We start from the raw sequence: 227971 nt of genomic DNA on the forward strand, positions 1-227971 counted from the left end.
AGGCCGAGCACGTCGAAGGCTTCTCACCCGAGCTCGCGGTCGTCACCCACGGCGGTGGCAAGCAGCTCGCCGAGCCGATCGTGGTGCGCCCGACGTCAGAGACCGTCATCGGTGAGTTCATGGCCAAGTGGGTCGACTCCTACCGGGACCTGCCGTTGCTGCTCAACCAGTGGGCCAACGTGGTGCGCTGGGAGATGCGCCCGCGGATCTTCCTGCGGACCTCGGAGTTCCTGTGGCAGGAGGGGCACACCGCGCACGCGACCTTTGAGGACGCCAAGGCCTATACGCTCAAGATTCACCACGAGGTGTACGAGCGCCACATGCGCGACCTGCTCGCGATCCCCGTCGTGGCGGGCCGCAAGACGGACCGGGAACGGTTCGCTGGCGCCACCTCGACGTACACCCTGGAGGCCATGACCGGCGACGGCAAGGCCCTCCAGATGGGAACGTCGCACGAGCTCGGGCAGAACTTCGCCCGTGCCTTCGAGATCTACTACTCGGCCCAAGAAGGCGGGCGCAAGCTGGCCTGGACCACGTCTTGGGGCACGTCGACCCGCATGCTCGGCGGTCTGATCATGTGCCACGGTGACGACAACGGCCTGCGGCTGCCCCCACTTCTCGCTCCGATCCAGGCTCTCGTGACGGTGGTCAAGGACGGTGCCCAGGCGGCAGCGGCTGAGCTGGCCGCATCTTTGGAGGCCGCTGGAGTGCGCGTCAAGCTCGACGACCGGGTGGATGTCGCGTTTGGACGGCGCGCTGTGGACGCTGAACTCAAGGGCATCCCGGTGCGCATCGAGGTTGGGCCGCGTGACCTGGCCGCTGGCACCGTGACGCTGGTGCGGCGTACTGACGGGTCGAAGACCCCGGTCGCTCTTGGCGAGGCTGTCGGCGCGGTCACCGCCGCCCTGGAAGCGGACCAGAAAGCCCTCTACGAAGAGGCACTGGCCACCCGCGAGGCACGGACCGCCGACGTGTCCACTCTGGACGAAGCGATCGCGGCCGCGGCCAACGGCTGGGCACGCGTCCCGTGGGATGCCATCGGTGTCGACGGCGAAGCCAAGGCCAACGAGAGCGCGGTCTCCGTGCGCTGCCTTTACCGGCCGGACGGGTCCGTTCCCGCCTCGCAGGACGAGCCGGGGCTGATCGCCATCCTCGCCCGTTCCTACTGACCGTTAGCGAAACGGCCCGGGTCACGTGCCCGGGCCGTTTCATTTGCGCGGATTAGGCGGCGGCAGCCGGGGCAGCGGCCTGAACCTCTTCGGGCTTGCGGCGCAGTTTGGCGATCACGATCCAAGTCGCGCCACCGGCGGTCAGCACCCCGCCGACGATCGTCAGGACCTTGGCGGTCTGCGACTGGCTCGCCTTTTCCTGCTCATACGTGTTGGTGCCGACGACCTTGTTGGTCTTCTTGTCGATCGCCTCGCACGTGTCGCCAGGTGACATAACGTCGGTGCCACAACGAACCTCGGTGCTGTTCATCATGACGAGACCGAACGCCAGAGCGGCGATGCCGAGCAGGAGCATGCCCCATTTGTTCCACAGAATGCGTCCCAGCACGGATATCTCCCCGTGAGTCGTGAGTGAATAATGCTCACGCAAGCTAGCGGCGGTGTGATCGGCGCCTCTACTAGCCGAATGGCCCCTTCTGCGAGGACCGGCCAACCATCTGGCACAATTGCTCCTTGGTATTCGCACCTGACTCTGGCGCCCTCTAACCCTGGGGTCGGGGTGTGTGTCCACGAGCTGGCTCAAAGGCTGCACCCCACGCAGCGGGAGAGTTGCTCACCTCAATCGCAACAGGAGCGAAAAACCGTGGCCGTTCGTATCCGGCTTCTGCGGATGGGTAAAATCCGCAACCCGCAGTACCGCATCGTCGTCGCCGACTCGCGCACCAAGCGCGACGGCAAGGCGATCGAATTCATTGGCATTTACCACCCGAAGGAAGAGCCCTCGCTCATCGAGGTCAAGTCCGACCGGGTGCAGTACTGGCTTTCCGTCGGCGCTCAGCCGAGTGAGCAGGTCGTAGCCATCCTTTCCAAGACCGGTGACTGGCAGAAGTTCAAGGGTCTCCCGGCCCCGACTGAGCCGCTCAAGGTCAAGGCAGCTCCCGTCAACCGGACCGCGATCTACGAAGCTGCCGCTCAGGCCGCCGCGGGATTGACGCCGAAGGCGGAAGCACCGGCCAAGCCGGCTAAGAAGGCTGCCGCCGCTAAGACCGAGGCTCCGGCCGCCGCTGCTGCAGAGGAGACGGCCGTTGCGGCCGGCGACGAACAGCAGGGCTGACGGCGCGCTCCGGCCAGCGCTGGAGCACCTGGTCAAGGGGATCGTTGAGCACCCGGATGACGTCCGGGTGCGCCTTGTCGACAACCGTCGCGGGGCCCGGCTCGAGGTGCGCGTGCACCCCGAAGACCTCGGCACCGTGATCGGCCGCGGCGGCCGCACCGCCCGGGCATTGCGCCAGGTGATCGGTTCGGTCGGCGGCAAAGGCATCCGCGTCGACATCGTCGACTCCTTCTGATGCTGCTGACAATTGGGCAGATAGTCCGCCCTCACGGTGTGCGCGGTGAAGTCATCGTGGACCCGCGGACGGACTCCCCTGAGCTGCGCTTTCGTGAGGGGTCGGTGTTTATCGCCGGCCCCTCACGGCTAACCATCCAGAGCGCGCGGCCGCATCTGGGGCGCTGGCTGATCTTTTTCGAGGAGATCCCTGACCGCAACGCCGCCGAGGCGGCCCGGGGACAGATCCTCGAACTCGACTCCGAAGACATGGAAGATCTGTCCGACCCGGACGAATTCCACGATCACGATCTCGTCGGGCTGACGGTCAAAACCGTTGCGGGCGTTGAGGTTGGCCAGATCACCCGGATCGATCACTCACCCGCGTCGGATCTGCTTGTCATCAAGCGCACCGACGGGCGGATCACCCTGGTGCCGTTCCTGAAGATCTTCGTGCCGACGGTTGACGTCGCGTCAGGGCTCGTGGTCATCGACCCGCCGGACGGGCTGCTGGAGCTCGAATGAGGATCGATATCGTGTCGATCTTCCCGGAGTACTTCGCTCCGCTGGACCTGTCCCTGATCGGCAAAGCGCGTTCGTCTCAGGTCGACCTTGCCGTGCACGACTTGCGCCAGTGGACGTTTGACGTGCACAGGACAGTCGACGACACCCCGTATGGCGGTGGGCCCGGGATGGTCATGAAACCGGAGCCGTGGGGGCTCGCCCTCGACGCACTGAACTCTCCCAGCGCACAGATCATCGTCCCTAGCCCCGCAGGCAAGCCCTTCACACAGGAGATGGCGGCTTCGCTCGTACCAGCTGATCATTTGATCTTTGCTTGTGGGCGTTATGAAGGCATCGATCAGCGCGTCATCGAGCACTATGGCGCGACGGAAGTCTCGCTCGGCGACTATGTGCTCTTCGGTGGCGAGGTCGCGGTCCTGGTGATGCTCGAAGCCATCATCCGCCTCATTCCGGGCGTGCTGGGCAACGCTTCGTCGCTTGACGAGGAGTCGCACGCCAACGGACTGCTCGAAAGCCCCGTCTACACCAAGCCGCCCTCGTGGCGAGAGCTGGATGTGCCCGAGATCCTGCGCTCCGGTGATCACGGCAAGATCGCTCGCTGGCGCCGCGATCAGGCGCTCCTGCGGACCGCCTCGCTGCGTCCGGACCTGCTCGAAAAGGTCTGGCCCACGCTCGACAAACGTGACCTCGCTCTATTGGCCGAGGCCGGATTCGCGAGCCCAGGTGCGGATGTGGCAGAGTAGTGAGGTTGCCGTCGCGTCTTCGACCGACGAGGACCCAGCATAAGTAAGACGCTGAGTCAGCCCTGCCAGTATTTAGTCCTAAGGACGTAGCGATGCAAACGCTAGACATGGTCGATGCCGCGTTCCGGCGCTCCGACATCCCAGGCTTCCGCCCCGGTGACACCGTCAAGGTTCACGTCCGGGTCGTCGAAGGTAACCGTTCCCGTATCCAGGTCTTCCAGGGCGTCGTCATCCGCCGCCAGGGCTCGGGCCTGCGGGAGACGTTCACCGTCCGCAAGCTGAGCTTCGGCGTGGGTGTCGAGCGGACCTACCCGCTGCACAGCCCGACGCTGGACCGGCTGGAAGTTGTCACCCGTGGTGACGTGCGCCGCGCCAAGCTTTACTACCTGCGTGACCTGCGCGGTAAGAAGGCCAAGATCAAGGAACTGCGGGACAACAAGACCTCCGCGTAGCACTTCAGCTAAAAAATGGGCACCTGTAGCGGGTGCCCATTTTTTGTACCGCGCTCTAAGCTGTCGCCCGAATATCAAGTGGACTTTCGGGATCGGGGCGTCGCGCAGTGGTGATCATTCCGGATGACGAGGACACCTTCTCCGGTGAACAGTGGCCCAAGCGCCCACGCAAAGCCAAGCGCAAGGGAATGCCGCTATGGCAAGAACTTCCGCTGCTGCTGGTCGTGGCGTTCTGCCTCGCGGTGCTCATACGCACCTTCCTGATGCAGGCCTTCTACATCCCCTCGGGCTCCATGGAGGACACCCTCCTGATTGGAGACCGGGTGCTGGTAAACAAGGTGGTGTACCAATTCCGGGAACCTCAGCGCGGTGAAGTCATCGTGTTCGAGGGCCCGGCCAACTGGACCTACATCGAGCACCCCGTCGATCACGAAGCCGGGTTCTTCTCCAAGCTCGGCCGGACCGTAGGTGACCTTGTCGGCATCTCCCAGCCGGGTGAAAAAGACTTCATCAAACGGGTGATTGGCGTTCCCGGGGACGTGATTTCCTGCTGTGACCCCAAAGACGGACGGATATACGTCAATGGGGTTCCCATCGACGAGCCCTACGTCACGCGCAATTCGCCCCGGACCGACAACCCACAGCCGAAAAACTGTGCGGCTAGAGACTTCCCACCCGTCAAGGTGGAGCCCGGGATGCTGTTCGTGATGGGCGATCACCGCCGTGTGTCGCAGGACTCCCGCTGCCAAGGCCTCGTGCCGATCGACAACGTGATCGGTAAAGCCATGGTGATCGTCACGCCGTTCGACCGGTGGGGATCCCTGGCGCGCCAGGAGGTTTTCGACGCGGTACCGGCCGAAGCGTTCCTGTTGCCGCTCCTGGCCCTGGACCGCCGCCGGCGTTTCCGCACGACACACGACAGGTGATCGTCGTTTTCAGGTTCGCCACGTAGGCTGCCGAGCGTGATTGACGAGCAGACCAAGAGCAGCAAGGGTTCGTTCTGGAAAGAACTGCCTGTCTTGCTGGTAGTGGCAGTCCTAGTGGCGTTCCTGGTGCGGCAGTTTGTGGTCCAGACTTTCTTCATCCCTTCGGGATCGATGGAACACACACTGGATCTTGATGACCGGGTGCTTGTCAATAAACTGGTTTACGACTTCAGATCACCAGAGCGCGGCGAGATCATCGTCTTCGAGGCGCCAGAGTCATGGCGCAACAAGCCGGAGCACGAGGACTACATCAAGCGGGTGATCGGCGTCGGTGGCGACCGGATCGTCTGCTGCGACCCGCAAGACCGGATTCAGATCAACGGGCATCCGCTCGACGAACTCGATTACATCTATCCCGGCAACAAGCCCTCGGTAGAGAAGTTCGACGTCGTCGTGCCCAAGGGGCGGCTCTGGGTGATGGGCGATCACCGGCAGCAGTCCGGCGACTCGCTGCAGAACTACAAGGGCTCCAACGACATTGAGCAAGCCACGATCCCCGAAGACGCTGTGGTCGGGCGGGCGTTCGTGCTCTTCTGGCCGTTCAGCCGCACGACGTGGCTCACGGTTCCGCCGACCTTCGAAGGCGTCCCGGGGCCACAGTCCGGCGGCTAGCCGGAATAGGCTCGGCATATGGAGCCCAAGCACCGGGTGGCAGCACGCATCTTGCTTGTCGACGCTGATGACCGCGTGCTCCTGTTCCGGGGATTCGATCCCGCCGCACAGGGTGTGTACTACTGGTTCACGCCCGGCGGCGGTCTCGACGACGGTGAGGATTTCACCGCCGGTGCGTTGCGTGAGTTGCGGGAAGAAACTGGTCTGGTGGTTTCTGAGGTGGGCGAGCCTGTCCACTCCGACGTGACGCGGTTCTCGTTCAATGGCGTGACATATCGTCAGGAACAGATGTTCTATTTGGTGCGCGTTGCACAATGGACAGTCGACTCCGCGGGCTTTGACGACTACGAGCGGGACACCATCGATGAAGCACGTTGGTTCTCGCTGTCTGATCTTGGGGGATTGGACGAGGCGTATTACCCGCAGGACCTGATCGAAGTGCTAAAGAAGGCAGGGGTGGCCGAATGTTAGCTCCAGCACGGCCGTTGCTCCGGCGAGACGCCGGTTTATACGGGCTGGAGCGGGCGCTGCAGCGCCGGGGGTTCGCCGTGGTGGCGGGAGCCGACGAAGCGGGCCGTGGCGCCTGCGCGGGGCCTCTCGTGGCCGCGGCCGCGATCCTGCCCAACCGACAGTCGAAGGAGATTCTCGGGCTGACGGATTCCAAGCTGCTGACGGCTCTGGCACGAAACCGTCTATACGACCAGGTCGTCTCAGTTGCTGTAGCCTGGTCCGTCGTGGTAATCGAGCCAGACGTGCTGGACACCCGGGGCCTGCATGTGGGCAACGTCGCAGCGATCCGGCGAGCCATCGCCCAGCTGACGCCGCATCCTTCTTATGTGCTCACGGATGGGTTCCCGGTCGATGGGCTCGGGGTGCCCGGGCTCGCTGTGTGGAAAGGCGACCAGGTCGCTGCCTGTGTCTCGGCCGCCAGCATCCTCGCCAAGGTCACCCGAGACCGGATCATGACAGAGCTCGATTCTCAGTACCCGCAGTACGGGTTCGGGGTACACAAGGGGTATAGCACCGCGGAGCACACCGCCGCGTTGCGTGAGCACGGGCCAAGTCCAGTACATCGACATTCATACAAGAACGTGGCAGCAACGTGGCTAACCGCGCGGGGAGCTGACGCGCGCGGTACGGTTTCTGGGGCCGACCCGCAGGAGGACGAGATATGAGCGCTGAAGATCTCGAGAAGTACGAAACCGACATGGAGCTGCAGCTCTACCGGGAGTACCGGGATATCGTGCGCCAGTTCTCGTACGTCGTGGAAACCGAACGCCGGTTCTACTTAGCAAACCAGGTCGATCTGCACGTGCGCAACTCGGACGGCGAGGTCTACTTCGAGGTCGAGATGCACGACGCCTGGGTCTGGGACATGTACCGGCCTGCACGGTTTGTGAAGAATGTCCGGGTCATGACGTTCAAAGATGTGAACGTGGAAGAGCTCGAGAAGCCGGACATCTCACTGCCGACCGAGGGCGGGTTCTGACGGTTCTCCACAGGCTTCCCGTTATGCACAGGCGGCCTTGATCGTTTCGGGTTCGGCTCTGATTTTTCCGCGAGGCTGCGCGTTATGCGTGGCCTCGTTTGTTTGATATTCCTCTTTCCGATGTCCGCCGTGGTCCCTACCGTCCCTCCCGCGAGGCCGTCATGTCCGCGCGCCCCAGCCTTTTCCGCGAGCGCTCCCGGACCGGCGAGGTTGCCGGGCCAGCGTTTGCCGGCCTTTCCCGCATACGCTCCCGGACCGGCGCCGGCGAGGTTACAAGGTCCGCGTTTGCCGGCCTTGCCCGCGGGCGCTCCCGGAATGGCGAGCGCTCTGGGCGAGCCTGTCCCGGTCCTTTCCGTGTGCGCTGCCGGATTGATGCGGCTTCCCGGGGATGCGCTCGGTTCCGGGGAAACGGCGCGAGGGCCGGTGACGGGGCTCGGTGTGGAGCGTGTTCTGGTGCCTTTCCTGGGGCGCGCCATCGGGACGGGAGTGGTTGAACGGTGGGGGTGGCCGGTGGAAGGGGTGGTGGTCCGGCGGTTTACGGTCGGGCCGCATCCGTGGTCGCCGGGGCATCGTGGCGTCGACATCGCCGCGGAAGCCGGTGTGCCGGTGCGGGCAGCGGGCGATGGGATCGTCCACTTTGCTGGGTGGGTCGTGTCACGGCCCGTCGTGAGTGTCGCCCACAGCAACGGCACCCGCACGACTTATGAACCAGTTGAGCCTTCCGTGACCGCGGGACAGACCGTCGTGACCGGACAGATCATTGGCGTTCTGCTCACGGGACACGATGGCGCGCTGCACTTTGGGCTCAGACAGGGCGAGACCTACCTCGATCCGCTGGTGCTGCTCGGCCGAGGGAGGGTCAGGCTGCTTCCTTTAGCAAGGCCGGCAAGCCGGAGGCGAGCCGGGCGAAGTCCTCAGCCGTGTTGTAGATCTGCGCACTCAACCGCAGATAGCCGCGATCACGAAACGGCATGACGTTGACCTCCGTCGCGAGCTCGTCGGAGATCCGGGTGCGCAGAGCCGAGGCCTGCGGGTAGGTGTCGGCGGTGCCCGGGGGCAGGGGGACCAGGCGCATGCTCACCTCTGATCCGGGGTGGGGGAGGAGCTCATCTGGTACACCCAAGGCTTTTGCGACGGTCTTTTGACCGTAAGCGGCCAGGGCGACGTTGTGCTGCCAGATGGCCTCCGCCCCGAACGTGCGGAAGATCGTGAGCCCTTCGACCCCGGCCAGCCAGACGGTGAAGTCCGTCGTGGCCTGCCGCTCGATGTTGAGGGGGAACCCGTCGTGATGGTGGTGCGAAACCACCAAGGGCCGCAAGCGATCCCGCCACGCTGGGCTGACCACGAGCAGTGCGGTGCCGCCCGCCGCGAACGCCCACTTGTGCAGGTTGCCGACCCAGAAATCGGCGTCCACACCCGACAGGGGCGCCGGGATCATGCCCGGTGAGTGTGCGGCGTCAACCAGCAGCGGGATGCCCCGCGCGCGCAACGCCGTGGCGATGGCCCCGACCGGATGCCGCTGCGCGGTCGCCGACGAGACCTGATCCACGATGACGAGCCGCGTTCTTTCGGTCGTCGCCGAAACGATGGCCTCGACGGTCGCGTCGTCGGCTGATCCGAGGTCAACCGGGGCCGTGATGACGTTGACGCCCAGGCGGGTGGCGACGTCATTCACGGCCAGCATGACCGCGTTGTAGCTGTGATCGGTAATGACGATCTCGTCGCCGGGCGCGAACGCTATCGAGTTCAGCACGATCGCCGTACCAGCCGTCGCGTTCGTCACGAGGGCGCAGCCCTGTGGATCGGCTCCGACGAAGGCCGCGTAGCGATCCCGTGCCGCGGCGGTCAGTTCGATGAGCCGCTCGCTCACAAACTTCGTCGGGTTCGCGTCGTAGGCCGCCATCATGCGTGCCCGTGCTTGGCGGACAACCAGTGGCACGGCGCCAAACGAGCCGTGGTTGAGATGCGCGATCGCCAGGTCGAGGGTAAACAGCTGTGCCGCACCGGGCAGAGGGGTCATCACGTCAAGAGACAGTAACGCCCATCGGCCGTGCGGTGCAGGTATCCGCGGACAGCAAGTGAGGGCAGTATCGCGAGGGCTTCCCGCAGCCCGATGCCCGCCTCCGCCGCGATTTGGGAGGCCAGGGCACCATCACGCCGGGGAGCCGCGTCGACAAGCTGCTGTTCAACGCTGCTCAGATGATCGAAGGGGCGGATGGGGCCACGGGCTAGCTCGGCGAACTCCCCAATCGGCCCGGCGTCCTCAATGACTTGGGCGGCATTGGTCACCAGACGTGCGGTGACTTCGGTGCGGAGTATCTCGTGGTTACCAATGAAGTTCGCCGATGTGGCGGGCCCGGGTACGACCATCGTGGGGCGGCCCAGTTCCCGTGCCCGCCGCAGCGTGAAGCGGGCACCGCTGCGCGCGCTCGCTTCGACGAGCACGGTGCCGCGCGATAGCGCCGCGATCACCCGGTTACGGATGAGGAATCGATTGCGATAGGGGTGCGCGCTAGGCGGCCACTCGCTGATGAGCAGTCCGCTTTGGACGATCTGCTCAAACAAGCCCTGGTGCGCGACGGGGTAGGGCCGGTCCACTCCGCAGGCCAGGACGGCCACCGTGCTGCCGCCAAACTCCGTGCCGGCCAAGGCTCCCCGGTGCGCGGCCGCGTCGATGCCATAGGCGCCGCCAGAAATAACCGTCCAGCCGCGGCTGGACAGACCGTAGGCGATGTCGGCAGCCATGTGCAGCCCGTAGCCCGACGCCGCACGTGCTCCGACGATGGACACCGCTCGCGACGGCAAGTCCATCAAGGGCAGGGTGCCGCGAACCCACAGCGCGTGCGGTGGGAAGGTGTCGCGCTCAATTCGGTCCTTCTTGGTGTCAACACTGATGCGGCTCAGATCGTCCAAAGTGGAAGGCCAGTCTTGGCTCTCCGGCACCACGATGCGCACCCCGAGCCGGTTCGCGTCGGCGAACAGGCGCTCGGCGACGGCAGCCGGATCCTCGCCCTGCAGACGTGATGCCGCGGGACCGTGCAGATCCTCCGGCACGAGACCACGAAGGACGCGGTTCAGAGCTTCCTGTGGCCCGTGCTTGGCGACGAGGAAATGCACGGCCTTACTGCCCGGCTCGAACAGCCAGCTGAGCATGAGGCGGGCCGTCAGGGTCGCTTCGTCCACATCGGTCATCTGGCTTCTCCATGTCTTAACTCGATCGCGATGTTCAGCTCTTCGGTACCCGGCCGGGACAGTCCCGCCAGATCGGCCAAAGTCCAGGCCACGCGCAGAATCCGGTCGTAGCCGCGGGCGGAGATGCTGCCCTGGTCGAGCAGGCGCATCAGCGGTGCGGTGACGCTGGGCTCCAACCGCCACGGAGGTTTGCGCAACACTCCCGGCGGCACCGTGGCGTTCAGGTCGACTTCGATGTCGCGCCAGCGCTCGATCGCGGCCTGCCGTGCTTCGGCGACCCGTTGCGCCACCACGCTTGACGGTTCGCGATAGTCCTCGCCGAGCAGGTGTGCGGCGGACAGCGGCATTGTCTCGATCTGGATGTCGATGCGATCGAGCAACGGACCGGAAAGCCTTCTCAGGTAACGCCTGCGAGCCTGCGGCTGACACTGACACTCAGACGCGGAGTTGGCGCAGGGGCACGGGTTGGCGGTCAGCACCAGCTGAACCTGGGCCGGGTACACCACCACGCCTTGCGTACGCGAGATGGTGATGATGCCTTCCTCCAGTGGCTGGCGCAGCGCGTCGAGCGCCCGGGCGGCGAACTCGGGCGCTTCATCGAGCAGTAAGACCCCCTTGTGCGCCAAGGAAAGCGCGCCAGGGCGGGGCAGGCCGCTGCCGCCGCCAACGAGAGCCGAGACGCTCGCGGTGTGGTGCGGAGCCTGCAAGGGCGGACGGCGGATCAGCGGTGCTCCCGGCGGCAACGCCCCGGCGACGGAATGCAGCGACGTCACCTCCAGCGCGTCGTCGTCATCTAGCGGCGGCAGGAGCGAGGGCAATCGCTTGGCCAGCATGGACTTTCCGGCACCGGGCGGGCCTTTGAACGCGACATGATGGCCACCGGCGGCGGCCACTTCGATCGCCAGCCGGCCGAGCTCCTGACCGGCGACGTCGGCTAGGTCGAGCAATTGCGGGACGGGTGATTCGGCCGCTGGCTCGGGCGGTATCAAACTCCCGGCGCCCTGAACGAAACGGATCACGGAGGCGAGGTCGGGGGCGCCTAGGACGTGCAGTCCTGGTACGAGCGCGGCTTCGGCACTGTTGGCGTGCGGCACGATCGCCCGGCGGACCCCATGGTGCACAGCTGCCGCGGCCATGGGCAGCACCCCGCGCACAGGCCGGATCGACCCGTCCAGACCCAGCTCTCCAACGAGCAGCACTTGGCGCAAAGCGTTGAGGGGCAGCTCACCCGTGCCCCCAAGCACGGCAAGTGCGATGGCTAGATCGAAACAGGAGCCTCGTTTGCGAAGGTATGCCGGGAAAAGGTTGACGGTGATCCGCTGCGACGGCCACTCCCGGCCGGCGTTGGTGATAGCGGCACGAACCCGGTCGCGCGCTTCGTTGAGCGCCGAGTCGGGCAGGCCGGTCAGGTGCACCCCGGGCAGACCCGGCGCCAGATATGCCTCGACTTCGACCAGTTGCCCCGTGACACCCGTTAGCCCTGCGCTGATCACCCGTGCGTAGCTCATTGCCAGATGGCGCCGCGAATGTGGTTGATCGCAGGCCCACTGGGCCGGACCCGAACCGTGATCACGTCAAAGCGGATGTGTTTGGCCCGGATCCCGCTGGCCGCCAGCCATTGCGCGGCGAGCATGCGCAGCTGAAGCGACTTCCTCCCGGCCACCGCTTCGGCCCCGTCGCCGAAGGCATCACTGCGGCGCGTTTTCACTTCGGCGAAGACGATCGCGTCACCATCGCGCGCGACGAGATCGATCTCACCCGCGCTGGTTCGCCAGTTGCGGTCGAGCAACACCATGCCGGCCTCGGTCAGATGGGTGGCGGCCAGTTGCTCACCCCACTTGCCCAGCGCTTTGCGGGTTTTCGTCATGCGGATAACAGTCGCGGCGTAACCCCATCTTGAGCACGGGCAACATAGCTGTCCATTGTGGATAACCACCGGCCTGGGGATAACCTGCGGTTGCGTCTTGGCAGCAGGTGCCATACGGTTTGGGCCCGTGGACCGACGTGACGACTTTGGAGCCTGGCAGGAATCCGGAAGCCAAGGCGGATATACGTACGACCCGAATGAGGACCGCTTCATTCCACGGCAGGATGGGCGTCATCCCTCCATGGCCGAGCTGAACGAGCGCCGGCGGCCGATCAGCGGCATTCCTGGATCACCCGCTCCAGCCCCCGCTGGCCGTGGCCCACGCTCAGGAGAGCCGCTGCCGCCTCCCGCGCAAGAGTGGCGTCCCGAACCGGTTGGCGCGCTGCGCGAACCGACCTCCCAGGTGGACGCGGCGACCGTGCGCCGGGCCGTGGCCGAAAACGATGGCCTTTACCGCAGCGCCCGCCCCGCTTTCGCGGTGCTGTTCAGCGTGGTCGGCACGCTGGGCGTGGTGCTCATGATCCCGCCCTTCCTGTCCGGCGCGTTCAAGTCGGGTGCTGGTGCGGCGCTCGCACCGCTGCTGGCGATGGTGGGCTTCCCGCTGTTCGCGCTCGGCATGTATGCCCTGTTCACCGGGGCTGCCGCGGCCGTGCACTTCCAGGGCCCGCGGGTGTGGCTCAAAACACCCCTCGTCTATCTGCCGATCGCTCTGCTGCTGCTTCTAGCTGCGGGGGCTGCCGCTGCTTAGCGGCCGGCGGTCACGTATACACTTGTCCCCGGCGACCGCACTTGCGGTTGACTTCGCGCGCTCTCCTCTCGCCGTCACGGCGAAGGCGGCGGCCTCCCTGGTCTCGCATTAGCGAGGTTCATCAAGGCCGGCGACCGGGCGCCAGGCGGCGGCCGACCGGCCGCCGGAAACCAGGGACTGCGTGAGCATGCGCTCACGCCGGAAGGAATTGGCCTAACCATGGCTGTTGTAACTATTCGCCAGCTCCTCGAGAGCGGCGTGCACTTCGGGCACCAGACCCGTCGCTGGAACCCGAAGATGAAGCGCTTCATCATGACTGAGCGCAATGGCATCTACATCATCGACTTGCGCCAGACCCTTGACTACATCGAGAAGGCCTACAGCTTCGTGCGCAACACGGTGGCTGAGGGCGGCACGATCCTGTTCGTCGGCACCAAGAAGCAGGCTCAGGAAGCCGTTGCGGAGCAGGCGGCGCGCGTGGGCATGCCCTACGTCAACCACCGCTGGCTCGGCGGCATGCTGACCAACTTCCAGACCGTCTACAAGCGGCTTCAGCGCATGAAGGAGCTTGAGGCGATGGACCTGTCGGGTGCCACCGCGAACCACACTAAGAAGGAAGCCCTCGTGCTCTCGCGCGAGAAGGAGAAGCTCTCCAAGACCCTTGGTGGTCTGCGGGACATGTCGCGCGTTCCGGCCGCGGTCTGGATCGTTGACACCAAGAAGGAGCACATCGCCGTTGACGAGGCTCGCAAGCTGGGCATCCCGGTGATCGCGATCCTTGACACCAACTGCGACCCGGACGAGGTCGACTTCCCGATCCCCGGTAACGACGACGCGATCCGTTCGGCGGAGCTGCTGACCAAGGTCATCGCTTCGGCGGTGGCCGACGGCCTGATCGCCCGCAGTGGCAAGGCTGCCCGTGGTGGCGACGTCAAGCCGGAGCCCGGCACCGTCGCGGCCAACGAGCCGCTGGCCGAGTGGGAGCAGGAACTGCTCGCCCCCGCCGCGTCGACTGAGACACCGGCCGCTTCGGCCGAGTGAACTGAGAGGAAGTCATGGCTAACTTCACCGCCGCTGACGTTAAGCGGCTTCGTGATCTGACCGCCGCCGGGATGATGGACTGCAAGAAGGCGCTGGAAGAGGCTGACGGCGACTTCGACAAGGCCGTTGAATTCCTGCGCATCAAGGGCGCCAAGGATGTTGGCAAGCGTGCTGGCCGCACGACCGCCAATGGTCTTGTGGCGCACCACGGTTCGGCGCTGCTGGAGCTCAACTGCGAGACCGACTTCGTCGCCAAGAACGACGCCTTCATCGCGCTGGCTGACCAGCTGGTGAAGCACGTCGAGGCGACCAAGCCGGCCGACGTCGAAGCTCTGCTCGCGTCCACTTTGGACGGCCAGACGGTAGCCGACCTGGTGCAGGACCAGTCCGCGAAGATCGGCGAGAAGCTCGTCATCAACCGCTTCGCGGTGCTCGACGGCCAGCTCGCGGTTTACATGCACCGCAAGAGCCCGGACCTGCCCGCTCAGGTTGGCGTCATGGTCGCCTACAGCGGCAAGTCCGACGAGGCCGCCGAGGGTGACGCCCGTGGCGTCGCGATGCAGATCGCCGCGATGCGCCCGAAGTACCTCACCCGTGAGGAAGTTTCGGCCGAGGTTGTCGAGTCTGAGCGGCGTATCGCCGAGCAGACCGCGATCGAGGAAGGCAAGCCCGCCGCGGCTCTGCCGAAGATCATTGAGGGCCGGGTGAACTCGTTCTTCAAGGACTTCGTGCTGCTGGAGCAGGCTTCGGTCGCCGACCAGAAGAAGACGGTGGCTCAGGTGCTCAAGGACGCTGGCATCGAAGTCACGCGGTTCGCCCGCTTCGAGGTCGGCCAAGCCTAATCACTTGGCGAAAAACGCGTTCGGGGAGGTCGTGCGAACACGGCCTCCCCGTGGCATATGGTCTGCGGTGACGTGTGAGGAAGGTGGCACTCTTGACCGGTCAGTTCAAGCGAGTGGTTCTGAAGCTTTCAGGCGAGGTTTTCGGCGGTGGCGCCGTTGGCGTTGATCCCGACGTGGTGGCCGGCATCGCCCGGCAGATCGCCACTGTGGTGCGCGCGGGAGTGCAAGTCGCGGTCGTGGTGGGCGGCGGCAACTTCTTCCGTGGTGCGGAGCTTCAGAAACGCGGGATGGACCGGGCGCGTGCTGACTACATGGGAATGCTCGGCACGGTCATGAACTGCTTGGCATTGCAGGACTTCCTGGAGAAGGAAGGGATCGAGACGCGCGTGCAGACCGCCATCACGATGGCTCAAGTCGCCGAGCAATACATTCCGCTGCGCGCCATCCGGCACCTGGAAAAGGGCCGGGTCGTCATCTTCGGCGGCGGCGCTGGCATGCCCTACTTCACGACTGACACGGTCGCGGCCCAGCGTGCGCTGGAGATCCGGGCCGATGTCGTGCTCATGAGCAAGAACGGAGTGGACGGCGTTTACAGCGCTGACCCGCGCACCAACCCTGACGCGGTAAAACTCGACCAGATCACCTCGCGGGAAGCCATCCGGCAAGGGCTTCGGGTGGCCGATGCCGCGGCGCTCAGCCTGTCCGGGGAAAATGGGCTACCGATGCTGGTTTTCGGGGCTGAGGGGGACGACATCGCGCGCGCGTTGCGTGGTGAGAAGATCGGGACGCTCATCACCCCGTCCTGAACGCTAGTGAGGTATCGCGTGTCGGGCCGCAGGCCCGACACGCGATACCTCACTTGCGGTCCTAGTGTGAACTTGACTTGAGAGATTCGGAGAAGCCCGTGATTGACGAGACCCTCCTTGAGGCCGAGGAGCGAATGGACCGGGCCGTTGAGCACGCGAAAGAAGACTTCGCTGCCATTCGCACCGGCCGGGCGAGCGCGGCAATGTTCTCCAAGATTGTGATCGACTACTACGGCACGCCGACACCGCTGCCGCAGATGGCTTCGATCAGCGTCCCGGAGCCGCGCATGGTGATCATCAAGCCGTACGACGCCTCCCAGCTGGGTTCGATGGAGCGCGCGATTCGTGACTCGGACCTCGGCGTGAACCCGGGCAACGAAGGCACCGTGCTGCGCATCGTCGTTCCGCCGATGACCGAGGACCGCCGTCGCGACATGATCAAGGTCGTCCGCAGCAAGGGCGAGGACGGCAAGGTCGCGATCCGCAACATCCGCCGCAAGGCCAAGGATGAGCTCGACAAGCTCGTCAAAGATGGTGCCGTTGGCGAAGATGAGGGCAAGCGGGCCGAGAAAGAACTCGACGAACTGACCCACAAGTACACGGGTCACATCGACGAGCTGGTCAAGCACAAAGAAGCTGAGCTGCTCGAAATCTGATGTCAGAGGTTGATGAGGGGGCGCGGCGCTTCAGGCATGCCGCGCCCGCCAATGCGCCTGACTATGGCCGGGCAGGGCGTAATGTCCCGGTGTCGCTGCTGGTTGGTGTCCTGCTCCTGACCGCGGTGCTCGTTCCGCTGTTCTTCTTCAAGCCAGCCTTCATCGCGATAATCGCGATCGCGGCGTGCATCGGCGTGTGGGAGATGGCGCGCGCGATCCGGTCAGGTGAGGCGCATCCGGCCCTGCTGCCGCTCCTTGGCGGTTCCATCGCGATGGTCGTGCTCGCCTGGTTCGCCGGGATCGAAGGACTGACAACCGGATTGCTGGTCGCGGTTCTGGCCGTGCTCGTGTGGCGGATGGGTGACGGGCCCGACGGTTACTTGCGCGACATGGGCGCGTCAGTGCTGATTTTGGTCTATGTGCCATTCCTGTTGGGCTTCGCGGTATTGCTCGTCACGCCGGACGACGGGCATTGGCGGATTCTTGTCGCACTTCTGGCCGTCGTCCTGTCGGACACGGGAGGCTACGTCGCGGGTGTCCTTTTTGGAAAGCACCCGATGGCTCCCTCGATCAGCCCCAAGAAGTCCTGGGAGGGTTTCGCGGGCTCCATCGTGGCGACTTCGGCCGGCAGTGCCGCGTTGTTGTGGCTGCTGCTTGATGTGGCTCCGTGGAAGGGCGCGTTGTTCGGCGTGATCGTCTCATGCGCCGCGGTGCTCGGTGATCTGACCGAATCACTCATCAAGCGTGATCTTGGAATCAAGGACATGAGTAACCTGCTGCCCGCGCACGGCGGCCTGATGGACCGGCTGGACTCGATTCTTTTCGCTGTGCCAACCGCCTATCTGTTGCTCTCCGTGCTGGCGCCGCTCCCGTGATATCGCTCCCGGTGTCAACCGGGGGGCTGTTGTACGTTGCGGAACGTGGGACACTGGTCCAGTCATGACAACACTGCCCGTAGTTCCATTAACGCTCGGTGACGGTATGCCTTCGCGCCGTGCCTCCATGCCGCCTGTCCATCTGGCGGACCTGGATTTGGCTGGCCGTCGCGCCATCGTCGCCGAAACCGGCGAGCAGGCCTTCCGTGCCGCTCAGCTGTCCACCCACTACTTTGGCCGCCTCGAGCGCGACCCAGCCGCGATGACGGACATCCCGGCCGCGTCCCGTGAGCGTCTCGCAGGCCATCTGATGCCAAAGCTGCTGACGCCGGTTCGCGAGCTTGAATGCGACGACGGGGCGACCCGCAAATCGCTTTGGCGGCTTCACGACGGTGCGCTCGTGGAGAGCGTGCTGATGGGTTACCCAGATCGGGTAACCGTCTGCATTTCAAGTCAGGCAGGCTGCGGAATGGCCTGCCCGTTCTGTGCTACGGGACAGGCGGGGCTAACGCGCAATCTCTCGACCGCGGAAATCGTCGATCAGGTGGTCTATCTGGCTGGCGTCGCCGCGTCGGGGGTCATGGAGGGAGTGCCGCGAAGGCTAAGCCATGTCGTGTTCATGGGCATGGGCGAGCCTTTGGCGAACTACTCCCGCGTCATCGCGGCGTTGCGCCGGCTGACCAGTCCCGCTCCGGAGGGGCTGGGCTTGTCGCAGCGGCACATCACCGTATCGACGGTCGGCCTAGTCCCGGCCATGAAAAAGCTGGCAGACGAAGATTTGTCGGTTACTCTTGCGCTTTCCTTACACGCGCCTGACGACGAGCTCCGCGACGAACTCGTGCCGGTCAACCAGCGCTGGAAGGTCGCTGAGGTGCTCGACGCGGCGTGGGCCTACTCCGCGAAGACTGGTCGGCGAATCAGTATTGAATACGCGATGATCAGGGATGTGAATGATCAGCCGTGGCGGGCCGACCTTTTAGGACGACTGCTAGCGGGGCGGCTGGCGCACGTCAATCTCATCCCGCTCAATCCCACCCCCGGGAGCCGATGGGACGCCAGTCCCAAGCCGGTTGAGCGGGAATTCGTCAGAAGGCTGCGGGAAGCCGGTGTTCCTACTACTGTGCGGGACACTAGAGGGCGAGAGATCGACGGCGCATGTGGTCAACTGGCGGCAAGCGAGGGTGAGGCATGAGTTCTTCGAGTCACGGGCAGCGTTTCCGCCGGCGGGCGATCCGCCGCGGATACAAAGTCGATGAGGTTGACGCCTTCCTGGACCGGGTAGAAGCGACCATCAACGGCTCAGGGGCGGGCCGGGTGACCGCGCAGGATGTGCACGACGTCGTCTTTAGAGTGCGGTTCGGCGGTTATGACGAGTGGCAAGTTGACCTGCACCTTGACCGGGTGGAGCGTCAGATCGCCGAGCTTGAGGAGCGGTCGATGGGCCCCGGTGTCGGTGCCCAGTTGCGTGCCGCGATGAGTTCCCCGGTCGATCGTGGAGGGCCGCCGCCACCACCGTTGCCCACCCGCACTCCTTCAGCGCACGTTCCCACCAGCACTTTGCCCCGCTTTGACCAGCCTTTTGACGGACCGCCGCGGCGTGATGACTCGGCCTATGTGCCGACTGGCAGCTTTAGCGCCCTCCCGCCGGACCCCATCCGCGAACCGTCAGGCAGCTACCCAGGCTTCAACTCGGACTTGCCGCGCCGAGGCGGAAATGACCTCACGGGTGAGATCCGGCGTACCGATCTGACGGGCGAGATCCGTCGCAGCGATCCTTATGGCACAGGCGGTTTCGGGCCCGTTTCCCCCGCGGCCCCGCCCTTCCGCCAGATGGACACGATGTCGGGACGTGGTTTCGACGCCGCCGCCACCGGATCGTTCAACCCGCTGCCGCCGTCGCAAAGCGGTGGCTTCGGCCCGCCTCCGGGTGGGATCGAGAGCCAGCGGATCGATCAGCTGCGCCGCACGTTCCAGTTGCGTCGCTTCGGCAGTGGCTATGACCCGAGCCAAGTGGACCGGTTGTTCGACACGGTCGCTGGTGCCCTGGCTGGCCGCGGTGGAGTGAACGAATCTGAGCTGGATCCGACCAGGCTGGCGCTAGTTCCCGGCGGCTATTACGAAGCCGAGGTGGATCAGGCGATCCGGGAAGCTCGCGAGATTCTCCGGTCGCGCTAAGACGTGGCGCGCTAAGACGTTAAGGGCCCCGCCCAGGCGGGGCCCTTTGCTATGTCAGTCCCGCAATCCGTTGCGGCGCAGCACGGCGTCGGCGATCAGCAGGAAGGCGATCCCGGCGGCGAACCCGATGATCCACGGAGCGCCCGTGCTGACGTCGTTGTTGGCGAAAAGCATCAGCACGAGAGTGATGATCACGGCCACGCCGCCGATGCGCCACAGCCTGCGCGGAGTGGGCTTGTGCTGGTCGGGTGAGGTTACCGGCTCTTCTGCGGCCACTGGAGGTCCTTTCGGCGGTCACGTTTCTCCACCGGTAGCCTAGAGCAGTGCAAATTACGGGTACGGGACACGCCAGCATGCGCATCGACACCCCAGCCGGGTCGATCCTCTGTGATCCCTGGGTGAACCCAGCGTATTTCGCCTCCTGGTTCCCCTTTCCGGACAATTCCCAGCTCGACTGGGAGTCCTTGGGCCAGTGCGACTACCTCTACGTCTCGCACTTGCACCGCGACCATTTCGACGCGGCACATCTCAAGCGGTTCGTGAGCAAGAAGGCGACCGTTCTGCTCCCCGAGTACCCGACGTCGCAGCTTGAGGACGAACTGCGCGACTTGGGCTTCACGAAGTTCTTCAAGACCGTGAGCGACGAGGTGCACGAGCTCGATGGCGGGCTCAAGGTGCTCATCCAGGCGCTGATCAGCCCGACCGACGGCCCGATTGGCGACTCGTCACTGTGGGTGGAATATGACGGCGTGCGCGTCCTGAACCAAAATGACGCCCGGCCAACGGATCTAGCCTCGTTCAAGGAACTCGGTCACGTGCACGCGCACATGCTGCAGTTCAGTGGTGCGATCTGGTATCCGATGGTTTACGAGCTGCCGCAGACCGCGAAGACCGCCTTCGGCAAGCAGAAGCGTGAGCGCCAGTTTGACCGGACGTTCCGTTACATCGACGATCTTCAGGCTAGCTGGGTGTTCCCGATCGCTGGGCCGCCTTGCTTCCTCGATGACGAACTGTGGCACCTCAACGATATTCACGGCGACGAGGGCAACATCTTCCCGGATCAGTCGGAGTTCATGAAGGAGTATCCGGGCTCCAATGGTGTCGTGCTGCTGCCGGGCAGTGTCTCGACGCTGACGCAAACCGATTGCAGCACAACGCATCCGACGGATCCAGACGAATACTTCGCCAACAAGGAAGCGCACCTGAAGGCATACCGCGATCGTCAGCGCGTGACCATTGAGAAGGAGAAGGCTTCCTGGTCGCACCCTGAGGTCGATGTGCTCGCGGGCATGAAGGCGCAGATCGAGCCGCTGCTCGACGAATCCGTCTACCTCGCCAAGGGAGTCGGCGGTCCGGTCAGGTTCGATCTCACGTCCCCCGACGGCGAGGTGCTCGAGTCGATCGTCATTGACTTCCCAGGCAAAGAAGTTCGGGTGTACGACGAGGAGAAGGTCCGTTACCGGTTCCGAACCGAGCGCCGCCTTGTCGAGCACCTGCTCCACATCGGTGAAGGTGACTGGGTCAATTCGCTGTTCCTGTCCTGCCGGTTCTCCGCCGCCCGCATCGGTCAGTACAACGAGTTCGTCTACGCGTTCTTCAAGTGCCTGTCCGAGGAGCGCCTGCAGTATGCCGAGGGCTGGTATGAAAGCCAGCGTCCCGATGCCGAGGACATCACGATGGGCGGCTGGACGTTCCAGCGCCGCTGCCCACACCTCAAGGCCGACCTGACGCGCTTTGGCATCGTCGAGGGCAAGACGCTCACGTGCCAGTTGCACGGCTGGAAGTTTGACCTATCGAGTGGGCGCTGCCTGACGAGCGTCGGGCACGAGATCCGTTCCGTGCCCGCCGCTTCATCGTGATCCACATCCCGAGGTGAGATCCACATCCCTCCAGACGTGATCAAAAGGCGGTTTGATCACGTCCCAAGGGATGTGGATCACCAACGGGCGCGCCCGCACGATGCGCGCCCGCACGATGCGCGCCCGCACGATGCGCGCCCGCACGATGCGCGCCCGCACGATGCGCGCCCGCACGATGCGCGCCCGCACGATGCGCGCCCGCACGATGCGCGGCCAAATAGCGCGGCCGCAAGGGCAAGCGGGCTACTTGCCGAGGTCGGCCAGGATGCGGTTGGCGGCGTTGTGGCCTGCCGCGCCGATGACTGACCCGGCCGGGTGGCAGCCGGCGGAGCCGGCGTAGAGGCCGGGGAAGCCGGTGGCATAAGGCATCCGGGACGCCAGCGCGACGGTGTTGTCCACGTGATGAATATGCCCACCGGTGATGCCGAAGTGCGACTCGATCCCCGACGGCGACAGCGTGAAGGTGTCGGCGACGAGCGCTGACGTTCCGGGCGCGTAACTGTCGCAAATGGACAACAGGTGGTCCACGTAGGCGTCATCCACGGCGGCGCCGTAGGGCACGGACTGGACGAACAGCGCACTGGAGTGGTGTCCTTCGTCGTCCATCAAAGAGGGATCGACGGTGGTGTGCAGGTACCACTCGATCGTCGGCTCGTCGGGCAACTGTCCTGATTGGACTTGCTCCCACATCCGGCGCAAGCGGGCCAGCGGCTGATCACCATCGGAGCCGGGCAGCAGGTGGATCGTGGAACCAAACGGCGATGGGGCGCCCGCGGGCAGACACGAGAACTTAGGCAGCCCAGACAGAGCCAGGTTGACCTTCATCGTGGTGCCGGTGCGCTGGTGCGCCTTCATCCGCTCCTGCAACGAGTCAGGAACGGGGGCGATCTTCATCAGCTCATAGGGATCGCACGCGCCGAGCACCACCGGAGACGAGACAACGTGACCGGATTCCAGGGCAACACCGGTAACGGCACCGGCTGACGAGAGCACCGAAGCCACTCGTGACGAGGTGAAGATCTGCCCGCCAGCGGCGACGAACGCCTCGGAGAACATCCGCGAGACGGTACCCATCCCGCCGCGCGCGATCATCCACGTGCCGTCGGCACCGGGCAGCCGGCACATGTTGTGCACGAGGAAGTTATGGCCGGTTCCAGCATCGTCGGGGCCGGCGTTGATGCCCGACAGTCCATCGGTCACCGCGTACATCGACAGCAGTAGTTCGGATTCGAAATCGAACTTCTTCAGATAGTCGAGCACGCTTCCGCGTACCAGAGAAATGAAAGTGTCTTGAAGGGACGGCCGGATGTATTGCGCGGCGGTCTCTTCGACGGTGCCTGGTTCTGCCAGCCACGCGGGCGCGAGATCCTCGCGCAGGGCGGCGAGTTCGGCCTGCATCAACGCGTCTGCCCGTAGGTCGGCCTCGGAGTAGATGCCGTTGTCCGTGCGCGTCGAGCCGCTGAGCAGATAGGCAGACCCTGGCGTGGGCAGGAAGTAGTGCGGGTCGCGGCGCAGCACCGGGATGTCGATGTCCAGGGTGCGCATGAGTTCCGGTGGCATCAGACCGAGCAAGTAGGAGCCGGTCGACTGCTGTAAGCCGGGCACCTTGGCGAAGGGGTGCTCGGTGCGGGTCGCGCCACCGATGACGGAGCTTGCCTCAAGCATGACGACGCGCAGGCCGGCCCGGGCCAGCAGGATGCCACTAACGAGTCCGTTGTGCCCGGATCCGATGATCACAACGTCGGCTGATGTGGGGTGGGTCATACCGAGAGAGATTACCTGAGCAATGACTCAGTAACGGCTTTCAGTTCGGCTTCAAAAAGTTCCGTAGCGTCATCAACGGCCCAGCTCAAGTGCCCGAAGGCTTCGGCCATAATTAATCCATAGAACTGTGCCCACCTCGCCAGGAAGTAGGTGTAGACCTCGGCGGGGATGTCGAACTGGGAGGCGAGAGCGTCCCGGACCGGCAGGCGTCCCTGAGCGTGCAGGGCCAGCATCGGCTCGATGAAGATCATGCCGAACTGGTTGCCGGCGTGCGTGAGGTCCTCGCACTGCTGATGGAATTCATCGACGCCGGGCAGGGGCGGGCCGAACATCAGGGCGGCCTCGCTGAGGTGGGTGAGGACCCAGCGCCGGAATTCGCGCACCATCGCGATCAGCCGCCCGACGTGATCATCAGCGGGGAGTTCGTCGCGCACGGCCTCACAGGCCAGGCGTAGCTCGACGTGTAAGTCGGTCGCGAGGTCGAGGATCAGTGAGTCAAGCGCCGGGTAGTAGCGGTAGAGCGCGGGAGCGGTGATGCCCATGTCCCGTGCGACCGCTCGCAAGCTGATCCCCGCCGGACCCGACGCGACCAGCAAAGACCGTGCTGCCGCCTTGATTTCAGCGACCGTGAGGTCCCGTCGCTTCTGTGACCTATCCGACACGAGCTATCCTGACGTTAACGGTGTTCACTAATCTAACCGGTGTTAATCAACTTTAGCCGGAGGATGACATGTTCGCATGGTGGGGCCGGGCCGTAGTCCGGTTGCGCTGGCTTATTTTGCTGGCCGCCGCAGCCGTTCTCGTGCTTGGGGCGACCTGGGGCGGCGGCGTTTTCAACGATCTGATCAGTGGCGGCTTCGACGATCCGTCGAGTCCGTCGAGCAAGGCACACGCGCAAATCAACGCGGAGCTCGGCCGCCAGGACACCGACATCATCGCGCTCTACACCGGGGACAGTCTCGAAGCTCCCGTGCACGATGTCATGGCCCGGGTCAAAGACCGCCCCGAGGTCACGAGTGTCGTCAATGGACGGGTCTCCACCGACGGAAAATCGACCTACCTGGCCATTCAGCTGCGCGATGGCGACGAGAACAAGAAGCTCGACGACTTCGCGGCCATCGAGCCCCTTTTAGGGGCAGCGGGAGTCAAAAGCGAGATCGGTGGGCTCATCCCCTTCCTGGAGGACGCGAACACCCAAATCAGCGAGGACATCACGAAGGCCGAGATCATCAGCCTGCCGATTCTTCTTGTCCTGCTTATCTTTATCTTCCGTGGACTCGTCGCCGCGGCGACACCTTTGCTCGTCGGCATCCTCGCGGTGCTAGGCGCCTTCATCACGGTCAGGGCACTGGCACAGGTCACTGATGTGTCGGTCTTCGCCATCAACATCATTACGATGCTCGGCCTCGGTATGGCGATCGACTATTCGCTATTCATCGTCTCTCGCTTCCGGGAAGAACTCGCCCTGGGCAAGACACCGGCGGAGGCGATCGCGGTGACCATCGCCACCGCGGGACGGACCGTCATGGTGTCCGGCCTGACAGTCGCTGTCGCCCTGGCGAGCTTGCTGGTCTTCCCGATGGCGTTCCTCAAGTCCATGGCTTGGGGCGGCATGAGTGCGGTGCTCGTCGCGATGATCGCTGCGCTCACCGTGCTGCCTGCCCTGCTTGTGGTGCTGGGCAAGCGCATCAACGCGTTGAGCATCAAGGCACGGCCCAAGCGTGGTGAGGGTGGCTGGGCGAAACTGGCCCACAGCGTGATGAGGCGGCCGGTGCTTTACGCCGTCGGTGTGACGGTGTTGTTGCTGGCGCTGGCAGTTCCCTTCCTGCGCATCGAGTTTGGTGGTTTCGACGAGCGCGTTCTGCCCAAGGACACCGAGTCGCGCGTCGTCAGTGAACGGATCAACACCGGGTTCCCGGGCGGTGGCACCTCGCCGATCATGGTTCTGTCCAGCAACGCATCCGCTCTGGAGGCGGGAATCAAGGGCCTGCCTAACGTCACGGCCACCCAGGTTGTGCAGGACAAGCTGATCGTCGTGAACTATCCCGGCGAGCCAACGTCGGAGCTGGCACGCGATCTGGTCCGCGACATTCGGCAACTGCCAGGGGAGCATCTCGTTGGCGGGCGATCCGCCGCGGATGTGGATCAGCTCGACGCGTTCACGGAACGGTTGCCGTGGATGCTATTGCTGATCGCGGTGAGCACGTTTGTGTTGCTGTTCCTCGCCTTTGGCTCAGTGGTGCTGCCACTCAAGGCCATCGTCATGAACATCATCTCGATCGGCGCCAGCTTCGGTGTGGTCGTATGGGTTTTCCAAGACGGGCACTTCGCCGATTTCCTGGGCTTCACCGTGACGGGGTTCCTAGAACCAGCCAATCTGGTGCTGATGCTCGCGATTTTGTTCGGCCTGGCGACCGACTACGAGGTCTTCCTTCTTTCGCGGGTACGCGAGGAGTGGGACCAGACCGGAGACAACAACACGGCGGTGGCACACGGACTGCAGCGGACCGGCGGCATCATCACCGCCGCGGCACTCTTGCTGATCATCGTGATTGGAGGGTTCGCGACCGGCGGCACGGCCACGATCAAGCTCCTCGGCGTCGGCACCGTGGTCGCGGTCGCCGTTGACGCGGCGCTCGTGCGCACGCTACTCGTGCCCGCGACCATGCGGTTGCTCGGCCGCTGGAACTGGTGGGCTCCCGGGCCATTAGCCAAGCTCTATCGTCGATACGGCATCCGGGAGTCGTAGAACGTTGAGCCCCGGATGGTCTTCCGGCGGAATCAGCGTGTAAACCTCGCGACGGTCAGGGTACGAATGCAACATATAGGACGAACAGTTTTTCGCGGTACGGCAGCGAGCTGGGACCGTCTGTAAAGTGTTGTCATTCGTACCCCCCTCGCGAACGGAGTGAGTGTGCCCGCGTCGTCCACTCGCACGAAACGGCGGCAGCCTCCACCTCCCCCGATGGATCTGCCCGACTTCGATGACGAAGTGCGCCCGGCGAAGCGCAAGCGCCGGAAGGATCCCACCTGGGCGCGCCTGCTCGTTATCTTCGGTGCCTTGTTGATGGTCGCCGGTGGCGGAGGCATCGTCGCGGTCCGGCTGGGGCTGGCGACCGTTACGGCCAACATTCAGACCACGAGCCTGATCCCCAAAGACTCGGTGGCGATGGCGGGCGCCAACATCGACGGCGCGATCAACCTGTTGCTGGTGGGCATCGACACCGAGTCACGTGCAGGCGAGGGCCGCGCGGGCGTTCTGGCCGACAGCATCGTGATCATGCACATCCCCAAAACGCACGATCAGGCTTACCTGATCTCGATCCCGCGTGACACCAAGGTTTCGGTGCCCAAGAATCAGCGGCTCGGCTTCCCCGGCCAGAGCGTGGAGAAGGTCAACGCTGTCTTCGGCATCGGCTACCGCGCTAAGAACGACGCTGACGAGCAGACCAAGCGGGCCAACGGCGTTGAGATGCTCGCCCTGACGCTGAACAAGATCACCAATGGCATGAAGTTCAACGGCGCCATGCTGGTCGACTTCGACGGGTTCAAGTCCATCATCGATGAGCTCGGTGGCGTCGACATCTGCGTCGACCAGAAAGCCGAATCCATCCACCTGGCGAAGATGCCTGACGGCAAGATCGTTGACGTTTGGTACGACGAGGCGTCCGGCAAGGTACGGGGTCTCCCGGCCGGGGCGAAGGTTGTCGTGCACGAGCCCGGTTGCCGGACGTTTAGTTCGCAGCTCGCCCTCGACTTCGCCCGCATCCGCAAGAGCCTGGAAAACGGTGACTATGACCGTCAGCGCAACCAGCAAAAGGTCATCAAGGCGATGGCGAAGAAGGCCGCCAGCAAGGACATCATCAAGGACCTGCCGCGGATCAACCGCATCGTCGAGGCGGCGGGCAAAGCCGTGCTGCTCGACCACGGCAACGTCCCGCTGGAGAACTTCCTGTTCACCATGAAGGACGTCGCGGCCAACGACCTCGTAATGATCAAGACCAACGCGGGGCAGTTCGCCTCTGAGGACATCAATGGCGTGTCGTTCCAGGTGCTGACGGCGGCTTCATTGGACATGCTCGCCGCGGCCAGGGATGGACACCTCCCAGAATTCTTGCAAAAGCACCCCGAGTTCATGACATCCGAATGAGCGAGTTGGTGGGTCCGGGCACAATAGGCGGCGTGCACTCCAGTTCCGTCCAGCGCGACATCGTTTTGCTCGGCTCCACCGGGTCGATCGGCACTCAGGCGATCGACATCGTGGAACGCAACCCTGACCGCTTCCGGGTCGTCGCTATCGGCGCTGGTGGTGGCAACGTTGAAGTCCTTGCGCAGCAAGCACTTTCGCTCGCAGTAGAGGTTGTCGGCGTCGCGCGCTCAAGCGTCGCGCAAGACTTGCAGCTGGCTTTCTACGCTGAGGCCTCGCGACAGGGCTATGCCACCGGCTCGTTTCGCATACCGAAGATCGTGACCGGGCCCAACGCGATGACCGAGCTGGCTCAGTGGCCTTGCGACATCGTCCTCAATGGAGTGGTCGGGTCGCTCGGGCTCGGCCCCACCCTGGCCGCGCTGGAATCGGGGCGCCTGCTCGCCCTGGCCAACAAGGAGTCACTGGTCGCCGGTGGGCCACTGGTGCGCCGGGTGGCCAAGCCGGGGCAGATCGTTCCGGTCGACAGTGAGCACTCGGCGCTCGCGCAATGCCTTCGCGGCGGCAGTGCCAGCGAGGTGCGGCGACTGATTCTGACGGCGAGCGGCGGGGCGTTTCGCGGCCGGCGGCGCGAAGAGCTGGCCAACGTCACGGTCGAAGAGGCGCTCAAGCACCCGACGTGGGACATGGGACCGGTCGTCACGATCAACACGGCGACGCTCGTGAACAAGGCCCTCGAAGTCATCGAAGCGCACGAGCTGTTCGGCATCAGCTATGACGACATCGAGGTCATGGTGCACCCGCAGTCGGTGCTGCACTCGCTAGTGGAGTTCACCGACGGATCCACGCTGGCTCAGGCCTCACCGCCAGACATGCGGCTGCCGATCGCGCTGGCTTTGGGATGGCCCGAACGGGTACGAGACGCGGCCCCCGCCGTCGACTGGACCATGGCGCACAACTGGGAACTACGCCCACTGGATCATGAAGCGTTTCCCGCTGTTGAGCTGGCGAAGCAGGCCGGCCGCGACGGCAAGTGCCGTCCAGCGATCTTTAATGCGGCTAATGAAGAATGTGTGGCAGCTTTCACCGAAGGACGTTTGCCCTTCCTGGCCATCGTGGACACGGTGGCACAGGTCCTCGCGGACGCTCCGGCCTTGGGTGAACCGGGTACGGTCGAAGATGTGCTCGCCGCCGAGTCTTGGGCCCGGCAGCGTGCTAACGAGCTTATTGACAGGATGGGTGCTTAATGCTGGGTCTGCTGGGGATCGTCTTCGTGGCGGTCGGCATCCTGATTTCGGTGTCGCTGCATGAGGCCGGTCACATGGGCACCGCCAAGGGCTTCGGCATGCGCGTCACCCGCTATTTCGTCGGCTTCGGCCCGACGATCTTTTCGCGGAGGAAGGGCGACACCGAATACGGCGTGAAGGCACTGCCGCTCGGTGGGTTCGTCAAGATCGTCGGGATGACGCCGCAGGACGAGGACGCTGACGACAAGCGCGCTATGTGGCGTTTCCCGGTGTGGAAGCGGACCATCGTCATGGCCGCTGGCTCCATCGTCCACTTCATCCTGGCGTTCCTTATCTTCTGGGGCGTGGCCGCCACCGCCGCGATGCCCAACCCGCAAAACCTTGGTATACACGCCGAGGACCCTTTGACGCAGCCGGCCTACATCTATGTCGCTGATTGCCTTGAGCCCGACAAGGAAGGCAACTGTGCTGTCGCTGATGGGCCTGCCAAGACGGCCGGTCTAGCGACCGGCGACAAGATCACCCAGCTGGGCACGGTTCCCATCAACAACTACGGCGATCTCGTCAAGGGCATCCGCTCACTGAAGTCGGCGCAGCCGGTCGACGTCACGGTGATGCGCAACGGTGCCACGCAGACGATCACGGTCACTCCCAAGGAGGCCGAGCGGGCACCGATCGGAGACCCGAAGGGCGCCAAGGAAAAGGTCGCGGTCATGGGCATCGGGCTGGACTTCGACCCGGCTTTGCCGACCCGTGTTGAGTACAACGCCATCGAATCTTTCCCGGTCGGTGCGAGCCTCATGGGCGACACCTTCATGCGGGTCATCGAGGCGATCAAGAAGTTCCCGGAGAAGATCCCTGGATTGTGGACCGCCATCACCGGCGGTGAGCGTGACCCGGAGAGCCCGGTCAGCGTGGTGGGCGCGGCCCGCATCGGTGGCGACCTGGCCAAGCTGCACCAATGGCCGGCCATCTTCGCGATGATCGCTTCGCTGAACCTGTTTATCGGGTTGTTCAACCTGCTGCCGCTGCTGCCACTTGACGGTGGTCACATTGCGATCGCCTGGTTCGAGCGGGTGCGGTCGTGGCTGTACAGCAAAATGAAGAAACCCGACCCCGGCCGGGTGGATTACTACAAGCTGATGCCGCTGACCTACACGGTAATCTTGATTTTCGGTGCGTTTACCGTGCTCACTATTACTGCCGACATCGTCAACCCAATCTCCCTCTTCAAGTGAGAGTGCCGTGACTGCGATCAACCTTGGAATGCCGGCCACCCCGCCACCGCCGCTAGCTCCCCGCCGGGAGTCTCGCCGGCTGATGGTGGGCAGCGTGCCCGTCGGTGGCGGTGCCCCGGTGAGTGTGCAGTCGATGACGACGACGCTGACCTCCGACGTGAATGCCACGCTTCAGCAGATTGCGGAATTAGCGACGTCGGGCTGCCAGATCGTCCGGGTGGCCGTGCCGTCGCAAGACGATGTCCTGGCGCTGCCGGCGATCGCGAAGAAGTCGCCGATCCCGGTGATCGCCGACATTCACTTCCAGCCCAAGTACGTGTTCGCCGCGATCGACGCGGGCTGTGCCGCGGTCCGGGTGAACCCGGGCAACATCAAGCAGTTCGACGACAAGGTCAAGGAAATCGCCGCAGCCGCTGCCAGCGCTGGCGTTCCGATCCGCATCGGTGTGAACGCGGGTTCGCTGGACAAGCGGCTGCTGCAGAAGTATGGCCGCCCCACGGCTGAGGCTCTGGTGGAGTCGGCGCTTTGGGAATGCTCATTGTTCGAAGAGCATGGCTTCCGCGACATCAAGATTTCGGTCAAGCACAACGACCCGGTCGTGATGATCAGGGCTTATCGCTTGCTGGCCCAGCAGTGTGACTATCCGCTGCACCTGGGCGTGACCGAGGCGGGCCCATCGTTCCAGGGCACTGTGAAGTCGTCTGTCGCGTTTGGAGCGTTGCTCGCCGAAGGGATTGGCGACACGATCCGGGTTTCGCTTAGCGCGCCACCGGTCGAAGAGATCAAGGTGGGCAACGCGATCCTGGAATCGCTGGGGCTCAAGGAACGTGGCCTGGAGATCATCTCGTGCCCGTCCTGTGGCCGGGCTCAGGTCGACGTCTACACCTTGGCTGAGCAGGTCACCGCGGCTCTTGAAGGCTTCCCCGCGCCGCTGCGCGTCGCCGTCATGGGCTGTGTCGTCAACGGCCCGGGCGAGGCTCGCGAGGCTGACCTCGGCGTCGCTTCCGGCAACGGCAAGGGCCAGATCTTCGTGAAGGGCGAGGTCATCAAGACCGTGCCGGAATCACTGATCGTGGAAACCCTGGTTGAGGAAGCCCTCAAGATCGCGGCTGAGATGGGCATCTCGCTGGACGATGAGCCAGCCGGTGGTGCCCTGGTGAGCGTTCACTGACCTTTACTCGGCAGCGAGAATGGCGTAGAGCTTGCGTTTAGTCTCGTTCAGCACTTCTAGTGCCTGACGGCGCTGGTCAGTGCTGCCCGCTGTGCCGACCTGGCGCATCGCGTTCATGATGCCCATGGCGGCCTCGCGGAACTGCTGCAACTCGTCGATCTGGCCCTGGTCGAACCGCTGCCAGGGCTGGCCCGCGGACTCGGCCTGGGTGCGGCCCGGCTCGGTGAGGGTGAAGCGCTTGCGGCCACCCGTTTCTTCACTGACGATCAGGCCCTCGTCTTCGAGGAGCTGAAGCGTCGGATAGATCGAGCCCGGGCTGGGGCGCCAGAAGCCGCCCGTGCGCTGTTCAAGCTCGGAAATCATTTCGTAGCCGTGCATCGGCCGCTCGGCCAGCAGAGCTAGCACCGCGGCGCGGGTGTCGCCCCGGCGTCCGCGTCCTCTGCCGTGCCCGTGGCCCCGGCCGTGTCCCATGCCGCCTTCAAACGGCGGGAATCCGGGGAATCCGCGCCGGAATCGGCGGCCCTGTTCATGTCTGTGTGGGCTAAACATCTTTACTCCTTGGGTAAGTATCGCGATCGGTTCGCGATGCGTTAACGATATATCGGAACTGTATCGAGAGTCAACCAGACGGTTCGGTAGGCATGGTGTGACGGTGCTTACTAGTCTTGAGGCATGCTCACGGTGCCGGTGCGGCAACTCCTTGAACCTGACCGGGCGGTGGTGAAGCGTCTGCTGGACGCTCATCCCATCGCCTCGGCGCAGGTCGCTGAGCGCATCGGGGCACGGGGCCTGGGCTGGCGGGCCGACGGCAGACTCTTCGGCTATGGCACGGGCCGCGCGCCTGAGGCATTGCTGTGGTGCGGTGGTCAGGTCACACCGCTCGGAGCTGACGACAAGGCGATCGCCGCGTTCGCGGATCTGGTGTCTGGCTGGCCGCGCGCGGGCGCATCGGTCGTTGGTTCGGCCGAGGCCGTGCTCGCGTTGTGGGAAAAGCTGCGCCCGTCGTGGGGTCCAGAGCGGACGGTCCGCGCGGAGCAGCCGTTGCTCATGGTGGACAGGTCGCCGTCACGGGCCGCCGATCCGCTCGTCCGTCCGGTTAGGACAGACGAAGTGGACGTGCTGTTCCCAGCCGCGGTCGCCATGTACACCGAAGAAGTAGGCGTGTCACCGGTGTCTGACGATGGCGGGCGTTCTTATCGGGTACGCGTCGCGGAGATCGTGCGCAGTGGGCGCGCGTTCGCACGCATTCTCGACGGCCAAGTCGTGTTCAAGGCCGAGCTCGCGGTGGTGACGAAGCATACGGCGCAAGTCCAGGGCGTGTGGGTGCATCCCGAATATCGCGGCCGTGGCATCGGGTCGGCTGGAATGGCTGCTGTGGTGCGGGAAGCGCTGCGCCGGTTCGCGCCTTCGGTGAGCTTGTATGTCAACGCGTTCAATGAGCCGGCGCGTCACGTCTATGACCGGCTCGGCTTCCGAAGAGTCGGCACGTTCGCGACCGTTCTGTTCTAGCATCGCTACTGACAGTAGTTAGGCGACGACTAGAGGTGAACACCCCGATGGGGCGGATCGTAAAACAGCTCTCTGACACCACCAGCAAGTACTACTGGTATCCCGGAGAGAAGGAGGAGTGGATCCGCGCCGTAGTCGCCTTGGCAGTTGGCGGCGGATCAGCCGCCTTGCTCATGCTCATCACACGTAACAGCCTCGCGGCGGTCGTCGTTGGCTGCTCTGCCACGCTCGCCGTCGCCGGCTTCAACTTCGGCCGGCGCGACGCTAAGGCACTGGCTGGTTTTCCCGATATGAATGACAAGGCGGCCCGGCGGGCCGCTGTCGCCTATTCGGGGCGCGCGTTCTGGCGCGGCATGGTGCAAGGCCTCGCCGCCGCGTTCGCCGCGATCATCGTGCTGAACATGGTCCACAGTGGATGGTTGGCCGACTGGGTGCTGCCATTGCTGCCCGCGGCCGTCGGCGCGCTGGGCCATCAGGCGGGCATGGTCTGGGACCGGCTGGGCACCACGGTCGCCGCGCCGAAGCCAGCGGCAAAGCCGGAGACTGTTGCCGAATGACCGGCTGACCGGTAGACCTGTGACCTATGTGGTCAGCCGAGCAACTGCGGGCACGCGTCGATACCGGCGAGATCGATACCGTCATCCTTGCGATGACCGACATGCAGGGACGGCTGCAGGGCAAGCGGTTACACGCCCGGTATTTCGTCGATGAGGTGCTGCGGCACGGCAGCGAAGCCTGCAACTACCTCCTCGCCGTCGACGTCGAGATGACGCCGGTCGCCGGCTACGACGTTTCCGGATGGGAGCGTGGTTATGGCGACTTCGTCCTGACGCCTGACCTCGCGACCCTTCGGCCGATACCTTGGCTTCCCGGCACCGCCCTTGTGCTAGCCGATGTGTCCGGTCACGACGGTGCGCCCGTAAGCGTTTCGCCACGGCAGATCCTGCGCAAGCAGATCGCGCGCCTGACCGAACGCGGGCTCATCCCCTATGTGGGCACCGAACTCGAATTCATCGTGTTCCAGGAAACCTTTGAAGAAGCCCAGATTAAGGGGTACAGGGGCCTCACGCCCGCGAACGGATACAACGTCGATTACTCCCTGTTGGGCACGAGCCGCGTAGAGCCATTGCTGCGTGCCATCAGGCTGGGCATGGCGGGCGCGGGCCTGGAGCCCGAAAGCGCTAAGGGCGAGTGCAACCTGGGCCAGCACGAGATCGCGTTCAAATACGCCGAAGCGTTGCGGACCGCCGATCAGCACGCCCTTTACAAGCACGGTGCCAAGGAAATCGCCGCACAGCTGGGGTTGTCGCTGACGTTCATGGCCAAGCCCAACCAGCGTGAGGGCAACTCGTGTCACGTGCACTTCTCGGTGCGCTCGGCGGCGGGGGAGCCGGTGCTCGCCCGCGGTGCCGCGCTGTCCAAGCTCGGTGAGCATTTCGTGGCCGGACTGCTCGCCACGACGGCCGAGTTCAGTGTGCTTTACGCCCCAAACATCAACTCCTACAAGCGATTCCAGCCTGGTTCATTCGCACCGACGGCATTGCGCTGGGGCCGCGACAATCGCACGTGCGCGGTGCGGCTAGTGGGGCATGACCAATCACTGCGGGCCGAGCACCGGCTTCCGGGCGGTGACGTCAATCCCTACCTTGCCATCGCGGGCCTGATCGCCGGGGCGCTGCACGGCATCGACAATGAGCTGGAGCTAGAGCCCGCCTTCACCGGCAACGCCTATGACGACGCCACGGCGCAACGGGTGCCCGCGACACTGCGCGAGGCGCAAAACCGGTGGCTGAGTTCGCAAATCGCGGCCGAGGCGTTTGGTGCCGATGTCGTGAAGCATTACGCGCACGCGGCCGGTGTCGAGCTGGCCGCCTATGAAGCGGCTGTCACTGACTGGGAACTGGTCCGGGGGTTTGAGCGACTGTGAGGATCATCAATCCGGCGACGGAAGAGGAAATCGCGGTCGTCGCGCCCGGCGATGTGGAGGCAACCGTTGCTTTGGCGCGCAAGGCATTTGTGTCATGGCGCGACGTCGCGCCAGGGGAGCGGGCCCGGCTCCTGCGTTTGTTCGCCTCCAAAGTGGAGGAGCACCTTGACGAGCTGGCACAGCTCGAGATGGCCAACGCTGGGCACTCAGAAGGCAACGCGCGCTGGGAGGCAGGCAACGTACGCGATCTGCTGAACTATTACTCCGGTGCGCCAGAACGCTTGTGTGGCAGGCAGATTCCGGTCGCCAACGGCTGGGACGTGACGTTTCACGAGCCGCTCGGTGTCGTGGGCGTCATCGTCCCCTGGAACTTCCCGATGCCGATCGCGGCGTGGGGCTTCGCCCCGGCGCTCGCGGCCGGCAACACGGTCATCGTCAAACCGGCCGAGCTGACCCCGCTGACGGCACTGAAGCTCGGTGAGATCGCCAATGAAGTGCTGCCCGAGGGCGTGCTGCAGATCCTTCCCGGGCACGGGTCTGAGGTTGGTGCCGCTCTCGTCAAGCACCCTGACGTGCGCAAGATCTGTTTCACCGGCTCGGTCGAAGTGGGCAAGCAGATCATGGCGGCCTGTGCCGACGACCTCACTCGCGTGACCCTCGAACTGGGCGGAAAGTCAGCCACGATCTTGTTTGGCGACGCCGATCTGGCTAAGGCCGCCAAAGCCCTGCCTGACGCGGTCTTCGACAACGCGGGTCAGGACTGCTGCGCGCGGTCGCGATTGCTAGTGGAGCGACGGGTATACGACGAGTTTCTGTCGCTCCTCAAGCCACACGTGGAAAGCTATGAGTGCATTCCCCTCATCTCCGCGGAGCAGCGAGAACGCGTGAAGTCCTATGTGGACAACCCATTGATCCAGGCCCCGGTCAAGACCGGTAAAGGCTTCTGGTTTCCGGCGACCGTCCTCGCAGCGGGCGAGCGCGACTGGAACGAGGAGATCTTCGGCCCGGTGCTCAGCGTGCTCCCGTTTGACACCGAGGAAGAGGCGGTCCGGCTAGCCAACGACACCGAATTTGGGCTGTCCGGATCGGTGTGGACGCGCGATGTTGGCCGGGCGCTGCGGGTCTCACGCGCGGTCGAGGCTGGCGTGATCAGTGTCAACTCGCACTCGTCAGTGCGTTATTGGACGCCGTTTGGTGGGGTAAAACAATCTGGACTGGGTCGCGAACTCGGCCCCGACGCCCCACTAGCGTTCACCGAAACCAAGAACATCTTCATAAGCACAGAGGAGTAGGTGTTGCGGCGCTTGGAAGGGCGGGTCGCGGTCATCACTGGTGCGTCCAGTGGGATCGGAGCGGCCACGGCTAAGAGATTCACTGAGGAAGGCGCGCATGTGGTGCACGCCGACCTCAATCCACCCCCGGACGGCGGCGATTTCGTCAAGTGCGACGTATCCGTCGAAGACGAGGTAAAAGCGCTATTCGATGGCGTCGTGCAAAGGCACGGCCGCGTTGATATCGCGTTCAACAACGCTGGCATTTCCCCGCCCGATGACGACTCCATCTTGGACACCGGTCTCGAAGCGTGGGAACGTGTGATGAAAGTCAACGCGACGAGCGTCTACTTTTGCTGCAAATACGTCTTGCCGCACATGCTTGCCGCTGGTAAAGGCTCCATTATTAACACGGCTAGCTTTGTTGCCCTACTGGGCGCGGCCACGAGCCAGATCGCTTACACCGCGAGCAAGGGTGCCGTCCTATCGATGTCCCGTGAGCTGGGCGTTCAGTTTGCCCGGTCGGGAGTCCGGGTGAACGCGCTATGCCCCGGACCGGTGGCGACCCCACTGCTGATGGAGCTTTTCGCCAAGGATCCGGACCGTGCGGCTCGCCGTCTCGTCCACGTGCCAATGGGCCGATTTGCTGAGCCCGCTGAGATAGCCGCGGCGGTAGCGTTCCTGGCCAGTGACGATGCTTCATTCATTACCGCCTCCCAGTTCGTTGTGGACGGGGGCATTACCGGGGCTTATGTGACGCCGTTGTGAGCGATGTGAACAGACCACTAATCGGGATCACCACCTACGTCAACCAGACTCAATTCATCGTTTATGACACGCTGGCCGCGGTGCTGCCGTGGGCCTACGTGGAGCAGGTCCGGATGGCCGGTGGCCGGCCGGTGCTCATCCCGCCGATGCCAGACGGTGGGGTAGAAGTACTTGAGGGTCTCGATGGCATCATCATCGCCGGTGGCGCCGACGTGGAGCCGTCTCGCTATGGCGAGCGCCCGCACCCCACCGTGCACACGAGCCCGGTCCGCGACGCGGGAGAGCTCCCGCTCGTGAAAGCCGCTCTGCACAACGGTGTTCCGATCCTGGGCGTGTGCCGGGGCATGCAGGTCATGGCGGTCGCTTCGGGCGGCCGGCTGCACCAGCACCTGCCCGAGGCCGTCGGCCACGAAGGGCACAGCATGCCGGGAGTGCTCAAGACCTACAACGAACACAAGGTGCGCTTCGCGACCGGATCCAAGTGCCGTGAGCTGTTTGGCGCCGACGCGATCGTCAACTCCTATCACCACCAAGGCGTCGCCGACCCGGGCAAGCTGACTCCCGTGGGCTGGTGCCCCGATGACGAGCTCATCGAGGCGCTGGAGCACCCGGATCACCCGTTCGCCATTGGTGTGCAATGGCATCCGGAGGACATGGAGTCACCGGCACTGTTCGTGGCGCTGGTGTCAGCCGCGGCACAACTGAAGTCGAAGACTTCTTACGTCACCGTGTGAGCCGTAAGCTCGCCTGATGGGCAAGGTTTACGAAGCAATTGATGACCGGATCCACGCTTTTCTGCTAGCCCAGAAGATCTTCTTTGTCGCGACCGCACCGTCTGGATCGGACGGTCACGTCAACGTTTCGCCTAAAGGGCTATCAGGCTGTTTCGCCGTGCTTGACCCGCTAAAGGTCGCCTACCTGGAATATGGCGGGTCAGGCATTGAAACGATCGCCCACTTGCGTGACAACGGCCGCATCGTGCTCATGTTCTGTGCCTTTGACGGTCCGCCGAAGATCTACCGTTTGCACGGGCGGGGGCGCGAAGTCCTGTGGGACGACCCTCAGTTCCCGGAGCTGATGCGAAACTTCCCCGAGCCCAAGCACTGGGGCGCGCGCAGTGTCATCGTTGTCGATGTCGAGCGGGTGTCTGACTCGTGCGGCTATGGCGTGCCGCTCATGGATTACACCGGCGACCGCGATCTGCTTAACCAATTCTGGGACAACAAGGACGAGGAACAGCGCCTGCACTACCTCCACACGCGCAACGCCACCAGCATCGACGGTGTGCCTGTCCTAGCTGCGGACTAAAGTCTTAGCCATGTCAGCGGAACGTGCTCACCTAGTACCCGGAAAAATCTCTCCTTGGCGGGAGGTGCCCGCGAGCATTCCGAGGCCGGAATATGTCGGCCGCAAGCGTGCCGCGGCCTGGACCGGCCCACACACCCAGACCGAGGAAACCCTGGAAAAGATGCGGGTTGCCGGGCGGCTGGCGGCGCAGGCGGTTCAGCTGGCTGGGGAGCATTGCAAGCCGGGTGTGACGACCGACGAGATCGACGCTGTGGTGCATGAGTTCCTGGTCGATAACGGGGCTTACCCGTCGACTCTGGGCTATCCGGGCCGCAATGTGCCGCCGTTCCCCAAGTCCTGCTGCACCAGCCTCAATGAGGTTATCTGTCACGGCATCCCCGACTCGACCGTGCTCGAAGACGGCGACATCATCAACATCGATGTCACGGCCTTCCTGAACGGGGTGCACGGCGACACGGACGCCACGTTCTGTGTGGGCACCGTCAGCGAGGAGGCACGGCTGCTCGTCGAGCGCACCCACGAGGCCACCATGCGTGGCATCAAGGCGGTCGCGCCGGGCAGGCCGATCGGTGTCGTCGGGCGGGTCATCGAGTCCTATGCCAAGCGCTTTGGTTACGGCGTGGTGCGTGACTTTGGTGGGCACGGCATCGGTGAGGCGTTCCACAGTGGACTGTTCGTGCCGCACTACGACAGCCCTGACGCGACAACCGTGATGGTCCCGGGCATGACCTTCACGATCGAGCCGATGATCACGCTCGGCGGCATCAGCTATGACGTCTGGCCCGACAAGTGGACCGTTACCACCAAGGACCGCAAATGGACCGCTCAGTTTGAGCACACTGTTGTCGTGACCGAGTCAGGTTATGAGATCCTGACCTTGCCATGAGCGTGGGCTTGCCCCGAGCGAGTCGAAGTCGCAGGTTGAACTCGTCGCGGCGACCGGATGGAGCGAGGTTGAGCGGGTTGAGCACGAACATGCCGATATTTCGGGCGGCTGGCTGCGGCCAGCCGTGTTCGGCGCGATGGATGGACTCGTCACCAATATCTCGCTGATCGCCGGCGTCGGTGGTGGTGTGGCGCCCGGGACCATCGTGCTCACGGGCACCGCCGGTCTCGTGGCCGGGGGGATCTCGATGGCTCTCGGCGAATACACCAGGGTCCGCGCGCAAAACGAGCAGCTGGCCGCCGAGGTGGCTAAAGAGCGCCGCGAGCTGCATAAGAATCCGGCAGCGGAAGCCGACGAACTCGCGCACCGCTGGATCGAGCGCGGTTTGCCCGCCGACTTGGCGCACAGCGTCGCCGACATCCTCAAGGAAAATCCTGACGAAGCGCTGAAAGTGCATGTGCGCGAAGAGCTCGGCATGGATCCCGACAGCTCCCCGAGCCTATGGCTGGCAGCGACTTCCAGCTTCCTGTGCTTCTCGGTGGGTGAGCTGATCCCGTTGCTGAGCTATCTGCTCGGCAGCGATTCGCTGTGGCTGGCGCTGGGCATCGGCGGTCTGGGCTTGTTCATCGCAGGCGCCCTAACGGCCCGTTTCACGAGGCGGCACTGGCTCTTCAGCAGTCTGCGCCAGCTTTCGCTCGGGGCACTCGCCGCCGCGGCGACTTATGGCGCCGGCACGCTGATCGGCGTGTCGGCTACGTGAGGTAGAAGACCCGGATCTGCCGGTTTGAGGCCCGCTTCTCATAGGTGGCGTAGGCTGGCCAGATCTCCAATGCCTTGGCCCACAACGCTGCCCGCTCGTCGCCCTTGGCCAGTTTGGCCGTAACGTTGCGCCACTTGCCTTTGATGCACACCTTCGCCTGCGGGTTGGCGATCAGGTTGTAGGACCAGCCGGGGTGCTTCGGCCCGCCCCAGTTGGATCCGATGAGGATGATGTTGTCGCCGTCGGGCACGTAGGCCAATGGCTGCAGCCGTTCTACGCCAGACTTCTTGCCGATAGTGACGATGCGCAAGGAAGGCACGAGGCCGAGCGCGACCACCCGGCCGCCGGTGATCTTCGCTAGGCCTTTGTCCAGCGGCACGATCGCCTTATTCATCTTGGCAAACCAGGCCTTGTGGCCCAGGCGCTTCACCAGTCTGCGTAATGGCATGGCGCATATCATGCCCCATGCCATTACGCGAGGGAAGCTAACCTGAGCTCCGCTCTCATTTGCCGCCCACCTTGCCGAAAGCACGGTCCGCGGCGGGCCTCAGATTCTTCGCTCGATGGGCAAGCGGGCCCGCGTGAATAGTGCCGTCCCGGCCATGGCGATGACCGGCACCACAAGCACGATCAGCATGTTGCTCGCCGGGACGGTGAAGGGAATGGGCGGCGCTACCGGCCAGATGATCTTCTCGGCGTCGAACGCGTTGATAGTCACGATCAAAGTCAAAGCAATGATCAATCCCGTGAGAGTGCCGAGTAAGGCGCCCATTCCCGCGATAAGCCCAGCCGAGCTGACCGTCAAGCGGCGCCGCACCGCCGGAGCCGCCCCGACCGCGGCCAGTGTGGCCAGGTCAGCGCGGGCGTCGGCGGCCGCGAGCCCGGTGGCGATGCCCGCCGCGCCGACAGCGATGACGACCGCCCCGATCGCGAGCAGGAGCGCGACGACATCGATGTCGCGTCGCGGCCCACGCTCGGTATAGGGGGAGATCCCTTCGCCGAGCACACTGAGGCGTTCCCGAAGCTGTGCCTCTTGGTCGGCCGTGGCGGGAGTCAGCGGTTTGATGACCAGGCGGTCGGGCTGGATGGTGACGTCGCTGCCGGCCAGTGCCCCGCGGGACACGATCGCGCTAGCGCCGCCTAAGCCGGTGTCCAGGGCCATCGCGGGCACTTCACGCACACTGTCTCCAATGGACAGAAGTACCTTGCCGTCTTTGACATAGCGTGCGTCATCGATGATGACGCCACTTGCGGCAAGGAAAGCCGTCGCTTTGGCCCGGTCGGCTTCGCTCAGGCTAGTGGTGACGTCCAATGTGGACCCGTCGTCCACGATGGTGCCGACAGCCTCGTTGCGAGAGAACATAAATTTTGTGGCACAACGGGTGTCGGCTCGTGCCTGCCTCCGCAGTTCAGCCGTCATTTCATACTCGGACAGGTAGGGGCAGCGCAGTTCCGGTGGCAGCTCAAGACTCACCATGCACGGCTGGCTGTTCGATTCGCACGTCGCCTGGCTCACCGAGCGGATCGTCGCGCCCGGATAGACCTGTGTGGCGATCTGCTTGGCCTGCCCCAGGATTTGCTCGTCAGGCGTGGTGACGTAAGAGGTGATGCTCACCGATCCTGGTGGCAGCGTGGGGTTGTAGGTGGACAGCCACTGCTGCTCCGTGCTCCACAAAACCGTTCCCGTGGCCACGGCACCCGCGACGGCGGCCATGACCGCGGCGACCGCCGGCCCGGCGGAGGTGCGGTTGCGGGCCATGTCACGCAAGGCCAGTCTTGGCGCGAGGGGCAGCCATCGGCCCGCTTTCGCCGCGAGGCCGATCAGCGCTGGCGTCAGCAGCACCTGGCCGATCTCCATGATGCCCAGCCCGATCACGACCATGATCTCATCAACAATCGTGGCACCCACGAGAGCAAGCGTGGCACCGGATCCGCCGAGAACCGCGCCGGTGACGATCCAGCGCTTGCGTGACTTAACGATGCCGCGCCGTCCATTGAGGGCGGACACGAGGTTTTGCCTTGCCGCGATGAAAGCGGGCACGGTCGCCGCAAGAAGGCCCGTCCCCACCGCCGCCACCGTGATGAAGATCAGAGCCGAGGGAAAGACACGCCATCCGCCTACGCGGGACCGGCTCACATCCTCAAGAATGGGCAACGCCAACGTGATGACGAGAATCCCGAGGACGATCCCAGCGACCGCCCCAACCAGCCCCAGCACAATGCCGTCGGCAAGGACGACGCGACGAATGTGCTTCGGTTCACCACCGGCCGCCGCGATCAAAGCCAGTTCACGGTTTCGGCGGCGGGCACCCACCGCGAAGGCAGGCCCGGTCAAGAGCACGATCTCGAAGATGGCCAGCGCCGCGACAAGCCCGCCCAAAGCCAGCTCGCCGCCATCGACCCGGGGGCCGCCACCCTGGTTGTAGATGGCCGGCGGGTTGAGTGCCACCTCCCGGCTAACCACCAGCAGTCCCTTGGCGTTGAGCTGCCGCACCTGTTCCCACGTCACCGGCTGCGGGGTATCGGCCAGCCACCGCTGGAACGCGCCGTTGGCCAGCGAGGTATGCACGACCATGGCCGGGGAGAGGTCCGCCGGGTACTCGATGATCGCGGAGACCTTAAAGGTCTGTGCGGGTTTCGTCGCCGTGACCGTGCCGCCGAGGCCGACTTCGAGCCACTCGGCGGCGGACTCGGTCAGTGCGATCTCGGTGGCGTCGCGCGGCGCCGTGCCGCGCAGAATGGTGACGCGTCCACTTTGGAGTGGATCGCCCACGTCGGTGGCGCGGCCCGTGATGCCGGCTAGCCCGCGCGGGGTGCGGACCGTGACATCGAGGTCCAGTTCGCCTAGTAGCCGGGTGCCAGAGGGCAGCAGCGCGGCCACGTCGACGGGAGGCGTTCCGCCATTGCCAATGAGCGAAGGTTGGACCTGTCCGGTGTCGTTTGCGGGCCAATATCCGTCGCCCGAGGGCTCCTGCTCGATCGGGTCCTTGCCGACGACCTGAAGGCTCGCGTCGGCGGCACCTATGCTGCGATCTAGCTTTTCCGGGGTACGGAGGTCGAACATGTCGTAGGCCGAGGCGATTCCGGTCAGCGCGGCGACCGGCAGGGCGATCATCGCGATGACGAGTGCCGCTCTTGTCTTGGCACGTAACGCTTCCCGCCGCGCGATTCGCAGCGCGGCCCACCAAGCGCTCATGTCAAAGTCTCCCTTCGGTCGCCTTTGCCATGAGGCACTAGGCACCCTGCGATTCCGGTTCGCTCGGGCGAGCCCTCGCTCATGCGCGGGCCGTCAGGAGGGAATCGGCGGAGGGCAATGGGCCTGAAGAGTCCACAATGGACCCATCGCGCAGGAAGATGACGCGGTCCGCCCAGGCGGCGTGCCGTGCTTCGTGGGTGACGAGCACGCCTGCCGCTCCCTCGTCGACCTTGGTGCGCAACAGGCGCAGCACCGCCTCACCGGTGGCCGAGTCGAGGGCACCGGTTGGCTCGTCGGCCAGCACCAGCCGCCGCTGGGCGATCAGCGCACGGGCGATGGCGACGCGCTGCTGCTGACCGCCCGACATCTCGTCAGGGAACCGGTCAGCGAAGCCGTCGAGGTCCACTTCGGACAGAGCGTTGAGAGCCAGCGGCCGTGCCTTGCGCAGCGAAACACCGTCAAGTTCCAGAGGCAGCGTGATGTTCTCAGCTGCCGTGAGGCTGGGGATCAGGTTGAGGTTCTGGAACACGTATCCCACGCTCGTGCGCCTGATGCGCGCTAGCTCCTTGCGGGACATCCGCGACAGGTCGTGGCCGTCGACGTGAACCGAACCCGCGTCGGCCGCGTCAAGCCCGCCAGCGAGATTGAGCAAAGTGGACTTGCCGGAACCGCTGGGCCCCATAACGGCGATCAGCTCACCGGGCGAGACCCTGAGGGAGACGTTGTGCAAGGCCTGCACCACATTGGCTCCGGAACCGTGAGTGCGGCTAACGCCGCGCAACTCAAGCACGCTCATCAGCGGTCACCCGTTCGTCGATGTGTTGGGTCACTGGGGTGACCGTGGGCCGGTGCCGGACAAGAGCGGACTCGCAGTGATCGAGCCACCTGCTCTCGGCCTCGCACTGAAAGATCATGGCTTCGAGGACGAGCAGCCACGGCAATTCGCCGCCAGCCTGCTTGAGCTTGGTGAACTCCTGAAGTGAGCGCATCGTGGCGCTTCGCTGCGTCTGCACCACCGCGCGCACGTCGACGCCGGGTGTCGTGATGGCGAGCGCGAGCTTGATCGCCAGCTCGTCTCGCGGCCGGTCCGCCTGCGACAGCGGCGTGGCGAACCACAGCGCCAGCTCGGCGCGCCCGGCGTCGGTGATCTCGTAGGGCCGCTGACCCCCGTCGCTTTCCGGCATCCCCCGCACGAGCCCGTCTCGTTCGAGGCGACCCAGCGTGGTATAGACCTGCCCGACGTTTAGCGGCCAGGTGCCACCCGTGGACTCTTCGAATTCGGCGCGCAATTGGTAGCCGTAGCGCGAACCGCGCTCGAGCAACGCCAGCAAACCATGCCTAATGGACATGGGTACTGAGTATGCATACCGAGTATGTATCTGTAAAGCGGCTAACCCTTCTTGCCCGGGTAAGCGCTGGTCAGAGGAGTTAGGCCAGCCATCCGCCGCCAGCGGGTCGCGCGCACGGCAGCTTCCATATACGCGTTCAGGGCCGCCTTACGGTCCTCGCCCTCGCTGGCCGCGATCGCGTCCCGCCAAGTCGCCGAGACACCATCTTCGACGTGCACGGCCAGTTTCAGCGCACTGTCGCGTTCGGACACGGGGAACGGCAGCACATAGCCAGCCTGGGCTGGCTCTGGTGAGGCCTTCAGCTCGTCGAGCCGCACGACCAGGGCGTCGCGTCTGGCCTTGTGAACCGCTTCGGCGGCCTGTGCCTCGCCTTTGCCTTCCGGATCGAGGAGCACGCCGAGCCGTCCGTATGCGTAAATGGCCGCGTGCTCGGCCGCCAGGGCAGACCGCAGCCCCTTCTCATCACTAGTCACGCGGCAGCACCTCCAGATGACACGCCCGGGCGGCGGCAATTTCAGCCAGCAGGACAGCGCGGTATGGCGGAGCGGTCAGGCAAGCCTCCACCGCTTCCTGGTGCCCCGCCTGCTCTGCCTGGCGCACGGTTCCTGTTTGTGCACTTGGGGCGGGCTCAGGGGAGCCCGACGGGGGAGCTGGGCGCATCACGGCGGCCAATGCCTTCGCGTGTGTCAGGTGCGTGTCGCGCAGCGGTGTCAGCGTGGCCGCGAGCTGCGGGCTAGCCGCGATAGCGGCGTCGTAGCGAGCGGCCAAAGCGACGGTGGCAGCGTGCAGCGGAGTCAGCGGATCGGGCGGCGGCGGTGGGAGTGGCTCGCGGTTGAGAAGGTCACACGCTGCGAGAACCGGAGTGACCGCGGCAATGCTGATCACCCTGCGTAACATGTCGCGCCGCGACCCGGTATGCCCCTGAAACACCGGCAAAGCCTAGCGGCATCGGTTAACCCCTGGGCGGACACGTTGGGAGTGGCGAGTACGGGCAGTGAGGCTTCCAGCTGTCCACGCGAGTTACGCTCTGGTCGTCGAACTTCACACCAGCGAGCCAGAGGGGAGCCCGTCATGGCACAACGTGGCCGATCTACCGGACGTCAGCCTGGCCGGCCCGCCTCTACCGGCCGGCCGCAGCGGACGGCACCGCCACCGTTACCCGCAGCGACGACAGCGCAGATCGCCGCAGTGCGTGACGTGGCCGAGGCAGCCATCGTGGCTGCTGGGTATGAGCTCGAAGCGCTTTCCGTCAAGGCGGTCGGCCGCCGGCATTTGGTCCGTGTGATCATTGACGGTGACGGCGGGCTGGGCCTGGACGTGATCGCCGACGTTTCTCGCGCCGTCTCCCAGGCGCTCGACGCGGCCGAGGAATCGGGACGCCAGCTCATCGCTGGTGAGTATCAGCTTGAGGTTTCCTCCCCGGGGGTTGACCGGCCGCTGACGCTGCCCAAGCACTGGCGCCGCAACACGGGCCGCACGGTCAAGGTCAAAGCGGGGGACCGGCAGCTGACTGGACGCATCACCAGCGCCAGCGACGACGAGGTCACCCTTGATGTCGAAGGCGTCGCCCACAAGGTCGGATACGCCGATCTGGGAGCGGGCCGGGTGCAGATTGAGTTCAGCCGGCTGGATGAGGTCTCTGATGAAGACCTCCAGGAGTTCGAAGACGAGGAGGAGCGGTGAACATCGATCTCGCAGCGCTGCGGGCGCTGGCACGGGACAAAGAGATCTCCGAGGAGACGATCCTGCAGGCGATCGAATCAGCGCTGCTCACCGCCTACCGGCATACCGAAGGCTCGCATCCGCACGCCCGCGTGGAAATCGACCGGCACACTGGATCTGCGATTGTCTATGCGCAGGAGTTCGGCGAAGACGGCCATCTGGAGCGCGAGTTCGACGACACTCCGCACGACTTCGGGCGGATCGCGGCGATGACCGCCAAGCAGGTCATCTTGCAGCGGCTGCGCGAGGCGACGGACGAAGTCCACTTTGGAGAGTACGTAAACCGCGACGGCGATCTCGTCACCGGCGTGATCCAGGCACACGAAACCCGTTCTGAGAAAGGGATCGTGAGCATCGACCTGGGCAAGGTCGAAGCGGTGCTGCCGCAGTCGGAGCAGGTGCCGGGCGAGACCTACCCGCACGGCCAGCGCATCCGCTGCGTGGTCGTGCACGTGGTCAAGAGCCCGCGCGGGCCCCAGGTGACGGTGTCGCGTTCGCATCCGGCGCTGGTGAAGAAACTGTTCGCTTTGGAGGTTCCGGAGATCGCCGACGGCACGGTCGAGATCGCGTCTATCGCCCGGGAGGCTGGGCACCGGACGAAGATCGCCGTGCGCTCCGCGGTCGCCGGGGTCAACGCCAAGGGTGCGTGCATCGGCCCCATGGGCCAGCGTGTGCGAGCTGTCATGAGCGAGCTGCACGGTGAGAAGATCGACATTATCGACTGGTCGGAAGATCCGGCGGAGTTCGTGGGCAACGCGCTCTCTCCGGCGAAAGCCCTAAAAGTGGAGATTGTCGATTTGGCTGCTCGTGCGGCACGGGTCACCGTGCCGGATTATCAGCTGTCGTTAGCCATCGGCCGGGAAGGGCAAAACGCCAGGCTGGCGGCCAAACTGACAGGCTGGCGGATCGATATCAGGTCCGATGCGGCCGAGAGCGTGCCGTCTGCCAAGACCATCACGCCGGAGCCCGAAGCGCTTTAGGAACTTCAAGGGGTAGACTCTTGAAGTGATACGGCGCGCGCGTCCTCATCATGCGCATCTTCGGACGTGTGTGGGTTGCAGACAACGTGCTGCCGTTTCGGAACTATTGCGCGTGGTGGCAATCGCGTCAGTCACTGATTCGGGCTCTGCCCAATTCAGCCTCCGGCCCGATTTCCGTCGTGCGCTGCCCGGCCGGGGCGCACATGTGCATCCGGTTGCGGGCTGCCTCGCACTAGCACTGCGGCGACATGCCTTCGGGCGAGCGTTGCGGATCACCGGCGTCATTGACGCGGGTGAGCTAAGCGAAGCGATCGCCAGCCTGACAGCTGGCGCTTGAAACCGTAGGCGGGGCATCCGCCCTGCTGAAGGAGCAAAGGACCGACCAACATGAGCACACGATGAAGTCACTGAAATGATCAGGCTTCAAGTGCACAAGTGAGGTCGCTGCGGGACTTGCCCGTGCGGCCTCGGGATGAGGAGTGCAGTGGCAGGCAAGGCCCGCGTACACGAGCTAGCTAAAGAGCTCGGGGTCGAAAGCAAGAACGTCCTCGCGAAATTGAAAGAAATGGGCGAGTTCGTTAAATCCGCGTCGAGCACGGTCGAAGCACCTGTCGCCCGGCGCCTGAAGGAAGCCTTCGCGGCCGGTGGAGCACCGGTGGCGAGCGCGCCGGCGGCAGCGCCCGCGGCGCCAGCTCCCTCTGAGCCACGGGTGTCGGCACGGCCGGCCCCGCCCAAGAAACCATCGGCAGCACCATCTGCGCCTGGGGCCAAGCCCAAGGCGCCGTCTCTGCTGCCTCCCGCGCCCGCTGCCAAGGTGGCGAGCGCGCATGACATCGAAGTCGCCGCAGCGGAGGCACGTGCCGCCGCGCTGAAGGCGGAGCAGGAAGCTTCCCGCGCCGCCCAGCAGGCACAGCGCGAGGGCCGTCCGACCGCGGAAGGCGCGCCCAAGCCGAGCTTCATGCCACCCCGGCCGGGTTCGCAGGCGGCAAGCCCGCCTCCGGCTCGTCCGGCCCGCCCAGGAGCACCCGGCGAGCGCCGGGACGGTTCCCGTCCGGCGGCACCTCGCACCGAGGGTGGCCGCGAAGCCCGTCCGTCCGTTCCGCGTGACGGTCAGCGTGGCGAGCGTCCCGGTGGACCGGGCACGCGCCCACCGCGCAGTGGTGGCAACAATCCCTTCGGCATTACGCCGGGCGGCGGCGCACCGCGTCCGCCACGTCCCGACGGCATGCCTAGGCCTAACCCGGCATCCATGGGTGGGCCCCGGCCTTCACCAGCCTCAATGGGTGGCCCCCGGCCTAACCCGGCTTCCATGCCGAGCCAGCGTCCGTCACGTCCGGGTGGTCCCGGTTCGGGACGTCCCGGTGGTCCCGGCGGCGGTGGCGGCTTCCGTGGTGGTCCCGGTGGCGGCGGTCCCGGCGGTGCCCGGACCGGTGGTCCCGGCGGCGCTGGCGGCGGCGGTTACCGTGGCGGTCCAGGTGGCGGTACCGGTACCGGCGGTGGTTACCGTGGTGGTCCCGGTGGCGGCACGGGTGGCCCCGGTGGCGGCGGCGGTTACCGCGGCGGTCCCGGTGGTGGCACCGGTGGTCCAGGTGGCGGTGCACCAGGTGGCGGGTTCCGGCCCGGTGGCGGCGGAGGCCGTCCCGGTGGCGGTGGCCGTGGCCGCGGTGGTGGCGCGGCGGGCGCCTTCGGTAAGGCTGGAGGTAAGGCCCGCGGCCGCAAGTCCAAGAAGCAGCGGCGTCAAGAGTTCGACAACCTGTCGGCCCCGACGATGAGCTCAGGTGCGCCTCGTGGCCAGGGACAGGATGTCCGGCTGCCGCGTGGAGCATCGCTTTCGGACTTCGCCGAGCGGATTAACGCCAACCCCGGTTCGCTCGTGCAGGAGATGTTCAACCTGGGTGAGATGGTGACCGCGACCCAGTCGTGCACCGATGACACCCTGCTCCTGCTCGGTGAGCACCTCGGTTTCAACGTGTCCATCGTTAGCCCCGAGGACGAAGACCGCGAGCTTCTCGCCCGCTTCAACATCGATCTCGATGAAGATGTGGACGATGAGCGCCTGGTTACCCGTCCGCCGGTGGTGACCGTCATGGGTCACGTCGACCACGGTAAGACCAAGCTGCTCGACGCGATCCGTTCGGCCAACGTGGTCGAAGGGGAAGCGGGTGGCATCACCCAGCACATCGGTGCCTACCAGGTGCACGTTGGTCACCAGGGCGAGGACCGGGCGATCACCTTCATCGACACCCCTGGTCACGAAGCGTTCACCGCTATGCGTGCCCGTGGTGCGCAGGCGACGGACATCGTGATCCTGGTGGTCGCGGCCGACGACGGCGTTATGCCACAGACGGTCGAGGCGCTCAACCACGCCAAGGCCGCTGAGGTTCCGATCGTGGTCGCGGTGAACAAGGTGGACAAGCCGGAAGCCAACCCGGGCAAGGTGCGCCAGCAGCTCACCGAATACGGTCTGGTGGCCGAGGAATACGGTGGCGACACCATGTTCGTCGACATCTCCGCCAAGAGCCGGATCAACATCGACGGTCTGCTCGAAGCGGTCCTGCTTACGGCGGACGCCTCGCTCGACCTGCGGGCACCGATCGATGGGCACGCGCAAGGTATCGCGATCGAGGCCCACCTCGACAAGGGCCGTGGCCCAGTCGCCACTGTCCTCGTTGGACGGGGCACGCTGCGCGTCGGTGACTCGATCGTGGCGGGTAACGCCTACGGTCGCGTCCGGGCCATGCTCGATGACACCGGCCGTCCGCTTTCCGAAGCAGGCCCTGCCTGCCCGGTGGCGGTGCTGGGTCTGACAGCGGTTCCGGGTGCTGGCGACACGTTCCTGGCCGCTGACGATGACCGCACGGTCCGCCAGATCGCCGAGCAGCGTCAAGCGCGTAAGCGCGCGGCGGAGCAGGCGAACCTGCGTGGCCGGGCCACCCTGGAGAACCTGCTCGAGAAGATCAAGGAAGGCGAGCGCACCTCGCTCGACCTCATCATCAAGGGCGACGTCTCCGGTTCCGTGGAAGCGCTCGAGGATGCTTTGGTCAAGCTGCCGATCCCGGAGGAGATCCAACTGCGGATCATCCACCGTGGCGTCGGTGCCATCACCGAGAACGACGTCAACCTGGCGTCCGCCTCGTCCGATGCGACCGCGATCATCATCGGTTTCAACGTGCGCCCGATGCAGCAGGCTCGCGAACTCGCCGACCGCGCTGGCGTGGAGATCCGGTACTACACGGTTATCTACCAGGCCATCGAGGAAATCGAGGCAGCGCTCAAGGGCATGCTCAAGCCGGAATACGAGGAGCACGCGCTTGGCACGGCAGAGGTCCGCGAGGTCTTCCGCTCGTCCAAGGTGGGCAACATCGCCGGTTGTATCGTGCGGACCGGTCTGTTGCGCCGCAACGCCAAGGCTCGCGTCGTCCGCGACGGTGCCGTGGTGGCCGAAAGCGCGACGGTCAGCTCGCTCAAGCGGTTCAAGGACGATGCCACGGAGGTCCGTGAGGGCTTCGAGTGTGGTCTGACTCTGGGTGGTTTCAACAACCTTCAGGTTGGCGACATCATCGAAACCTATGAGATGCGTGAGAAGCCGCGCGCATAAATGAAGTACGCATTACTGCTAGCGCCGTCGGCGAACCGGGTCTACACCCAGTCGTCGGCGGCGCTAGCCGTTTCTGAGCTACGTGCCTTCGGCGTCGCCGCCGAGCCGGTAAGCCGTGCCAGACTGTCCTATCTGGACTTTGAGGCCGAGGGTCTGGGCGATCTCGGCAATCTATCGAGCGCCTACGCTTTCTTTGAGCGGCAAGGGGATCTGCTCAAGCCGGCCGAGGTGTCCACATTGGACACGTTCGACGATGACCTCATCACGATCCCGAAATACGCCGGGAAGACCAACGAGCACTTCACCAAGCTGCTGCTGAACGTGACGGCGTTAGCCAGTGCGTGGCCTTTCGCGGGGCGTCAGTTCACGGTGCTGGATCCGGTCGCGGGACGGGGCACGACGCTCAATCAAGCGCTCATGTATGGCTGGAACGCGATCGGCATCGAGGTCGATGGCAAGAGCGTCGACGCCTACGAGGCGTTCCTAAAGACCTATCTGCGGCGTAAGCGGCTCAAGCACACGGCCGACCTGACCCCGGTTCGCCGTGAGGGCAAGCGGATCGGGCGGCGCTTCGATGCCACGATCACCGGAACGCAGACGGTCACGTTGTTTGACGCCGACACCCGCCGGGCGCGGGCACTGATGAAGGCGCGCTCAGCCGACCTCATCGTGGGTGACCTTCCCTACAACGTCGTGCACAAGACGAGTACCCCCACGGAGTTTTTGGCTGAAGCGGTGCCGGGGTGGGCCGAATTGCTCAAGCCCGGCGGCGCGATCGGGTTGTCCTGGAACGTTCACTTGGCCCCACGCGCCGAGGCGGAACGCTTGCTAGCCAAGGCGGGCCTGGAGATCGTGCCGGCCGAGGGGTTCGAGCATTGGGTCGACCAGGGAATCACCCGGGATATCTTGGTGGCCCGCAAGCCCTAGGTCTGGCAAGCTGAACCATCGTGCATACGGGAACAGCTTTATTTGATCTTCTGTTGCCCGCCGATTCACGCTCTCTGAAGGCGAAACGGTCATATATCCGTCCGATCATCGCCGCTCTGCGCAAATTCGAGGTGTCTGCCGCTGAAGTCGGCGCACTGGAGTTGCATGGGCGGACCGAGATTGGGGTAGCCGTTGTCGCAGCGGAGGCGCGGCATGTCAACGACGTTCTTGACTCTTGTGAGCGGCTCGTGGCAGGGCGGCCCGAAGTGGAGTTGCTCTCCGTGCGCAGGCGCTGGCTGGGCGACGACGACTGACGCGGCCGTCATGCGGGTAATGTCGGTGACGTAATTTCGGTGGAGGTGGCGTGATGACTGATCCAGCCAAGGTGCGACGGCACTCAGAGCGGGTAAAGGAGCTGGTGGCTTCAGCGGTGCGGAGCCAGATCAAAGATCCCCGGCTCGGCATGATCACCATTACCGACACGCGGCTCACCGGCGATCTGCGCGAGGCGACGGTTTACTACACCGTCCTTGGTGACTCGGCGGCCCAGGCGGGCACGGCAGCGGCTCTGGAGAGCGCCAAAGGTCTCCTGCGCAGCGTGGTCGGCAAGGCTCTCGGGCTGCGTCACTCACCGTCGCTGGCCTTCGTGCTCGATGACGTGCAAGAGCACGTCAAGGAGATCGACGATCTGCTGGCTGAGGCCAAGCAGCGCGACGCGGCTGTGCAGGAGCTGGCGGCGACCGCCAAATACGCGGGCGACGCGCAGCCTTACCGCATCAGCGAAGACGATGAGGAATCCGAGGATTCACCCGCGACGGTTCAGCGGTGAGCGGCGGCATCGCCGAGCGAGACTGGGCTGAAGCGGTTGCCGCTATCAAGGCAGTGATCCGGCCGGGAGCGCAGGTGCTCCTGGCCTGTCACGTGAATCCCGATGGCGACGCGCTCGGCAGCATGCTGGGCTTCGCCCAGGGCTTGCAGCAGCTCGGGGTGACCGGGCTGCAGTGCAGTTTCCCGGGCCCGCTCAACGTTCCGGAGCCTTTGCACATGCCTGCCATGGATCTCCTGATTCCAGAGGAGAAGGCTTACGAGGCTCCCGATTTGCTGGTGACGTTTGACGCGGCCAGCATTTCGCGTCTGGGTGCGTTGGCTCGGCGGCTCGACACGGCCGCGATGAGCATCGTGCTCGACCATCACGCCTCCAACAGTGGCTTTGGCAAACTGTCGCTAGTGGACCCCGACGCGGCGGCGACGGCCGTGGTCGCGGCCCGGTTGCTGGAGCGGTTGGGGGTCGCGTTCGACCCGGCCATCGCCGAATGCCTTTACATCGCCCTGGTCACGGATACGGGATCGTTCAAGTTCGATCTCACGACGCCCGAGGTGCACGAGCTCGCTGCCCGCCTGGTGGGATCAGGAATCCGGGTCGGCGAGATATCGCGGCGCATCTTCGACACCCGCCCGTTCGGTGCGGTGAAGCTCTTTGGCGAGGTGCTGGGCCGGGCAACGCTCGACCCCGCCGCGGCCAAGGGCGGCGGCATGGTGACCGCGGTGGCCACTTTGGACGATCTGGCCAAACACAATCAGCCGGGCTATGTGCTTGAAGCGCTTATCGACTCGGTGCGGTGCACGGCCGAGGCTGATGTGGCCTGCCTGCTGAAGCAGGTCGCCGTCAACGAGTGGGCCGTGTCGCTGCGCAGCAAGGGCGGCGTCGATGTGAGTGCCGTGGCGGTGGCCCTCGGGGGCGGTGGGCACCGGCTAGCGGCCGGATTCACGGGACGTGGCAGCGCGGGCGAGGTTATCGAAGCGGTACGTGCTCATTTAGCGTGAATATTTGCTCACGTACCGGGGCAAGCCAGGCACAATTAGGACATGGAGCACGATAGGCAGGTCCCGCGACCGCCTGAGCTGACTGCTGTTGACCGGCCGAGCCCGAGCTTTCCCGCCGTTTTGCTCTTCCTGCCGCTTTCCCTGCTCGGAGGCTTCTTTCCGGCCTTCTCGCTGTCGGCCAACCTTTACGTCCTCGTCTTGGGGGCGACACTGCTGATCGCTGGGCTCAGCAGCCGCCTGCCCCGCCGTCAGGGCGCTAGTGAGCTGCCACCCGGGGTGGTCTGGTGGCTGCTGCCGGTCGGCTTGCTGATCGTGGTGGAGGCCATCACCTACGCCCTGGGTTCGACTCACGACTACCCGACCCTGTCCTTGCTGGCCGACCCGCTGCTCGATGACTACCTCATGCGCAGCCTCGGGTACTTCGGCTGGCTGACCGTCTTCTGGGGGCTGGTGCGGCGATGAGTGTGACCAGGCTTCTGGCTATCAGCGGTTTCGTGCTCGCGGCGCTGGCCATGCTCGCGGTCGAGATCGCCGCCCGCCGTCCGAACTCGCGCGTGCCCAGGCTGGGCGAGGTGACCGGGGTCGTCATGCGTTACGAGGCGGCTGGCTTGCCCGTGGGCAGGCTGGCCGTGCTCGGGTTCTGGTTCTGGCTCGGGTGGCACTTCTTGGCGCGCTAGCGCGTATCAAAACATGTCCTACATCTTGAGAACAAGTGAACAAGATGTGGAACTGAACGATAGTTTGGTGCAAGCAACGCCATGAGAGGGTTACCTGCCCTGGCGCTCGCAGCAGCCAATACATCAGTTCCCGGCGACCCCGGCGATCGATTGCGGCCAGTCCTAGCAAGCGTTTAGTGAATTTGGGGACCTGTCATGCCCACGAAGAAGACCGCTCAGACCCATCAGAAGCCAGCGACCGCCGAGGAAGAGCGCGAGCAAGCCCGCCGCGCCGTCCAGATGTCCATGGACACGAGGCAGTAACTACGCTTCCTGTGTGACAACAGCAAAACCGGAAGGCCTGATCGTCGTCGACAAGGCCCCCGGGATGACTTCCCACGACGTCGTCGCCAGGGTGCGCCGCATAGCGGGCACCCGCAAGGTCGGCCACGCGGGAACCCTTGACCCCATGGCCACGGGCGTTCTCGTGCTGGGTGTGGGCCGCGCGACCCGTCTGCTGACCTACCTCGTAGGGGCGGACAAGGTCTACGAAGGCACCATCCGGCTGGGCCAGTCGACGATCACCGATGACGCCGAAGGTGAGATCACGGCGACGACACCGGCCGCTCACGTGACTGATGAGCAGATCCACGCCCAGCTCAAGGCGATGACGGGCGACGTGGACCAAGTTCCGAATGCCGTAAGCGCGATCAAAGTCAAGGGCGTGCGCTCCTATCACCGTGTGCGCCAAGGGGAGAGCTTCGAACTGCCCGCTCGCCGGGTTCGCATCGAGCGAATCGACGTGCGCAACATCACGCGCGGTGGCGACCAAATCGACGTGGACGTAGAAGTTGCCTGCTCAAGCGGCACCTACATCCGTGCGATCGCCCGTGATCTGGGGGCAGCCCTGGGCGTCGGCGGGCACTTGACGGCGCTTCGGCGTACCCACGTTGGGAATTTCACTTTGCGGGAATCCCGCACCCTGGACCAACTCGCGGACCTGGAAAACCCCATTCTCCTGACCTTGGCTGAAGCTTTGGCACAGGCTCTTCCCACACGAAAGGTCGACGAGGCGGAAGCCAAGACGGTCTCGCACGGCGGGCCGCTGAGCCCGGCGGGGATCATGGGGCCGTACGGTGTCACAGGGCCGGACGGGACCGCGTTGGCGATCATGTCCGATCGCGACGGTAAAGCCCGGTCCGAGGTCGTTTTCGCGGTGGAGGGCTAGGAAATTGCAGCGTTGGCGTGGGATTGAGGCCGCCCCGAGTGGCTGGGGCCGGTCGGTGGTGACCATTGGCGTTTTCGATGGCGTGCACCGGGGGCATCAGCAGACGATTGGGCACGCCGTGGAGCGGGCCAAGGAGCTGAATCTGCCGAGCGTGGTGCTGACGTTCGATCCGCATCCGTCCGAAGTGGTGCGTCCCGGGACGCACCCGGCCGTGCTGACGCCGCCGTTGCGCAAGGCTGAGCTGGTCGAAGACCTTGGGGTGGATGTGCTTTGCGTGCAGCCGTTCACGCTGGACTTCTCGCGGCTGAGCGCCGATCAGTTCGTGCACGATTTGCTCGTCGAACACCTGCACACCGCCCTGGTCGTCGTGGGGGAGAATTTCCGCTTCGGGCACCGGGCCGCTGGCGATGTGACGTTGCTGGAAAAGCTCGGGCGCACCTTTGGGTTCCAGGTGGAGCCGGCGCCGCTGGTGACGAGCGATGGTGTGATCTTCTCGTCGACCTATGTGCGCTCGTGCGTTGACGCGGGCGACGTGGAAACCGCCAAGCAGGTGCTGGGCCGCCCGCATCGCATCGAGGGTGTTGTCGTCCGGGGCGACCAGCGGGGCCGTCAGCTGGGCTTCCCCACGGCAAACCTGATGACGGCGCGCTACACCGCGATCCCCGGCGACGGGGTGTACGCGGCGTGGCTGATCCGCGGCTCGCAAAAACTGCCCGCGGCGGTCAGTATTGGCACAAACCCGACATTCTCCGGGACAGAACGTCGCGTCGAGGCTTATGTGCTGGACTTCGATGAAGATCTCTACGGTGAGCGGCTTGCGCTGGAGTTCGCCGCGCATTTGCGCCCCACGCTCAAATTCGATGGCATTGACGCCCTGGTCAACGCAATCACTGATGACGTTGCGCAAACGAGAGCGGTACTCGGCGTAGGCGACCCTGCCTAGCTGATAGCCTTGACGACGTTATGCCTCGTCTTTCTGCACGACGCCGCGGGCGGCGAGGACTCCAAAACCCGAACAAGGGAGCACTATGGCGCTCGAAGCAGAGGTCAAGAACCAGATCATGAAGGACTTCGCCACCGTTGAAGGTGACACGGGTTCGCCCGAGGTCCAGGTGGCGATGCTCACTCAGCGGATCAAGGATCTGACCGAGCACCTGAAGACGCACAAGCACGACCACCACAGCCGCCGCGGGCTGCTGCTGCTGGTCGGACGCCGCAAGCGGCTGCTGGCTTACCTTCAGAAGGTTGACATCCAGCGCTACCGCGCGCTCATCGAGCGCCTCGGCCTGCGCCGGTAATTCATCAAAGGGGGAGCGGTTTGCTCCCCCTTTGGCACAAAAAGAAATAGGTGCATAGCAACACAGGGCCGTCGGTCCTCGGTAGTGGTATCCGGGACAACACCGGATACTTCGATCGAAGACCGGCTCTTCCCTTAGCCCTGTCGCGGTGCACCACGACGCGAAGGAGCAGGAAGCTCTTATGACCGAGAAGACACTCGGCGATCAGCAAAGCAAGGCCGTTATCGACAACGGCACCTTCGGCACCCGGGAGATCACGTTCTCCACTGGGCGCCTAGCCAAACAAGCCGCGGGTTCAGTCGTCGCCCAGCTGGGCGACACCGTGGTGCTTTCGACCACGACCGCTAGCAAGACCCCGAAGGACCAGTTCGACTTCTTCCCGCTCACGGTGGATGTCGAGGAGCGGATGTATGCCGCTGGCCGGATTCCCGGTTCGTTCTTCCGCCGCGAAGGCCGCCCGAGCGAGGACGCTGTCCTCACGTGCCGCCTGATTGACCGTCCACTTCGGCCGTCCTTTGTGAAGGGACTGCGCAACGAGGTTCAGGTCATCGAGACCGTGCTGTCGCTTGACCCGGCCCACCCGTACGACGTGGTAGCCATCAACGCGGCGAGCATGTCCACCAAGCTGTCCGGGCTTCCGTTCAGTGGCCCGATCGGTGCGACGCGTGTGGCGCACATCGACGGCCAGTGGGTGGCGTTCCCGACGCACGAGGAGCTCGAGCGCGCGACGTTCGACATGGTCGTGGCCGGCCGCACCCTTCCTGACGGTGAAGTCGCCGTCATGATGGTCGAGGCTGAGGCGACCGAGCACACCGTCAAACTCGTCGCCGCCGGTGCCACCGCGCCGACCGAGGATGTTGTCGCCGGTGGCCTTGAGGCCGCCAAGACCGCGATCCGCGAGCTGTGCCGCGCACAGGACGAGCTGGCGGCTATCGCGGCTAAGCCGGTGCAGGAGTTCCCGGTGTTCCTGGACTACCAGGACGACGTGTACGCGGCGGTCAAGGCCGCAGCCGGCACGGAGGTCTCCGAAGCGCTGAAGATCGCGGGCAAGGCCGAGCGCGAGGAAGCTCTCGACCTGGTCAAGGAGAAGGTGCTGACGCAGGTCACGCCCGACTTCGAAGGCCGTGAGAAGGAGCTGTCACCGGCGTTCCGTTCGCTGGTCAAGACCGAGGTGCGCACCCGCGTTCTGCGCGATGGTGTTCGCATCGACGGCCGTGGCCTGCGGGACATCCGTGACCTCAAGGCCGAGATCGAGATCCTGCCGCGCGTGCACGGATCGGCGATCTTCGAGCGGGGCGAGACCCAGATCATGGGTGTCACCACGCTGAACATGCTGCGCATGGAACAGGCCCTCGACACGCTGTCGCCGGCCAAGACCAAGCGCTACATGCACAACTACAACTTCCCGCCTTACTCGACCGGTGAGACCGGCCGGGTGGGCTCACCGAAGCGCCGCGAAATCGGTCACGGTGCGCTCGCGGAACGGGCTCTGATTCCGGTGCTGCCGGCGCGCGACGAGTTCCCCTACGCGATCCGCCAGGTGTCGGAAGCCTTGGGCTCCAACGGTTCCACGTCGATGGGCTCGGTTTGCGCCAGCACCCTGTCGCTGCTGTCCGCCGGTGTGCCGCTCAAGGCCCCGGTCGCCGGCATCGCCATGGGTCTCATCTCCGATGAGGTTGACGGCAAAACCAAGTACGTGACGCTGACCGACATCCTCGGTGCCGAAGACGCCTTCGGTGACATGGACTTCAAGGTCGCCGGAACGCCGGAATTCGTTACGGCGCTTCAGCTCGACACCAAGCTCGATGGCATTCCGTCCGATGTGCTCGCTGGAGCTCTCCAGCAGGCGCACGAGGCTCGCACGACGATCCTCGCCGTGATGGAGCAAGCTATCGCGTCTCCGGGCGAGATGAGCGACTACGCTCCGCGCGTCACGATGGTCAAGATCCCGGTCGACAAGATCGGTATGGTCATCGGGCCGAAGGGCCAGACCATCAACGCGATCCAGGATGAGACCGGCGCCGAGATTTCGATCGAGGACGACGGCACCATCTACGTCGGCGCGACCGACGGCCCGTCCGCGGCCGCCGCGGTCGAGCGGATCAACGCGATCGCCAACCCGACCCTGCCGAAGGTGGGCGACCGGTTCCTGGGCACCGTCGTGAAGACGGCCGCCTTTGGTGCCTTCGTCTCGCTGGTGCCGGGCCGCGACGGCTTGCTGCACATCTCCAAGGTGGGCGATGGCAAGCGCGTGGAGAAGGTTGAGGACTTCCTCAACGTTGGCGACAAGATCGAGGTCGTCATCGCGGACGTGGACGCCCGCGGCAAGATCTACCTCGACAAGATTGGTCCCGACGGCGAGCCGATCGCGACCGAGCGCGCACCTCGCGAGGGTGGCGCGGAACGGGCTCCCCGTAGCGACCGCGACCGGGGCGAGAAGCGTGAAGGTGGCGAGCGGCGCGAGCGCCGTCAGCGCCGCCCAGAGTGACTCCTAGCCAGGTGACGGCTAGCGCCAGGGCAGTAACGAAAACGGTGGCGGGCGACCTCGGAGGGGTCGTCCGCCGCACCGTACTGCCAGACGGTTTGCGAATCCTCACCGAAGCCATCCCTGCCATGCGCAGCGTGTCCTTTGGCGTTTGGGTGGGGGTCGGCTCCCGGGACGAAGCACCGCAGCTAAGCGGTGCCTCGCACTTCCTGGAGCACCTGCTGTTCAAGGGCACCAACAAGCGGTCCGCTATGGACATCTCGTCAGCCATCGAGGCGGTCGGCGGCGAGACAAACGCTTACACCGCAAAGGAATACACGTGCTATTACGCACGGGTTCTCGACGCGGATCTCCCGCTCGCGATCGATGTCATCTGCGATGCCGTCGCTGACTCACTGCTCCTTGAGTCCGATGTGGAGACCGAGCGTGGCGTCATCCTGGAGGAGATCGCCATGCACGCCGACGAACCAGCCGACGAGGTGCACGACTTGCACGCCGCGGCACTGTTCGCCGACCACGGGCTCGGCCGGCTCATCTCCGGCACCAGCGACACCATCACGGCGATGACACGCAAGCAGATCCACAGCTTTTACCGCCGTCGTTACACCTCGCCGAACATCGTCGTGTCCGCCGCCGGAAACCTCGATCACGCGACGGTCGTCAAGCAGGTCCGCAAAGCCTTCGCCGAGTCGCCTTTCGCCAGCTTCCCAGCCGCCGCTCCAGCGCCGATGCGCTCACCCCATGCCAAGGTGGCGCTGCGTCCACCCACGACAGTGGTGCGGTCCGACGACACGGAACAGGCTCATTTGGTACTCGGTGGATGGTCTCCAGGCCGTCACGATGAGCGTCGCTTCGCCTTGGGCGTGCTGAACAACGTCTTCGGCGGTGGCATGTCGAGCCGCTTGTTCCAGGAGGTGCGCGAGAAGCGGGGCCTGGCCTACTCGGTTTACTCCTACGTCTCGCATTTCGCCGAGACAGGAACCTTTGGGGTGTACGCGGGGTGCGCGCCGGCCAAGGCCGCCGAGGTGCTCGACATCATCCGTGCGGAGCTGGCAACCGTTGCCGCCAAAGGCATTTCGGCCGAGGAGTTGCGCCGGGGCAAGGGCATGCTCAAGGGCGGACTCGTGCTCGGGCTCGAAGACACCGGTTCCCGCATGAGCCGCCTGGGCAAAGGCGAGCTGCTGCACGGTGAGTTGCTAACCATGGACGAGTTGCTGGAACGGGTCGACGCGGTCACGCTCGACGACGTCGCCGCGATAGCGACCGAGGTGCTCGGCGGGCAGATGACACTGGCCGCCGTCGGACCTTACGACGACACCGCGTTCGCCTGAAAAACCTTGGCGGATAAGTTTTCCTGAGCTAACCGCCGCAGCCCCTGCAAGAGTGAATCGCCGATGATCGTGCCGATGACGGCCTCGAACACGACGTGCCCCGGATCATTGCGGTGCCGTGCCACGAGGCCCAGGTCGATCTCGGCGATTTTGTCTGCCACCTGTGCGTAGCCCTCAAGCCCGTCAAGCAGGTCAGCCGTGCCCAGCCGCCGCAACGTCACCATGACTTCGGCGATCTGCTGATAGGCCGGGGAGCAGTCGTCGACGTTCCAGCCGCGGCGCTCGATGAGCTGGTCCAGATCCGCTTTAGCGGCAGCGATTTCGGGGTTGTCCTCTTCCGGTTCCCGCCGCAGCCCGGGCTCCAGTGCACAGCCAATCGCCCGGTGCACATTCGGCTCTGGTTGATCAAGCTCGGCGAGCAATTCTTTGATACCCCCGATGGGTACTCGGCCGACCTCGACCAGAGCCCGGACGAGTTTGAGGCGCCGGACGTGTCCTTCGTCATAACGCGCTTGGTTCGGGCTGGAGAATTCGCCGGGCGGCAGCAGCCCTTCGCGCAGGTAGTACTTAATCGTGGGCACCGGGACCCCACTAGCGCGGCTTAGCTCGGCGATGCGCATTGACCGTCCTTCATCTTCCGTTCGCGACATGGATAGTGTAACTTACCGATAGTAGATAGTGACGCTATCTAATTGGGGATGGAGCCATGTTAAAGACCTTGCACCGCCCGCTGGTCGTCACCGGGATCGCCATGGCGGTCCTATCGGTGGTGAGCCTCGCTGGAATTTTCATCGATGACAGAACCTTGCTGGGAGTGCCCATCTGGCTCAAGCCCTTCAAGTTCTTCATTTCCACGGCGATCTACAACCTCACGCTCGCTTGGCTCATCAGTCTCGTGCGCGACAAGGGTGTCCGCATCGCCTGGTGGCTCGGCACCATCATCGCCGTCGCCCTGGCCATCGAGCTCGTGGTCATCGCCGGCCAGGCGCTGCGTGGCCTGCGGAGCCATTTCAACGTCTCCACGGGGCTAGACGCGGCATTGTGGTCAATCATGGGCACCAGCATCGTGTTCGTCTGGGTCGCGACCGCATGGATCGGCGTGCTGCTCCTGCGGCAGCGCATGCCCGACCGCGCCAACGCCCTCGCCATCCGGCTCGGGCTGCTCATCGCGCTGTTCGGCCTCGGTGTCGGCTTCCTCATGACGAGTCCCACCGCGGCTCAGCTGTCGACCGGTTCGGCCCCCGATTTCGTTGGCGCCCATGCCGTTGGCGTGCCCGACGGCGGGCCGGGGATTCCCATCGTCAACTGGAGCACCGAAGGCGGCGACCTGCGCGCGCCACACTTCATCGGAATGCATGCGCTGCAAGCACTTCCGCTGATCGCGTTTGGACTGATGTTCCTATCGCGGCGCATTCCTAGCCTGCGCGACATGGCCCGCCGGGCGCGGCTCGTGACAGCGTTCGCCGTGTTCTGGGGCGGGCTGACCGTCATCGTGACCTGGCAGGCATTGCGCGGTCAGTCGTTCATCCATCCAGACGCTCTAACCTGGGGCGCTCTGGCGGCCGTCGTCCTCGCCGCTGTCGCCATTGCCCTAACGGCCTTCGGCATTAAGCCAAACGCTTCCGTGGCCGCCGAAACCAAGCCCACCCTGACCTCGGCAGGTGCGGCATGAGTGCCGTTGAGGTTTTCAATCTGGCGTTTCCGGTCGCCGTGCCGTTCTGGGCACTGATGATCCTGCTGCCGGGATGGTCGTGGACGAAGCGCATCATTGGCTCACCGCTGATGATCGTGCCCAGTCTCATCGTCTATTTCATTGCCGTGGCACCGATTTTCCCCGAGTTCGCCCGGGAAATGCTTAACCCGGATCACGCCGGGGTGGTCGGCGTCATCGCCACCCCGGCCGGGATCACTCTCGTGTGGGCACATCTGATCGCCTTCGACTTGTTCATCGGGCGATGGATGTACTTGGACAGTCGGGAAAGGAGAGTCCATCCGTTGGTGATGGCGCCGATCCTGGTGCTGACGATCCTGCTGTCCCCGTTTGGGCTAGCCGCGTATTTGGTAGCCCGGTGGGTGGGTGCGAGGCAAAGGAAGCCCGAACCGGTAGGTTGAGCGGCGTGACGGAACCGAAAGAGCCCATCCGTGTCGGGGTGCTGGGCGCTCGCGGCCGGATGGGCATTGAAGTCTGCCGTGCCGTGGATGCCGCCGAGGATCTCGATCTGGTGGCGATGATCGATCAGGGCGACGGGCTGTTTAGCGCGTCTGACGCCGGGGCACAGGTCGTTGTTGACTTCACCAGCCCCGATGTCGTGATGAGCAACCTGCACTGGTGCATCGAACAGGGCATCAACGCCGTGGTCGGCACGAGTGGATTCACCCCCGACCGGATCGACCGGGTGCGGGGCTGGCTCAAGGGCCACCCCGAGGTCGGCGTGATCATCGCTCCGAACTTCGCCGTCGGTGCCGTGCTTATGATGGAGTTCGCCGCCCGCGCCGCTCGCTTCTTCGAGTCCGTGGAAATCATTGAGCAGCACCATCCCCGCAAGCTTGACGCCCCGAGTGGCACGGCGCTGAGCACGGCTGAGCGGATCGCTGAAGGCCGTGCCGCGGCGGGTCTCGGGCCGGCTCCCGATGCCACCAAGTCCGAAGTGGCAGGTGCTCGCGGCGCGGAGATCGCGGGAGTGCGCGTGCACAGCGTGCGTGCCAGCGGGCTCGTGGCGCATCAGGAGGTCTTGTTCGGCACGACCGGCGAGACGCTGACGATCAGGCACGACTCCTATGACCGGATCTCTTTCATGCCGGGCGTTTTGCTAGCCGTCCGCTCCGTCGTCTCTCGCCCCGGACTGACCGTCGGCCTCCAGCACCTACTCTGACGTCTGGACCTCGGCGGCTTGGTCGGGGTCGGGGTCTGGGCCGGTGAGGGAGACGTGGAGGCGGAGCTGGGGGACCAGCAGGTCGTCGACGTCGAGGGCGCGTTCTGAGCCGTCGGGTGCCCAGCCTGCCGAGGTGAGGAACTTGTTCATGGCCGGGTCCTGCTCGAAGACCCAGGATTCGACGGCGGTGAAGCCGTCCGCACGCCAGAGGTCGGTCGCCGCGGCGAGCAGGCGGCTGCCATGCCCACGCCGGCCCCAGCGCGGCTCGACGAGCAGCTCGGTGACACTCACGAGCCCTGGTGTGTCCGATGGTTCCGATGCCAGGAAGCCAACCGCGTATTCTGAAGCGGCCTGCTCAATGGCGATGAGAACGCGATGGTGCGGGCTCGGGGAAGCCGTGATGGCCTCGTCCCAGCGCTGCTCCAGAAACTTCTCGTCGATCTGGTCCAGCACACGCTTGGGAAGCAGCCGGCCATAGGCGACCTGCCACGTGACCAACTGAATACGCGCGATCTCACCGGCCTCGCCGGGACGCGCGGGACGGACGAACCCGACAGCCATAACTGGCAGCCTAGTCATAAGGGGGAAGCAGGTGAGCAGGCGAGCCCAGGTCCTGTCACTTGCCGCACTCGCGGTCGCCGCCCTCGTCTTCGACTTCTTCTTCGCCGTCCGGCACGGGTTCTTCGACCTCAACGTGTACTACGGGGCGGTTAACTACTGGGCTGAAGGCGGCAATATCTACGACTTCGTGCGGGGCAACAGCACCTACGGCTTCACCTACCCGCCGTTTGCCGCGTTCGTGATGCTGCCCATGGCGGTGCTGCCCTGGCCCGTGGTCGTCACCATCACGTGCGCGGCCACCATCGCCGTGACGGTCTGGCTGTTGCGGCGGCTGCTCGGCAAGCCCGGCTGGTTTGAACTAGGCGTCTTCTTGTGCCTGGCGGCCGTGTTCGAGCCGATGCGCGAGACGTTCCTGTTTGGACAGGTCAACATGCTGCTCGTCGGGCTCGTGAGCGCTGATTTGCTGCTGCTGACCGCCCGGCGGTCCAAGTGGGCGGGCATCGGGATCGGGCTAGCGACCGCGGTCAAGCTGACGCCCGGGATCTTCATCGTCTATCTGCTGATCACCCGGCGATGGCGGGCCGCTCTGGTGTCGATGCTGACCGCGGGAGGGGTGACGCTAGCGGCAGCGGCGATCGCCCCGGACACCTCGCGCGAGTTCTGGACCGCCGCGCTCTGGGACACCGATCGCGTGGGGGTGCTTTCGTTCATCTCGAATCAGTCGCTTCAAGGTGCGGTCGCGCGCTTGGACCCGGTACACCCAAATAGGATCTTGTGGGTATCGCTTGTTCTTCTGGCGCTTGCGGTTTGGGCGATCCGGTCGCAGCGGGCGGTGGCGAACAACGATGAAATGCTCGGTTTGGCGCTCACGGGTCTGGTCGGCGTGCTGATCAGCCCGGTGACGTGGATTCACCACCTGGTGTGGGCGATCCCCGCGATGGTGCTCATTTGGCGCCGTGGAGCCAAATGGGCCCGGATCTTCGTGGTCGTCGCCTACATCATCATGTGCAGCCGGCTGGTGTGGCCGTTCGAAGCGAACTTCGACAACCCCGTCTATTTTGTACTGTCCAATATGTACGTGTGGCTGACACTGGCCATGCTCTTCGTCACGCCAGCCCTAGCGCCGCAAGCTGAGCCGCACCTCGGGCGCGTCGAACTCGGTGCCCCGAGGCCGGTAAAACTGCCGCGTTCCGTCCGGGTGTAACCCGTAGCGGGCGTAGAACTTGCGCGCGCGGTGGTTTTCTTCGAGCACCCACAGCTGAATCTCCTGCTGTGTCAACCCTTCCAGCGCCGCCTTGATGAGCTGGTCAGCGACACCGGTGCCCCAGAAATCGGGATCGACGTAAATCGCGTAGATTTCGCCCAGCTCCGGATAGAAGACCACCATGTCGTCCTCGTCGCGCTTATGGCCGAAGATGACGAACCCGGACAGACGCCCGTGCGTCTCGGCGATCAGCGACTGCCTTGGGAGGTTTTGCTCCAGCCGGTCGCGGCGCATCTTGGCCCACGCCTGCGGATCCAGGCCATCAAGGTAGTCATCGGGCAGCATGCCCCGGTAGCCGGCTTGCCACGCGCGCACGTGCACAGCGGCGGCTTCGTCAACGTCAGCCAGGGTTTCGGGCCGGATGGTCGTCACAGCCGCATCGTAATCAGGCCAGTGTCGCGCTGCCGACCGGTTTTCACCGCGCCCGCCGCACCGTCTGTGCCCCTGCCGAGCCGGGTCGGCTCTGGAGCCAGAACTCGCCGCAGCCGGGCTCAAGCGAGTCGGCGCAGCAACGGGTTGAGCGCGGCGGCCAAGTCGCCGCGCTCGGCTGGGGCCACCCCGGAGAGCCCGAGCCAGCCGGAAAGGCGCTGAAGCTCAGCGGCGAGGGCACGGGCGACCTCAGGCTTCTTGACGCCCGGCTCGGCCCACACGGCCGGGATGCGAAGCAGCCCCGCTTTGCGGTCGGCCTTGAGATCGACCCGGGCGGTGAACCGGTCACCTTGCAGGAACGGCAGCACGTAATAGCCGTGGATCCGCTTCTCGGCCGGGACATAGATCTCGATCCGGTAGGTCAGGCCAAACAGCCGCTCGGTGCGATCACGTTGCCAGATAAGCGGATCGAACGGACTGACCAAAGTGGACGCCTGTGCCGTGCGCGGAATGACTGTGTCGCGATGCTTCCAGGCCTTCACTTTCCAGCCCTGCACCTCGACGGGCACCAGCACGCCCGCCTCCTGGAGCTCCGCGATCGCCGTGCGCGCGGCTAAAACGGGAAGCCGGAAGTAGTCGCGCAGCTCGATTTCGGCGGCCACGCCAATCCGCCTTGCGGAAAGCTCGACCAGCTGGCGGTAAGCCTCGTCGGAAGACGGCGTCGGGGTGTGCACGATATCGGCCGGGAGCACGCGCTCAGGCAGGTCGTAGAGCCGGGCGAACTGAGACGTGCGGCCAGCCGAGGTGACCTCGCCGGTGTAGAACAGCCACTCCATGGCCTTCTTGACGTCAGACCAGTTCCAGCCCCAGTTGCCTTTGTCGCGCGGCACGTCTTCTTCGATCTCGGCCGCCGTGACCGGACCCCGGTCACGCACCTCGGCGAGCACCCACTTCACGAGATCAGGCCGTTCCTGGGCGATGCGCAGCGGACCGCCCCATGCCTTTTCTGATGCCATCGCCATGCGCCAGCGCATGAGCGGATGCAGGCTCACCGGAAGCAAGGAGGCCTCATGGCCCCAGTATTCGAATAGCCACCGTGGTTTGCGGGAACTCCCGCGGTCGAGCGCCGCCGTGTCATAGGAACCGATGCGGCTGTAGACCGGCATGTAGTGCGCGCGCTGCAAGACGTTGACCGAGTCGATTTGCAGCAGGCCGGTGTCCTCGACGACCCGCCGCACATATTTCGCGCTCGCACTGACAGGACGGCGGGTGAAACCCTGGGCGGCCAGGGTCGCCCGGCGCACTTCGGCGATCGACAGCGTCTCCACGGCCGCAACCTACTACGCCCGTACGACATGAGCGTCTTACGTGTAAATTCGAAGCGTGACGGAGGCTTCCGCGGTCCCAGTGGATCGCATCACGCGTTTGACGCACAAGCTCAGGAACACCCCGGCCTGGGCGGCGCCGCTAGCGGCGCTGGGCTGCGCCGGTGGTGCGGTCGGCTACACCCTGTGGGCTGACCCGACGATTATGGCCGCGGACGCGATCCCTTCTTGCCTGGTCAAGCTGACCACCGGGTTCGACTGCCCGGGCTGTGGTGGCACGCGTGCCGCTTGGTATCTGCTGCATGGCGACCTGGCCGCCGCCTCGCGTCACCATCTGCTGTTCGTCTTCGTCGTGCCGGTGCTGATCTATGCCTACGTGGCATGGGCCGGCCGGGCGATGTTTGGCTGGAACATTCCGTCGCCTCGCATCAGCCCGGCCATGCTCGGCTGGTTCTTGGCGGCCTGGGGCGTCTTCATGATCGTGCGGAATCTGCCTTGGGAGCCATTCACTTATTTCTTTGTCTAGCCCGGTCGTTTAGGCCTGGGAAGCCGTCGTCACCACGCGGCGCAGCTCGATGTCGCCTGACACCGTGCGCACCCTGACCTTGAGTGAGGCACCGGTCGGCGGCACCGAATCACCGCCCATAGACAGCTCGCTGGTCGTGCGGCCCGAAACGCTGCTGACTTCAAGCCAGACTCCCGTGCCGGCGAGGATGCCGAGGTCGACGTCGCCGCTGACCGAGTTCACTTTGACTTCGCCCTGGCTGGCACAACCGATCCGCACGTCGCCTGAGGCGGTCTTGCCGCGGATCGATCCTTGCAACTGCCCGACTTCGATGTCGCCGCTGGCGGAGTTGACGTCAGCGTCGCGGCCCACGTGCTGAATCTTGATGTTGCCGCTTGCCGTGTGGGCTTGCACGGAGCCACCGACCCAGCCCACGTTCAGGTCACCACTCGCGCTGCGGTTAGACAGGTTGCTGGTGACGCGGTCGACCCAGACGTCTCCACTAGCCGACTGCACCACTACTTCGCGATAAATCCCGTTACAGCGGATGTCGGCGGAGGCGGCCTTGATGGTCAGCGCGGAATCCTGCGGCAGCCGCACCGTGATGCTCAGTTTGGGCCAGCGGAACAGGGCCCAGCCTTTGTGGTCGGGCTGGTGGACGATGAGCTGTTTGCCGTCGAGGCTGACACGAGTTTGCTCTGCGGCTTCCCGGCTTTGTGAGGAGCCATCCATTGGCTCCACAGAAACGGTGATGGTTTCAGTCTCAGTTGTGTCCACATTGATCTGTCCACCTGCGATGCGAAGATCTGCGGATACCGGTCCGGGGTTGTCGAAGGTGTAGTCCATAGCGAGAGGCTCCTTAGGCTTGGGCGAACCCGGTGAAGTTGCGGCCGAGGCTCGATGACCTGGTGTGGGGCCCACGCTGGCCGTAAACCCCTTGGGTGGCGGCGCGGACGAGCCACGAGTTGACAGAGATGCCTTCAGCGGAGGCCACCTTCTCAATGGCTTCCTTGAGTTGCTCGGGAAGGCGAAGCGTGAGCCGGGCTAGATCGCCGCCCTCGGCCATCGGCGGGGGAGTGGCGGCGGCGGGCGCGGTGTTCGTAATGACGATGTCGGCTTCCCGCCCACGGAGCCTGACTTCGATCACGGGACCGTCGAGCTGAGCGGTGATCTCGGCTGTCGCGTCGGCAAGCACTTCGATGAAAGACAGCCGGGCGGAGGCGTCAAGCGCGGTCGCCAGCAGCTGCGCCGTCTGGGCGACCTGCTCCCCGCCCGGCGCGGCCGCGGCGGTCAAGTCCCGCCGCAGGGAGTCGATGTACGGTGACAGGTCCATGCCACCACTATGACATCACTGTGACGTCATCGCAAGTCAGAAATGACGTCAACTAATGTGCTTGGTGTGACAGAACTGGTAGAGCCCAAGGTGCAGCTGATCGCCTGGACCCAATTCGCGCCCCCAGCCGACGTGCCGTGGTCGACCGACGCCGAAGGTGGCCAAGCCCTGGCCGAGTTCGCCGGCCGTGCCTGCTACCAGTCCTGGTCCAAGCCGAACCCAGCCACCGCGACCAACGCGAGCTACATCAAGCACATTCTTGAGGTCGGGCACCTGTCGGTGCTCGAGCACGGGTCGGCGACCTTCTACTTCAGTGGGGTTTCCCGCTCGTTCACGCACGAGCTGATCCGCCACCGCCACTTCTCGTATTCGCAGCTGTCCCAGCGCTACGTTCCCGAGCGCGACGCCGCGATGGTCGAGCCTGAGGTCATCGCCGAGGACCCGGAACTGCACAAGAAGTTCGTCGAGGCGTCCGAGGCCGCGGTCCGCGCCTATAACGAGCTGCTCGAAGGGCTTGAGGCCAAGTTCTCCGACGTCGCCAACGCGACCCTGCGCCGCAAGCAGGCCCGCCAGGCCGCCCGCGCGATCCTGCCGAACGCCACCGAAACGCGGATCGTCGTCACCGGCAATTACCGCGCGTGGCGCCACTTCATCGCGATGCGTGCGACGGAGCACGCCGACGTTGAGATTCGTGCCCTGGCCGTGGAGTGCCTGCGGCAGTTGCAGGGTCTGGCCCCGAGTGTTTTCGGTGACTTCGAGATCCGCCAGCTGGCGGATGGGTCGTCGATTGCGGCCAGCCCATTCACCTGGGAGTCCTGACCAATTAGGTTGAGAAGATGACGCAAGACGTGCGGCGGCCTTTTGGCCGGGTTATTACCGCGATGGTCACGCCTATGCATGCCGACCACAGCATCGATGTCGATGGGGTCTCACGGCTAGCTGAATACCTCGTGGACGAGCAGGGCAATGACGCACTGGTCATCAACGGCACCGCCGGTGAAGCATCGACCACTAGCGACAGTGAAAAAGAGACGATCCTGCGGGCCGTCGTGGAAGCAGTGGGCGGCAGGGCGAAGATCCTGGCCGGCGTCGGCACGAACAACACCGCTCACACGATCGAGCTAGCCCGTCAGGCTGAAAAAGCTGGGGTGCACGGGCTGCTCGTCGTCACGCCGTACTACAACAAGCCGCCGCAAAGTGGGCTGCTCAAACACTTCACCACCGTCGCCGACAGCACCGGGCTGCCGATGCTCGTCTACGACATCCCGCATCGCAGTGGCATCCCGATCGCCACGGAAACCATGCTGCGCCTGGCTGAGCATGAGCGGATCGTGGGGGTCAAGGACGCCAAGGTGGATCTGGTGGCCCAGGGGACGGTTTTGCGCCGTCACCCTGACTTCGCCTACTACTCCGGTGAGGACGCAGCCACCCTCCCGGTTCTAGCCGTCGGTGGTGTTGGGGTCGTTGGCACCTCGACTCACCTCAACGGCAACGAGACCAAGGCCATGATTGAGGCCTTTGATAGCGGTGATCACAGCGCGGCTCTGCAGCTGCATTTGCGGCTACTTCCGCTGTTCACCGGTATTTTCCGCACCCAGGGGACGATCCTGGTTAAGGCAGCCATGAACGTTCGTGGCCTGCCGGGCGGACCTGTGCGCCTTCCGCTCGCCGACGCGACTGAGGCTGAGCTGGCTCAGCTGCGAAGCGACTGCGCGGACGCCGGGGTGCCGCTCTAACACATGCTAAGGAGAATAATTTGACCTCTGTACCACTAGAGGGACATAAGGAACTCGATCCCCCGCCTCCGTTACCGGAGGGCGGGTTGCGGATCACGCCGCTTGGTGGCCTCGGTGCCATCGGGCGCAACATGACCGTGTTCGAGTTCGAAGGCAAGCTTCTGATCGTCGACTGTGGAGTGTTGTTTCCGGACAATGCCGACCAGCCGGGCGTCGATCTGATCCTGCCGGACTTTGCCCCGATCCTGGACCGCCTGGCCGACATCCAGGCCATCGTCTTGACCCATGGGCACGAGGACCACATCGGTGCGGTGCCCTATCTGCTCGCCCACAAGCCCGACATCCCGCTCGTGGGCTCGCAGTTCACCCTGGCATTGATCGAAGCCAAACTCGCCGAGCGGCGGATTACGCCTTACTCGTTCACGGTGACGGAGGGACAGCGTGAACGACTCGGACCGTTTGAGTGCGAATTCTTTGCCGTCAATCACTCCATTCCGGACGCTCTTGCCGTCGCGATCCGGACGCCCGCGGGGCTAGTCCTGCACACGGGCGACTTCAAAATGGACCAGCTGCCGCTCGACGGCCGCATCACCGACCTGGCTGGGTTCGCCCGCCTCGGTGCTGAGGGCGTTGACCTGTTGCTGTCCGACTCCACGAACGCCGAGATCCCCGGATTCGTCTCCCCGGAGCGCGAAATCGGGCCGGTGCTCGACGCGATCTTCGCTAAGGCCGCTGGCCGCGTGATCGTGGCGAGCTTCGCCAGCCACGTCCACCGAGTGCAGCAGGTGCTGGATTCGGCGCACGAGCACGGGCGCAAGGTGGCCCTGATCGGCCGCTCGATGGTCCGCAACATGGGCATCGCCCGTGATCTCGGGCTGCTGCGCGTGGAGCCAGGTTTGGTCGTCGGCATCGACGAGGCGATGAACCTGCCCAAGGGCGAGATCGTGCTCATGTCGACCGGGTCGCAGGGGGAGCCGATGAGCGCCCTGGGGCGGATGGCCACGGGCGATCACCGGCACATCACGGTCGAACCAGGTGACACCGTGGTTCTGGCCAGCTCGCTGGTGCCGGGCAACGAGACCAGCGTTTACCGCGTCATCAACCAGCTCGCGCGGGCGGGCGCCAACGTCATCCACAAGGATGTCGCCAAGGTGCACGTGAGCGGTCACTCCCCGGCCGGGGAACTGCTCTACCTCCTCAACGTCGTTAAGCCCAGCAACCTCATGCCCGTGCACGGCGAATGGCGCCATCTGCGGGCACATGGGCGGCTAGGGGTCGAATCCGGGATCAACCCCGATAACATCGTCCTATGTGAAGACGGCGATGTCGTTGACCTCGTCAATGGGCACGCCAGCATCACTGGCCACGTCAAGTCGCGCTATGTCTATGTGGACGGTCTGGCTGTCGGCGACGTGGGCGAGAGCTTGCTCACGGAACGCCGGATCCTTGGTGACGGTGGATTTATCGCCGTGACCGTGGTGGTCGACTCGGTGACCGGCAAGGTCGTCGGTGGGCCAACCCTTAGTGCCAAAGGCTTTTCGGAGGACCCGGCCGCGTTCAATCCGGTGCTTCCCCTTGTCACGGAAGCACTTGACCGGGCCGCGCTCGACGGCATCACCGACCCGCATCAGCTTCAGCAGATCGTGCGGCGGATAGTCGGCCGTTGGGTCAACGAGGCCTACCGCCGGCGCCCGATGATTGTTCCGTCCGTGTTGGAAGTCTAAAACTACAAGGGTGTCGTTTAGCCTTGTCGCATGGCGGCAAGGACCTCTCAACCGAGCCGCCGCCGAGCTGCGCCCGCGAAGCAGCCGGCGGCGCGCGCTAAAACACGCCCCAGAGCACGGGTTTCGCGCAGGGTAAGCCCCTTCGCCCTGCTGACCCGCGCCGTTGGTGCTATCTGGATGGCTATCGCGCACGGCCTCGGCTGGTTCGTGCGCGGCCTGAGTTCCCAGGCGGCCAAAGCCAAAGACCTTGACCCGGAGCACCGCCGTGATGGCGTGGGCTTGCTCCTGATCGCACTGTCCGTTTTGCTCGCTGTCGCGTTGTGGGGCAACGCTGGCGGTCCCGTTGGCGCCAAACTTGGCGGAACGGTGCGCTTTTTCATCGGGTTTGTCTCGCTCGTCCTGCCGTTGCTCCTTGCGGGGTGGGGGATCCGGCTGATGCGCTCGGCGCCGGACCCGGCCCAGAACGGCCGCTCGATGGTTGGCTGGGTGAGCCTTGTCCTTTCCAGCACAGGGTTGCTGGAGATCCTGGTGCACCCGGTGGACATCAACCAGCGGGAGAAGGACGCCGGCGGTTTGCTGGGGCTCGCGGTGGGAGCACTGCAGCACGCCGTGACGTCCTATGTCGCGGTGCCATTGTTGTTGCTGCTCTTCGGTTTTGGGCTGCTCGTCGTCACGGCGACGCCGGTCAATAAGATCCCGGAGCGACTGGCGCTCGCCCGGGATCTGTTCCTGGGCCGCCCACTGTCCGATGAGGACAATGATGAGCAAAACCAGGAAACCGTGCCCGCGCCCCGCAAACGCCGCCTTTCGCCCCCGGCCGCCTTCCTCGATCCCGAGGATTTGGAGGTACCAGATGAGCCCGGCCTAGACACCGAGATCATCCAGCGGCCAGCCAAGCGGGTGAAGCCAACACCCCCGGCGCACACCCCGCCACCGACCAAAACGGAGCAACTGGCGTTGCCGAGTCTCGGCGGCGAATATGTGCTGCCGCCCCCGAATCTGCTGCGTCCCGGGGACGCGCCGAAGACCCGCTCGAAGGCCAACGACGACGTCATCGCCGCGCTGACAAGTGTTTTCGACCAGTTCGACGTTGACGCCGCGGTCACCGGGTTCACCCGTGGGCCGACCGTGACGCGCTATGAGGTCGAGCTGGGCCCGGCCGTGAAAGTGGAGCGCATCACCGCTTTGTCACGCAACATCGCCTACGCGGTGAAGAGCCCGGACGTCCGCATCCTCAGCCCGATCCCGGGCAAGAGCGCGGTGGGCGTGGAGATCCCCAACTCTGACCGCGAAGATGTTCAGCTTGGTGACGTGCTCCGTTCGCGAGTCGCCACTTCGGACAGTCACCCCATGGTCGTGGCGCTGGGCAAGGACATCGAGGGCGGGTTCGTCACGGCCAACCTCGCGAAGATGCCGCACATCCTCATCGCTGGCGCGACCGGTGCCGGAAAGTCCAGCTGCCTCAACTCTTTGCTCGTGTCTCTTCTGGTGCGGGCGACGCCGGATCAGGTGCGGCTGCTGCTGATCGACCCGAAACGCGTTGAGATGACGCACTACGAGGGCATCCCGCATCTCGTGTCGCCGATCGTGACCAACCCGAAGAAGGCGGCCGACGCCCTGGACTGGGTCGTGCGCGAGATGGACATGCGCTATGACGACCTCGCCGCGGCGGGCGTGCGGCACATCGACGACTACAACCGCAAACTGCGCGCCGGTCAGATCAAGACGCCTCCGGGCTCGGAGCGGCAGCTCACGGCGTACCCCTATCTGCTGGTGATTGTCGATGAGCTGGCGGATCTGATGATGGTCGCCCCGCGCGATGTCGAAGATTCGATCGTGCGTATCACCCAGCTGGCGCGGGCGGCGGGCATTCACCTGGTGCTCGCGACCCAGCGCCCGAGCGTTGACGTGGTCACCGGCCTCATTAAGGCAAACGTGCCGTCCCGCTTGGCTTTCGCGACTTCGTCGCTCGCCGACTCCCGCGTCATCCTCGACCAGCCCGGTGCTGAGAAGCTCATCGGCCGCGGCGACGCGCTTTACCTGCCGATGGGAGCGTCCAAACCCCAACGGCTGCAAGGGGCCTGGGTCTCCGAGAACGAGATCGCCGACATCGTGGCGTTCTGCAAACGCCAGCGTGAGCCCGAGTTCCGGCAGGACGTCCTGGCTCCGCCGCCACCGGATCCGAAGAAGAAAGCCGAGGAGGAGATCGGCGACGACCTTGATCTGCTCCTGCAGGCGATCGAGCTGGTGGTGGTCTCGCAGCTGGGTTCGACGAGCATGCTGCAGCGCAAGCTGCGCGTGGGCTTCGCCAAGGCTGGCCGTTTGATGGACCTGATGGAACAACGCGGCATCGTCGGACCGTCCGAAGGCTCCAAGGCACGTGAGGTGCTTATCAAGCCCGATGAACTCCCTGAAGTCATGGCCGCTCTGGGCGCCGACTAAATACCCACTTGTAAAAACAACAGGCGTTGGTTTTAGAATACCTCTGTGGACGAGGTAACGGCGCTTAGTGCGCTCGCTGATCCGACGCGGCGGCAGGTCTATGACACTGTCGCCGCGGCAGCGGGGTTAGTCAGCCGGGATCAAGTGGTGGCCACGCTCGGGATCGGGCGGACCCTGGCGGCGTTTCATCTCGACAAGCTCGCCGAGGCGGGCCTGCTGGAGTTCCATTTCGTGCGCGGGCCGTCTGGTGGACGGCCCGCGAAGCTTTACCGCCGTAGTGGCGCAGAGGTTGACATCAGCGTCCCGCCACGGTCCTATGTGGAGGCTGGCGAGCTGCTGGCCGAGGCGCTGGAGAAAGCGGGCGCCGACAACGTGCTGCAGAAGGTTGCCCGCGCGCGTGGGAGGCGTGCCAACGCCAGTAAATCCATGTGGGAATCGTTACGTGAACACGGCTATGAGCCGGTGCAAGGCGACGGCGAAGTCGTGTTGCGCAACTGCCCGTTTCACAAGCTGGCGCAAGAGTTTCCGCCGCTGATCTGTGGCATGAATCTTGGCCTGCTCACCGGGATGGCCGAAGGAGCGCGATGGCCTGCCCGCGCGGCGATGAAGCCGCGGCCAGGTCACTGTTGCGTGGTTCTGAAGGAGGACAAGAAGTGAGCTATCAGCTGGCCCAATTGAACATCGCGCGGCATCTTTACCCGCTGGACTCGGCGGGGATGAAGGACTTCATGGACGCCCTGCCTAAGATCAACAAACTGGGCGATGACAGTCCCGGGTTCGTGTGGCGCTTGTTTGACGAGTCCGGTGACGCGACCGGAATCGGCAACCCGTTCGGCGAGGATGTGATCATCAACCTGACGGTCTGGGAGTCGGTCGAATCGTTGCGCGGCTTCATTTATCAAACCGAGCATCTCGACTACATGCGCCGCCGCCGAGAGTGGTTCACCCACGAGGGGCTTAAGGGCGGCTACGCGGTGATGTGGTGGATTCCGGCCGGGCACATCCCCACGATCGAAGAGGCCGCTGAGCGGCTGGCGCACCTGGACGAGCACGGATCGACCCCGCACGCCTTTACTTTCCGTGAACCGCACCCTGCTCCGACGCAAGTAGTATGATGAACCTAGGCTCTAAGCCTAGGGAGATGTTACTAGTTGCGTGCCGTGGGGTTGCCGCCGGAGTTGACGCGGGGTGGAAACATCTTGCGCCCCAAGGATGCGGCTCGCATTTACGCCCAGCCGTGGACCGAGTTCAAACGCCTAGCTGACCTGGGCGTGCTGAAGAAGATGGCCACCGGCTATTACGCGATCGTTCCTCTTAACCGGGTCGGTGACCATCGCTGGCAGCCCGACCTGGAAACCGTGGCTCTGGGGATCGCACAGGCTGATTACGGGACGGCTGAGGTTGCCTTGATGGGCACGAGCGCGGTCCGTCTGCACGGGGTCATTCCCCGGCCACTAGGCGAGGCTGTCGTCGCGGTGCCCAAGCAACGGCCCGTCCTGGCGACGGAGGCTGGCACGGTGACCTTCGTCAAACGTGACGTCAATGGGCTGGAGCTAGAGCGGGTGTTAAACGGCTGGGTCACCACCGTTGAGCAGACGTTTGTCGATCTGGCGGCTCGCCCTGCCTTGGGCGGGCTGCCAGAGGCGGATATCGTTGTGGCGCTTAGAGATCTGCGGCGACGCTCCGATGCGGACACCATCGAGCGGCTCGCCCGCGATCAGCACAAGCCCCGTGCCCTGCGCTACGCGAAGGAAGTCCTGGATGCTTGACCCTTTTGGGCGGGCAGAGGTGGCAGCCGCCTTCGGTGTCCCGGAGACACAGGTGCGCGAAGTCGCGGGAATAAGCGTGCGGCCCTATTTCTTCACCAAAGCGCCCCTAGACTGGGCCACGCAGCTAGCGCCTCAGACGGGTCAGCTCACCTCCGCTGAGGAGTGTCTTTCAGCGGTCCGGCTGGCGTTCGCTGAAGCACTCGATTGGGATCAGGACACCGCACGTGAGCAATGAAAGCACCGTCAGAGTCTCCACTTTGGAACTCTTCTTCGACCTCGTTTTCGTCTTCACCGTTACGCAGCTGACCGCTGTGCTGGCCAGTGATTTGACCCCGCAAAACGTCGGCAAGTCGCTGTTGATGCTCGGGATCATCTTCTGGATGTACGGCGGCTACGCCTGGCTGACCAATGTGATCGCCCCGCGTGACCCCGTCCGGCGGACCATGTTGCTGGCGGGCATGGCCGGGTTCCTGCTGATCGCGCTGGCGATTCCGGCCGCGTTCCAGGGCAGTGGCTGGGCGTTTGGGGTGGGGTTCTTCCTGGTCAACGCCATCCACAGTGGACTGCTGCTCAAGGCGGCCCCTGCCGCGATGCGCCAGCTAGCTCCCCTTAACCTCCTGAGCGCCAGTCTCGTGCTCGCGGGAGGGCTCGTGGCGAGCGAGCCGTGGCGGCTGGGGCTGTGGATCGCGGCGATGATCGTGATTATCGCGTCGCCCTATTTGCATCCGATGGGCGAGTGGGCACTGAACGCGGGTCACTTCGTGGAGCGGCACGGCCTCATCGTGATCGTCGCCCTGGGTGAGTCGATCGTGGCCATTGGCGTGGGCGCCGCAGGCCTTGACCTGACAGCCGCTTTGATCACCGCGGCCGTGCTCGGGCTCGTGCTGTCGTTCGGCCTGTGGTGGCTCTACTTCGGTGGCGATGACGAGGCCGCCGAACAGGCGCTGGAGGCGACACCGTCGCGCCAGCGAGGCCGGGTTGCCTTGCACGCCTTCGGTTTCGCGCACTATCCGCTGCTGTTCGGCATCGTCGTCTTCGCGGCAGGTGTGAAGAAGGCGGTGCACTACTCCGAAGACCACGTCTACCTGTCGCAGGCGCTTCTGCTCGGCGGTGGTGTCGCCATCTATTTGCTGGCTGACGTGTGGTTCCGGCGCGTTCTGCGCATCGGCGAGCTGCGGTTCCGGGTGCTCGGGGCACTGGCTGCGCTGGCGACCGTCCCGTTAGGACTCAAGTTCACGATCTGGCAAATGGTCGCTCTCGTCGTGGTTGTGGCCTCGGTAATCGCCCTCGAGCGTAAAGCTTTGAGATCGATTTAATTGACTATTCATAAGCGTCTGAGTATGTTCGCAAACAGTTAGGAAAGTTTCCTATCTGTCTGGAGTGTGGACATGTTCAGACGCGCTCTTCTCGCCACTTCACTCGTCCTAACAGCCCTCCTCGTGCCGGCCTCTCCCGCCTCAGCGGCACCCGGCCTCATCGCCACCTTCTCGACTGCCAACCATGGGAGCTGGCACCTCGACAAGTACGTGGTGTCCAATCCCACCAGTGCCAGCATCACGGGCTGGACGCTGGAATTCGACCTGCCCGCCGGTGTGACGATGGGCGGCGTCTACAACGGCACGTCAACGCAAAGTGGCAATCACGTCACGATCGTTAACGCGCACTACAACGGCACGGTGGCCGCTGGCGCGAGCACCGAGCCGTACAGCCCGTGGTTCATCGCCTATGGCTCCGGTGCGGCCCCGCTCAACTGCCGCATCAACGGCAACAAGTGTGATGGGTCAGCGGACCGGGCCCCGAACGCGCCTACTGGTTTGAATGTGACTGGCCGGACTACCAAGACGGTCAGCCTCGCTTGGACCGCTGCGGTGCCAACGGATTTCCCGATCGCGAGCTATGACATCTATGCGGGGACTGTTCTGAAAACGTCCGTCGCTTCGACGAACGCTGTCGTCACCGGGCTCACCCCGAACACGGCGTATTCCTTTACCGTCAAGGCGAAGGACACCCGTGGCAACGTGTCGGCAGCGAGCGCCGCGGTCAGTGCCACCACGCTGAACCCAGCCAATGACACGACTCCACCGACCGTCGCGGGCAACCTGCGGTCGACGGGCAAGACCGCTTACACGGTCAGTCTGGCGTGGAATGCCGCTACGGACGCGAACGGCATTGCCGGGTATGACGTCTATGCCGGAACTGTTTTGAAGGCCAGCGTTACCGGGCTCTCCACAACGATCACCGGTCTGGCGCCACTGACGCCGTACACGTTTACGGTCAAGGCACGCGACACCTACGACAACGTCAGCGGACCGTCCAACGCGCTGACGGTCACGACAGATGACGTGATCGGGGCCGGGCAGTACGCCAAGGTCGGTTACTTCGTCCAGTGGGGCATCTACGGCCGCCAGTACTTCGTTCGCAATTTGGACACCAGCGGGAGTGCGGCGAAGCTGACGCACATCAACTACGCGTTCGCCAACATCGATCCCGTCAACTTGACGTGTTTGCAAGGTGTCACCAAAGGCACTACGCAGAACCCGCAGGACCCCGATCAGGGCACGGGTGCCGGTGACGCTGACGCCGACTATGCCCGGCCAATGAGTGCCTCCCAGTCCGTCGATGGTGTCGCGGATACCGGCTGGGAACCGTTGCGTGGCAACTACAACCAGCTGCGCAAGCTGAAAGCCAAGCACCCGCATCTGAAGATTCTCATCAGCATCGGTGGCTGGACCTACTCGAAGTTCTTCTCCAACGCGGCACTGACACCCGCGTCACGGGAGAAGTTCGTCCGGTCCTGCATCGACATCTACCTCAAGGGCAATCTGCCAACGTATAACGGTGCGGGCGGACCTGGTACCGCGGCGAATGTCTTTGATGGTATTGACCTTGACTGGGAATGGCCCGGGGCCGAAGGTCACGCGGGTAACATCGTGCGTCCCGAAGACAAAGCCAACAACACCGCGCTGACCGCCGAATTCCGCCGTCAGATGGACGAGCTGAGTCTCACGACCGGAAAGCGTTATCTGCTAACGGCTTTCACTCCGGCCGACCCGGCGAAGATCGCAGCGGGCTGGGACATCGGGCCCAATGGTGTGTTCCGCTACATGGATTTCGCCAACGTTCAGGGCTATGACTTCCATGGCGCGGGCAGCGACAACTCTTGGGAACCCAACCGCACCGGGCACCAGGGCAACCTGTACCGCGACACGCAGGACCCGTACGCGTTTGAGTTCTCCGTCAACAAAGCCATTCAGACCTACCTCGATGCCGGGGTCAATCCGAGACAGCTGACGTTTGGCTTCGCCTTCTACGGGCGGGGCTGGCAAGGCGTGGCCGCTGGCCCTAGTAACAACGGCGAATGGCAAACAGCTACGGGGGCGGCACCAGGTCAATTCCAAGAGGAGGCAGGAACGAGAGGCTATTCCAACCTGATCGCGATGGTTCCCAACTGCACGGTCCACCACGACACCCAGTCGGTCTCAACCTATTGCTACACAGGCAATGGCGGGCAGTGGTGGACGTTCGACGACACGTGGTCCATTCAGCAGAAGACCGCGTGGCTCAAGAGCAAAGGCCTCTTGGGCGGCATGGTCTGGGAGATGTCGGGCGACACCGGAGCCGGCACCCTCATGACCGCTCTCCACAATGGACTCTAGGAGCAACGTGAAACGTATTCTCCTCGTGCTGGCACTGGTGGTGTCCGGCACCCTTCTTGGAAGCCCGGCGGCGCAGGCCGCTGAGCTGGCCGTCAACGGCGGATTCGAATCCGGGTCACTGTCGCCCTGGTCATGCACGGGTAACCTCGGCTCCATCGTGACCACGCCGGTTCAGGCGGGCACGCGGGCGCTGGCGGGTGCGGCGTCGAGTTCGGACAATGCCAAGTGCACCCAGAACGTCAGTGGTCTCGTGAGCGGCACTTCGTACACGCTGTCCGGCTGGTTCCGGGGTAACTACACCTACCTCGGCGTTACCGGTGGCGCGGCGACGTGGACCCCGGGCGGATCGTCCTACACGCAGCTGTCGCTGACGTTCACGGCAAGCGGGACGACCGCGCAGATCTACTTCCACGGCTGGTACGGCCAAGGCACGTACTACGCCGACAGCATCTCGCTGCAGGGCCAGGGCGGCTCCGGGGTCCCTGGCGCGCCAAGCAATCTGGCGTCCACGGGACAGACGAACAGCTCGATTTCTTTGAGCTGGGCAGCGGGCTCCGGCACGATCACGGGTTACCGCGTCTACGAAGGCACGACGCAGCGAGCGCAGGTCACCGGCCTCAGCACCACGATCAGTGGGCTGGCAACCTGTTCAAGTCACACGTACACCGTGCGTGCCTACAACTCGGTGGGGGAGTCGGCGAACTCCAACTCCATCACCGTTTCCACGACCGGTTGCGCTGGCGTTCCCGGCGTTCCGCCTAACTTCGCGTCAACGGGCGTAACGTCGACCAGCGCGTCGTTCTCGTGGGGCACGTCGTCGGGAACCGTTACGGGATACCGGATTTACGAAGGCTCCACGCAACGTTTGCAGACGTCGAGCCTGTCCGGCACCGTGAGCGGTTTGGCCGCATGCACTTCGCACACGTACACCGTGCGCGGCTACAACTCCAGTGGCGAATCTGGCAACAGCAACTCTGTCACCATCTCCACTTCAGGGTGCCCGTCTGCCGGCGTGATGGCTGCGCCGTATCTGTACCTCGGCTGGGGCGACCCGCCATCGGTTTCCACCGTCATGAGCGCGACCGGCATCAAGCAGTTCACGATGGCGTTCATGCTTTCTGGCGGCGGCTGCACCCCGATGTGGGACAGCCAGCGTCCACTGACCGGCGGTGTTGACCAGCAGGTCATCAACCAGATCCGGGCCAACGGTGGCGACATCCAAATCTCGTTTGGTGGCTGGAGCGGCAACAAGCTCGGGCCGAACTGTTCGTCAGCGGCGGCTTTGGCTGGCGCTTACCAGCAGGTCATCAACGCGTACAACCTGAAGTTCATCGACATCGACATCGAAAACACGGACGAGTTCGAAAACGAGGTCGTCCAGGACCGCATCCTCAACGCGCTGAAGATCGTCAAGCAGAACAACCCGGGCATCAAGACGATCATCACTTTCGGCACGTCGACAACCGGCCCGAACTTCTGGGGCACCCGTCTGATCAACCAGTCGGCAGCGCTCCAAGCCAACATCGACAACTTCACCATCATGCCATTCGACTTCGGCTGCACCGGAAACATGTTCACCTGCACCACTTCCGCCGCCGAAGGCCTCAAGAACGCACTCAAGGCCGCCTATGGCTGGACCGACGACCAGGCGTATCGCAAGATGGGCCTGTCGGGCATGAACGGCTTGTCAGACCAGCAGGAAATGACGTCCATCCAGCACTGGACCGACATCAAGAACTGGGCCACCGCACGGCACATCCCGCGCCTGGCCTTCTGGTCGGTCAACCGCGACCGCCCCTGCCCCGGCGGCGGCGTCGTGTCGAACTGCTCGGGCATCGCCCAGAACAACTGGCAGTTCACCCAGATCACCGCCACCCACGCACCGTAATTTCTCCTCCACGTGGGTGATCCGGCCCGCACCGCGGCTTCATCTTGGTCGCGGTGCGGGCTTTGGTTTATGCCTGTTCGCTCGCGGCCGTGGGCCAAGACGTTCAGGGCCTTTATTTCCGACGCCGCACATGGTTGCGACCGTTCCTCCCGCGAGGACCTCCCTGTCCGCGCTTCCCGGGCTCTTTACAAACCTTCGGCATTTACATCCCCTGTGCCTCGCTGTCCCGCTTGGCCTGCGCTCCCATGGTTTCCCGCGCCACCTGCTCCCCGCGTTCTGCTTCCGCCACACCCCACTTCCCACCCTTGCGCCGTTCCGCTCCTCCTTTCGCGCCCTTTCGCCTTGCCTGTTTCCGCTTCCCGCCCCTTGCGCCGTTCCGCTTCGCGCTCCTCCTTTCGCGCCCTTCGCCGCCGCCACTTCCTCGCCCGCCCTTTCCCTTCCTCTGCCGCCCTTGCGTCGCGGCTCGTGCTTCCCGCGCTCGGCTTCGCGCCATTTGCTTCCCGCGCCGTGCTGTTCCGCTGGCCTGGCTTCGCGTCCCGCATCCCGGGAGATGCCCTGCTTCCACCGCTGCCTTTTGCTCCGTTTACTTCTGGCGGTTCTAGTTCGGGTCGCACTTCATCGAGATCCACATCCGTATCGGTGATCCACAACCTTTGGGACGTGATCGAATCGGCTTTGGATCACGCCTAGAGGGATGTGGATCTCAAGTTGCAGCGGGCACGGTGGCTGGAGAGGCGGCAATGGCGGACGGCGGGAAGCGGCGCGGAAGCCAGGGGAGCGACGGGCAATGCGGGGCGGCGGGGGCGGGAAGCGGCGCGGAAGCCAGGGGAGCGACGGGCAATGCGGGGCGGCGGGGGCGGGAAGCGGCGGGGAAGCAAGGAGTAGGGGAGCAGGCGGGCACCATCGGGCAGAGGAGGTCGGGAAGCAGAGGGAGCGGTGGGGAAGCAGGGATGAGGTGGGGACAGAAGTGGGTGGAAGGTGGGTGGGAAGCGGGTGCACGGGTGGGGGAAGGTGGGGAAGCGCACGGGAGGCCGATGTTTGGGGCGGGTAACCTGGGTGGATGTCCACCGAAGCCCGTAAGCCCTCTGTTGCCCTGCTCACCCTCGGGTGCGCCCGTAACGAGGTCGACTCCGAGGAGCTAGCGGCCCGTCTTGCTGGCGATGGATGGCAGGTCAGCACCGATGGCTCGAAGGCTGACGTGGTGTTGGTGAACACCTGTGGCTTCGTTGAGAAGGCCAAGCAAGACTCGATTGAGACGCTGCTTGCCGCCTCGGAGACCGGTGCCAAAGTGGTCGCTGCCGGGTGCATGGCGGAGCGCTACGGGCGGGACCTGGCGCAGAGCTTGCCCGAGGCTGACGCCGTGCTGGGTTTTGACGATTATCCGACGATCTCGGCCACGCTTAACGCTGTGCTTAACGGCGAGAAGGTGGAGGCACACGTTCCGCGGGACCGCCGTGAACTGCTGCCGATCGCGCCGGTGGAGCGTAAGGCCGCCAAGGTCGTCGTTCCTGGACACACCATTGTGGACAGTGCCACACCCGCGCATCTCAAACCGATTCTGCGGCACCGCTTCGACAAGAGCCCGGTCGCGTCACTCAAGCTCGCCAGCGGTTGTGACCGCCGTTGTTCGTTCTGTGCTATTCCTAGTTTCCGGGGTGCGTTCGTCTCGCGTACCCCCGATGAATTGCTCGCCGAAGCTGAATGGCTGGCGCAGAGCGGGGTTCGCGAACTGGTGCTCGTGAGCGAGAACTCGACTTCTTACGGCAAGGACTTCGGTGATCCTCGCGCGCTGGAGAAGCTGCTGCCGCAACTGGCTGCCGTCAAGGGCATCGTGCGCGTGCGCGCGAGCTACCTGCAGCCGGCTGAAACCCGCCCCGGTCTCGTTGAGGTGATCGCCACCACGCCCGGGGTCGCACCCTATTTTGACTTGTCGTTCCAGCACTCTTCCGAGCCGGTCCTGCGCCGGATGCGGCGATTTGGCTCTACGGAACGATTCTTGGACCTTCTCGAATCGGCTCGCAAGTTCAACCCGGCGGCCGGTGCCCGCAGCAACTTCATCGTCGGCTTCCCGGGTGAGACCAAAGCCGATGTCGAGGAGCTCATCCGGTTCCTAAGCGAGGCGCGGCTGGACGCGGTTGGCGTCTTTGACTACTCCGATGAGGACGGCACGGAAGCCGCCGGCTTTGACAAGAAGGTCGGGGCCGCCACGATTAAGCGGCGTTACGAGAAAGTGCTTTCGCTGTCGGAAGAACTTTGCGCGCAACGCGCCGAGGAACGCATCGGCACCGAAATTGATGTGATGGTGGACGCTGTCATCGGCGGTGTCGCCGAGGGCCGCGCCGAGCATCAGGCCCCTGAAGTGGACGGGTCGACGACCCTGACCGGCGGTTTCGACGCGGCCGCACTCAAGCCTGGTGATCTCGTGCGGGCTAAAGTCGTCCGTGCCGAAGGTGTCGATCTGGTTGCAGAGCCGGTGGCGATGCTCTCCGCTGTCGTAATGAGTGGTTAACGTAGGTCCCGTGCCCATTACCAAGGTGCCGGTTCTCAACGCGGCCAATGTGCTGACGGTGGTCCGCATTGTGCTCGTGCCCGTGTTCGTGGTCTTGGTAATCATGTCTGGCATGACCGACCCTGGGTTACGGATCGCCGCCGCGATCGCTTTCGGGGTCGCCTCGTTCACCGATTACGTCGACGGCTGGGTGGCCCGGCGCTTCAACCTCGTGACCTCCTTTGGCAAGGTCGCTGACCCGATCGCTGACAAGGCGCTCACGGGCACGGCGCTGATTCTGCTGAGCGCCTATGGCGTGCTTCCGTGGTGGGTGACTCTCGTGATCCTCGTGCGCGAGTGGGGCATCACGCTGATGCGCTTCTATGTGCTGAAGTGGGGCGTGATGGCAGCCAGCCGTGGCGGCAAGCTCAAGACGGTGCTGCAGATCGGGGCGATCACGTGGTACCTGTTCCCCTTCCCCACGCCGTGGTCATATGCCGGACCGGTGCTGATGTTCTCCGCCCTCGTCGTGACCGTCGTGACCGGTGTTGACTACGTCATCGCGGCTTACCGCTTGCGGCAGGCCGCCGGTGCTCAGTGAGTATTTAGCCCTGCTCGGCGTCGCACACCAGCCTCCTTCGGCCGCCTATCTAGCCGAGTTGCACCGGGCCCACGTGTCCAAAGTGGTCTACGCCAACGTCGACATCATGCTCGGGCGGCCCGGCACCCTTGATCCCGTCGAGTCGGTGCGCCGGATCGTGCAAAGACGTGGTGGCTATTGCTTTCAGCTCAACGGCGCGTTCGCGTGGCTGTTGCGTGAGCTGGGCTTCTCGGTGACGCCGCATCGCGGTTACGTGTGGCGCCATGATGCTCAGGAGCGGCCGAATCTCAACCACTTGGTGCTCGTGGTGCACGACCTCGACGGTCCGCCGTGGCTCGTTGACGCGGGCCTGGGCGATGCGATTTACGCTCCGCTGCCCCTGGTGCCTGACGAATATGTGCAGGGTCCGTTCCGCTATGCGCTTGATGCCGCTCCAGGTTTCGACGGCTGGCGGTTCACACACGACGTGCAGGGGTCGTTTGCTGCCATGGAGTTTGAGTCGGCGGCCGCCTCCTTGGACGATTTCGTTGCGGCACACCAGTTTCAGTCGACGTCGCCCGAGTCGAGCTTCATGAAGTTTCTGACCGCACAGGTCCGGTTGCCGGGTGAGGTTGCTGCCCTGCGCGGACTAGTTTTGACGACTGTCGATAAATCGGGCAAGCGGTCGCAAACCATGGAAACGCTGCACCAATGGCAGGAGTGCCTGACCGCTCTCGGCGTCGACGCTGACGCGGTGACACCGCTATGGGAGCGCGAACAGTCAACGCACGCGGAATGGCTGGCGAAGGCATGATTGACCGTCTCATCGCGACATTGGCGGCTCGGGGCGAGACGCTCGCGGTCGCTGAATCGCTGACGGGAGGCCTGCTCGCGGCCACTATCGTCAGCGTGCCCGGGGTGTCCAAAGTGTTTCGGGGCGGGCTGGTGACCTATGCCACCGATCTCAAGCACACGCTCGCTGGGGTGGACGCTGACCTGCTCGCTGAGCACGGGCCTGTGCACCCAGAAGTGGCCCGCCAGATGGCTGCTGGGGCACGTGAGCGCTGTGGGGCGACCTGGGGATTGTCGACCACCGGCGTCGCTGGGCCGGGGGCGCAAGACGGCGTACCCGAAGGAGTTGTCTTTGTGGCAATCGACGGCCCGCAGCGTAAAGTTGAGCACCTGACCCTTTCCGGCGGCCGGCAGACCATTCGCCAAGCAGCGGTAGATGCGGTTCTGGCGCTCCTTGAGTCCTCCATTGTGACCTGAGTCATAACATCTACGATCATAAAGATTGTTGCGGCGGGGCGGGGTGTCGATACGCCGGAGAAGGGGTACGGTTCATGGCAAGCCGCCGGTGATAACCGTCGGCTAGACATATAGGGGGTGCGCCATGGTGCTCTTGCGTCGAGTGATCGGCGACGCCCTGCGCGCCCGCCGCCAAGGACAGCACCGCACCTTGCGTGAGGTGTCCACCGCGGCGAACGTCAGCTTGGGCTATCTGTCCGAAATCGAGCGAGGCCAGAAGGAAGCGTCAAGCGAACTGCTTGCCTCGATTTGTGACGCCTTAGGCGCACGGCTCTCTGAAGTGCTCCAGGACGTCAGCGACACTGTCGCCCTGGCTGAGCAGGTAGAGGGCGTCCTTGTCCCGCAGCCCGTCGCTACACCCGCACCCAGGGTGGAGGAGCCGGCCACTGCGGTGTGGGCAGAGGACGGACAGGTTACGGTCACTGTTCGCCGGGATACCCCGCTGCGGACGACCTTGCGGGCCCGCAACATCAGGCCTGGCAACGGTTCTGGTTCCGCACGTGGCAGGGAACTCACCGGCGTCTAGATAGCAAGCAAAGAAATGTGCTCCGGGTCACGGCCTGGGGCACATTTGTTTGCTTAGGGCGTAGTGTTGCCGCCCATGAAGGAGCTGGTGAATAGGCTTGCGGCCGACCCCATGGAGCAGCCGGGATTTTTCCTTGGCCTGGTTCAGCGGGAAGTGCTGTGGCCTGATATCACCGCCCCTGCGCCCGGTCTGCTCGCCGCGCTGGATCAGCATGGTGCCGCGGTCCGCGACGCTATCGGCCCCGGAGCTGGCTGGCTCGACCTCGAAGACCTCGCTGCCTACGCCCGTGGCGTCGTGGAAGTGGCCGCGGAGTACGCCTGCCATGACATGCCAGCGCAGACCCAGCATTGGCTGAGCCTGCGCTTGGCTTCCGTTTGCGGACTGGCTAGCGATCTCGGCTATCTGCCGAGCGTTACTGCCGTCTGATCCGCTCCGTCTCGGCCGCGGTCACGCTCTCACCAGCGGCGAAGGCTTCCTTGGTGTCGCGCCGTCCAGCCATGTTGGACTGCATCTTGTTGCGCACCGACGTGGACTCGGTCTCCACCTTGTCCAGCGCCTTCTCCCAGCGTGCCTGCATGGGCTTGATGAGGCCGCCGCCTACGCCTACGACCAGGATGCCGCCCAGGGTCGCGAGTGTCGCGACGAGCAGAGGCGTGGTGATCGCCGTGGCGACACCGATCTGGTTGAGCGCGGCGATGATGCCCAGGCCGACGATGAAGGCCCACGCGACGTTCGCGAGCATCCGGCTGTACGACAAGCCCGTGAGACCGTTGGAGATGAGGTCTCGGACCGCACCGGCGATAGCGGCCGCCACGACGACGATAACTATCGCGATGAATGCCTTAGGCAGCCAGCTGACGATGCCGCGAATCAAGTCAGACACGGCATTCGGGCCCCATACGCCGAAGGCCAGCTGAAGCGTGAACAGGAGCACCGCGTAGTACGCCAGCGCCGCAAGGATGGACGAAGGCGTGTACTTACTGCCCTGGAACATCCGTGCGATGCCGCCGCGGTCTACCGCGCGGTCGAACTTGAGCGCGTGGAGCCCCTTCATGACCAGTTTGCGGATCACCCTGGCGATGATCCAGCCGACCAGCATGATGGCCAGGAACCCAACGGCCTTGGGCACGAACAGCAGCACCGAGCGCCACATGTCGTTCAAAGCTTGCGTGATGTCCATCGCTTCCCCCATATCGGATGATTCATGCCGACCGTATACAAAGTCGGATGCCCGTTATGGGGTTTTCGCCGAAGTTACCTAGCGAATGCGCACGACATCCCCTGGATTTACCGCCAGCATGACCGCCGCCCGGCCGCCGTTCACGGCCACGGCCAGGTGCCCGGCTGAGTCTCCGAACACGACCAGCCCGCCGCTGGGCGCGTCAGCGAACGTCTGCCCGCGCATGGCTCGTACGCCCGCGATGGTCACGTTGTCAGGCAGCTGCTGAAGGTACGACGCCGGAGCCGCCAGCTGGACGTTGCCGAAGCGGTCGATGGTCAGCACTTCGGCGTCGATCCACCCGTCGCCGAGCGCCACGACCGGATCGGGCAGCCGCACGAGCGTCGCCGGGTCGAGCAACGTGCCCTCGGCTTGCCCGTCGAGCGTCAGCCGGGCCGCGATGGGCGCGAAGACGTCCCTGCCGTGGAACGTGCGCGAGGCCTTATCGGGAATGGACAGTTCCGTGGCCTTGGTAATGCCGCCGAGCGCGTCCGCCGCCCAGATCAGCAGCCCGTTATCCGGCCCGGTGAGCAGGCCATTGGGGGTTTGGAGCACGATCGCGCGACGGTCCGTGCCGACACCCGGGTCCACGACAGCCAAATGCACCGAAGGCGGAAGGTGAGGCACGGTCTGTGCGAGCACCGCGGCCGCGCGCGTCACGTCACCGGGCGCGATCATGTGGGTCACGTCGATAACCCTTGCGGCAGGGGCGATCCGGGCGATCACGCCGTGGCAGGACGCCACAAAGCCATCTGACAGTCCGTAGTCTGTCGTGAGCGAAACGTAGCTAAGCGGAGGCACTCTCCGACGCTACCGCCTCACGGCCAGGTTTTTGGAGGCGGCGGAAAAGCCAAAGTACGGGAATCGTGCACAGCAGCGGCCCGATGATCGCCAACGGTCTGGTCAGCCACCACCCCAAGTCCACGTGAGCTGGCTGTTTAAGGTCGTAGTCGAACGCGAGCCACACGACGAACAAGAAAATCGCCATGCCCGTGCTGTGCACGAGATAAAGCGGGAGAGCGAAATCGTTAAGTGTTTCGCTAAATTTCTTCCACTTTGGACGTTCGAGTCGTTTGACCATGCCCGGTCTCAGGAGCTCCGCGACACCGATCTGGAACAGCAGCAGCGACACGATGACGAACGTGGGCGGGCCGATGTTGGAGAACCGTTCACCCGGCACGCCAACCATGCTGCCCGGATATAGCCCTGATCCGACCAGGCCAATCAGGCCAAACAAACCGGTCCACAGGATCGCCCAGTCGTTATGGCGCGGGGCATCGACGACCTTCTGATAGAAGAAGCCGGCCTGATGCGCCAGGCCCCACACGAGCACCATATTGATCCAGCCGATGTTGAACGGGCCATGTTCGTCGTACCCGCCTTTGAAGCGGATCACATCGACCACCATCGCGCCGCCAGCGAGCCACACGAGCGCCAGCGAACCGGCTTTGCGGTGCAGCCAAAGGGAAATCGGCAGCATCAGGATGAGAAACAGATAAACCGCCAGGAACCACAACGGGCTCACGACCAGCTTGACGGTCTGATAAACGCCGGTGAGATTGAAATACGTGCCGATCAGCGACCCCAGGCCGATCCACACAATCAAAACAACCGTTGCTGGTACGAGGAGCTGACGCACCCGTTTCCAGATAAAACTCCGCATCGGAACGCCGTTTTCGTGCGCCCTGTTCCAGGTGCGCAAGTGAACGAAGCCACCGATGAAGAAAAACAACGGCATCACCTGAAACAGCCACGTCGCGAGCCAGAGTCCCTTAGTGAACCCGAGTGGACTGGTCGCGTGGGGGCCGTCAGCGTCCCACTCGAGGATCGTGAACGCCCAGTGCCAGAGCACGACGATGATGAGGCTCAAAGCCCGCAGGAAATCGACGTAGACGTCGCGTTTCTTGGCCGGGACGGTGGCAGGGGTGGTGCCGGTCATTCCGGCAGCATGCCACTAGCCGGTCAGCTTGCACCACCCTGATTAACCCCTTAAGCGCAATCCCCGTGGGGTGATTCTGAAACCTGCTGATTCGAGCGCTTTGCCCAGGCCACTGCCCAGGATCGTTTCACCGTCGGCCCGTTCCACACTCATCACGCCGAGCGCTCCACGTTTGACGGCGGCGGCCAATTCCTGTGCTGCCTTGATAAGCAGGCCGTCATCGTCGTTAAAGGACAGTAGCGTCCGGCCGCCCCGTTCAACGTAGAGCACCAGTTCGCCATCGACCAGCACCACTAGCGCTCCCGCCTTGCGGCCTGGCCGGTGCCCCGTTTTGGCTTCGGCCGTCGTGACGCCTGCCACGTCCCGAGCTGGCCTTCCTGCCTTTGCGCTCCCAGGCTGACTGGCTGTTGCGCCACCACGCGTTGCCGTCTGCCCGCTTGTGGCGGCCGAGTGGCCGCTCGCGAGGTCTGAGCCGGGCGCTGAGGGCCAGGGGAGGGCCGCACCGTAGGGGTTTGCCGGGTCGGTGGCGGCCAGCACCACAGCGCGGCCGTTGGGCTCCAGGGCACGCAGCCGGTCGACCGCTCCCGGCAGCGCGAATTGTGCCGCACCGAGACCTTCGACGAAATAGCCCCGCCTGGCCGCCCCGCGCTCCTCCAGCGCGGCGAACACGGGATAGACCCCGGCAAATCCGCCGGGGTGTCCCTCGGCGGCGACGGCGCCCTTGATCACTACACCGTGGCGCTCCAGCAGAGCGTCGGCTGTCGCGGCAGCCCGCTTAACGGGATCGAGGTCGCGTGGCTCCAGCAGATGCCAGCGCCCAGAGGCGCTAGGTGGGCCGGAGCGTAACGGCATGCGGGGCCGGCCAGGCCTGCCCATCCGGGACCGGACCGGAGTGGCCTTGGCCTTGTGGGCACCCGTTCCGCCTGCGAGCAGGGCACGCACGGGAGCCAAGGTGTCATTGCCGATCAGCCCGGCCCACACCAGATCCCACACCGCCGTGACAAGGTCGCTGTCGTCAACAGCGCCGATGCGGTCGGATAGCGGCCGGAAGAACATGGCGCTTTCGCTGAGGGCTCCAAGAATGGCTTCGTGCAAGGGATTTGGCGTGAACTCGAGTGCTGGCGGTAATAGCAGGTGAGCCGAGTCGGCGAAAGCCAGGCTGACCCAACCGTCGCCACCAGGGATGGAACCCGCGCCGCACCAGATCACTTCACCTGTCGCGCACAGTTCGTCTAAGTAGGACGGTGAATAGTCGCTGACCCGTGCTGGCAGCACCAATCTCTCCAGCGCTGACGCCGGGATGGGCACTCCCTGAAGCTGGTCGATCGCTGCGGCGACCGCGTCGATTCCGGTGGCGTGGGCGCCGATGTGCTGCCAGCGTGGCAAGAACATGCCGAGCACACTGGGCGGCACCGGCTCGATCTCCTTGCGTAGCGCCGCGAGACTGCGCCTGCGGAGCAAACGCAACACTTCAGCGTCGCACCACTCGACGTGACCGCCGTCGGAAGCCGGAGTGAACTCTCCAGACACCACGCGACCCGTGGCGGCGAGCCGCCGCAGGGTGTGGTCAGCCACGGCGATGCCGATGCCAAACCGTGCCGCCACTTCGTCTGCGCGGAAGGGGCCGTGCGTGCGGGCGTACCGCGAAACGAGGTCAGGCAACGGATCCGGAGCCGGGGCAGCGAAGGCGGCGGGAAGACCAGGGGGCAACGCCACTCCAAGGGCGTCCCGGTATCGCCCGGCGTCCTCGGCGATGATGTACCGGTCTTGGCCCGCGATCCTGACCTTCAGCGCACGGACACTGCGCACCAGCTCTGGGGCGAAGGCCGCGGCTTCGCCAAGCTCCACTTCGGACAGATCGCCCAGCTGGCGCAACATCTCGGCTAGGTCTTCCGCGTCACGGATCGTGCGGCCTTCCCAGCGGAGCCGCCTCGCTGTCTCCGCGATCACGGCCGGGTCGAGCAACTCACGCAACTCCACCCGGCCGAGCAGCTCACCGAGCAGTGTCGGGTCGAGAGCCAGGGCGGCGGCGCGGCGTTCCGCTAGCGGGGCGTCTTCGCCATAGAGGAAGGCACCGACGTATCCAAACAGGAGCGACCGCGCGAAGGGCGACGGCTGCGGGGTGGTGACGTCAGCGATTCTTGTTTTGCGGCCAGCGATGTCACGCATGAGCCCGACGAGCGCTGGCAAATCAAAGACATCTTGCAAGCACTCGCGAGCGGCCTCAAGCGTGACCGGGAACTCGGGATAGTCACGAGCGACCTCGAGTAGCTGACCGGCCTTTTGCCGCTGCTGCCACAACGGCTGCCGCCGACCCGGGTCACGCTTGGGCAGAAGAAGGGACCGGGCCGCGCACTCACGGAACCGTGCCGCGAACATCGCTGATCCGCCAACGGCTTCGGCCACCATCGGCTCGATCTCTTCGGGATCGAACACGAAGACTTCCGCCTCGGGCGGCTCCGCGGCGGTCTCGGGCAAGCGCACCACGATGCCGTCGTCGGCCGCATGGACCTGAGCGTCCACACCGAACCGCTCCTGCAGCCGCTGGCCGATCGCCAAAGCCCATGGAGCGTTCACCTTGGCGCCAAGGATGTTGTGCACGACGATCCGCCAGTCGCCCAGCTCGTCGCGGAACCGTTCCACCACAACAGTTCGGTCGTCGGGCAGGTGCTTTGTCGCCTGGCGTTGCTCGTCGAGATAGGCCGTCAGATTGGCTTGTGCGCTCGGCTCCAGCGTGTCCAAGGTGGAAGGCTTGCGCAGGAACGCCCCAAGCGCCTTGCCTAACTCGGCCGGGCGTCCCACCGTGTCGCCTTTCCAGAACGGCAACCGAGCTGACTGTCCGGGGGCAGGCGTCACGAGGACGCGGTCGGGAGTGATGTCTTCGATCCGCCACGAGCTGGTGCCCAGGGCGAACACGTCACCAACGCGCGACTCGTAAACCATCTCCTCATCGAGCTCACCGACCCGGCTCGGTTTGCTTGCGCCAGCGAGAAAAACACCGAACAGGCCCCGGTCAGGGATCGTCCCGCCGCTCGTCACGGCGAGCCGCTGGTTGCCCGGACGGCCCGTCAGCTTGTCAGTCGCGCGATCCCAAACGATCCGTGGCCGCAGCTCAGCGAAAGCCGTTGAGGGATAACGCCCCGCGAGCATATCGAGGACAGCGTGCAAAGCTGACTCGGGCAGCTCGGCGAACGGGGCCGCTTTGCGGACGAGCGCGGCAGCGTCAGCCACCGTCCACTCGTCGAGGGCCGTCATCGCGATGAGCTGTTGCGCGAGCACATCAAGGGGATTGTGCGGATAGTCAATGGGCTCAAGCTTTCCGCCCATCATGCGCAGCGCCACCACCGCGCACGCGAGCAAATCGCCGCGGTGGACCGGAAACACGATGCCTCTGGAGACCGCACCCACCTGGTGGCCGGCCCGGCCGACACGCTGCATCCCGGCCGCGACCGTCGGAGGCGCGCCCACTTGCACCACGAGATCGACCGCACCCATGTCGATGCCAAGCTCCAGACTGGAGGTGGCCACGACAGCGGGCAGGCGGCCCGACTTCAGCTCTTCTTCGATCTGTTTGCGTTCTTCTTTGGACACCGAGCCGTGGTGTGCCCGGGCGATAAGCCCAGGCGTGCCATAGCTTTGCCCCGACTGCGCCATGATCTGCGCAGGTGGCTGGTCAGGCGGCTGATATTCCGTCTCTAGCTCGTTGAGCCGGGCGCACAGCCGCTCGGCCCCGCGTCTTGAATTCGCGAAAACGATGGTGGAGCGGTGCTCCTTGATGAGCTCGTAGATGCGCTGCTCGACCGCTGGCCAGATCGATGCCCGGCGCGGGCCCTCATCCTCGGCGCGGCCCTCGTCTAAGGCCGTCATGTCTTCGACGGGGACCTCAACGCTGATTTCAATAGTCTTGGCCGACTTGGGTTGCACCACCTGCACCGGCATCGCCCCGCCCAGAAAACGGGCCGTCATCTCGACTGGCTCAACGGTCGCACTGAGCCCGATGCGCTGGGCTGGCTTGGGCAGCAACGCGTCTAGCCGCTCAAGCGACAACGCGAGATGCGCGCCACGTTTGGTGCCGGCCACCGCGTGGACCTCATCGACGATGACGGTTTCGATGCTGCGCAACGATTCTCGGGACTGCGATGTGAGCAACAGGAAAAGCGACTCGGGCGTGGTGATGAGAATGTCTGGGGGCCGCTTCTGAAACGCCCTGCGCTCGTCGGCCGGTGTGTCGCCCGTGCGCATGCCCACGGTGACGTCAGGCGCGGCCAGCCCGAGCCGGGAGGCGGCCTGTGTGATGCCCGTCAGCGGAGCCCGCAGGTTGCGCTCGACGTCCACAGCCAGGGCTTTTAGCGGGGAGACATAGAGCACACGGCAGCGCTTGCCCGCCTCGGGAACCGGCTCATGCGTCAGCCGATCGAGTGCCCATAGGAAGGCCGCCAAGGTTTTACCTGAGCCGGTCGGGGCAACTACCAGGGCGTGATGACCTTTACTGATGGCTGCCCAGGCGCCGGACTGCGCCGTCGTGGGCGCAGCGAACACCGCCTCGAACCAGGCGCGGGTCGCCGCACCGAAGTCATCCATCACGCAATCCATCCTGCCTGGTGGGTGTGACATGGCCGAACGGACAGCACACTTGCCCGGGTTGGGTGATTCGCGTAGGGTTTTGCTCACGATTGGTAACCCAGCCATTACGGAGTGGGAGGTCCGACGTTATGGGTGATCGACGCAGTTTTGGGCACGAATCAGACGTCTTGCTACGACAGCTGGACGGCCATCTCGCCAGGCTTGAAGCGCGCCGTGACCATCACGAGCTCGCACTGGCCACACGCATCGCGGCCAGACTCAAGGAATTAATAGCCGACACCATTCGCGCTAGTGCCGTCGACCGCGCCCGTGTGCGTGCCGCCGTGCACTATTTCGTGGTGCGTCCCGTCCACCTTGGACTCTGGGTCGTCAACGACATCCTCCGCGACCTCGGCCGAGAAGACCTCCTGATCCCCGAACCCGCCCTCTCCTGACTCTCCCCGCTCTCCTGCTTCCCTTTCTCCGCCTTTCCGGCTCCCTTTGGCGTTCCCACGTTTCGCCTCACCGCGCCACGTTTCGCCAAAGCGCCGCTCGCCAACGGCTCGCTCGCCAACGGCTTGCCCGCCAAAGCGCCGCTCGCCAACGGCTTGCCCGCGCGCGCCTGCCCGCCCCACTCGTGATCCACATCCCCGCAGACGTGATCAACAGGCAGTCTGATCACGTCTCGTGGGATGTGGATCTCGCTTTGGGATGTCGATCTCGACTATGTCGCCACGGCGGGAGGAACGAGCGAGCACTCCGGTGTGGAGGAACCGGACCGGTAGGACAGGCCCAAGGAAGCCGCGCGAGAACGATCCGAGCGTCCCGTTGTGGGCCAAAGCCTTGAAGCCGAGCGAGCGCGCGAGGGTGACGGCACGCGGAAGAAGCCCGGGGCGCGCGGACCTTGAGGGCCTCGCGGGAGGGACGGCCGCCACCACGGCGGACATCGGAAAAATGTTGCTCTTAAAGGGTCGCGGTGGCGAGCTTGAGTCCGAAGCCGACGAACAACGCTCCGACGGCGGCTGTTCCGGTGGCCGCGAGTTTGCGGCGGCGGCGGAAGGCGTCGGCTAGTTTGCTGCCCGCGAAGATGAGCATCGTCAAATAGAGCATGCTGACGATTTGCAGGATGACCGCGAGCACGAGGAAAGACAGCGCGGGATAGGCGTAGGACGGGTCGACGAACTGGATGAAGAAGGAGATGAAGAACAGCGTCGCCTTCGGGTTCATGAATGTGCTGATGGTGAAGGCGCGGCGGAACGGGTTGGTCGTATCGAGTGCGGGCGCGACATCTGCATCTGAAGATGACTTCCGGCGGAGAGCCCCAATGATCATCTTGATGCCCAGGTAACCCAGGTAAGCCGCGCCGCCGAACTTGATGAACAAGAAGAGGGCGGGGAAGGCTTTCAGGAGCGAAGCCACCCCCGCCGCTGAGGCGATCATCAGGATGGCGTCACCGAGGAAGACTCCGGCGGCGGCACGGTAACCATCGCGGACGCCGCGGGCCGCGGCAGTGCTCAGCACATAGAGCGAGTTAGGCCCGGGCAGCAGGATGATCGCGATCGTGCCGATCACGTAAGTCGAGAGGTCGGTGATGCCAAGCATGAGCTAATCCTGACGCAGCTTGGCCCGTAATGCCGACTGTGCGTTTGGCCACTCTGCGGCGACGATGCTGTAAATAACGGAGTCGCGCGCCGTGCCGTCGTTGCGGTTTCGGTTGGCGCGCAGGACACCTTCGCGCACGGCACCGAGGCGTTCGATGGCCGCCTGTGACCGCAGGTTCAGCACGTCGGTCTGCCACGAGACGCGGCGGGCCTTCAGATTGCCGAAGGCGTGTTCGAGGAGCATAAGTTTGGCTTCGGTGTTAAGGCCGGTACGCCAGTGCTTGCGCCCGATGATGGTGCCGCCGATTTCGAGCGTCTGTGTGCCTTCCTCAACCAGGATCGACGTCACGCCGGCCGCGTCGCCGGTGCGGGCGGACCGTTGCAGGAACGTGAGGCGATTCGGGGTCGCGAGCCACCCCGAGATGTAGCCAGCCACCTCAGCGGGAGTCTTTGGACAGGGCACCGGAATGTGCTGCCACACCACGTCGTCATCGCCGATCGCGGCGAACAGCTCGTCAACGTGGCTGTCGCGCAAGGGTTCGAGGATCACGTGGTCGCCGCGCAGCGTCACGCGTTCTTGCCAGCGGCTGACGCCCAGGTTGCCGGGCATGCGGGCTTCGACACCGGGCGCGGGAATGGGCGCCAGTTTGGTGACTGGGGTGGGCAGAACGCCGGCCCAGTAAGGCAATCCGAGGTCTTCTTCGTCATCGTTCACGCCGCCTGTCCTGGCCCTGACCGAGACTTCGTCGAGCTTGAGCGCCAGCACGGCGGTCTGCGCGAGTTCTTTGGCTGTGGGCGGGCGGGACTGCTCGGAGCGTCCGTCAGCGATCTTGTCGACCAGGGCCGCTAACACGGCGAGTTTGCGCGCGGGATCGACGACGGGCACGGTCACGCCGTGAGCCACGACCGAGCGGTAGTTGGCGCTGTGGTGGAACTGTGAGCGAGCCAGGATTAGGGCATCGAGGTGCGTCACCGTCATGCAGACCGCTAGACCGGGCATGAGATAGGGCCGGGAGCCCGTGGAGCCGTGGAAATAAACGGTGTCGTCAATGCGCACGACAAGCGTTGGCAGGGCACGTGGTTCGCCATTGACCACGAAGGAAAGGGTGCAGTGCCACGCCTCGTCGATGATCGCGTAGGCCAGATCGCGGTCGTAGTGCATCCGGTCGCGCATACGTAGCGCGGTTGTCCGTTCGGTCTGCGCAAACATTTGCCGCCCGCCTTTTGTTCTAGTACATTACTGTAACTGTGGTAGTACATTATCGAATCAGTGGCGACACGGCAACCGCGATCGCCGCCAGCATCGAGGCCGGAGTGCGCGATCAGGCGCTAGCTCCGGGTGCTTTGCTGCCCCCGGTTCGCACGCTCGCCGGTGAGCTCAATGTCAGCCCTGCCACCGTCGCGGCGGCCTATCAACGCTTGCGGCAGCGAGGGATTGTCACCACGGCTGGCCGCAATGGCACCAGCATCCGGGAGAAGCCACCTGTGGCCGGCCTGCGCAGCGCCCGCCCGCTGTCCATCCCGTCGCACCTGCGTGATCTGGCGAGCGGATATCCCGACGTGAAGCTGCTCCCGGTTAAGACCAACTACTCCGACGGTGGCGTGTTGCCTGAGCTGAAAGCCGCGGCTGGCAAGCGGTTGCCTTTCGACGCCCCGATCACGGTCGTCAATGGTGCCGCTGACGCGATCGACCGCGTGCTGATGGCACATCTAAGGCCGGGTGACAAGGTGGCGGTGGAAGATCCGGGCTGGGCCGCCTGCTTCGATATCCTTGCGCTGCAAGGACTTGTGCCCGTTCCCGTGCCCGTTGACGATGAAGGGCCGACACTCGACGGCATACTGTCCGCTTTGGACAAGGGCGTCAGTGCGCTGATCGTGACGGCACGCGCGCAGAACCCGATGGGTGCCGCGATCAGCGCTCAGCGGGCAGCCGTGATTAGGCCACTCATCAAAGACCTGCTCGTGATCGAGGACGACCATGCGGCTGAGCTAGCGGGCGTGCCCCTGCACCCGATCGCCGACGCGGGCGCACAGTGGGCTTTCGTTCGCAGCGCTTCCAAACCGTACGGGCCGGATCTGCGGTGCTGTGTGCTGACAGGCGATCCCGAGACCGTGTCGCGCGTGGAAGGGCGCATGCGGCTGACCGCCGGCTGGGTGTCCACGATCCTGCAACGCAAACTGCTGCACCTGTGGGACACGTTCGACGTTTCGTCTGCCTCGGCCGCCTATGCCGCGCGCCGTGACATGCTGCTGACCGCGTTGGCTGACAGAGGGATCACCGGTCACGGGCGCACTGGTATCAATGTCTGGATCCCGGTCCGCGATGAGCTCAGTGTCGTTTCCGCGTTGCGGGACAACGGTTTCGCCGTGTTGCCGGGGCGGTCATATCGTCTCGTGAGTCCGCCCGCGGTCCGCATCACGGTCTCGACCCTGGACAAGCGCGAAGCTGAGCGGATCGCTGACGTCATCGCCGAAGCCGAACAAAACGAGTTGCGTGGCGTGCTAGGCAGGTAGCATGCGCCCTGATCCCGGTGAAGTACTGCATTTTTCCGAAGACCCGACGATCACCCGCTTCGAGCCCATCGATGGACGTGTCTGGGCTGTGGGTTACGAACGCGCACCCGACTACTGGTTTCCACGGATGTGCCCACGTGGCATGGCGTGGGCCGGCCGTCTACTTCGGACAGTTCGTTGCTCGGTCCAGGCGTGTCCCGCGTACACGTCATTGAATACGACTGGCTGCCTGCCATGCAGGAGACCCCTGTCTACGCCTACCGTCTGCCCGCCGACACGTTCGAGGACATCGGTCACGCGATGGTCAGCTCGGTGCCAGTGACCCCGCTCGGTCCGCCAACGCACTTAGGCGACCTGCTCAAGCTGCACGAAGAGGCCGGCATCGAACTGCGCCTCACGCACAACATCTGGCCGTGGTGGCATCAAGTCATCGAAAGCGGACTCGACTTCAGCGGCATCCGCCTGCGCAACGCCCGGACCGGACCGCTGCGCGAAGACGAATACATCGTGCACGTGCGCGACGGATTCGTTTGGGCACAAGACACTGGCGAGCCGGATCTGCAGCCCGTCGTGTTCGTCCACGCCGGCATGGCGGACAGCCGCATCTGGGACCGGGTGTGGCGGCAACTTTCCGGCTCGTACCGGCTGATTCGCTTTGACGCCAGGGGTTTCGGCTGTTCGGCGCGTCCGACTACGACCTTCTCCTTGTCCGAAGACCTTTTGGGGGTACTAGATGAGCTGTCCCTCGACCGTCCTCTCCTTGTGGGCTTAAGCATGGGCGGGGGAGCCGCGCTCGACGTGGCCCTCTCGCACCCGTCCCGCGTGGCCGGCCTGGTGCTCGCCGCTCCCGGGATCTCCGGTTACGACTTGCCGTGGGATCACACGCCACCAGCCGATCCCGTGGCGCGGGGCATGAGCATCTGGGGTCGCGCGGGTGACGATCCGCTAGCAGTCGACCTTCTGCGCGGCGGCATCGAGGGCTGGTCCCGGGGCGGAGACAAGATCTCGGATACCGGGGACGCATGGCAAAACCTTGAGGCGCTTAGCGTTGCGTCCACCTTGCTCATCGGTGACCTGGACTATCCGCCCCTCGTGGAGTCCAATTTGGAGGCTGCCCGCCGGATGCCCGGCTGCCGCCTCGTCTCGCTGCCGGGCGTCGACCACTTCCTGCCGTTCCGCGCGCCGTCGGCTGTCGTCGAGGCGATCCGTTCGCTGACGCCTTAGCCGCTTCATCGTGATCCACATCCCTACGCGAGATCCACATCCTGCTGGACGTGATCAAACCGCCTGTTGATCACGTCCAGCAGGATGTGGATCACCAGTGACGGTGGTGGATCGCCGACGCGGGCGCGGAAGGGCCGGGCGGCGCGGAAGGTGGCGCGGCGCACGCGGCGCGGAAGGTGGCGCGGCGCGGCGCACGCGGCGCGGGGAAGAGCGTGGCGGGGGCGGGCGCGGAAGGGAAGGCGCGGAAGGGGCCGTGGGATGGAAGAAGCCGGTGTCCATGTGGGACACCGGCTTTCGTTGAGCGAGGAGGATTACGGGATCAGGTAAGGGAAGCTCGAGTCGAGCAGTCCGCGCTCGTGGAGGTCGCGGTAGAGCGGGACCTCCTTCTCGAAGTGGCCCCAGGCGTGGTCGCCGCCCTCGATCGGGTCGTGCACGCGGCCCTCGTCCAAGGCGCCGACGAGCTGCTTCTGCACGGGCGTCAGGCCGGCGGCGACCGTGGGAGACACAGCCTCGTCACGGATGGCGACCCAGCGGTACGTGTAGCCGACGAAGACGACCTTGCGGGTCAGGTCGGAGTAGTTGTTGGAGCGCGCGTGCCAGATGCGGCGGTCGAAGAAGACAGCGTCGCCAGCGTTGGCGCAAACTTCCATCGCGTGTTCCGGGTCAGGCCACTCGATGTCGCGGCGCGGCGGGCCATCGATGCGGTTCGTCAGGTGCGAGCCCTTGACGACCTTGAAGTTGCCCCGGCCGGGCTCGGAGACGTCAGACAGCCAGAACGCGAGCTTGACGGACAGCCGCGGGCGCGGGTTGGTCTCGATCTCACGGTTTTGCCGGCCGCCGTCCTGGTGCCACTCGAAGCGGAAGGGCTTCGGCTCGTGGATCGGCGGGTGCACGTCGAGGTGTGAGTGGTAAACGTGCACGTTCCAGCCCATCGTGCTCCACACCATGGGGAACGCCTTGGGGTGGTCGACAAGACCGGCGAGCTCCGGGCACGAGGCCACGGCGCTGAGCTTGTGTAGCGACTTGTCCGGCCCGAGCTTGCCGAGAGCCTCGTGCTCGGCGTAGACCCGGTCGACCGCAGCCGCGTAATGCGCCACTTCATCCGGGGTGAGCACGTTTCGGATGATCACGAATCCGTCGCGCTCGAACTGCTCACGCTCTTCGGCGGTCATGACGCGCGACTCGGTAGGGGTGGTGGTCAAGACGGTCCTCCGGTCGAGGGGGGTTCACGTTTGCTGGGCCAGCCTAGCCCTTCGCCTGTAGGTTCGACACCCGTGGCCCCTCATGTAGAGCGTGTTCAGACGCGTACTGTCCGTTTACTCATGCTCGTGGAGATCATCACTGGTCTCGGCGTAGCGATGGGAATTTCCGTGGGTGCCCTGCTCACCAAGGACATGGCTGGGACCGCGCTGTCCGGTGTCGCGCAGAGCGCGGCCGTGGTCGGCGGAGCGCTGATGGCCGTCCCCGCTTCGGCGCTCATGCAAAGAAAAGGCCGCCGTCCCGGGTTGGCGGTCTGTTACCTCGTCGGCAGTGTGGGCGGGGTGGCGGTGCTGTGCTCAGCGCTCTGGAACTCACTTCCGTTGCTATTCCTGGGCTTCTTCCTCTTCGGTTCCGGGAACACAGGCAAGCTCCAGGCGCGCTATGCCGCGATCGACCTGGCTACACCGGAGAAGCGGGGACGCGACCTGGGACTGGTCGTGTGGTCGACCACGCTCGGCGCCGTGATCGGGCCGCTGCTGGCCGCCCCGATCGGGCAGACGTTGCCGGGCGTTCCGCAACTCGCGGCACCGTTTGCCTTCGCGTCGCTGTCGTTTCTCATCGGTGGCGCGGCTGTCGTGCTCTTCTTGCGCCCCGATCCACTCATGCTTTCCAAAGAGCTTTCACCTAGTACTCCCAAGGAGTCCTTAGGTTTGAAAGTCGCCTGGCGGGCCGTTCTCGCGAGCCCGGCGGCACGGCTGGGCATCTCGTCGATGTCGATCGGGCACCTGGTGATGGTGGCGGTGATGGCCATGACGCCGCTCCACATTGGAGAGACGCACACCCCAGCGGACACCTTGAAGATCGTGGGCATCGTCATCAGCGCGCACATCGCTGGCATGTATGGCTTGTCGCCCGTGGTCGGCTGGCTCACCGACAAGCTGGGCCGGCGGCCCGTGATCCTGTCTGGCATCGCCATCCTGATAACGGCCTGCGCCATCGCCGGAACCGCGGGCGATCGCACCGGCCAGCTGACGTTCGCGTTGGTGCTGCTGGGCTTGGGCTGGTCGGGCACCATGGTGGCGGGCTCGACGCTGTTCTCAGAGTCGATCGCCGTCGAGCTGAAAGCACCCGCACAAGGACTCGCTGACCTGGCCACGGGCATGACGGGGGCGAGTGCGGGCCTGGTTTCCGGTGTCGTTGTTGGATATTCGGGCTATCCCGTGCTGACACTGCTGGCCGCGCTGGCGACGCTTCCGCTGATCGCCCTCGCCCTGCGCCCGCTCCCGGAGCCGGCTGTCGCCAAGTCCTAGTCGTGCAAATACTTCAGGAACTTCGCGCCACGTGACTCGAAGCCCTCGCCCTCGGCGTACCAGCCGGTCTTCTCGTAGAACCTTCTGGCCCGGTGGTTTTGCTCCGCGACGTAAAGCAGAAAACGGCGGTAGCCAAGTCCACTCAGGACGGTTAGGCCCGCGCCTTGCAGCGGCTTAGCGACGCCACCACCTAGCGCGTCCGGGTGGACGAACAGCGCGTAGAGGTCACCGATCGCGGGATCCTGTCCCGGGCCGACGTAACAGAAGCCCTTGATCTGGCCGTCTTCCTCGGCGACCAGCAGGTGATGGGTGTCGGCCTCGTTGGCCCGCCGCTCCGTCCACGCTTCGGTGCGTGCTTGCGGGGTGAGCGTGGCGAGGTATTCGGCCGGCTTGACGTCCTGGTAGGCGTACATCTGCGACAGGGCGTCGATCTCGCCGATGGTGGGTAGGTCAGCCGGGGCAGCATTTCGGATGATCACCCTCCGGAATGTAGCCTGGCCGGGTGCGGCAGACAGACTTCTGGGAGCGGATGAATACGGTCTTCGGGCAGGCCTATGCCTCCAGTGTGGCCACTGATCAGGTGATTTCTCAGCTAGGCGACCGGACCATCAAGGCGGCGCTAGCTGACGGTGTTGATGTACACACGGTTTGGCGTGCGGTTTGCTCGCAGTATGCCGATCGCGTTCCGGCGCGCCTGCGTTAAGATCGAACATCTGTTCGTCTAGGCTCTCCATCGGAATGTCAGACCCGAGGATTAGCGTGTGACTTGTGACGAAGAGGGCTCAAGCAAAGACACCCGTAGTTGAAGAGGTGGCCGCGAAAATGGCAACAGCACCTGAGAAGCCTGAAAAGACTGATGCGAAAAGTAAAGCGCTTGAGTTAGCGCTCGCACAGATCGATAAGCAGTTCGGCAAGGGCTCCGTCATGCGCCTGGGCGAGCGGCCCACGGTGCAGACCGAGATCATCCCGACCGGTTCCATCGCGCTTGACGTCGCCCTCGGCATTGGAGGGTTGCCGCGCGGCCGCATCGTGGAGATCTACGGTCCGGAGTCTTCTGGTAAGACGAGCCTTGCCCTGCACGCGATCGCTAACGCTCAGAGAAGTGGCGGCATCGCCGCGATCATCGACGCCGAGCACGCGCTCGACCCCGAATACGCCAAGGCCCTCGGTGTCGACACCGACGCGCTGCTGGTTTCCCAGCCCGACACCGGTGAGCAGGCGCTAGAGATCGCCGACATGCTGATCCGCTCGGGTGCCCTTGACCTCATCGTCATTGACTCTGTCGCGGCGCTCGTTCCTCGCGCCGAAATCGAGGGCGAGATGGGTGACAGTCACGTGGGTCTGCAGGCCCGGCTCATGAGCCAGGCGCTGCGCAAGATCACCGGTGCGCTGAATAACTCCGGCACGACGGCGATCTTCATCAACCAGCTGCGCGAGAAGATCGGCGTCATGTTCGGCTCGCCCGAGACGACGACCGGTGGAAAGGCGCTCAAGTTCTACGCTTCGGTGCGTTTGGACATTCGCCGCATCGAGTCGCTTAAGGACGGCACCGAAGTCGTGGGTAACCGCACCCGCGTCAAGGTCGTGAAGAACAAGATGTCGGCGCCGTTCAAGCAGGCCGAGTTCGACATTATGTATGGCAAGGGCATCTCGCGTGAGGGCTCGCTCATCGACGTTGGTGTTGAGCAGAGCATTATCCGCAAGGCTGGCGCTTGGTATACGTACGAAGGCGACCAGCTTGGCCAGGGCAAGGAGAAGGCGCGGGAGTTCCTCAAGGAAAACCCAGACGTCGCCTCCGAGATCGAGAAGAAGATCCTCGAGAAGCTGGGCGTTGGCATCAACGCCTCCGACGCGGCCAGCGGCCCGGTTCTTCCGCCGGTCGACTTCTAGCTAGATGGCTCGCACAGGCAGGGGCTGGGACGCCAAACCCCCAGCCCCTAAACGGCGACGTTCCAAGACGGACAGTCCCAGCCTTCCTGCCGGGGAACCGCTGCTTTGGGCCGCTGATGAGGAGCCCCCACCCGGCGAAGACGCTTGGCCCGCCGCGTCAGGCACGAAGAGGTCACGCAAGAGCCTGCCTTGGTCTCGTCGTGACACACCTGGCAGCGAGTCGGCCGAAGAGAGCTTCCCGTCGCGAGACGGGGGTTTGCCCTGGTCCCAACGTGATGCGGTCAATGAGGATCAAGGTGCCGCGACCGGTGATGGGCACGGCTCCGGTCGGCGTGCAAAGGCGTTGCCTTGGTCGGCTAAGCCCGCGCCAGCGCAGGACGCGCCACGTAACCCGGAGGAGATCGCCCGGGAGATCTGCCTGCGCCAGCTGGCGGTCCGCCCGCGCACACGTGCTGAGCTGCAGACCGCGTTGAGCAAGCGCGGTGTCGCCGACGAGGTCGCCAGTGCCGTTCTCGATCGCTACAGCGAAGTCGGCATGATCGATGATGCTGCGTTCGCCCGGGCCTGGGTGAACAGCCGTCATCACAGCAAAGGCCTCGCGACCAGGGCTTTAGCGCAGGAGTTGCGCCGCAAAGGCGTCGACCAAGAGGTCGCCACGAACGCACTATCCGAATTGGATTCAGATACTGAGGCGCAGACGGCCCTCGACCTCGCATTGAGGAAGCTCAGAACGACACGCGGGGAGCCAGAACAGGTTTTCCGCCGTCTCGTCGGCATGCTTGCCCGCAAGGGATACCCCGGCGGGGTGGCCGTCCGAGCTGTAAAAGAAGCCCTGGCCACGCGTGATGCGGAGTTAGCAGAGCTGATAGATCCTGACGCTTACGAAGAAACGGGATAAGTCCGTCTTGGTGTCCGATCATGAGTTCTTGACCGGACCGCCCTCGGCCGCCTAGCCTCGCACTGGAGAGGTAAACACCAACCAGCATCAGCTATATCGCACAACATAGAACATGTAACAGTACGGCAACATTTTTCCTGGTGAGAGCACCGGCCGCGCCCCTAGGCAGGTGCTCTGACCTGCTGTCCCTGGTTAGGTGTCGCGCCTCTGCGCTGAAGCAAAAAGTCTCAGCGTCGTGAATGGAGGGCGGCCATGGTCGAACAGGCACATGGGCCGGCCGTGCGTGATGGGGGAGCGGCAGTGGAAACCCGTGCAGTAATAGGCCGGGGTCTGCCCGAGCTTGCCGGCCGGTCTGGTTCGGCAGTGGCTACCCACTCAGAAGTGGGCCGGGCATGACCGGGATGGAAGGCGCCCTGCTCGCCGCGATCGTCGTGCTCACTCTGCTGGTGGCAGGAATGCTGCTGGTGGCCGCACGCGTTCTGCGCCGTTTGAGTGGGCACGTCGGCCCGTCGCGGTTGCCGCTAAGTGTGATCGTGGATGACCCTGAGGCCGCGGCCGAACGGGAACGTCAGCGACAGACCCTCGTTGAGCTGCAGGCTTCTGTGGCCGCAGCGCAGACAGCCCTAGAGACCGAACGCCGGGCCGTCGCGACGGCACAGGCCGAGGTCATCGCGGCCCGGGCCGAAGCCGCAGCCGCAAAAGCGGAGGTGGCCACAGCGCGAGCTGAGGCACAGCGCGTCCTTGATAACGCCCACTCCGAGGCAGACTCGGTGCTCCAGCGGGCGCATCGCCAGGCTGAAGAAGACGCCGAGCGCATGCGCACCACCTCCAAACGCACCGGCGAGCGGGAAATCGCCCTGCTCACGGCCACGGCGAAGGAACAAGCAGCCGAAGCCGAGCGCCGGCTGCAGCGCCTGGACGAACGCGAGCGACTTCACGCTGATGAGGCCGAAAGGCTCGCCGAGCGCGAACGCATGCACGCCGAGGAAGCTGAGCGGCTGGCCGAACGTGACCGCCGCATCGCCGCCGCGGAAGCCGAGCTGTCCAAAGTGGAGCAAGCTCTGCAGTTGCGCAAGCTGGAGCTCGACGAGGCGAATGAGCAGCACCGCCGCGAGTTGGAGCGGGTCGCTGGGCTGACCGCCGAGCAGGCCAAGGGCGAACTCGTCGAAACCATTGAGATGCAGGCCAAGCGGGAGGCCGCTCTGCTCGTCCGCGACATCGAGGCCGACGCGCGGATGAATGGCGAGCAGCGGGCCCGGCACATCGTGGTCGACGCGATCCAGCGGGTCGCCAGCGAGCAGACCGCCGAGAGCGTGGTCAGCGTGCTGCACCTGCCCAGTGACGAAATGAAGGGCCGCATCATCGGCCGCGAAGGCCGCAACATCAGGGCCTTCGAGACAGTGACCGGGGTCAATCTGATCATCGATGACACGCCCGAGGCGGTGCTGCTGTCGTGTTTTGATCCCGTCCGGCGCGAAATTGGCCGGCTCACCCTAGAGAAGCTTGTCCTCGATGGACGGATCCATCCACACCGGATCGAAGAGGTCTTCGAAACGGCGAAGCTCGAAGTCGAGCGCATGTGCCGCCGCGCTGCCGAAGACGCCCTCGTCGAAGTCGGCATCACCGACATCCACGACGAGCTGGTGAACCTGCTGGGCCGCTTGCGGTACCGCACGTCCTACGGGCAGAACGTTCTCAAGCACCTCGTCGAGACCGCCCACGTGGCCGGAATCATGGCCTCCGAGCTGAAACTCGACCCGGTCCTGATCAAGCGGTCAGCATTCCTGCACGACATCGGCAAGGCGCTGACACACGAGGTCGAAGGCTCGCACGCCATCATCGGCGCTGACATCGCCCGCCGCTTTGGTGAGACAGAAGAAGTCGTGCACGCGATCGAAGCGCACCACAACGAAGTGCCCCCGCAGACGATCGAGGCCGTGCTGACGCAGGCCTCTGACGCCTGCTCCGGCGGCCGTCCCGGGGCACGGCGCGAGTCGCTTGAGGCCTACGTCAAGCGGCTGGAGCGCATCGAAGAGATCGCCGGAGCCAAGTCGGGAGTCGAGAAGGTCTTCGCCATGCAGGCCGGCCGCGAAGTGCGCGTCATGGTCCGCCCCGAAGAAGTCGACGAGATCGGCGCTGCTGTCCTCGCACGGGACGTCGCTAAGCAGATCGAGGAAGAGCTGACGTACCCGGGGCAGATCCGGATCACGGTGGTGCGGGAGTCCCGCTCCACCGAAATCGCCCGCTAAACGCCAGTGCCTGCGGCTGAGGTCACCTTGACCGGCTTCGCGTCGGCTTTGGTGCTCAGGCGGCGCTCAAGGTATTGCGCCAGTTTGGACAGCGCGTAGTTCACGACAAGGAACATCAGGCACACGATCGTGAAGAACTGCAGCGGGTTGTAGAGCTCCTGGTCGAAGGCGAGCTGCGGCAGCAGCTGCGAGACCTGGCGGCTTGTCGCGATGAGTTCTTCGTAACCGGCGACGATGATGCCACCGAGTGCGGTGTCCTTGAGCACGACGACGATCTGGCTGATCAGAGCCGGAAGCATGGTGCGGATCGCTTGCGGCAGCAGGATCAGGCGTGTCGTCTGCAAGGAGGACAAACCGAGGGATTCCGCGGCTTCGCGCTGGCCCTTGGCGACCCCCTCCATCCCGGAGCGGACGATCTCCGCGATCACGATGCCGTTGTAGATGACGAGGCCGACGACGACAGGCAAGAACGTGCCGCCGAGGAGCTGCCAGGCGAAGAAGATGGTGATGACAACGGGAATGCCGCGGAAGAACTCGACACAGACCCGGGTCAGGGCGTTCAGCACCCAAGTCAAGCCGCGCAAGCCATAGGCGACCGCGGGCGGAAGGGTGGCGTAGCGGCGGGTGCTAACGGCCCGGAGCAGGATCCGGATCACGCCGAGGACGAGGCCCACCAACGCGGAGAAGACGATCGCGAGCGCGGCAGCCTGCATGGTCGCCTTGGCGCCGACCCAGAGCCGGTCCCAGACGCCGTCGAAATACTCGTTGTCGGGGTCGATGAGTGGACCCCACTTGACCATCGAGAACTGGCCCTTGGCGTCGAGTGGCTTGTAGACGAACTGGTAGAGCAGGGCGACAGCGGCAAGGCCAATGACCACGCTGAGGATGATGGTCCGCCGCTTAGCGCGCGGACCGGGGGCGTCATAAAGAACGGACGTCTCGCGGCTCATCGCGCCTTCACCATCCTGTTTTTCTCAATGCGATCGAGGAGCAGCCCCAGCGGGACGGTCATGATCAGGAAGCCGAGCGAGATGGCGATGAAGACGGGGATCAGCGGATACGTCACGCCGTTCACACCCGCTGACACCAGCTCTTGCCCACGGCTGGACAGGTCGCCGTAAAGGCCCATGAAGCCAGCGATGGCTGAGTTCTTAATCATCGCGATGATGACGCTGCCCAGGGGCACGATGGCGGCCCGCCATGCCTGTGGCAGCACGATGAAGCGCAGGTTCTGGGTGAAGGTCAGCCCGATCGATCGAGCGGCCTCGGCCTGCCCAGACGGCACGGCGTTGATGCCCGAGCGCAGGGCTTCGCACACGAAAGCCGCGGTGTAGAGGCTCAGCGCGATGATGGAGAAGCGGAAGTAGGGCAGGTCGATGCCCAGCCGGGTGAAGATCTGGTCGAGCCCGGGAATCTTCAGAAAGTCAGCACTGGAGCCGAGCAGCGGCAGTCCAACCACGACAAACACGAAGACCGCTGTGAGCGGAATGTTGCGGAAGAGGTTCACATAGCTGGTGCCCAGCCAGCGCAGGGGCGGCACTGGGCTGATGCGCAGCACCGCCACCAACGTTCCCACCAGCAAAGCGCCGATGGCTGACAAAAACGAAAGCTGGAAGGTGAGCAGGAAACCGTCCCGGAAGACCGGGAACTGCTCCCAGAGAACGTTCATGACTCACCTTCCAGCTTGGACATATCAGTAGCGGTTGACGGCCGGAGCGGTCGGCGTGTTCTTGTCGAACTTGCCGGCCGTGTCGTTCCACGCCTTGGCGTAGCTGCCGTCCTTGGCGATCTTCTCGAGCAGATCGTTGATGAAGTTGCGGAAGTCGGTGTCGTCCTTCTTCACGCCGATGCCGTACGGCTCGTCGGTGAACTTGTTACCGGCGAGCTTGTAGGCGCCGTTGCTGCTGGCGACGAAGCCGAGCAGGATGACGTTGTCGGTGGTGACCGCGTCAACGGTCTTGTTCTTCAGCGCGTCCACACACTCGGCGTAGCCACCGAAGAGCACGAGCTGCGTAGCCTCGTCCTTCAGGTACTTCTTGATGTTGGTCGCCGGGGTCGAACCCTGGACCGAGCAGACCTTCTTGGTGCCTTCCTTGAAGGAGTCCGGGCCCGTGATCGAGCTGTCGTCGCTGCGGACCATGATGTGCTGGCCAGCGACATAGTACGGTCCGGCGAACGCGATGCGCTGCTTGCGGGCGTCGTTGATGGTGTAGGTCGCCACGACGAGGTCGACCGTGCCCTTCTCGATGACCTCTTCACGCACGGCCGACTTGGTCTCGACCCATTCGATCTTGTCGGCTGGAATTCCCAGCTCCTTGGCGATCAGCTTGCCGATCTCCACGTCGAAGCCAGCAGGCTTGCCGTCGAGACCCTTGAGGCCGAAACCGGGCTGGTCAAACTTGGTGCCGATGGTGATCTTCTGAGCCTTGTTGAGCTTCTCCATCGTTGAGCCGGCCTTGAACGACGCGGTCGACGGGCCGGGCGTTGCCGGATCCGTTCCACCGCACGCCGCGACGCCGACCCCCAGCACCGCGATCGCAGCAGCTGCCGCGAGGCGCTTCATGAGCATGATTTCTCCCTCATCCCTATCAAATGTGAAGTGAGTGAAAGTTATTAGTGCTGCAGCACCTTTGACAGGAAGTCCTTCGCCCGCTCACTCTGCGGGTTGCCGAAGAACTCGGCTGGCGCCGCTTGCTCGACCAGCTCGCCATCGGCCATGAAGACCACTCGCTTGGCGGCGTGCCGGGCAAATCCCATCTCGTGTGTAACAACGATCATGGTCATGCCGCCGGCGGCCAGGGAAGTCATTACCTCAAGCACTTCACCGACCATCTCAGGGTCGAGAGCGCTCGTGGGCTCATCGAACAGCATGGCTTTCGGCTGCATGGCCAGAGCGCGGGCAATCGCCGCACGCTGCTGCTGGCCACCGGACAGCTGAGCCGGGTACTTGTCGGCCTGGTTGGCGATGCCAACGCGCTCAAGCAACTGCATCGCGCGCTCACGGGCGTTCGCCTTGGACTCGCCCCGGACCTTGATCGGGCCGAGGGTCACGTTCTGCAGGATCGTCAAGTGGGCGAAGAGGTTGAACGACTGGAACACCATGCCCACGTCAGCACGAAGGCGCGCCAGCGCGCGGCCCTCGGCGGGCAGGGGCTGGCCATCGAAAGTGATCGTGCCTGAGTTGATGGTTTCCAGCCGGTTGATCGCCCGGCAGAGAGTCGATTTACCCGACCCGGAGGGCCCGATGACGACGACAACCTCGCCTCGGTCGACGGTGAGATTCACGTCGCGAAGCACGTGCAGCGAACCAAACCATTTGTTTACCGAGTTCAGTTCGATGAGGGGTTGCGCCATGCATGGTCCTTCACAAAAGGGTCTGATGATGCGTCGTCACTCTAAAGCGATCGTGAGGTAGGAGGAAACCCAGAAAGGTCACGTCCCGATAAACCTTTATCTCCGGGTAGCCTTTTCGGTGCCATGACGACTGAAACCTACGCAGCCCCGCGGACCTATGAAGTCCGCACCTACGGCTGCCAGATGAACGTTCACGACTCCGAGCGGATCTCCGGCTTGTTGGATGCTGCCGGATACGTTCGCGCAGCCGACAACGCCACTGCTGACATTGTGGTCTTCAACACCTGCGCAGTGCGTGAAAACGCCGATAACAGGCTGTATGGAAATCTCGGTCATCTACGCCCAGTCAAGGACAAACACCCCGGCATGCAGATCGCCGTGGGCGGATGCCTCGCTCAAAAGGATCAAGGCGAGATCGTGCGGAAGGCGCCGTGGGTCGACGTCGTCTTCGGAACGCACAACATCGGGTCGCTGCCCGCCCTGCTGGAGCGCGCCCGCCACAACGAAGAGGCACAGGTCGAGCTGCTGGAAAGCCTTGAGGTCTTCCCCTCGACGCTGCCCGCCCGCCGCGAGTCCACCTATGCCGGGTGGGTGTCGATTTCGGTCGGCTGCAACAACACCTGCACGTTCTGCATCGTCCCCGCGCTGCGGGGCAAGGAGAAGGACCGGCGCCCGGGCGACGTGCTCGCCGAGGTCGAAGCCCTTGTGGCGCAAGGGGTTCTGGAAGTCACCCTGCTCGGCCAGAACGTCAACACCTACGGTGTCGAGTTTGGAGACAAGTTCGCCTTCGGCAAGCTGCTGCGCGCGACTGGACCACTGCGGGAAAAGGGACTGGAGCGCGTGCGCTTCACCAGCCCGCACCCGGCCGCCTTCACCGACGACGTGATCGACGCGATGGCCGAGACCGCCAACGTCTGCCACAACCTGCACATGCCGCTGCAGTCTGGTTCGGACACCGTGCTCAAGGCGATGCGCCGCTCCTACCGGCAGGAGCGCTATCTCCAGATCATCGAGAACGTGCGCAAAGCCATGCCTGACGCCGCCATCACGACCGACATCATCGTCGGGTTCCCGGGCGAGACCGAAGAAGACTTCGAGCAAACCCTCCATGTGGTACGCGAGGCGCGCTTCTCCAGCGCGTTCACCTTCCAGTATTCGAAGCGCCCCGGCACTCCCGCGGCCACGATGGACCTCCAGGTGCCCAAGCAGGTCGTGCAGGAGCGCTACGAGCGGCTGATGGCCGTCGTCGAGGAAGTCACCTGGGCGGAGAACAAGAAGCTCGTCGGGCGCGAGGTGGAAGTCCTCGTGGCGGTCGGTGAAGGGCGCAAGGACGGCGCCACGGGGCGGATGTCTGGACGGGCCCGCGACGGGCGCCTGGTCCACTTTGAAGCCTCGCCCGCGATCCGTCCCGGCGACATCGTCAACACCGTGGTCACCTATGCCGCGCCGCATCACCTCAACTGCGACGGCCCCGTCCTGTCGCACAGGCGCACTAAGGCCGGTGACGTCTACGAGGCGGGCACAGTTACCCGGACCCCGGGGGTCATGCTGGGCTTGCCGTCCATAGGCGTCCCAGCACCCTTGCCAGCGGCCGCCACTACTTGCGGATAAGCGGCGGGCGCCCCTGAGGGCGCCCGCTGTTTCCTATTTGGTCAAGCCTGCCCGGCGCAGAGCGTCGGCCATGGCGCTGTTCGCCGGGGGAGCCGCCTGACGGTCGCGAGCACCGCCACCGCGCTGACCGCCACCGGAGCCGCGCTGCCCACCGCCACCGCCGCGGCGCTGGTCGGGCTGGCGCTGTCCGCCGCGGTCGGGTTTGGACGAGGGAGCGGACTGCTCGTGTTCGTCTTCCAGGCGCAGCGTGAGCGAGATCCGCTTGCGCGGAATGTCGACCTCAAGCACCTTGACGCGCACGACATCGCCCGGCTTGACCACTTCGCGCGGGTCCTTGATGAAGTTGCGCGACATGGCCGAGACGTGCACGAGACCGTCCTGGTGCACGCCGATGTCGACGAACGCCCCGAACGCGGCCACGTTGGTGACCACGCCTTCCAGGATCAGGCCAGGCACGAGGTCTTTGAGTTCCTCGACACCTTCAGCGAACGTGGCGGTCTGGAACGCGGGACGCGGGTCACGGCCCGGCTTGTCGAGCTCCTTGAGGATGTCGGAAACCGTTGGCACACCGAAGGTTTCGTCAGCGAAGTCCGACGGCTTGAGCTTGCGCAGCAAAGTCGTGTTGCCGATGAGCGTCTTCATGTCCGTCTCAGCTGACGCGAGGATCCGCTTCACCACGGGATAAGCCTCAGGGTGTACTCCAGAAGCGTCCAGCGGGTCGTCACCACCCGCAATCCGCAGGAAGCCCGCGCACTGCTCGAACGCCTTGGGTCCCAGGCGCGCCACCTCTTTGATCGCCGAGCGGGTTTTGAAGGGCCCGTTCGCGTCACGATGGGCGACGATATTGGCGGCGAGCGTCTCACCGATGCCGGAAACCCTTGTCAGCAAAGGAACAGAGGCGGTGTTGACGTCCACGCCGACGGCGTTCACACAGTCTTCCACGACGGCGTCGAGGGACCGTGAGAGCTTGCCCTCGGACAGGTCGTGCTGATACTGCCCGACCCCGATCGACTTTGGATCGATCTTCACGAGTTCGGCTAGCGGGTCCTGGAGACGGCGTGCGATCGACACGGCACCGCGCAGCGAAACGTTGAGCGACGGAAGCTCCTGTGAGGCATAAGCCGAGGCGGAGTAAACCGAGGCGCCCGCCTCCGAGACGACGATTTTGGTCAAGCCCAGTTGCGGGAAGCGCTTGATGAGATCCCCGGCCAGTTTGTCGGTCTCGCGCGAAGCGGTTCCGTTCCCGATGGCGATCAGTTCGACGGAATGCTTCTGGCACAACACAGCCAGCACCGCGAGCGACTCGTCCCACTTGTGCGCGGGCACGTGCGGATAGATCGTCTCGGTGGCGACCACTTTGCCCGTGTCGTCGACGACGGCGACCTTGACGCCGGTGCGGAAGCCCGGGTCCAGGCCGAGGGTCGGCCGGGTTCCGGCGGGCGCCGCGAGCAGCAGGTCACGCAGGTTCGCGGCGAAGACACGCACCGCTTCTTCCTCGGCGAGCTGGAACAGGCGCCCGCGCAGGTCAGCCCCGATGCGGAACAGGATGCGCGTCTTCCACGTCAGGCGCACGGTGTCCAAAAGCCACTGTCCAGAGCAGCCAAAGTGAACGGCGATGCGCTCTTCGTAGGGTTCGTCGCCTGGATCGAAGGTCAGGTCGAGGAACTCTTCCTTCTCCCCGCGGAACAGGGCGAGAATCCGGTGCGAGGGGAGCTTGGTGAACGGCTCGGAAAAGTCGAAGTAGTCGGAGAACTTGGCGCCGTCTTGCTCTTTGCCTTCGCGCACTTTGGACGTGATGAAGCCGCGTTCCCACATGAGCTCACGCAACGATCCGACCAGGTCGGCGTCTTCGGAGTACTCCTCCATGATGATCGCGCGTGCGCCGTCGAGCTCTTCGGCGGTGTGCTGGCTGATGTCGTAGGCGGCGCCACCTTCGCGAATCGCGTCGGCGACCGGCTGCAGCCCCGCTTCCCGGGCGATCATCGCTTTCGTACGCCGTTTCGGCTTGTACGGCAGGTAGATGTCTTCGAGGCGCGCCTTGGAATCGGCCTCCAAGATGGACGCTTCAAGCTCGGGCGTGAGCTTGCCCTGGGTCTTGATGGACTCGAGGATGACGGTTCGCCGTTCCTCCAGCTCCCGCAGGTAACGCAGCCGCTCTTCGATCGTGCGCAGCTGCGCGTCGTCGAGCATCTCGGTTACTTCTTTGCGGTAGCGCGCGATGAATGGCACCGTCGCCCCACCGTCGAGAAGCTCTACCGCTGCTTGAACCTGGCGCTCTCGCACCCCTAATTCGGTCGCAATCCGCTGGAGAACAGTCACAGCCAAGCATTCTGGCATGGGCGCCAGAGTTACCGCCGGATGAGTTCCGACACTCGCCTCGGACGGGCCGCGATTTCGCTCTGCAGCGCCAGTCTCGGCGTTGGCAAGAGCGAGGTCTGCGTCGCCGATTGTGCTGTCACCACAGGGACAGTGAAGAAGAGGATGAGCGTCACCCAGACGTAGGTGTTGCTGCCAATGAATCCGTAGATCCCCGACGAGTTAGCTCCCCACAGCCAGACCACGCTGCTGCACATGGCGGCGTAGAGCCAGATCGCGAGCTTCTTGGCCCGGGCCTTGCGTTCCGGGGGAGCCAGCAGGGCGGTGTCGCCCATGATGATCAGCGCCGGGATCACCCAAACCAGGTGGTGCACCCAGGTGATCGGGCTGATGAGGCAGGCGATGATGCCGGTCAGCGCGAAGCCGGAGCGATCGTCTGACTGGCGGATCTTCTTGAACCAGATCCACAGGGTGGCCGCGACGGCGATGGCCCAGAAGATGGTGCCCGGCGTCGGCGGCGACAAGCGGGCGAGGACGCCTTGCAGTGACTGGTTGGAGACATAGGCGAAAACGCCCACGCGGTTGGTGTCCAGAAGCGCGTCGGTCCAGAAGACCAGGGACTGCGTGGGGTCTACCTGCGCGGCGAACAGCGTGGCGGTAGCGGCCGTGGCGATGGCGATCAGGGCCGGTCGCGTGCGCTTCGTCAGCAGCAAATAGATGATGAAAATGGCCGGTGTGAGCTTGATCGCAGCCGCGAGGCCAATGGCGAATCCGGCCCAGCGCTCCCGCCCGGTCGTCAGCAGCCGGTAGTCGACATAGACAAGTGCCAGGAGTAAGAGGTTGACCTGTCCAAAGCTGACGGTGTCGCGCACTGGTTCGAGCAGGGCGAACATGCACGCCGCGATAACGAACGTGAACGGGCGGTTCCAGCCCTGGCGCTGCGCGATCGGGTCGACGAGCCAGTAGAGGAGCACTGCCGAGGCGAAGGCGGTCAGCACGACGCTCACGGCGACGGCCTGGTGCCAGGTGAACAGCAACATCGGCAGCATGCACAGGGCCGCGAAGGGTGGATAGGTGAAGCCATAGGTCGAGTCAGGCTTGATGTAGTCGTAGAGCGAGCCGCCGTCTTCGAACCAGTGATGGATGGCGCCGTAGTAGACACCCACGTCGAACCAGCCCCGTTTGCCCGGGATGACGGCGATGAAAACGGCCACAACCGTGACAAGCCCGGCAAGGAACAGTCGCCGACGCCGACGGGTCTCCATGACGGAACTCATCCATTTGGCAATAGGCACAAAGGCGAGGATGCCATAAATACCTGAACCACGGGTGACGTAATCCAACCGTGACGCGGCTCAAGATCTCAGTTGAATGTCTGTCTGCCACACCTATTGACCTGCGAGACACAGCTTGTTTAATCATCGGTAACTTGTGATGCACGACACATAGGGAGCCGGCTTGCTGCAGGTGTCCAATTTGGAAGTCGTCTATGACGATGTTGCCCTGGTGTTGCGGGGCATCAGTCTCGGTGTCGCCCCGGGCCAGATCGTGGCCCTGCTCGGCGCCAACGGTGCAGGAAAGACGACACTACTGCGCGCGATTACGGGGTTGCTGGATGTCCACGATGGAGAAATCACCAAGGGAGCGGTAGCCCTCGACGGCGCTGTCATTTCTGGCCGCAGTCCCGCTGCTTTAGTGCGGCTGGGCATCGGCCAGGTGATGGAAGGCCGCCGGATCTTCGCCGAGCTGACCGTTGAGGAGAATCTCCGCCTCGGTGGGCACACGAACCGCCGCAAAATTAGCGAAGGCCTCGCCCGTACCTTTGACCTCTTTCCCGTTCTCGCCCAGCGCCGCAAGGGCACCGCTGGCTACCTGTCCGGCGGTGAGCAGCAGATGCTCGCCATGGGCCGGGCGCTGATGTCCGCTCCGCGCTACCTCTTGCTCGATGAGCCATCGCTCGGCCTGGCGCCGAAGCTGGTGGAACAGATCAGGGATCTCATCGTGCGGATCAACGAGTCGGGAACAGCTGTCCTGCTCGTCGAGCAGAACGCGACCATGGCGCTGTCGATCGCCTCGCACGGCTATGTCATGGAGACCGGCAAGATCGTGCTCGACAAACCGTCGGCGGAGCTGCTCGCCGACGAAGACATCCGTGAGTTCTATCTGGGTTCCCACACCACCTCGTTCCGCGAGGTCAAGCACTATCAGCGGCGGAAGCGGTGGCTGTCATGACCGTGCTCACCTTCGAAGACGTCCACCTGTCCTTCGCCGGGGTCAAAGCCATCGACGGCGTGACGTTCCACGTTGGGCAAAACGAGCTGTTCGCCATCATCGGCCCGAACGGTGCCGGGAAGACCTCGATCTTCAACGTGCTCTCTGGGGTCTACCGGCCGCAGGCTGGCCGTGTCACGTTCAACGGCGCCGATCTCAAGGGAAAGCGGCCGCACGAGATCGCCGCCCTCGGGATGGCGCGCACGTTCCAGAACGTCGAGCTGTTCGCGAATCTGACCGTTCTGGAAAACCTGACCCTGGGCCGCCATCACCACCTGCGCTACGGAACGCTCGCGGCGCTGCTGTGGCTGGGCAAGGCCCGCCGCGACGAAATCGCGCACCGCCGCAAAGCGGAGGAAATCATCGACTTCCTCGAGCTTGAGCAATGGCGGCGTTACCCGGTGGGCTTGCTGCCCTATGGCGTGCAGAAACGCGTCGAGCTGGGCCGGGCTCTGGCGATGGAGCCGAAGCTGCTGCTGCTCGACGAGCCGGTCGCGGGCATGAACCAAGAGGAAACCGAGGACATGGCCCGGTACATCCTCGACATCCGCGACGAACTCCAGCTGCCGATCATCCTGGTCGAGCACGACATGGGGCTCGTCATGGATCTGGCTGACCGCGTCATGGTGGTCGACTTCGGGCAGACCGTCGCCACCGGGCTCCCCTCCGATATCCAGCACGACCCCGCCGTCATCAAGGCCTATTTAGGGGTGACGTCATGACACTTGTCGCCACGCAAACGAGGACACAGACGATCGCCAGCCGGATCGAGGCGTGGGCGAAGGCCGACCCTGACCGCATCGCCATGCGCGAGAAGGACTTTGGCGTCTGGGAAGAGGTCACCTGGGCGGCGTACTGGGACCGCGCACAGGACGTCGCGCACGCGTTACTGGCGCTCGGGATTCAGCCAGGCGACCGGGTGGCCGTGCAGTCGGAGAACCGGCGCGAGTGGCTTTACACGGATATCGCGACGGTGGCCGTGCGCGGAACGACCGTGGGGCTGTATCCGACTAACCCGGCCGCGGAGGTCCGTTACCTGCTCTCACACTCCGGTGCGCGGGTCGTCGTCGCCGAGGATCAGGAACAGGCCGACAAGGCGCTCGCGGTCGTTGACGATTGCCCCGAGCTGGAGTGGATCGTCTACGTCGAACCACGCGGGATCCGCCATCGCTATGACCACCCGAAGCTGATGGCGTGGCAAGACTTGCTGAAGCTGGGCCGTGAGCACAGGGCCAGCCATCCCGAAGCGGTCGCCGAACGGATGGCCGATGCTCAGCCCGACGACATCATGACGCTCGTCTACACCTCTGGCACGACGGGACCGCCCAAGGGCGCGATGCTCAGTGTGTCCAATGTGGAGTTCGCGATTTCCGTGCTCGTGGACGGCGGTGGATTCACCTCGCCTAAGCCAAGCCGCAACGACATCCTGCTGTCGTATCTGCCGCTGTGCCATGTGGCCGAACGCATCTTCACGACGTGGTTCAACGCTGGTGCCGGCGTTCAGGTGAACTTCGCCGAGTCCATCGCGACCGTCCAGCCCAACCTGCGCGAGATTCAGCCGACGATTCTCTTTGGCGTTCCCCGGATCTGGGAAAAGATTCTGGCCGGGGTGCAGATCAAGCTCGCTTCGGCGTCATTGTTCAAGCGGGCCAACGCGAGGCTCTGGCTGAAGGTGGCTGACCGGATCGGCACGGTCCTGGTAAAGACCGGTGGCAATCACACCCTCGGCACGAGAATCCTTTATGGCGTCGGCTATCTCTGCTTCTATCGCGCGCTGCGCGAACGCATCGGCATGCGCAAGGTGCGTTTCGCCGCTTCGGGTGCCGCGCCTATCGCGCCGGAAGTGCTCAAGTTCTTCATGGGCATTGGGGTACCGATGCACGAGGTCTATGGCATGACGGAAAACACCGCTGTCGCCACGGCCAACCGGCCCAAGCGCGTGAAGCTCGGCACGGTCGGCGAGCCGCAACTGAACACCGAGCTGCGCATCGACGAGGAGACAGGGGAAATTCAGACCCGGCACGGCGGTACGTTCGTCGGCTACTACCGCGACCCTGAAGCCACCGCCAAGGCGATGACTCCCGACGGATGGCTACGCACCGGTGACATCGGCGAGTGGGTCGATGGGACCCACGTCCGCATCACTGACCGCGCTAAGGACATCATCATCACGGCCGGTGGGAAGAACATCTCGCCATCGGAGATTGAGAACGGGCTCAAGGCCTCGCCGTATATCAAGGAAGCCATCGTGGTCGGGGACCGCAAGTCGTTCCTGGCCGCCCTGATCGGCATCGAGCTCGACACGGTCGGGGAGTGGGCGCAACGCCGCAAGCTGCCCTACACGACCTATCGCGACCTGGCGGAAAAGCCTGAAGTCAAGGCGCTCGTTCAGTCCATTGTGGACGATGTAAACGCGCGTCACGCGCCGGTTGAGCAGATCAGGCAATTCCGCATGCTGCCCAAGGAACTAGACCACGAGGATGGGGAGCTGACCGCGACGATGAAGGTCAAACGGTCCGCGATCGGGACGATGTTCGCCGAGCTGGTGGACGATATCTATGGTTGAGCTGCTGGAGGCGTTAGCCCGGGGCCTAGGCCGGGGCAGCATTTACGCGCTGCTCGCGCTGGGGTTCGTCATCATCTTCAAGGCGACCCGGGTCGTGAGTTTCGCCCAGCCCGCGTTCATGCTCGCGGGCACGGTCATGGTCACGTATTTCATTGGGACCCTTGGCTTTTGGGGCGCCCTGGTCGCTGCTACCGCGCTGACCGCGTTGCTGGCACTGGGCGTGGAACGAGCAGCCGTGCGGCCCATGGTGGGCAAGCCACCGTTCGTCGTCGCCATCATCACCCTCGGGGTCGATGTGGCCGTGCGCGTTGTCGTCAATGGATACATCGGCAACGACGTCCGTCCCATGCACGACCCGTGGGGACTGAAAGCCTTTGACATAGGCGGCATCACGGTGCAGCAGCGGCATGTGGTCATCTTCGTGACCGCCGCCATTATCGTGGCCGCGTTGTTCGCGTTCTTCCGGTACAGCCGGATGGGGCTGGCAATGCGGGCAGCGTCCTACGACCAGGAAGCCGCACTGGCCCAAGGGGTTTCGGTCGGTGCCGTGTTCGCTGTCTCGTGGGCGATGGCCGGCGGATTGGCGGCCGTCGCCGGGACGTTCGCCGCCGCGGGGGAGAGCGTCGACCACCTGATGTGGCTGACCGCCTTGGTCGCCTTGCCCGTCATCATCCTCGGCGGACTGGACTCTCTAGCCGGGGCGGTCGTGGGTGGGCTGATCGTCGGGATCGTCTTCGAAGTCACGGCGCTCTACCAAAAAGACATGCCTTGGCTTGGCGGCAACGTCTCGGTTATCTCGCCTTACGTGGTGATGCTGCTGGTTCTTTTGGTGCGGCCCTACGGGCTGTTCGGCACGCGTGAAGTGGAGCGAGTGTGATAGGCCGTCCGCTACTGCATACCGACTACGCCAAGGATATGGCGTTGCATAACACTTTTAGCAAGAAGCTGGTCTTCTGGCTGATCGTGCTCGCGGGCCTGGCGCTGCCGCAAATCCTGCAAGACACCGAACTGCATCTGCTGTCCATTGGCTGCATAGCCGCGATCGGGGCGATCGGCCTCGGGCTCGTCACCGGATATGCGGGACAGGTTTCGCTCGGGCACGCCTTCTTCCTGGGCGTTGGAGCGTTCACCTCAGCGTTCGTCAGTGGCGATCCGGCAGGGCGCGTCTATGGGCTCGGGATAACGAATCTCGTGGTGTGGCTGCCCGTGGCCGGTCTCGTCGCGATGCTGGCCGGCGTCATCGTGGCACCGCTGGCGACCCGGTTACGTGGGCTCTACCTCGCGCTCGTCACCTTGGGGCTGGTCTTCATCGGCCAGCACATTTTCAACGAATGGGCCAAGATGACCGGCGGCGGTGGCGTGGGGCGGTCCGCGGCGACCCTCGACCTGTTCGGCTATTCACTGTCCAAAGCGGACTCCATTGGTACTCCCGAACAAAAGATCTTCTGGCTCGCGTTCTTGTTGTTGCTCATCTTCGCGATCGCGGCCCGCAATCTCACCAGATCGGGGGTGGGCCGGGCGTTCACGGCCATCCGTGACCGGGATATCGCGGCCGGGGTCATCGGGGTCAGCTTGCCCAAATACAAGACGATCGCCTTCGCGATCTCGTCGTTTTACGCCGGCTGCGCGGGAGCCCTGCTCTACGCGCTCATCGGCCACATCGAGCCCGGCGCGTTCAGCCTTGTGCTGTCCGTGGAATACATCGCCATGGTCCTCATTGGCGGACCGGGAACCATCTCCGGCGCGATCGCCGGGGCGTTTTTCATCACGCTGCTGCCCCGGCTAACCCGGGACATCCAGCCGCTCATCCCGTTTATCAGCACTGCCCCGGATGAGATGCCGAATATCTATCAGGTTCAGACGATCCTCTATGGCGTTCTGATTATCGGCTTCCTGATTTTCGAGCCGAGAGGCCTGGTCGGCATCTGGTTCCGCATCCGGTCCTACTGGAAAAACTGGCCGTTCAGCTACTAATCCTGTCTGCCGGGGCGGCAAAGCCAAGCCCCAGCCGACGCAGCCCGGCGCACACCTGTGGCCGGCGCATTAATGGGAGAGAAGAAGGGCAATTTCAGTGAAGAAATTAGCTGCCTTAACGCTCGTCGCGGCGCTTGGCCTGAGCGCGTGCCGGGGTGCGGAAACCACCACGGACTCGGGCGGGATCAAGACCGATATCGGTGTGACCAAAGAAGCCTGTCCTGAGGCGATCGACAAAACCAAGGGCTGCATCTATCTCGGCATCATCTCCGACTTGACGGTGGGCCCGTTCAAAGCCCTCGCTGTGCCGATCACCGACGCGCAGAAGGCTTTCTGGAAGCGCGTCAACCAAAACGGCGGGATCGGCGGGTACGAAGTAGACGTCACCAAATACATCCGTGACAACAAATACACGCCAGCCACGCACAAAGAGGTCTACGACGAGATCAAGAGCAACATCCTCGCTCTCGCACAGACCCTTGGCTCCCCAACGACAGCGGCCATCATCACTGACCTCAAGAACAACAGTGTCGTGGCCGCACCGGCGTCGTGGACGTCGGCTTGGGCGTTTGAAGACGTCATCATCGAGTCCGGTGCGAACTACTGCATGGAGTCGATGAACACGCTGGACTACGCGGTGGAGAAGTACAAGACCAAGAGTGTTCTGTCCATTCACTACGCTGGTGACTACGGTGATGACGCCGCGGCTGGGGCGAAGTTTGGCGCGGAGAAGCTCGGCCTGACCTTCTCTCACCTCAAGACCGACGCTGGCCAGGACAAGCAGGCGGGCGCGATCGCTGAGATCGTGTCGAAGAAGCCTGACCTGGTCATCCTGACCACGGGACCAACCGAGGTCGCCACGATCGTTGGTGGCGCCTATCTCGGTGGCTACCGCGGCCGGTTCATCGGCACCAGCCCGAGCTGGAACGCGGCTCTGCTGCAGACCGCGGCAGGCCCGGCGCTGACCGCCCTGTTTGAACAGTCCGTGCCCTGGAACTCGTGGTCCACCAACAGCACCGGGCATACGGCGATGCGCAACGCCCTGACGGGCAAGGCGCCCAGCGAGGGTTACACCGCCGGCTGGGTCTGGTCGTATCCGCTGAAGGCGGCGCTGGAGAAGGCCGCTGCCAACAAGGACCTCACCCGCGCCGGTCTGCTGGCCGCCGTGAAGTCACTGGAATCCGTTGACTACGAAGGCATGCTGCCGGCGGGCTCGGGCAACTTCAAAGCCGGTGCGGCGGGTCAATTCAAGTCGACGGGAATCTACAAAGTGGACCCCGCTGGGCCGACCGGTGTGTCGCAGGTCAAGGACCTGTTCACCGGCCCGACCGCAGCGGCGTACAAGATGGAAGGTGCTTGTTATCTGAAGCTGTAGGGCGACAGATAGGGGAGCGCCTCCACTTAGGAGGCGCTCTCCGCGAGTTCGAGGAACTTCTTCTTGCTCGCGAGAGCCTGCTCGGCTTCCTTGATGCGCTTGGCATCCCCGGCGGCCTGTGCGCGCTCAAGCCGGGCCTGAGCCTCGGCCACCTGGTCACGCATCTGCACGAGCAGCGGGTTGGCCGACGGCTCGGTGCGCCGCCAGGCGGCGTCCATGGCCTCGCGGACCCTGTCCTCCACGGCGCGGATGCGCCGGTCGAGGCCAGCCATCGACTCGCGTGGAACGCGGCCGGTGTCGTGCCACTGCCCGAGGATGTCGCGCAGCGCGGCCTGTGCGGCCTTCGGGTCGGCGTCGACGTCTAGCGCCTCGGCCTTGGCCAGCAGCTCCTGCCGGCGGCCCAAAGCGGCCTTCTGCTCGGCGTCACGCTCAGAGAACACCTGCTTGCGGCGGTTAAAGAAGACGTCCTGCGCGGCGCGGAACCTCTCCCACAGCTTCTGCTCGGCTTCCTTGGACGCGCGCGGGGCCAGTTTCCAGGCCTCCATGAGCTCCTTGAGCCGGTCAGCCGTGGCCTTCCAGTCGGTCGACTCCGACAGGGCTTCAGCCTCGGCGACAAGGTCGTCCTTTGCCGACTGGGCCTGTTTGCGCTGCGAGTCGAGGGTGGCGAAGTGGCCACCACGACGGCGGGTGAAGCTGTCGCGCGCGACAGAGAACCGCTTCCACAGCTCACCGTCGGTCTTCTTGTCGACGCCACGGATCGTCTTCCACTCATCGACGATCTCTTTGAGCCGGTCGCCGGTGGCCTTCCAGCTCGTGGACTCGGCGGAAAGCTTTTCGGCTTCCTCGACGAGCGAAGTCTTGCGCATCACCGATTCGGCACGGGCGGCATCGCGGGCCACCTTGGCCGCGGCCGACTTCTCCTGGGCGAGGACGATGAGGGCGTCGAGCCGCACCGCCAGGCCGTCGAGATCTCCGACCACGTGGGCCTCGTCAAGGCCACCGCGCAGCTTCTTGGCTGTCGCCAGGGTGTGCCCGGCGTCAGCCGCGCCCGAATTCAGACGGGTCTCTAGGAGCACGACCTCGGTTAGCAGATCCTCATATCGCCGCACAAAGTGCGCCAGGCCTTCTTCCGGAGTCCCGGCCTGCCAAGAACCGACGGTACGTTCACCCGCGGCTGTCTTGACCCAGACCGTGCCATCGGCGTCTACCCGGCCGTAGCTCGCCCAGTTACCCATGCCGAATCCCTCAATCTTCCCGGCTTCCGCGCTGCGCCGCGGACCGCCGCCATAGCACTGTGTGTTGCTCATTGTGCCCTGGCCAATTCGCAAGGCACGACCGCATGCGACCTTACGGCCAATGTGGCCTCCCCGCACTGGCCCGGGAGGCTTGTCAAGGGCACGATCCGGTTACGTTTGTTGCATGCGTGTGATCGCCGTCGCCGGACCAACTGCTGCCGGTAAGTCTGCCCTATCGGTAGCGCTTGCTCATGCCCTCGGCGGCGAAATCATCAACTGCGACTCTATGCAGCTATACCGCGGGATGGATATAGGCACGGCCAAATTAACGCCAGCCGAGCGAGAGGGTGTCCCGCATCACCTGCTCGATATCTGGCCAGTGACGGAACCGGCCAGCGTGGCCGAGTATCAGCGGCTTGCCCGCGCCGAAATAGCCGCTATTGCGGGCCGGGGAAACATTCCCCTTCTCGTTGGTGGATCCGGTCTATATTTACGCGCGGTTTTAGAAGATTTCGAATTCCCTGGTACAGACAAAGCACTCCGCGATGCGCTGGAGCTGGAGCTGGCCGAAAGCGGCCCGGAGCCTTTGCACGCTCGCTTGCGCTCGCTAGACCCGCTGGCCGCCGACCGGATTCTGGCCTCAAACGGGCGCCGCATCGTGCGGGCGCTTGAGGTGATCGAGCTGACCGGGCGCCCGTTCACGGCATCGCTGCCCGATCCGAAGCCCGTATATGACGCCCTGACCATCGCCGTCGACCGGGCTGACCTGGATGACCGCATCGCCCAGCGCGTCGACGTCATGTGGGCACAGGGCTTCGTCGATGAGGTCCGCTCACTGGAGAATGTGGGTTTACGCGACGGCCTGACCGCGAGCCGGGCCTTGGGTTACCAGCAGATCCTTGCTTTCCTTGAGGGGGAGTGCACGGAAGCTGAGGCCCACTTGGCGACAGTCACCGGCACGCGCCGGTTCGTGCGCCGTCAGCGCTCCTGGTTCCGCCGTGACCCCGGTATTCACTGGCTCGACGGCACCAGCGATGATCTGCTTGGGCAGGCTCTGAACGTCATACGGGGAGGGACCTATGCGGTTCAGGTTCACTAAGGGCCACGGCACCGGAAACGACTTCGTGATCGTGGATGAGTCCGTTTCGCTGACCCCAGAACTCGTCGCGGCCATCTGTGACCGCCGGTTCGGCGTGGGCGGTGATGGGGTGCTGCGGGTGCAGCGCCGCGACGGCGGCTTTTTCATGGACTACTGGAATTCCGACGGCTCGCTATCGGAGATGTGTGGCAATGGCGTGCGGGTGTTCGCGCGCTACCTCTGGGAGAGCGGGCTGGCCACGGGTTCTCCGCTGGAGATCGGCACGCGCGCCGGCGTGCGCAAGGCCTATCTGGAGTGGGATGGCATCCGGGTCGACATGGGTGCGCCGGTCCTGCTTGGACACTCCGAAGGCGGCCGGGCCATCTCGATGGGCAACCCGCATCTGATCTATCAGGTGTCCTCAGTGGACGATGTCGACCTGTCCGTCGCGCCCGCTTTCGACAAAGAATTTTTCCCCGAAGGAGTGAACGTCTCCTACTACGAGTGGGCCGGGGAAAACCACGTCCGCATGCGCGTCTACGAACGCGGCTCGGGCGAGACGCTCTCGTGCGGCACCGGTGCGACAGCTGTCGGCGTCGCCGCGATCCTGGAAAGCTCGGGCCAGCCCACCGGGGCGATCACTGTGGATGTCCCCGGTGGACGGCTGACCGTGACGGTCGACGAGCAGACGTCATGGCTGGCAGGCCCGGCTGTGCTGGTGTTCAGCGGCGAGGCCGATTCGGTTAGCTGGACGGGGGCGAAGGCACCGAATCTGGCACCGTCGCCGCGCCCTGGAGTGCTACCGCGCGTACAGCGGTAGCCACGGCCGGGGCGACCTTCGCGTCGAAGACACTCGGCACGATGACGCTCGGGTTGACCTTGTCTTCACCCACGGCATCGGCGATGGCCTGAGCCGCCGCCAATGCCATATCGGGGGTGAATTCGCGTGCCTGAGCGTCGAGCATGCCGCGGAAGACACCCGGGAACGCCAGCACGTTGTTGATTTGGTTCGGCTGATCGGAGCGTCCAGTCGCGACGATCGCCGCGTGCTGGCGGGCTGCCCGTGGGTCCACCTCGGGATCGGGGTTGGCCAAGGCGAAAACGATGGAACGTTCCGCCATCTGGGCGATGTCGTCGCCGGTGAGGATGTTGGGCGCGGACACTCCAATGAAGACATCCGCACCGCGCAGGGCGCCGGGCAGATCGCCGGAATAGTTGTCATGGTTGGTGTGATCGGCCAGCCACTGCCAGGGCGCCGATAGATCTGGCATGCCACGGTGGATGACACCACGCCGGTCGTACGCGACGATGTCTCCAACCCCTTGGCGGATAAGGAGTTTCATGATTGCTGTCCCGGCCGCGCCAGCCCCGGACACGACCACCTTCACTTCATCGAGCTTCTTGCCCACGACCCGCAGAGCATTCGTCAGCGCCGCGAGCACGCAGATGGCGGTGCCGTGCTGATCGTCGTGGAACACGGGGATGTCCAGCAGATCGCGCAGCCGCGCTTCGATTTCGAAGCAGCGTGGGGCGGCGATGTCTTCCAGGTTGATCCCGCCGTACACCGGGGCGATGGCCTTGACGATGCTGACGATTTCGTCGGTGTCCTGGGTGTCCAAGCACACCGGCCAAGCGTCGACTCCGCCAAATCGCTTGAACAGGGCCGCTTTTCCTTCCATCACAGGCAGTGCCGCGGCCGGGCCGAGGTTGCCGAGGCCGAGCACGGCCGAGCCGTCGGTGACCACGGCGACGGTGTTGCGTTTGATGGTCAGCCGCCTCGCGTCGTCGGGGTTCTCAGCGATGGCTTGGCATACCCTGGCGACACCGGGGGTATAGGCACGGGAGAGTTCGTCACGGGTGCGAAGCGCGACTTTGGAGGTGACCTCGATCTTGCCGCCGAGGTGGAGCAGGAATGTGCGGTCGGAGACCTTGCGGACTTCGACCCCGTCGAGGCCCTCGAGCGCGGCGACGACCTGATCGGCATGACGGCTGTCAGCGGTGTCACAGGTCACGTCGGCGACGACCCGGACATGATCAGAATCCACCACGTCGAGTGCGGTGACGATGGCACCAGCTTCACCGACAGCGGTGGTAAGCCTCCCGATCGCATACGGGTCGGCGGTTACCGCGACCCGGATCGTGATCGAAAACCCCGCGCTTGGGAGCCGGATTGATGACACTTTGCCACCTTTCGTTAATCAGGGTGCCCGGGCGCAGTCCCGGAATCAGGATGCGCACCACACCTACTACATGCCAGCATCGAACGTAAGGAGGCAAACTTGCGTACGAATCATGAAATAGAGGACACCGAGCTCGCCCTTCAGGAGCGTAACGCCCTAAGGCGGGTAGCGGGCCTTTCGACCGAGCTTGCCGACGTCACCGAGGTGGAATACCGGCAGCTGCGGCTGGAACGTGTCGTGCTGGTCGGAGTGTGGACAACCGGAACCGTAGCCGACGCGGAGAACTCTCTGGCCGAGCTGGCGGCGCTTTCGGAGACCGCGGGCTCACAAGTGCTCGAAGGGCTCATTCAGCGCCGGCAGAACCCGGATCCCGCGACCTTCATCGGCCGCGGAAAGGTCGACGAACTCAAGGCGGCGGTGGAAGCCAGCGGAGCCGACACCGTCATCTGCGATGGCGAGCTGTCGCCGTCTCAGCTGCGCAACCTGGAGCAGCGCACCAAGGTCAAGGTCATTGACCGTACGGCGCTGATCCTCGACATCTTCGCCCAGCACGCGAAGAGCAAAGAGGGTAAGGCGCAAGTTGAGNTGGCTCAGCTGCAATACCTGGTGCCACGGCTGCGAGGCTGGGGTGAGGCGCTGTCGCGTCAGGCCGGTGGTTCCGGAACGGGCTCGGGCGGTGGCGTGGGTCTGCGTGGTCCCGGTGAAACGAAGCTGGAGACCGACCGCAGGCGCATCCGCACCCGCATCGCGAAGCTCAAGAACGAGATCAGCGGCATGAAGGTCATCCGTGAGACCAAGCGTGCCGAGCGCAAACGGCGTTCGGTTCCTTCGGTCGCCATCGCTGGGTACACCAACGCCGGAAAATCGAGTCTGCTCAACCGGCTCACCGGTGCGGGCGTGCTCGTCGAGGACGCGCTGTTCGCCACACTCGACACCACGACGCGGCGAGTGTCCACACGCGACGGACGGGAGTTCACCCTGTCGGACACCGTGGGATTCGTCCGTCATCTGCCACACCAGCTCGTCGAGGCGTTCCGCTCCACATTGGAGGAGGTGGGCGACGCTGACCTGCTGCTGCACGTGGTTGATGGAGCGCACCCCGATCCGGAGGAGCAGGTCCGGGCGGTCCGCGAAGTGCTGGCTGACGTCAACGCCGAGCGGGTTCCGGAACTGCTGGTCGTCAACAAGATCGACGCTGCGGAGCAGGAAACCTTGCTGCGGCTCAAGCACGCGTGGCCGGACGCGATCTTCGTGTCGGCCCGCACGGGCACAGGGCTCGACGAGCTGCAAGAGGCGATCGAGAAGCACCTGCCGCGGCCGGCCGTCGAAGTGACGGTGGTAATTCCCTATGACAAGGGCAGGCTGGTCGACCGGATTCACCGGACCGGCGAGGTGCTCGAATCTGACCATATCGATGAAGGAACCCAGGTAAGGGCCCGGGTGGACGCGGAACTGGCGGCTGAACTGGAGCCGTACCGCGTACCGGCGATGATCTAGGGGGCTAACCGGGGGCAGGCGGCTACTCCGTTCGGTGTGTCAAACTGTCCCGATGCGGTTAAGGGGTGTACGGGTTTTCGCTGTGGCCATGGCAGGCGCGCTGATCTATGGAGCGCCGGCGATGGCCGCGCCTACCCCCACCCCGACGCCAAGCGTGGCTCAGACGTCGACAGCTAAGCCCGGCGCCCCGGTCTGCACCGTGAACAACACGTTGGCCGTCGAGCTGTCCGGCATGGTGATCGCGCCCAACGGCACGATGTATCTGCTCAACGATGGCGCGCAGTCCGCGGCCCGGCGCAAAGTCTTTAAGGTCAAGCCGGATTGCACCGCCGTGGGCCAGCCGCTGGGCTATCCGACGAACCCGATCGATCCCGAGGACCTGGCTGTCGGGCCGGATGGCACCGTGTGGATTGGTGACATCGGCGACAACGGCAAAGACGGCTTCACGCCAGACCGTCAGCACATCGCGCTGTGGAAGATCACGGCAGACGACAAGATCGACGGCCCCTACCGGTATGCCTACCCCGACGGCAAGTACAACGCTGAGGCTCTGCTCATTAGCAAGGATGGGCTGCCGATCATCGTCACGAAGTCGTTTGATGGCAAGACCCGGATCTACACCGCCACCGCCCTGGCGAGCCAGAAGGCGGGCACGCCGGTTCCGCTCAAACTCAACGGCGAGGTGACCTTGCCGAAGACGACGAGTGAGCACATGGGAGGCCCGACATTCCGTTACGCCATCACGGGTGCGGGGCTCTCGCCCACCCGCGACCGGGTCGTGCTGCGCAGTTACACCGACGCGTACGAGTGGCCGGTCAGCAACGGGGACATCGCCGCCTCGATCATGAGCGGTAAGCCCAAGGTGACGGCGCTGCCTCAGGTTGAGCCGCAGGAGCTGGGCGAAGCCATCACGTACACGGCTGATGGCAAGGAGTTCCTCACCGTTGGCGAGACCCACCAGCTAGACGAGAAGAAGCAGAAGCCTGTCATCTACCGCTTCGTGCCCGCGACCGAGGTCAAGGCGGAAGCCCCCGCCAACACCGGCACCGCACCGGCCGCGAAGGATAAGTCGTTGGTGGACTGGGCGATCGCTAGCCCGAGCCGCATCTACACCCTTGTTGGTTCGGTGGGCGTGCTCGGCCTGCTGCTCGTTGGTGCCGGTGTGTTCGGCATCCTTCGCTCCCGCAAGAAGCGCGAAGAAGACGACGATGACGCGGAGGCCGGCTCGGAAACAACGATCCTGCGCCAGTATCCGCAGCAGGAGTATTACGACCAGCAGGGATATGGCTACCCGCAAGGGCAGCAGCCGCAGCAGGGCTATGGCTACGACCCCGGTTATGGGCAGAACTATGGCGGTGGCTACGACCCGCCTTACGACCCCGCCTACGACCAGGGTTACGGGCAGCAGCAGCCGAACTATGGCCCGCAGCCAGGTTATGGCCAGCCGAACTACGGTCCGCAGCCCGGATATGGCCAGCAGCCTGGCTATGGCAACCCCGGCGGGCACCCGAATCAGGGAAACCCGAACCAGGGCAACCCAAACTATGGCCAGCCCGGCTACGGTCAGCAGCCGGGCCAGTGGCAGGGGCGTTAGCTCACTGCACCCGTCGCATGACGGCGACAACCTTGCCCAGGATCGTCGCCTGGTCGCCCGGGATCGGTTGGTAGGCCGTGTTTCGCGGCACCAGTTGCACGTGACCGTTGCGCAGGCGGTAGACCTTGACGGTCGCCTCACCGTCGATCATCGCGGCGACAATGTCACCGTTTTCAGCCGTCGGCTGCTGGCGCACCACGACGAAGTCGCCATCGCAGATCGCCGCCTCGATCATCGAGTCACCTTTGACGTGCAGCGAGAAAAGGGTGCCCTGGCCGACCAGTTCCCTTGGCAGAGGAAGAACGTCCTCAACGGACTCCTCGGCCAGAATGGGCCCACCGGCGGCGATGCGGCCGACGAGCGGAACATAAACGGGTGTCTGCCCGCGGACCGCTCTGGTGGCATCCTCGTCATCGGACGGTCCGCGAACGTCGACCGCACGCGGGCGGGCCGGGTCGCGACGCAGGAAACCCTTACGTTCCAGTTCTTTTAGCTGATAGGCCACTGACGACGGGGAGACAAGGCCGACCGCGTCACCGATCTCGCGAACGGTCGGCGGGTAGCCATGCTGCTCGACCCAGTCGCGAATGACGACGAGAATGCGGCGCTGTCTGCTGCTGAGTTCTGATTCGGCCAAGTCGCGCTCAGTCGCGGTGGCCGGGGCGACCGGCCGCATGGGACCTGAGCCGCCGGGCGCGGCTGGAGGCCGGCCGGGCCGCGCTCGATCAAGTGGGGACATCGGAGACTCCCATTCGCATGTTCGTGACGGCATGACTGTAACCGGACATGGCATAACTTTCAAACATCTGTACGACACAGTACTTATAGGACAGACGTTCTAGGTAGCCGTTGCATGACGTGCGACACAGCGTGTCGCAACTTGCTAATGGGACTCGTGAGGCTTAAGTTTCTAGACACAACATCTAGTGGCAGCGAGGAATTAGACCTCTATAGATTGGGGTTGAACCAGCTGTCCACCCGTCTCGGTGCGATGCCAAGCGGTTACTGCAGGTGACCGTCAGGCCATGGCGCCCGGCTGTGATCAAGGAGGTGGTGCGCATGCGGTGTCCCTACTGCCGCCATCCCGATTCCCGGGTGGTCGACTCTCGCGAAGCCGACGATGGTGCGCTTATCCGCAGGCGGAGGCATTGCCCCGAGTGCGGAAAGCGGTTCACCACCGTCGAGGAAGCCGTGCTGGCGGTGGTGAAGCGGAGCGGCGTGACCGAGCCCTTCAGCAGGATCAAGATCATGAACGGGGTTCGCAAGGCGTGCCAGGGACGGCCGGTGGCCGAAGACTCCATCGCCCTGCTCGCCCAGCGAGTCGAAGAAGCGGTTCGGGCGCGGGGGGCGGCCGAAGTGCCTAGCCAGGAGGTTGGCCTCGCCATCCTCGGGCCACTGCGCGATCTGGATGAGGTGGCATACCTCCGGTTCGCGAGCGTCTACCAAGACTTTCAGTCCGCGGATGACTTCATTCGCGAGATAGCCGTGTTGCGCGGCGGCGAAACAGCCAAAGACGAGCAATAAGAAGGGGATGGCGATGGGGGAAAACGGCACGGCCAAGCGGCTCAAGAAAGAGGCCGGCCTAAAGGTGAACCGGGTGTGGACCACCGCCGGGGTGCATCCGTTCGACGAAGTGACGTGGGAGCGGCGTGACGTCGTCATGACCAACTGGCGTGACGGCAGCATCAACTTCGAGCAAAGGGGCGTGGAGTTCCCAGGGTTCTGGAGCGTCAACGCCACGAATATCGTTACCACCAAATACTTCCGGGGCGCGGTCGGCACCCCGGAGCGGGAGTGGAGCCTCAAGCAGCTCATCAGCCGCGTGGTGGAGTCCTATCGCGCCGCTGGCGAGAAGTATGGCTACTTCGCGACCGGCGAGGACGCGGAGATCTTCGAGCACGAACTGGCCTGGATGTTGCTGCACCAGGTGTTCAGCTTCAACTCCCCGGTCTGGTTCAACGTCGGGACGGCCTCACCGCAGCAGGTGTCCGCGTGTTTCATCCTCTCCGTGGACGACTCGATCGACTCCATCATGGACTGGTACAAAGAGGAGGGTCTGATCTTCAAGGGCGGATCCGGCTCGGGTATCAACCTGTCGCGGATCCGGTCGAGCAAAGAGCTGCTTTCCTCTGGTGGCACGGCTTCCGGGCCGGTCAGCTTCATGCGTGGCGCCGACGCTTCGGCCGGCACCATCAAGTCGGGTGGGGCGACCCGCCGCGCGGCCAAGATGGTCATCCTGGATGTCGACCACCCGGATGTCGAAGAGTTCATCGTCACCAAGGCACGCGAAGAAGACAAGATTCGTGCTCTGCGTGACGCCGGGTTCGACATGGACCTCGGCGGCAACGACATCGTCAGCGTGCAATACCAGAACGCCAACAACTCGGTGCGGGTCTCCGACGAGTTCATGGAGGCCGTCGCCGAGGACAAGCCGTTCGACTTGCTCGCGCGCCTCGACGGCAGCGTCATCAAGACGGTCCGCGCCAAGGAGCTGTTCCGCAAGATGGCGCAGGCCGCATGGGAGTGCGCCGACCCCGGCATTCAGTACGACGGCACGATCAACAACTGGCACACGTGTTCCGAGACCGGCCGTATCACAGCCAGCAACCCGTGCTCGGAATATCTGCACCTCGATGACACGTCGTGCAACCTGGCCTCGCTGAACCTGATGAAGTTCCTCAACACCGACAGCACCTTCGACATTGGGCAGTTCGTCAAATCGGTGGAGCTCGTCATCACGGCGATGGACATCTCGATCAGCTTCGCGGACTTCCCGACCAAGAAGATCACCGAGAACACGCGTGCTTACCGTCAGCTGGGCATCGGCTACGCCAACCTGGGCGCGCTGCTCATGGCTTCCGGTCTGCCGTACGACTCGGAAGCGGGCCGTTCGGTCGCGGCGGGCATCACGGCGCTGATGACGGGCACGGCCTACCGCCGCTCGGCTGAGCTGGCCGGTGTGGTCGGCGCTTACGACGGCTACGCGCGCAACGAGAAGCCGCACAAGAAGGTCATGAAGCTGCACGCTGAGGCCGCTCTCGCGCTCAAGCCGCACGGCCCGGTCGCGACCGCGATCACCCGTGAGGCCCAGAAGCAGTGGGACAGCGGCAACAAGCTCGGCGAGCGGCAAGGCTGGCGCAACTCGCAGGCCAGCGTGCTCGCACCGACCGGCACCATCGGCTTCATGATGGACTGCGACACCACCGGCGTTGAGCCGGACCTGGCGCTCGTGAAGTTCAAGAAGCTCGTTGGCGGCGGTTCGATGCAGATCGTCAACCAGACCGTTCCGCGCGCCCTGCGCACCCTGGGTTACCAGGAGGAGCAGATCGAGGCGATCACCGAGTTCATCAGCACGCACGGTCACGTTGTTGACGCTCCGGGCCTCAAGCCTGAGCACTATGCCGTGTTCGATTGTGCGATGGGCGAGCGTGCCATCAAGCCGATGGGCCACGTGCTCATGATGGCCGCGGTGCAGCCGTTCATCAGTGGCGCGATCAGCAAGACGGTCAACATGCCGGAGTCGGCGACGGTCGAAGAAGTCGAGAAGATGTATTTCGACGGCTGGAAGCTGGGCCTCAAGGCGCTCGCGATCTACCGCGACAACTGCAAGGTGGGTCAGCCACTGAGCGTGTCGAAGAAGGAGACCGCACCGGCCGAGAAGACGGCTGAGAAGGCCGTGGAGAAGCTCATCGAATACCGCCCCGTCCGCAAGCGGCTGCCGAAGAAGCGCCCGTCGCAGACAGTGTCGTTCGCGGTCGGCGACGCCGAGGGTTACCTCACCGCGTCGTCCTATCCCGACGATGGTCTCGGCGAGGTATTCCTGAAGCTCGGCAAGCAGGGCTCGACCCTGGCCGGGGTCATGGACGCGTTCTCGATCGCGGTTTCCGTTGCCCTGCAATACGGTGTGCCTCTGCGCACCTATGTCGAGAAGTTCATGAACATGAAGTTCGAGCCGGCCGGCATGACGGACGACCCGGACATCCGCATCGCGAACTCGGTGATGGACTACATCTTCCGCCGTCTCGCGCTGGACTTCATGACCTACGAGCAGCGGGCCGAGCTCGGTGTCTTCACGGCTGCTGAGCGGGCCGCCCGCCTGGAAGCCGAAGAAGCCGGTGTCGAATACGCGCCGCCAGCGGTGGCCCAAACCCAGGTCATCGAGCACGTTGGCTCGTCGACCGAGGTGCTGGAATCGTTGACCGGTAAGGCATCCGACGCTCCACTGTGCTACACGTGTGGCACGAAGATGCGCCCGGCCGGTTCCTGTTACGTCTGCGAAGGCTGCGGTTCGACCAGCGGTTGCAGCTAAACGGTGTCAGGAAAGGGGGAACCGGGCGGTGCCCGGTTCCCCCTTTCCGTTGTGGACGTTTGACGGGCAGATCAGGGGAACGCTGCCGTTGAGGGACGGGCCGATGGGGCAGCCTGGCTTGCACAGGAGGGTCCGCGAGGCGGTCGCCGTGGCACCAAGGGAGTCGGTGACGCGCACGCTGACGTTGACGGTCTTTGGGGCGCTCAGGCACAGGCCGGCCGAGGCGGGGGTCCAGGTGACGGTGTTGGGTCCCACGGCACCGTTGGCCTCCACCGTGCACGACCACATGCCGCCGGGAAGGGAACAGCTCAGCACGATCCGCATTGGTCCACTGCGGACGAAGAGCACCTTGTTTGGCGATCCGCTGCCGCCACCGCCGACCGTGACGACGGTCGGATCGAGGTTCAGCAACTGGTGACGCACCTGATCTGGGGTCCACGAGGGATGCGCGCCAAGGATTATCGCGGCCGCGCCGGACACGTGCGGTGCCGCCATGGACGTGCCGTTCCACGTGACGTAGCCGTTTTCGGTGAGGTGCTGGGCCGAGGTGATGCCCACGCCGGGGGCGAAGATGTCCAAACACGAGCCCCAGCCTGACTTTCCGAAGCGGGCATCGTTGCGGTCGGTGGCGCCCACGGCGATCACTTCCGGCATGCGCGCCGGGGTGACCGTGCACGCGTCGAGACCGTTGCCGCCCAGGTCACCTGAGCCGGAGGAGACCACATAGGTCACCCCGGAGGCCACCGCACCCCGGATCGCTTCCTCCCATGCCGGATCGACGGTGACGTTGCCGTAGCTCAGGTTGGCCACGGCCGGCTTGATCGCGGTGGTCGCGAGCCAGTTGGCGGCCTCGATGGAGCGGGCGGTCGTGCTCCAGCCCGTGCAGTCGATGACGCGCAGGGAAACGAGGCGAACTCCTTTAGCCACACCATAAGTGGTGCCGCCCGCCGTTCCGGCCACGTGCGTGCCATGCCCGGTACACGGATCGGAGGCGTCGAATCCCGGGTTGACGAAGTCCCAGCCGGGAATCGCCCGCCCACCGAAGTCGTCGTGGTCGTAGTGGATTCCAGAGTCGACGATGTAGACGTGCACCCAGTCGGCGCTATTGGGGTATTCGTAGGAGCTGTTGAGCACCCGGGAGTTGCGGTCGATGCGATCGAGACCCCACGACGGTGGGCTCGGCTGCGTCCCGTTCGCCGGGTGCAGGAAGTTGGGCTGGACATACTTCACGGCCGGGTCGGCGGCGACGCGACGGGCGCCCTCGAGATCAGTGGAGAGCGAGAACCCGTTGAGCACACGCCCGAACGATGGCCCGATCTTGCCGGAGTACCCACCGCGGGTGAGCGAGCGGGCCGAATCCTTGAGCACCACGATGTAGCTGTCCGGCACCACAGGGGCGGACCCGGCTGACAGGACCTCGCCATAGGCCGGGGCGACCCAGAACAATGCTGCGGCCACGAGCGCCGCAGCCATGAACCCAGCACGTAAGCGCATGCAAGTTATTCAATATTAGGAAGCGCGAAAAGTAATCCACCGGACGGTTGTCGAGAACGGCGATCCGGCTCCGACCTATGGTTAACCGAGACCTAGAGGAGCAAAGAAATGAAATACCTGCTGATGATCTACGGCAACCAGGAGAAGTGGGATGCCATCAGCCCGCAGGACTGGCCGGCCGAGATCGCTAAACAGGACGCGTTCAACAAGAAATACAAGGCCACCGGCGAGCTGATCGGAGCGTTCGGCCTCGGTGACGCGGTGACGGCGAAGCTGGTCAAGCGCGCTGAGGGCAAGCCGGTCGTGACCGACGGTCCCTATCTGGAGACCAAGGAATATATGGCCAGCTTCTACCTGCTCGACTGCGAGAGCGAAGAACGTGCGCTGGAGATCGCGGCCGACATGCCCTGGGCTGAGATTGAGCCGGTGGAGTTCTGGCCGATCCTGCACGACGCCGAGAAAGATCTATGACAACAGCTATCGAGGGCCTGCTGCGCGATCTCGCGCCGCAGGTCCTTGGCGTGCTCACGAGGCGCTACGGCCAGTTTGACCTGTGCGAGGACGCGACACAGGAGGCTCTGCTGCAAGCCGCGCTGAAGTGGCCGGGCGAGGGGACGCCGGTCAACCCCAAGGGCTGGCTGGTGACCGTCGGCTCACGGCGCCTGATCGATCAGATGAGAAGCGAGCACTCCCGCCGCGAGCGCGAGGTCAGTGACTACCTAACGACGCCGCAGGCCGCCCTGGTGTCCGATGTGGACGATTCGCTGGCGCTGCTTTTCCTTTGCTGCCATCCCGATCTGTCCGTCCCGAGCCAGATCGCGCTGACGCTAAGAGCGGTCGGGGGATTGAGCACGGCTCAGATCGCGGCCGCGTTCCTGGTGCCGGAAACCACGATGGCGCAACGCATTAGCCGGGCCAAGGCGGCGATCAAGGACAGTGGCGCGAGCTTCAAGTCCCCGGGCGGTTCACCGCCCACCGTGATGCACGTGCTTTACCTGATCTTCAACGAGGGCTACACCGCCTCGTCGGGGGAGGAGCTGACCGCACCGCACCTCTCGCTTGAGGCGATCCGGTTAACCAGGATGCTGCACGCCAAGCTGCCCGCCGATAGCGAAGTCACCGGCCTGCTCGCGCTGATGCTGCTGACTGAGGCGCGCCGCAAGGCCCGCACCGCCGCCGACGGCAGCCTCATCCCGCTGTCTGAACAGGACAGAACCCTGTGGGACCAAGACCTGATCGCCGAAGGGACCGAGCTGGTCGGTGCCGCGCTGCCCAAAGGCAATCCCGGTGGGTACCAGGTGCAGGCGGCCATCGCCGCGATCCACTGTGAGCCCGGCGAGACGGACTGGCCCCAGATCCTCGCCCTCTACGGCATCCTCGAGCGGATGACCCCTGGGCCGATGGTCACCCTTAACAAATCCGTGGCGGTAGCTAAGGTTCACGGACCGCAAGCCGGACTTGATCTCCTGGGCACGATCGAGGGACTCGACAGGCACCACCGTCTCCTCTCGACCCGGGCTCACCTGCACGAACTCGCTGGCAACACGGCTGAGGCGGCCAGTGATTTCAAGGAAGCGGCCAGGCGAACGACCAGTTTGCCGGAACGTCGATACCTTTTGCGCAAGTTGCAGGCTTAAGGAGTACCCCAAAAATGGCATTTAATTTTTAGGTAAGTTTATTTATCAATGCCTTCTTCTCGTTTTAAGGTAAGCGCAACATCCGCACCGAAGCGAGGAGTGAGCATGCGGAAACGCATCATCATTTCCGCCCTGTCGGCCGCAGTTGTCACGGCGGCTCTACTGGTGGCGGTCGAAACACCGGCACAAGCGCACGGCTACATCTCATCGCCCGCCAGCCGTCAGGCGATGTGCGCGCAGCGGAAGACGTCTTTCGACTGTGGCGACATCGTCTGGGAACCACAGAGCGTGGAAGCTCCGAAGGGTTCCATGGCGTGCAACGGAAACGGCAGCCGGTTTGCCATCCTCAACGACGAAGGCCGACCTTGGCCAGCGACGTCGGTTGGCAACAATGTCACCTTCAACTGGGTGCTCACGGCACGCCACCGCACAAGTAACTGGGAATACTTCGTCGGCGGCACCCGCATCGCGAACTTCAACGATAACGGTGCTCAACCGCCGGCGAGCCTCTCGCACAGCGTCAACCTCGGTGGCCGCACAGGGCGCATCAAAGTGCTAGCGCGATGGAATGTCTATGACACCGCGATGGCTTTCTACGCCTGTGTGGACTTGCAGGTTGGTTCCGGCGGTCCGCAGCCGACCACCCCGCCACCCACCACAGCTTCACCGACCACGCAGCCCCCGACGTCCTCACCGCCACCTAACCCTGGCGGAACCTGGGCGCCGAACACGTACTACGCGGTCGGCGCCACCGTGACCTACGGCGGCTTGACCTATCGCTGCCGCCAGGCGCACACCTCCCTTCCGGGCTGGGAACCGCCAAACGTCGCAGCGCTCTGGGAACGCATCTGATGACCGGTGAGCCCGGGCAACCAAGGCGCGGGCTCACCACCGGTGAGGAAGGAAAGCAATGAGAGCCCTGCTGGCTGCTCTGACTTTGGTGCTGCTCGCGGGATGCGGAACGCTGCCACCGGATAAGCCCGCTCTTGGCGACGGGTTCAATGACACCGACGTGATGTTCGCGCAGATGATCGCGAGTCATCAGGCCATCGCCGCGAAATACCTTGAGGTCGTGGCGAAGCGATCGTCCAGTAACGAGGTCAAGACGCTGGCCGCGGCCATCCAGGTGACCGAGGCCGACGAGGCCAAGCAGGTCAAGGCGTGGCTGGACACGTGGCAAAAGCCGCTCGACGCCGACGTGCGCTCAGCTTTGCACGCGTCACACGGCGGTCTGCCGAGTTCGGGTGAAGCGGAGCTGAAGGCGATTCAAGACGCCTCGGATGCTGAATTTGAGAAGACATTCCTGAACATCTTCATTGGACACCAGCATCAAGCGGTCGAGTTCGCGCGGATGGAGATCGCCGCCGGGCAACACCGGGAATCCGTCTCGCTGGCCCACCGGGTCGACAAGTCCCGGCGAGCTCAGATCGAGATGATGCTAAAGATGGTTGCCTAGCGTCGCTGGGGATTCGGCACCGGGTGCCAACAGCTGGGGCTGCCCGGTGCCGTCAGCGCTGACCGTCCAAACGCTAGGGTCACCCGCACTGTCGCGCACCGTGTAGGCGATCGTGCCGGGCTTGAGCCACGCGGCCTGATCGTCGATGCTGCGAGTCTCAGCCGTGTGTGTGACAGCGAGGGTCTTAAGGTCCAGCACCGACAGGCGCCAACCCTGCTGGGGATCGGCGTTGACGGCCTGTTTGAAGGCCACCTTGGTCTCGTCTGGGGACAATGACGGGCACTCCACATTGGACACGATTGTCCTGACAGTGCGGCTTTTTACTGATCCCTCAACGAGATACCGCTTTCCGTCGGTGCCGAGCGTGGCATAGAAGCGGTCGTCATCCGCGGCGAACGTGACGCCCCAGAAGTTGACGTCGATGTTCTGATAAGCCTTGCCCTCCCGGGTGATCGCGAAGTCTTCCAGCGTCGAGATCACCGTGCCCTCCTTGGTGTCGATGATGCCGGTACGCGTAGAGAACCCACCGCTGGCATAGGAATCGCCGCCAACGAAGGTCGTCCACGCGACCATGCGGCCACTGGCCGACACCCTGGCCCGGTTGGGCAACCCCGGCAGGGGCAATGTTTTCGTCGTCGTGAGCGAGCTGTCCAGCACACTCAAGTGGTAGGCCCACGGCGATTCCGGTTGCAGGCAAACACCTGTGCCAGCGGCGGCATAGACCCGCACGCATTCCACAGCGGACACTCGCGCCGCGCCACTGCCGTCAATGACGGCTAAGCGGCGGTTGAGCACGACCAGCAGCCCACTTTCCAGCGTCACCGGGCTGACCGCCGCGGGAGCAGGCTGGGCTTGCCGCGCGAACCACACGTAGGTGACCGCGATCCCGGCCAGGAGAACGGCCGCGAGCGATAACGCTGCGATCCTGAACTTCACCGGTCCTCCTTCAGAACGTCGTGTCGGCTGGAAAGCGCGGGCGTGCTCCCTTATCGGTCCTCCGCAGTGACGGCCCGCGTGGCTTCATCGGTCCTCCGCAGCGACGGCAGGCGTGGTGGCAGCGAAGCGGCGCAGCACCAAAGCTGTTGCGGCGAGCGCGATGACGGCGGTGAGCGCGGCGGCGAAGATCGCTGGCGTCGAGCCAATGGTCTGCCACGCCAGTCCGAACAGGACAGACGAGCCTAGGTAGGCCACCGCCTGCCCGGTTTGAATGACGGCGATCCCGGTGGTGCGCAGGTGTTCGGGCAGCACCGGCCCGGCCAGAGCCATCAGAATGCCGTCGGTGCAGGCGTAGAAGAGGCCGTAGAGCACGAGGATCAGCCACGCGCTCGCCCCAGAAGCCAACAGTAGGTAGGTCACGGTCAGCACGGCGTATCCCGCCAGGAACACCGGCACCCGCCCGATGCGGTCCGCTAGGGCACCGATTGGTGTGGCGAGAACGAGGTAGGCCAGGCTCGTGCCGACGGCCAGCAACGGGAACCAGATCAGGCTCAGATCGTCGCGCTTTTGCAGGAGCAGGAAGAGAAAGCCGTCGCCGATGGTGGCCAGGCCCAGCAGGACAGCCACGAGCGCCAGCTTGCCCAGCCCGGGAATGCGAGCCGCGTCCTTGAGGCGAATCGGTTGCGCCGCAAGGGTTCCGCGCCGGTCATGCACGAAGAGCACGAGCACCACGACACCGAGCGCCGCGATGCAAAATGACGTGACGAAGACGGCGTCATAGGACTGCGCGGCGACGGTCAGCACGGCCATCGCGACCAAGGGGCCGAGGAACGCCCCGACGCTGTCCATCATCCGGTGCACGCCAAACGCCCGCCCCAGCGCGCCTTCCGGTGTGGACAGCGTGATCAGCGCGTCGCGGGGTGCCGTGCGCAGACCCTTGCCCATGCGATCGGTGGCGATGACGAACCCGAGCGCCCCCGTCGAACGGCCCGCTAACAGGAGACCGAGCTTCGCGAGCGCGGACAGTCCATAGCCGAGGCCCGCGACCAGCTTGCGATGGCGGAACTTGTCGGCGACGAATCCGCCCACGATCCTCAGGATCGCCGTCGCACCGGTATAGATCCCGTCCAGCAACCCGTAGCTCAAGGGACTTAACTGCAAGCTGAGTACCAGGTATAACGGAAGTACCGCACTGACCATTTCGGACGAAATATCGGTGATTAGGCTGACTGTGCCTAGCGCCACCACGTTGCCCGCCACGATCTTCGTGGCTGTCCCGGAAGCCGCGGGCCGGGTAACCGACGCTAAGTACACGGCCGACAGTCCACTGCATGAAGGAGAGCAGGAGGTAAACAACGGATGACCGATATGCTATCCACCGCCCGTTCACCTGCCGGTGTCCTAACGGACGATGTCGCGCCTTAATTTGCGGGCCATGAGATTCCGCCATGTCGCCATCGCGACCGTGATCGCTGTCAGCACAGTGATCCTGGCCGCGCCGGCGTCCGCCGCAACGCTCACCTTCACGCCGGTCGCGGACACCTATGTCCAAAGTGACGCGGCAACCACCAACTACGGCACGTCGAGCCAGCTCACGGTGGACAACTCCCCGGTGCGCCGCACCTTCCTGCGGTTCACCGTCAGTGGGGTTACCGAGCCGATCCTCAGCGCCAAGCTGCGGCTGCGCACGATCAGTGGCAACAGCGGCAGCAACAACGGGGGAACGTTCAAAGCGGTCAGCAACAACAGCTGGTCCGAGACAGGCACCACGTGGAACAACCAGCCCGCGATCGACGGCGCGACGCTGGGCAGCATCGGATCAGTCGCCGCCAGCACCTGGTACGAAGTCAATGTCACCGCCTTCGTGACCGGCAACGGGACGTTCAGTTTCGGCGCGACCTCCGCGAGCACCGACGGCGCCTACTACAGCGCTCGCGAGTCGGGCGCGAACGCGCCTCAGCTCGTGATCACAACGGGTGTCGTCAGTGGAGATCCCGTCCTCGTCGGCGCTGGAGACATCTCCAACTCCGGCTCGGGCGACAGCGCCACCGCGGCGTTGCTCGACAACATCGCGGGCACCGTCTTCACGACCGGTGACAACGTCTACAACAACGGCACCGCGTCGGAGTTCAACTCGTACTACGACCCGACCTGGGGCCGCCACAAGTCGCGCACCCGGCCTTCACCGGGCAACCACGACTACAACACGTCCGGGGCGACCGGGTATTACAACTACTTCGGCGCTCAGGCCGGTCCGTCGGGCCGGGGCTACTACTCCTTCGATCTGGGCAACTGGCACGTCGTCTCGCTGAACTCCAACATCAGCATGTCGGCCGGCTCCGCTCAGGAGCAGTGGCTGCGCGCCGATCTGGCCGCGAGCACCAAGCCGTGCACGATCGCCTACTGGCACCACCCGCTGTTCACCTCCGGTGCCAACCACTCCCCGTCCACGTCGACACGTCCGCTTTACCAAGCGCTGTATGACTACAACGCCGACGTCGCCGTGTTCGGGCACAACCACCAGTACGAGCGGTTCGCGCCGATGAACCCCAACGGTGCCCTCGACAACGCCCGCGGTCTGCGGCCGTTCGTCGCTGGCATGGGCGGGGCTAGCCACTACGGCTTCGGCACGATTCAGCCCAACAGCGTGGCGCGCAACAGCACGGCTTATGGCGTGCTGAAATTCACGCTGCACGCCAACAGCTACGACTGGCAGTTCGTCCCGGTCGCGGGACAGTCCTATAGCGACAGTGGCACGGGGACCTGCCACTAGCTCGATCCGCGGCCCAGGGCGACACTGTCGGCATGATCCTGCTGGCGATGGTGTTGTCCTGGGCCGGGCTCAACCTTGCGGGCGGGGGCGTCCTTAGCGTGCTGCCGCTATCGATCTGGCCGTTCGACCCGGCGCAGACCTGGTATCACTACGGCTTTCACGTCTTGTATGGGCTCAGCCAAGTACCGGCTGTGATTTTGTTGTGGCGTTATTTGCGGCAGCGGCGGCGAAGGCCCGAATGAACGGGTGAGCGCGCGGGCCGTCGGCCAGCTCCGGCTGGAACAGGGTCGCCAAGAAGAACGGGTGGCTGGGCAACTCGGCGATCCGGACGTCGCCTTCGCCATCATGCCCAGTAAAGATCAAACCCTTTGCCCTGAGGGTACTCAGGTAAGCGTTATTAAGTCCGTAGCCGCAGAAATAGCGCTCAAACGTCTGTGTGCCGCCGAGCAACTTCTCGGCTCGTGTGTTCGCTCCAATGTGGACAATGCCCTGGTGCCCCGCAAGCGAACAGGCGAGCGGAACGATCAGTAGCTCCTCGCCATCCGGAGACGACTCGCCATGGTGGGTCTGGCTCAGGCCGCAGACGTTGCGGGCGAATTCGAGCAGGGCGTGCTGGAAGCCACCGCACGTGCCCAGGAACGGGATGCCCGACTCGCGTGCCTGGGTGACCGCGTTGAGAGCGCCCACTTCACTGGCGTAGGGACTGCCGGGCAGCAGCCAGACGCCGTCGAAGCCGGTCAGGTCGCCCACTTCAGAGCTGTGGATCCAATAGGCGTCCACGAGCAGCTGGTCCTGCTCGGCCAAGGCTTCGAGCACGACGGGAAGCCGTTGATGCGATTGCACATTGGGGGACCTGTCGCCGACTAACGCGATCCGGGGTGTACGAGGCATGGGCTCATCATGGCCTGCCTGCGAACTTAAGCGCCAACGATGATTTGCGGTTGACTGATAAGCAACACTAATGCGGTGGACCCTCACCTCCTCAAGACCTTCGTTTGCGTGGCCGAGCACGGGTCATTTTCGGCCGCGGCGCTTCAGCTGGGGTACACGCAATCGGCCGTCTCCCAGCACATCGCGGCTCTCGAAGCGCAGCTGGGAACGGCGTTGCTGCACCGGCGCCCGGTCGGCCCGACCGATGCTGGCCTTCGCCTGCTGGAGCACGCCGGACCCATCTTGCTTCGCCTCGAAGCGGCCCGGGCCGACGTGGTCAAGACGGTCACGCGGTCCGTTCCCTTGCACCTCGGCGCCACTTCACTGGCCCTCCTGCCGGTGCTTGCGGCCTCGCTTCCAGGCGGCGTTTCGCTGACCGGCGGCACGCTCACAGAAGTCGCCTTAGGCGTCGCGAGCGGTCAGTTCGACGCCGGTTTCGTCGCTGGCATGGCCGCACCGAGCGACCCGCTGCGGCTGCCCGACACGGGACCGTTGCACCGGTCGCCGCTGTCCAAAGCAGAATCCCCGCTCGGCGTTGTGCTGCCTTCGGCTCACCCGCTGGCTGGCCGCTCTTCGTTGCGGCTCAGTGACCTGAACACAGCCGTCTGGCTCGACGCCCCGGACGCGGCCATTCCGCTGAGCGACATCCGTTCCGCGATGGGTGCCGCACACCCGTTGCGCACCTCGATTCGGTACACGGGACTTGATGTGCGCACTGTCCTATCCCTAGCGTCCGCCGGGCACGGGCTCGCCGTGCTGCCCCTAGCCCTAGCCGCCGGAGTCGCGGTTCCTTTGACGATGCCCCGTCTCGTGCACCGCGTTGAGCTGCTCTCACGTAACCCGGACAGCCGCGTTTTGCAAGCGTTGGTAGGTTTCGTCTCTGGGACCTGAGGAGGACAGATGGCACACCCTTCATACGAACCGCCTGGCGGCTATCCGGCATACCTGGATCCGGAGCTCGCGGCGCCACCGTCCGGCCCTGCCCAGCAGCAGCCTGGCTTCACGCCATACCAGCCGCCAGTGGCACCCACTTCCGCGGAGCAGTATTACGCCCCACCGGCCCAGCCGACTTCCCCCGCAGTGCCGTCCCAGCAGCACTACGCCCAACCGGCTGCTCAGCAATACGCCCAGCCGACAGGACAGCAATACTCTCAGCCCGCAGCGCAGCATTACGCGCAACCAGCCGTGCAGCAGGACTACTCCGCAACCGGCCAGCAATACCCGCAACAGCACGCCGCTCCCGCTCAGCAGCATTACGCGCAGCCAACATCCCCGGCGCAGCCCTACGCGCAACCGCAGCAATACGCCCAGCAGCAATACGCCCAGCCCGCAGCACAGCACTACGGGCAACCCGCCGCGCAGCAAGACCACACCGCGACCGGTCAGCAATACCCGCAGCAGCAGGCCGCTTCGGCACAGCAGCAGGCGCAGCGCTACGGGCAGCCCGCCGCGCAGCAAGACCACACCGCGACCGGTCAGCAATACCCGCAGCAGCAGGCCGCTTCGGCACAGCAGCAGGCGCAGCGCTACGGGCAGCCCGCCGCGCAGCAAGACCACACCGCGACCGGTCAGCAATACCCGCAGCAGCAGGCCGCTTCGGCACAGCAGCAGGCGCAGCGCTACGGGCAGCCCGCCGCGCAGCAGCTTTACGCGCAACCCGCCGCGCATCAGGCCGGCCAGCAATACCCGCAGCAGGCCGGCCAGCAATACCCGCAGCAGGCCGCTTCGGCGCAGCAACAGGCGCAGCAGCAGGCCGCTTCCGCGCAGCAGCACTACGGACAACCGGCAGCGCAGCAGGATCACACCGCGACCGGTCAGCAATACCCGCAGCAGCAATACGCGCAACCAACATCCGAGGCCGTGCCCTCGCAGCAATACACCGCGCAGCAACAGCAATACACCGCGCAGCAACAGCAGTATGCCGCGCAGCAGCAGGCGGCTCTACAGGCGCAATACGCTGCGGCGCAACAGGTTCCCGGACAGGGCCAGGCGCAGCAATACGACGCCTATGGTTTGCCGATCGCGCCTGGGCAACAGCATTTCCCGGCGGGGCAACCCCAGCAGCCCGTGCAGCAGCAATACGCACAGCCGCAGCAACAGCCGGCCGTGCCGCAACCACCGGCAGCGGCAGCGCAACCCCAGCTCCCGGTCCAGCCGCCGGTCAAGCGCAAGCTGGGCTTCCTCTGGGCATCGATGGTCATCGTGCTGGTGGTTTGCGTGGCGGCGAGTGTCGGCGGCTACCTGTTGTACGACAAGGCGGTCAAGCCGAGCACGAACGCGAACCCGGCAGCGGGCCAGATAGTCGTTTCCACCCCGGAAAGCATGGGAACCCGCAAGAAGTTCAGTGACGTCACGATCCAGAGCACGCTGGACGGTGTCCGGGTCCGAATGGACAAGGTTGTTCCGCAGAGCACCAACGTTGTTTCGTCGTCTTACGGCAACCTGAAGTCCGAAGATGTGTTGCTGGTGCTGGCCTATAGCGTTCCGGTGGCCGACCCGCAGGCCAAGCTAGACGAGGTGTTCAAGTCGATCTCAGCGAACCCCACCAACTTGAGCGAGCACGCGCCCATCGAGCCGGGTCCGCTGGGCGGCAAAGCCAAGTGCGCGAAACTGGCTGGCGATCCTCGCTCGACGGCGATCTGCGGCTGGGCTGACAGCGGCAGCATCGGGATCTTCGTGCTGTATTTCAAAGAGGTCAGCGTCCTGAAGGCCGACTTCGCGTCCTTGCGTGGGCAGATCGAACGCCGCTTGTAGCACGGCAAACAAAAGCCCGGGACGGATCATCCGCCCCGGGCTTTGGAATGCGTTGCGTTAGCGGGTCGTCACGAACACCCGGGAAGCCACCTCACGGGGGAGGCGGATCTGGTCCTGGCCGAGGTCGACCCGGACACCGTCGCGTTCCTGTGCCACGTTTACGGTGACGCCCGGGTCGATGCCCGCGGCGTGCAGCTGGCGCAGCACCTCGGAGTCGGTTTGGACACTCTCGCAAATGCGGCGCACGACGACTGATCCGGTGAGGCCGGGGAAAGCCAGGTTGCGCTCGGACGGCGACTCTTGTGCTTCCCGTGCACCCTTGTCGATGGCGTCGAGGCCGGGAATCGGGTTGCCATAAGGAGACCGGGTGGGACGGTTAAGCAGCTCATAAACCCGCTTTTCGACAGCGTCGCTCATGACGTGCTCCCAGCGGCAGGCCTCTTCATGGGCTTCCTCGTAGGGCATGCCAATGACGTTGACCAAAAGCAGCTCGGCGAGCCGGTGCTTGCGCATCACGGCGACCGCATGGGCGCGGCCGTCCTCGGTGAGTGCCAGATGGCGGTCTGTTTCGACAACCGTGACCAGGCCGTCACGCTCCATGCGGGCGACGGTCTGGCTGACCGTCGGGCCACTCTGGTGCAGCCGCTCGGCGATTCGGGCTCGCAGCGGTGGGACACCCTCCTCCTCGAGCTCAAGGATGGTGCGCAAATACATCTCGGTGGTATCGATGAGATCATGTGACATTGCGGCAGGTCCCTCTCACGCGGCTGGCTGCAATTCTATGGTGTCCATCCGACAAACGTTGTCGTGCCCATCTGGGCTGCCCTGCCATGTCCTCCGTGTGGCCAAAGACACCTCACGGACCAGCGGAGAAGCCTAGGGTGCGGGTTATGGGGGATCTTTCTTGGCACGACCGAACCGACTTTGACAACGCTGACCGTGGGTTCGTAGCCGCCCTTCCCGCGCAGGTCATCAAGACCGCGTCGGGCAAGCGCGTTTGGGACACCGGGGCCTATACCTTCCTCGAAGGCGAGTGCCCGGACACGGTGAATCCCAGCCTTTGGCGACAGGGCCAGCTCTGCGCGAAGCAGGGCCTCTTCGCCGTCACCGAGGGGATTTACCAGGTCCGCGGGCTCGACCTGTCGAACATGACGGTGGTCGAAGGCGACACGGGAGTGATTGTCATCGATCCATTGATCAGTGTCGAGACCGCGGCCGCCGCGCTGGGCCTCTACCGGGCGCATCGGGGTGAGCGGCCCGTAACGGCGGTCATCTATACCCATTCGCACGCGGATCACTTCGGCGGCGTCGCCGGGGTCACCGACGGGAGCGTGCCGATCATCGCCCCGGCCGGCTTCATGGAACACGCCGTATCCGAGAACGTCTACGCCGGAACCGCGATGACGCGGCGGGCCGTTTACATGTACGGCGCGAATCTCGACCCCGGCCCGGAGGGCAGAGTCGGGGCAGGACTCGGACTCGGGACTTCCGAGGGAACGATCTCGCTGTTCCCGCCCACTATCGACATCACGCACACCGGGCAGGAAGAGACGATCGATGGGGTCCGGATCGTTTTCCAGCTCACGCCAGGGACCGAAGCGCCGGCGGAGATGAACTTCCTATTTCCTGATCACCGTGCCCTGTGCCTAGCGGAGAACGCGACTCACAACCTCCACAATGTCCTGACGTTGCGTGGTGCTCTCGTGCGTGACGCGCGCATCTGGTCGCGTTACCTCAACGAGGCGATGATGTTGTTCAGCGATCAGGCCGAGGTCGCCTTCGCCTCGCACCACTGGCCGACGTGGGGTCGCGATGAGGTCGTGCGGTTCCTGACCGAACAACGCGATCTCTACGCCTATCTGCACGATCAGACGTTGCGGCTGCTGAACCAGGGCCACACCGGCCCCGAGATCGCGGAAATGATGGAGCTGCCACCCGGACTCGATGGCGCCTGGCACGCCCGTGGTTACTACGGCTCGGTGTCGCACAACGTCAAGGCCATCTATCAGCGTTACCTGGGCTGGTACGACGGCAACCCGAGCAGCCTGTGGCAGCACCCGCCGGTCGAATCGGCCAAGCGCTATGCCGAGTGTTTCGGAGGCGTCACCGGGCTCATGGAAAAGGCACGCGGCTATCTCGAGGCAGACGACCTGCGCTTCGCGGCGCAGTTGCTGCAGCATGCCGTGTTCGCCGAGCCGGAAAACCAAGAGGCTAAAGAGCTGCTGGCCCAGGCTTACGAGCGGCTCGGGATCGGTTCGGAGAACAGCACGTGGCGCAACTTCTATCTGACCGGTGCACAGGAACTGCGGCACGGGATCAAGAAGACCGCTCTGGACGCGGGGACGGGCATGGCCGCGGCACTGTCCGTGGAACAGCTCTTTGACACGATCGCGATCCGGGTCGACGGGCTGCGCGCGGGTGGCGAGCGGCTCACGATCGACTGGGATTTCACCGATCTCAAGGAACACCACCGCATGCAGCTGTCCAACGGTGCCTTGAGCCACTGGAAGGACGCGATTCCCGATCCCGGGTCCAACGGTGCCGATCTCACGCTGACGCTCACTAAGCCACAGCTGCTCGGTGTGATGGGCGGCAAAGGACTGGAGGGCATCGACGTCCATGGCGATTCGGGTGTGCTCAGTAAACTCATGTCATTCATGGACGATCCAGATCCAAACTTCGCCATCGTCACGCCATAGGTTCCGTGACTAGGGTGTAGTGATGCCAAGGGATCCCATTGTCGTCATCGGTGCGGGTGTCACGGGTCTAACGACGGCGATCTGCCTCGCCGAGGCGGGGCTGCCGGTGCGAGTGGTGTCAAAGGACGAGCCGCGGCACACCCTTTCGCGGGCCGCTGGCGCCGCCTGGAGCATCTACCTTGTGGACGAGCACGACGACCGTCCGCTGCGCTGGGGCGGGGAGACTTTCCGGGAACTGGAGCGGCTGTCTGGGTTAGAAGAATCGGGCATCCGCATGCGGAGCGGGCTGGAAGCGCACCGGGTCATGGTGCCCGAGCCGCGCTGGGCGGGCGTGGTGCGTGACTTCCGGGCCGACGAAACAGGACTGCCCGAGGGGTTCGCGGTGGGCTGGCGTTACACCATGCCGGTCACGCACATGCCGGCCTACCTTGGCTATCTCGCCTCTCGGCTCAGACAAGCGGGCGTTCACGTCGAGCTGTCCACCGTGGACAGTCTCGGCAGTGTCGCCGCTGAAACGATCGTCAACTGTTCTGGCGTGGGCGCGCGGTCCCTAGTACCAGATGAAGGGGTTGAAGGAATTCAAGGGCAGCTTGTGGTGGTGGAAAACCCGGGCATCGAGTCGTTCTTCCTCGAAGACGCGAGTGAGTGGAGCGAGCTGACCTATTTCATGCCGCATGGGGACACTGTCGCGCTCGGGGGCAGTGCCGTTGCGTACCAAGGGAATCTGTCGCCTGATCCGGAGATTACCGCGGGCATTCTGGCGCGGTGTGCGGCGATCGAGCCGAAGCTGGCCGGGGCACAGGTGGTCGAGCAGCGTGTGGGCGTGCGGCCGGTTCGCCCGAGCGTACGTGTGGAGAAGTCCACCGTGGACGGACGGACGATCATCCACAACTACGGGCACGGCGGCAGTGGAGTCACGCTTTCCTGGGGCTGTGCCAGGGAAGTGCTGTCACTGGTTGTGGACTAGCCGCCCGTCCTTGAACACGGCCACCACGTTGCGCAGCGCGGTGATGTCGACGAGCGGATCGCCTTGCACCGCAAGGATGTCAGCGTCGTAGCCGGGAGCGAGCCGGCCTTTGCGGTCGCCGACGCGGCACAGGTCTGCCGCGCCGGAGGTCACCCCGATCAGCGCTTCGAGGTTGGTGCGGCCCAACTCGGTGAAGTGCAGTGCGCTATATGCCAAGGCGTTGTGCGGTTTCACCGGAGCGATTCCCGCGTCGCTGCTGACGATCATCTTGACGCGAGCTTCAGCGGCAGCTTGGAAGATCTCGGTCAGTTTCGCCAGCAGCATCTTGATGCGTGGCGGTGGATCGAGGCCCGGCACCGGAATGTGCCCGAGAGTCGCCGAGACCACGGTCGGCGAGGCGGCCAGTTTGGCGAGCAGCACCGGATCGGCCTCGGCACTGTCCTCGGTCATGAACGAACAGTGCTCAATGGAGTCGAACCCGGCGTCAATCGCGTTCACGATGCCAGGAACGCCGTGCGCGTGTGCCGTGATCGGCAGCCCGAGCCGGTGTGCCTCGTCCGCGGCCGCCTTCAGCTCCTCCAGGGAGAACTGTGGCAAATGCGGGTAGGTGCCCTCGGTCAGTTCGCCGCCGGTCGCCATGACCTTGATGACATCGGCCCCGCGTGCCGCGCGCTCCTGAACAGCAGCCCGGATCCCTTGCACGCCTTCGGTTTCCCCGCCAAGAAACCAGCAGTGCCCCTTCGGGGAGGTGAGCGGCGGCCCAGCCGCGAGAATCGTCGGCAGGTCGTCGTGCTCGTCGCGAAGACGGATAGCCAGGTAATCGCGGTCGCCTAAGTCACGGACCGTCGTGATGCCAGCCAAGAGTGCGGACCGTGCCGCCTCCCGCATTTGCGCCAGCGCTTCATCGTCGGACCGGGCCGCGAGCGCGCCAACGGGATCGAAACTGGCGTCAAAACATAAATGCAGATGAGCATCGATCATTCCTGGTACTAGGTGAGCCTCACCCAGATCGATAACCTCAGCACCCTCTGGTGCCGGCCCGCTCGCCTGAATCGAAACGATCTTCCCAGAGTCGATCAGAACGACGGGCTGCTCAACAGGAGCAGCCGAGACGCCATCAAAAAGCCGAGCCGCACGGATAGCCAGCACGCGCTCATTCTATTGTTGGGGCTGTGCCCAAGTCGCTGATCTCGCCTGACGCCCTTCGGACAATGCTCGGCCGCGTGAGCGTGCTTGACGTGCGCTGGACCCTGCAACAGGGGTCTGGACGGCCAGATTACGAGCGTGGCCACGTCCCCGGAGCGGTCTTCGTCGACTTAGAAGCGGTGTTCTCCGGCCCGCCCGGCAAGGGTGGCCGCCACCCGATGCCCTCGGTGGAGGCGTTGCAAGACGGACTGCGCGAAGCAGGTGTCACCGGCACACAGCCGGTTGTTGTCTACGACCACGGCGACGGCATGGCCGCGGCTCGGGCGTGGTGGCTGTTGCGCTGGGCCGGGCATCCCACGGTTTACGTGCTCGACGGTGGCTTTCCAGCATGGACGTTCGATGTGGAGCAGTCCGCGCCTGTGATCAAGCCAGGTGACTTCATGGTCCGCCCGGGCAATATGCCGATGATCGACGCGGACGGCGCGCAGGAACTGGCCGCGACCGGGATTTTGCTCGACGTGAGGGCTCCTGAGCGATACCGCGGCGAGATGGAGCCGATCGATCCTGTCGCCGGGCACATCCCGGGCGCCATCAACTATCCCGACGGTGCGCAGATCGAGCTGCCCGATGGCGTCCCGCTCGGCGCTTACTGCGGTTCCGGCATCACGGCCGCCAGGACGGTCTTGCGGCTGCACGAGCAAGGCAAAGAAGCCGCCCTCTACGTCGGTTCGTGGAGTGACTGGATCACCGACCCGCAGCGTCCAATCGCGACGGACGCGCCATGAGTTCGCGCTCGGTGTGCTGGGCGCCTGGCACTCAAGCCGGCCAAAGGGAGGCTTAGGCGTGAACTCGCTTGTCGTTTGGAGTGACCGGCTCCTGAGCTATGACCTGGGCGACCATCCACTCAATCCGGTGCGGGTCGAGCTGGCGATGGCGCTGGCCCGTGACCTAGGCGTGCTCAGCCGGCCCGGCGTGACCGTGCAAGAGCCCGCGCTGGCAACCGATGCGGAGATCGGGCGGGTGCACCGAGCCGACTACATCGAGGCCGTCAAAGCCGCGCCCGACGATCCGTTCTTCCGGGGCTACGGCCTCAACACCGCTGACAATCCGGTTTTCGACGACATGCACGAGGCGTCAGCACTCGTGTCCGGGGCGACGCTGGCAGCCGCGCGCGCCGTGTGGTCGGGCTCGGTCAGGCGAGCCGTCAACATCTCCGGCGGCCTGCACCACGCGATGCCGGCCCGGGCGGCTGGCTTCTGCGTCTACAACGATCCGGCGATCGCCATCGCTGACCTGCTTTCCCAGGGCGCCAAGCGAATCGCGTACATCGACATTGACGTGCATCACGGCGACGGAGTGCAGGAGATCTTCGCCAACGACCCGCGCGTGCTCACCATCAGCCTGCACGAGAGCCCGATCTCGCTGTTCCCGGGCACGGGCTTTTCCACCGAGGTCGGTGGGCCTGACGCGCTCGGCAGCGCGGTCAACGTGCCCCTGCCCGCGGGCACCCGGGACTCGGGCTGGCTAAGGGCTTTCCACGCCGTGGTTCCCAGTGTGCTGCGCGCGTTCGGTCCCGAGCTGATCGTTTTGCAAGCCGGCGCCGATTCGCACGCGCGCGACCCGCTGGCCAATCTGCGCCTGAGCGTCGACGGCCAGCGCGCCGGAGCCCTCGCGGTGTCAGCACTTTCCGAGGAACTGTGTGGCGGGAAGCTGCTGGCGACCGGGGGCGGCGGCTACGCCCTGATGTATGTCGTGCCCAGAACCTGGACGCATCTGCTCGCCATGGTGACCGGCGATCCGATCGACCCGGCCACGCTAACGCCGCCATCGTGGCGGGCGCTGGCACAGAAGCGTTTCCCCGGCGAAGACTTTCCGCTGCGGATGACCGACGACGCCGACGTTTCCTTCCAGCCATGGCAGCCGGGCGTCACACAGGATCCGCTCGACCGGGCGATTCTCGCGACACGGCAAGCCGTCTTCCCTTACTACGGGCTCGATCCCATGGACGCACGGGACTGACGATGACAGGCCGTGCGGCAGACGTGCTGCTCTCCGATGGCACCACGGTCCACTTGCGACAGATCGAGCCGTCGGACGCGGACGCGCTCGTCGCCATGCACAGCCGCTTTTCTGAGCGCACCCGTTATCTGCGCTTCTTTTCCCCATACCCGCGGATTCCCGCTCGTGATCTGGAAAGGTTCGTCAACGTCGACCATTCCAGTCGCGAAGCGCTGGTTATCCTTTCCGGGCCAAACATGGTGGGCGTCGGGCGTTACGAGCGCCTGGGCCCAGACGCTCCCGACGCCGAAGTCGCGTTCGCCGTCGAGGACGCGTATCAGGGCCGCGGCGTCGGTTCCGTTCTGCTGGAACATCTCGCGGCCGCCGCCCGGGACGCGGGCATCGAGCGGTTCGTCGCGGAAGTGCTGCCGGCCAACGACGCGATGCTGCGGGTGTTCGCTGACGCGGGCTATGAAGTCACCAGGCGCTACGCCGATGGGGTCGTCCACTTGGTCTTCCCCGTCGCTCAAACGCAACGTTCCCTTGCGGTGCAATGGGATCGCGAACACCGCACCGAAGCCCGGTCAGTGGCCCGGCTGATCCGCCCACAGAGCGTCGCCGTTTACGGAGCGAGCGCCTCTGGCCGTGGCGTGGGCGCCGCGATCCTGTCGCACCTCACCTCCGGCGGTTTCCCCGGCGCGATTTACGTGGTCCACCCCCGTGGTCCGCTAACGTCCCTTCGCGACGCTGTCGCCGCACCCCTTAGCTCTGCACCTGTAGAGGCGGAGCTGCCGCATAAAACTGCCCCTATAGGTGCAGAGCAAAGGGGCGAGCAAGCACAGGTTGACCTGGCGATTGTCGCGGTGCCGCCGGCGAGACTCGGTGCGGTCGTCGCCGACGCCGGCGCCGCTGGAGTGCACGGACTGCTGGTCATCACGGAACTCGATCCCGCACAGCGACGGGAACTCGTGGCACAGGCCAGAGTGCTGGGGATGCGGGTCATCGGGCCGGGAAGCCTGGGCATCGCCGATCACGTGGCGAAGCTGAACGCGACGCTCGTGCCACGCTTGCCCGCCGCGGGACGGGTGGCCCTGTTCTGCCAGTCGGGAACCCTTGGGCTGCAACTGCTCGCTGAAGCAGACCGGCGCCAGCTCGGGTTGTCGTCGTTCGCGAGCGCGGGCCGCCGGGCCGATGTGTCCGGCAACGATCTGCTGCAGTTCTGGGCCGATGACCCGGAGACCGACCTCATCGTGATGTACCTGGAAACGTTTGGAAACCCACGTAAGTTTTCGCGGATCGCCCGGGAAGTCGGGCGGCGCAAGCCCATTCTGGTGCTAGCAAGCGAGACAGGAGTCGGGTCCACGCTGGACAGGTCGGCCCTCGACGCGCTGCGGGCGCAATCTGGCGTCATCGAAGCGGGAACGGTCTCGGAACTGTTTGACACGGCAGGTGTTCTGGCGACGCAGCCGCTGCCCGCTGGTGACCGCATCGGCATCGTCAGCAACGCCTTCGCCTTGACGGCGCTCGCCGGCGCGAGAGTGCGCGGGGCAGGGCTGCGTGTGGGACGCGCCGGTGCCGTTGGCCCGGCAGCCTCGGCCAGTGAGCTCGCCGCGGCGGCACGCACCACTTTGGACAGTGAGGACGCCGACGCCGTGCTGGTGATCCTCGCCCCGCCCCTGCCCACCGGACCGCTCGTGGCCACGGAAGCGGCCATCCTGGAGCCCTATCGGCAAGTGCTGCGTGACGTGGCTGAAGGAGCGGACAAGCCGTTTGTGGTCATCAGCCTGCTCGACAGCACGATCGAAGAGGCTGTTCGGGCACTGGCGCATGCGGCCAAGCGGGCGGCCTGGTTGCGTGAGCCGCCCGGAACGTTCCCGGAACCGGTCAACGCTTCTGTGTCCACTTTGGAGGAAGCACTCGACGCCTACGGCATCCCGGTGCTGCCTTCCGTGCTCGCCTCGGGAGCCAAAGCCGTGACGGCAGCGGCTAAGCGCCTGGGCTATCCCGTCGCCATCAAGGCGGTGGAGCATCAGCATCGCATTGACATAGGCGCCGTGCGGCTCAATCTCGGCGACGAGAAGGTACTCCGTAAGGCCTACAGCGACTTGGAAGCCATCTTCGGTCCCGAAGTCGTCGTGCAGCCCATGGCCGCACCAGGAGTGGCCTGCCGGCTGGAAATCCGCGACGACCCCGCTTTCGGGCCCGTTGTGGGATTCGGCTTGGGCGGACCGGTCGCTGAACTCGTTGGCGACCAAGCCTGGCGGGCCGCCCCACTGTCCGATCTGGACGCGGCCGGTCTCGTGCGCGCGCCCAAAGCGGCGGCCCTGCTGGCCGGCGCCGATCTCGCTTCGCTCGCCCAGCTGCTAACGAAAGCCGGGCAGCTCGCCGACGAGGTCCCCCGGTTACGGAGCCTGACCCTCAATCCCGTTCTGGTGCACGAAAAAGGCTGGACCGTCCTGCACGCCGAAGGCGAGATGGACGATCCAGCCGAGCGACCCGACTCGGGGCCGCGCAAGCTTTAGGCGGCGTAAGCGGTGAGGCGGGCGCCCCGCTCGCCGTTACGCAGCTTGTGCAGTGTGGTCTTTTCGATCTGGCGGATGCGCTCGCGGGACAGGCCGAACTCCTTGCCGACCTCGTCTAGCGTGCGGGCGCGGCCGTCATCGAAACCGAAGCGCAGCCGGATGACCTGCTGCTCTCGCTGCGACAGGGTCGACAGCACGATCTCGACCTCGTCGCGCAGCTGGCCCTGGATGAAGGCGTCCTGCTGCGGCGTCGCGGCGATGAAGTCAGCTAGCGAGCTTTCGCCGTCTTCGCCAACGGTTTGGTCGAGGCTGACCGGTTCACGGTCGTAGGAGATGAGCTCGATGACCTGGTAATCCTGAATGCCCAGCGCGGTCGCGACCTGAGCGATCGAGGGCTCGCGGCCCAACTGCACCGCGAGGTCACGCCGCACGCGGACCATCCGGTTGACCTGTTCGACCATGTGCACCGGGATGCGGATGGTGCGCGCCTGGTCGGCCATGGCACGGGTGATGGCCTGGCGGATCCACCAGGTGGCGTAGGTGGAGAACTTGTAGCCCTTGGCGTAGTCGAATTTCTCGACGGCGCGGATGAGGCCGAGGTTGCCTTCCTGGATCAGGTCGAGGAAAGCCATGCCACGCCCGGTGTAGCGCTTGGCAATGCTCACCACGAGCCGCAGGTTGGCCTCCAGCAAGTGATCCTTCGCGGCCTTGCCTTCGCGTGCCACGATCGCCAGATCGGGGTCGGTGGCACCGTTTTCCATGAGGTGCTCGGCCATGAGCCCAGCCTCAACACGGCGGGCCAGTTCGACTTCCAGTTCCGCGGTGAGCAGCTTGGTGCGGCCAATCAGATTGAGGTACGCCCGTACCAGATCTGAGGCAATGCCGCGCTCGTCGATCTCGTCAAGGTCCAAAATGGAGGTCATCGCCCTCTCCCCGTTGTGCGTTGTCGTTGTTATTACTGTGGCGGGCATCGTGTGAAATGGGTGTGAGCACTAGACGCTTTGCAGGGGTGGATATTTCAGTGATTAGGCGGCTAATGCAGGCATTTGGCGCAGGCGGACCGATGGTTAGAACCGAACTTTCGGTCGGCATCTGCCAGCCGGGCGGCAGGTTACAAGGTGAAGTCGAGTTGACGGGTGGGGATCATCAAGTCAAAGCGGGATATGTCGCTCTTGTCCTTCTGACATCGTTGCGAACCGGCGGCGTACAGGAATTTTACCGGTGCCGTGTGACAGAAAACTTCACGCTGAGCGCCGGGCAGCGACTGGTGCTGCCCTTTAGCTGTGAGGTGCCGTGGGAGGCACCGCTGTCGATGCCGGGCGTGGAGCTCAGCCTGCGCACCGAGCTGGAAATCGCGCGAGAAGTCGACCGAAGCGACGTCGATCCTATTGAGATCACGCCAACGCTGGCGCAACAGCGCATTCTGCGGGCGGTCCAGGAACTCGGGTTTCAGTTCGCCCGCTCGCATGTGGAGCGTGGGCTCCTGCCGGGGCTGCCGCAAACTCTGCCGCTATATCAAGAGATTGAGTTCGCTCCTGGCAACACATATTCCCAAAATGTGAACCAGCTGGAGGTCACGTTCGTCGGGACCGAAGACAAGCTTCATGTAGTGCTCGAATGCGACCGGAGGGTGGGACCGCTCGCTGATCGTGATGTCTTTGGTCGATTCGTTGTTGATCCATCTAACATCTCAGACACCGATTGGCAAGGGCTGTTATCCGACTGGTTGATCCAATTAGGAAAGCGGCGCGCTCTATAACGACATGGCAAAGATCTCGATGTGACTATTCTGCGATGGCCATCCCAAAGCGTTCCCTAGGTGCACCCACACTGGAGGGAACATGCAGATGTATCGCCGAACCAAAGGCCAATTAGGAATTGCCGCAGTTGCCGCCGCGGTTCTTGCTCTGGCCGCCTGTAGCGCGACGCCAGATGGCGGCTCCGGCCCGGAGTACTCGGTTGGCTTCGCTGACTGTGTTCAGAAGCCGAACGAGTGCAACACGGGCAAGGTCAAAAAAGGTGGCACGATCACCTATGCGATTGGCAAGGACATCAAGGCATGGAACACACTGTCCAGCGCCGGCAACACGCTGGAATACTCACACGCGCTGTTTGGTGTGCTGCCACGGGTTCACCACTACTACCCTGACCTGTCGGTCCAGGTAAATAAAGAACTCGTTGACTCCGTAGAGATCACGAGCAAGAGCCCGATGACGGTTGTCTACAAGCTCAACAAGAACGCGGTCTGGAACGACGGCACCGCCATCTCGGCCGAAGACTTCATCTACGCCTGGAAGGTGCAGAACAAGAAGGACTGTCCCACCTGCACCCCGGCGAGCACGGCCGGTTTCGACCAGGTCACCTCGGTGACGGGCAGCGATGGTGGCAAGACCGTCACGGTCGTGTTCACGAGCCCTTACCCGGACTGGCAAGCGATGTTCCTGCCGCTCTACCCGGCACACATCGCCGCCACCAAGGGCGACCTCGCGACGAGCTTCAAGTGGTTCGAGACCAACGTCCCGACCTACTCCGCTGGCCCGTACAAGATTGAGAAGTTCGAGCCGAACTTCGCGCTCACGCTCGTGCCCAACGAGAAGTACTGGGGCACCAAGCCGGCTCTCGACAAGGTCATCTACCGCATCATCACCAGTGACGCGCAGCTGATCCCGGCCCTGAAGAACAAGGAAGTCCACGCGATCTCCCCGATCCCGACGGCCGACCTCATCACACAGGCCAAGCAGTTGCCCGACTCGCACTGGTTCCTCGGCAAGTCGATGTCGTGGGAGCACATCTACACCAACCTGAAGAACCCCGCGCTGGCCGACAAGGCGTTGCGTGAGGCCATCTTCACCGCGATCGACCGCAAGGGCATCATCGCGAAAACTGTTGGGCAGTACGCTCCGGACACGCAGCCGCTCGGCAGCCATAACTTCTTCCCGGGCATGCCTGCGTACAAAGACCACGTCACGCCAACCGGCCAGGGTTCTGGTGATGTGGAAAAGGCGAAGGGCATCCTGACGGCCGCCGGTTACAAGATCGAGGGTGGCAAGCTCTTCGACAAGACGGGCAAGGCCGTGCCGCCACTGCGGATGCGCCACACGGTCGGAAACATGTTGCGCCAGAACAGCTGTGAGCTCGTTCAGGCGTCGCTGAAGCAGCTCGGCATCGACGTGCAGATCGTGCCTACGGACAACCTCGGTGGCACGTTGTCGTCGGGTGACTTCGACATGATTATCTTCGCCTGGGTCGGCAGCCCGCTGCGTATCGGTGCGGCCAAGCAGATCTGGAACAGCACCAGCTCTAGCAACTACGGCAAGTGGGTCAACGCCGAGTCGGACAAGCTGATCGCTGAGGCCAACGGACTGGTTGGCGAGGACGTCAAGGCGTTCGAGCTGCTCAACAAGGCCGACGAGATCATGACCAAGGACGCCTACGTGCTGCCTTTGTTCCAGCGGGAGATCTTCCTCGCCTCGGACAAGTTGTACACCAACATCCGTCCTAACCCGACCAACCACGGTTCCGTCTACAACGTCGGCCTCTGGGCCGCGCTGGACACCACGGCTCAGTAAGAGTCCTGGCAAACGCGGGTCCCGGGTGCGCAAACACCCGGGACCCGCTGCAAAGGTGGGAGAGAACGCATGTTCGCCTTCGTGATCCGGCGGTTGCTCATTTCGATTCCGGTGCTGCTGGTCGCCTCGTTCCTGGTGTTCATCATGGTGACGCTGATGGGTGATCCCCTCGACGCGCTGCGGGTGACCAATCCGCCGACACCACCGGAAACCATTGCCCTTGAAGCACAACGGCTGCATTTAGACCTGCCCTGGTACGAGCGATATTGGCACTGGCTGACCAACGCGCTGCAAGGCGATTTTGGGCCGTCCGTCAACAAGACTGAGAACATCAATGAAGAAGTCTGGGGCCGTCTCGGGGTGACACTGCGGCTGGTGTTCGTCGCCCTCGCCGTGGCTCTGGTGCTCGCGATCGTCACGGGCGTCGTCAGCGCGGTCAAGCAATACTCCAAAATGGACTACACCGCGACTTTCTTCGGCTTTCTGTTCCTGGCGATGCCGTCGTTCTGGCTGGCGATTCTGCTGAAGGAAGCCGGGATTCTGCTCAACCAAGCCGATGGCGATCCGCAGAGCCGTGTCTTCTACACCTATGGCGACCGCTCGGTGCTCTTAGAGGATGACAGCGCCTGGGGCCGGTTCGCCGATATCGCCGGGCACATGATCCTGCCGACCATCGCGCTCGCACTGATCACGTTTGCCTCGTGGACCCGGTTCCAGCGCTCGTCGATGCTGGAAGTGCTTGGCAGCGACTACATCCGGCTGGCCCGTGCCAAAGGACTGCGCTGGCGCAAAGTGCTGACCAAGCACGCACTGCGCACGGCACTGATCCCGTTGGTGACGGTCACGGCGCTGGATTTCGCGGGCATCCTCGGCGGAGCCGTCATCACCGAACAGGTCTTCGGCTGGCATGGGATGGGGCAGTACCTCATTGACTCCATCACCACCCGGGACGCCTACGCCGTCATGGCCTGGCTGCTCATCGCGGGGACCATCGTGGTCATCTTCAACCTGATCGCCGACCTGCTCTACGGCGTCCTGGACCCAAGGATTCGGATATGACCGAGCAGCTTCAGATAACGCCGGAAAAGGCGGTCAGTTCCAAGGAGTTCACGGTCCAGGAGCGCAGTCAGTTCCAGATCGTGCTGCGGCGCTTCATGCGGCACCGGCTAGCGATGGGAAGCTTGTTCGTCTTCATCTTGATCGTTCTATTCGCCTACGCCGGTGCCGCGCTGTGGAAATACAGCTACACCGACATCACTCCGGACAACTCGATGCCGCCTTCATGGGAACATCCCTTTGGGACGGACAACCTCGGCCGTGATGGCTTGGCCAAGGTGATGCGGGGCTTGCAGCAGTCACTGAAGATCGCATTATCCGTCGCCGTCATCGGCATCGTCATGGGCACGGCGTGGGGAGCGATCGCTGGCTACTTCGGGCGGCATGTCGACAACTTGCTCATGCGCTTCGCCGACATGGTGATCATCCTGCCCGGCATCGCGGTGGCCGCATCGCTTGCCTCGATCAGCCAAGGCGCGTGGTGGTCCATCGCGCTCATCATCGGCGGGCTGGCGTCGGCCAACGTCTCGCGCCTCATTCGCGGGCTCGTGCTTTCCTTGCGGGAACAGGACTTTATCGAAGCCGCACGCGCCCTCGGAGCCAGTGACAGCCGGATCATCTTGCGGCACCTCGTGCCCAATGCGCTCGGCCCGACGATCGTCAGCGCGACGATTCTGATCGCCGTCGGCATTCTGGCCGAGACCGCGTTGTCATTCCTTGGATTCGGGGTACAACCGCCGGACAGCTCGCTCGGTTTGCTTATCCAGCAAGCACAGAGCGCGGTCAACACCAGGCCGTGGTTGTTCTACTTCCCCGGGTTCTTCATCATCCTGATCGCTTTGACCATCAACTTCATCGGTGACGGCCTGCGGGACGCTTTCGATCCAAAACAAACGAGGGTACGCCGGTGAGCAGTGAAGTTTTGCTTGAGGTTGAGAACCTGACCGTCGAGTTCCCCACCGACGACGGCACGATCGAGGCGGTTCGTGGGGTGAGCTATGAACTCAAACGGGGCGAGGCGCTCGGCATCGTGGGGGAGTCCGGCTCCGGTAAGTCGGTCACCTCGATGGCGGTGCTCGGCCTGCTCCCCAAGTCGGCCCGCGTCAGCGGGTCCGTGAGGTTCATGGGCAAGGAGTTGCTCGGGCGGTCTGACGCTGAACTTAGCGACTACCGGGGCAAGCACATCGCCATGGTGTTTCAGGACCCGCTGGCCTCACTGAACCCGGTTTACACCGTGGGGCATCAGATCGCTGAGGCGGTGCTGGTGCACAACGATGTGGGCAAGCACGAGGCGAACAAACGGGCGCTGGAACTGCTGGAGATCGTGGGCATTCCGCATGCGCGGCAACGGCTCACGGCGTACCCCCATGAATTGTCTGGTGGCATGAAACAGCGGGTCGTCATCGCGATCGCGATGGCCAACAACCCGGATGTCATCATCGCGGACGAACCAACGACGGCGCTGGATGTGACGGTGCAGGCGCAAGTCCTTGAGGCGCTGGAGACCGCGCGCAAGGCGACCGGCGCGGCACTCGTGCTTATCACGCACGACTTGGGTGTCATCGCCGGGCACGCCGAACGGTTGTGTGTCATGTATGCCGGGCGGCTCGTCGAGACGGGAACAGTTGACGACATCTTCTACACACCGCGAATGCCTTACACCATGGGGCTTCTGGGCAGCCTGCCGCGCATCGACACCAAGACACGGCTCGTTCCGATCAGCGGAGCGCCGCCATCGCTGCTGAACATGCCCTCGGGCTGCCCGTTTAGCCCGCGGTGTCCGCTCGTAACCGCTCGTTGTGACGCTGAGGAACCCACGCTCTATCACGTTGCGGCCGGCCATGGCGCGGCCTGTCACTACCACGAGCGGCTGATCGACGCCAAGCCCGAGGAGATCTTCCGATGACGACCGTGCTCAAGGTGCAGGACCTCGTGAAGCATTTCCCGGTGCGTTCACGTGGGGTGGTCCGGCGCAAAGTCGGTGAGGTGCACGCGGTCTGTGGTGTGTCACTGGAGCTTGAGGAGCGCAAAACGCTTGGCCTTGTTGGAGAGTCGGGCTGTGGCAAGACGACGCTGTCGCGCTTGCTGCTGAACTTGATTCCGGCGACAGCGGGTTCGGTCGTCTACGGCGAGCGGGATGTGCTCAAGTTGAGCCGCAAGCAAATGCGTCCCCTGCGGCGGGATCTGCAGATCGTGTTCCAGGACCCGTTCGCGTCCCTTGATCCGCGCATGACGGTCGCTGAGCTGATCGCCGAACCGTTGCGGATCCACGGGTTCTACGCCAACGGTGGCCGGGAAAAGGTGCGCAAACTGATGAAGCAGGTCGGGCTGAACCCCGAGCACGCCAACCGGTTCGCGCACGAGTTCTCCGGCGGACAGCGCCAGCGCATCGGCATCGCCCGTGCTTTGGCGCTGGAGCCTAAGGTCCTGCTGCTCGACGAGCCAGTGTCGGCATTGGATGTCTCGATCCGCGCCGGTGTCATCAACCTGCTCGCGGACCTGCAGCAAGAGTTCGGGCTGTCTTATCTCTTTGTGTCGCATGACCTTTCGGTGGTGCAGCACGTCGCCGACCGGGTCGCTGTCATGTACCTGGGACGCATCGTCGAGATCGCACCCACGGAAGCACTGTTCACCCGGGCGGCACATCCCTATACGCAGGCGCTCATTTCGGCGATCCCGGTGCCGGATCCGCGCAAGGAGCGCACGCGGCGGCGCATCATCCTCGCCGGAGACGTGCCGAGTCCCGTGAACCCTCCGTCGGGCTGCCGTTTCCGCACGCGTTGCTTCAAGTTCGCGACACTGTCCGAGCCTGAGCAAGCCAAGTGTGTCAGCGAAATCCCCGCACTCATCGACCGTGGTCACGGACACCCGGCCGCCTGCCACTACGCCGAAGCGGCCGCCATGATTTAACGGCGCGGTGAGGAGAAGAAGAGGTCGAGACCGAGTTCCCGGGATAGGAAAGCGGCGGCGAGCTGGCCTTTGACACTGTTGCCCGCGGCGTCTAGCCGCGGCGCGAAGGTGCCGAGCCCGCCCTTGCCCGGGGACACGGTCACGATCCCGCCACCGACACCGCTTTTGCCGGGCAGGCCGACGGTGTAGAGCCAGTCGCCAGACGTTTCGTAGAGCCCGGCGGTGGTCATGACGGCCAGCGCGGCGTGGCAGGCGTCGGCCGCGACGACTTGCTCACGGGTGACCGGGTTGACGCCACCGTGGGCGAGCGTGGCGCTCATGACGGCGAGATCGGTGGCGGTGACGAGTAAAGAACACTGTCTGGTGTAGAGGTCGAGGGCTTCCACATAGTCACCGCCAAGCAGGCCATAGCTGGCGAGCAGGGCGGCCAGCGCACGGTTGCGGTGGTTTGACGCGCGGGCCGAGGCGAGCACTTCTTCGTCGAGGTCGAGTGGGCGGCCGGCGAACGCCGACAGTCCATTGTGGAGGAAGCTCCAGTCGGGGGCATAGCTCGTGGTCGCGATAGCGCCCGGGTTCACCATCGGGTTGGTGCGGCCGCCGGGCGACTGCTCCATCGCGGTGATCGAGTTGAACGGCAAGCCGGTCGCGTTGGCGCCGATCAGGGTGCGCACTTTCGGAGTACCCATAAGGTTGGCCACGAGGGCGAAGACGAAGGGCTTGGAGACGCTCATGATGGTGAATGGCGTGGCCGCGTCGCCTGCACTGGCGGTGGAGCCGTCGACGGAGGCGACGCAAACGCCGAACAGGTCAGGGTTCATGCTCGCCAAAGCGGGGTAGACATTGGACACCGTCCCCGCGGGTTCGGCCGAGAAGCGCTGGTGCGCTTCGGAAACGAGCGCCTGCACCCGGGCCAACGGCGGCAACTGACCGGTGGAAACATAAGCCATCAGAACCGCCAGAAGACCGGGACGACAAGCACAGCAACGACGCCGAACCATAGCAGCAACGGCAGGCCGAGCTTGGAATAGTCGCCGAACCGGTAGCCGCCAGGGCCTTTGACCATCATGTTCGCCGGGGTGGCGACGGGCGTCAGGAACGAAGCGGCGGCGGCGATCGCGACGCACATCAGCACGGGCCGCAGCGATACGCCGAGTGACGTGGCCGCCGAGATGGCGATCGGGGTGATGATCAGCGCGGTAGCGGTGTTGCTAATCATCTGGCCCAGGATGGCCGTGAACAAGAAGATGCCCAGCAGCAGAATCCGTGGGCCGCTGCCGCCTACAAGACGGACTAGAGCGTCCGCGATGATGTCAGCGGCGCCGGACTGCTGAATCGCGACCGACATCGGAATCATCGCGCCGACGATGATGAGCGTCGTCCACGAGATGCCGCGATAGGCCTGCGGCATCGTGATCACGCCGAGCACGACCATCGCCCCGGCGGCCAGTAATGCCGCCACCGCAAGCGGAACGGCACCGGTCGCGAGAAGCACGATCATCGCGACGAGCACGCCGATGGCGCGTTTTCCAGCGTTGCCAAGCGGAGCGGCCTGTGCGCGGATAGTGCCCGGCTGGTCAACCGCGAGCACGCCCGGGTCCGCGTCGATATTGCGGTCGAGTGCTTTCCAGGTGCCTTGCAGCAGCAGCGTGTCGCCAGCGGCAAGAGTCGTTGGCTTCTGGCCGTTGCCGCGCTCCACGGCGAGGACGACGAGATCTCCGCTCTCGGTGACCATGCCCGGAAACACTTGGCTCCCAATGAGACTGGACCGTGGGCTGACGACGACCTCGGCGACCCCGAGGTCGGGCGTGATCAGGGCACCCTCGACGTGGCTGGAAGCCGGTTCCGGCAGGAAGGTCAGGTCGTGTTCGGCAGCGAATCGCTCCACTGTGGACTGAGGACCGCGCACGATGAGGATGCCGTCTTGGGCCTGCTTGCCGACGATGGTGATGCCGTCGGGTGGGGTCACCGTGCGCGTGGCCTGGAGGCGGTAGACGTTCTCATCCAGCCGGTACTGCTTGACCAGTGTCCTAGCGTGCTGACTCAAGTCAGGCGGAATCGAGCGCGGGGTGCGGACGGGCAGTAGCCGGCGGCTGAACAACATGATGATGACGATCGTCCCGGCGAGCAACGGCAGGCCCGTGAGCGCGAACTCGAAGAACCCGAACGGTTTCGCCCCGTTGTCGCGGGCCGCCTCGGTCACGATGACGTTGATGGGAGTGCCCGTCAGCAACAGCATCGACCCGGCGTGCGCGGCGAAGGCCAGCGGCAAGGCCAACTGCGAGGGCGACTGCCGGGTGCGCACAGCCATCAGCACGACCATCGGCAGCAGGGCGGCCACGGCTCCGTTGACGCTGATGAGGGCGGTCAGCCCGGCCACGAGGAGCATGGTGACGAGCAGCGGGTTGCCCCGGCTCATCAACCGCTGGCCGGCCCAAGCCGTGACTCCACTGACATCCAGGGCGGCGCTGACGACGAACAGCGCCGCGATGAAGATGACGACTGGATCGCCGAAGCCGCTGAAGATCTGGTCCGCACCAAGCACTCCGGTGAAGTAGAGCGCGACGGCGGAGCCAAGCGCCACGATCTCGACCGGCAGGCGGTTCCACGCGAACAGCACTACCACGGCGCCGAGCACCAGGAAGGAAAGGGCGGCTGGGCTCACTTCAGCTCGACGGGAGCGCCCGGGCCCAGCGGAATGCCCAGGAGATACCAGACGACGAAGAACAGGGTCCAGGCCAGCAAGATGATCAGCGTGTACGGAATCATCAGCGACACGACGGTGCCGACGCCGGCGTCCTTCTTGTACTTCTGTGCCAGCAGCACGATGAATGGCAAGTACACCATCAAAGGCGTGATCACGTTGGCTGGTGAGTCACCGACACGGTAAGCCGCGAGGACTGTTTGCGGCGCGACCCCGAGCCGCAGGAACAGCGGCACGAACACCGGCGCGAAGATAGCCCACTTCGGAATCACGCCCGGGATGATCAGGTCGAGCACGAACGTCACGAGGATAAACCCGATCAGCAGCCAAAGCGGCCCGATGCTAGCGCTCTCCAAGCCATCGGCCATCTTCACCGCGGCGACCGTGGCCATGTTGGTGTAGTTGAAGTACGCGATGAACTGAGCGATCACGAGCAGCATGAAGATCAGTCCACCGAGCCCGGCGAAGGTCTTGGTGATGGCGTCCATCGCGGCGGCGCTTCCGCGCAGCGTGCCCGCGCCGACGCCATAGCAAAGTCCCATCACGAGGAAGACGAGCATGATGATGAAGATCAGACCGTCCATCAACGGCGAGCCTTCGAAGATGCTGCCCGTTTCCTGGTTGCGCAGGATGCCGTTGCGCGGGACGGTCAGCACCAGCAACAGGGCAGCGACCGCGAGCAGACCGTATAGCGCGTAGCGCAGGCCACGGCCTTCGTTGCCGACATCCTCGGTTTCTTCGGTGGTGAACGTTCCGCCCCCGGTGAACTTGCCCAGCCGCGGCTCAACGATCTTCTCCGTCACGAACGTGATGAGGAACGCGAGGAAGATGGTGGAGCCGATGCCGAAGAACAGGTTGGCGGTCAGCCCGATCGAGCGGTTCGGGTCAACCAGCGCGGCCGCTTCGTTGGTCACCTCGGTCACGATGCCGTCGATGGGCGTGATGAGGATGTTCACGCCGAAGGTTCCGCCCACGGCGGCGAAGGCCGCGGCGAGGCCCGCGAGCGGATGTCGTCCCACACTCATGAACGCAACGGCGCCAAGGGGTATCAGCACCAGATAACCGGCGTCAGACGCGATCGAAGACAGGATGCCTAAGAAGACGATGATGAACGTCAAGGCCCACTTTGGTGCCACCGCAACGAGTTTGCGGATGAGTGCGCCGATGAGCCCGGCCCGTTCGGCGAGGCCGACACCGATCATCGCCACCAGGATTACGCCGACGACACCGAAGTTGGTGAAGTTGGTGACCGCTGAGGTGAAGATGAACCGGATGCCGTCGCCGGTCAGCAGGCTGCGGATCTCCGTCGTTTCGGTGTGCGTCTCAACGTCGGGGTTGTAGACCTTGTCCGGCGGGTACTCCAGCGTGGGCTCGATCGTGCCGCCGTCATAGCGCTCGGTGCCGGTGACGGGTACCGGTTCGGCGATCTCATAGGTAACCTTGACGTCCATCGCGGCGAAGATCGCTGACAGGACGATGATCAGTCCAATCAGGATCAAGAAGATCATGACGGGATGTGGAACTTTGTTACCCGCCTTCTCAATGCCGTCGAGCATCTTCTGCGAAAAGGTGCGCTTCATGACCGCTGGCCTTGGAACGTGAGCGCCAGCTCCAGCAGCAAGCGGGCGCCGAAACCGGTGCAGCCCTTGGTCCGCCACAGTGACGCGACATCGTTTTGAGCTGTGCCAGCGATATCGAGATGTGCCCACGGCACTTTGCCTACGAACTCCTCCAGGAACAAGGCCGCCGTGATGCTGCCGGCGTTGATGCCGCCCATGTTCTTCAGGTCCGCGATGTCGGAGTCGAGCTGGTCGCGGTAGCGGTGGTCGAGCGGAAGCTGCCACACGGGCTCGTCCGTAGCCATCGCGGCAGTCTCGATCTGCCGCATCAAAGAGGAGTTGTTGCCAAGCAGGCCAGCGACTTCCGGGCCTAACGTGCGCAGGCAAGCGCCCGTCAGCGTGGCGATGTCGACGATGGCGTCCGGTTTTTCTTCCACCGCCATCACGAGCGCGTCGGCCATGACGAGCCGTCCTTCAGCGTCGGTATTGACTACCTCGACCGTCTTGCCACCGTGAATGCTGATGACATCGCCCATTTTCAGTGCTGTGCCGGAAGGCATGTTGTCCGTGCACATGAGATAGCCAGTGACCGCGAGTGGACAGTCCAATTCGGACAGCATCGACATCGCCGCCAGGATCGCCCCGGCACCGGACATGTCGTTCTTCATCGTCGCGTGCACCGCGTCGGCGGGCTTGAGAGCGATGCCGCCGGAGTCATACATGACGCCCTTGCCAACGAGGATCAGGTGCTTTTCTGAACCCTCAGGCTTGTACCGTAGGCGGATCATCCGTGGTGGGTCAGCGCTGCCAGCGTTGACGCCGAGCAGACCGCCACAACCGAGCTCTATCAAGGCTTCCTTGTCGAAGACTTCGATCTGCAACCCGGTCGCCCCGGCGATTTCGGCCGCGCACTCGGCCATGCGTGCCGCGGTGAGGCGGCTCGGCGGAGCGTTGGCGAGGTCGCGGGCCAGGGCGGTCGCGCTCGCGAACGCCGTGCCGCGTTTGGCGTCAAGTTCGGCTTGCTCACCGCGTACCCGCAAAGTCAGGGAATGGAGCTCGACGGTGCCGGAGGATTTCTTGAGCGGGCTGTAGTCGTAGCGCGCCAAGAGCACGCCCTCGACGGCGGCCTGGGCGTCGCCAGCCGGCAGGTTGAGGGCGAGATCGCTGTGCCCCCGTGCCGCGAGGGCGAACGCGGCCGCGGCATCCCGGATCTCCTTGGTGCCAGCGTTTTCGCCGAGCCCGGTGAGAATGACCGGTGGGCCCTCGGCTCGCGGCAGGACAAGCGTTTGCCCGAGCTGTCCCTTGAACCCAGCGGAGGCGAGCGCATCGGGCGAAAGGCCCTCGGCTGCTTCACCAGGGCCAAGCAGCACTCCGGTCGCGGCGTTCAGTGCTCCGCTGCCTGAATCGACCGTGACCTTTGGTGTGTGCTGCCACGAAGGAACCGGATTGAAGCCATTTAACGTGGCCGCCATTCCGTAAGCATGATCTGCGGCAACCTTTCCCGTCCTGGCTTTTGCCCAAACCGGGGCACGAGAGCCGTCCGTCAGCGGATGATCGGGGTTATGCGAGCTGTAATCGCGGGGCTATTGAGTGTCGTGCTCTGGGCGCAGCCTGTGAGCGCGGATAACCCACCGCAAGTGCGGCTGTGTTTCGGGCTGGTGCAAATGCTCGACGGTGCGGCACGCATGCGGATGGCGCTCGTCAGCGGCGACGCGACCACGCTGCGGCTTGCCGCGCGTTCGGTCGAGCAAGGTTATGAAGACGCGCGGGAAGCGTCAGTGGAACTGGGCGGGCCGAATCTGGATACCGCTACGAGCGCGACGGCGAAGGTCACCGCGCTGGCCACTATCGCCAACGTGATCCGCCAGCCGGGCGTGTTCGTTCCGCCGCTTGATGAACTGGTGGCCGAGACGACAAAGCTCGCGTCAGAAGCGGATTGCTCGACCGTCCTGACGCAGCTGCCGACGCCTACTCCGACGCCGTCGTGACGGGTTCGCTGGCCCGGCGGCGCCGCCTGGCTAGGAACCAGCCGCTGACACCGACGATGCTGCCGATGATGCCGGACCATGTCGCCCAGTGGGTGGCGACCTCGCCCACGGTGTAGGCCATGGTGCGCTTGACCGGAAGGGTCAGGCTGAGCTCGTTGGTGACGACCCGCCCATCGGACAAAGGCACCTCAAGATGAGCGGTGAGGTGAAGTTTGTCCAGGGGCCGCTTGGGTTTCACGAGCCAGGTCCACAGCATCTGCACATCGGTGACAGTCGAGGCGTTGATCGCTTCAGAGGGGCTGATGTCAGCGTCTTCGGAGCTGGCGAAAAGCGTGGCCTTCACCGTCTGGCCAACCTGAACCTGGCCCGCGCTGATCGCCATGGCGCTGGGGATGAGCTTGTCAATCTTGCGTTTGACCTCGGTGCCCTCACCGATCGACAAGCCGATGCGCTCGGTGTTGCCGACGGTTAGCTCTCTTGGCGTCTGCCACTTGGCTTCGGCGTTGACGAGCTTCTGCGCGTCGTCTTCGAACTTGCCGATAGCCGTTGTGGGCGTTGCCTTTGTGGTCGGCGCTGGCGTGGTGTCATTGGGGCGGTCGGAGCCGCACCCGGACGCCAGCGTCAGGACCGTTATCAAGGCAGCGAAACCAGTGTGCAGTTTGGACACCGCCACATGATGCCATGCATCTGTCACGATCGCTTCCGGGCCCGGTGGGCGGCCACCGTTGTCCGGCTTGCGCAAGTATTGCTACAGAATTTCCGGCTTCGGTTGCGTGACTGGTCCACGAAGTATTTGCCGCAGGCTTCGGCGCCGCACTGTCCAATCGCGACATCGGGAACATCGCAGGCGATATGGGCGAGGGCTGCCGCGCAACTGCGCCCGATCCAGGTCACTCCATGCTCGCCGTCGCGGGCATGATGCAGGTGGGCCGGCCCCAGGCCGCCGTGCGTGCTGATATGCAGATCCGGTGGGTACGCCGTGAGCAGTTCATTGACCGGATCGGTTTCCCGGGTCGTGACCGCCCGCAACGCCGCCTGGAGCAACGGGAGCAGCGTGGCCATCTCGCTGGGCGTGGGTGGCTTGATGCCGTGATCCTCGATGAGGCTGCCGCTGATGCCGGGCAGCCCGTCGGCCGTTTGGTAGTTGGCCACATCGACGGCGAGCGTGGCGAGGTTACCGATGTACTGCGCATACGTGTAGGCATCATTAGTCACTTGACCACCTACCTCTCTTCATGTCAGTGTAGGCACCATGATGCATGATGCTACCTACTTAGCCCACCCCTCAACCGCGGCGGCTCTCTACCTGCAGCGGGCCGGCCAGTGGGATCTGGCGCTGACCCAGGCCGAGGGCTTCCCGGAGATCCGGGCCGAGATCCTGGCCGAGCGGTTCTTCTGGCAGAACGTGGGCGTTGACGAGGCCATCGCGGCGGCCCGCGCACTGGACTCGGCGTCATTGCGCGACGTGCTGCTGGCGCGGATTTCGTACTTCCACAAGCTTTTCCAGCTCAAGAACAATCCGCTTGAGATCGATGAGCTGGCGGTGTTCTCTTCCACCGAGGGTGCCTGGGCGGCGTTCTGGTCCGGAGTCGTGCTCGACAATGTGCATGAGCGCCCATTAGAGGCACAGGCCGCCTACGCCCGCGCGCGTTCGCTGATGGGCGACGATCCCTATCTCGAGTCCTATGTGGTCCGTCACGAGGCCTTCCACCTTCTCGAAACGGACCGCGCGGCCGCCCTCGCCGGTGCCCGGCGCTCGCTCGCCCTGCGCGCTTCGCTTGGAGCCCGCCCACAGGTCGCCGCCGCTCAAATCGCGCTGACCCACATCCTGCCCGAGGGCGACCCCGAGGTGGCCGAGCTTAAGGCGCTAGCTCACCGGACGGCCGAAGAGCTGAACCTGCCTTGGCTAAAAGCGGCTGAGTGAGGCTCCCAAGGGCGCAACCGGCAGCGTTGAGCAGAACATCGTCCACACTGAACACGCGCCCGCCCGTGAACGCGTGCTGAAGCAGTTCGAGCGTGAGCGAGAACAGCCCGCCAAAACCCAGCAGCACCAAGGGTTTAGCGCGATCCGGGAAGCGCAGGCGGGCGAAGAAGCCCAGCGCGAACAGCACCATCAGGTTGCCGCCGATCTGAAAGACCCAGAAACCCATGCCGATCTCGAACTGCTTGTAGAGGTCGGTTAGCGGGATCAAGTAAACGGTCCGCGCGCCGGGCGGCAGCTTCATCGGCGTCAGGATCATCCACACCCACGGCAGCGTGCCCAGGACCATGCCCACTTCACCGATCGAGTGGCGCAAACTGCGCGACGGGCGAAGCCTGGCGAGGATCATCGTGGCCACGACAGCCAGCGGGACCAGCAGCGCGACGTATATCCACACCCGGTGCCAGTGGTACCAGATCTGGCTCATAACGCGGCAGCTTACAGTTGACCTGTGCAAATGGGTGTTGAGGATGTGCGCAAACTGCGAAGAGCGCTACAGGACGCGGGTTTCACGGGCGACGGAATCCGGGCGCACATCGGGGCGGAGGCCACCGCCGCGGCGGGCCGTGACGACTATCGTCAGGCCTTGCTCGCGACGGAAGGCGGCGGCCCGCTCGACACCCTGATCCGGCTTTTCGTCTGCGGGGTCACCGCTTCCGACGCCGAGATTGAGGCGGCGTTAGCTCCGCTGCCGCTTAGCGTCGCGCGGTCGTCCGGGCTCATCTCGGGCAACCAGGCCGGTGTCGACCTTGACCCGTATGGCGACTGGTGGGTCCTGGCCGACCTGCCCGCCATCCCGGGACGGCAACTGCCCGCCGACCACGTGCTCGGGGTGGGCGGCGCGTCCAGCACGCTGACCTCGGCCACGATCCGGCGTCCTGTTCGGACAGCGCTGGATTTGGGGACGGGCTGCGGAGTACAGGCTTTGCATTTGTCACAGCACGCTTCAGCCGTCACGGCTACGGATCTGTCACCGCGGGCGCTTCGCTTCGCGGCGGCTAACGCGGCTCTTAACGGCCTGGAATGGGAACTGCTGCAAGGAGACTTGCTCGCGCCCGTCCAAGGACGACGGTTCGACCTGGTCGTCAGCAATCCACCGTTCGTCGTGGGCTCCGGTCTCGCGACTCACACCTACCGTGATTCGGGCCGGGCCGGCGATGGCGTGTGCGCGGAACTAGCCGCCGCCGCCCAGATCTGCTCGAAGAGGATGGCACGATTCAGTTCCTGGCCAACTGGATGCACATCGCGGGGGAGCACTGGGAAGACCGCGTCGCGGGCTGGTTCGCCGGAACCGGTCTTGACCTGTGGGCGATCCAGCGTGAAGTGCAGGACCCGCTTGACTACGTGCGGCTTTGGCTCACCGATGCCAGCGAGGATTTCGACCCGCAGCGGACCGCCCAGTGGCTCGACTGGATGGATGAACACGACATCACCGCGGTCGGGTTCGGCCTGATCACGGCCCGCCGCAGCGGTCACGACAATCCCGTCGTGGTGTGCGAAGACCTGCGCCAGCAAGTGGTTCAGCCGCTAGGCGACCGGGTTCAGGAGTGGTTCGGCCGCCAGGATTGGTTGCGTGCCAACGATGTCAGCAAGAGCCGGTTCCGGGTGGACCCTGGTTTGCAGCTGCGCCAAGAGGCGAGCATGGGTGCCGGCGGCTGGGAAGTGACCCAGCAACTGCTCGCCATGGGCACCGGATTGCGCTGGGTGGAAGAAGTTGATCCGCTGATCCTGGCGCTGGTGTCCGGATGCGACGGTTCGCTGACGCTGCGGGACCAGATCGAGCTGCTCGCCATCGCCCACGAGGCACCGGCCGACGAGCTCGAACGCGTGCTCACCGGGGTCGCGGCGCACCTCGTCGAGCGTGGGATGCTGGTGCCATGCGAGCCGTAGTCCAAACGGTCAGCCGGGCGAGCGTGACCGTGGACGGCGAGGTCACCGGCGAGATCAAAGATGGCCTGCTCGTTTTGCTCGGGGTCACCCACGACGACACCGTCTCCACAGCGGAAACCATGGCACGCAAAGTTTTTGAGCTTCGCATCCTCGACGGCGAGTTGTCCGCGTCCGACGTTGGCGCGCCCGTGCTCGTGGTCAGCCAGTTCACCCTCTACGGCGACGCCCGCAAGGGCCGCCGCCCCACCTGGCAAGCCGCCGCTCCCGCCGAGATCGCCGAGCCCCTCGTAACCACCTTCGCTGAGGCCCTGCGTGCCCGCGGCGCGACCGTCGAAACAGGACGGTTCCGCGCCCACATGCTCGTCGAAAGCGTCAACGTCGGTCCTCGTACCGTCCTGTTAGACCTCTAGCCCTCGGCCGTTTCGGGGTAAGTGGGGACGCATTGACGGAAGCGGGTTCATGACGGGCGCCCCTAGCATGACCGCGTGGCCAGCAACCAATCGTGGAAATTCAATGCTCCTCCGGGCTGGCCCGTGCCGCCGGACGGATGGGTTCCACCGCAGAACTGGCAGCCGGATCCCTCGTGGCCTGCGGCTCCGCCAAACTGGGTGTTCTGGGTGCCCGTGGGATACCAGGCGCAGCCGGGGCAAAGCAGCGGCTGGAGCACCACGGTAAAGGTGCTGGCGGGTGTGGTCTCGCTCGTGGCGACGGTTACCGCGACCTGGTTCGCCGTGATCGACAGGCCCGATCCTTATACCGCTGAGCAATGGCGGGAGAAGGCGAACATCACCTGTGAACGGTCGCTGGCCGATGTGGAGCACACGCTCACGGGCTCGATGCTGAAGGTCGCTCAGGCGATGCAGAACATGCCAGCACCGGGCCAGGTCAACGCGCAGATGGCCGAGGCCACGAACTCCGTCAGCGAGCTGGCCAGGGCGTTTCGCCGGCTCGGCGTCGATCTGCGGGCGATCGAAGTGCCCGAGGACATGCCGCGAGACGATCTCAATGAGTTCCTGGCCGCGACAGATGAGATCGCCTCGACTTTCGGCGAATTCGGCACGGTGATGGCGTCCTATCAGCTGGGTCAGGCCGACCTCGACACGATGCAGCGGGTCAGCGACCGCATGACGAACATGACCACGACGGTGATGCCCGAGTGGCAAGCCGCCAACGAGAGGCTGAAGCTCGATCGCTGCCTGCCTTTTGTGAGCGGCTAAGGGCCCGCAGAGACGTCTGGCATGCTGTGACCATGGCGAAGTTGTGGATCGCGCAGGAGAAGCCAGCCGATGACATGCTGGCGAAGGACCCGCTCGCGCTGATGATCGGCATGTTGCTGGACCAGCAGATTCCGCTGGAGAAGGCGTTCAAGGGGCCCTACGTGCTGGCGACCCGCCTGGGTGTGAAGAAGCTAGACGCCGCCACGATCGCCGACCACGACGCGCAAACGTTCAGTGAACTTTTCGCCACCGTGCCAGCGATTCACCGCTTTCCCGGTTCGATGGCCGAGCGCACGCAGAAGCTGTGCCGGGCCATCGCCGATGACTACGACGGTGACGCGGCGAAGGTCTGGACCGAAGCCAAGGATGGCAAGGATCTGTTCCAGCGACTTAGCAAACTGCCCGGCTTCGGCAAGCAGAAGGCGCAGATCTTCATCGCCTTGCTGGGCAAGCAGTTCGGGCTTGCGCTTGACGGCTGGCGGGAAGCCGCGGGCGACTACGGCACCGATGGCTCATTGCGCTCCGTGGCCGACATCGTCGACGCCAATTCACTGGCTAAGGTGCGCGAGTTCAAGAAGCAGATGAAAGCCGAGGCCAAGGCCGCGAAGGGCTAAGGATCCTTGCGCATGACCCACGCGGGGATCGGGGTCTTGGTTTCGCCGACGATGCTCCAGCCTGACCGGCGGTAAAGGTCGAGGTTGCCTGGGGTAGCGGTTTCCAGATAGGCGGGCAGCTCGTCTTTGGCGGCTTCGTCCAGCCCGGCTTGCATGGTCTGGCGCCCCCAGCGGTTGCCAGCGTGAGCTGGGTGTGTCGCCAGCACCCCGAGGTACCAGTATGGCTCGGCGGGCAGGAAATGACTGACGGACGCCTCGAAGTCGCTTATGCGGTCGACAACATGCTCGGGCAGCGGCAGGCTCATATAAGGCGGGTCAGCATCGGGGCTGTCCCACATGGACACGGACAGCCCGCCGTCGATAACCCAGACATTGCCGTCGATGACCCGCTTGTCGAACAGGTAGCCAGCCAAGGCGGCCGCCTGAGCGCGGAAGTCGTCTTTATCGAAGAAGTAATTGAAGGCGGGGTCCTCGGCGAACGCGGCGACGACCGTGTCCACCACCCGGATCCGCGCAGCCGGGGTGGCCCGCACGGCTGCAAACGTCATGCCTCCTCCAGCGCCCGCTGTACCGCCCGGTAGATCTTGCTGAACCGGGTTAAGTCGTTAGACCGTAGCAGCATTAATTCAGCGCCGTGGGTGCGGGCCCACATCTCATAGATAGAGTCGCCCTTATCGTAGGTATCGTCCACTTTGCTCAGTGCCCATTCCCAGGCCAGGGGCACTAGACCGGCCAGCAGGAGCAAGATGGCGACCGCGATCAGGGTATTGCGCGGGAAACCCAGCTGCAGCTCCAGGTAGGCCGCGGAACCGACCGCTATCAGGACAATGACGCCGGCGAACAGGGACAAAATGAGCAACACATTCAGCAGGCCACGGCTGGCGCGCCTGCTGACCACCCGCCAGTCAGGGCGGGTTTCCTTGTGCCAGACATACTCCAGGTCGGCTAGACGCCAGCTTCGGCTGTCGATGCGGAGCAGAGTCGTGGTTACCAGCACTTGATCATCGCGATATAGGGTAGTCACTAGTGTCTATTTTAGATCGCGCAGGGCGTCTTCGATACCACGGTGGAATGTCGGGTACGCATAGATCATGTGACGCAGCTTCTCCACCGGAACTTCACCGTGAATCGCGACCGTAAGCGCGCCAAGCACTTCACCGCCGGCCGGGCCGGAGGCCGTCGCGCCGACGAGCACACCGCGATCAGCGTCGGCCACAAGTTTGATGAACCCCTCGTTGCCAGCTTTGTGAATCCAGCCCCGGGCTGACGACGAGGTCTGGCTGATTCCAGTTTGGACGGTCAGCCCGCGTTCGCGTGCTTGGGCTTCGGTGATGCCGGCCGAGCCGACCTCGGGGTCGGTGAACGTCACGCGGGGCACCGTGCGGTAGTCCGCGGGCGGGCCTTCCTGGCCGAGGATGTCGCGAATGGCGATGCCAGCCTGGTACATGGCCATGTGGGTGAAGGCGCCCTTGCCGGTCACATCGCCGACCGCCCAAAGCTTTTCGCCAGCGCGCATGCGGCCGTCCACTTCAATGAAGCGTGCTTTCGGGTTCAGGCCAACGGTTTCAGCGCCGATGTTGCCCAGCTCGGTCTTGCGTCCCGTGGCCACCAGCAGCTTCTCGCCGCTCAGGGTCTGCCCGTCATTGAGGGTCAGCGTGAACCGGCCGTCGTCGTAGCTGACCGCCTTGACGCCGTTGCCCGTGCTGATCTGAATCCCTTCCGCACCAAGGGCTTTGGCCAGCATGGCGGAGGTTTCCGGCTCCTCCGCCGCGGCGATGCGGTCGAGAGCCTCGACGATGGTCACCGCCGAGCCGAACCGCGAGAACGCCTGCGCGAGCTCCAAACCAATCGCCCCACCGCCGAGGACCAGCAGGGATTCGGGCGCCTGGGTGGCCGCGACCGCCTCCCGGTTAGACCAATAGGGGGTACCAGATAAGCCTTCGATCGGCGGAATGGCTGGCGAGGTGCCCGTCCCGATGACGACCGCCCGGGTCGCCTCGAAAACGTCGTCGCCGACGAGGACTCGCCCGGGGCCGTCGAGCTTGGCCCAGCCACGCACGAAACGGCCACCCTTGCCGGTGAACCGGTCGACGGCGACCTTGTCGTCCCAGTTGTCGGTCGCCTCATCCCGAATGCGCGTGGCTACCGGCTCCCAGCTGGGGCTGATCTCGCAGGCTCCGGCCATGCCCGGGATGCGGCGGCCTTCAGCGAGCAGATTCGCCGCCCGGATCATCATCTTGCTGGGAACGCACCCGTAGTAGGGGCATTCCCCGCCCACGAGCCGTCCCTCAATCCCGATGACGGAAAGTCCCGCCTCGGCCAGCTTGCCGGCCACTTCCTCGCCTGCGACCCCGAGCCCAGCAACGACAACGTCCACGCGTTCGGCCATAACTGTCAGCCTAAGTCAGGCGGCGGCCGCGCGAAGGGTGGTGTAGATGTCTTCAATCGACAATGAGCCCAGGAGCTGACCGTCACGCTGCACGTTCACGGTGCCGGTGGTGCCTTCGAGCAGGGCCGCCAGCGCGTCGCGCAGCGTTTCCGTGCTGTTGACGACCGGCCCGGCCGGGTCGGCCGCGGACAGCCCCGCGGTCGGGATCGTCGTGACAGCGAGGCGCTTGATGCCACGGTCAGCGCCCACGAAATCGGCCACGAAGCTATTGGCCGGTTTGGACAGCAGCTCCGCGGGAGTGGCGTATTGCTCCAGCTTGCCGCCCTCGGACAGCACCGCGATGCGGTCTCCGAGGCGGACCGCCTCGTCAACGTCATGCGTCACGAAGACGATCGTCTTGCCCACCGTCGCCTGCAGGCGCAGGAATTCGTCCTGGAGACGGCCGCGCACGATCGGGTCGACCGCGCTGAAAGGCTCATCCATCAGGAGCACGACCGGGTCGGCGGCCAGTGCCCGGGCCACGCCGACGCGCTGGCGCTGACCGCCGGACAGCTCATGCGGGTAACGCTTGGCGAACCGTTGCGGCTCCAGCCCCACGAGCGTCAGCAGCTCGTCGACACGGGCGTTGGTGCGGGCCTTATCCCAGCCCACCAGGCGCGGCACGGTCGCCACGTTGTCGTGGATCGTCTGATGTGGAAAGAGTCCCACGTTTTGGATGACATAACCGATGCGGCGCCGCAACGCGACCGGGTCAGCGGCGGTGATCTCATCACTGCCCAGATACATCCGGCCTGAGGTCGGCTCGATCAGCCGGTTAATCATGCGCAGCACCGTGGACTTGCCGCACCCGGACGGTCCAATCAGCATGACGAGTTCGCCTGCTTCGATCTCCAGGCTCAGCTCACCGACGGCGACGGTCGATCCAAATTCCTTGCGGACCTTGTCCAGCCTGATGGTGGCGGTAGCGGTAGCGTTCATGTGTGTCCTCTCCGCCGAATCCATGGTTCTCGTGGAGCTATGTCGAAAACAACGTTGATTCGCTGCTGGCTGCGCTGCAAGAGCATATCCTCCTCACCGTAGCGGCAGTCCTCATCGCGGCGGCGGTCGGCATTCCGCTGGCTGTGCTGGCCTACCGGGTGCCGTGGCTGGCGACCCCGACGCTCGCGGCGACCGCCACGCTGTACACCATTCCGTCGCTGGCGCTTTTCGCTTTCCTGGCCCCGTTCACCGGGTTATCCGTGCGGACCGTCCTGATCGGACTCGTGCTCTACGCGCTGATCCTGATCCTGCGCAACACGCTGACGGGCTTCCAGCAGGTGCCTTCGGAAGTCCAGGAAGTGGCGCGGGGTATGGGGTACTCCAAAATGGGAATGTTGCGCCGCATCGAGTTGCCCATCGCGCTGCCGAGCATCATGACGGGCTTGCGGATCGCGACCGTGAGCACCGTCGCCCTCGTGACGGTCGGCGAAATCGTGGGCATCGGCGGGCTCGGCAACCTCATCCTGCTCGGGTTCCGCACCAACTTCTACCGTGCGCAGATCATGACGGCCTCACTGCTGACGGTCGCCCTGGCGCTCGTGCTCGATCTGCTGCTCATCTTCGTGGGCTGGCTGCTCATGCCCTGGGCCCGCAAGAGGAGGACAGCATGAACGTGTTGAGCGACGCCTTCGTCTGGCTGAACGATCCTCTTAACTGGACGATCCGGGGTGGGATCGCGCAGCTGCTGCAGGAGCACCTGTGGATTTCGGCGGCATCGGTGCTCCTCGCGTGTGTGCTGGCGTGGCCGCTCGGGCTCTGGCTCGGCCACATCGGCAAGGGTGGCGGGATCATGGTGGCGTTCGCGAATCTGACGCGTGCCATCCCGGTCGTGGCCCTCCTCACGATATTTCCGCTCATCGCTGCGATCGGCTTTGGCCAGCGCCCCATCATCCTGGCGCTGACCATCTTCGCCATTCCGCCGCTATTGGCCAACGCCTATCTCGGCGTGCGTCAGGTCGATCCCGGCGTGCGTGAGGCCGCTAAGGGCATGGGCCTGTCGCCGTGGCAGGTGCTGACCAAAGTGGAGCTTCCGTTGTCCATTCCATACCTGGCCCTGGGCTTCCGGACGGCGGCGGTGCAGGTGCTCGCCACCGCGACGCTAGCGGCGTTCGTCAATGGCGGTGGGCTCGGCATGATCATCAGTCGGGGCTTTGGTCTCGGAATGGCATCGGGTGGGGATCAGATCCTGGCCGGGGGAATACTCGTGGCCGCTCTATGTCTTGTCGCCGACGGGGTGCTTGCTTTAGTGCAACGCTGGGTAACCCCGAAACCATTACGCCGGCAAAATGTCGCTGCCTAATGGGAGAATGCGGAAGATCGGCAATCCATGATCAGTCGGACACGCGGCGCTTAGGTGCCGGGACACAGAAGGCGAAGAAATGCGACTTATCCCTCGAAAGGCGCCGATAGCGCTGCTTGCCCTGGCCACGGCCGGTGTGCTCGCCGCCTGCGGCCAATCGGGATCATCAGGCACCGAAGCTCCGCAGAGCAACGCCGCGGGCGCGGGCTGTGCCCCGGTCGCCGGTGAGCAGCTCGTGGTGCTCACCGACGACAAGAAACTGCAAAACGCTGACAACGTCGTTGCCGTCTACAACACCAAGTCGGTCGCCCCTGAGGCGGTCGCGGCGGTGGACAAGGTTGGCGCGGCGCTTGATACGACGAAACTCATCGCCCTCAACAAGGCGACGGATATTGACCGCAAGTCCTCGGTGCAGGCGGCGCAAGAGTTCGCCACCGCTTCCGGGCTCACCAACGGCATCGCCAAGGGATCCGGCGGCGCGATCAAGGTCGGCGCGGCCAACTTCCCCGAGAGCCAGACGCTCGCGGAGCTCTACAAGATCGCCCTGGTCGCGGCCGGCTATGACGCCACCGTGCAGACCGTGGGCAGCCGCGAGGTTTACGAGCCGGCTCTCGAGCGCGGCGAGGTCCAGGTCTTCCCGGAATATGCGGCGACCATGACCGAGTTCCTGAACCAGAAGGTCAACGGCAAGTCGGCCGCGCCCAAGGCGACCGGTGACGTCGACGCGACCGTCAAGGCGCTCAACGAGCTTGGCGGCCCGCTGGGCCTTTCCGCGGGCAAGCCGTCCGCGGCACAGGACCAGAACGCGTTCGCGGTCACCAAGGCGTTCGCCGACAAGAACGGCGTCAAGACGCTGTCTGACTTCGCCGCCAAGTGCAGTGGCACGGCTTCGATCCTGACCGGACCACCAGAGTGCCCACAGCGGCCGTTCTGCCAGCTTGGCCTCAAGGACAAGTACGGCATTACGTTCGGTGAGTTCAAGCAAACCGACGCTGGCGGACCGCAGAGCAAGACCGCGATCAAGACCGGTGCCGCTTCGCTGGGCCTCGTCTTCTCCTCTGACGGCAGCCTCGGCTAACACGCTGACTCCCATGCGGGGATTAGAGTTCCCGCATGGGAGTCACGCATCACGGCCGCACCGAACGTCTTGATTTAGCTGACCCGACCCTGCGCGAGTGGACGTGCACGGTCGTTCATTCCGATGCCGAGGGCATTGTCCTTGACCGGTCAGCGTTTTATCCCGGTGGTGGTGGGCAGCCGCCAGACCACGGAGTCCTGTTGTGGCAAGGCGTGCAGACCCGGATCGCTGGCACCCGTAAAGGTGACGACCTCTACCTGATTCCAGAAGAGGGAGACCCGCTTCCGCCCGTGGGCACCGTCGTGGCTGGAGCGATCGAAGACACCCGCCGCACACTGCTCATGCGCACCCATTCCGGGCTGCATGTCCTTTGCGGAGTCGTGTTCCGCGACTTCGGCGCTCTCGTGACCGGCGGCAATATGGAGCCGGGCGAGGCTCGCATGGACTTCAACCTTCCTGAAGTGCCGGCCGACTTCAAAGCGCGGCTCGAAGAGCTCGTCAACCGCGAAGTACTGGAAGACCGTCGCGTGGTCACCAAAGTGCTGGAACGCGAAGAAGCCTTGGCATTGCCGGACATCATCCGCACCCAATCCAATCTGATCCCCGCTGACGAGACCGAGATCCGCATCGTCGACATCGTCGGGCTCGATGTGCAGGCCGACGGCGGCACCCACGTCGCGTCGACAGCGCAGATCGGCAAGCTTCAGGTCGTGAAGGTCGAGAGCAAAGGCAAGGCGAATAGACGCGTTAGGGTGCGCCTCGTTTAGCCTCTTCCGCGACGAGCAAGGCGATCTGGTCATTGACCACGCGGATCGTGTTCGTGACGTAGTCCTGGATGACCGCGCGCTCTTGCTCGCCGTATTTGGCCATGAAGGCCCACATGTCGTGGCCCAGACGCTCGAAAATGCCCGTGAGGTCAGGCGCTTTCTCAGGCGCGGCAGAGACCAGCACCCGCCGGCGGTCCGCCGGGTCAACGTCGCGCGTGACGTAACCCGCGCGTTCGAGCCGGTCAACGATTCCCGTTACCGCGCTGGCTCCCACGCCGAGAAGCGGTGCTAACGCTCCGGCTGGCATCGGCCCGTTGCGGATGATCAGCCCGAGCGCCTTGTGCTCGGCGGCGTTCAGCCCCAGTTTTCGTGCGATGGCCTCGTGAAACAGCACGATCGCGGTGCTGAGCTCCCATCCGAAGTCGGTCACGTGCGCCACTTTAGTTCCCGCTCCAATTGCTTCACTAACGTGAATAGTTTAGCTTGGTGAAATGATTTCGTCGTCCTTGAAGCTGGGTGGTGCCGCTCTGAGATGGGCGCTGCGCTTCTACGCCCGGCACTTTTGGCTGGTCTTCGGGCTGTCGCTCATCCCGACGGCACAGCGGTTCTTTGTGATCCGGTTCGGTGATGTCTTGCCCGCCCCTGTGTCCTGGGGATCCGAGGCGCTCACCATGGCCGCACGCGTGTTGCTGGTCTATCTGCTGCTGCGGCTCATGGTGGCCGAGTTTGGGCCACTATCGGGGAAGGAGCGCTGGCGGTTGTTTACCGCTGGCATCGACATCAGCCTGTGGAGGTTCTTGTTGCAGTTCGCCTGGCTCGGAGTCGCGTTCGTCATCTTCGATGTGTTGCCGGAACTGCTTATGCCGCAATGGTTTCCGAAAGAGGTCTTCGTCGCGGTGAAGAACCCGACTGTCATCGCGATGACGCTGCTGTGGATGGCCGGAGTCGGCCGGGAGCTGATGCGGTCAGCTCTCGCCGTCGATGACTTTGCCGGAGGGCTGACTGGGCAGCGAGTGTGATTGCTGGGTGTTGCTGCGATAGCGCTTGAGCCGGTGCTCGTCTTTGGGCGGGCGGTCATTGGCCAGAATCACCGCGAACCACGGCAGCAGCACCATGCCCAGCCCACAGAGCGTCACCCACAGTCCCAGCAACGGAACGCGCAACATGACCAGGACGACCGCGAGAATCACACAGGCGGCGCGCAGCAACATCATCGCAATGTAACGCCTTTCGCGGCGCTTGAGCTCGTCCTCCTGGCTCTCCTCGGCGTCCGTGATCAGGATCGGCGTGGGGGAGCGCTTCATACAGCCACTCTATGGCGTAGGTCTGGCACCGACCATGCCGACTGCCAGGGCACCTAGGCGGCAGCCCTCGCGCAGCGCACTGAACTGGTCGGCTCCGGCGTCCAGCGCCGCGAGCAGGCCAGCCGCGAAGGCGTCACCCGCGCCCGTCGCATCAACCACGTGGACGGGCTCGGTTGGCAGATGCACGATCCCCTTTGGGCCCGCCCACAGCGCCCCGTGCGCGCCCAGTTTCACCACCGCGTTGCCGCCAATCGCATAGGCGATCTTCACCGCTTGGTCGGCCGGGTCGCCCGCGCCCGCCAGAGCGGTCGCCTCGTCGGCGTTGGCGATCAGCAGATCCACGCCACGGATCCACTCCAGGAAGCCTTCCGCCGAGGCGAGGGGAGCCGCGGAAGCGGCGTCCACGCTCGTGCGCAGACCGCTCGCTTTGGCGCTCGCTAGCGCGGCCCGCCCCGCCGGACGGGAAGCCTGATCCAGCAACGTGTATCCAGAAAGGTGAAGATGCGTACCGCCGGAAGCGATCGCCGCGTCCACATCGGACGGTGCCAGCAGAAGGTTCGCGCCACGGTCGCTGACCATGGTGCGTTCGCCTTGGTAGGTCAGGACCACGATGCTGCCGGTGGTAGCGCCCGGCCGCACGCTGACTTGGGTGCTGACTCCGGCCGCGTGCAGCTCGGCCAGGCGGTCCCGGCCAGCTTGGTCATCACCAACCGCTCCAGCGAATATCACTGGTACTCGCAGATGCGCCAGCCAGACGGCAGTGTTAGCCGCTTGCCCACCGCCGGTCACGTGCACCGTCGCGGGTGTGTCCGACCCCTCGGCCAGCGGTGCGCGCAGCACCGCGAGCACATCCGTGACGAGGTCACCGACTGTAATGATCATGCGAGTTTCGCGTAAGCCGCCGCGATCTGAGCGGCCAGAGCCGCGTTGCGAAGGATGATGCGCACGTTCACTTCCAGGCTCTTGCCCTCGGTCGCCGAGTGGAAATGCCCTAGCAGGACCGGTGTGACCTGCTTGCCGCTGACCCGGTCGCGCTCCACGATGGACAGTCCTTCGGCGAGCACGCGGTCGTGCAAAGCCGTGTCGAGCTGCTCGCTTTCGGGCAGCGGGTTGGCCACCACGAGCGCGGCGTGGTGTACCCCCTGCTGTTCTTGGGCTTTTAGGGCTTGAGCGGCCTGCTCGGCGGAGTCGACCTGCCAGTCCAGGCTGAAACCGCTGTCGGTGATGAAGAACCCGGGGAAGCGTTTGGTCTGATAGCCAACGAGCCCCACACCAAGGGTTTCCAGGCGTTCCAGCGTCGCGCCGACGTCCAAGATGGACTTCACGCCCGCTGACACGACGACGATCGGGGTTTGCGCGAGCGTCACCAGGTCAGCCGACTCGTCGAAGGTCTGGGCCGCCTCGCGGTGCACCCCGCCCAGGCCGCCCGTGGCGAAGACCTTGATGCCCATGGCAGCCGCGATCGCGCTCGTGCTGGCCACGGTGGTCGCGCCATCCGCGCTAGATGCGGCGGCGATCCCCAGATCCCGGACCGACAGCTTCACCACGTCTTCGCTGGTCGCCAGGCGCTTGAGAGCCTCGTCATCCAGGCCAGCCCACAGCTGTCCGTCCAGCATCCCGATCGTGGCCGGAACCGCCCCGTTGTCGCGGACCGTCTGTTCGATTTCCCGCGCGATGCGCAGGTTGTCAGGACGCGGCAGGCCGTGGGAGATGATGGTGCTTTCCAGCGCCACTACGGGTTGTTTCGCGGCCAGCGCCGACCGGACCTCATCACTTAGGCGAATGCTCAGCTCAGGCACGATCCCCACGCTATCGAATCGCCTTGGGACTTCCTGGACTTACCTGAGAGAATGAGCGGGTGACCACACCTACTGTTTCGCCAGATACAGGCACCGTCGTCGAAGAGCGTGTCGATTACCGGCTCGACGAGGGTGATCATGAGCGCTTGTCGCACTATGCGCCTAAAGACAAGTTGATGCAGGCCATGGTTGAGGGAACGCCGGTGCGTGCCCTGTGCGGCAAAGTCTGGGTGCCGACACGTGATCCCAACCGGTTCCCGGTCTGTCCTGAGTGTAAAGAGATCTACGAGTCACTGTCCGACTAGATTGCGGGTGTGGACAGTTCGGCGGCCGCTCTCTTAGCCGGTGATTTAACCGGCGTCGCGGTGTTCGCCGCTTCCGGGGGCGCGCTTGGCGTGGCCAAACGACTTGATTGGTTCGGTGTCGTTTTCGTGGGCTTCGCAGCCGCCCTCGGAGGTGGCATCCTGCGGGATCTCGTTATCGACAAACCTCCCGTGGCGTTCTATGACTGGCGCTACGGGACTACCGCCCTAGTGGCCTCAGCACTGGTTTTCTGGTGGCACGCCCGGCTCGAGCGCATGCGGCGGATGATGCTTCTCCTCGACGCCGCTGGACTCGCCCTTTTCACTGTCACCGCCACGATCAAAGCCCTCGAAGCGGGAGTCCCGCCCATGGGCGCCTGTCTCATCGGCATGATCACCGGAATCGGTGGCGGTCTCGTGCGCGACTTGCTCGTCGGTGAGATCCCCGTGGTGCTGCAGCGCGATATCTACGCTTTGGCCGCGCTCATTGGCGCCGTCGTGGTCGCGATTCTGACTCGCCTGGAAGCGGTGACCCTGCTCAACATGATTGGAGCGGGCGTGCTCATTTTCGTGGTGCGTCTCACGGCCCTTTATCGCCGCTGGTCAGCTCCGCGCGCCAAACCGATGTAACGACTGGCTGTCGGAGCCATGCCATAAACTCACTCCTCGTGCTCGAAACTTTCCCCCCACTAAGAGCCTGGCAGCGTAAGGCACTTTTCGAGTACTTGAGGCGCCGTAGCACCGATTTCCTAGCGGTCGCGACTCCGGGCGCCGGCAAGACGACCTTCGCGCTGCGCATCGCCGCGGAGCTGCTCAGCGACCGCACCGTCGAGGCGGTCACCGTCGTCGCCCCAACCGAGCACCTGAAACTCCAATGGGCTCAAGCGGCCTCTCGCGTGGGCATTCAGCTCGACTCGGCGTTCCGCAACGCGGATATCCATACCAGCAAAGACTTTCACGGCGCCGTGGTGACCTATGCCCAGGTGGGGATGGCTCCGCAGGTCCACTTGCGACGGACCCTGGCCCGCAAGACGCTGGTGATCCTCGACGAGATCCACCACGCGGGTGACTCACGCAGCTGGGGCGAGGGCGTCCGGCTCGCCTATGAGCAAGCCGAGCGTCGGCTCATGCTCACCGGAACCCCCTTCCGCTCCGATGAGAACCCCATCCCGTTCGTGGTCTACGAGCGCTCTGGAGAGGTGATGCGCTCAAGGGCCGACTCGACCTACGGCTACGGCGACGCGCTCGCTGACGGCGTTGTGAGGCCGGTTATCTTCCTGGCCTACTCGGGGGAGACCCGCTGGCGTACGTCGGCGGGAGAGGAACTTGCCGTCCGCCTTGGCGAGCCGCTGACCCAGGACCTCGTCGCCCAGGCGTGGCGGACCGCTCTGGACCCGGCTGGCGACTGGATGCCCCAGGTTCTCAAAGCGGCCGACGCCCGGCTCCAGGTGCTGCGTGCCGGGGGCATCCCCGATGCCGGTGGCCTGGTCATCGCCTCCGATCAGACGGCCGCACGGGCCTACGCGAAGCTGCTGGAACGGGTCACCGGGGAAAAGCCGACGGTTGTCCTGTCCGACGACACCGGAGCGTCAGGCAAGATCGGGCAGTTCGCCAACGATCCGGACAAGCGCTGGCTCGTGGCGGTCCGCATGGTTTCCGAGGGTGTCGACATTCCACGCCTCGCCGTTGGCGTCTACGCCACGAGCGCTTCCACCCCGCTCTATTTCGCCCAGGCGATCGGCCGGTTCGTGCGGGCACGAAGGCCGGGGGAGACCGCGAGCGTCTTCGTGCCCAGCGTGCCGCACCTGCTCGGCCTGGCCAGTGAGATGGAACTGTCCCGTGACCACGTCCTCGGCGGTCCCAAGAACAAAGACGGCCTTGACGACGAGCTGCTCGAACGCGCCAACAAGGCGGAAAAGGGCAGCGACGAGCTCACCAAGACGTGGGAGGCCCTGTCGGCGACAGCCGAGCTGGACCAGGTCATTTTCGATGGGGCGACCTTCGGCTTGCCCGCGCAATCGGGCACGGCTGAGGAAGAAGAGTTCCTGGGACTACCCGGTCTGCTGAGCGCTGACCAGGTCACGACGCTGCTAGCCAAGCGCCAGGCGGATCAGGCCGCTCAGGCACGCCGGGCGAAACGCGACGCTCCGGCACAGCCGCAGCGCGAGATGGTGCGGGACATGTCGGCCGCGGAACGGCGCATTCACTTGCGCCGCCAGCTCAACGCGCTCGTCGCGGCACACCATCACCGCACGGGCCTGCCCCACGGGAAGATTCACTCCGAACTGCGGACCAAGTGCGGCGGCCCGCCGAGCGCTCAGGCGACGATTGAGCAGCTTGAAGAGCGGATCTCCATGATCCAGACACTCTAAAGGCGGCCGGTTGGGAAACCAGCCGCCTTTTCGAGCACGAGCACTGCTCTCTTTTAAGTCAGCACCGTTAGTTTTCTGAGCCCCGCCAGGTGAACTCGGGGTCCGCCGCCCACTCGACGGCGATCTTTACAAGATCCTCAGCGTACTTGTTGGCGTGGTGTCCACAGAACACCAGCTCGCCCCCACCGGCCAGCTTCACGCGCAGTTTTGCCGCCGCGTTGCAGCGGTCGCACCGTTCATCGGCGGCTGGGATGGCCGCCGTGTTTGGCGGCGGCGTGAGGGTCTGGGTCATCGCCTTCCTCCTCTGGTCGTCACCGATGATCAAATTCGTATCATTCAGCTCCACCCATCCTCCAACACTGGGGCCGGGGGATGGCTTCCCGTTATGACCATGGGGGACCTAGGTCACAGCAGGTGTGGAACCTACCCGAGGTTCCGCTGTGCGAAACCAATATTGCCGTGTACCCAGCCTGCCACGTCAACGGCTCAACGCGAACAAAATGAAGTCAGCCCTGAGCGTACGTACGCATGGTGATGAATTCAGTACGTTCGGTTGATGTGACAGAGGCTCTAGTCCAGGTAGTCGCGAAGTACCTGAGAACGGGACGGGTGCCGCAACTTGGACATGGTCTTTGACTCGATTTGCCGGATTCGTTCCCGGGTAACGCCGTAGACCTGCCCGATCTCGTCAAGCGTGCGCGGCTGTCCGTCAGTGAGACCAAATCGCAACCGCACGACGCCCGCTTCGCGCTCAGACAGGGTCTGGAGCACCTGCTGGAGCTGATCCTGCAACAGCGAGAACGAGACGGCGTCGACCGCCACAACGGCCTCAGAGTCTTCGATGAAGTCGCCAAGCTGACTGTCGCCCTCGTCGCCGATCGTCTGGTCCAGCGAAATGGGCTCCCGGGCGTATTGCTGGATCTCCAGCACCTTCTCCGGTGTGATATCCATCTCCTTGGCCAGCTCCTCCGGGGTGGGCTCGCGGCCCAGGTCCTGAAGCAGCTCGCGCTGGATGCGGCCGAGCTTGTTGATGACCTCGACCATGTGCACCGGAATGCGGATCGTCCGGGCCTGGTCGGCCATCGCGCGGGTGATGGCCTGACGGATCCACCACGTCGCATAGGTCGAGAACTTGTAACCCTTGGTGTAGTCGAACTTCTCGACCGCGCGGATCAGACCCAGGTTTCCTTCCTGGATCAGGTCGAGGAAGGCCATGCCTCGGCCGGTGTAACGCTTGGCCAGCGAGACCACGAGGCGGAGGTTGGCCTCCAGCAGGTGGTTCTTGGCGCGCTCACCATCGCGGGACACCCACAGGAGGTCACGCTGCATGTCGCGGCTCAGTTCCAGCTCGTCCTCATCAGCCGCGCGCAAGCGCTCCGAGGCGTAAAGCCCGGCCTCGATCCGCTTGGCCAGCTCGACTTCCTGCTCCGCGTTGAGGAGCGGGACCTTGCCGATCTGCTTGAGGTAGGCACGAACCGAGTCAGCCGAAGCCGTTAGCTCAGCGTCCTTGCGTGCTTGCTTGAGCGCCTCGGATTCCTCGGCGTCCCACTCGAAGTCGTCTGACTGCTCCGCATCGGCCTCGGCCGCCGCGACAATCTCGGCTGGCTCGTCGACGACGACGTCTTCGAGTTCCGCGGCGAGGTCTTCGACCTCAAGCTCAGCGTTGTCGATTTCCTCGGGCCCGTCACCCTTAGCGGCCGGCTTTCCGTCTTCCGCGCCGGGTGCGGCCTTGACTGCCTTGGCGGCGGTCTTCTTGGCAGGCTTAGCCGCGGCGTCGCCCTCAGCCTTCTTCGTCGCCTTGGCGGCCGCTTTCTTGGCCGGCTTAGGAGCGGCGGCCTTGGTGGCCTTAGCTGGCTTCTCACCGCCGTTTTCGGCGGCCTTCTCGGCAGCCTTGCTAGCGAGTTCGGTTACTTCCGCCGTAGGTCCTTCGGCTTTCTGCTTCGGCGCGGCAGCGGCTTTGGCTACCTTCGGCGCCGGAGCCTTAGCCGTGGTCGCTTTGGACGCGGGCGTCGCCGCCCGGGCAGCGGCCACCTTGCGGCGGCTGTTTGACGAGTCGTCTACCTCAACGGTCACGCCGGCCTCCAAAAGGGCGCGCAGCAGTTTCTTTGTTTGCGCCGGGGTCACCGCCGCGGCCTCTACCGAACTTGCCAGCTGTGCCGGGGTCAATCTGCCCCCACTGCCGGAGGCCTGAGCGATCAGCATGTCGGTGAGCGAGCGTACGTCGACGCCGATCTGGCGGGCTTCAGTCACGGATGACCTTCCGGAGGTGATTGACGATTGTGCGCGGGCACGGTGGCAGGCGTGAATTGTAGCGCCGTACTTCGCGATCATCTCGGTGCGCACGCCGGTTATGCCTTTGAAAGGATGTCACACGTGGCCAACAACGTTCTCGACCTGCTGGCGCTAGCGCGCCAGGTCGCTGCCAACGCAGCAGCTACCGCGGCCCGGATGCGCACTGAAGCGATCACGGATGTCGATACGAAAAGCACCGCGACAGACGTGGTCACAGCCGCGGATAAGGCGGTGGAGAAACAAATTCTGGCCGACTTGCTGACGGCTCGCCCGGACGACGAAGTCCTCGGCGAAGAGTACGGCGGAACGACCGTCCCGGCGGCCGCCGGGCGAGTGCGCTGGATCGTGGATCCCATTGATGGCACCGTGAATTATCTCTACGGGTTACCGCAATACGCGGTTTCCATCGCGGCCGAAGTGGACGGTGAGACTGTCGCCGGAGTCGTGCACAACGTGGCCACGGGAGCCGTGTGGACCGCCGCTAAGGGGCACGGTGCGTGGCGCGATGGGCGTCAGCTGAGCGGGTCCACGGCCACCGAACTGGCGCAGACACTTGTCGCGACGGGATTCGCTTATGCCGCCGAGCGCCGGGCACATCAGGGCCGGGTCATCGCGCAACTGCTGCCTCAAGTTCGCGATATCCGGAGGATGGGTTCGGCCGCGCTGGATTTGTGCGCCGTGGCCGAGGGAACGATCGATGTCTACTTCGAAAAGGGTTTGGCCGCTTGGGATCTGGCCGCCGGAGGCCTGATCGCCAGCGAGGCCGGGCTCCTGGTCACCGGATTGTCCGGCAGGCCGCCCGGCCCCGATCTGGTGCTAGCCGCGCCCGCGGCGCTGCACCGGTTGCTTCATGACGTGCTCGTGGAACTGGACGCCGACGGCGGGCCCTAGCTAGCCGCTTTCAGCTCACAGGTGCCGTTGGGTGCTTCGGGGCGGCCGAGAATGGCGACCGCCTGGCGCATCTCCGTCGGGGTGGCGAGCTGCTTGAAGTTGCCCCCGAGCACGACATCGACCGCGTCGTCTTCGCGCTTGAGGTCGAACTGCGTCTTCGCCTCGTTCAGGAAATATGCCTGCACGAGGTGAGCCGCGGCGACCGCCTTCGGCCCGTAACGCAGGATCGCCACATCGTCCGGGTAGTAAACGAGCTGACCGTCCTTCATTTCGCCCTCGGCTTTGGCGACGTTGAAGTTGCGGCTCTGGAACTCGGACTTGATCTTGGCGGCGAGCCCTTGTGTGTGGGTCGCGTTATAGACGTTAATATTTACCCCGGCTTCATCAGGCATGATGAGGTTTACCGGGATCTGGCCGGGTTTGCAGTCGTCGGCAAGGACGCCGCCGGTCTGGGTGTCGCGAACGAGTGTCACCGTTACGAGCACGATGGCAGCAACCGTCAAAGTACCGACAACCGCGAGCGCCCGAATGCGCGTCATGTGCATGTGCGTGAGCCCAACCCTTCCCCCGGCGAGAACATCGCGAGCAGGTTATCGCTTCGCCGCTGGCATTGGTGGCGCGACCCACAGAACTGCCCATGGCCAAAATCTCCGGCCTTTGAGCAAGAGTTCTCCGGCGTGCCGAACGTGATCGGCGGGCGGCTGCACCTACCTTTGTCTCGCCCGGGCTGGCGATCGGTTTGTCGGCTCGGTCACATCGGGAACAAATAGCTACCGGTGGGCGTAGAAGCTCCCACACGAACGCGCTAAAGTACCGCGCTCGTTGGGGAAGAAAACACATATTGGGAGTGTGACAATCGATGGCTACCGACTACGACGCCCCGCGCCGGGACGAGGTTGACCTCGGCGAGGACAGCCTTGAGGAGCTCAAGGCCAGGCGTGTCGACTCGCAGTCGGGCAGTGTGGATGTGGACGAGACCGAAGTCGCGGAAAACTTTGAGCTGCCCGGGGGTGACCTTTCCGATGAAGAACTCACGGTCAAGGTCCTGCCGATGCAGTCCGACGAGTTCCGTTGTTCGCGGTGTTTCCTCGTGCACCACCGCAGCCAGCTGGCGGCAGAGCGCAATGGCGAGCTGATCTGCCGCGAGTGTGCATGATCTGCCCGTTGCCTGGGTCACCAGGCGTGCGGTGAGATAGCTCTATGGCGACTGACGAGTCCAAAAAAGACGAACTGGCCGCAGCGGTCGCGGGTCTCGCCGAGTCCGATTTGGACAAGGCGAGCCGGGCCCGCTTGCTGGGTCGTCTCGTCAGCGGAATGAAAGAGCGCGGGGTCAAACAGCTTTTTGCCCCGCGCAAGGCGATCGGATGGCTCGTCGACGCGGTCTCAGATCTCGCGCCGCACGTTCCTGTTCGGACACTGCCCGTTCTGCGAGCCCACTATCCGGGGCTTGAAGGCGAGGCATTAGCCGAGCGCCTGATTCGTAACGCCGCGCGTGCGACCGCGAGCGTGGGGGCGCTCGGCGGCGGTATCGCCTCAGTGGAGTGGGTTGCTCCGCCCGCTCTGCTCACCACACCGGTGCTCCTGGCGACCGAGACAGTCGCCGTGGTGGCGATCGAACTCAAACTGATCGGCGAGCTACACGAGGTTTACGGCCATCCGGTCATCGGGACACCCGCGCAGCGGGCGGTCAGCCTCATCCAGGCGTGGGCATCGCGACGGGGCATCAATCCGATGTTCCCGGGCAGCGGTGTGGCCACGGTGCTGGGCACGGCCACCCGCAAACAGCTGCGTGACATGCTGCTGCGGCGCTTCGGGCGCAATTTGACCACCCTGGGACCGCTGCTGACGGGTGCGGCGGTCGCTAGCTACCTCAACCGCAGGGCGACCCGCAAAATCGGTGAGGACGTCGCTCGGGACCTACGCCTGCGCTACCGGCAGTCGCTGGAGCTTCCGCCCGGCGAGTAGCGCTTCGGCGAGCTTTTCCGGGCGCCTGGTGCTGATCACCCAGTACGGCGTCGGATCCGTGGGGTCGTCCAGCATGATCTGGACCGTTCCGCCGATCCACGGGCGCTGGATGATGAAGGCGAGCGGGTCGGCACCCGCACCGAGGATCAGCCGCTTGCCTTCGGCGTCCAGGGGGATGACGTCGGCGATGACGTTCAAGGGCAGCCTGGCGTCATCGGCGTGAAATTCAGTTTCTGTCACGGCGATCCTGAGGCGGCCGAGCCACGTGAGACCGGCGACCGTCAGAGGGACCAGAATGGCTAACGGCACCCAGGTTCGGGGCCCCGGCGCGCCCAGACTGATCTCCAGGGCGAGCACGGCCACGAGCGCGAGGACGGCGAGCCACGCCCACCATGGGCAGGTGAGCCGTTCCGTGTAGCGGGCTTCAGCCGTTGGTGGTTTTGAAGCCATGCCAGGGTGCACCATGCCCTGAAGACTAGCCGCGGCATCTCGCGCATCCCCCGGAGGTAAGAACGTTGAGCATCCACGAGCCCCACGCCGTTAGCGTGCCCGTTCAGCGGCTCGACCCGGATTTGCCCCTGCCCGGCTACGCCCACCCGGGTGACGCCGGAGCCGACCTTTACGCGGCCGAAGACGCCGAGCTGGGACCGGGCGAGCGCAAGCTCGTGCGGACCGGCATCGCGATCGCGCTGCCCGAAGGCTTTGTCGGCCTGGTCCACCCGCGCTCTGGCCTGGCGGTCAAGCTCGGGGTGACGGTGCTGAACGCTCCGGGGACGGTCGACGCTGGATACCGCGGCGAGATTCTGGTCAACCTGGTAAATCACGATCCACTCAAGCCAGCCAAGATTTCCCGGGGCGACCGCATCGCTCAGCTCGTCGTGCAGCGGGTAGAACGTGCGCGGTTTCACAGCGTCGACGAACTGTCCGACTCCGCGAGGGGAGCCGGCGGTCACGGGTCGACGGGCAGGTAGGAGGACCAGTGATCTTCTCGCGACGTTCTCGCTCGGGGCGGCATGCCAAACCCGAAGACAGCCGCGGCACGACGATGACCGCGGCGGAGAAGCGCCGGGCTCAGCGTGCCGCGCTCCTCGAAGAGCTCGAATTAGAGGGCATCAACGGCACGCCTTGGTCGCCGTCGGCGACGGCTCCTAAGGCAGCACCGGTGTTCACGCCGGCTGGGCCGTTCGACAGCGAAGCGGACTTCGTGCCGCCGCAGCCGCGCATCGACCTCGGCAGTTTGCTGGTGCCTAATCCCGACGGTGTCGAGGTGCGGCTGCAAACTGGCGACAACGGAGTCGTGCAGCAGGTGCTCATCGTCGAAGGCTCCAGCGCGCTGCAGCTCGCGGTGTTGGCCGGGCCGAGAACCGACGGGCTCTGGGACGAAGTGCGCACCGACATCCGCAAGTCCCTTTTCGACGATGGGGTCGGTGCCGAGGAGGTTCCCGGTCCATGGGGTACCGAGTTGCGTGCTCGCCTGCGTACCCAGGAAGGGTTTGTAGATCTTAGGTTTGTCGGGGTTGACGGTCCACGTTGGATGATCCAGGGCGTCTACCAGGGACCGGCCGCGACGGCGAGTCCGCTGGAGCCTGGGCTGTTGCAGGACTGTCTCGCTGGCCTGGTCGTGCGGCGGGGCAACGACGCCCGTCCGGCACGTGAGCCGCTGCCGATGCGGTTGCCGGAGGAGATGGCGGCTGAGCAACCGGTGCCCGTGCCGGAGTTCGACCCGGTTGTGCCGGGACCGGTCCCGCCAGCGCCGGAGCCGACGCGCTACGCGCCGTCTTACGCACCGGCGCCGAGCCCGGCAGGTGCCGCTGTGAGCGAAATGCCCCGCCGCAAACCCAGCCCGCGCCCACGGCGAAACGTGGCGTAGAGCAGGGGAGACAACGGCGGTTAAGCTAGCTGCATGGCCAGTGACGTAGCGCGCCCCCGTAACGGGCTGCGTGATCTGCTCCACCGGCTCACCGCCTCGGAACAGGAACTCGAGTCGGAGGAGCTGCGCCGGGATAGTGAGCGTGCGGGGTGCTCGTGCGCTGACACGGTCAAGCGTGGAGACCTCGTTTCGGTGGCCGGTAGACTGAAGACAGTCGTCTATACGCCCAGGACGAATCTGCCCACTCTCGAAGCTGACCTTTACGACGGGACCGACGTGGTGACCTTGGTCTTCCTCGGCCGCCGTCAGATCGCTGGCATCGAGCCGGGCAGGGCGCTGACCGCCAGTGGGCGGGTGGCGCTGCGCGAAGGACGTAAGGTCATCTACAACCCGCACTACGAGCTGGAAGCGACTAGATGAAGTCATCGACCGAAGTCGAGGAATTGCCGCCATTTGCCGAGCAGATGGCACAGCAGCTCGGGGGTTGGAAAGGGCTCGTAGAGTCCGGCATCCCGGTGATCGTGTTCGTGGTGTCGAACATCGTGCTTGGCTGGGCAGACCTTCCTGGCAAGCTCGGGCTTCAGATCTCGATCATCGCTGCGGTTGTTGTCGCGCTCGCTATCGCCGGGCTTCGGTTCGCCCGCAAGGAGAGCGTCCGGTTCGCGATCAACGGGCTGTTCGGGATCGCGCTCGGTGCCTATCTCGCCTGGAACTCGGGCGAGGAGCGGCAGTTCTACCTGCCCGGCATCTGGATCACGCTCGGCTACACGGCTCTGCTGATCGGGTCCATCGTGATTGGACATCCGCTCGTCGGCTGGATCTGGACCGTCATCTCCAACGGCGGCAAGGGTGATTGGCGCGCTGACGAGCAGCTCAAGCGGGCGTTCGGCTGGCTGACCGCGCTGTGGGCGGCCACGTTCGCGGTGAAGGCGGCCGTGCAGTACTTCCTCTACGCCCAGGACATGGCTAGCGCGCTGGGCGTTTCGCGGATCGTGCTCGGCTATCCGTTGTTCGCTCTGCTGTTCGCCATCACGATCTGGGCGGTGCGCCGGGTGACCCGGCGCCGGGAGTTACTTGCCGCGTGAGCGTGTCTTTTCGACGCTGTCTGCGCCCAGGATGACCGAACGCACCTGTTCTTCGACGTCGGTGGTGCAGACGAAGATCAGCTCGTCACCCGCTTCGACCGGGTCGTCAGGCGTGGGCGTCAGCACGCGCCGTCCCCGCACGATCGCCACGAGCGCGCTGTCTGGCGGCAGCGGGATGTCGCGCACGGGCTGCCCGACATAGGGCGCGTCTGAGGGCAGCGTGATCTCGACGAGGTTGGCTTCGCCTTGACGGAACGTCATCAAGCGCACGAGGTCACCCACGGTCACGGCTTCTTCGACTAGTGCGGCCATGAGCCGGGGCTTGCTGACGGAAACGTCGACTCCCCACTGCTCGGTGAACAGCCATTCGTTCTCGGCGCGGTTGACGCGCGCGACGACCCGCGGGACGGCGAATTCTGTCTTGGCCAGCAGGCTGACCACGAGGTTCACCTTGTCATCGCCTGTCGCGGCGACGACGACGTCGCAGGCACTCAGGTTCACCTCGTGCAGGCTCGCGAGTTCGCACGCGTCGGCCAGCACCCACTCGGCCTGGGGCACGCGCTCGTGCCGCAGCATGCGCGGCTGACGCTCCAGCAACATGACCTGGTGGCCATTTTCGATCAGTTCCTGCGCGATAGAGCGGCCGACGTTTCCTGCTCCGGCGATGGCGACTCGCATTACTGAGACCCCCCAAGCGATGGCGCTGCGGCCGATACCGAGGTGACGTTCTTGGCGATCTCGTCCGTGACCAGCATGAAGACCTGATCCCCATCCTGGATGACCGTGGAGGCGGTCGGCAACGTTCCGATGCCGAAGCGCATGACATAAGCCGCGCGGGTGCCGGTCGCTTGTTCAAGCAGGTGCAGTGGGTGGCCGATCCAGCCGATGTTTAGCGGCACCTCGATGATCGCGACCGTACTCGTCGGATCGCGCCACAGCTCAGCAGCGCCCTCGGGCACGAGGTGGCGCACGATCCGGTCGGCCGTCCAGCGGACGGTAGCCACGGTCGGGATGCCGAGCCGTTCGTAGACCTCGGCGCGCCGCTGGTCGTAGATGCGGGCCACAACGCGTTTGACACCAAAGGTTTCCCGCGCGAGCCGGGCCGAGATGATGTTGGAGTTGTCGCCACTAGACACGGCTGCGAAGGCGTCTGCCTTCTCAATGCCGGCTTGAATCAGGACATCGCGGTCGAAGCCCACCCCGGTGACGGTGATGCCGCTGAACTCCGAGGACAGGCGCCGGAACGCGTCACCGTCCTGGTCGATGATCGAGACTTGGTGCCCCTTCGCCTCGAGGCGGTGCGCTAGCGTCGAGCCGACCCGGCCGCAGCCCATGATCACGACGTGCACTATTGACCTCCCTTACCCGCGCGTGGGACTGGGCTCATCATAGGCTGCTCGTTGTGGCTAGCCCGACGTCCTTGCTCAAGCGACTCCTGCTCGGCCGACCATTCCGGTCGGACCGGCTGGCGCACACGTTGCTGCCCAAGCGTATTGCGTTGCCCATCTTCGCGTCCGACGCACTTTCCAGTGTGGCCTACGCGCCGGGCGAGATCCTGCTGACGCTGTCGCTGGCAGGGGCGGCGGCCTTCGCGTACTCGCCTTGGGTCGTGCTCGCGGTCGTCATCGTGATGGCGACGGTGGTCGCTAGCTACCGGCAGAACGTGCACGCCTACCCGAGCGGTGGCGGCGACTATGAGGTCGCCACGGTCAACCTGGGCTCCAAGGCTGGCCTGGGCGTGGCCAGCGCGCTGCTCGTCGACTATGTGCTCACGGTCGCGGTGTCGGTCAGCGCGGGCGTCGACAACTTAGGCGCGGCGGTGGGGTTCATCGGCGAGCACAAGATGGCGTTCGCCGTCGGGCTTGTGGCCCTGTTGACAGCACTGAACCTGCGTGGCGTGCGCGAGTCCGGCGTGCTGTTCGCGGTGCCGACGTACCTGTTCATGGCCGCCATGCTGGCGTTGATTGGCTGGGGGCTGCTAAGGACCTTCGTGCTCGGTCAGGATTTGCGGGCACCGAGTGCCGACTTGGAGATCCACAGTGAGCACGGGCTCGCGGTCGGAACCAGTTTCGCCTTCATTTTCCTTCTAGTGCGCGCGTTTTCGTCAGGTTGTGCGGCGTTGACCGGTGTTGAGGCGATCTCCAACGGGGTGCCCGCGTTCAAGCCGCCGAAGAGCAAGAACGCTGCCACGACACTATTCCTCCTCGGGGCGATATCGATCGTCATGATGATTGGCATTGTCGCGCTGAGCCTGAAGACCGGCGTCCAGTACGTCGAGAATCCGGCTACCCAGGTCGGCCCCGACTACGTCCAGCCCACGGTCACCGCACAGCTCGCGAGCGTCATCTTCGATCACTTCAAGCCGGGCTTCTATCTGGTGATCGCGGTGACGGCGCTGATCCTCGTGCTGGCCGCCAACACCGCCTACAACGGCTTTCCGGTGCTCGGATCGATCCTGGCGCAGGATCGCTACCTGCCACGCCAGCTGCACACCCGCGGTGATCGGCTCGCCTTCTCCAACGGCATCGTCTTCCTGGCGGTCGCCGCGATTGTCTTAATTGTCGCGTTCCGGGCTGAGACGACTCGCCTGATCCAGCTCTACATCGTCGGTGTCTTCGTATCCTTCACGCTGTCGCAGATCGGCATGCTGCGGCACTGGAACCGGCTGTTGCGTACGCAGCGGGACCCGGCCGCCCGCGCGAAGATGATCCGGGCCCGGGCCATCAACGGCTTCGGCGCGGGGATGACGGGTTTCGTGCTCCTCCTTGTGCTGGCAACGAAATTCACGCACGGCGCCTGGATTTCTATCGCCGCTATGGCGGTCATCTACGTGATCATGGTGGCGATCCGCAAGCACTACGACCACGTCGCGCGGGAACTCGCGCCCACGGATCAGCAGCCGGTGCTGCCCGCCCGCAACCATGTCGTGATCCTGGTCAGTAAGGTCCACCTGCCGACGCTGCGTGCCGTGGCATACGCCAAGGCGACCCGACCGGACACGATCACAGCGGTAACGGTCAATGTGGACACGGTTGACACACGGGCGATTCAAGCCGAGTGGGAGCGCCGTGGCATGAGCGTTCCGCTGACGATTGTCGATTCGCCGTACCGTGAGATCACGCGCCCGATCATTGATTACGTGAAGTCGTTGCGCCTCAAGTCGCCGCGCGATGTCGTGACCGTGTTCATCCCGGAATACGTCGTCGGCAAATGGTGGGAGAACCTGCTGCACAACCAGTCCGCGCTGCGCATCAAGGGACGCCTGCTGTTCGAGCCCGGTGTCATGGTGACGAGCGTGCCCTGGCAGCTCGACTCCAGCGCGAACAAGAATCTCGACCGCATCGACCGCGACCTGGCCAGGGCGCCCGCGCGTGGTCCGCGATCCGGCTCGGAGGAGCAATGATCGACCTGGTGATCGGCGATCGCGCCGAGGTCGAGGTCGGTGCCCCGGCCCACGGCGGGCACTGCGTGGCGCGCCACGAGGGTATCGTCTGGTTCATCCGCCATGCCCTGCCCGGGGAACGGGTCATCGCCTCGGTTACCGAGGTCCACAAAGGATTCGTGCGGGCCGACGCGGTCGAAATCCTGGTGCCGTCGGCATCGCGCGTCCAGGCACCCTGCCCCTATGCGCGTCCTGATGCGTGCGGCGGATGCGACTTGCAGCACGCGGCGCCGCAAGCACAGCTCGACTGGAAAGCCGCCGTGGTCGAAGAACAGCTTGCCCGGCTTGGCGGGATCAAGCGGTCAGTCACCGTGGAACCCTTGCCTGGTAACGGTTTTGGCTGGCGCACCCGCGTGCGTTACCGGGTCGACGCGATAGGCCGTCCAGGGCTTTTAAAACATCGATCCAACGAGGTGGTACCCCTTGAGCGCTGCCTGATCGCCCATGAGTCGATCCAGGCGCTGGATGTGCTTCAGCGCACTTGGCCCGACCGTGACGTGATCGAGGTGGTGTCGCCCGCCAACGGCAAGGCACAGATCGTGGAAAACCAGCGGATCGTCGAGCACGCCGCCGGCCACGACTTCGACCTCGACGCGGGCGCGTTCTGGCAGGTGCACCCGGCGGCGGCCGACACGCTCGTGGACACGGTCCTCGGCATGCTCAAGCCGCAAAGAGGGGAGCGTGCGTGGGACCTCTACGGCGGCGCTGGCCTGTTTTCCGTGGCGCTGGCTGACCGGGGCTGTGAGGTCACTCTTGTCGACATCGCGACGGAAGCGCGCTGGCCCAACGTCACGGTGATGGAATCGCCCGTTGAGCGGGCAAGGCTGCCGAAACGCACCGATCTCGTGGTGCTCGACCCGCCACGGACGGGTGCCGGGGCACGTGTGACGAAATTGGTAACTTCCGCCGCGCCGAGGGCTGTCGCCTATGTCGCCTGTGACCCGGCCGCGCTGGCGCGCGACCTGAAGACCTTCGCCGAGAACGGCTGGCACCTGGCTGACCTGCGCGCTTTCGACCTTTTCCCGCAGACACACCACGTCGAGTGCGTTGCTCTTTTGACGCCCTAGCCGAGTGAAGATCGTGTGATCGGTCTCTAGCTGGCCTTGAGTCGCCCGATAGACTTTCGGGCTATGAGTGACCGCGCCGCCCAGCCCCTGCTGAACACGATCCGTGGCCCGCAAGACCTGAAATCCTTGCCGGCTGATCAGATGTCCGTGCTGGCGGCTGAGATTCGGGACTTCCTCATCACCAAAGTCGCGCGGACGGGCGGTCATATCGGCCCCAACCTGGGTGTGGTTGAGGTCACGCTCGCGATGCACCGGGTGTTCGACTCGCCGAGCGACCGCTTCATTTTCGACACGGGCCACCAGGCTTACGTGCACAAAATCCTCACCGGCCGCCAGGAAGGCTTTGACCTCCTGCGCCAGCGTGGTGGCCTGACCGGCTACCCCAATCAGGCTGAGAGTGAGCACGATCTCGTGGAGAACTGCCACGCCTCCACGGCACTGTCCTATGCCGATGGCATGGCCAAGGCATACACGCTGCGCGGCGAGCCCCGCCATGTCGTCGCCGTGGTCGGCGACGGTGCGCTAACGGGCGGCATGTGCTGGGAGGCGCTGAACAACATCGCGGCGACTCGCAACCGGCTGATCATCATCGTCAACGACAACGGCCGCTCTTACGCGCCGACCATCGGCGGGCTGGCCGATCACTTGGCGTCGCTGCGCCTGAACCCGGGTTACGAGAAGGTTCTCGACCTGATCAAGGACGCGCTGGAGAAGACTCCCCTCGTGGGCAAGCCGCTGTTTGACGCGCTGCACGCGGTGAAGAAGGGCATCAAGGACGCCGTCGCCCCCCAAGCGATGTTCGAAGACCTGGGCATCAAATACGTCGGTCCCGTTGACGGACACGATCTGTCCGCCATGGAATCGGCCTTGCAACGGGCGAAGCGCTATGGCGGCCCGGTCATCGTGCATGCCGTGACGCACAAGGGTTATGGCTACGCCCCGGCCGAGCAGGATGAGGCCGACCGTCTGCACGCCCCTGGCGCGTTCGAACCCGAGACCGGAAAGCCCCTGGCGGCACCGAGTCTCAAGTGGACGTCGGTCTTCGCCGACGAGCTGGTCACCCTCGCGGGCGAGCGCCCCGACCTCGTGGGCATCACCGCGGCCATGCCGGAATCCACGGGCATCGACAAGCTCGCCGCCGTTTACCCGGATCGCGCTTTCGACGTCGGCATCGCCGAGCAGCACGCCACGACGTCGGCCGCGGGGCTCGCTCTGGCGGGCATGCACCCGGTCGTCGCTATCTACGCCACGTTCCTCAACCGTGCGTTTGACCAGGTGCTGCTTGACGTAGCGCTGCACAAACTGCCGGTCACCTTCGTGCTCGACCGCGCTGGTGTCACCGGGCCTGACGGCCCCAGTCACTACGGCATCTGGGACATGTCGATTCTCGGTGTGGTGCCGGGGCTGCGCGTGGCCGCGCCACGAGACGCTGAAACCCTGCGGACAGCCCTGCGGGAGGCCGTGGGCATCAGCGATGGGCCGACCGTCGTGCGATTCCCGACGGGTTCCGTTCCGGCCGCCCTTCCGGCGCTGCGGCAGGTTGGTGGCATTGACATCCTCGCCGAGGCCGAGCGCAAAGACATCCTGCTCGTCGCGGTCGGTCCCTTCGCCCACATGGGTGTTCAGGTGGCGGCAGAGCTGGCGAAGCAGGGATATGGCGTGACCGTGGCTGACCCGCGCTGGGTTCGCCCCGTGCCGGTGGAACTCGTTGGGCTGGCGGGCAGCCACCAGCTCGTGGTGACCATTGAGGACGGTGTGCGCAACGGCGGCATCGGCGACGCGGTGGCCAAGCTGCTGCGTGACCACGAGCTTGACGTGCCCGTGCGTGACCTCGGCGTTCCGGTCCAGTGGATCGATCACGGCACGCGCGCTGAGATCCTCGCCGAGGTCGGGCTGACCACGGCAGACGTCAGCGAACGCGTGCTGAAGTGGATTAGTGCGCTCGCCGTTCCGGCCAAGCCAGGCTTAACGAGCATGACCCGCGGCTAAAACCGGGGCTGCGTAACCGTTACCGCGCTGCTTGAATAGCGCGGTGACGGAGATTGTCATCGACCTGAGCGAGCCTGACCCGTTGGAATGCGAGCCAGCACCGCGTGCCAGCCGGCGCCAGAAGCTGGCCGCTTTGATGATCGCCGTCCTCACCGTGCTGACCGCCACGGCTGCTCAGGCCCGGCCGCAGCCCGAGCTGGTCCACCTGGTGACTTTCGATGACCCGGGTGGCCAGGGTGTTTTCGGTGCGGCCGATGGCTTGATCTTTCGCTTAGAGCGCGGGCAGGTCGTGGCTCACGCACTCGACGGATCGATTCGGTGGCGGTCGGAGACCCGCTTTGGCAACGGGTTCGGCATCGAACGGCAGCACGCTTGGCTCATCGTGGCCGCGATGGAGGTGAGCCAAACCCAGGCCGTCTCGGTGGCGCTGGATCCCGCGACCGGCCAGGAAAAGTGGCGCGAGCTGGGAAACGCGACGATCGCCGGGGATCTGATGGTGGTCCTGAGCAATGACGGGCGCGGCGGACCCTCGCCGGTGCGCAGGATCACCACCCAGGAAACGGTTTGGACGATCCCGCCGTACGCTATCGCCGCTGCCGATCCCGAAGCGGGCAAAGTCTTCACCCTTAGCGCGGATCAGGTGCTCACGGAATGGGAACTCGCCACCGGCGCGAAGCTGCGGTCGATCGCGGTGGCCAGCCGCGGCCTGAAGTGGCGGTTCATCGGCTGGGACCCGGACACGATTCGCCTCTACGCCGACGGCGGTGACCTCGCGGAGGCGACGGTCATTGACCGCAAGGCGTTTCTGGAGAAGCCGCTCGGGCCGGATGAACCGTTTGCTACCAACGATTGTGGCCCGGTGTTGTGCGCCTTTGGCCGGGATTTCGAGATGTCCATTGTGGACCGTGAGACCGGGGAGAAACTGTGGACGCCGCCTAACACCGGCGGGGCGTTTCCCACGGCGATGGGCCTGCTGATTCACCATGAGAACGGCGAGAACTGGATAGCCGACTTCCGCACCGGAGCCAGGCTGCTGGAGTTGCGTGGGTGGCAGATCGCGGCGCTGGCCGCACCACAAGGCGTCGCGCTGCTGGAGCGCAAGAGCACCGATCTCCGGCAAACGGAGTTCGCCTTGCTGGATGCCAAGGGGCTTAAGCACCTTCAGACCATCCCTTTCCGCGCGACTGGCTGCCGGATGTTTGACGATTTGCTCACCTGTCAGCTGCCCGAGCAGAAGATCGGCATATGGCGGCTATGGTGGGAGGGTGCGCGAGGTGATCATCGACCTGGGCAGCCCTCCGGCGGCTGAGCCTGACGTCGAGATGTCCCGCCCTCTTCCTCCTTATTGGAGGAAGCTTCTCGCGGCCGTGGTGGCCGCACTCGCGTGTGTGCCTCTTCTCACCACTGCCTCGCTGCCGGAGCCCAGTCCGGTGCAGTTCCTGGCGTTCTTGCCAGGTAACAGCACTGAGGGACTCCTGATGCACCAAGGGGTGATTGTTCTTTCCGACGGGCTTGGGATGACTGGCTACGCCCCAGATGGGACGAAGCGCTGGCACATAGCCGGTGACGCGTCAGCCAGCAGGATGCAGCCGCAGCCCGCGGAGCATTTGCTGGTGCTGTCGGGGGAACGCCCAGGCGCCGGTGGCGCGGTGCCCTATTCGATCGCGATAGACCTCATCACCGGGGAACGCGTCTGGTCCAGCGATTCCTACGTGACCGTGTTCGGCGGCTATCTCGCGGCGCTGCGCGATGACCAATCCGTTGAGGTGTTTGAGATTTCGACACTCAAGCGGGTGTTTAGCCTGCCATCTCAGCGTGCCGTCGCGCTCGATGTCTTTCACGCCGCCAAGCCCGCGATCGTGGCGCTTGGTGTGGATGGACTCCTGCGGACCTACGAGGTGCCCTCCGGTGCTCCCGCGCACGAGCCCGTGCGGATTGACGTGCCCGCCAGCCAGGACGTCTACCTCAACCCGGGTGCCGACAAGATCGTGCTTGAGCTGATGGAACGGCAGGACGGCGGCAACGAGACCTGGCCGGGCCCGCTTTCCAGGATGGCCGTTGACCGCGGCACGCTGAACGTCTCTTACGACCAAGCGGAGCAAAACCAGTCCTACGAACGCGATTGCGGCCCGGTCATCTGCGTGCAGTCCTTCGCCAATCAGGGTGCCTCGGTTGAGGTGCTAAGCCGCGACGGCCAGACGCGCTGGCCGGTCCCACAGGATGGCTGGGTCGAGTGGCGCCATGACAGGCTCTTCCGCACGGGCCACCCGGGCGACCTCGCTGTCGTCGATCCAGCCAACGGTTCGGTCCTGGTGAACCTCGCGGGCTGGGAAATCGTCTACTCCGGCTGGCCCGGCGGCGTGGGCGGGCCGGCCCTGCTGGCCCAGCGTGGCCTGACGGGAACGCGGCTGGCCCGCCTCGGTGAGCGCGGATTGCTGCCGATCGGCTCGATCCCGTTGCTCCCAAACGAATGCACGTATGAATCGCCTTTCTTGGCATGCACTACACAAGACGGTCAAATCGGAGTTTGGCGGGTGGCACCCGCGAGATAACCTGCCAGCCATGCGGGTGCTGGTAGTGGAAGACGAACAGGCGCTAGCCGATGCCATCGTGCGCGGTTTGCGAAGGCATGGCCTGGCTGTCGATGTGGCCTATGACGGCAGCACCGGACACGAGATGGCCTTTGTTACGCGCTATGACGTCGTGGTGCTCGACCGCGACCTGCCTGGGATGCACGGCGATCAGCTCTGTGCCGAGCTGGTCGGTTCCGGTGCCCTCACCCGCGTGCTCATGCTGACCGCCAGCGGCACGGTGGCTGACCGGGTCGAAGGCTTGCGGATGGGCGCCGATGACTATCTGCCCAAGCCATTCGCGTTCGACGAACTGGTCGCCCGCGTGCAGGCATTGGGCCGCCGGGCGACCCCCGTGACACCACCGGTGCTGCGGATCGCCGACTTGGAACTCGACCCTGCCAAGCGAATCGTCATGCGAGGCGGTGCGCTGATCGATCTGTCCAATAAGGAGTTCGGAGTACTGGAGGAGCTGCTGCGGGCACGTGGGGCGGTCGTGTCGACCGAGGAGCTGCTCGAGCGGGTCTGGGACGCCAACACCGATCCGTTCACGACGATCGTACGCGTGACGATGCGCACGCTGCGCATGAAGATTGGCCAGCCACCGCTCATCGAAACCCTTGTCGGGGCTGGCTATCGCGTGGTCGAGCCGTCATGAGTCGTAAGGGATTGCGCCCAACCTTGCGGTTGCGGGTGACGCTGCTGAACGCGTTGCTGCTGGCTGGCGCAGGCGTGCTGCTCGTGGTGCTGTCGTGGCTACTCGTCACCGACGCCCTGCACCCGGCTGATTCACTCGCTCCCGGCACCCAGGTCGTGCTCGCCGACGGCAGCATGGTCGCGGCGCAAGACTGGCAGCAGACGGTGACGGACCGTGCCGAGACGGAATTGTTCGCCAAGGGCGGTCTGGCCGTGCTGGCCATCACGATCATTGGCGTTGTCGGGGCCTATGTCGTGGTGGGCCGGGCATTGCGGCCACTGCACCAGGTCACGGCCATGGCGCAACGGCTCGGTGGCGAAAACCTGGACCAGCGCATCCAGTACACCGGCACCGACGACGAGGTCGCGGAACTGGCGGACACTTTTGACGAAATGCTCGACCGATTGAAGGCTACTTTCACGTCGCAGCAACGGTTTGTGGCCAACGCTTCGCATGAGTTGCGCACTCCGCTGGCCGTGATGCGTACGGAGGTAGACGTCACCCTTTCCGACCCCGACGTCAACGAGGCGGAACTCAAGCGGATGGCGCATGTGGTGCGCGACGCGTCGACCCGCGCCAACGCCCTCGTCGATGCTCTCCTCGTGCTAGCGCGCTCACAAGCCAGGACAGGCTTGCGCAACGAGCCGCTGGATTTGGCCGACGGTGTGGCGGGCGCACTGTCGGCAATGGACGGTGAGGTCCAGCGGGTGAATATCGAGGTGTCGACGAAGCTGGGCAAGGCGCCGGTGACGGGCGATCCGAATCTGCTGGAGCGGCTGGCCGGTAACCTCATCGAAAATGCGGTGCGCTACAACCACTTTGGCGGCCGTGTGTGGGTGTCGAGCAGCTGCCAGGGTGACTACGCGCATCTCGTCGTTGGCAACACGGGCTTTGAGGTGGACCAGGCAGACGTGGCGGGTTTGTTCGAGCCGTTTCGCCGGGGTGGCCGTGAGCGCACCGGCGCCCGTGGCTCAGGCTTGGGTCTGTCCATTGTGCACGCGGTGTGCCAGGCGCACGGTGGATCCGTTGGCGCCGTTGCGCTCAAGGGCGGGGGCATGGAAGTCACGGTCGCGTTGCCGAGAAGAGTCGGCTAACCGTCAGTGTCTCATCCAGTTCATTCACGCGTTTGACGGTATCTATGGGCGAATGAAATTAGCCTCCGCTATCGCGGCCGTGTCCCTCGCCCTCGCTGGCGCTCTTGTCCCCGCGGCAAGCGCCAGCGCCGCCGGGTCTCCGCCGCTTAGCTGCGCCTATGAGGTCACCCTCGACTACGCGCCTTACCTGTCCGCGATCATGTCTGACAAGCACGTCATCGGGTCAGGCAAGCTCAAGAACTGCACGGGTGGTCTCAGCGCCACGTTCCGCATCGTTGGCGACGGCCCGGGCAGCTGCTTCGGCCAGCAGTTCACCCTTTACCAGGAGATCTACTGGAGCGACGGTGAGTATTCGCTTATCGAGCTGTCCAGCTCGATCGTGCTCGGCATAGGCGTCTTCACCGGACAGGTGATCGATTACGCCTACACCGGAGCACACGTCGACGTGACTTCACTGGCGGGTCTCGGTTTCCTGTTGTCCTGCCTCGCGCCAGGCGGCGTGCATCAGGTCAAGTTCACCGGAACCGAACTCTTCATCGGGTAGCGGTGACGATCACGTAACCCTTGGGATCGCGGAGCACCGGCGTCTGCTCGGCCATGGTGGCGATGGTGTCCACAATGGACGGCCGAAGCGGGTGTTCCGCGGTGACGCCGAAGCCGTCGAGGCACGAGACGGCGTAGGCGATGACGGGTGCTGGAGAGTCGAAGACGAGCGCGTTGTCGTGCTGCTGAACGGTCACGTTGCCAAAGACGCCGGCCACCATGTCGGGCAGGTTACCCGAGTGGACCGGCACGTCGAACTCGACATCGATGCCGTGTGCCGAAACCGCACCAGACACGAGCCCGAACAAGCCCGGTGTCGTGTCGAAGATGTTGACCACAGCGGCGAAGGTGCCGCCGGAGCGCAGCACGCGGCGTGCCTCAGCGATAGCCCGAATTGGGTCAGGCACGTGATAGAGCATGTGCCGTGCCGTGACCACGTCGAAGCTGCGGTCCTCGAACGGAAGATCCTGAGCATCGGCCCAGCGGGCGGAAAAGCCCGAGGCCGAGGACAATGCGGCATCCGAAGTGTCGACTCCGGTCAGCTCATAAGAGGCGCCCAGGCGGCGCAGGAACGAACCGGTGCCGAAACCGACGTCGAGCACACAATGGCCCTCCCGCAACGGAAGGGCGGCGATAACAGTGGCCTCCACATCGTCTGCCCGCTCGCTGTAGCGAACGTGGGTGTCGATGCGGACCTGCAACGGGTCAAGCGTTTGATAGTCAGCCAGCACGATCTGACGATATAAGCCGCTGGGCCCGGTTAAGGGCCCAGCGGAGGAAAATCACAGGTAGCCGTGCTGCCTCAGATAGGGTGTTATGCCCCCGAGGTGGAAGGGCCAGCCGCCACCCACGATCATGCACAGGTCGATGTCGGCGGCCTCGGCCACGACACCTTCCTCCAGCATGATGGTGATCTCTTCAGCCAGGGCCTTGAGCGCCCGGTCGCGCACCTGCTCTTCGGTCGAGGCCTGCGAGCCCTGCTTGAGCAACGCCAGCAGCTCTGGGTTGATGCCGTCGTCAACGCGAACGGGCAGGCCCGACTTCGCGATGATTTCCATGTTGGGGCTCAGCGGGAAGCGGTCCGGGAAGGCGTCATGCATGATCTTCCCGACGTGCGCGCCGACTCCTGGGCCAACCAGGGCAAGGAATTCCGACGGCCGCATTGGCATGCCGAGCGGATCGAGGGCCCGGTCGGCCACCTCGAACGGCGTTCCCTCGTCGACCGCGGCCCAGATGGTGCCGAGGAAGCGGGCGAAGATGCGGTTGGCGACAAACGCGGGGGCGTCCTTGACCAGCACGCAGCTCTTGCCGAGCTTCTTGCCGACGGAGAATGCCGTCGCGAGCGCAACGTCATTGGTGCGCTCGCCACGGACGATTTCGAGCAGCGGCATGACCGCTACCGGGTTGAAGAAGTGCAGGCCGACCACGCGCTCGGGGTGCTTGAGATCGGCGGCCATGGCGGTGATGGACAGCGAAGAGGTGTTCGTCGCCAGAATCGCTTCGGGGGAAACGACTTCTTCGACCTCGGCCCAAACCTGCTTCTTCACGGAAAGCTCTTCGAACACGGCCTCGATGACGAGCTCCGCGTCGGCGAAGGAGGACTTCGACACTGAGCCGGACACGAGCGCCTTCATCTTGGCGGCCTTGCCGGGCTGAAGCTTCTTCTTCGCGACCTGCTTGTCGATCTCGCCGTGCACATAGGCCAGACCCTTGTCGACCCGTTCCTGGTCGAGGTCGGTCAGCACGACGGGCACTTCGAGGCGGCGCAGGAACAGCAGGCCGATCTGAGCGGCCATCAAGCCCGCTCCGACGATGCCCACCTTCGTCACCGTGGCGGCCAGCGCCGGAGACGGTGCGCCTACGGGCTTTTTCGCCCGCCGCTGCACGAGGTCGAAGGCGTAGAGCCCGTTTTGCAGCTCGCTTGTCATCGCGAGGTCGGCCAGTGCTTCCACTTCAGCGTCGAAGTTCAGGCCATCCTTGGCGGAGGCCAGCAACTCCAGCGCCTTGTTGGCTGAAGGCACGGCACCGTGCAGGCGCTTGTCGAGTTCCGCGCGGGCGAAACCGAGGATCGCGTCCCACATCTCCGACTTGTCAACCTCTTGCCGTGACACGGAAACGTCACCGCGCACGACCGAGGCGGCCCATGCCAGCGACTGCTCAAGGAAGTCGGCGGGCTCCAGCAAAGCGTCGGCGATGCCCATCTCGAAGGCCTGCTTCGGCTTGAGCATCTTGTTCTGCATCAACGGGTTCTGCACGATAACCTGAATCGCCGGCAGGATGCCGATGAGGTTGGGCAGGAGTTGCGTGCCACCCCAGCCGGGGATGAGGCCGAGCATGACCTCGGGCAGCGCGAGCGCCGCCGCTCCGGTGGAAAGGGTGCGGTAGTGGCAGTGCAGCGCGACCTCAAGCCCGCCGCCCATCGCGGCACCGTTGACGAACGCGAATGTCGGCACCGACGACTCACGCAACCGCCCAAAAACCGCATGACCCGTGCGGCCGATCGAGAGCACGTCCTCGCGGGACTCCAGCGAGGCGAACGACGTCAGATCCGCACCCACACAGAAGATGTAGGGCTTGCCGGTGATGGCGATGAACGAAGGATCGCCCGAAAGCGCCTCGGAGATCGCACGGTCCAGCGACGCCAGACCGCCTGGGCCAAACGTGTTCGGCTTCGTGTGGTCCTTGCCATTGTCCAAAGTGATCAGTGCGGCCGGCTTGTCCAGACCGGGCACGCGCACCAGCCGAAGCTTGGCCTCGGTAACAAGCTCAGTCACGACTTCTCCCCAGTAAAGTGCGGGTTCTCCCAGATAACAGTGCCGCCCATGCCGATGCCGATACACATGGCGGTCAGGCCGTAACGCACCTCGGGGTGCTCGGCGAAGTGCCGGGCCAGCTGCGTCATGAGGCGTACGCCTGAAGACGCCAGTGGGTGGCCGACGGCGATGGCCCCGCCCCAGGGGTTAACGCGGGGGTCATCGTCGGCGATGCCGTAGTGGTCGAGGAAAGCGAGCACCTGCACGGCGAACGCTTCGTTCAGCTCGAACAAGCCAATGTCTGAAATGGACAGTCCCGCCTTGGCCAAAGCCTTCTCGGTGGAGGGAATTGGGCCGATGCCCATCACCTCAGGCTCAACCCCGGCGAAGCCGAACGACACCATCCGCATGGCGATCGGCAGGCCCAGCTCGATTGCGACATCCTCGGCCGCGAGCAGCGAAGCGGTCGCGCCATCGTTGAGGCCGGCCGCGTTGCCCGCGGTCACCCGGCCGTGCGGGCGGAAGGGGGTTTTCAGGGTGGCGAGCTTCTCCATGCTCGTCTGGCGTGGAGCCTCGTCCTCTACCGCCAGGCCCCAGCCGGTTTCGGCATCCCGCAGAGCGACCGTCACCAGGTCGCCATCGATCTTGCCGTCGGCGACCGCCTTGGCGAATTTCTCCTGGGAGGCGAGGCCGAACGCGTCGGCCCGCTCCTTCGTGATCGCGGGAAGGCGGTCGTGCAGGTTCTCGGCAGTGCCACCCATGACGAGGGCGGACGGGTCGACCAGCTTCTCAGCGAGGAAGCGCGGGTTGGGGTCGACGCCCTCACCCATCGGGTGGCGGCCCATGTGCTCAACGCCACCGGCGATCGCGACGTCGTAGGCGCCAATGGCGATGCCGGAGGCGACCGTCGTGACAGCGGTCATGGCGCCCGCACACATGCGGTCGATGGCGAAGCCGGGCACGGTGTTCGGCAGCCCGGCGAGCAGGGCTGCGGTGCGGCCGATGGTCAGACCCTGATCGCCGATCTGGGTGGTCGCGGCGATGGCGACCTCGTCGACCCGGGCAGGCGGCAGCTGTGGGTTGCGGCGCAGCAGCTCGCGGATGCAGCGCACGACCATGTCGTCGGCGCGGGTGTCCTTATAAAGGCCGCCATTTGCTTTGCCGAACGGCGTGCGTACGCCGTCGACGAAGACGACCTCGCGGACGTGACGTGGGGTAGGCATGACCCGAATGCTACTCGTGAGTAACGTCCTTGCGCGAGGGGTTCCGTGTGGTCCAGCTCACGCCGCCGCGACCGAGGACGAATCGAGGACGCGCTGGCACACGCTGTCGGGGTAACGGGGGCTGTGGGGGCGGGTGACCGCCCCTCAGCAAAGTTCAGCCAGCTTCTTCGCCACGACCTCGGCGTCCGGATCCCCAAGATCAGTGAGAATCGCATGCGCCTTTTCCCAATGCTCCCGGGCCAGGACCGGGTCGCCCAGGGCAAGGTGTGCTTGGCCAAGGTTCGTCAGGGCTTCGCCCGCAAGGCCGCGAATCTCCAGCTTCTCGATGATGCTCACGGCCCGCTGTCCCGACTCAGCCGCCAGCTGGTACGCCGAGAGTTCGCAATAAGCCGCGCAAAGGTTGTTCTGCGAGAACGCCTCGCCGTAGAGGTCGCCGATCTCCCGCTGAATGGCGATCGCTTCAAGGTGGCTCCGCAGTCCTTCTTCCTTGCGTCCCATGAGGAACAAGGCTTTGGCGAGGTTGCCCAGGTCGCGTGCTTCCGAGGAGCGAAATCCCTGCTCTCGCGAGATCTGTTGCGCCCGTTCAAAGAACCGCACGGCTTCGGCGTGCTCGCCGCGCTGCCCGTGGATGATGCCCATGTTGCCCAGGGCGAGGTTGGCAGCGTGCAGCTGACCGGTTTCCTCGGCCAGTTCAAGGGCGCGCTTGAGGTGCGCGAGCGAGGATTCGAAGCGGCGCAGCTCGTTGGCGACCCGGCCCATGTTGTTGTGGATAACGGCTTCGCGGGCCCGGTCTCCGGCGCGTTCGGCGGCGCTCAGCGCGAGCGCGAAGTAACCGAACGCCTCGTCGAACTGGCCCATCTTGGCGTGCATGATGGCGAGGGCATTCGCGGCCGAACACTCGCTGTGCGCATCGCTGCCCTCGGCGCGAAACAGGTCCAGCGACTCGATGAGAATCGCGATCCCGCCATCGTTATCGCCCACGAGGCCCAGCAGTTTGCCGTGGGCCAGGCGAGCGCTAGCCTGCGCCAAAGTGGACAGGTGGACGCTCGCGGCGAGGGCGTGTCCGGTGAGCACGAGCCCTTCGCGCAGGCGCCCCGCGCGATCGAGATAGCCGTGCAGGCCTTCGGCGATCAGGTAGGCCGTTTCGTGTTGGCCGAGTCCGTTAGCTTGCCCCGCAACGGATATCAGGTTGGCCAGCTCGGTGGACAGCCACGCCCGCGCGTGTTCCTCGGTGCGGATGAAGTCGGCCCGGCTGAACTGTTCTGGCAGCCGCGGGTTGACCTGTCCCTGGGCGACGAATCCAGCCGCGGTCAGGGTCGCGTTCTGATAGTGGTCAAACAAGCGGCCGCGAGCGGCGTCTTGTTCGGATGGTGGCACCTCAGCGACGATCGCCCGCGCGTAGTCGCGGATCAGGTCATGCAGCCGGTAGCGGCCCGCCTCGTGCTGCAACAGGAAGTGCATGTCGACCAGCTCTTCGAGGCACAGTTCGGTTTCCAGCAATGGCAGCCCAGCCAGGTCTGCGGCGGCGTGCACGCCAATGTCAGGCCCCGGGTTCAGCCCGAGGAGGCGAAAAAAACGTTGCTGCTGCTCGGAAAGATAGTGCTGAGACAGGGACAGTGCAGTGAACACCCCCTGTCCCTCGTGCTCCAGCAAGGCCGGGCGCCGGTGTTCATCTCGCAGCCGCTCAGCGAGCGCGGCGAGCGTCCAGGTAGGACGGTGGCGCAGCCGCGCGGCGACAATGCTGATCGCCAACGGGAGGTAGCCGCACAGGCGCACGATCTCGGCGACGGTCTCGTTATCGCCACCGATGCGTTGCGCCCCCGCGCTCGCGGTGAACAGGGCGATCGCGTCAGCCGCGGAAAGCACGTCCAGCGAAAGGGTTCGCGCGTCATCGAGCTCGACCAGCCGGCGCCGGCTCGTCAGCAAAACCGTGCATCCGGGTGCGCCAGGCAGCAGCGGCGCCACTTGCGCGGCATCAGCGGCATTGTCCAAAACGACCAGGATCCGCTTGCCAGCCAGCTCCGCCCGCCAGCGCGAGGCCTTCTCATCCTTGGTCTGCAACCCACCAGGGGGTACTCCGAGAGCACGCAGCAAAACGTCAAGCGCCCCTTCGGCGGAAACCGCGGCCTGCCCCGGCGTGTGCCCGTGCAGGTCGATGAACAGCTGCCCGTCGGGGAACTTGGGGCTCAATTGGTGCGCGGCGTGCACGGCCAAAGCGGTCTTGCCCACGCCTCCCATGCCGTCAATCGCTTGAATGACAACGGTCTGCCCGGCGTCCAAAGTGGACAGCAGTGCGGATAGTTCAGCGGTGCGTCCGGTGAAGTGCGGGGTGTCGCGCGGCAGATCGTTGCGCCCGGTCGCGGGCGCTTTGAAGTCCAGGGCCGGATCGTTGCGCAGCATCTGTTCGTGGCGTTTGCGCAACTCGGGGCCGGGATCGATGCCGAGTTCCGTGGCCAGAATCTGCCGTGTGCGGTGGAAGCGGGCGATCGCCTCGGCCTGCTTGCCGCTGCGATAGAGCGCGAGCAACAGCAGCGCGGCGAGCGGTTCGTTGAGCGGGAACTGATCGGCGGCTGGCGCAAGCTCGGCCACCGCGACGTCGGGCTGGCCGAGGTCCAGGTCGCAGTTCGCCTTTTCCAGCAACGCGTTGAGCCGCTTGGTGGTCAGTCTCGTGGCGGCCGTTTCCGCGGCCTGCCCACCTATGCCGTCGAGAGGCTCACCGCGCCACAACGACAGCGCGGCCGTGAGCGACCCTGCCGCGGCGGCGATGTCGCCGCTCTTGCGTTGTGCCGAGGCGGCCGACACCAGGTCATCGAAACGCTGCACGTCGATCTCGTGCCCAGCGGCGTCCAGCAAATAGCCCGGGTCCCTGGCGACGAGCAGCGGGCCAAGGGCCGTCTGGCGCAGCGCCGAAATCGCGTTCTGCACCTGACGGCGGGCCGTGGCCGGCGGCTCCTCTTCCCACACCGCGCTGGCCAGCCGGTCCACCGAGACGACCCGCCCCGGCTCCAATGCCAGGGCGGCCACCACGCGGCGCTGCTTTGGGCCGCCCAGATCCACCAGTTCCCCGGAGGCCAGCACCTCTAGCGGCCCCAGCAGCCGAAACTCGATCATTACACCCCGTCCTGCGGCAAGAAGCCTTCAGGATAGGAGAAGTGCTCAGGTTACGAAAATGGTGAAGGCTGCTTCGTGCACCTTGCCGCCGCTTTGAAACTCCAGGAACAGCCGGTATTCACCGCGGTTAGCGAATTGGGTGTGGAAGGCGATCTCCTCGGTGCCCGGGTGCAGGTGAGCTAAAGCTCCCGTGCGGACCTCGAAAGCGGACAAGTGTGCCGCCGCGCCCAGGTAGGGCTCCAGCGTGCCGCCAGTGACCGCGAAGCGAAGCAGCGCACCCTCGTTGACTTTGAGGTGAGTCGTGCCATCGAGGCGGCTGACGACATGACCGTCCACCGTGGCCGAAGCCGCCGGGGCGGGCAGCGGGCGCACCTGGGTGTCGCCCGTGATGATGAAGTTCAGCCCCAGGATCACCGGGTGCAAGGCGTCCCAGCCCTCAGGTGTGAATTCCGCGAACAGCCGGTAGGACCCGCCGTCAGCGATATCAGCCGTGGTCTTCCAGATCGCTTCGCCAAGCTCGGGATGCAAGTGCTGGTAACCGCTCAGGTCATCGCGGATGAGGTACAGATGCAGCTGTTTGGTTTGGACGGTCTGGTATTTCTCCAGCGGAATGCCGTCGGGGCCAAAGATCTGGAAGGCGATCGGCACCGCCTTGCCGCGCTGCGAGGGCAGCGTGACGGCGCGCATGAGATAGCCGGAGAAGCTGTCCGTCAGGCCATCGCTGTGTGCGACGGGAGAAGGCGATGGCGCCGCCTCGGAAGGACGTGCTGACCGTCCGGGAAGGACGGCCAGCACGTAGACCACGGTTGCCAGGAAAACGGCACCGATGACGCCATAGATCAGTTTACTGTTGAGTGATCTTGACATCATCCACGCCGGCTTCGACCAAGCTCGCGCTAGAAGCGTCGGCCGCTGTGATCAGGATGCGGACCGACTGGCCGGCGTAAGCCGACAGATCCCAGGTGCCCGTCGCCCAAGCCCCGTCGCGGTCATTGGCTCCCGCGTTGAGGTTGAACAACTGCGTCGTCCCTCCATTGTGGACAACGCTGACCCGGAAGAAGTCCGCGCTCGACGCGTTGCTGCCGTGCGCGAGGTACCACGACATCGACACGCGCAGGACTCCCGTTGACGGCAAGGTGACCGCGGGCGACCTGATGCTCGTGACGCCACCGTCGATGTCATACGCACCGGCGCTAGAGCCCGCGAGCCGTCCTGTCACCAGACAGTTCGTTCCGCTGACCGTCGTGCCGAGTTGCTTGGCACCACTGGAGGAGGTCGCCTCCGGGTCGCCGCGTTCCCACGTTCCGGTTGTCGCGGTGTCGGTGCCGCTGGGGTTGGCCGTCCAGCCCGTCGCGGTTTCGAACGTGTCCTGCCAAACGGTCACTGGGTCGGGGCCACCGCCGCCGGGGTTGTACTTCACGAGCACGAGGCCCTGCTCGATCCCGCTGATGGCGATCGTGCCACTGGCGAAGAACGGGTAGGTGTTCCACGCGCCGTTGAAGCCGGTCCCGTTCGCTGAGGGGTAGATGTCGAAATAGCCCAGCTCGGTGATGCTGTTGGACGCCAGGTTCGTGGTGTCCAGAATCCGCAGTCCGCCACGGTACGACGCCTGATACATCTTCGTGCCGATGATGTAGTGGTTGTGGTCGGTCGCCGTGTTGGTGGGGGAGATGTAGACGCCAGAGTTGACGGGGGCGTTGAGGTCCGAGACGTTCCAGATGAACGTGCGCGTTCCCGGTGAGTCCGAGTCGAGCTCGTCGTTCATCGTCAGCCTGGTCATGTCTGGCGTCAGCCAGCCCTGGTGGGTGTACGCCGAGCCGGTGTAACCGGTGCGCGACAACTGAACCGGCGCCGCCTTGTTGGTCACGTCGACGATCGTGAGCGTGTCGGTGTTGTAGTTGAAGCAGATCTCGCGGCCCACGTAGGTGGTGTCCGGGCCGTTGTAGATCACGCACTGGTTCTCGTGCACGTAACCGTCATTGCTGACGCAGCCGGCGCCAACGGGGTTCTTCGGGTTCTGCACGTTGACGAAGTGGACGCCGCCGCTGCACGTGTTGGTGCCGACAGCGAAGATGTAGCCCGTCTGCTCGTTGACCGCGAGCGTGTGCGAGTTGCCGAAGCCAGTGTAGCGCGCGTCCGCCGTGAACGTCTGTGGCGTGGTCACGCCACGCAACCGGGTCAGGTCGAAGACCTGCATGCCGTGCGTGCTGATGGAGTCCGCGCCGATGAAGGCGTGGTTGGCGTAGACCTTGATGTCGCGCCATGAGCTAGAGGTGCCGTTGTGTGACGGCAGGTTGCCCAAGTAGACAGGTGCTGTGGGCACGGTGACGTCGATGAACGCCGCACCGTTGCTCCGGCCAAAGATGATGTACTCCTTGCCGGTCGTGGAGTCGGTCCACCCCCACATGCTGTTTCCGTTGCCGCCGCCCATAGCCGACAGCGGAAGCACGCTGAGCAGATCGATGTTGCTGCACGGGTATCCGCCCGCTGAACCACCGGAACACGTGGCCGCCGCCTGAGCGCTCAGGCCATCGCCGAAACGCACCGCTGGTTCATGGTCGGCCATGATCTTGCGAAGTTCTTCTTTGCCTTCGGGGCTGTTGGGGTCATGGCCCCAGCTGGCTGTCGCCGTCAGCGTGAGGGCGATCAGCCCCGCCACGACGCCAGCCATACGCAAGGTTCGCCGCATGATGAGGCTCCCATTTCCATCGAGGGTGCTTCATCGTTGCATGCCTATATCTGGTCGAGCAATGCCTGATCTTCACAGGTCTGCCCTGCTCACCTAGGCGCTCAAGCGGTGATCGCGACTGTCCGTAATGGCCACCACATTATCGCGTGATGAAATGCAGAATTGGCATACATCAATTTTGAAGTGGATCATTCACGATTAATTGACATTTTTGCCAGTCATTCGATTAGTTTCAATGTCGAAATCTGTACATAGCTTGACGTCGCGACCGTTGTGCATTTTCATTGACGTTGACGGAACGTTAAATGTTGTCAGGATCAACAATGTGCGGCGGTCGCGGCCGAACCCCTTGCCGCGCCGCCCTTTCCGACCCAACCCACCCTGATCGGTGCTGGTCACAACCGTGCCCACTGGCCGGTGAGGGCTGCGGAGAGAAAGGCGGTTCAGGTGCAGAAATTCGACTATTCGAAAACGCAGAATCATGCGGTCGGAATTGTCGATGTAGCCCGATGGGAGCAGTATTCGCAAGCTAATGATTTCCCATTCAAAGCGATGTGGTATTGCATTCCGCCGGGCGGTAACAGCCCGCTCGACCAGCATCCAGAAATTGAGCTCTCCCTCGTCATGCGAGGCGAGGCGACTGTCGAATCTGGAGGGACGCGCACCGTGGTCAAGCAGGGTTCGGCGTTCCTCATGAGCACGACGGAGCCGCACATCGTGCACAACACCTCCGACGAGCCACTGCTGATTTTTAGCGCCTATTGGATGCCCGATGGCGTCGTGGAAGGCCAGCCATGACAGGCCGCCAGCTCACCGTGATCACGATGCCGCAGCCCACCGCCAACGGCCCACTTCATGTGGGTCATCTTTCTGGGCCCTACATCGCGGCTGACATCGCCGCTCGGGCGGCACGCGCGAGCGGGGCCGAGGTGCTCGTGTCCACGGGACTCGACATCCATCAGAACTATGTGCTCGTCCGGGCGCAACGCGAGGGTGTGTCCGTCGAGTCCATGATGGAAGAGTTCCGGGGCCAGATCACCGAGACGTATCAGCGGGCCGGCATCAACTACGACCTGTTCACCGATCCGCTCGAGCCCGACCACGACGAGACCATCGCTGGGCTAGCCGCTTGGCTTGTCGCGTCTGGCCGAGTACCCATGATGGATTTTGATCTGAAGATTTGCCCGTCGTGTGACATGACGCTGCATCACTTCTATGTCGCCGGGCGATGTTCCTGGTGCCGCGAAGGTGCCGCTGGCGGTGCGTGTGAGGGATGCGGTGCCTTCACCAGTGCCCAGGATCTGATCGACCCTGTGTGTACGGCGTGTGGCGGGCAACCGCACACGGTCACCACGACGCTGCCCGTGCTGCGCATGGAGGAATTCCGTGAGCAGCTGACCGCCATGTGGATGCGGGCCGAACTGCCCAGCCGCGTGCGCCGTCTGATCCAGCATCACCTTGAGGCCGGTTTGCCGGATGTGCCCATCGCTTATCCCACCAACTGGGGCATCCCGGGAACCGGGCCGCTCGCGGGACTGCGGCTCGACCCCTACACCGAGGTCGCTCTGACCGACCTCGTCAACATCGCCCGCGGTGTCAACCCGCGAGCGTCCACCGTGGACGATTACCGGGCGGCGTGGCAGGAGGTCAGCGAGCTCTGGCACTTCCACGGCATGGACAACTCGTTCTGGTACGCCCTCTACTGGCCGGCCGTGTTCGCGGCGATGGGCATTGACCCGCTTCCGTTGTCGGGAGTGGTGGCCAACGAGTTCTACACCCTCGACGGGCTGAAGTTCTCGACCAGCCGCAACCATGCCGTGTGGGCCAACGAGATCCTGAGTGAGGAAGACCCGCGGATCGTCCGCCTCTACCTCGCGTGGGACCGCCCGGACCGCTATGCCAGCGACTTCACCCGCGAATCGTTCGCCGCGTTTCGCGACCTGGTCGCACCGCTTCTCGACGGTACGCACGAGCCACACAAACTGGCCGAACCGCTGCGCGAGGCTGAACGCGTGCGCAGTCTCGACGCCTTGCGGCTCAAGGGATTCGACGCTGCTTTGGCGGCCCGTGGCCTGATCACTCTGCTGCAAACGGGAGAGCAGGTCGACGGGACGCTCCGAAGCGCTCTGACAGGGGAGTGACGGGATGCATGTCTGTGTGATCGGCGGTGGCATCGCCGGAAGCCTGCTGGCCTGGCGGCTGATTCAGCAACCGGGCATCCAAGTGGACGTGTTCGCGGGCACGCACCGCGACCTCGACGCGACCGAGGCCTCCGGCGGCGGAGTGCGCGGCTACGAAAGCGATCCAGAGCAACGCGCCCTTGCCCTGACCAGCCTCATGGAGTTGTTAGACAGCCGGGTCCTGCGGGACTGGGCTGACTATCACCGCACCGGATCGGCCTACCTGCAATGGCCAAACCAGGCCGTCGCCGCGGCGGTGTCCGAAGTGGACAGTGCCCTGAACGGGTCGGCGGAACTCAAACCAGCCTTCAAACTCGGCTGGCACGGGACGCCGCAGGGAGCGGTCGCGATCGTGGAACGGTTAGCCGGCTACATCTCGCCGGCGAGTTTGCGGCGCCACGTGCTGACCGAAGTGGCACGCCGCGCGACTGTCCGCGAAGGTAACCTGACCCACCCGCACAAGGGCTATGACAAAGTCGTGCTCGCGACGGGTGCCTGGACGCCGGAACTGTTGCGCCGCAACGGGTATTCAGATGACGGTTACCAGACCAAGGCGATTCAGTACACGATCTACCGCACGGGCCGCTGGCTGCCGCCGGTTTTCGTGGACGAGATCTCCGGGCTCTACGGGCGTCCCTCCGCCCGCGGGCTGCTCCTCGGTCTGCCCACTCAAGACTGGGATGTGGCGCCGGCTCACGGCATACCAGCGGAAGGTCTTGAAGAAAAAGCGGCGAAGCTCGCGGCTGCCCGCTTCCCTGAGTTGCGCCTAGGCCCGGTCGTGGCCCGCCGGATGGGCGTTGATTGCTACACCAGCCAACCGGGTCTTCGGCTACGGCCTGTCGACAACCGCCTCTACACCTTTACCGGAGGGTCGGGCGGCTCGGTAAAGACCGCTCTGGCCGCTAGCCAAATAGCAGCCAGAGCGCTAACAAGCAGCCGGTGACCGCCGACGCTGTTGTTCTCCCCCTCATCACAAAAGGAGAGATCCCCACTATGACAGACCACCCCTCTTACTTCGCCGTCGGCATCGGCGCGGGTCCATCGAACCTCAGCCTCGCGGCCCTGTTCGAGACGGCGACCACCAAGCGGATCGCGCTGTTTGACCGGCAGCCCGGACCAGCCTGGCACTCCGACCTGCTCTACTCCGGCGTGCGCATGCAGACCGGCTGGCTCAAGGACCTGGTGTCGCTTGTGGACCCCCGCCACAAGCTGACCTTCCACAACTACCTGGTCACGACCGGGCGGCTCTACGCCCTGCTCAACGCGCAGTTCGACGCCATCCCGCGCATCGAATACCAGCGCTACCTGACCTGGGCCGCCGAGCAGATCAACGATATTTACTACAGCGTAAATATTGACAAGATTTCACTTACCGATGACGGTTTCGTTGTGTATTCCGGGGACCGTGTCATGGCGCAAGCGGAGCACCTGGTCCTCGGCGTCGGCACGCAGCCGTTCCTGCCGGAGGAGTTCTCCGGGATGCCCGCTGACAAGGTGTTCATCGCCGACGATCTGCGCAAGCGGTTGCCCGCGATGACGGATCGCGATGCTCCGGTGGCCGTGGTGGGTGCGGGCCAGACCGGCGTCGAGTGCGTGTTCCGCTTGCTGGGAGCCGGTTTCACCAACATCCAGTGGTTCGGGCGCAAGCAGTGGTTCCAGAGCATCGACGACTCGCCTATCGCCAACGATATGTACCGTCCGTCGCATGTGGACTTCCTGCAGGGACTCACGCGATCGACCCGTAAACAGCTCATCGCCGATCACAAGCTCACCGGCGACGCGCTGACCCCAGGAGCGTTGAGGGCGCTCTATCAGGCCAACTACGACGGCATGCTCGAACTCGGGCGCTACCCGGTGACGCTGCTTCCGTACCGTGACGTGACCGGCATAGCGGAGGATGGAGACGGCCTCGTCCTGAGGTGCACGGCACCTGACCGGCGTGAAGAGCACCCGGCGCGTTATGTCGTCGTGGCGGCCGGCCGGCGCAGCGTTCCGATGCCCTTCGATGACGACCTGCGCGAGCGGCTCGACCTCGACGACGACAACGAAATGATCGTCGAGTCCGACTATGCCGTCAGCTTCAAAGGCATGAACGGGCACCGGATCTACGCCCTGAACCACAGCCGGTACAGCCACGGGCTGACCAACGCCGGCTTGACCCAGCTGCCGGTGCGGGCGGCACGCGTCATCAATTCCATGACCGGCGAGGAGGTCTTCCGCATCGCCGACGAGCTGACGTCAGTGCGGTGGTAAGCCATGACCGTTAGCTACGACGGGCGGGTCTTCGTGCCTACCAAGGTTTCGCCGCCCGTCACGCCGACGCCGGACACCCCGCGCGGGGTGTTCCGGCAGCAGGGTGACCTCGTCTCGGTGGAGTTCTCCGGTGGCTGGCTGCGCAGCGGCTGGCTCGTCGGGGTCTGCCGCCCAGACGGCTGTGTCGATGGCGTTTACTGCCTGGCCTTCGGCAACGGCGACCTCGTCGCCGGGAGTTGTGTCTACGTCCCAACCGTTTTGGACGACGGCCGGCTCCGGATCGCCGAGCAATGGCGCAGAATCGACGGATCGACAGGTGTCTCAACCATAGAAGAAGTAAGGGAGCTCAACCATGGATGACCGCCCACATTTGCTGGTCATTGCCACTGGGATGCGGCTGTTCCGCGAATACCTCCTGCGGAGCATCTGCACCCAGTACCGGATCCACATGTTCCTGCACGCCGAACCGACGTGGGAAAAGGAGTACATCTCCGGGTGGACCGTTCTTGAGACCACATTGGACGCTTCGCTGCTGTCCGAGACGGCTCGCTCGCTTAACGCGAAGGACCCTGTCCACGGAGTGCTGTGCTGGGACGAGGCCCGGATTCTGCAGGCGTCACACGCGGCTGCCGCCCTGGGCCTGCCCGGCGGCGATCCCCTGATGATTAACCGTTGCCGGGACAAGCACCTGACGCGCCAAGCACTTGAGGCGGCCGGGGTGCCACAGCCACGGTCGATTCTGGTGGACACCGTCGATGACGCTCTCGCCGCGGCCGCGGAAATCGGGTACCCGATCATCCTGAAGCCACGTGCCCTGGCGGCCAGCCTCGGTGTGGTCAAGGTGAACGACCCCGACGAACTCAAGGCGCAGTGGGACTTCGCCCACGACACGACCGCTCCCGAGGCGCCGCACTATGACGTCAAGGTGCTCGCCGAAGAGTTCGCCGATGGCTATGAAATCAGCATCGACTCGGCCGTCTACCAGGGCAAGGCGCACCCGTTCTGCTTGGCGCGCAAGGAACTTGGCTACTTCCCCTACGCCGAGGAGGTCGGGCACTACGTCGACGCCAACGACCCCCTGTGGCAGGACGCCTCGTTGCTGGACATGCTGCAGAAGACCCACGAGGCGCTCGGCTTCACCGATGGCGTCACCCACACCGAGATCATGATGACGTCGTCTGGACCTAAAGTGATCGAGGTCAACGGGCGCATCGGCGGCGACATGATTCCCTATCTCGGCATGCGCGCCAACGGGGTCGACCCGGGGCTCAACGCCGCGGCGGTCGCCTGTGGCCGGGCACCCGATGTCACGCCTTCGCTTTCGCAATGCGGTGGAGTGCGGTTCTTCTACCCGGCCGAGGACGACACGGTGCTGGGAGACGTCACGTTCTCGACTGTTCCTGAAGGCGCTGACCTTCTCGTGCCGCTCATGCAACCGGGCGCGACCGCGTCACCGCCGCCCAAGGGCACGCTCATCGGCCGCATCGCTTACGCCACCGCGGTCGCTTCGTCTATCGACGAGTGCCGCTCGGCGCTTGACTCCCTTCAGGACGGTCTCAAATGGTAACTGAGTCAGCCGGCATCTGGGCGACCTTCAAGGAGTCGCCCAGATCGGTGAAGGCCTTGCTCGCTGGCGTTTTCGTCAACAAGCTGGGCTGGTTCATCCAGGTGTTCCTGGTGCTGTTCCTCACCGACATCGGGTTCACCGAGGTGCAAGCCGGTGTCGCGCTTGGCTTCTACGGCGGTGGTTCGGTCGTCGGCCTGCTGATCGGTGGCGCGCTTTCTGACCGCATCGGCGCGCGCAACTCCGTGCTCGTCAGCATGCTCGGCACCGCGGCGTTCGTGATTTCCGTGCTGTACGTGTCGAACTACGTGGCGATGCTCGTCATCATCACGATCGTCGGTACCGTCGGGCAGTTCTACCGCCCGGCGTCAGCGGCACTGCTGTCGGAACTCACGCCGCAGAACCGGCAAGTGATGATCTTCGCGATGTACCGGCTGGCGCTCAACCTGGGCACCACGGCGGCTCCGCTTATCGGTGCCGCGCTCGCGGCCGTGTCCTGGGACTTGCTGTTCTGGGGCGAAGCCGTTGCGGCCCTTGCCTTCGCGGCCGTCGCGTTCCTGGCGTTGCCCGGAGCTAAGCCCGCGCCCGCAGGAGATTCTCCAGCCGAGTCTGCCGCGGCTCCCAAGGCCGGGTATGGCGCGATGCTGGCCGACTACCGCTATGTGCTGTTCCTGTTCTGCATGTTCGTCAACGCGGCCGTCTACATCCAGTACCTGGCGACGCTTCCGCTCGCTATCAAGGCCGAAGGCCTGAGCACGTGGTGGTTCAGCGCGGCGGTCGCGCTGAATGGCTTCATCGTCATCACGTGTGAACTGGCGCTGACCAAGTTCGTGCAGAACCTGCAGGCAAGGTTCGTGGCGATGCTGGGCTTCGTGCTCCTGGGCGGCGGTCTGGCGATCTATGCCCTGCCCTGGATTCCGGCCGTCTTCATTGTCGGCACGCTCGTGTGGACGCTCGCCGAGATCTGGGGCGGCCCCACGATGTTCGCCTACCCGGGCATGGCTGGCCCGGAACGCTTGCGGGGCCGCTACATCGGTGCCGCGCACGCGATGTTTGGCCTGGGCACGGCGCTCGGCCCGATCATCGGGGTCATGCTGTTCAACCGCACCGGAGACATGGTGTGGGTGTGGTGTGGCCTGGCCTGTCTCGTCGGCGTCGCCGCCGCTTGGTTCGGCATGCGTAAGCCCGCTCCCGAGCCCGCACCCGCCCTCGCCACCGCCGCGTCGGCCAGTTAGGAGGTTCCTTGATGACTCGTTACGCCATCATCGTCGATCCATTGTCGACCGGTGCCGAATACGGCCCCGCGTTCCGGGAAGCGGGCGCGGTGCCCATCGCCGTGCTCAGCGGCCTGGAACCGGTGCCAGCCTTCGTGGCCACGTGGCAGCCAGAAAACTACGAAGAGATCCACTACTTCGAGGGTGATCTCGACGCGCTCGCCGAAAAGCTGCGGGCCTATGAGCCGGATTGCTTCCTCATCCCCGGTTCCGAGTCCGGCGTGGAGTTGCACGATGCCTTGCTGGATAAGCTTTTCCCGGGCAGTGGCAACACCGGTCCCAGCGCGGCTCGTCGCGACAAGCGGGCCATGTATGCCGCGCTAGCCGCGCACGGCGTGCCCAGCCTGGGCTTCTTCTCCAGCAACGATCCCAACGCGATCGATGAGTGGATTAAGGCCTCCGGGCTCTCCGGTAAGAAGCTGGTCATCAAGCCGCCCAAGGGCGCCGGTGGGGACGACGTGCACATCGTGCCCGAGGGCGGAGACTGGCGCACCAGATTCCAGCACATCCTGGGCAGCACCAACAAAATCGGCACCTACAACGAGGAAGTCCTCGTGCAGGAGTATGCCGAGGGCACCGAATATCTCGTGGACACCTACAGCGTCGACGGTAAGCACACGCTCGTCGACGTGTGCCGGTACACGAAGATCAGCCGTGGTGACGAGATCGGCATCTACCGGGCGATCGACTTCCTCGAAGAAGACCACCCGGAGGTCGTCGCGCTGTGGCCCTACACGCAGCAAGTGCTTGACGCCGTTGGCATCCGCCTCGGCTGCGGGCACGCCGAGATCATGATGACGCCCGACGGGCCGCGGCTCATCGAGGTCGCCGCCCGCCCCTCCGGCGGTGGACACCAGATGGTCAGTGACTTGGCCACCGGGTCCAACCACATCAAGCGCACGGTCGACCACCGCATGCGGGGCGAATTCCGTCAGGGCTTCGACCTGCTGCACCGGCTGCGTGGCGTGTTCGTGTGCGCCCACACCACCGGCATCCTGCGTAACGGCGAAGTGCTGCAAAAGGTGGAGTCGCTGCCGTCGTTCAACTGGATCAAACTGTTGCGCGAGAACGGAACCGTCGTGCCGGAAACGGTCGACCTGTTCACGTGCCTGGCGTGGGTCATCCTCATCAACACCGACCAGCGTCAGCTCGACGAGGACTACCAAGCCGTCCTCGACCTCGAAGCCGAAGTCATCATCGACCCGGCATAGCGCGCGGCAAGCGGGCGGCCTCTTCGCTGAGGCCGCCCCTACTGTCGTGTTAGGACAGGTAAGGCGTGAGGCCTTCGTACCAGACGTCAGCCATCAGCCAGCCACCGTTGGCATTGTGGTGGATGTGATCTGAGCGCATGCAGCCGGTGTTCTCCGCGTCGACTTCCTGTCCGTTTTGGAACTCCGCGTCGTCGGCTGTGATGCTCGCGGGACGGCCCGCACTAGCGGGAATCGCCCACGTGGTGATGCCCACGTCGTAGCAGTCGTCACTGCGCGAGTGCAGGCGCTGCAAGGATATCTCGCCCAGGTGGATGCGCGGGTCCAGTGTCGCCTTGGTGGTTAGCTGTTGCACGGCACGGTATTCCCAGTACACCAGCGGGTTGTAGAAGTGGTCGAACGGGCGTGACACCGTCGGCGTACGCGTGGTGTGCATCCGGCAGTTCGCCTGTTCACTGACCGGATAGTTGGGGCACGACGCCCCGAACTCCAACGGCTTCTGCGTGACGAACACGTGGTCCACCCCATGTGTGTTGAGCAACGCCAGCGAGAACTTCTCCAGCCACCCGGCGTAGACCACATGCGGTGCGTCAGCTCCCGTGAGCACGTTGTCGCACGTCCAGTCGATGTTGCTATTCACGACTCCCGGACGGCCGTTGGTGCACGGTTCGGCCGCGTCGTTGATGCGCGACGCGGGCCAGAAGTCACCCGCGTTGACGAGGCCGTCGCTGTTGTAGTCGTCGATAGGCCAGCTGCGGTTGGTGGTGTCCTGGATCAGCGCGAGCGTGACGTCCATCTTCTGCCAGCAGGTGCTCCAGCCGCTGGTGGTCTTGAGACCCGTGCTGTCGTAATAGGAGCAGCTGATGTTGGCTGGAGCCGTGTTCGGGCAAGCACCGCCCGTGGGATCGGCACTGCCACTGAGCGCCCGGTCAACGCGTACGCGCCGGGCAGACCACCTGTTGCCTTGACTGTCCGTGCACCACTGAAGCGCGTTCGATCCGGCGACCCGGTGAAACTGCAGGTCCGTGGGCGTGAATTTCGCCTGGCTCCACAAGAAACCGCCATCGCCACCAGTGATGAGCTCAAACACTTGATAGTGGCGGCCGTCGGAGGCGTTGGCGTTGAGGGCCTGCGCCAGCTTCTGCGGATAATCACCCTGATCACTCGTGCTGTGCCCGAGGATGAGCAGCCCCACATTGGTGCGGTGACCGTTGACCTGGCGCGGGATATTCAGCGAGTCCCGTGCGCTGGCCGGTGCGGCGATCAACGTTGACGCCAGCACCACCGAGGCCAGTAACGCTACTTTTCTCATCCGGATAGAAGGTCATGCCGATGTTGGCCGCGTAAGCATGTCGATGTAAAGATGCCGCAAGAAGTGGCTAGTCGAGCAGCGGCAGGTCGGGCAGCGGCAACGGCAGCGAGGGCAGCAGGCTGGGCAGGATCGGTGGCAACAGCCCGCCGGTCTTAGAAGGCGTCGGCGTGTTTGGTGACGGTGTCGCTCCCGGACCGTCCACTTGGGACGGTGTCGGCGAGGGTACCGGCAGCACCGAGTTCGCGGGAGCGGGTGCGGCGGCGATCAGCGCTTCAAGCTCGGCGAGCAACCGTTCGCGGACCGTCAGGTCGCTGATACGCGCGATCTTCTCCCGCGCCGTGGCGACCAGAGCCGGGCGCTCTTGCGGCGAAGCCTTGCGCACCTGTTCGAGTAGCGCGAGCACCTCCTGCTCGGCGAGCTTGCTGTTTGCCTTGTCGCTGAACACGATTTGCGTGATCGGCCAGAACGGGCTGCCAGGCTCCGCCGACGCGGCGGCCGCGGTCAGCCCGCCAAACACAAACGCCGAGGCGATCGCCCCGATGATCACCGGGCGCGGCAACCGCCAGCCACCAAGCCACTTACGCCGGTTCCCACCGCCGGGCCGTCCGTCGCCGGCGGTGGAACCAGCGCCGAATCCGTCGAGCGCTAGGCCGCTTTGCGCGGGGACGTGGCCACCGGCGAGCGAGCCAGCGGGACTTGGGGAGGGCAGGCGCAGGGGTGGGATGTCGGTGTCGACCTCGGTGCGCCACGCGTGCAGGAGGCCCGTCAACGGGTCATCGGAGTCCACGGGCGAACCGCTGCCGAGGGCAGACAGGAGTTCATCATCGTGCTCGACCGTCATGCTGCCCTCCTTTCCATAGGTTCGCCGAAGACGTCAGCCGCCAGTGTCCGCAGCCTGGCGAGCGCCCGTGACTGGGCGACCCGGACCGCGACCGGCGTCATGTTCAGGGTGCTGCCCACCTCATCAGCACTTAGCCCCACCGCGACACGCAGCACCACTATCTCGCGCTGCGTCTCGGGCAAGTGTTCCAGGAGCACGCCCAGCAGGCGGGCTTGGTCGGCGGCGACCGCACGCTGCTCCGGCCCGGGGTCGGGATCGGGTCGCTCAAAGGCCGGATCAGGTGCGGGCGCCGCTTGTCTTATCGCGGCGCGCTGCGCATCCGTTACCTTTCGGGCCGCGATGCTGTAGACGAAGGCGGAAAATGGCACACCCTGCTGCCGGTACTTCGGCAGCGCCTTGAGGATCGCTATGCACACTTCCTGGGATATATCGTCTGCCGTCGTGAACCCGCCGCCGATCTTGCCTAGCCGGGCGCGGCAGTAGCGCACGATGCCTGGCTGAACGCTGCTCAGCAGGGCGGAGGTAGCGTCGGGCTCGCCGCGCACAGCGCGATCTACAAGCTCGGTCTCCGGCCAGGTCACGTTGGCCACCCTAACGTGAAATTCTTCTGTAACACCACGGGCGGCAGCCCCGATTACACCGGC

General features: G+C 64.6%; 220 protein-coding genes and 6 pseudogenes (2 of these 226 only partly in view). 150 read left to right on the forward strand and 76 right to left on the reverse strand.

What is annotated here, in order from left to right; translation table 11 throughout:
* On the forward strand, positions 1-1169 hold the 3' portion of the coding sequence (proS, locus tag A3E1_RS0124290; RefSeq protein ID WP_020523389.1) for a proline--tRNA ligase. 232 nt of this gene lie to the left of the window's left edge; only the last 1169 of its 1401 coding nucleotides appear in the window; its start codon lies beyond the left edge, outside the window; the stop codon is at positions 1167-1169.
* Between the two features lie 52 nt (positions 1170-1221).
* On the opposite strand, the gene A3E1_RS0124295 is transcribed toward proS, so the two are convergent.
* Positions 1222-1557, reverse strand: a complete 336-nt coding sequence (locus A3E1_RS0124295) for a hypothetical protein (RefSeq protein WP_026208787.1) — start codon at positions 1555-1557, stop codon at positions 1222-1224.
* 255 nt (positions 1558-1812) lie between these two features.
* On the opposite strand from A3E1_RS0124295, the gene rpsP reads away from it, so the two are divergent.
* From rpsP to A3E1_RS46315, 11 genes are all read left to right on the forward strand, one after another.
* Entirely contained in the window at positions 1813-2283 is a 471-nt protein-coding gene (gene rpsP / locus A3E1_RS0124300) for a 30S ribosomal protein S16 (protein WP_026208788.1), read from the forward strand.
* Complete coding sequence (locus tag A3E1_RS0124305; RefSeq protein ID WP_020523392.1) at positions 2255-2518, forward strand: RNA-binding protein; 264 nt, start codon at positions 2255-2257, stop codon at positions 2516-2518. The genes rpsP and A3E1_RS0124305 overlap by 29 nt, the downstream gene beginning before the upstream one ends.
* Positions 2519-2520: 2 nt before the next feature.
* Complete coding sequence (rimM, locus tag A3E1_RS0124310; protein WP_026208789.1) at positions 2521-3021, forward strand: ribosome maturation factor RimM; 501 nt, start codon at positions 2521-2523, stop codon at positions 3019-3021.
* Positions 3018-3764 (forward strand): tRNA (guanosine(37)-N1)-methyltransferase TrmD, encoded by a 747-nt coding sequence (gene trmD / locus A3E1_RS0124315; RefSeq protein ID WP_020523394.1) that lies wholly within the window; start codon positions 3018-3020, stop codon positions 3762-3764. The genes rimM and trmD overlap by 4 nt, the downstream gene beginning before the upstream one ends.
* 92 nt (positions 3765-3856) lie before the next feature.
* Positions 3857-4216 carry a 50S ribosomal protein L19 gene (gene rplS, locus A3E1_RS0124320; protein ID WP_020523395.1) on the forward strand — a complete coding sequence of 120 codons (360 nt, stop codon included), beginning with the start codon at positions 3857-3859 and terminating at the stop codon, positions 4214-4216.
* A gap of 107 nt (positions 4217-4323) precedes the next feature.
* Positions 4324-5142 carry a signal peptidase I gene (lepB, locus tag A3E1_RS41835; RefSeq protein ID WP_051105138.1) on the forward strand — a complete coding sequence of 273 codons (819 nt, stop codon included), beginning with the start codon at positions 4324-4326 and terminating at the stop codon, positions 5140-5142.
* Positions 5143-5178: 36 nt separating this feature from the next.
* Positions 5179-5814: a signal peptidase I gene (gene lepB, locus A3E1_RS0124330; protein WP_020523396.1), complete on the forward strand. Its 636-nt coding sequence runs from the start codon at positions 5179-5181 to the stop codon at positions 5812-5814.
* Positions 5815-5832: 18 nt separating this feature from the next.
* Positions 5833-6285 carry an NUDIX hydrolase gene (locus A3E1_RS0124335; protein ID WP_020523397.1) on the forward strand — a complete coding sequence of 151 codons (453 nt, stop codon included), beginning with the start codon at positions 5833-5835 and terminating at the stop codon, positions 6283-6285.
* Positions 6279-6989, forward strand: a complete 711-nt coding sequence (locus A3E1_RS0124340) for a ribonuclease HII (RefSeq protein ID WP_020523398.1) — start codon at positions 6279-6281, stop codon at positions 6987-6989. Before A3E1_RS0124335 ends, A3E1_RS0124340 begins: the two co-directional genes overlap by 7 nt.
* Positions 6986-7303 carry a DUF2469 domain-containing protein gene (locus A3E1_RS0124345; protein ID WP_020523399.1) on the forward strand — a complete coding sequence of 106 codons (318 nt, stop codon included), beginning with the start codon at positions 6986-6988 and terminating at the stop codon, positions 7301-7303. Before A3E1_RS0124340 ends, A3E1_RS0124345 begins: the two co-directional genes overlap by 4 nt.
* 372 nt (positions 7304-7675) lie before the next feature.
* Positions 7676-8278 carry a murein hydrolase activator EnvC family protein gene (locus A3E1_RS46315; protein WP_407637389.1) on the forward strand — a complete coding sequence of 201 codons (603 nt, stop codon included), beginning with the start codon at positions 7676-7678 and terminating at the stop codon, positions 8276-8278.
* Here A3E1_RS46315 and A3E1_RS0124350 read toward each other — a convergent pair.
* From A3E1_RS0124350 to A3E1_RS0124365, 4 genes are read right to left on the reverse strand one after another with little or no spacing between them, the layout of a single operon-like run.
* Positions 8163-9323, reverse strand: a complete 1161-nt coding sequence (locus A3E1_RS0124350) for an aminotransferase class V-fold PLP-dependent enzyme (RefSeq protein ID WP_020523400.1) — start codon at positions 9321-9323, stop codon at positions 8163-8165. The genes A3E1_RS46315 and A3E1_RS0124350 overlap by 116 nt on opposite strands.
* Positions 9323-10495 (reverse strand): DNA-processing protein DprA, encoded by a 1173-nt coding sequence (locus A3E1_RS41840; protein ID WP_020523401.1) that lies wholly within the window; start codon positions 10493-10495, stop codon positions 9323-9325. The genes A3E1_RS0124350 and A3E1_RS41840 overlap by 1 nt, the downstream gene beginning before the upstream one ends.
* The gene (locus tag A3E1_RS0124360) at positions 10492-12003 is read right to left on the reverse strand and encodes a YifB family Mg chelatase-like AAA ATPase (protein ID WP_020523402.1); all 1512 of its coding nucleotides are present in this window, start codon (positions 12001-12003) and stop codon (positions 10492-10494) included. Before A3E1_RS0124360 ends, A3E1_RS41840 begins: the two co-directional genes overlap by 4 nt.
* Positions 12000-12362, reverse strand: a complete 363-nt coding sequence (locus A3E1_RS0124365) for a YraN family protein (protein ID WP_020523403.1) — start codon at positions 12360-12362, stop codon at positions 12000-12002. Before A3E1_RS0124365 ends, A3E1_RS0124360 begins: the two co-directional genes overlap by 4 nt.
* 127 nt (positions 12363-12489) lie before the next feature.
* Here A3E1_RS0124365 and A3E1_RS0124370 point away from each other — a divergent pair, with 127 nt between their 5' ends.
* The 8 genes and pseudogenes from A3E1_RS0124370 to A3E1_RS0124405 all read left to right on the forward strand — a co-directional run bounded on the left by A3E1_RS0124370 (position 12490) and on the right by A3E1_RS0124405 (position 19505).
* Positions 12490-13110 carry a hypothetical protein gene (locus A3E1_RS0124370; protein WP_020523404.1) on the forward strand — a complete coding sequence of 207 codons (621 nt, stop codon included), beginning with the start codon at positions 12490-12492 and terminating at the stop codon, positions 13108-13110.
* 219 nt (positions 13111-13329) lie between these two features.
* Positions 13330-14151 (forward strand): 30S ribosomal protein S2, encoded by an 822-nt coding sequence (gene rpsB, locus A3E1_RS0124375; protein ID WP_020523405.1) that lies wholly within the window; start codon positions 13330-13332, stop codon positions 14149-14151.
* A gap of 14 nt (positions 14152-14165) precedes the next feature.
* Positions 14166-14993: a translation elongation factor Ts gene (gene tsf / locus A3E1_RS0124380; RefSeq protein WP_020523406.1), complete on the forward strand. Its 828-nt coding sequence runs from the start codon at positions 14166-14168 to the stop codon at positions 14991-14993.
* Positions 14994-15106: 113 nt separating this feature from the next.
* Positions 15107-15799: a UMP kinase gene (gene pyrH / locus A3E1_RS0124385; protein WP_083929632.1), complete on the forward strand. Its 693-nt coding sequence runs from the start codon at positions 15107-15109 to the stop codon at positions 15797-15799.
* Between the two features lie 98 nt (positions 15800-15897).
* A complete protein-coding gene (gene frr, locus A3E1_RS0124390) occupies positions 15898-16455 on the forward strand; it encodes a ribosome recycling factor (RefSeq protein ID WP_020523408.1) in 558 nt (185 codons plus the stop codon).
* 17 nt (positions 16456-16472) lie between these two features.
* Positions 16473-17330: pseudogene (locus tag A3E1_RS41845) on the forward strand (phosphatidate cytidylyltransferase); the annotation flags it as partial.
* 64 nt (positions 17331-17394) lie between these two features.
* Positions 17395-18522: a 23S rRNA (adenine(2503)-C(2))-methyltransferase RlmN gene (gene rlmN, locus A3E1_RS0124400; protein ID WP_026208790.1), complete on the forward strand. Its 1128-nt coding sequence runs from the start codon at positions 17395-17397 to the stop codon at positions 18520-18522.
* Positions 18519-19505: a DivIVA domain-containing protein gene (locus A3E1_RS0124405; protein ID WP_020523411.1), complete on the forward strand. Its 987-nt coding sequence runs from the start codon at positions 18519-18521 to the stop codon at positions 19503-19505. Before rlmN ends, A3E1_RS0124405 begins: the two co-directional genes overlap by 4 nt.
* Positions 19506-19559: 54 nt before the next feature.
* Here the strand turns inward: A3E1_RS0124405 and A3E1_RS0124410 are convergent, their stop codons facing one another.
* Complete coding sequence (locus A3E1_RS0124410; protein ID WP_020523412.1) at positions 19560-19781, reverse strand: hypothetical protein; 222 nt, start codon at positions 19779-19781, stop codon at positions 19560-19562.
* A gap of 47 nt (positions 19782-19828) precedes the next feature.
* On the opposite strand from A3E1_RS0124410, the pseudogene A3E1_RS0124415 reads away from it, so the two are divergent.
* Positions 19829-21404 (forward strand): annotated as a pseudogene (locus A3E1_RS0124415) (Rieske 2Fe-2S domain-containing protein).
* 203 nt (positions 21405-21607) lie between these two features.
* Here A3E1_RS0124415 and A3E1_RS0124425 read toward each other — a convergent pair.
* Both A3E1_RS0124425 and A3E1_RS0124430 read right to left on the reverse strand, forming a co-directional pair.
* Positions 21608-23128, reverse strand: coding sequence for a phytoene desaturase family protein (locus A3E1_RS0124425; RefSeq protein ID WP_020523415.1), 1521 nt, complete (start codon positions 23126-23128; stop codon positions 21608-21610).
* 11 nt (positions 23129-23139) lie between these two features.
* A complete protein-coding gene (locus A3E1_RS0124430; RefSeq protein ID WP_020523416.1) occupies positions 23140-23790 on the reverse strand; it encodes a TetR/AcrR family transcriptional regulator in 651 nt (216 codons plus the stop codon).
* A gap of 68 nt (positions 23791-23858) precedes the next feature.
* Between A3E1_RS0124430 and A3E1_RS0124435 the strand changes: the two genes are divergently transcribed.
* The 5 genes from A3E1_RS0124435 to ispG all read left to right on the forward strand — a co-directional run bounded on the left by A3E1_RS0124435 (position 23859) and on the right by ispG (position 30931).
* Positions 23859-25877, forward strand: coding sequence for an MMPL family transporter (locus A3E1_RS0124435; RefSeq protein WP_020523417.1), 2019 nt, complete (start codon positions 23859-23861; stop codon positions 25875-25877).
* Between the two features lie 216 nt (positions 25878-26093).
* Positions 26094-27278 (forward strand): LCP family protein, encoded by a 1185-nt coding sequence (locus tag A3E1_RS0124440; protein WP_020523418.1) that lies wholly within the window; start codon positions 26094-26096, stop codon positions 27276-27278.
* The gene (gene dxr / locus A3E1_RS0124445; protein ID WP_020523419.1) at positions 27275-28522 is read left to right on the forward strand and encodes a 1-deoxy-D-xylulose-5-phosphate reductoisomerase; all 1248 of its coding nucleotides are present in this window, start codon (positions 27275-27277) and stop codon (positions 28520-28522) included. The genes A3E1_RS0124440 and dxr overlap by 4 nt, the downstream gene beginning before the upstream one ends.
* Positions 28522-29760 carry a M50 family metallopeptidase gene (locus A3E1_RS0124450; RefSeq protein WP_020523420.1) on the forward strand — a complete coding sequence of 413 codons (1239 nt, stop codon included), beginning with the start codon at positions 28522-28524 and terminating at the stop codon, positions 29758-29760. The genes dxr and A3E1_RS0124450 overlap by 1 nt, the downstream gene beginning before the upstream one ends.
* Before the next feature lie 7 nt (positions 29761-29767).
* Complete coding sequence (gene ispG / locus A3E1_RS0124455; protein WP_026208794.1) at positions 29768-30931, forward strand: flavodoxin-dependent (E)-4-hydroxy-3-methylbut-2-enyl-diphosphate synthase; 1164 nt, start codon at positions 29768-29770, stop codon at positions 30929-30931.
* Positions 30932-30934: 3 nt separating this feature from the next.
* Here the strand turns inward: ispG and A3E1_RS0124460 are convergent, their stop codons facing one another.
* A complete protein-coding gene (locus tag A3E1_RS0124460; protein ID WP_063825151.1) occupies positions 30935-31480 on the reverse strand; it encodes a PadR family transcriptional regulator in 546 nt (181 codons plus the stop codon).
* A gap of 123 nt (positions 31481-31603) precedes the next feature.
* Here A3E1_RS0124460 and A3E1_RS0124465 point away from each other — a divergent pair, with 123 nt between their 5' ends.
* From A3E1_RS0124465 to A3E1_RS41850, 9 genes are all read left to right on the forward strand, one after another.
* On the forward strand, positions 31604-32440 hold the full coding sequence (locus A3E1_RS0124465) for a GNAT family N-acetyltransferase (protein ID WP_020523423.1): 837 nt from the start codon (positions 31604-31606) through the stop codon (positions 32438-32440).
* A 47-nt stretch (positions 32441-32487) separates the two neighbouring features.
* Positions 32488-32997: a hypothetical protein gene (locus A3E1_RS0124470; RefSeq protein WP_020523424.1), complete on the forward strand. Its 510-nt coding sequence runs from the start codon at positions 32488-32490 to the stop codon at positions 32995-32997.
* 26 nt (positions 32998-33023) lie between these two features.
* The gene (locus A3E1_RS0124475) at positions 33024-34367 is read left to right on the forward strand and encodes a glutamine synthetase family protein (protein ID WP_020523425.1); all 1344 of its coding nucleotides are present in this window, start codon (positions 33024-33026) and stop codon (positions 34365-34367) included.
* Positions 34364-35659, forward strand: coding sequence for an aldehyde dehydrogenase family protein (locus tag A3E1_RS0124480; protein ID WP_020523426.1), 1296 nt, complete (start codon positions 34364-34366; stop codon positions 35657-35659). Before A3E1_RS0124475 ends, A3E1_RS0124480 begins: the two co-directional genes overlap by 4 nt.
* A 3-nt stretch (positions 35660-35662) precedes the next feature.
* A complete protein-coding gene (locus tag A3E1_RS0124485; RefSeq protein ID WP_083929633.1) occupies positions 35663-36406 on the forward strand; it encodes a 3-oxoacyl-ACP reductase in 744 nt (247 codons plus the stop codon).
* Between the two features lie 5 nt (positions 36407-36411).
* Positions 36412-37140, forward strand: coding sequence for a gamma-glutamyl-gamma-aminobutyrate hydrolase family protein (locus A3E1_RS0124490; RefSeq protein ID WP_040391728.1), 729 nt, complete (start codon positions 36412-36414; stop codon positions 37138-37140).
* Between the two features lie 16 nt (positions 37141-37156).
* The gene (locus A3E1_RS0124495; RefSeq protein ID WP_020523429.1) at positions 37157-37714 is read left to right on the forward strand and encodes a pyridoxamine 5'-phosphate oxidase family protein; all 558 of its coding nucleotides are present in this window, start codon (positions 37157-37159) and stop codon (positions 37712-37714) included.
* Positions 37715-37724: 10 nt separating this feature from the next.
* A complete protein-coding gene (map, locus tag A3E1_RS0124500; RefSeq protein WP_040391609.1) occupies positions 37725-38600 on the forward strand; it encodes a type I methionyl aminopeptidase in 876 nt (291 codons plus the stop codon).
* A gap of 97 nt (positions 38601-38697) precedes the next feature.
* The gene (locus A3E1_RS41850) at positions 38698-39360 is read left to right on the forward strand and encodes a VIT1/CCC1 transporter family protein (protein ID WP_051105140.1); all 663 of its coding nucleotides are present in this window, start codon (positions 38698-38700) and stop codon (positions 39358-39360) included.
* On the opposite strand, the gene A3E1_RS0124510 is transcribed toward A3E1_RS41850, so the two are convergent.
* From A3E1_RS0124510 to A3E1_RS0124535, 6 genes are all read right to left on the reverse strand, one after another.
* A complete protein-coding gene (locus tag A3E1_RS0124510) occupies positions 39353-39808 on the reverse strand; it encodes a nitroreductase family deazaflavin-dependent oxidoreductase (protein ID WP_083929619.1) in 456 nt (151 codons plus the stop codon). The two genes, A3E1_RS41850 and A3E1_RS0124510, sit on opposite strands and share 8 nt — an antisense overlap.
* 99 nt (positions 39809-39907) lie before the next feature.
* Positions 39908-42556, reverse strand: a complete 2649-nt coding sequence (locus A3E1_RS41855) for an FtsX-like permease family protein (protein WP_020523433.1) — start codon at positions 42554-42556, stop codon at positions 39908-39910.
* A 79-nt stretch (positions 42557-42635) separates the two neighbouring features.
* Positions 42636-43352 (reverse strand): ABC transporter ATP-binding protein, encoded by a 717-nt coding sequence (locus A3E1_RS0124520; RefSeq protein ID WP_020523434.1) that lies wholly within the window; start codon positions 43350-43352, stop codon positions 42636-42638.
* On the reverse strand, positions 43339-43905 hold the full coding sequence (locus A3E1_RS0124525) for a PadR family transcriptional regulator (RefSeq protein WP_026208797.1): 567 nt from the start codon (positions 43903-43905) through the stop codon (positions 43339-43341). Before A3E1_RS0124525 ends, A3E1_RS0124520 begins: the two co-directional genes overlap by 14 nt.
* Before the next feature lie 41 nt (positions 43906-43946).
* The gene (locus tag A3E1_RS0124530; protein WP_020523436.1) at positions 43947-44378 is read right to left on the reverse strand and encodes a ferritin-like domain-containing protein; all 432 of its coding nucleotides are present in this window, start codon (positions 44376-44378) and stop codon (positions 43947-43949) included.
* Positions 44371-44790: a hypothetical protein gene (locus A3E1_RS0124535; protein WP_020523437.1), complete on the reverse strand. Its 420-nt coding sequence runs from the start codon at positions 44788-44790 to the stop codon at positions 44371-44373. Before A3E1_RS0124535 ends, A3E1_RS0124530 begins: the two co-directional genes overlap by 8 nt.
* A 186-nt stretch (positions 44791-44976) precedes the next feature.
* Here A3E1_RS0124535 and rimP point away from each other — a divergent pair, with 186 nt between their 5' ends.
* The 15 genes from rimP to A3E1_RS0124615 all read left to right on the forward strand — a co-directional run bounded on the left by rimP (position 44977) and on the right by A3E1_RS0124615 (position 59954).
* Positions 44977-45588 (forward strand): ribosome maturation factor RimP, encoded by a 612-nt coding sequence (gene rimP / locus A3E1_RS0124540; protein ID WP_026208799.1) that lies wholly within the window; start codon positions 44977-44979, stop codon positions 45586-45588.
* A complete protein-coding gene (gene nusA / locus A3E1_RS0124545) occupies positions 45585-46607 on the forward strand; it encodes a transcription termination factor NusA (protein ID WP_020523439.1) in 1023 nt (340 codons plus the stop codon). Before rimP ends, nusA begins: the two co-directional genes overlap by 4 nt.
* Positions 46608-46677: 70 nt before the next feature.
* Entirely contained in the window at positions 46678-46944 is a 267-nt protein-coding gene (locus A3E1_RS46325; RefSeq protein ID WP_281167398.1) for a YlxR family protein, read from the forward strand.
* A 147-nt stretch (positions 46945-47091) separates the two neighbouring features.
* Positions 47092-50205 carry a translation initiation factor IF-2 gene (gene infB / locus A3E1_RS46330; protein WP_083929621.1) on the forward strand — a complete coding sequence of 1038 codons (3114 nt, stop codon included), beginning with the start codon at positions 47092-47094 and terminating at the stop codon, positions 50203-50205.
* A complete protein-coding gene (locus tag A3E1_RS0124560; RefSeq protein ID WP_020523442.1) occupies positions 50206-51132 on the forward strand; it encodes a TRM11 family SAM-dependent methyltransferase in 927 nt (308 codons plus the stop codon).
* 20 nt (positions 51133-51152) lie between these two features.
* Complete coding sequence (locus A3E1_RS0124565) at positions 51153-51446, forward strand: DUF503 domain-containing protein (protein WP_020523443.1); 294 nt, start codon at positions 51153-51155, stop codon at positions 51444-51446.
* Positions 51447-51499: 53 nt separating this feature from the next.
* A complete protein-coding gene (rbfA, locus tag A3E1_RS0124570) occupies positions 51500-51961 on the forward strand; it encodes a 30S ribosome-binding factor RbfA (protein ID WP_020523444.1) in 462 nt (153 codons plus the stop codon).
* Complete coding sequence (locus A3E1_RS0124575; protein ID WP_020523445.1) at positions 51958-52956, forward strand: DHH family phosphoesterase; 999 nt, start codon at positions 51958-51960, stop codon at positions 52954-52956. The genes rbfA and A3E1_RS0124575 overlap by 4 nt, the downstream gene beginning before the upstream one ends.
* 42 nt (positions 52957-52998) lie before the next feature.
* Positions 52999-53418 carry a hypothetical protein gene (locus A3E1_RS0124580; RefSeq protein WP_020523446.1) on the forward strand — a complete coding sequence of 140 codons (420 nt, stop codon included), beginning with the start codon at positions 52999-53001 and terminating at the stop codon, positions 53416-53418.
* A complete protein-coding gene (locus A3E1_RS0124585; RefSeq protein ID WP_020523447.1) occupies positions 53415-53633 on the forward strand; it encodes a DUF6186 family protein in 219 nt (72 codons plus the stop codon). The genes A3E1_RS0124580 and A3E1_RS0124585 overlap by 4 nt, the downstream gene beginning before the upstream one ends.
* A gap of 367 nt (positions 53634-54000) precedes the next feature.
* Positions 54001-54840, forward strand: coding sequence for a tRNA pseudouridine(55) synthase TruB (gene truB, locus A3E1_RS0124595; RefSeq protein WP_051105150.1), 840 nt, complete (start codon positions 54001-54003; stop codon positions 54838-54840).
* 4 nt (positions 54841-54844) lie between these two features.
* Positions 54845-55783: a bifunctional riboflavin kinase/FAD synthetase gene (locus A3E1_RS0124600; protein WP_026208801.1), complete on the forward strand. Its 939-nt coding sequence runs from the start codon at positions 54845-54847 to the stop codon at positions 55781-55783.
* Positions 55784-55868: 85 nt separating this feature from the next.
* A complete protein-coding gene (gene rpsO, locus A3E1_RS0124605; RefSeq protein ID WP_020523451.1) occupies positions 55869-56138 on the forward strand; it encodes a 30S ribosomal protein S15 in 270 nt (89 codons plus the stop codon).
* 181 nt (positions 56139-56319) lie between these two features.
* On the forward strand, positions 56320-58626 hold the full coding sequence (locus A3E1_RS0124610; protein WP_020523452.1) for a polyribonucleotide nucleotidyltransferase: 2307 nt from the start codon (positions 56320-56322) through the stop codon (positions 58624-58626).
* Complete coding sequence (locus A3E1_RS0124615) at positions 58623-59954, forward strand: M16 family metallopeptidase (RefSeq protein ID WP_040391611.1); 1332 nt, start codon at positions 58623-58625, stop codon at positions 59952-59954. Before A3E1_RS0124610 ends, A3E1_RS0124615 begins: the two co-directional genes overlap by 4 nt.
* Here the strand turns inward: A3E1_RS0124615 and A3E1_RS0124620 are convergent.
* Complete coding sequence (locus A3E1_RS0124620) at positions 59930-60574, reverse strand: MerR family transcriptional regulator (RefSeq protein ID WP_020523454.1); 645 nt, start codon at positions 60572-60574, stop codon at positions 59930-59932. The two genes, A3E1_RS0124615 and A3E1_RS0124620, sit on opposite strands and share 25 nt — an antisense overlap.
* An 86-nt stretch (positions 60575-60660) precedes the next feature.
* Between A3E1_RS0124620 and A3E1_RS41865 the strand changes: the two genes are divergently transcribed.
* Genes A3E1_RS41865 through dapB form a run of 3 tightly spaced genes read left to right on the forward strand, consistent with a single transcriptional unit; the run spans position 60661 to position 62827 of the window.
* Positions 60661-61626, forward strand: coding sequence for a hypothetical protein (locus tag A3E1_RS41865; protein ID WP_020523455.1), 966 nt, complete (start codon positions 60661-60663; stop codon positions 61624-61626).
* Entirely contained in the window at positions 61623-62066 is a 444-nt protein-coding gene (locus A3E1_RS0124630; protein WP_020523456.1) for an ABA4-like family protein, read from the forward strand. The genes A3E1_RS41865 and A3E1_RS0124630 overlap by 4 nt, the downstream gene beginning before the upstream one ends.
* A 5-nt stretch (positions 62067-62071) precedes the next feature.
* Positions 62072-62827 (forward strand): 4-hydroxy-tetrahydrodipicolinate reductase, encoded by a 756-nt coding sequence (dapB, locus tag A3E1_RS0124635; RefSeq protein ID WP_020523457.1) that lies wholly within the window; start codon positions 62072-62074, stop codon positions 62825-62827.
* Here dapB and A3E1_RS0124640 read toward each other — a convergent pair.
* On the reverse strand, positions 62819-63388 hold the full coding sequence (locus A3E1_RS0124640) for a GNAT family N-acetyltransferase (RefSeq protein ID WP_020523458.1): 570 nt from the start codon (positions 63386-63388) through the stop codon (positions 62819-62821). The two genes, dapB and A3E1_RS0124640, sit on opposite strands and share 9 nt — an antisense overlap.
* A 31-nt stretch (positions 63389-63419) precedes the next feature.
* Between A3E1_RS0124640 and A3E1_RS41870 the strand changes: the two genes are divergently transcribed.
* Positions 63420-64592: a glycosyltransferase 87 family protein gene (locus A3E1_RS41870; RefSeq protein WP_020523459.1), complete on the forward strand. Its 1173-nt coding sequence runs from the start codon at positions 63420-63422 to the stop codon at positions 64590-64592.
* Here A3E1_RS41870 and A3E1_RS41875 read toward each other — a convergent pair.
* Entirely contained in the window at positions 64506-65024 is a 519-nt protein-coding gene (locus tag A3E1_RS41875; RefSeq protein ID WP_020523460.1) for a GNAT family N-acetyltransferase, read from the reverse strand. The two genes, A3E1_RS41870 and A3E1_RS41875, sit on opposite strands and share 87 nt — an antisense overlap.
* Positions 65025-65143: 119 nt before the next feature.
* Complete coding sequence (locus A3E1_RS0124655; RefSeq protein ID WP_020523461.1) at positions 65144-66349, reverse strand: winged helix-turn-helix domain-containing protein; 1206 nt, start codon at positions 66347-66349, stop codon at positions 65144-65146.
* A gap of 55 nt (positions 66350-66404) precedes the next feature.
* On the opposite strand from A3E1_RS0124655, the gene A3E1_RS0124660 reads away from it, so the two are divergent.
* Entirely contained in the window at positions 66405-66872 is a 468-nt protein-coding gene (locus A3E1_RS0124660; protein ID WP_245571348.1) for a DUF2752 domain-containing protein, read from the forward strand.
* Positions 66873-66881: 9 nt separating this feature from the next.
* Here A3E1_RS0124660 and A3E1_RS0124665 read toward each other — a convergent pair whose 3' ends face one another.
* Positions 66882-67697, reverse strand: coding sequence for a DUF4097 family beta strand repeat-containing protein (locus tag A3E1_RS0124665; RefSeq protein WP_020523463.1), 816 nt, complete (start codon positions 67695-67697; stop codon positions 66882-66884).
* Between the two features lie 13 nt (positions 67698-67710).
* The gene (locus A3E1_RS0124670) at positions 67711-68184 is read right to left on the reverse strand and encodes an Arc family DNA-binding protein (protein ID WP_020523464.1); all 474 of its coding nucleotides are present in this window, start codon (positions 68182-68184) and stop codon (positions 67711-67713) included.
* Positions 68185-68259: 75 nt separating this feature from the next.
* On the opposite strand from A3E1_RS0124670, the gene thyX reads away from it, so the two are divergent.
* The 17 genes from thyX (at position 68260) to A3E1_RS41885 (ending at position 86727) form a co-directional block, all read left to right on the forward strand.
* Entirely contained in the window at positions 68260-69003 is a 744-nt protein-coding gene (thyX, locus tag A3E1_RS0124675) for an FAD-dependent thymidylate synthase (protein ID WP_211215986.1), read from the forward strand.
* A gap of 17 nt (positions 69004-69020) precedes the next feature.
* Positions 69021-69920, forward strand: coding sequence for a 4-hydroxy-tetrahydrodipicolinate synthase (gene dapA, locus A3E1_RS0124680; protein ID WP_020523466.1), 900 nt, complete (start codon positions 69021-69023; stop codon positions 69918-69920).
* A gap of 20 nt (positions 69921-69940) precedes the next feature.
* Positions 69941-71644 (forward strand): ribonuclease J, encoded by a 1704-nt coding sequence (locus A3E1_RS0124685; RefSeq protein ID WP_026208804.1) that lies wholly within the window; start codon positions 69941-69943, stop codon positions 71642-71644.
* Between the two features lie 30 nt (positions 71645-71674).
* Entirely contained in the window at positions 71675-74086 is a 2412-nt protein-coding gene (locus A3E1_RS0124690) for an FtsK/SpoIIIE family DNA translocase (protein ID WP_026208805.1), read from the forward strand.
* Between the two features lie 45 nt (positions 74087-74131).
* Positions 74132-74743 (forward strand): helix-turn-helix transcriptional regulator, encoded by a 612-nt coding sequence (locus A3E1_RS0124695; RefSeq protein ID WP_020523469.1) that lies wholly within the window; start codon positions 74132-74134, stop codon positions 74741-74743.
* Positions 74740-75201: a DUF3291 domain-containing protein gene (locus A3E1_RS0124700; RefSeq protein WP_020523470.1), complete on the forward strand. Its 462-nt coding sequence runs from the start codon at positions 74740-74742 to the stop codon at positions 75199-75201. Before A3E1_RS0124695 ends, A3E1_RS0124700 begins: the two co-directional genes overlap by 4 nt.
* Before the next feature lie 84 nt (positions 75202-75285).
* Positions 75286-75855, forward strand: a complete 570-nt coding sequence (locus A3E1_RS0124705) for a type IV toxin-antitoxin system AbiEi family antitoxin (RefSeq protein ID WP_157631712.1) — start codon at positions 75286-75288, stop codon at positions 75853-75855.
* Positions 75848-76090: a hypothetical protein gene (locus tag A3E1_RS0124710; RefSeq protein ID WP_020523472.1), complete on the forward strand. Its 243-nt coding sequence runs from the start codon at positions 75848-75850 to the stop codon at positions 76088-76090. The genes A3E1_RS0124705 and A3E1_RS0124710 overlap by 8 nt, the downstream gene beginning before the upstream one ends.
* A complete protein-coding gene (locus A3E1_RS0124715) occupies positions 76080-77171 on the forward strand; it encodes a low temperature requirement protein A (RefSeq protein ID WP_020523473.1) in 1092 nt (363 codons plus the stop codon). Before A3E1_RS0124710 ends, A3E1_RS0124715 begins: the two co-directional genes overlap by 11 nt.
* A gap of 72 nt (positions 77172-77243) precedes the next feature.
* Positions 77244-79511 carry a glycosyl hydrolase family 18 protein gene (locus A3E1_RS48850; protein ID WP_020523474.1) on the forward strand — a complete coding sequence of 756 codons (2268 nt, stop codon included), beginning with the start codon at positions 77244-77246 and terminating at the stop codon, positions 79509-79511.
* Positions 79512-79518: 7 nt separating this feature from the next.
* Positions 79519-81399: a fibronectin type III domain-containing protein gene (locus A3E1_RS0124725; protein ID WP_026208807.1), complete on the forward strand. Its 1881-nt coding sequence runs from the start codon at positions 79519-79521 to the stop codon at positions 81397-81399.
* Positions 81400-82459: 1060 nt separating this feature from the next.
* Positions 82460-83908: a 30S ribosomal protein S12 methylthiotransferase RimO gene (rimO, locus tag A3E1_RS0124735; protein ID WP_020523476.1), complete on the forward strand. Its 1449-nt coding sequence runs from the start codon at positions 82460-82462 to the stop codon at positions 83906-83908.
* Positions 83909-83918: 10 nt separating this feature from the next.
* Positions 83919-84488: a CDP-diacylglycerol--glycerol-3-phosphate 3-phosphatidyltransferase gene (gene pgsA, locus A3E1_RS0124740; RefSeq protein ID WP_020523477.1), complete on the forward strand. Its 570-nt coding sequence runs from the start codon at positions 83919-83921 to the stop codon at positions 84486-84488.
* Complete coding sequence (locus A3E1_RS41880) at positions 84478-85281, forward strand: arylamine N-acetyltransferase family protein (RefSeq protein WP_020523478.1); 804 nt, start codon at positions 84478-84480, stop codon at positions 85279-85281. The genes pgsA and A3E1_RS41880 overlap by 11 nt, the downstream gene beginning before the upstream one ends.
* Positions 85278-85736 carry a CinA family protein gene (locus A3E1_RS0124750; protein WP_157631714.1) on the forward strand — a complete coding sequence of 153 codons (459 nt, stop codon included), beginning with the start codon at positions 85278-85280 and terminating at the stop codon, positions 85734-85736. Before A3E1_RS41880 ends, A3E1_RS0124750 begins: the two co-directional genes overlap by 4 nt.
* Before the next feature lie 124 nt (positions 85737-85860).
* Complete coding sequence (locus A3E1_RS0124755) at positions 85861-86301, forward strand: helix-turn-helix domain-containing protein (protein WP_026208809.1); 441 nt, start codon at positions 85861-85863, stop codon at positions 86299-86301.
* A gap of 75 nt (positions 86302-86376) precedes the next feature.
* Positions 86377-86727, forward strand: a complete 351-nt coding sequence (locus A3E1_RS41885) for a DUF6401 family natural product biosynthesis protein (protein WP_157631715.1) — start codon at positions 86377-86379, stop codon at positions 86725-86727.
* On the opposite strand, the gene A3E1_RS0124765 is transcribed toward A3E1_RS41885, so the two are convergent.
* The 4 genes from A3E1_RS0124765 to A3E1_RS0124780 form a co-directional block, all read right to left on the reverse strand.
* Complete coding sequence (locus A3E1_RS0124765) at positions 86714-87481, reverse strand: mechanosensitive ion channel family protein (RefSeq protein WP_245571349.1); 768 nt, start codon at positions 87479-87481, stop codon at positions 86714-86716. The genes A3E1_RS41885 and A3E1_RS0124765 overlap by 14 nt on opposite strands.
* A gap of 78 nt (positions 87482-87559) precedes the next feature.
* A complete protein-coding gene (locus A3E1_RS0124770) occupies positions 87560-88321 on the reverse strand; it encodes an SAM hydrolase/SAM-dependent halogenase family protein (protein ID WP_020523483.1) in 762 nt (253 codons plus the stop codon).
* On the reverse strand, positions 88308-89459 hold the full coding sequence (locus A3E1_RS0124775) for an acyltransferase family protein (protein ID WP_020523484.1): 1152 nt from the start codon (positions 89457-89459) through the stop codon (positions 88308-88310). The genes A3E1_RS0124770 and A3E1_RS0124775 overlap by 14 nt, the downstream gene beginning before the upstream one ends.
* A 42-nt stretch (positions 89460-89501) precedes the next feature.
* On the reverse strand, positions 89502-94040 hold the full coding sequence (locus tag A3E1_RS0124780) for an ATP-dependent helicase (protein WP_020523485.1): 4539 nt from the start codon (positions 94038-94040) through the stop codon (positions 89502-89504).
* Between the two features lie 131 nt (positions 94041-94171).
* On the opposite strand from A3E1_RS0124780, the gene A3E1_RS0124785 reads away from it, so the two are divergent.
* Positions 94172-94477, forward strand: coding sequence for a hypothetical protein (locus A3E1_RS0124785; protein ID WP_020523486.1), 306 nt, complete (start codon positions 94172-94174; stop codon positions 94475-94477).
* 508 nt (positions 94478-94985) lie between these two features.
* On the opposite strand, the gene leuE is transcribed toward A3E1_RS0124785, so the two are convergent.
* Both leuE and A3E1_RS0124800 read right to left on the reverse strand, forming a co-directional pair.
* Positions 94986-95624: a leucine efflux protein LeuE gene (gene leuE, locus A3E1_RS0124795; protein WP_020523488.1), complete on the reverse strand. Its 639-nt coding sequence runs from the start codon at positions 95622-95624 to the stop codon at positions 94986-94988.
* A 3-nt stretch (positions 95625-95627) separates the two neighbouring features.
* On the reverse strand, positions 95628-96833 hold the full coding sequence (locus A3E1_RS0124800) for a bifunctional pyridoxamine 5'-phosphate oxidase family protein/GNAT family N-acetyltransferase (protein ID WP_020523489.1): 1206 nt from the start codon (positions 96831-96833) through the stop codon (positions 95628-95630).
* Positions 96834-96871: 38 nt separating this feature from the next.
* Here A3E1_RS0124800 and A3E1_RS0124805 point away from each other — a divergent pair, with 38 nt between their 5' ends.
* From A3E1_RS0124805 to A3E1_RS48020, 3 genes and pseudogenes are all read left to right on the forward strand, one after another.
* Positions 96872-98137: an aminotransferase class I/II-fold pyridoxal phosphate-dependent enzyme gene (locus A3E1_RS0124805; RefSeq protein ID WP_020523490.1), complete on the forward strand. Its 1266-nt coding sequence runs from the start codon at positions 96872-96874 to the stop codon at positions 98135-98137.
* 1 nt (position 98138) lies between these two features.
* Positions 98139-98234: pseudogene (locus A3E1_RS49210) on the forward strand (DUF6886 family protein); the annotation flags it as partial.
* 95 nt (positions 98235-98329) lie between these two features.
* Positions 98330-99361 (forward strand): alpha/beta fold hydrolase, encoded by a 1032-nt coding sequence (locus tag A3E1_RS48020; RefSeq protein WP_020523491.1) that lies wholly within the window; start codon positions 98330-98332, stop codon positions 99359-99361.
* A 23-nt stretch (positions 99362-99384) separates the two neighbouring features.
* Here A3E1_RS48020 and A3E1_RS47365 read toward each other — a convergent pair whose 3' ends face one another.
* Together A3E1_RS47365 and A3E1_RS0124820 are read right to left on the reverse strand one after the other, a co-directional pair.
* Positions 99385-99525, reverse strand: coding sequence for a hypothetical protein (locus A3E1_RS47365; protein WP_020523492.1), 141 nt, complete (start codon positions 99523-99525; stop codon positions 99385-99387).
* A gap of 147 nt (positions 99526-99672) precedes the next feature.
* Entirely contained in the window at positions 99673-100563 is an 891-nt protein-coding gene (locus tag A3E1_RS0124820) for a phytanoyl-CoA dioxygenase family protein (RefSeq protein WP_020523493.1), read from the reverse strand.
* Between the two features lie 120 nt (positions 100564-100683).
* Between A3E1_RS0124820 and A3E1_RS0124825 the strand changes: the two genes are divergently transcribed.
* Positions 100684-101871, forward strand: coding sequence for an MFS transporter (locus tag A3E1_RS0124825; RefSeq protein ID WP_020523494.1), 1188 nt, complete (start codon positions 100684-100686; stop codon positions 101869-101871).
* Here the strand turns inward: A3E1_RS0124825 and A3E1_RS0124830 are convergent.
* Positions 101868-102350, reverse strand: a complete 483-nt coding sequence (locus A3E1_RS0124830; protein ID WP_020523495.1) for a GNAT family N-acetyltransferase — start codon at positions 102348-102350, stop codon at positions 101868-101870. The genes A3E1_RS0124825 and A3E1_RS0124830 overlap by 4 nt on opposite strands.
* Before the next feature lie 23 nt (positions 102351-102373).
* On the opposite strand from A3E1_RS0124830, the gene A3E1_RS0124835 reads away from it, so the two are divergent.
* From A3E1_RS0124835 to rny, 4 genes are all read left to right on the forward strand, one after another.
* Positions 102374-102574: a DUF3046 domain-containing protein gene (locus A3E1_RS0124835; protein WP_020523496.1), complete on the forward strand. Its 201-nt coding sequence runs from the start codon at positions 102374-102376 to the stop codon at positions 102572-102574.
* A 119-nt stretch (positions 102575-102693) separates the two neighbouring features.
* On the forward strand, positions 102694-103761 hold the full coding sequence (recA, locus tag A3E1_RS0124840) for a recombinase RecA (protein WP_020523497.1): 1068 nt from the start codon (positions 102694-102696) through the stop codon (positions 103759-103761).
* A 256-nt stretch (positions 103762-104017) separates the two neighbouring features.
* Positions 104018-104659, forward strand: a complete 642-nt coding sequence (locus A3E1_RS48545; protein WP_020523498.1) for a regulatory protein RecX — start codon at positions 104018-104020, stop codon at positions 104657-104659.
* A gap of 392 nt (positions 104660-105051) precedes the next feature.
* Positions 105052-106908 carry a ribonuclease Y gene (gene rny, locus A3E1_RS0124850; protein ID WP_020523499.1) on the forward strand — a complete coding sequence of 619 codons (1857 nt, stop codon included), beginning with the start codon at positions 105052-105054 and terminating at the stop codon, positions 106906-106908.
* Here the strand turns inward: rny and A3E1_RS0124855 are convergent.
* The 4 genes from A3E1_RS0124855 to A3E1_RS0124870 are packed head-to-tail and all read right to left on the reverse strand — an operon-like array spanning position 106905 to position 110262.
* A complete protein-coding gene (locus tag A3E1_RS0124855; RefSeq protein WP_020523500.1) occupies positions 106905-107858 on the reverse strand; it encodes an amino acid ABC transporter permease in 954 nt (317 codons plus the stop codon). The genes rny and A3E1_RS0124855 overlap by 4 nt on opposite strands.
* Entirely contained in the window at positions 107855-108577 is a 723-nt protein-coding gene (locus A3E1_RS0124860; protein WP_020523501.1) for an amino acid ABC transporter permease, read from the reverse strand. Before A3E1_RS0124860 ends, A3E1_RS0124855 begins: the two co-directional genes overlap by 4 nt.
* Positions 108578-108601: 24 nt before the next feature.
* On the reverse strand, positions 108602-109477 hold the full coding sequence (locus tag A3E1_RS0124865) for a glutamate ABC transporter substrate-binding protein (RefSeq protein WP_020523502.1): 876 nt from the start codon (positions 109475-109477) through the stop codon (positions 108602-108604).
* A 44-nt stretch (positions 109478-109521) separates the two neighbouring features.
* Positions 109522-110262, reverse strand: coding sequence for an amino acid ABC transporter ATP-binding protein (locus tag A3E1_RS0124870; protein WP_020523503.1), 741 nt, complete (start codon positions 110260-110262; stop codon positions 109522-109524).
* 123 nt (positions 110263-110385) lie between these two features.
* Here A3E1_RS0124870 and miaB point away from each other — a divergent pair, with 123 nt between their 5' ends.
* Positions 110386-111873 (forward strand): tRNA (N6-isopentenyl adenosine(37)-C2)-methylthiotransferase MiaB, encoded by a 1488-nt coding sequence (gene miaB / locus A3E1_RS0124875; protein WP_020523504.1) that lies wholly within the window; start codon positions 110386-110388, stop codon positions 111871-111873.
* Positions 111874-111906: 33 nt separating this feature from the next.
* Here the strand turns inward: miaB and A3E1_RS0124880 are convergent, their stop codons facing one another.
* On the reverse strand, positions 111907-114210 hold the full coding sequence (locus A3E1_RS0124880; RefSeq protein ID WP_040391615.1) for a Tex family protein: 2304 nt from the start codon (positions 114208-114210) through the stop codon (positions 111907-111909).
* A gap of 11 nt (positions 114211-114221) precedes the next feature.
* Positions 114222-115484 carry a glycosyltransferase 87 family protein gene (locus tag A3E1_RS41900; RefSeq protein WP_245571351.1) on the reverse strand — a complete coding sequence of 421 codons (1263 nt, stop codon included), beginning with the start codon at positions 115482-115484 and terminating at the stop codon, positions 114222-114224.
* A gap of 163 nt (positions 115485-115647) precedes the next feature.
* Between A3E1_RS41900 and A3E1_RS0124890 the strand changes: the two genes are divergently transcribed.
* The 6 genes from A3E1_RS0124890 (at position 115648) to A3E1_RS0124915 (ending at position 122375) form a co-directional block, all read left to right on the forward strand.
* Positions 115648-116421, forward strand: coding sequence for an ABC transporter ATP-binding protein (locus tag A3E1_RS0124890; protein ID WP_026208815.1), 774 nt, complete (start codon positions 115648-115650; stop codon positions 116419-116421).
* Positions 116418-117182, forward strand: a complete 765-nt coding sequence (locus A3E1_RS0124895; protein ID WP_020523508.1) for an ABC transporter ATP-binding protein — start codon at positions 116418-116420, stop codon at positions 117180-117182. Before A3E1_RS0124890 ends, A3E1_RS0124895 begins: the two co-directional genes overlap by 4 nt.
* Positions 117179-119026 (forward strand): AMP-dependent synthetase/ligase, encoded by a 1848-nt coding sequence (locus A3E1_RS0124900; protein WP_020523509.1) that lies wholly within the window; start codon positions 117179-117181, stop codon positions 119024-119026. The genes A3E1_RS0124895 and A3E1_RS0124900 overlap by 4 nt, the downstream gene beginning before the upstream one ends.
* Complete coding sequence (locus A3E1_RS0124905; protein WP_020523510.1) at positions 119019-119903, forward strand: branched-chain amino acid ABC transporter permease; 885 nt, start codon at positions 119019-119021, stop codon at positions 119901-119903. Before A3E1_RS0124900 ends, A3E1_RS0124905 begins: the two co-directional genes overlap by 8 nt.
* 38 nt (positions 119904-119941) lie before the next feature.
* A complete protein-coding gene (locus A3E1_RS0124910) occupies positions 119942-121000 on the forward strand; it encodes a branched-chain amino acid ABC transporter permease (RefSeq protein WP_063825158.1) in 1059 nt (352 codons plus the stop codon).
* A 97-nt stretch (positions 121001-121097) separates the two neighbouring features.
* The gene (locus A3E1_RS0124915) at positions 121098-122375 is read left to right on the forward strand and encodes an ABC transporter substrate-binding protein (RefSeq protein ID WP_020523512.1); all 1278 of its coding nucleotides are present in this window, start codon (positions 121098-121100) and stop codon (positions 122373-122375) included.
* Between the two features lie 26 nt (positions 122376-122401).
* On the opposite strand, the gene A3E1_RS0124920 is transcribed toward A3E1_RS0124915, so the two are convergent.
* Positions 122402-123610 (reverse strand): DUF349 domain-containing protein, encoded by a 1209-nt coding sequence (locus A3E1_RS0124920; protein WP_026208816.1) that lies wholly within the window; start codon positions 123608-123610, stop codon positions 122402-122404.
* 121 nt (positions 123611-123731) lie between these two features.
* Between A3E1_RS0124920 and miaA the strand changes: the two genes are divergently transcribed.
* Positions 123732-124709, forward strand: coding sequence for a tRNA (adenosine(37)-N6)-dimethylallyltransferase MiaA (miaA, locus tag A3E1_RS0124925; protein WP_407637386.1), 978 nt, complete (start codon positions 123732-123734; stop codon positions 124707-124709).
* Positions 124690-125508, forward strand: coding sequence for a diaminopimelate epimerase (dapF, locus tag A3E1_RS41905; RefSeq protein ID WP_020523515.1), 819 nt, complete (start codon positions 124690-124692; stop codon positions 125506-125508). The genes miaA and dapF overlap by 20 nt, the downstream gene beginning before the upstream one ends.
* On the opposite strand, the gene A3E1_RS0124935 is transcribed toward dapF, so the two are convergent.
* Positions 125432-126868, reverse strand: coding sequence for an NAD-dependent malic enzyme (locus tag A3E1_RS0124935; protein WP_020523516.1), 1437 nt, complete (start codon positions 126866-126868; stop codon positions 125432-125434). The genes dapF and A3E1_RS0124935 overlap by 77 nt on opposite strands.
* Positions 126869-126967: 99 nt before the next feature.
* Here A3E1_RS0124935 and hflX point away from each other — a divergent pair, with 99 nt between their 5' ends.
* Both hflX and A3E1_RS41910 read left to right on the forward strand, forming a co-directional pair.
* Positions 126968-128365: a GTPase HflX gene (gene hflX, locus A3E1_RS0124940; protein ID WP_020523517.1), complete on the forward strand. Its 1398-nt coding sequence runs from the start codon at positions 126968-126970 to the stop codon at positions 128363-128365.
* Positions 128366-128417: 52 nt separating this feature from the next.
* Complete coding sequence (locus A3E1_RS41910) at positions 128418-129959, forward strand: SdiA-regulated/phytase-like domain-containing protein (protein ID WP_157631716.1); 1542 nt, start codon at positions 128418-128420, stop codon at positions 129957-129959.
* Between the two features lies 1 nt (position 129960).
* Here the strand turns inward: A3E1_RS41910 and lexA are convergent, their stop codons facing one another.
* Entirely contained in the window at positions 129961-130698 is a 738-nt protein-coding gene (lexA, locus tag A3E1_RS0124950; RefSeq protein ID WP_051105142.1) for a transcriptional repressor LexA, read from the reverse strand.
* Positions 130699-131018: 320 nt separating this feature from the next.
* On the opposite strand from lexA, the gene nrdR reads away from it, so the two are divergent.
* Positions 131019-131483, forward strand: coding sequence for a transcriptional regulator NrdR (nrdR, locus tag A3E1_RS0124955; RefSeq protein WP_026208817.1), 465 nt, complete (start codon positions 131019-131021; stop codon positions 131481-131483).
* A 7-nt stretch (positions 131484-131490) separates the two neighbouring features.
* A complete protein-coding gene (locus A3E1_RS0124960; protein WP_020523521.1) occupies positions 131491-134268 on the forward strand; it encodes a vitamin B12-dependent ribonucleotide reductase in 2778 nt (925 codons plus the stop codon).
* A 6-nt stretch (positions 134269-134274) separates the two neighbouring features.
* On the opposite strand, the gene A3E1_RS41915 is transcribed toward A3E1_RS0124960, so the two are convergent.
* Complete coding sequence (locus A3E1_RS41915; RefSeq protein ID WP_083929624.1) at positions 134275-135762, reverse strand: S8 family peptidase; 1488 nt, start codon at positions 135760-135762, stop codon at positions 134275-134277.
* Positions 135763-135870: 108 nt separating this feature from the next.
* Between A3E1_RS41915 and A3E1_RS0124970 the strand changes: the two genes are divergently transcribed.
* The 4 genes from A3E1_RS0124970 to A3E1_RS41920 all read left to right on the forward strand — a co-directional run bounded on the left by A3E1_RS0124970 (position 135871) and on the right by A3E1_RS41920 (position 138855).
* Positions 135871-136233 (forward strand): YciI family protein, encoded by a 363-nt coding sequence (locus tag A3E1_RS0124970; RefSeq protein WP_020523523.1) that lies wholly within the window; start codon positions 135871-135873, stop codon positions 136231-136233.
* Complete coding sequence (locus A3E1_RS0124975) at positions 136230-137399, forward strand: RNA polymerase sigma factor (RefSeq protein ID WP_020523524.1); 1170 nt, start codon at positions 136230-136232, stop codon at positions 137397-137399. Before A3E1_RS0124970 ends, A3E1_RS0124975 begins: the two co-directional genes overlap by 4 nt.
* Positions 137400-137504: 105 nt before the next feature.
* On the forward strand, positions 137505-138251 hold the full coding sequence (locus A3E1_RS0124980) for a lytic polysaccharide monooxygenase (RefSeq protein ID WP_020523525.1): 747 nt from the start codon (positions 137505-137507) through the stop codon (positions 138249-138251).
* A 58-nt stretch (positions 138252-138309) separates the two neighbouring features.
* The gene (locus A3E1_RS41920) at positions 138310-138855 is read left to right on the forward strand and encodes a DUF305 domain-containing protein (RefSeq protein WP_020523526.1); all 546 of its coding nucleotides are present in this window, start codon (positions 138310-138312) and stop codon (positions 138853-138855) included.
* Here the strand turns inward: A3E1_RS41920 and A3E1_RS0124990 are convergent.
* Positions 138838-139791 carry a TolB-like translocation protein gene (locus A3E1_RS0124990; protein ID WP_020523527.1) on the reverse strand — a complete coding sequence of 318 codons (954 nt, stop codon included), beginning with the start codon at positions 139789-139791 and terminating at the stop codon, positions 138838-138840. The two genes, A3E1_RS41920 and A3E1_RS0124990, sit on opposite strands and share 18 nt — an antisense overlap.
* 84 nt (positions 139792-139875) lie before the next feature.
* Positions 139876-141105, reverse strand: coding sequence for an MFS transporter (locus A3E1_RS0124995; protein ID WP_020523528.1), 1230 nt, complete (start codon positions 141103-141105; stop codon positions 139876-139878).
* A gap of 121 nt (positions 141106-141226) precedes the next feature.
* Here A3E1_RS0124995 and A3E1_RS0125000 point away from each other — a divergent pair, with 121 nt between their 5' ends.
* Positions 141227-142564 (forward strand): CBM96 family carbohydrate-binding protein, encoded by a 1338-nt coding sequence (locus tag A3E1_RS0125000; protein WP_020523529.1) that lies wholly within the window; start codon positions 141227-141229, stop codon positions 142562-142564.
* A 174-nt stretch (positions 142565-142738) separates the two neighbouring features.
* Here the strand turns inward: A3E1_RS0125000 and A3E1_RS0125005 are convergent, their stop codons facing one another.
* Entirely contained in the window at positions 142739-143455 is a 717-nt protein-coding gene (locus tag A3E1_RS0125005; protein ID WP_040391621.1) for a CTP synthase C-terminal region-related (seleno)protein, read from the reverse strand.
* A gap of 75 nt (positions 143456-143530) precedes the next feature.
* On the opposite strand from A3E1_RS0125005, the gene A3E1_RS0125010 reads away from it, so the two are divergent.
* On the forward strand, positions 143531-144385 hold the full coding sequence (locus A3E1_RS0125010) for a LysR family transcriptional regulator (protein WP_020523531.1): 855 nt from the start codon (positions 143531-143533) through the stop codon (positions 144383-144385).
* Positions 144386-144394: 9 nt separating this feature from the next.
* Complete coding sequence (locus A3E1_RS45045) at positions 144395-146248, forward strand: hypothetical protein (RefSeq protein ID WP_020523532.1); 1854 nt, start codon at positions 144395-144397, stop codon at positions 146246-146248.
* 57 nt (positions 146249-146305) lie between these two features.
* Here A3E1_RS45045 and A3E1_RS0125020 read toward each other — a convergent pair whose 3' ends face one another.
* Positions 146306-146992 carry a metal-dependent transcriptional regulator gene (locus A3E1_RS0125020; RefSeq protein ID WP_020523533.1) on the reverse strand — a complete coding sequence of 229 codons (687 nt, stop codon included), beginning with the start codon at positions 146990-146992 and terminating at the stop codon, positions 146306-146308.
* A 146-nt stretch (positions 146993-147138) separates the two neighbouring features.
* On the opposite strand from A3E1_RS0125020, the gene A3E1_RS0125025 reads away from it, so the two are divergent.
* Both A3E1_RS0125025 and A3E1_RS0125030 read left to right on the forward strand, forming a co-directional pair.
* Entirely contained in the window at positions 147139-148947 is a 1809-nt protein-coding gene (locus A3E1_RS0125025; RefSeq protein ID WP_020523534.1) for an alkyl/aryl-sulfatase, read from the forward strand.
* A 22-nt stretch (positions 148948-148969) separates the two neighbouring features.
* Entirely contained in the window at positions 148970-149914 is a 945-nt protein-coding gene (locus tag A3E1_RS0125030) for an FAD-dependent oxidoreductase (RefSeq protein ID WP_020523535.1), read from the forward strand.
* On the opposite strand, the gene A3E1_RS0125035 is transcribed toward A3E1_RS0125030, so the two are convergent.
* Complete coding sequence (locus A3E1_RS0125035) at positions 149897-151063, reverse strand: amidohydrolase family protein (RefSeq protein ID WP_020523536.1); 1167 nt, start codon at positions 151061-151063, stop codon at positions 149897-149899. The genes A3E1_RS0125030 and A3E1_RS0125035 overlap by 18 nt on opposite strands.
* Positions 151064-151086: 23 nt before the next feature.
* Here A3E1_RS0125035 and A3E1_RS0125040 point away from each other — a divergent pair, with 23 nt between their 5' ends.
* From A3E1_RS0125040 to A3E1_RS0125050, 3 genes are read left to right on the forward strand one after another with little or no spacing between them, the layout of a single operon-like run.
* Positions 151087-151845, forward strand: coding sequence for a sulfurtransferase (locus tag A3E1_RS0125040; protein ID WP_040391623.1), 759 nt, complete (start codon positions 151087-151089; stop codon positions 151843-151845).
* Positions 151846-151903: 58 nt separating this feature from the next.
* Positions 151904-153079 (forward strand): acetoin utilization protein AcuC, encoded by a 1176-nt coding sequence (locus A3E1_RS0125045; protein WP_020523538.1) that lies wholly within the window; start codon positions 151904-151906, stop codon positions 153077-153079.
* 2 nt (positions 153080-153081) lie between these two features.
* Positions 153082-155580 carry a GNAT family N-acetyltransferase gene (locus A3E1_RS0125050; RefSeq protein ID WP_020523539.1) on the forward strand — a complete coding sequence of 833 codons (2499 nt, stop codon included), beginning with the start codon at positions 153082-153084 and terminating at the stop codon, positions 155578-155580.
* Here the strand turns inward: A3E1_RS0125050 and sigB are convergent.
* A complete protein-coding gene (gene sigB, locus A3E1_RS0125055) occupies positions 155577-156503 on the reverse strand; it encodes an RNA polymerase sigma factor SigB (protein ID WP_020523540.1) in 927 nt (308 codons plus the stop codon). The genes A3E1_RS0125050 and sigB overlap by 4 nt on opposite strands.
* An 86-nt stretch (positions 156504-156589) precedes the next feature.
* Here sigB and A3E1_RS0125060 point away from each other — a divergent pair, with 86 nt between their 5' ends.
* The 6 genes from A3E1_RS0125060 (at position 156590) to A3E1_RS0125085 (ending at position 163115) form a co-directional block, all read left to right on the forward strand.
* On the forward strand, positions 156590-157339 hold the full coding sequence (locus tag A3E1_RS0125060; protein WP_245571359.1) for a sporulation protein: 750 nt from the start codon (positions 156590-156592) through the stop codon (positions 157337-157339).
* A gap of 88 nt (positions 157340-157427) precedes the next feature.
* Positions 157428-159149 carry an ABC transporter family substrate-binding protein gene (locus tag A3E1_RS0125065; RefSeq protein WP_040391626.1) on the forward strand — a complete coding sequence of 574 codons (1722 nt, stop codon included), beginning with the start codon at positions 157428-157430 and terminating at the stop codon, positions 159147-159149.
* Positions 159150-159218: 69 nt separating this feature from the next.
* Entirely contained in the window at positions 159219-160208 is a 990-nt protein-coding gene (locus A3E1_RS0125070) for an ABC transporter permease (RefSeq protein ID WP_020523543.1), read from the forward strand.
* On the forward strand, positions 160205-161116 hold the full coding sequence (locus tag A3E1_RS0125075; protein WP_020523544.1) for an ABC transporter permease: 912 nt from the start codon (positions 160205-160207) through the stop codon (positions 161114-161116). The genes A3E1_RS0125070 and A3E1_RS0125075 overlap by 4 nt, the downstream gene beginning before the upstream one ends.
* Complete coding sequence (locus A3E1_RS41930; RefSeq protein ID WP_020523545.1) at positions 161113-162111, forward strand: ABC transporter ATP-binding protein; 999 nt, start codon at positions 161113-161115, stop codon at positions 162109-162111. The genes A3E1_RS0125075 and A3E1_RS41930 overlap by 4 nt, the downstream gene beginning before the upstream one ends.
* Positions 162108-163115: an ABC transporter ATP-binding protein gene (locus A3E1_RS0125085; RefSeq protein ID WP_020523546.1), complete on the forward strand. Its 1008-nt coding sequence runs from the start codon at positions 162108-162110 to the stop codon at positions 163113-163115. The genes A3E1_RS41930 and A3E1_RS0125085 overlap by 4 nt, the downstream gene beginning before the upstream one ends.
* Here A3E1_RS0125085 and glsA read toward each other — a convergent pair.
* The 4 genes from glsA to A3E1_RS0125105 are packed head-to-tail and all read right to left on the reverse strand — an operon-like array spanning position 163112 to position 168847.
* Complete coding sequence (gene glsA, locus A3E1_RS0125090) at positions 163112-164062, reverse strand: glutaminase A (RefSeq protein ID WP_020523547.1); 951 nt, start codon at positions 164060-164062, stop codon at positions 163112-163114. The genes A3E1_RS0125085 and glsA overlap by 4 nt on opposite strands.
* Positions 164062-165777 carry an SLC13 family permease gene (locus tag A3E1_RS0125095; protein WP_020523548.1) on the reverse strand — a complete coding sequence of 572 codons (1716 nt, stop codon included), beginning with the start codon at positions 165775-165777 and terminating at the stop codon, positions 164062-164064. The genes glsA and A3E1_RS0125095 overlap by 1 nt, the downstream gene beginning before the upstream one ends.
* Positions 165774-167396 carry an AbgT family transporter gene (locus A3E1_RS0125100; RefSeq protein WP_020523549.1) on the reverse strand — a complete coding sequence of 541 codons (1623 nt, stop codon included), beginning with the start codon at positions 167394-167396 and terminating at the stop codon, positions 165774-165776. Before A3E1_RS0125100 ends, A3E1_RS0125095 begins: the two co-directional genes overlap by 4 nt.
* Complete coding sequence (locus tag A3E1_RS0125105) at positions 167393-168847, reverse strand: leucyl aminopeptidase (protein ID WP_020523550.1); 1455 nt, start codon at positions 168845-168847, stop codon at positions 167393-167395. Before A3E1_RS0125105 ends, A3E1_RS0125100 begins: the two co-directional genes overlap by 4 nt.
* Positions 168848-168937: 90 nt before the next feature.
* Between A3E1_RS0125105 and A3E1_RS0125110 the strand changes: the two genes are divergently transcribed.
* The gene (locus A3E1_RS0125110) at positions 168938-169363 is read left to right on the forward strand and encodes a hypothetical protein (RefSeq protein ID WP_157631717.1); all 426 of its coding nucleotides are present in this window, start codon (positions 168938-168940) and stop codon (positions 169361-169363) included.
* Here the strand turns inward: A3E1_RS0125110 and A3E1_RS0125115 are convergent.
* Both A3E1_RS0125115 and A3E1_RS0125120 read right to left on the reverse strand, forming a co-directional pair.
* The gene (locus A3E1_RS0125115; RefSeq protein WP_157631718.1) at positions 169344-170030 is read right to left on the reverse strand and encodes an LPXTG cell wall anchor domain-containing protein; all 687 of its coding nucleotides are present in this window, start codon (positions 170028-170030) and stop codon (positions 169344-169346) included. The two genes, A3E1_RS0125110 and A3E1_RS0125115, sit on opposite strands and share 20 nt — an antisense overlap.
* Before the next feature lie 23 nt (positions 170031-170053).
* On the reverse strand, positions 170054-170578 hold the full coding sequence (locus tag A3E1_RS0125120) for a CGNR zinc finger domain-containing protein (RefSeq protein WP_020523553.1): 525 nt from the start codon (positions 170576-170578) through the stop codon (positions 170054-170056).
* 37 nt (positions 170579-170615) lie between these two features.
* On the opposite strand from A3E1_RS0125120, the gene A3E1_RS45050 reads away from it, so the two are divergent.
* The gene (locus A3E1_RS45050; RefSeq protein WP_020523554.1) at positions 170616-171287 is read left to right on the forward strand and encodes a hypothetical protein; all 672 of its coding nucleotides are present in this window, start codon (positions 170616-170618) and stop codon (positions 171285-171287) included.
* Here A3E1_RS45050 and A3E1_RS41940 read toward each other — a convergent pair.
* A complete protein-coding gene (locus A3E1_RS41940) occupies positions 171223-171771 on the reverse strand; it encodes a VanZ family protein (RefSeq protein ID WP_020523555.1) in 549 nt (182 codons plus the stop codon). The genes A3E1_RS45050 and A3E1_RS41940 overlap by 65 nt on opposite strands.
* A gap of 30 nt (positions 171772-171801) precedes the next feature.
* Here A3E1_RS41940 and A3E1_RS41945 point away from each other — a divergent pair.
* From A3E1_RS41945 to A3E1_RS0125150, 4 genes and pseudogenes are all read left to right on the forward strand, one after another.
* A pseudogene (locus A3E1_RS41945) lies at positions 171802-173234 on the forward strand (DUF7782 domain-containing protein).
* Positions 173222-173644: a D-aminoacyl-tRNA deacylase gene (gene dtd, locus A3E1_RS0125140; protein ID WP_020523556.1), complete on the forward strand. Its 423-nt coding sequence runs from the start codon at positions 173222-173224 to the stop codon at positions 173642-173644. The pseudogene A3E1_RS41945 and the gene dtd overlap by 13 nt, the downstream one beginning before the upstream one ends.
* 75 nt (positions 173645-173719) lie before the next feature.
* Positions 173720-174451: a hypothetical protein gene (locus A3E1_RS0125145; protein ID WP_020523557.1), complete on the forward strand. Its 732-nt coding sequence runs from the start codon at positions 173720-173722 to the stop codon at positions 174449-174451.
* Between the two features lie 32 nt (positions 174452-174483).
* Complete coding sequence (locus A3E1_RS0125150; RefSeq protein ID WP_026208826.1) at positions 174484-175065, forward strand: HhH-GPD-type base excision DNA repair protein; 582 nt, start codon at positions 174484-174486, stop codon at positions 175063-175065.
* On the opposite strand, the gene A3E1_RS0125155 is transcribed toward A3E1_RS0125150, so the two are convergent.
* The 4 genes from A3E1_RS0125155 to A3E1_RS0125170 are packed head-to-tail and all read right to left on the reverse strand — an operon-like array spanning position 175062 to position 178456.
* The gene (locus tag A3E1_RS0125155) at positions 175062-175613 is read right to left on the reverse strand and encodes a GNAT family N-acetyltransferase (protein ID WP_020523559.1); all 552 of its coding nucleotides are present in this window, start codon (positions 175611-175613) and stop codon (positions 175062-175064) included. The two genes, A3E1_RS0125150 and A3E1_RS0125155, sit on opposite strands and share 4 nt — an antisense overlap.
* Positions 175610-176089 (reverse strand): DUF6232 family protein, encoded by a 480-nt coding sequence (locus tag A3E1_RS0125160; RefSeq protein WP_020523560.1) that lies wholly within the window; start codon positions 176087-176089, stop codon positions 175610-175612. The genes A3E1_RS0125155 and A3E1_RS0125160 overlap by 4 nt, the downstream gene beginning before the upstream one ends.
* Before the next feature lie 6 nt (positions 176090-176095).
* Complete coding sequence (locus A3E1_RS0125165) at positions 176096-177454, reverse strand: dihydrolipoyl dehydrogenase family protein (RefSeq protein WP_020523561.1); 1359 nt, start codon at positions 177452-177454, stop codon at positions 176096-176098.
* Positions 177455-177469: 15 nt separating this feature from the next.
* Complete coding sequence (locus A3E1_RS0125170; protein WP_407637388.1) at positions 177470-178456, reverse strand: ABC transporter ATP-binding protein; 987 nt, start codon at positions 178454-178456, stop codon at positions 177470-177472.
* On the opposite strand from A3E1_RS0125170, the gene A3E1_RS0125175 reads away from it, so the two are divergent.
* The 4 genes and pseudogenes from A3E1_RS0125175 (at position 178435) to A3E1_RS0125190 (ending at position 181637) form a co-directional block, all read left to right on the forward strand.
* The gene (locus A3E1_RS0125175; protein WP_020523563.1) at positions 178435-179103 is read left to right on the forward strand and encodes an ABC transporter permease; all 669 of its coding nucleotides are present in this window, start codon (positions 178435-178437) and stop codon (positions 179101-179103) included. The genes A3E1_RS0125170 and A3E1_RS0125175 overlap by 22 nt on opposite strands.
* Positions 179100-179792, forward strand: coding sequence for an ABC transporter permease (locus A3E1_RS0125180; protein WP_020523564.1), 693 nt, complete (start codon positions 179100-179102; stop codon positions 179790-179792). The genes A3E1_RS0125175 and A3E1_RS0125180 overlap by 4 nt, the downstream gene beginning before the upstream one ends.
* Before the next feature lie 54 nt (positions 179793-179846).
* Positions 179847-180870: pseudogene (locus tag A3E1_RS0125185) on the forward strand (glycine betaine ABC transporter substrate-binding protein).
* A 35-nt stretch (positions 180871-180905) separates the two neighbouring features.
* Positions 180906-181637: an alanyl-tRNA editing protein gene (locus tag A3E1_RS0125190; protein WP_020523566.1), complete on the forward strand. Its 732-nt coding sequence runs from the start codon at positions 180906-180908 to the stop codon at positions 181635-181637.
* On the opposite strand, the gene A3E1_RS0125195 is transcribed toward A3E1_RS0125190, so the two are convergent.
* Complete coding sequence (locus tag A3E1_RS0125195; protein WP_211215978.1) at positions 181618-182067, reverse strand: MarR family transcriptional regulator; 450 nt, start codon at positions 182065-182067, stop codon at positions 181618-181620. The two genes, A3E1_RS0125190 and A3E1_RS0125195, sit on opposite strands and share 20 nt — an antisense overlap.
* A 61-nt stretch (positions 182068-182128) precedes the next feature.
* Here A3E1_RS0125195 and A3E1_RS41950 point away from each other — a divergent pair, with 61 nt between their 5' ends.
* Positions 182129-182656: a hypothetical protein gene (locus A3E1_RS41950; protein ID WP_020523568.1), complete on the forward strand. Its 528-nt coding sequence runs from the start codon at positions 182129-182131 to the stop codon at positions 182654-182656.
* Here the strand turns inward: A3E1_RS41950 and A3E1_RS0125205 are convergent.
* From A3E1_RS0125205 to A3E1_RS0125215, 3 genes are read right to left on the reverse strand one after another with little or no spacing between them, the layout of a single operon-like run.
* A complete protein-coding gene (locus tag A3E1_RS0125205; protein WP_020523569.1) occupies positions 182603-182941 on the reverse strand; it encodes a DUF3099 domain-containing protein in 339 nt (112 codons plus the stop codon). The two genes, A3E1_RS41950 and A3E1_RS0125205, sit on opposite strands and share 54 nt — an antisense overlap.
* 9 nt (positions 182942-182950) lie before the next feature.
* Positions 182951-183823 (reverse strand): carbohydrate kinase family protein, encoded by an 873-nt coding sequence (locus A3E1_RS0125210; RefSeq protein ID WP_020523570.1) that lies wholly within the window; start codon positions 183821-183823, stop codon positions 182951-182953.
* The gene (locus tag A3E1_RS0125215) at positions 183820-184740 is read right to left on the reverse strand and encodes a pseudouridine-5'-phosphate glycosidase (protein WP_040391762.1); all 921 of its coding nucleotides are present in this window, start codon (positions 184738-184740) and stop codon (positions 183820-183822) included. The genes A3E1_RS0125210 and A3E1_RS0125215 overlap by 4 nt, the downstream gene beginning before the upstream one ends.
* 59 nt (positions 184741-184799) lie before the next feature.
* Between A3E1_RS0125215 and A3E1_RS0125220 the strand changes: the two genes are divergently transcribed.
* From A3E1_RS0125220 to A3E1_RS0125230, 3 genes are read left to right on the forward strand one after another with little or no spacing between them, the layout of a single operon-like run.
* Entirely contained in the window at positions 184800-185045 is a 246-nt protein-coding gene (locus A3E1_RS0125220) for a DUF3039 domain-containing protein (RefSeq protein ID WP_020523572.1), read from the forward strand.
* Positions 185046-185054: 9 nt separating this feature from the next.
* Positions 185055-185672: a trimeric intracellular cation channel family protein gene (locus tag A3E1_RS0125225; protein WP_020523573.1), complete on the forward strand. Its 618-nt coding sequence runs from the start codon at positions 185055-185057 to the stop codon at positions 185670-185672.
* Between the two features lie 38 nt (positions 185673-185710).
* A complete protein-coding gene (locus A3E1_RS0125230; protein WP_245571361.1) occupies positions 185711-187414 on the forward strand; it encodes a DEAD/DEAH box helicase in 1704 nt (567 codons plus the stop codon).
* 67 nt (positions 187415-187481) lie between these two features.
* Here A3E1_RS0125230 and A3E1_RS0125235 read toward each other — a convergent pair whose 3' ends face one another.
* Together A3E1_RS0125235 and A3E1_RS0125240 are read right to left on the reverse strand one after the other, a co-directional pair.
* Positions 187482-187706 carry a DUF7455 domain-containing protein gene (locus A3E1_RS0125235; RefSeq protein WP_026208829.1) on the reverse strand — a complete coding sequence of 75 codons (225 nt, stop codon included), beginning with the start codon at positions 187704-187706 and terminating at the stop codon, positions 187482-187484.
* A 278-nt stretch (positions 187707-187984) separates the two neighbouring features.
* On the reverse strand, positions 187985-189664 hold the full coding sequence (locus A3E1_RS0125240) for an RNA polymerase sigma factor (protein WP_020523576.1): 1680 nt from the start codon (positions 189662-189664) through the stop codon (positions 187985-187987).
* A 114-nt stretch (positions 189665-189778) separates the two neighbouring features.
* Between A3E1_RS0125240 and A3E1_RS0125245 the strand changes: the two genes are divergently transcribed.
* Positions 189779-190597, forward strand: coding sequence for an inositol monophosphatase family protein (locus tag A3E1_RS0125245; RefSeq protein ID WP_026208830.1), 819 nt, complete (start codon positions 189779-189781; stop codon positions 190595-190597).
* Here A3E1_RS0125245 and A3E1_RS0125250 read toward each other — a convergent pair.
* A complete protein-coding gene (locus A3E1_RS0125250) occupies positions 190594-191136 on the reverse strand; it encodes a LytR C-terminal domain-containing protein (protein WP_245571363.1) in 543 nt (180 codons plus the stop codon). The genes A3E1_RS0125245 and A3E1_RS0125250 overlap by 4 nt on opposite strands.
* A 320-nt stretch (positions 191137-191456) precedes the next feature.
* On the opposite strand from A3E1_RS0125250, the gene A3E1_RS0125255 reads away from it, so the two are divergent.
* Together A3E1_RS0125255 and A3E1_RS0125260 are read left to right on the forward strand one after the other, a co-directional pair.
* Entirely contained in the window at positions 191457-191753 is a 297-nt protein-coding gene (locus A3E1_RS0125255) for a DUF4193 domain-containing protein (protein ID WP_020523579.1), read from the forward strand.
* A 44-nt stretch (positions 191754-191797) separates the two neighbouring features.
* Entirely contained in the window at positions 191798-192562 is a 765-nt protein-coding gene (locus tag A3E1_RS0125260) for a hypothetical protein (RefSeq protein ID WP_020523580.1), read from the forward strand.
* Here the strand turns inward: A3E1_RS0125260 and A3E1_RS0125265 are convergent.
* Complete coding sequence (locus A3E1_RS0125265; RefSeq protein ID WP_040391764.1) at positions 192515-193012, reverse strand: DUF3093 domain-containing protein; 498 nt, start codon at positions 193010-193012, stop codon at positions 192515-192517. The two genes, A3E1_RS0125260 and A3E1_RS0125265, sit on opposite strands and share 48 nt — an antisense overlap.
* A gap of 65 nt (positions 193013-193077) precedes the next feature.
* Between A3E1_RS0125265 and dut the strand changes: the two genes are divergently transcribed.
* The 4 genes and pseudogenes from dut (at position 193078) to A3E1_RS0125285 (ending at position 195517) form a co-directional block, all read left to right on the forward strand.
* Positions 193078-193533 carry a dUTP diphosphatase gene (gene dut, locus A3E1_RS0125270; protein WP_020523582.1) on the forward strand — a complete coding sequence of 152 codons (456 nt, stop codon included), beginning with the start codon at positions 193078-193080 and terminating at the stop codon, positions 193531-193533.
* 8 nt (positions 193534-193541) lie between these two features.
* Positions 193542-194336: pseudogene (locus tag A3E1_RS45055) on the forward strand (DUF3710 domain-containing protein); the annotation flags it as partial.
* Between the two features lie 129 nt (positions 194337-194465).
* Positions 194466-194852, forward strand: a complete 387-nt coding sequence (locus A3E1_RS0125280) for an OB-fold nucleic acid binding domain-containing protein (protein ID WP_020523584.1) — start codon at positions 194466-194468, stop codon at positions 194850-194852.
* Positions 194849-195517: a DUF3159 domain-containing protein gene (locus A3E1_RS0125285; RefSeq protein ID WP_020523585.1), complete on the forward strand. Its 669-nt coding sequence runs from the start codon at positions 194849-194851 to the stop codon at positions 195515-195517. The genes A3E1_RS0125280 and A3E1_RS0125285 overlap by 4 nt, the downstream gene beginning before the upstream one ends.
* Here the strand turns inward: A3E1_RS0125285 and A3E1_RS0125290 are convergent.
* Both A3E1_RS0125290 and A3E1_RS0125295 read right to left on the reverse strand, forming a co-directional pair.
* Complete coding sequence (locus A3E1_RS0125290; protein WP_020523586.1) at positions 195503-196195, reverse strand: potassium channel family protein; 693 nt, start codon at positions 196193-196195, stop codon at positions 195503-195505. The two genes, A3E1_RS0125285 and A3E1_RS0125290, sit on opposite strands and share 15 nt — an antisense overlap.
* Positions 196195-196866, reverse strand: a complete 672-nt coding sequence (locus A3E1_RS0125295; RefSeq protein WP_020523587.1) for a potassium channel family protein — start codon at positions 196864-196866, stop codon at positions 196195-196197. Before A3E1_RS0125295 ends, A3E1_RS0125290 begins: the two co-directional genes overlap by 1 nt.
* A gap of 53 nt (positions 196867-196919) precedes the next feature.
* Between A3E1_RS0125295 and A3E1_RS0125300 the strand changes: the two genes are divergently transcribed.
* From A3E1_RS0125300 to A3E1_RS0125335, 8 genes are all read left to right on the forward strand, one after another.
* On the forward strand, positions 196920-198920 hold the full coding sequence (locus A3E1_RS0125300; protein ID WP_020523588.1) for an APC family permease: 2001 nt from the start codon (positions 196920-196922) through the stop codon (positions 198918-198920).
* Positions 198917-200026, forward strand: a complete 1110-nt coding sequence (locus A3E1_RS0125305) for a class I SAM-dependent RNA methyltransferase (RefSeq protein WP_020523589.1) — start codon at positions 198917-198919, stop codon at positions 200024-200026. The genes A3E1_RS0125300 and A3E1_RS0125305 overlap by 4 nt, the downstream gene beginning before the upstream one ends.
* A gap of 63 nt (positions 200027-200089) precedes the next feature.
* A complete protein-coding gene (gene dxs / locus A3E1_RS0125310; protein ID WP_020523590.1) occupies positions 200090-202015 on the forward strand; it encodes a 1-deoxy-D-xylulose-5-phosphate synthase in 1926 nt (641 codons plus the stop codon).
* 43 nt (positions 202016-202058) lie between these two features.
* Complete coding sequence (locus A3E1_RS0125315; RefSeq protein ID WP_020523591.1) at positions 202059-203324, forward strand: PQQ-binding-like beta-propeller repeat protein; 1266 nt, start codon at positions 202059-202061, stop codon at positions 203322-203324.
* A complete protein-coding gene (locus A3E1_RS0125320; RefSeq protein WP_020523592.1) occupies positions 203281-204567 on the forward strand; it encodes a hypothetical protein in 1287 nt (428 codons plus the stop codon). The genes A3E1_RS0125315 and A3E1_RS0125320 overlap by 44 nt, the downstream gene beginning before the upstream one ends.
* Positions 204568-204577: 10 nt before the next feature.
* Positions 204578-205243 (forward strand): response regulator transcription factor, encoded by a 666-nt coding sequence (locus tag A3E1_RS0125325; RefSeq protein ID WP_020523593.1) that lies wholly within the window; start codon positions 204578-204580, stop codon positions 205241-205243.
* Positions 205240-206376, forward strand: coding sequence for a sensor histidine kinase (locus tag A3E1_RS0125330; protein ID WP_026208832.1), 1137 nt, complete (start codon positions 205240-205242; stop codon positions 206374-206376). Before A3E1_RS0125325 ends, A3E1_RS0125330 begins: the two co-directional genes overlap by 4 nt.
* Positions 206377-206428: 52 nt before the next feature.
* Positions 206429-206920 (forward strand): hypothetical protein, encoded by a 492-nt coding sequence (locus A3E1_RS0125335; RefSeq protein ID WP_020523595.1) that lies wholly within the window; start codon positions 206429-206431, stop codon positions 206918-206920.
* On the opposite strand, the gene A3E1_RS45060 is transcribed toward A3E1_RS0125335, so the two are convergent.
* The 6 genes from A3E1_RS45060 to A3E1_RS41975 all read right to left on the reverse strand — a co-directional run bounded on the left by A3E1_RS45060 (position 206910) and on the right by A3E1_RS41975 (position 216695).
* Positions 206910-207650: a class I SAM-dependent methyltransferase gene (locus A3E1_RS45060; RefSeq protein WP_020523596.1), complete on the reverse strand. Its 741-nt coding sequence runs from the start codon at positions 207648-207650 to the stop codon at positions 206910-206912. The two genes, A3E1_RS0125335 and A3E1_RS45060, sit on opposite strands and share 11 nt — an antisense overlap.
* Positions 207651-207701: 51 nt before the next feature.
* Positions 207702-209693, reverse strand: a complete 1992-nt coding sequence (locus A3E1_RS41965; protein WP_020523597.1) for a 3-hydroxyacyl-CoA dehydrogenase NAD-binding domain-containing protein — start codon at positions 209691-209693, stop codon at positions 207702-207704.
* A complete protein-coding gene (locus A3E1_RS0125350) occupies positions 209690-210895 on the reverse strand; it encodes a thiolase family protein (protein ID WP_020523598.1) in 1206 nt (401 codons plus the stop codon). The genes A3E1_RS41965 and A3E1_RS0125350 overlap by 4 nt, the downstream gene beginning before the upstream one ends.
* A 144-nt stretch (positions 210896-211039) precedes the next feature.
* On the reverse strand, positions 211040-214006 hold the full coding sequence (locus A3E1_RS41970) for an AfsR/SARP family transcriptional regulator (protein WP_020523599.1): 2967 nt from the start codon (positions 214004-214006) through the stop codon (positions 211040-211042).
* A gap of 45 nt (positions 214007-214051) precedes the next feature.
* Positions 214052-214873, reverse strand: coding sequence for a hypothetical protein (locus A3E1_RS0125360; protein WP_020523600.1), 822 nt, complete (start codon positions 214871-214873; stop codon positions 214052-214054).
* Positions 214851-216695, reverse strand: coding sequence for a choice-of-anchor B family protein (locus A3E1_RS41975; RefSeq protein WP_157631719.1), 1845 nt, complete (start codon positions 216693-216695; stop codon positions 214851-214853). Before A3E1_RS41975 ends, A3E1_RS0125360 begins: the two co-directional genes overlap by 23 nt.
* 447 nt (positions 216696-217142) lie before the next feature.
* Between A3E1_RS41975 and A3E1_RS41980 the strand changes: the two genes are divergently transcribed.
* From A3E1_RS41980 to A3E1_RS0125405, 8 genes are read left to right on the forward strand one after another with little or no spacing between them, the layout of a single operon-like run.
* Positions 217143-217493, forward strand: a complete 351-nt coding sequence (locus tag A3E1_RS41980) for a cupin domain-containing protein (RefSeq protein ID WP_020523602.1) — start codon at positions 217143-217145, stop codon at positions 217491-217493.
* Entirely contained in the window at positions 217490-218836 is a 1347-nt protein-coding gene (locus tag A3E1_RS0125375) for a class I tRNA ligase family protein (protein ID WP_020523603.1), read from the forward strand. The genes A3E1_RS41980 and A3E1_RS0125375 overlap by 4 nt, the downstream gene beginning before the upstream one ends.
* A gap of 4 nt (positions 218837-218840) precedes the next feature.
* Positions 218841-219818 (forward strand): NAD(P)/FAD-dependent oxidoreductase, encoded by a 978-nt coding sequence (locus A3E1_RS41985; RefSeq protein ID WP_020523604.1) that lies wholly within the window; start codon positions 218841-218843, stop codon positions 219816-219818.
* A gap of 50 nt (positions 219819-219868) precedes the next feature.
* Entirely contained in the window at positions 219869-221128 is a 1260-nt protein-coding gene (locus A3E1_RS0125385; protein WP_020523605.1) for a lysine N(6)-hydroxylase/L-ornithine N(5)-oxygenase family protein, read from the forward strand.
* A gap of 3 nt (positions 221129-221131) precedes the next feature.
* Positions 221132-221488, forward strand: a complete 357-nt coding sequence (locus A3E1_RS0125390) for a hypothetical protein (protein WP_020523606.1) — start codon at positions 221132-221134, stop codon at positions 221486-221488.
* Positions 221481-222695 (forward strand): ATP-grasp domain-containing protein, encoded by a 1215-nt coding sequence (locus A3E1_RS0125395; protein WP_020523607.1) that lies wholly within the window; start codon positions 221481-221483, stop codon positions 222693-222695. The genes A3E1_RS0125390 and A3E1_RS0125395 overlap by 8 nt, the downstream gene beginning before the upstream one ends.
* Positions 222689-223927, forward strand: coding sequence for an MFS transporter (locus A3E1_RS41990; RefSeq protein WP_020523608.1), 1239 nt, complete (start codon positions 222689-222691; stop codon positions 223925-223927). Before A3E1_RS0125395 ends, A3E1_RS41990 begins: the two co-directional genes overlap by 7 nt.
* A gap of 11 nt (positions 223928-223938) precedes the next feature.
* Entirely contained in the window at positions 223939-225177 is a 1239-nt protein-coding gene (locus A3E1_RS0125405) for an ATP-grasp domain-containing protein (protein WP_020523609.1), read from the forward strand.
* A gap of 49 nt (positions 225178-225226) precedes the next feature.
* Here A3E1_RS0125405 and A3E1_RS0125410 read toward each other — a convergent pair whose 3' ends face one another.
* From A3E1_RS0125410 to shbA, 3 genes are all read right to left on the reverse strand, one after another.
* The gene (locus A3E1_RS0125410; RefSeq protein ID WP_157631720.1) at positions 225227-226486 is read right to left on the reverse strand and encodes a hypothetical protein; all 1260 of its coding nucleotides are present in this window, start codon (positions 226484-226486) and stop codon (positions 225227-225229) included.
* Positions 226487-226553: 67 nt separating this feature from the next.
* Positions 226554-227327 carry an anti-sigma-D factor RsdA gene (locus A3E1_RS0125415; protein WP_020523611.1) on the reverse strand — a complete coding sequence of 258 codons (774 nt, stop codon included), beginning with the start codon at positions 227325-227327 and terminating at the stop codon, positions 226554-226556.
* Positions 227324-227908: an RNA polymerase sigma factor ShbA gene (gene shbA, locus A3E1_RS0125420; RefSeq protein ID WP_157631721.1), complete on the reverse strand. Its 585-nt coding sequence runs from the start codon at positions 227906-227908 to the stop codon at positions 227324-227326. The genes A3E1_RS0125415 and shbA overlap by 4 nt, the downstream gene beginning before the upstream one ends.
* Positions 227909-227923: 15 nt before the next feature.
* Between shbA and A3E1_RS0125425 the strand changes: the two genes are divergently transcribed.
* Positions 227924-227971, forward strand: the 5' portion of a protein-coding gene (locus A3E1_RS0125425; RefSeq protein ID WP_020523613.1) for an ABC transporter ATP-binding protein. It continues 933 nt past the right edge of the window; 48 of the gene's 981 nt are visible here — the first part of the coding sequence; the start codon lies at positions 227924-227926; its stop codon lies beyond the right edge, outside the window.

This window comes from Catelliglobosispora koreensis DSM 44566 (assembly GCF_000379685.1).
In the GTDB taxonomy this organism is placed as follows: domain Bacteria; phylum Actinomycetota; class Actinomycetes; order Mycobacteriales; family Micromonosporaceae; genus Catelliglobosispora; species Catelliglobosispora koreensis.

Bases quoted from the DNA above. Each gene is read 5' to 3' on its own strand.
- A3E1_RS0125410 (WP_157631720.1), bottom strand. From the start codon at position 226,486: ATGAGAAAAGTAGCGTTACTGGCCTCGGTGGTGCTGGCGTCAACGTTG.
- A3E1_RS41915 (WP_083929624.1), bottom strand. From the start codon at position 135,762: ATGCGCTTACGTGCTGGGTTCATGGCTGCGGCGCTCGTGGCCGCAGCA.
- recA (WP_020523497.1), top strand. From the start codon at position 102,694: ATGGCAACAGCACCTGAGAAGCCTGAAAAGACTGATGCGAAAAGTAAA.
- A3E1_RS0125085 (WP_020523546.1), top strand. From the start codon at position 162,108: ATGACGACCGTGCTCAAGGTGCAGGACCTCGTGAAGCATTTCCCGGTG.
- A3E1_RS0124470 (WP_020523424.1), top strand. From the start codon at position 32,488: ATGGGGCGGATCGTAAAACAGCTCTCTGACACCACCAGCAAGTACTAC.
- rpsB (WP_020523405.1), top strand. From the start codon at position 13,330: ATGGCTGTTGTAACTATTCGCCAGCTCCTCGAGAGCGGCGTGCACTTC.
- A3E1_RS0125375 (WP_020523603.1), top strand. From the start codon at position 217,490: ATGACAGGCCGCCAGCTCACCGTGATCACGATGCCGCAGCCCACCGCC.
- A3E1_RS0124620 (WP_020523454.1), bottom strand. From the start codon at position 60,574: ATGCGCATCGCCGAGCTAAGCCGCGCTAGTGGGGTCCCGGTGCCCACG.
- A3E1_RS0125360 (WP_020523600.1), bottom strand. From the start codon at position 214,873: ATGTCAAGATCACTCAACAGTAAACTGATCTATGGCGTCATCGGTGCC.
- A3E1_RS0124825 (WP_020523494.1), top strand. From the start codon at position 100,684: ATGCTCGTGGAGATCATCACTGGTCTCGGCGTAGCGATGGGAATTTCC.
- A3E1_RS0124785 (WP_020523486.1), top strand. From the start codon at position 94,172: ATGGGTGATCGACGCAGTTTTGGGCACGAATCAGACGTCTTGCTACGA.
- A3E1_RS0124360 (WP_020523402.1), bottom strand. From the start codon at position 12,003: ATGAGCTACGCACGGGTGATCAGCGCAGGGCTAACGGGTGTCACGGGG.
- A3E1_RS0124980 (WP_020523525.1), top strand. From the start codon at position 137,505: ATGCGGAAACGCATCATCATTTCCGCCCTGTCGGCCGCAGTTGTCACG.
- A3E1_RS0125235 (WP_026208829.1), bottom strand. From the start codon at position 187,706: ATGACCCAGACCCTCACGCCGCCGCCAAACACGGCGGCCATCCCAGCC.
- A3E1_RS0125210 (WP_020523570.1), bottom strand. From the start codon at position 183,823: ATGATCATTACAGTCGGTGACCTCGTCACGGATGTGCTCGCGGTGCTG.
- A3E1_RS0125170 (WP_407637388.1), bottom strand. From the start codon at position 178,456: ATGGATTCGGCGGAGAGGACACACATGAACGCTACCGCTACCGCCACC.
- A3E1_RS0125030 (WP_020523535.1), top strand. From the start codon at position 148,970: ATGCCAAGGGATCCCATTGTCGTCATCGGTGCGGGTGTCACGGGTCTA.
- A3E1_RS0124870 (WP_020523503.1), bottom strand. From the start codon at position 110,262: ATGGCGCAACCCCTCATCGAACTGAACTCGGTAAACAAATGGTTTGGT.
- A3E1_RS0125150 (WP_026208826.1), top strand. From the start codon at position 174,484: ATGGCGAAGTTGTGGATCGCGCAGGAGAAGCCAGCCGATGACATGCTG.
- A3E1_RS0125000 (WP_020523529.1), top strand. From the start codon at position 141,227: ATGAGATTCCGCCATGTCGCCATCGCGACCGTGATCGCTGTCAGCACA.
- A3E1_RS0124750 (WP_157631714.1), top strand. From the start codon at position 85,278: ATGATTGACCGTCTCATCGCGACATTGGCGGCTCGGGGCGAGACGCTC.
- A3E1_RS0125025 (WP_020523534.1), top strand. From the start codon at position 147,139: ATGGGGGATCTTTCTTGGCACGACCGAACCGACTTTGACAACGCTGAC.
- A3E1_RS0125325 (WP_020523593.1), top strand. From the start codon at position 204,578: ATGCGGGTGCTGGTAGTGGAAGACGAACAGGCGCTAGCCGATGCCATC.
- A3E1_RS48850 (WP_020523474.1), top strand. From the start codon at position 77,244: ATGTTCAGACGCGCTCTTCTCGCCACTTCACTCGTCCTAACAGCCCTC.
- A3E1_RS0124960 (WP_020523521.1), top strand. From the start codon at position 131,491: ATGGCGATGGGGGAAAACGGCACGGCCAAGCGGCTCAAGAAAGAGGCC.
- A3E1_RS0124460 (WP_063825151.1), bottom strand. From the start codon at position 31,480: ATGTTTAGCCCACACAGACATGAACAGGGCCGCCGATTCCGGCGCGGA.
- A3E1_RS41950 (WP_020523568.1), top strand. From the start codon at position 182,129: ATGATTTCGTCGTCCTTGAAGCTGGGTGGTGCCGCTCTGAGATGGGCG.
- A3E1_RS0124425 (WP_020523415.1), bottom strand. From the start codon at position 23,128: ATGACCCACCCCACATCAGCCGACGTTGTGATCATCGGATCCGGGCAC.
- A3E1_RS0124710 (WP_020523472.1), top strand. From the start codon at position 75,848: ATGCTTGACCCTTTTGGGCGGGCAGAGGTGGCAGCCGCCTTCGGTGTC.
- A3E1_RS0125180 (WP_020523564.1), top strand. From the start codon at position 179,100: ATGAACGTGTTGAGCGACGCCTTCGTCTGGCTGAACGATCCTCTTAAC.
- A3E1_RS45050 (WP_020523554.1), top strand. From the start codon at position 170,616: ATGATGCATGATGCTACCTACTTAGCCCACCCCTCAACCGCGGCGGCT.
- A3E1_RS0125335 (WP_020523595.1), top strand. From the start codon at position 206,429: ATGAAATTAGCCTCCGCTATCGCGGCCGTGTCCCTCGCCCTCGCTGGC.
- A3E1_RS0124465 (WP_020523423.1), top strand. From the start codon at position 31,604: ATGCTCACGGTGCCGGTGCGGCAACTCCTTGAACCTGACCGGGCGGTG.
- A3E1_RS0125330 (WP_026208832.1), top strand. From the start codon at position 205,240: ATGAGTCGTAAGGGATTGCGCCCAACCTTGCGGTTGCGGGTGACGCTG.
- tsf (WP_020523406.1), top strand. From the start codon at position 14,166: ATGGCTAACTTCACCGCCGCTGACGTTAAGCGGCTTCGTGATCTGACC.
- A3E1_RS0125350 (WP_020523598.1), bottom strand. From the start codon at position 210,895: ATGCCTACCCCACGTCACGTCCGCGAGGTCGTCTTCGTCGACGGCGTA.
- A3E1_RS0124895 (WP_020523508.1), top strand. From the start codon at position 116,418: ATGACCGTGCTCACCTTCGAAGACGTCCACCTGTCCTTCGCCGGGGTC.
- A3E1_RS41975 (WP_157631719.1), bottom strand. From the start codon at position 216,695: ATGCGGCGAACCTTGCGTATGGCTGGCGTCGTGGCGGGGCTGATCGCC.
- A3E1_RS46315 (WP_407637389.1), top strand. From the start codon at position 7,676: ATGCGGCTTCCCGGGGATGCGCTCGGTTCCGGGGAAACGGCGCGAGGG.
- A3E1_RS0125075 (WP_020523544.1), top strand. From the start codon at position 160,205: ATGACCGAGCAGCTTCAGATAACGCCGGAAAAGGCGGTCAGTTCCAAG.
- A3E1_RS0124340 (WP_020523398.1), top strand. From the start codon at position 6,279: ATGTTAGCTCCAGCACGGCCGTTGCTCCGGCGAGACGCCGGTTTATAC.
- dtd (WP_020523556.1), top strand. From the start codon at position 173,222: ATGCGAGCCGTAGTCCAAACGGTCAGCCGGGCGAGCGTGACCGTGGAC.
- A3E1_RS41910 (WP_157631716.1), top strand. From the start codon at position 128,418: ATGCGGTTAAGGGGTGTACGGGTTTTCGCTGTGGCCATGGCAGGCGCG.
- dxr (WP_020523419.1), top strand. From the start codon at position 27,275: ATGAGCGAGTTGGTGGGTCCGGGCACAATAGGCGGCGTGCACTCCAGT.
- A3E1_RS0124560 (WP_020523442.1), top strand. From the start codon at position 50,206: ATGAAGTACGCATTACTGCTAGCGCCGTCGGCGAACCGGGTCTACACC.
- map (WP_040391609.1), top strand. From the start codon at position 37,725: ATGTCAGCGGAACGTGCTCACCTAGTACCCGGAAAAATCTCTCCTTGG.
- A3E1_RS0124800 (WP_020523489.1), bottom strand. From the start codon at position 96,833: ATGTTTGCGCAGACCGAACGGACAACCGCGCTACGTATGCGCGACCGG.
- A3E1_RS0124520 (WP_020523434.1), bottom strand. From the start codon at position 43,352: ATGAGCGTGCTTGAGTTGCGCGGCGTTAGCCGCACTCACGGTTCCGGA.
- A3E1_RS0125190 (WP_020523566.1), top strand. From the start codon at position 180,906: ATGGGAGTCACGCATCACGGCCGCACCGAACGTCTTGATTTAGCTGAC.
- A3E1_RS0124610 (WP_020523452.1), top strand. From the start codon at position 56,320: ATGACCGAGAAGACACTCGGCGATCAGCAAAGCAAGGCCGTTATCGAC.
- A3E1_RS0124780 (WP_020523485.1), bottom strand. From the start codon at position 94,040: ATGGATGACTTCGGTGCGGCGACCCGCGCCTGGTTCGAGGCGGTGTTC.
- A3E1_RS0124495 (WP_020523429.1), top strand. From the start codon at position 37,157: ATGGGCAAGGTTTACGAAGCAATTGATGACCGGATCCACGCTTTTCTG.
- miaA (WP_407637386.1), top strand. From the start codon at position 123,732: ATGTGGCCTCCCCGCACTGGCCCGGGAGGCTTGTCAAGGGCACGATCC.
- A3E1_RS0125100 (WP_020523549.1), bottom strand. From the start codon at position 167,396: ATGAAGCGCACCTTTTCGCAGAAGATGCTCGACGGCATTGAGAAGGCG.
- A3E1_RS0125205 (WP_020523569.1), bottom strand. From the start codon at position 182,941: ATGAAGCGCTCCCCCACGCCGATCCTGATCACGGACGCCGAGGAGAGC.
- A3E1_RS0124475 (WP_020523425.1), top strand. From the start codon at position 33,024: ATGTGGTCAGCCGAGCAACTGCGGGCACGCGTCGATACCGGCGAGATC.
- rimP (WP_026208799.1), top strand. From the start codon at position 44,977: ATGGCACAACGTGGCCGATCTACCGGACGTCAGCCTGGCCGGCCCGCC.
- glsA (WP_020523547.1), bottom strand. From the start codon at position 164,062: ATGGCTTATGTTTCCACCGGTCAGTTGCCGCCGTTGGCCCGGGTGCAG.
- A3E1_RS0124450 (WP_020523420.1), top strand. From the start codon at position 28,522: ATGCTGGGTCTGCTGGGGATCGTCTTCGTGGCGGTCGGCATCCTGATT.
- rlmN (WP_026208790.1), top strand. From the start codon at position 17,395: ATGACAACACTGCCCGTAGTTCCATTAACGCTCGGTGACGGTATGCCT.
- A3E1_RS41855 (WP_020523433.1), bottom strand. From the start codon at position 42,556: ATGAGCGCTTGGTGGGCCGCGCTGCGAATCGCGCGGCGGGAAGCGTTA.
- A3E1_RS0125020 (WP_020523533.1), bottom strand. From the start codon at position 146,992: ATGTCACATGATCTCATCGATACCACCGAGATGTATTTGCGCACCATC.
- A3E1_RS0124910 (WP_063825158.1), top strand. From the start codon at position 119,942: ATGGCGTTGCATAACACTTTTAGCAAGAAGCTGGTCTTCTGGCTGATC.
- A3E1_RS0125250 (WP_245571363.1), bottom strand. From the start codon at position 191,136: ATGACGCGCATTCGGGCGCTCGCGGTTGTCGGTACTTTGACGGTTGCT.
- dapA (WP_020523466.1), top strand. From the start codon at position 69,021: ATGACGCAAGACGTGCGGCGGCCTTTTGGCCGGGTTATTACCGCGATG.
- trmD (WP_020523394.1), top strand. From the start codon at position 3,018: ATGAGGATCGATATCGTGTCGATCTTCCCGGAGTACTTCGCTCCGCTG.
- A3E1_RS0124405 (WP_020523411.1), top strand. From the start codon at position 18,519: ATGAGTTCTTCGAGTCACGGGCAGCGTTTCCGCCGGCGGGCGATCCGC.
- rimO (WP_020523476.1), top strand. From the start codon at position 82,460: ATGTCCACCGAAGCCCGTAAGCCCTCTGTTGCCCTGCTCACCCTCGGG.
- A3E1_RS0125385 (WP_020523605.1), top strand. From the start codon at position 219,869: ATGACAGACCACCCCTCTTACTTCGCCGTCGGCATCGGCGCGGGTCCA.
- A3E1_RS0125070 (WP_020523543.1), top strand. From the start codon at position 159,219: ATGTTCGCCTTCGTGATCCGGCGGTTGCTCATTTCGATTCCGGTGCTG.
- rpsO (WP_020523451.1), top strand. From the start codon at position 55,869: ATGGCGCTCGAAGCAGAGGTCAAGAACCAGATCATGAAGGACTTCGCC.
- A3E1_RS41885 (WP_157631715.1), top strand. From the start codon at position 86,377: ATGAAGGAGCTGGTGAATAGGCTTGCGGCCGACCCCATGGAGCAGCCG.
- A3E1_RS0125260 (WP_020523580.1), top strand. From the start codon at position 191,798: ATGGCGACTGACGAGTCCAAAAAAGACGAACTGGCCGCAGCGGTCGCG.
- A3E1_RS0125105 (WP_020523550.1), bottom strand. From the start codon at position 168,847: ATGGCGGCCACGTTAAATGGCTTCAATCCGGTTCCTTCGTGGCAGCAC.
- A3E1_RS41990 (WP_020523608.1), top strand. From the start codon at position 222,689: ATGGTAACTGAGTCAGCCGGCATCTGGGCGACCTTCAAGGAGTCGCCC.
- miaB (WP_020523504.1), top strand. From the start codon at position 110,386: ATGACGACTGAAACCTACGCAGCCCCGCGGACCTATGAAGTCCGCACC.
- truB (WP_051105150.1), top strand. From the start codon at position 54,001: ATGACTTCCCACGACGTCGTCGCCAGGGTGCGCCGCATAGCGGGCACC.
- A3E1_RS0124585 (WP_020523447.1), top strand. From the start codon at position 53,415: ATGAGTGTGACCAGGCTTCTGGCTATCAGCGGTTTCGTGCTCGCGGCG.
- A3E1_RS0124765 (WP_245571349.1), bottom strand. From the start codon at position 87,481: ATGGACATCACGCAAGCTTTGAACGACATGTGGCGCTCGGTGCTGCTG.
- A3E1_RS0124855 (WP_020523500.1), bottom strand. From the start codon at position 107,858: ATGAGCCGCGAGACGTCCGTTCTTTATGACGCCCCCGGTCCGCGCGCT.
- rny (WP_020523499.1), top strand. From the start codon at position 105,052: ATGACCGGGATGGAAGGCGCCCTGCTCGCCGCGATCGTCGTGCTCACT.
- A3E1_RS0125415 (WP_020523611.1), bottom strand. From the start codon at position 227,327: ATGACGGTCGAGCACGATGATGAACTCCTGTCTGCCCTCGGCAGCGGT.
- A3E1_RS0124525 (WP_026208797.1), bottom strand. From the start codon at position 43,905: ATGTCCATTAGGCATGGTTTGCTGGCGTTGCTCGAGCGCGGTTCGCGC.
- rplS (WP_020523395.1), top strand. From the start codon at position 3,857: ATGCAAACGCTAGACATGGTCGATGCCGCGTTCCGGCGCTCCGACATC.
- A3E1_RS0125265 (WP_040391764.1), bottom strand. From the start codon at position 193,012: ATGGCTTCAAAACCACCAACGGCTGAAGCCCGCTACACGGAACGGCTC.
- dapF (WP_020523515.1), top strand. From the start codon at position 124,690: ATGCGGTTCAGGTTCACTAAGGGCCACGGCACCGGAAACGACTTCGTG.
- A3E1_RS0125405 (WP_020523609.1), top strand. From the start codon at position 223,939: ATGACTCGTTACGCCATCATCGTCGATCCATTGTCGACCGGTGCCGAA.
- A3E1_RS0124970 (WP_020523523.1), top strand. From the start codon at position 135,871: ATGAAATACCTGCTGATGATCTACGGCAACCAGGAGAAGTGGGATGCC.
- A3E1_RS0124345 (WP_020523399.1), top strand. From the start codon at position 6,986: ATGAGCGCTGAAGATCTCGAGAAGTACGAAACCGACATGGAGCTGCAG.
- A3E1_RS0124975 (WP_020523524.1), top strand. From the start codon at position 136,230: ATGACAACAGCTATCGAGGGCCTGCTGCGCGATCTCGCGCCGCAGGTC.
- leuE (WP_020523488.1), bottom strand. From the start codon at position 95,624: ATGCTTGGCATCACCGACCTCTCGACTTACGTGATCGGCACGATCGCG.
- A3E1_RS0124690 (WP_026208805.1), top strand. From the start codon at position 71,675: ATGGCGGCAAGGACCTCTCAACCGAGCCGCCGCCGAGCTGCGCCCGCG.
- A3E1_RS0124670 (WP_020523464.1), bottom strand. From the start codon at position 68,184: ATGGACCTGTCACCGTACATCGACTCCCTGCGGCGGGACTTGACCGCC.
- A3E1_RS0125280 (WP_020523584.1), top strand. From the start codon at position 194,466: ATGGCCAGTGACGTAGCGCGCCCCCGTAACGGGCTGCGTGATCTGCTC.
- A3E1_RS0125005 (WP_040391621.1), bottom strand. From the start codon at position 143,455: ATGCCTCGTACACCCCGGATCGCGTTAGTCGGCGACAGGTCCCCCAAT.
- A3E1_RS0124880 (WP_040391615.1), bottom strand. From the start codon at position 114,210: ATGCCAGAATGCTTGGCTGTGACTGTTCTCCAGCGGATTGCGACCGAA.
- sigB (WP_020523540.1), bottom strand. From the start codon at position 156,503: ATGACCTCCATTTTGGACCTTGACGAGATCGACGAGCGCGGCATTGCC.
- A3E1_RS0124860 (WP_020523501.1), bottom strand. From the start codon at position 108,577: ATGAACGTTCTCTGGGAGCAGTTCCCGGTCTTCCGGGACGGTTTCCTG.
- A3E1_RS0124630 (WP_020523456.1), top strand. From the start codon at position 61,623: ATGAGTGCCGTTGAGGTTTTCAATCTGGCGTTTCCGGTCGCCGTGCCG.
- A3E1_RS0125165 (WP_020523561.1), bottom strand. From the start codon at position 177,454: ATGGCCGAACGCGTGGACGTTGTCGTTGCTGGGCTCGGGGTCGCAGGC.
- A3E1_RS0124440 (WP_020523418.1), top strand. From the start codon at position 26,094: ATGGATCTGCCCGACTTCGATGACGAAGTGCGCCCGGCGAAGCGCAAG.
- A3E1_RS41865 (WP_020523455.1), top strand. From the start codon at position 60,661: ATGTTAAAGACCTTGCACCGCCCGCTGGTCGTCACCGGGATCGCCATG.
- A3E1_RS0125390 (WP_020523606.1), top strand. From the start codon at position 221,132: ATGACCGTTAGCTACGACGGGCGGGTCTTCGTGCCTACCAAGGTTTCG.
- A3E1_RS0124905 (WP_020523510.1), top strand. From the start codon at position 119,019: ATGGTTGAGCTGCTGGAGGCGTTAGCCCGGGGCCTAGGCCGGGGCAGC.
- rbfA (WP_020523444.1), top strand. From the start codon at position 51,500: ATGACTGATCCAGCCAAGGTGCGACGGCACTCAGAGCGGGTAAAGGAG.
- A3E1_RS0125305 (WP_020523589.1), top strand. From the start codon at position 198,917: ATGATCGACCTGGTGATCGGCGATCGCGCCGAGGTCGAGGTCGGTGCC.
- A3E1_RS0124640 (WP_020523458.1), bottom strand. From the start codon at position 63,388: ATGGCTGTCGGGTTCGTCCGTCCCGCGCGTCCCGGCGAGGCCGGTGAG.
- A3E1_RS45045 (WP_020523532.1), top strand. From the start codon at position 144,395: ATGGCACACCCTTCATACGAACCGCCTGGCGGCTATCCGGCATACCTG.
- A3E1_RS0124350 (WP_020523400.1), bottom strand. From the start codon at position 9,323: ATGACCCCTCTGCCCGGTGCGGCACAGCTGTTTACCCTCGACCTGGCG.
- A3E1_RS0125290 (WP_020523586.1), bottom strand. From the start codon at position 196,195: ATGCGAGTCGCCATCGCCGGAGCAGGAAACGTCGGCCGCTCTATCGCG.
- A3E1_RS0124510 (WP_083929619.1), bottom strand. From the start codon at position 39,808: ATGCCATTACGCAGACTGGTGAAGCGCCTGGGCCACAAGGCCTGGTTT.
- A3E1_RS0124755 (WP_026208809.1), top strand. From the start codon at position 85,861: ATGGTGCTCTTGCGTCGAGTGATCGGCGACGCCCTGCGCGCCCGCCGC.
- A3E1_RS41840 (WP_020523401.1), bottom strand. From the start codon at position 10,495: ATGACCGATGTGGACGAAGCGACCCTGACGGCCCGCCTCATGCTCAGC.
- A3E1_RS0125050 (WP_020523539.1), top strand. From the start codon at position 153,082: ATGACAGGCCGTGCGGCAGACGTGCTGCTCTCCGATGGCACCACGGTC.
- A3E1_RS0125285 (WP_020523585.1), top strand. From the start codon at position 194,849: ATGAAGTCATCGACCGAAGTCGAGGAATTGCCGCCATTTGCCGAGCAG.
- dxs (WP_020523590.1), top strand. From the start codon at position 200,090: ATGAGTGACCGCGCCGCCCAGCCCCTGCTGAACACGATCCGTGGCCCG.
- A3E1_RS0125110 (WP_157631717.1), top strand. From the start codon at position 168,938: ATGCGAGCTGTAATCGCGGGGCTATTGAGTGTCGTGCTCTGGGCGCAG.
- nrdR (WP_026208817.1), top strand. From the start codon at position 131,019: ATGCGGTGTCCCTACTGCCGCCATCCCGATTCCCGGGTGGTCGACTCT.
- A3E1_RS0124435 (WP_020523417.1), top strand. From the start codon at position 23,859: ATGTTCGCATGGTGGGGCCGGGCCGTAGTCCGGTTGCGCTGGCTTATT.
- A3E1_RS0124335 (WP_020523397.1), top strand. From the start codon at position 5,833: ATGGAGCCCAAGCACCGGGTGGCAGCACGCATCTTGCTTGTCGACGCT.
- A3E1_RS41970 (WP_020523599.1), bottom strand. From the start codon at position 214,006: ATGATCGAGTTTCGGCTGCTGGGGCCGCTAGAGGTGCTGGCCTCCGGG.
- A3E1_RS0124365 (WP_020523403.1), bottom strand. From the start codon at position 12,362: ATGACGAAAACCCGCAAAGCGCTGGGCAAGTGGGGTGAGCAACTGGCC.
- lexA (WP_051105142.1), bottom strand. From the start codon at position 130,698: ATGTCCCCACTTGATCGAGCGCGGCCCGGCCGGCCTCCAGCCGCGCCC.
- A3E1_RS0124865 (WP_020523502.1), bottom strand. From the start codon at position 109,477: ATGCTCATGAAGCGCCTCGCGGCAGCTGCTGCGATCGCGGTGCTGGGG.
- A3E1_RS0125065 (WP_040391626.1), top strand. From the start codon at position 157,428: ATGTATCGCCGAACCAAAGGCCAATTAGGAATTGCCGCAGTTGCCGCC.
- A3E1_RS0124775 (WP_020523484.1), bottom strand. From the start codon at position 89,459: ATGACCGGCACCACCCCTGCCACCGTCCCGGCCAAGAAACGCGACGTC.
- A3E1_RS0124665 (WP_020523463.1), bottom strand. From the start codon at position 67,697: ATGGACTACACCTTCGACAACCCCGGACCGGTATCCGCAGATCTTCGC.
- A3E1_RS0124580 (WP_020523446.1), top strand. From the start codon at position 52,999: ATGGAGCACGATAGGCAGGTCCCGCGACCGCCTGAGCTGACTGCTGTT.
- A3E1_RS0124900 (WP_020523509.1), top strand. From the start codon at position 117,179: ATGACACTTGTCGCCACGCAAACGAGGACACAGACGATCGCCAGCCGG.
- A3E1_RS0124920 (WP_026208816.1), bottom strand. From the start codon at position 123,610: ATGGGTAACTGGGCGAGCTACGGCCGGGTAGACGCCGATGGCACGGTC.
- A3E1_RS0125155 (WP_020523559.1), bottom strand. From the start codon at position 175,613: ATGACGTTTGCAGCCGTGCGGGCCACCCCGGCTGCGCGGATCCGGGTG.
- A3E1_RS0125395 (WP_020523607.1), top strand. From the start codon at position 221,481: ATGGATGACCGCCCACATTTGCTGGTCATTGCCACTGGGATGCGGCTG.
- A3E1_RS41920 (WP_020523526.1), top strand. From the start codon at position 138,310: ATGAGAGCCCTGCTGGCTGCTCTGACTTTGGTGCTGCTCGCGGGATGC.
- A3E1_RS0125255 (WP_020523579.1), top strand. From the start codon at position 191,457: ATGGCTACCGACTACGACGCCCCGCGCCGGGACGAGGTTGACCTCGGC.
- A3E1_RS41985 (WP_020523604.1), top strand. From the start codon at position 218,841: ATGCATGTCTGTGTGATCGGCGGTGGCATCGCCGGAAGCCTGCTGGCC.
- A3E1_RS0125245 (WP_026208830.1), top strand. From the start codon at position 189,779: ATGTCACACGTGGCCAACAACGTTCTCGACCTGCTGGCGCTAGCGCGC.
- A3E1_RS41940 (WP_020523555.1), bottom strand. From the start codon at position 171,771: ATGAGCCAGATCTGGTACCACTGGCACCGGGTGTGGATATACGTCGCG.